The sequence below is a fragment of the Pseudomonas chlororaphis genome (assembly GCA_001023535.1).
Lineage (GTDB): Bacteria > Pseudomonadota > Gammaproteobacteria > Pseudomonadales > Pseudomonadaceae > Aquipseudomonas > Aquipseudomonas chlororaphis_E.
Genome location: CP011020.1, coordinates 5809234 through 6039919, shown reverse-complemented (window position 1 = coordinate 6039919; position 230686 = coordinate 5809234). Strand labels below are relative to the sequence as shown.

Here is a 230686-nt window from a genome sequence, read left to right as displayed (position 1 = left end):
GGCTGCCGAAAAAATATGTAACCAGCTTCAAGGTTCAGCACTTTCCTACAAGGGGAGCTCACCGATGCGACCTACCGATAAGGAGCTAAAAGCTCTGGCAGATACTAATGCTTTAGCTACCGCAGAAGGCCGGACATCCTTGGTGAATCTAGTATTTCAGATCATTGATAGGGTCGCCCGTGTTGGTTGATATCATTATTTCAGGAAAGAAGTATGGCTCGTAATGTCACAACGGAGGAGCTAAGAAATATCTCCGCTAACAGCTCTCAAGCTACTCGCGATCACGTATTCAAATCTTTAGCAGCCTCGGCATCGATGAGTACGTTTCTATCGCACTCCAGTAAAGATAAGGAAGTTCTACCTGGCGCGATTCAGGTACTTCAGAATCATGGGGCTTCTGTGTACATCGATGAAATCGACCCCGAAATGCCACCTTACACATCCGAGGAAACAGCAGCTTTACTCAAACAACGTATTGCGCAGACGAAAAGATTCGTGCTCCTTACTACTAAAAACAGCAAGGAGAGCCGTTGGGTGCCTTGGGAGTTAGGCATCGCTGATGGAGCGAAGGGGCTCTCAAAAATTGCAATATTTCCAGCCTCGGATTCTGCATACGATGATAGCTGGGTCAGCTGGGAGTACCTGGGCCTGTATCAAAGAGTCGTGTGGGGCTTATTGCAAGGACATCCGCAAGAGCTTTGGATGGTGCTCGATACAAAAGCAAATACGGCTGTCCCGTTGAAAGACTGGCTAGCGGGGTACTGACCGAACCTCGTTGGCATAGTGTGCCCAAGTAGATTGTGCCTGGATGAGTGCTGGCGAGAAACGCGCAGAAGATCAAAATCAAATAGCCGCACGTTGCGCACTAGCGACCTCAGACATTGGAGCCCCTAGAGTCGTGCTAAGCCACAAAGCCTCACAACGCGAGGCTGAGCGGAAAAAGCACAACTACGCACACGTCCATTAGGTGAGCGTCGGACGGAAGAAGCGTGGCGGACGGCGTCGGTGCAGCCGCTCATCGAAGAGAATACATCCCAAGCCGCTGAGTAATGCGAGACCTCCACCTATACCCAATGCGACCAGCCCCAGACCGAAGGTCGCAGGCACCTGCCATCCAAATGTTGAATTCAACCATTGAGGCATCAGCCCAAAAACTCCAAAGGCGATCAACGCGCCGACTAACAAGCCCACCTTCATGGCGTTATCTCTCTCTTTCGCAGTAGAGCCGCGAATTACTTCCGCCCTACAGCCAAGACAGACATGGTTTTCCAGCCCGACGAATGACTTACAAAATGGGCAAATCCAGCCATCCTCCTGCTCTTCATCATCGGCTGGCAATTGCCTTGGTCGGCCTTCAACTTCATCGTTGGCTTCCTGCTCTGCGTCATGCTTCCAACTGAGCAACCGATGTACTGAATACCTCTTGGGGTCTACATCAATCATCCGGGCACAATTTTGACACAGCCAAATACCATTTCTTATTGAGCTTCGCTCGTCCGGTGTCATTGACTCATCAAACCGGGGGCCGCCATAAGCAGCGGCTGTAATGTGAGCGCCGACGCCGATCCGAGTTGCCTTTTCAGGGTTGAAATTGGGGCCAGTTGTTAACTTTCTGCAGTCAGGCGCGGAGCATCTGTTTCCGGCTCGTTCTTGGAGGGTGCGAATCACCTCACGCTTGAACTCATCTCTACCGTTCGAGGACGTCAAATGTCTGTCTCTTAAAAGGGGCATTCCAGCCATGCACAGCTGGATTTACCTCAGGTAAATTAGGTGCGAAGCCTTTGGCTCCGAAGTGGCAACAACCTCTGCATGCGGCTAATACCTGGGCGCTGAGTGCCGAAGGCAAGCCTCTTTAGAGGTCATGTGGAAACCACAATAGTGGCGCATAGGCATTACTGCAAGGCAGCCTACGACGCTACCTCTGGCATGAGGCGCACTCGTTCATAAGCTGCTGTAGTATCAGATGCCGCTGGAGTGAATCTTTGCTCCTGGCTCGACGTCAGGCTGTTGAGGGTGGAGGTTACATTATTGCTGGCTTGGAGCTTGGTAACCCTCCGCAGGGGCAAGCTGAGCAGGCAGCCCTTGGGCGGAACGCGTCAGACTGCGAGTAGCTTGGTTCACGACGCAGACCTGCAAGGAGCGTCACCTTTTAGTTTAATCAAGCACTGTGAGGGCCATCGGAGCGAACGTAAGCGCCTGATCGCCGGCCCTGAAGGACATCGCAATCATCACCTCGTTACCTTTTACAAGAGCGATGTCACAGGTGCTCGAGACTGTTTCGCTGATGGCGGAAACTTGACTAATCAACGTAAGCATGTACGAGGCTACCAGCTGTCTCACCTGATCAATAGGATAAGAATCGAGTGCTGCAGTCACCACACTCTGTAGCTCGGCTTGCAACTCTTGCGCCTGCTCCAAGGAAAAACCGCCAGGGAAGCACATCACTCGTCCCTCGGTTAGCCCGCATAAGGATTCGGCGCTGTGATGCTGGTGGAAGTAGACGAACCGAGTAATCGCCTGATCATTTACCACCGTCGGATATGTGAACATCCACGAGGTCTCGGCTAGATCTGCATGAAGGCGAGGGCTTTCGGCATGGAACTCTGAGAACGAGTCGCGGGTATGCAGGATCAAGTCCAAGACATCATCAGGGCTATTGAAACCGTGGTCTCTAACATACGATTTGACGGGGTCTAGCATCGCCACTGAGCCTGCACCAGTGATGACGCCAACTTTAGTCCTAACAATCTTTTCCTCATTGTCACCGTGAGGGATTTTCACGCCGTCTTGGGTGATTTGGGTGACACGCTTGTCAGCCGCGATGATGACCTCATCACCTAGATGAGCAACCAGGATACAGGTCATGAATTCCCTCTCTGTTCATGTGAGCCAGGCCGGCGAAGCTGAAGGCGTGGATGTTGAGGCTTCTCGGGTCAGACATGGCTTGGTTCACTACAGCCAACCCAGCAAGGCGTTCACCATTGGATATGGTTTTCAGAGCGCATTCAGCAGGTTCTAAAGCGTTTGGTGCTCCCACACAGATAGCAGCGCAATGGGATTTGTGCCAAACCGATCTCCGGAGTTGAATGACCAGCGGCGTTCATCCGGGCTCACACACGCTTCGCAGTAGTCGAGCTCATCACAGTCGTTGAAGATCATAATGCTCTACCTGATAGCTACATTGGTGTCCTCGATGCATTGATGTAGTCTGAACAGCCCAGAGAGAGTCCAATTTGATGATCGAACAGCTCTTCAAAGCGCTACATCACTACAACGAAGCATACCGCGAACTGATCAACGAAAAAGCGATGCGACACACGCCTGATCACGGCGACTTCGAGGTCTTTATTCAATCTGCGCTCAAGCTTACAAAGCCTGAAGACTGGGGCTTCATTTGCTCATCGATGGACATTATCAACGACAGCCTTTTAGGCATTGAGCATTTTTGCAAGTATGGCCTTGATGGCCCCACGAAGTATGACGACTTCGGGGAAAAATACATCCGCTTGTATGGCGTATTGAACGCCACGTACATCCGTATCCGTCCGGCCAATACACCTTCCCGACTCAACCGCCGAAGACCATGGTGTCCACCTAATTTAAGTGGACACCATTTCTGGCCCATTAGGCGGACTCCTCATGCACCCACAGCGCCGTTCCTACAGCAAATCCTTCAAAGCCCAAGTCATTCAAGAGTGTGCTGAGCCCGGCGCCTCCATCGCGAACATCGCGTTGGGCTACAACCTCAATGCCAACCTCGTCCACAAATGGATACGTCTGCACACACAGAAAACCACGGCGCTTCAGCCAGCGTTTATCCCGCTGCACACCCAGATGCTCTCGGCCGGGTCACAGGTTCATCCTTCCAGCATTTGCCTTGAAATCCAGCATCCGCGCACGCCCATCAAAATGAGTTGGCCCGTCGACAGTGCTGCCGCCTGCGCAAGCTTTCTTCGAGAGCTACTACGGTGATCCGCATCGACACCGTCTGGCTCGCGACGGAACCGATGGACATGCGCGCAGGCACAGATACCGCGATGGCCCGCGTGATTTCAGTGTTCGGTGCGGCGCAGCCGCACTGTGCTTATCTCTTCGCCAACCGCCGCGCCACCCGCCTGAAGGTTTTGGTGCATGACGGGCTGGGTATCTGGTTGGTGGCACGCCGGCTCCACCAAGGTAAGTTCGCTTGGCCAGGAACTCGGCACGGCACGCAGATGGAGCTGAACGCTGAACAGCTGCATGCCCTGATACTGGGCCTGCCCTGGCAAAGAGTCGGCCCCGGAAATGCTATTTCCATCCTCTGACCTGAACAGTGCCCCATCCGGCAGCGCAATTGTCCGATAAGCCTGTCGTCGTGCTTAGGCTGATCTGGCAAGATCGGCGGCATGACTTCGATTCCCGACCTCGACCAACTGAACCCTGAACAACTGCGTGCCTTGGCTGCGCAGTTGCTGCAACGCGTCTCGGCGCTCGATGAGCAAGTCGAGACAATGGGCAAGACGGTTCAGGTCATGGACAAGAAAATCCATCATGACAAGACGCTGATCGAAAAGCTCAGCCACGAGATTGCCCAGCTCAAACGCTTCAAGTTCGCCAAGCGCAGCGAGCAGATGAGCCCAGAACAAGCTAGCTTGCTCGATGATCTGATCGATACCGATATTGCCGCCATTGAAGCTGAACTTGAGTCATTGCAGGTAACGCCAGCGTCGACCCAGGAAAAACAGAAACCCAAGCGCCGCGCATTACCACCAGAGTTTCCCCGCACTCTGATCCATCACGAACCGGACAACACCGAGTGCGCCTGTGGATGTGCCCTTGAACGCATCGGTGAAGATGTCAGTGAGAAGCTTGATTACACGCCGGGTGTCTTTAGCGTCGAACGCCACATCCGAGGCAAGTGGGTCTGCAACCGTTGCGAAACACTGATCCAAGCCCCGGTGCCGGCACAGGTCATCGACAAAGGTATTCCAACTGCCGGCTTGTTGGCCCACGTCATGATCGCCAAGTTTGCCGACCACCTGCCGCTGTATCGTCAGGAAGCCATGTTCGGCCGGGCCGGCCTGGCTATCCCGCGTTCGACCCTCGCTCAATGGGTTGGCGCTTGCGGTGTGCAGTTGCAGCCATTGGTCGATGCGTTGCGCGAGGTCGTACTTGGGCAGCCGGTTGTTCATGTCGATGAAACGCCAGTGCAGATGCTCATGCCGGGCACCAAGAAAACTCACCGTTCCTACGTCTGGGCTTACGCCACCAGCCCGTTTTGCGAAACGTCGGCGGTGGTTTACGACTTCAGCGTCAGCCGTGCCGGCGAACATGCACGCAACTTCCTGCAAGACTGGAAGGGCAAGTTGGTCTGCGATGATTTTGGCGGCTACAAGGCCAGCTTCGAACTCGGCGTTACGGAAATCGGCTGTATGGCCCATGCGCGGCGCAAGTTTTTTGAACTACATGCGACCAACAAGAGCACGCTGGCTGAGCAGGCCTTGCGCTACATCCAGCTGCTGTACGAAATCGAAAGTGAAATTAAAGATCTGGAGCCGGATTTACGCCGCCGAATACGGCAGGAAAAGGCGGGTCCAGTGATGGATGCGCTGCATGCCTGGATGGTTGCCCAGCGCGATATCGTGCACAACGGTTCGGCCATCGGAAAAGCCCTGGATTACAGCCTGAAACGCTGGGCAGCGCTGTCGCGCTACCTTGATGACGGGGCGGTGGCCATCGACAATAACTGGTGTGAAAACCAGATACGCCCGTGGGCTCTCGGTCGTAAGAACTGGCTCTTTGCTGGATCACTTCGCAGTGGCAAACGCGCGGCTGCAATCATGAGTTTGGTCCAGTCGGCTCGGAACAACGGGCATGACCCGTATGCCTATCTCAAGGATGTGCTGACGCGCTTGCCGACGCAGCGGGCCAGTGAGATTGCGGAGCTGCTGCCGCATCGGTGGTGTCCGGCTTAGTTGTGCAAGACGGGTTGGCCGGACGCTTACGTACATCCAGCAACAAGCCCTTCTCAACCTACACCGGATTGCAAACGTCATGAACCTTCGTGACATTGAGAGCAAAGTGGCAAACCTTCAGGTACGTGAAGTCAGGAATAAACTTGGCGCGCATAGTGTCGATTATGCTAATCGCGAGGCCGGAAACACTGAAAGCTTTGTTCCAGTTAGATTTACCCTTTCAGGTATGCGCTGTGATTACTACAACAATACAACCCTGCAACATACCGAAGTAGATCTAAAAGTCATTCTTGGTGAACATGTAGAGCTAATGAATGATATGTATGATGCCATATATCGAAAGTCGATTGGCACAATATATAAGACTAACAAAGACAAAAGAGAAGAGTTGCTAGAGAAAATTGACGATGCCAAGGTACTACGAAATGGCGGCATCGTCATGAGAACACCTGACGGGAAAAGAATATTTATCACAGCATTCGAATCAGATAAGCAGGATTAAATCTCACAAGCCCTTTGAGGTGATAGAGGTAAATCTGTCCAGCACCAGGTTTACCTCTCTATCATATGATGTGTCGTCTGTTGCCTCGAGAAAGCCAATCATGATTGCCAGGGTAGGTGACACACAAAAATTAGCTGCACGAATCACCTCCTCTTTTGTAGCTGGCCCTCATTTCGCCTCCTTTGACCACATAGCCCGATTGCTATGTGGTCAAATTGTAGATCAGCTTGGCATATCGTTCTGGGGGCCTTCATCTCGCGTCTCCACACGTCATCCGGCGACAATACTACCTCACCTAGCGCTGCCATGGATCATGCCGGGACTTCTCTGACAATGTCCCCCTTGATCACGTATTGGTTTTTCACGTACTCACCATCATCACCAGGGGCTTTATCGACAACGATCATGCCGTGCGTAGCGAGGATCGATAAGCCGTCTCTTAGAGAAGTCCACTGCACAGCAGCCCTATTTCTCAAGTTCTCGACATTGATGCTCGAGATCCTCGCTTGATTCGGTCGGACGATCAGTAGCACGGCGTAGATCTTAAGCGCCGCAAGCGCCTTCTCCCCTCGGCGAGAGATCTTCGGAAGGTTCTTAACAACCTCTTTGTTTGGGATTTTGTAGTAGTAGCCGTCCTTTTCTGCCTCGAAATGTGGGCATGCCAGCGTGTACTCGGACTTGAGCTTGCCTCCACCAGGCTTGTGTCGAATCCACCCCCGCGCTTCCACGTCAACCAAGGCCTGGCGAACCATTGGCCGGCTTAATCCTGTGCGCTCCATCAGCTCGCTGACAGAGGAGACGACTGTGTATGTCTTCGCCGTAGGGGTCATTGTCGCCAGCGCGAAGACGACACGAAGCATCGCCTGAGACCGACCTGCATGAGCCCCTCCTCGAAGGAGCGCAATTTCATCAGACCACCATGCCGGCACTTTCGACCAGGGCCTCATTCCTTGTCCTTCTTTTTCACTGATTCCAGCACTGATAGAGCTTTCCAAGCTACGCCGAATGCTGCGAATGCCAGCAAGGCGATAACTCCCGAAGGCCCGCTACTTACAATCTCTTTAGCTAATTCCAACATGGTTGCTAACCCTGCTTACTCTACGTTGACTCCTTTGTACTTCAAGGCGCAGGGTCTCTTCTAGAGAGGCCTATAGTTTCGAGTTACAGAAAATACGTTGTATATCATGTGGTTAAAAGATTATTTAGACCTTTTCAGGGGGCAATGAGAGGTATACGAATTACCCCTAATTTACTCCTCATTACCCCCTTGAGCGACCCGTGAATGCCAAAACTGGTATTACTATGTCACTCCAAATCACTCTCGATCATCGCGCCGTCCTTGCTCAAAACTTTTAGCAATGGCGTTGAGTTCCTCCTGCAGAGTCATCGGCGTGGACGTCTCACACAGTGCCAAAAACGCTTCCTGAGCATCCATGACTCGTTTGATTTTGCGCTGCTGTTCGGTCTCGCGTCTTTTTTTCAGAAAATCAAACATCTTCAGTACCTCGTCATGTGAGAGGTAATCATAGGCCGTAAAAAATGGGCCTTTTTGGGCGGGTTTCCCAAAATAAAAGAAGATCTTGGGCATCTATACATCGATGCGATGATTCGGCCATCAAGTACGCCTTGGATCTGTGACATCGCTTTCGTCGGCATAGAGTTGATCGCGAATCCATGCGATCAATGCCTCTCGTCCACCAGGGTAACCATCATGCGCCTCCCAAGATGGCATCGCGCAGCACTTGGCAAACCTCCCTTGCTGTGAGTGCAGGCATAGGCTCGTCAGGACAATCGGTTAAAATCATAAAAGAAACCAGTCGGCTTTGATCGTTTTACCAAAGGTACACCGCAGGCATGAACCAGGTACTCACAGGGGAGGAGGGGATGAAGCTATTTTTGGACTGTGAGTTCACACAGCTGAACCGAGATACGAAGCTGATTTCCCTGGCACTCGTGTCCGAAGCCGGCCATGAATACTACGTCGAACTCACAGACACCTACCTAGTCGGAGACTGCAGCGACTTCGTGATCCAGAACGTCCTGCCTCAGCTCAACCTGGCTGCGCACGGGCAAACCTTGGTCGAAGCCCAAACCTCATTGCTCGCTTTCCTGAGCCACCTAGAAGTCCCGTTAGAGATTTGCTCGGACGCTCCTGAATGGGATTGGGATTTTTTCTGCCAACTGGCTTACGTAAATCACCGTTGGCCAGCTAACGTTGCCAATCGGCCAACCAACCTGATCGTGCTATTTAGGCACCTCGAAGCGGATGATATCGACAACGTGACGCTCCCGGAACTTCCCCATCACGCGCTGCTGGATGCTCGCCTCTTAGCCGACCTTTATCGTCGGCTGACTGCCGTTTCCCATCGAGGCACTGAACGTGGCTGATGATCTTCGTACGCGTGAGTCTGTCAGGCGCAAAGCGCTCTGGACACTTTCGCACCTGGTGCCGGGCGATCCACAAGCAGCCGCTATTTTAAATGTGCTTGATGACATTGAAGACCAAGAGCGCGTCGACTTACACCATAGTAATCCACACCTCGATATTGATGCTGTCCGCAAAGCAGTCCTTATTGAGCGCCACAGTTCCGGTATCAACATTGTTGACGAGGCCAGGATTCCACAGCCGTGGCGTGAGCGTTTTCTACAAGCGAGCATCGGCTCGACGCGCCTGATCGATGCCCCATACGCCCGTGATTGGGAAAAATTCCTGGCTCAATGGCAGGTTGAAATGCAGTACTTGGCTGCCCACAAGATTGCAAGACGAGCGCGTCAGCGTAAGCATCGGGCGCACCTTCGATTGTCCACCTTTGATGGCGCTGACTATACTGCTGTCACTAACTAGACCTATTGACTGCGGCTGACAGTTGATGACTGTTTGGCTTTGATGCTCGGTTTTCTTTATTCACAATCTGATGCGAGCGCAGGTGGTCGCTGATTTGCGTGGGGAAAGAGCTGCTTGATTGGGGAGCGAGTCAAGACGAGCGAGAGTGCTGATCAGAGAAGGGGTGGGCGGGGAGCCCGTTTTTGCTGGGAAAGGAGTTGATTTTATGGAGCGGGTAGAGGGAATCGAACCCTCAACTAAAGCTTGGGAAGCTTTCGTTTTGCCACTAAACTATACCCGCATTACACATATTTCTTTGCTCACAAAACGGGGTGTCCTATAAGAACCCTCGTTATCAGCTTGGGAAGCTGGAGTAATGCCATTATACGACACCCGCTCAGAGCGGCTGACTTTGTACCAGATGTGGGCGGGGATTTGAAGTTTTTCTTTGCCTGATGCGCGTGCGCTCGTCTACGCAGGCCTTGGATCAAAGCGGTCTTTCGCGGGCAAACCCCGTTTTGTTGGCGCGGGGCGGGGCTTGCTCGCGAGGACTCGTTTCAGATTGCCAGTGCATGGTAGTCCTGCACGAAGCTGTAGCGCGGACGGCTTTCGCGGTGTGTCGGCGTGAGGAAGTTCATCACGGCGTTGCGGCTGTCGCGGCAGGCGGCCTTGTGTTCCATGTCCAGGAAATGCCCGGTGGCTTGCACCGTGCTGAACGTACTGTGCCGGACATGGTTGGCAAAAAGCCTGGCGTCGTCGGCCGAGGTGTATTCATCCCATTCGCCGTTGAGGAACAGTACCGGCACGTTGATTTTTCTCGCCGCGTTGACGTAGCACTGCGGGTCGCTCTGGAGCACGTCAGTGATGTGGAAATGCATCTGACCGTATTCATGCTCGGCCAGGCTGCTGACGTGGCGATAGTTGAAACGCTTGAACAGCGGCGGCAAATGCTTGCCGATGGTGCTGTTGACCAGGTGGCCGACCCGGTCGCGGTCCAGGTTGCTCAGGTAATCCACGCCACGCTCCAGGTAGTCGCGCATCGGTGCGTTGAGCACCGGCGAGAACGAACTGATCACCGCTTTTTCAATCCGCTGTGGGCGCTGGGCCAGGGCGCTCAACGTGGCGGCGCCGCCCCAGGAAAAGGACAGCACATGCTCGGCGGCAAAGTGGTCGATCAGTTCCAGGAGAATCTGCCCTTCGATCTCCTTGGTGAGCATTCTTTCATGCCGGTTGTGCGCTTTTGACTTACCCGCATAGGGCTGGTCGTACAACACAACGTTGAATTGCGGATGGAGGCTTTTGACGGTCTGTGCAAACGACGCAGTCGTGGCCATCGAGCCGTTGACCATGATGATGGTCTTTTGTGCGGCGTCTGCGCGATAGAACTCCGTGTAAACCCGATACTGACCTTGTATATCCAGCACAGCGATTTCTGGCCTCATGTCATAAGACTCCTGGCAAGCGGGTATGCGCGCAATGAGATTGCACGGGCAATGTGACAGGTAGGCATACGCCTGGAAGATAAGGCCCATGTCGATCCACTGAAGCGGTCGACGGGTGTTGTTGTAGGCGGGCAGTTTGCCGGGAGGGATACGGCGGAGCCTGGGGGCTCTGGCCGGCAAAAAGTTTCTTGGAAGTATGTTGTGACTCATCGGTCACATTTCGGCCGACGGTTTGATTCAAGCAGGGGGACGACCGTTGTGCAAGTACCGCTTGGAAAATTGTTCGACACTTCTGCCCGACGGTAATGGGCTCAGATCAGGCTGATCTCGTCAGCGCCCAGGGCGCGGTACTGGCCCGGTTCGAGAGCAGGGTCCAGCACCAGGGGGCCCATGCGTTCGCGGTGCAGGCGCAACACCTTATTGTCGAAGTGGCCGAACATGCGCTTGACCTGGTGATAACGCCCTTCGACGATGCTCAGGCGCGCCGTGGTCGGCCCCAGCAGCGTCAACCCTGCCGGTTGGGTGGTGAGGTCTTCGAAGGCGAAATACAGACCCCGCGCGAAGGTGTCGGCGTACTCGGCGGTGATCGGCTGTTCGGTTTCGACGTAATAGACCTTGGGCAGCTTGGTCTGCGGTTGGGTCAGGCGGCGCGACCAACTGCCGTCATTGGTGATCAGCATCAGGCCGGTGGTATTGAAGTCCAGGCGCCCGGCGATGTGCAGGTCGTCCTTGTCGGGCTCATCGAGCCAATCGAGCACGGTGGGGTGTTGCGGGTCGCGAGTGGCGCTGACGCAGCCGGGCGGCTTGTTGAGCATGAAGTACCGCGCCGGCCGGCCCGCTTGCAGCACTTCGTCATCGACTTCGACGCGGCTGAACTCACGTACCTGGGCGTGCGGGTCGGTGACGGTCTGGCCGTCGATCCGCACCCGGCCCGCCACCAGCAACAGGCGTACCTGCTGGCGATTGAAACGGGGCAGATTACTGAGGAAGCGGTCAACGCGCATGGGGCAGTTCAGGCCAGGAAGAGGGCGCGCATCTTACGCGATCGGCCCGGTCTTGGCGTGCAGTTGGGCTTCAACCTGCGCACAGCGCGGGCACAGGCAGGCTTGATCGCGCAGCTCTGCCGGCAGCGCTTCGAGTATGGCCGGGTCGATGCTCACGCCAAAACACCAGCAGGCTCGGTCGACGGTTCTCGGATCGGCCAGCGAGCAGTCGTTGCTGCCACCGCAGGCAGGGCAAAGGTCGGGTTTATTCATAGCTGGAGTGAGGCATTTCCACACAGGTTCGATTGCGGCCGGTTTGCCGGGCGCGTTGCAGTGCATGATCGGTCCGGGACAGCAGGCTGTGCAAGGTGTCTTCGTCCTGCACCGTGGTCAGTCCGATGCTGACCGTGACCAGCAATTGTTTCCCGCTGCAGAAATAGCGCTGTTTTTCCATGTGCTGACGAACTTTCTCAGCGATTTTCAGACCGGTCTGTCCATCGGTGTCCTTGAGCAGGACGACAAAGGCATCGGTGCTCCAGCGACAGACGATGTCCGAATGCCGCAGGCTTTGCGTCAGGTCGCGGGCGAAGCCGCTCAGCAGTTGGTCGCAGGCTATATGGCCGTGGATACTTTCCAGTTGCTTGAAGTCGTCCAGTTCCAGCAACACGGCGGTCAATGGCCTGGGTTCGCGTTGGGCTTCGTGCAGGGCCTGCACGGCCAACAGATTGAAGCCCCGGCGGTTGGGCAGTTCGGTCAGGCTGTCGAGGGTTGCCTGGGCATCGATACGGCGCTGGTACTGGTTGAGTAACCGATAGAAGATCCATAGCGCGGCCAGCGTCACGAGCAGGCCAATCAGCAGGTTCGCGTACAGCGTCTTGAGGAGGCTTTCTCGCGCCGAGGCGTGGGCAGCGTAATAGCCCAGCAATGAAACGGTCAGGAAGCCTGTTCCCAGCAACGCCATTACCATCAGCAACGGCCTGCGTTGGGCATACAACGACGAACGGAGCGACATGACGATTCCTTTGGCGCGACCCAATGCAATCAGTTTAGTAATCCTTGTAGGAAAAGGTGCGTCTGGATTCGCTTGTTTGTAAACGAGGCGGCCGGTTGCTCGCGCCGCTTGTCTGGAAAGGCCGCTTTACCTTTCAGGGGCGCTGCACAACTCGGCGCGAGTCAGCGCCCTCGCCACGGTTTCTGAAGGTGAATGTTGGCAGAAAGCTACATGTTTCCAGTTGTTGCCATATCGCACCAGATTCCGATTTTGCTGTCTGAATATTCGTCAGTCACCCAAATATGACTGCCGCCCATCAGCGTCGCTGATGTGGCCCATTCGCGGTCCAGGAGGCCGCCATGTATCGACGACTGCTGCTCCTTGCGTTTCTCGGTTTGACTCTTTCGGCCTGCGTGCCTTACTACGACGGAGACTCGAGCTACTACCGTTCAGAGGTCTACACTTCACCCGCGCCGGTCTACTACGGGGGCGCTGGTTATTATTCGGCCCCACGTGGCTATTACGCACCGCGGTATTACCAACCGGCGCCGCGCTACTATTCGGCCCCGCGCTACTACCAACAAGGCCCGCGCTATTACGCGCCACCGCGGGCCGCCTACCGGCCTTATCCGAACCGGGGTGGCTGGGATGGCTGGGGCGGTCGCGACCGGGGCGGCTGGAATGACGATCGAGGTGGACATGATCATCGAGGACGCGGTGATCATGACGGACGAGGCAGAGGCGGCCACCGCTGATCCCCTGGCAATAAGAAGCGGCGCATCGAGCGCCGCTTTTTTTTGGTTCATCACGGATTGCCGGGAAAGACGCTCTTGATCTTCATGAAAAAGAATTCGCTATCCCGGTAACCGTACGCCATCCGCTTGATGACCTTTATTCGATTGTTTATTCCTTCCAACTGACCGGTGTGCATCGGCCAGCGAACCCGGCTCACGATGCCCCGCCAGTAACCCTTTAGCCGTTTGGCGAACTGGATCAGAGCCGGTATTTCGCTTTCATGCGCATGACGCAGCCATTGCTTCCAGGCCGCTCGCCAACCCCAGGCAGTACTCGGCGTCCAGAGTGTTTTGAGTTCAGCCTTCATCAAATAGACCGTCATCAACGCTTGGTTGGCCGCCAGCAGATCCTCCAGGCGGACCTGTTGCTCCGGTGTTTTCAAGTTCTGCGGATTGCGCAGCAACAGCCATCGCGCCTGCTTGATGACCTTGCGGGCAGGCTTGTCGTGACGCAACCGGTTAGCCTCGTCGACGCGGACCCGATCAATCACCTCTCGGCCATATTTGGCCACCACATGGAAAAGGTCGTAGACCACTCGCGCGTTGGGACAGTGCTGGCGAACCTCCAGGTCAAAAGCGGTGTTCATGTCCATCGCCACCGCTTCGATGCGAGCACAACCCTCGGGTCCCAGTTCTTCGAAGAAAGGCCTGACCGCCGCTCGGCTGCGGCCTTCACCGATCCACAGCACGCGTCGTGTGTCCGCATCCAGGACCACGCTGGCGTAACGATGACCTTTGAACAGGGCGAACTCGTCCATCACCAGGCGTCGCGGTTGCGCCTTTGGCAAAACGCTCAACGCCGCTTGCAAGGCTCGACGCTCCAGCAACCGAACGGTGTCCCAATGCAGCCCGAACAGTTGAGCCACGTGCAGTGTGGGGAGGCGTTCGCAGGCCTGAATGACCGCTGGAACTCAGCAGGGTGGCGAACGCTTGATACGGGGAATTCTGAATGGGCATGGGCAGCTAGGCGCCAGACGGCGCTATGTCTAGAATGGAGGCCTTGTATCCTACATCGACAGACTCGCCAAGCCTATCAGAGGCTGTGCGACCTGCATTCCCCATTAGACACTATCTTCAGGGGACAAAATGGAAGACAACGACCTGCAAGCGCTGATGGCCAGACAACGCCGCTTGCAAGGCTCGACGCTCCAGCAACCGAACGGTRTCCCAATGCAGCCCGAACAGTTGAGCCACGTGCAGTGTGGGGAGGCGTTCGCAGGCCTGAATGACCGCCTCGGCCAAACGGCGCGTCATGCGGGCATAGCGGTCCAGCCAACTGACGGCCTCCATGCGTTTACCGCAGTCACGACAGCCCACCCGCCTGAGCAACACGCTCAGGCGTACCGCACGACCGAGAATCGGCAGGTCACGAACGGTACGCTCGCAATACTCATGAGTGGTTGAACAGGGTTTCTGGCACCCGCCGCAGGATGGGAATCGGGTGGGATGGGGAATCAGATCGATTTGTAGATCGTCGCCATCAGGCTTGATCGTGACGACAGAAAAGCCCTCCCAAAAAGGAAGGAAAGTATTAATATCGCGCATAAGAACGCCGGTTTGTTAGATGTGTTTGCTCGCACGAACATCATCAATCAAATCGGCGTTCTTGTTTCTGTGTTTCCCGGGATTCCGTGAAGAACCTTTTTTTTTGCCTGGCTTACACCCACGTTGTGGCCCGCACTGACAGGGCTCGTTCAACGCCTATTCGTTGGACAAGTCCGCCAACGGGTGCCGACCTTCCCAAGCCTTGTGGAAATGCGCTTGCACCACGGCTTCCGGAATATGGTTGATGTCCGGCCAGTGCCAATGGGGCTTGTGATCCTTGTCGATCAGCCGTGCCCGTACGCCTTCGCTGAATTCCGGATGGCGGCAGCAGTTGAGGCTCAAGGTGTATTCCATTCGGAACACACCGGCCAATGACAGGTGTCGGGCGCGGAGGATCTGCTCCCAGACCAGGTGCGCGGTCAGGGGCGAACCTTCAGTCATTGTCCGGGCTGCCCGAGCGATCAGCGGGTCCTGGTGGTCCACCAGCAGGCTCAGTGCTTTCCAGGCGCAGCGCACATCGCTGACGTCCAGCCACTCATCGATTTTTTGCCGGCGCGGCAGCCATTGGGCTTCGGGCAGTTGCGCGACGGCTTCCTGCTGCAAGGCCTTGAACAGGCTGTTGAGCTGCATCTGGGTCTGTTCCTGCCAGTTGAGCTGCAACAAGCCTTCGATCAGGTCGTCCTGTTGTTCGTCCAACAGGAAACGGTCGGCCAGGCCCAGGTCGAGGGCATCCCGAGCGTTCATGTGGGCGCCGGTCAGGCCGAGGAACAAGCCGAGCTTGCCCGGCAGGCGCGACAGGAACCAACTGGCGCCGACGTCCGGGTACAAGCCGATGCTGATCTCGGGCATCGCCAAGCGACTGCTGGGCGTGACGATGCGCGTGCTGGCGCCTTGCAGCAGGCCCATGCCGCCGCCCAATACGTAGCCATGTCCCCAGCACAGCAGAGGTTTGGGGTAGGTGTGCAGGTTGAAGTCCAGCCGGTATTCCGCCGCGAAGAATTGCGCGGCCAGGGGCGGCACTTCACCGGGACTGGCCCGGCAGGCCTCCACCAGGCTGCGGACTTCACCGCCGGCGCAGAAGGCCTTGGCGCCGTTGCCACGCAGCAGCACGCAGACGATTTGCGGTTCTCTGGCCCAGGCATCGAGACGGTCACGCAGGGCGTTGATCATCGGCAGGGACAGGGCGTTCAGGGTTTTTTCGGCATCCAGGGTGGCGACGCCGATGCGCGCTCCTGTGATACCCGTCAGTTCTTCGAAGTGCAGATTCATCGTGACCTCGATCCGAAATTTGAATGTTCAGTATGACCGTTGCGTGGGAAAGTGCCGGTTCTGTGTCAGATCAATTGACAAGCCATGTAGGCTTTCCTAGGGTGCGCCCATTGTTTCTACCGGGTGCAATCATGACTGCTGATGACCGTATCAAACTCGAACCGAGCTGGAAGCAGGCACTGCGTGCCGAGTTCGACCAGCCCTACATGGCAGAGTTGCGCGAATTCCTGCGTCGGGAGTACGCCGCGGGCAAGGAGATCTACCCACCGGCATCGCTGATCTTCAACGCCCTCAACTCCACGCCGCTGGACAAGGTCAAGGTGGTCATCCTCGGCCAGGATCCGTACCACGGCCCGGGCCAGGCCCACGGCTTGTGCTTCTCGGTGCAGCCGGGCGTGCCGACGCCGCCGTCGCTGGTGAACATCTATAAGGAATTGAAGCGCGACCTGAACATCGACATTCCCAACCACGGCTACCTGCAAAGCTGGGCCGACCAAGGGGTGCTGCTGCTTAACACCACCATGACCGTGGAGCGCGCCAATGCCAACGCCCACGCGGGCAAGGGTTGGCAGCATTTTACCGACCGGGTCATCGAAGTGGTCAGCGAGCACCAGCCGCACCTGGTGTTCCTGCTGTGGGGTGCCCATGCGCAAAGCAAGCAGAAACTGATCGACGCGACCAAGCACCTGGTGCTGACCTCGGTGCACCCGTCGCCGTTATCGGCGTACCGGGGGTTCCTGGGGTGCGGACATTTCAGCCGCACCAACAAGTTCCTCGAACAGCACGGCGAGGCGCCGATCGACTGGCGATTGCCGCCGGTCTGAGTGTTCGTCCTCGGGGCCTGTTCGCCAGCAGGCTCGCGAAGAAAACACCGCAGGCAATCAGGCCTGCCCCTGGCGCCGTATCCAATACCGGAACAACGGTTCTGCCAGAAACAGCACGAACAACAGTCGCATGACCTGCAACGCCGTCACCAACGGCACCGACAATTGCAGCGTCTCCGCCGTCAAGCTCATTTCCGCGATGCCGCCGGGCATCATGCCGAGGGTCAGTGAGCGCAGGTCCAGGTGGGTCAGTGTGCTCAGGCCCAGGGCCGCGAGGCTGGCGATCAGCATCGTCAACACGGTGCCGATCAGGGTGCGGCCCATGAACGACGGCGCCCGCCGGAAGAACTGTCGGTTGAAATGACAACCCAGGCCGCTGCCGATCAGCCATTGGCCAATCTGGCTGGCGCCGTGGGGCAAGCCGATGTGCAGGTCCCAGCCGATGCTCACCGCCGCGCTCACCAGCAGCGGCCCGAACAGCCACGGGTTGGGTTGGCGCAGGCGCTCCCAGACCCAGGCGAGCAGGGCGCCGGCTGGAAACAGCAGCGCCAACCAGAGCCAGTCCACGGTCGTGGCGTGTTGTACCGGGGAGCCTTCGCCCAACAGGTACTTGAACGCCGCGGGCACGCACAGCACCACCACCAGCACCCGCAAGCTCTGGCCCGCGGCGACGCGGCTCAGATCGGCGCCGTTACGGGCGCCAAGGTTGACCATTTCGCCGGAGCCGCCCGGCATGCTGGAAAAGAAAGCGGTGGCGCGGTCCTCGCCGGTGCGGCGCATCAGCCAGACACTCACCCCGCTGGACACGCTGGTGATCAGCGCGCCAAAAAAAATCAGGCCGAAGTGGCCCAGGACCTGCTCCATCACCAGGGGCGTGAAGTGCAGGCCGATTCCGATACCCACTACCCATTGGCCGCATTTGCGGCCGCCGGGGATTTCCTTCAACTGCCAGGGTGTCAGGCAGCGCACCAGGATGATCGCCAGCAACGAGCCGACCATCCAGGGCAAGGGCCAGCCAACCAGGCTGGCCAGGTAACCGCCGGCCAGGCCGACCAGCGGTGTTCCCCACCATTGTCTGAAAGTCGCCTCAGACATTGGCCAGGGCACGTCGTTGGGCGGCGCGACGACGCCAGATCCGCAACAATGGCATGAACAGCATGATCGCCGTCAGGATCCAGCAACCGAAGGTGATCGGGCTCGACCAGAGGATCTCCAGTGCGCCATTGGAAATCGACAACGCACGCCGCAGGTTCTGCTCCATCAGGCCGCCCAGGATAAAGCCCAGCAGCACCGGTGACAGCGGGAAGTCCAGCTTGCGCAGGATGTAGCCGAAGATGCCGATGCCGATCATCAGGAACAGGTCGAACGTGGTGGCGTGCACCGCATAGACACCGATGCCGGTGATGATGGCGATGACCGGTACCAGCGCCCAGTTCGGTACCGCCAGGATGCGGGTGAACACGCGGATCATCGGGATGTTGAGGATCACCAGCATGACGTTGGCGATGAACAACGACGCGATCAGGCCCCAGACGATGTCCGGCTGTTGCTGGAACAGCAACGGGCCAGGGGTGATGTTGTACAGCGACAGCGCGCCGATCATCACCGCCGTGGTGCCCGAACCGGGAACGCCGAGGGTCAGCATCGGCACCAGCGCACCGCAGGCTGCGCCACCGATGGCGGTTTCTGGCGCGGCGAGGCCACGCTTGTCGCCCTGGCCGAACGTGCCGCTGGCACCGGCGATGCGCTTCTCGGTCATGTAGGCCACGGCACTGGCGAGGGTCGCGCCGGCGCCCGGCAACACGCCCATGATGAAACCGAGTAGGCCGCAACGCAGGTTCACGACAAATACCGATGCCGCTTCCTTGAAGTTGAACATCATCCGCCCGGTGGCTTTCACCGCTTCCTGGCCGCGGTGGGTTTTCTCCAACAGCAACAGGATCTCGCTGATGGAAAACAGGCCGAGCACCAGCACGACGAACTGGATCCCGTCGGTCAGGTGGATGTTGTCACCGGTGAAGCGGTACACGCCGCTGTTGGCATCGATCCCGACACTGGACAGGAACAGGCCGATCAGCGCTGCGATAAACGTTTTGAGGGGACGGTCGCCGGCCATGCCACCCAGGCAGACGATGGCGAACACCATCAGGACGAAATACTCCGCCGGTCCGAAGGCAATTGCCCATTTGGCCAGCAGCGGGGCAAACAGGACCATGCCGCAGGTGGCGATGAACGCACCGATGAACGAACTCCACGCCGACAGTGACAACGCCACTCCGGCCAGGCCTTGGCGCGCCATCGGGTAGCCGTCGAGGGTGGTCATCACGGTGGAGGCTTCGCCCGGGATGTTGAGCAGGATCGAGCTGATGCGCCCGCCATATTCGCAACCCAGGTACACGGCGGCCAACAGGATAAGCGCCGACTCCGGCGGCAGCCCAAGGGCGAATGCAATCGGGATCAGCAGTGCCACGCCATTGATCGGGCCCAGACCCGGCAACAAACCGACCACGGTGCCGATCAAGGTGCCGGTCAATGCGGTGACGAGGTTGTAAGGCGTCAGTGCCACGCCAAAACCCTGGCCGAGATAATTCAGGGTATCCATATCAATTCTCCAGGACGTCGAGCAGGCCGAGGGGCAGGGGGACGTCCATCAGCTTGTCGAACAACAGATACAGACCAATGGCCATCAGGCTGATGATCACCACGCTCGGCACCCAACGGCCGCCATACAGGCGTGCCATCGGCACTCCGACCAAAATGCTGGCGAGGATGAAGCCCAAAGGTTCGAAGGTGCCGGCGAACACCAGCAGCAGTGCTATGCAGATGCCGATTTTCTGCAGGGTTTCGCGGTCCAGTTGCGGGTCTTCGTCGCTGTGTACGACCGGTGCGGGACGAAACAGCATGTACAACAAAGCCAGGCCCATCAGCCCAAGCATCAGCAGGGGAAAGGCTCGTGGGCCAACGGGTTCATAAGAAAAAGCCGCCTGGTAAGGCCAGGCCATCAGTGCCAGGCCAACACAGGCCAGCAACAGCACCGCCGCAAAAATACGTTGAAGGGTGAGCATGACTAACTCCTGGGCAGCGTCGGGGTAGCCGACGCCGCCGCGCGAACAGAGACGGTTACTGGATCAGGCCGAACTCTTTGGCCAGCACCTTGTAATCGGCGACTTGCTTCTTCACGTAGGTGTCCAGTTCCTGGCCGGTCATGGCGAACGGGAACAACTCGCGCTGGTCTCGCAGCTTGGCGAACTCTTCGGAGGCCAGCAGCTTGTCGAAGGCGTCTTTCCACCAGGCGTAATCTTCGTCGCTGACCTTTGGCCCGAGGTAGAAGCCGCGCACCACCGGCCAGACGATGTCGTAGCCTTGTTCCTTGGCGGTCGGGATGTCTTTCATTTCCGGCTCGTCGATGCGTTTTTCGGCGAACACGGCCAGCAGGCGCATGTCACCGCTCTGGATATGGGGCATGGAGTCGGAGATGTCGGTACTGCCGACCTGGATGTGCCCGCCGAGCAGGGCAGTAGCGATTTCACCGCCGCCTTCGAGGGCCACATAGCGCAGGTCGCGAGGGTTGATCCCGGCGGCCTTGGCGATGAGTGCGGTCTGCATCCAGTCCTGGCTGCCCACGGTGCCGCCGGAGCCGATGACCACTGAGCCTGGATCTTTCTTCAGGGCTTGTACCAGATCATCGAGGGTCTTGTAGGGCGAATCACTCTTCACTGCGATGGCGCCATAGCTGGTACCGACGGCGGCCAGCCAACGCACGGCGCTTTCGTCGAAGCGACCGAACTTGCCCTGGGCCAGGTTCAACAGCGAGCCGCTGGACCAGGCCACCAGGGTGCCGGCGTCCGCCGGGCGCTGGGCGACCACGGCGTTATAGGCCACCGCGCCAACGCCACCGGGCATGTAGGTGACGCGCATCGGCTTGGTCAGCAGCTTCTGGTTGACCAGTGCGCTTTGCGCAAGCTTGCACGTCAGGTCGAAACCGCCGCCGGGGGAGGCCGGTGCGATGCATTCGGGGCGCTTGGGTTCGGCGAGCAACTGCCCGGCGAACATCAGGCAGCCGGCGGCCAGGACGACTTTACGCAGTGATAGGCTCATTATTGTCTCCACAGGAGTTGTTGTTGTGTGTGGTACGAAGGGGGCGATGCCGGCTCCTTGCCTTGCTCATCGAGGATGGCCGACACAGGTCGTGGCAGGGAGGGGCGCGATGGAACAACGGCAGGCCGGGCAGCAGTGAAGCTGGCCAGGACGGTCTGTTGGAAGCGGGAAAGGTGGGCTGGCACGGTGGCCTGACGCTGCATGGACAGCATGATGAACACTCCGCTTTTATTGTTCTTATCGGCGAAAACGCTTCGAGGCGTTTTTCGTTCGCGATCCGCATCGCGACCGGCAGTCGAAACTGTCCGTCCTGGGACTCTAACGGCCCAACCTTTCGCTAACCTTTCAATACCTTTCAGGCTGTTTTTTGGCTTCACAGTGGGCGTTGCGGCTGTAAACTCCGCGCCAAAGAATGGCGTCGGCCATCCCTGAATCGAGGAATAACCCATGCGTGTTCTGCTCGTCGAAGACCATCTGCAGCTTGCCGAAAGCGTTGCCCAGGCGCTCAAGAGCACCGGTTTGACCGTCGATGTGCTGCACGATGGCGTGGCCGCAGACCTGGCCTTGAGCAGCGAGGAGTACGCCGTGGCGGTCCTCGATGTCGGGCTGCCGCGCATGGACGGTTTCGAAGTGCTGGCGCGCCTGCGGGCTCGCGGCAAGACCCTGCCGGTGTTGATGCTCACCGCCCGCAGCGACGTTAAGGACCGCGTCCACGGCCTGAACCTGGGGGCCGACGATTACCTGGCCAAGCCCTTTGAACTGACCGAGCTGGAGGCCCGGGTCAAGGCGCTGTTGCGGCGCAGTGTCCTGGGCGGCGAACGCCAACAGCGCTGTGGTGGGCTGGTGTATGACCTGGACACCCGTCGTTTCACCCTCGACGATGAACTGCTGACGCTGACATCCCGCGAGCAGGCGGTGCTGGAGGCGTTGATCGCCCGGCCGGGGCGGGTGATGAGCAAGGAGCAGTTGGCCGCCCAGGTATTTGGCCTGGACGAAGAAGCCAGCGCGGATGCCATCGAGATCTACGTCCATCGCCTGCGCAAGAAACTCGATGGCCATGCGGTTGCCATCGTCACCTTCCGTGGCCTGGGCTACCTGCTGGAAAACCGCGATGCATAAGCCCGACAGCCTGCGCTGGCGGTTGCTCTGGAACCTCGCATTGCTGTTGGTGGTGCTGATGCTCGCCAGCGGCCTGAGCGCCTACTGGAACGGTCGCGAAGCCGCGGATACCGCCTATGACCGCACGCTGCTGGCCTCGGCCCGAACCATCGCCGCGGGGCTTTCCCAGCGCGATGGCAGCCTGAGCGCGGACGTGCCCTATGTGGCCCTGGACACCTTCGCCTATGACAGCGCCGGGCGCATTTATTACCAGGTCAATGACATCAACAAGCAGTTGATCTCTGGCTATGAAAACCTTCCCGGCCCGCCGCCCGGTACGCCACGCACCGACGATTACCCGGCCCTGGCGCGCTTCTACAACGCCAGTTACCAGGGCCAGAACGTGCGGGTGGTGAGCCTGCTCAAAGCCGTGAGCGAGCCGAACATGAACGGCATGGCGGAGATTCGCGTTGCGGAGACTGAAGAGGCGCGGGTCAGCATGGCCCGCAGCCTGATGGCCGACACCTTGCTGCGCCTCGGGATGCTGGCCGTGGGGGCGTTGCTGCTGGTGTGGTTCGCGGTCAGTGCCGCATTGCGTCCACTGGAGCGCTTGCGTACGGCGGTGGAGGAGCGCCAGCCGGACGATCTGCGTCCGCTGCCGCTGGTGGAAGTCCAGCATGAGCTCTGGCCCCTGGTGCGGGCCCTCAACCACTTCACCGAGCGGCTGCGCGGGCAGTTCGAGCGCCAGGCGCAATTCATTGCCGATGCCGCCCATGAACTGCGCACACCGTTGGCCGCGCTCAAGGCCCGCCTGGAGCTGGGCTTGCGCGCCAGTGAGCCGGCGACCTGGCGTGAAACCTTGGAAACCGCCGCCCAAGGCACCGACCGCTTGACCCATCTGGCGAATCAGCTGTTGTCCATGGCCCGCGTCGAAAACGGCGCCCGCGCCATCGCCGAGGGCGGCGCGCAGTTGCTCGACATGAGTCAGCTGGCCCGGGAGCTGGGCATGGCCATGGCGCCGCTGGCCCATGCCCGGGGTGTGGCGTTGGCGCTGGAAGCCGATGAGCCGGTGTGGCTGCGGGGCGAGCCGACCTTGCTCAACGAGTTGCTGAGCAACCTGGTGGATAACGCCCTGGCGCATACCCCATCGGGCGGCAACGTGATCCTGCGGGTCACCGCGCCGGCGGTGCTGGAAGTTGAGGACGACGGCCCTGGCATTCCCCTGCACGAGCGCGATCGGGTGTTCGAGCGCTTCTATCGTCGCAACCAGCAAGTGGCCGGGTCCGGCCTGGGGTTGGCGATCGTCGGTGAGATCTGCCGCGCTCACTTGGCGCAGATCACCCTGCACGATGGGCAGGAGCGGGGGCTGAAGGTGCGGGTGAGTTTTGTACCGGGCTCGGACTGATTCCAATGCGCTTCGGCGCACCCGGCTCGCTAGTAAAACATCGACCGCGCTTCTTCGATGTGCGCGCAGCGATCCTTGTTGTCCAGGTCGATGCCCAGCTTCTTGAAGGACGGCACCGCAAACACATCGATCTTGCCGAGAGGGTGGTCGGTGTCTCTGTAGCAATACAGCGCAGCGACCTGCACCAGGTCGACATAATCGACCTGCCGGGTATCCCGGGTGAAATCCAGGTACAAGCCCGGCAGTTTCACCAGCCTCTCTGGAAACTCCCAGACACTGAGCAACTTGTCCCCCAGCACCGGATGAATCGTCTCGATGACATGGTTGAGGCTGACGGGGTCGGACAACAATTCGTTGTTGTCTTGCGCGTACGTCAGGATCGGCAGCACGCCGATCTGGTGCACCAGCCCACCGAGGGCCGCCTGGTCGGGCTTGAGCTGCGTGTAGCCGCGGCACAGCGCATAGCTGACACCGGCGATCTCCAGGCTTTTGCGCCAGACTTCGCGCATTTTCTGTTCGACCACCTCGGAGCGGGCATGGAAAATCTGCTCCATGACCAGGCCAATGGCCAGGTTACTGCTGTAGTTGACGCCAAGCCGGGTGATGGCCGTGTGCAGGTCGGTGACTTCCTGGGTGGCGCGAAGCAGCGGGCTGTTGACCACTTTTATCAGGCGAGCCGAAAGCGCCGTGTCGCGACCGATCACTTTGCTCAGGTTGCTTACGCTGATTTCCGGGTCTTCAGCGGCCCGGCGAATCTGCAGGGCCACTTCCGGTAATGTTGGCAACACCAGGTCATCGTTATCGATGGCCTCCACCAAATCCCGTTGGACCTTCTCCGCCAAATCGCTCATTTCGGTTCTCTAGGGTGTTGCGACAAAGGCTGCGATCAGCGCTGGATCTCGCGGTCGCGGTCCAACTCGTAAGGCAAGTCGAGCAACTGCAGGGTTGGGCCTTCCAGGGCGCCCAGGTGCAGGTTGCCATCTTCCGCTGCTTCGGCCTGCAACACCGCCAGCAGTTCAATGTTTTGCTCGGCTCGCGCAGCCATCACCACTTCGCCGATGGAGCTGCCGTGGGTCGGGGAGAACAGCGCCGTGCCCGGTTCCGGCAGTTCGCTGGCGTCCAGTTGCAGGCGATACAGGCGCCGTTTGAGCTTGCCCAGGTACTGCATGCGGGCGACGATTTCCTGGCCGGTGTAGCAACCTTTCTTGAAACTCACGCCGCCAACGGCTTGCAGGTTGAGCATCTGCGGGATGAACAGCTCACGGGTGGCCGGCATCACCTGACCGATACCGGCGCGGACCTGGCCCAGCAGCCACGGGTTCAGGTCTTTCTCGGCGAGTGCCGCGGCCAGTTGGCTCCTGAGCGCTGGCGCCTGCTCGGCGCGGGCCCAGAGTTCAGCACGGCCGGGGGAAACCCGCACGGCGATCAGCGACTCATGGCGAACCACACTGTCGGTGTCGGCCGGCAGTTCGAGGCCCAGGCCGGCGAGCACGTCGTCGGCGTTTTCCAGGCCGAAGCGAACCCAGGCCGGGCTTTCGTCGGTGAGTTTGGATTTGGAGAACACGGCGTATTTTTTCAGGTCCGCCAGTTGTGGCTCGAGCAGCTCGCTGGCCATCGCCATCAGCACGCCGTCGCCTTCGAGCAGGATGCGGAAGCTCGATTGCATACGGCCTTTCTGGGTGCAGCGGGCACCAAGGCTGGCACGGCTGTCGCTCAGGTAGTTGAGATTGCAGGTCAATTGACCTTGCAGGAATTTGCCGGCATCCACGCCGCGGACCGCGAGAACGCCTTCGTGGGACAGGGTGCAGAAAAAAGCGGAATCAGCCATGGGACATCGCAGGGTAAAAAGTCTGGTGGACATCATAAGGGGGCGCCCTTGAAATGGGTAGTTCACAAAGGAACGGTCGTGGCCGACCAATGCTGTCTGTTCCACCACGGCGGGGCCTGTATACTTGCGCTCTATTTGAGGAGCGCTCCATGGTCGAAGATGTTGAACTGAATCGCCTCTACTGGCACAGCCGTCGCGGCATGCTTGAGCTGGACGTGTTGCTGGTGCCGTTCGTGAAAGAGGTCTATCCCCATCTCAATGAAACGGACCGCGCGTGCTATGTCCGCCTGCTCGAATGCGAGGACCAGGACATGTTCGGCTGGTTCATGGAGCGTAGCGAATCCGACGATCCAGAGCTGCAGCGCATGGTTCGGATGATTCTGGACCGTGTCCAGCCAAAGTAACCGCTTCGAATGCCGCTGGCAGGCCTCCAGGCAACTGCTGGCGGCCTACCTGCTGGCCCAGGCTGTCGCCCTGGGTTCGTTGTGTCTCCTGTCTGTCCCTTTCCCGTTGGCAGCGCTTGGCGTGGTGCTGTGCCTGGCCCATGGCGCCTGGGTCCTGCCGCGACAGCTCTTGTTGACCCATCGACAGGCCTTCAGTGGTTTGCGTTACGACGCGGCCGGTTGGCACCTGTGGAGCCCGGCTCACGGTTGGCGGGCGGTGCAGTTGCGCCCCGACAGCCTGGCGTTGCCGTTGATCGTCGTGCTGCGTTTTCGCCTGCGGGGCGAGTGGCGGGTCCGCTCGCTGTGCGTGCCGCGCGACGCGCTGGCGCCGGATACTCATCGGCGCCTGCGGGTGCGGCTCAGGTTCAGTCGGCGTAGGTGGGCGGCACCAGGATAGTGTCCAGTGCCTCGGGCAGCAGGTCCGGGTAGTCGAGGGTGTAGTGCAGTCCCCGGCTTTCCTTGCGCTCCATGGCCGAACGGATCATCAGTTCGGCCACCTGGGCCAGGTTGCGCAGCTCGATCAGGTCGCGGCTGACTTTGTAGTTGCTGTAGAACTCGTCGATTTCATCCAGCAGCAGGCGCACCCGGTGCTGGGCCCGTTGCAGGCGCTTGTTGGTGCGCACGATCCCCACGTAGTCCCACATGAAACGCCGTAGTTCGTCCCAGTTGTGGGCGATGATCACGTCTTCGTCCGAATCGGTGACCTGGCTGGCGTCCCACGAGGGCAGGGCGGCGGGGATGGCGATCTGTGGCAATTGTTGCAGGATGTCTGCCGCCGCCGAGCGGGCGTAGACGAAACATTCCAGCAGCGAGTTGCTGGCCATGCGGTTGGCGCCGTGCAGGCCGGTGAAGCTGGTTTCGCCGATGGCGTACAGGCCCGGCACGTCGGTGCGGCCCTGCTGGTCGACCATCACGCCACCGCAGGTGTAGTGCGCCGCCGGCACCACCGGGATCGGTTGCCGGGTGATGTCGATGGAAAACTCCAGGCAACGCTCGTAGACGGTCGGGAAATGGCTCTTGATGAAGGCTTCGGGCTTGTGGCTGATGTCCAGGTAGACGCAATCGATGCCCAGGCGCTTCATTTCATGGTCGATGGCCCGGGCGACGATGTCCCGGGGCGCCAGTTCGGCACGCGGGTCGAAGCGCTGCATGAAGCGTTCACCGTTGGGCAGCTTCAGGTGGGCCCCTTCGCCACGCAGGGCCTCGGTCACCAGGAAACTCTTGGCCAGCGGGTGGTAAAGGCAGGTGGGGTGGAACTGGTTGAATTCCAGGTTCGCCACCCGGCAGCCCGAGCGCCATGCCATGGCGATGCCGTCGCCGCAGGCGCCGTCGGGGTTGCTGGTATAAAGGTAGACTTTCGCGGCCCCGCCGGAGGCCAGGATGACGAAACGCGCGCCGTAGGTGTCGACTTCGCCGGTGCCGCGATTGAGCACGTAGGCGCCCAGGCAACGATCACCCTCCAGGCCCAGGCGCTTTTCGGTAATCAGGTCGACCGCGACGCGCTGCTCCAGCAACTCGATGTTCGGCCGCTGCCGGGCCTGGGCGAGCAATGTCTTGAAGATCGCCGCGCCGGTGGCATCGGCCGCGTGGATGATCCGTCGATGGCTGTGGCCGCCTTCGCGGGTCAGGTGAAATTCGAAACCGCCGTCTTCGTTGCCGGAGTGCTCGTCACGGGTAAATGGCACGCCCTGGTCGATCAGCCACTGGATGGCTTCCCGGCTGTGCTCGACGGTAAAGCGCACCGCGTCCGGGTGACACAGGCCGCCACCAGCGTTGAGGGTGTCGTCGACATGGGATTCGACGGTATCGGTATCGTCCAGGACGGCCGCGACGCCGCCCTGGGCCCAGAATGTCGAGCCGTTGGCCAGGTCGCCCTTGCTCAGCACGGCGATGCGCAAATGCTCCGGCAAGGTCAGGGCAAGGCTCAAACCGGCGGCTCCGCTGCCGATTACCAGAACATCATGTTGGAACTGTTGGCTCATTCGAATGGTTTCCGCTCAAGGCGACCCGGGTCGGGGTTGGCGCAGGACACCGTTTCATCGGGTCACGCAGCCACGCAGCCCACTAGTATATAGAGGGGGGGACCGGCACAATAGCCGGGCGAATCATGGCAATGTGGTACCAGTGTGGTGGAACAGCGGCACGCTTCGTCGGATCGCGGTTTCGCATGGGCGGGCAACAAGGCGGCCGTTTCGAGGATAGAGCGTGGTTTATCCCGTCACGGTTGGCCAATGTCCACTTCACAGCGCTATAAAATAGAGGGAACTTTTGCCAGGCGCCTACGTTCAATAGACGGTTGTCTGCAAAAGGGAGCAGCGTTGGGTGTGCAGGATTTCGATTGAAGTCCTTGCCGACAGGCCCGGCGATAGATTATTCGCGCAGCCGGGGAATCTCGTGCTGCGTTTTTCGTGCGTGCCGAGATCAGAGCGCGCCGGAAACTTGCTTGGAAGGGGGAGAACTTTTGCGAAAAGCCCGAGTCTATGTTTGCAAGCCCGGACAATTAGTAATGCAAGCCTCCTTCGAGCTTATCGAGGAGTGTTCATGCTAACCCAGGAAGAGGATCAGCAGCTGGTTGAGCGCGTACAACGCGGCGACAAGCGAGCTTTCGATCTGCTAGTGCTGAAATACCAGCACAAAATTCTCGGGTTGATCGTGCGGTTCGTGCACGACACCCATGAAGCGCAGGATGTTGCTCAGGAGGCCTTCATCAAGGCCTACCGTGCACTTGGTAATTTTCGCGGCGACAGCGCGTTCTACACGTGGCTTTACCGCATCGCCATCAACACGGCGAAAAACTATCTGGTTTCACGCGGCCGCCGGCCGCCGGATAGCGATGTAAGTTCTGAAGATGCAGAGTTCTACGATGGCGATCACGGCCTCAAGGACCTCGAATCCCCGGAACGTGCATTGCTGCGGGATGAGATCGAGGGCACTGTCCACCGAACCATCCAGCAACTGCCCGAAGATTTGCGTACGGCTTTAACTTTACGCGAGTTCGACGGTCTGAGTTATGAGGACATTGCGAGCGTCATGCAATGTCCGGTGGGTACCGTGCGCTCCCGGATCTTCCGCGCTCGGGAGGCCATCGATAAAGCCCTGCAACCGTTGTTGCAGGAAAACTAAAGACAGCGGCGATAGCCAAGAGAGGAACGCCATGAGTCGTGAAGCCCTGCAGGAATCGCTGTCCGCAGTGATGGATAACGAAGCGGACGAACTGGAATTGCGTCGGGTATTGAATGCCTTTGACGATGTTGAAACCCGTGAGACCTGGGCTCGTTACCAGATCGCTCGGGCTGTAATGCACAAGGACCTGCTGCTTCCGCGCCTGGACATCGCTGCGGCCGTTTCTTCTGCATTGGCTGACGAAGCCGTACCGGCAAAAGCCTCCCGCGGACCATGGCGCAGCCTGGGTCGCCTGGCCGTTGCCGCTTCGGTCACCGTAGCCGTACTGGCCGGTGTGCGCCTGTATAACCAGGATGAGATTGCCGGCGTGCAAATGGCGCAGCAGTCCACCCAGCCTGGCCTGGCCGCTCCACAGGTCAAGGGCCCGGCAGTGCTGGCCGGCTACAGCGAAGGTTCGGAAGCTGCAGGTCCGATGACCAACGGTGTGCTGCAAGGCCAACCTGGCTGGCATGACCAGCGTCTGCCTAACTACCTGCGTCAGCATGCCCAGCAAGCTGCCTTGAAGGGTACTGAAAGCGCGCTGCCCTATGCCCGTGCAGCCAGTATGGAAAACCGTTAATTAAGGACGACCATTGCGCGCCATACCTTTATTCGCGCTGTTGCTGGGAGGCTGGTGTACGGTTCCAGCCTATGCCGATGAGGCTCAGGACTGGTTGAACCGCCTGGGCCAGGCCGAGCAGCAACAAAGCTTCCAGGGCACTTTCGTTTACGAGCGCAACGGTAGTTTCTCTACCCACAACATCTGGCATCGTGTCCAGGATGGCAAGGTCCGCGAGCGGCTACTCCAGCTCGACGGCTCGGCACAGGAAGTCGTGCGCATTGATGGACGGACTCAATGCGTCAGCGGCTCGCTGATCGCGGGGTTGGGCAATACGCCAGACGGCACTGCACGGGCGCTCGATCCGCAAAAACTCAAGAATTGGTATGACCTTGCCGTCATTGGCAAGTCGCGTGTGGCTGGGCGTCCGGCGGTCATTGTGGCGTTGACGCCCAAGGACCAGCATCGCTACGGCTTCGAACTGCACCTGGACAAAGAGACGGGGTTGCCGCTCAAGTCCTTGTTGCTCAATGACAAGGGGCAACTGCTCGAACGGTTCCAGTTCACGCGCATGAACGTTGCCGCGCCGGCGGAGGCCGATTTGCAGGCCTCGGCTGATTGTAAGGTGGTTGCACAGGACCCGGACAAGGCCGCTGCGGTGAAAGCCTCCTGGCACTCGGACTGGCTGCCGCCGGGCTTCGAGTTGGCCAGCAGTACCGCGCGCAAGGACCCGGACACCAAGGTCCTGGTCAACAGCCTGATGTACGACGATGGCTTGGCGCGCTTCTCGGTGTTCCTTGAGCCATTGAATGGCGCCAACGCCACCGATACCCGCACTCAGCTCGGCCCGACGGCCGCCGTCTCCCGTCGACTCACCACGCCCCAGGGCGAAATGATGGTCACGGTGGTTGGCGAGATTCCCATCGGGACGGCGGAGCGGATCGCGCTGTCCATGCGTTCCGATGTCACGGCGACCCAGTAGCGTATTGGCTGGGTGGCCTGAATGCGCGAAAGGCTGATGGCGCCGGGGTCTGATCGAAATGCCGAAACTTCCTGTCAGCATTTTCATTTGCAAAAACACGGTTTTTTTTCTATTAGGTCAGAGCCGCTCGGCCCTGGCCTTGTCTGTTTGCGGAACAAAAATACCGGCGTATCTTTCCCTGGTATTGCTTGCTCCATATCGCTTAACCATGCTCGTCGTAACGGGAGCCGTATGTCGATACCACGCTTGAAAACCTATCTCTCCATCTTTGCCACCGTGCTTGTGCTCGGCCAGGCTGTCCCTGCCGTGGCAGCCGAGTTGCCTGACTTCACGCAGTTGGTCGAGCAGGCGTCGCCCGCAGTGGTGAACATCAGTACGACCCAGAAGTTGCCGGATCGTCGGGTATCGGACCAGCAGATGCCGGACCTCGAAGGCCTGCCGCCGATGCTGCGCGAGTTCTTCGAGCGCGGGATGCCGCCGCAACCGCGGTCGCCGGGTGGCGGTCGCCAGCGTGAGGCGCAATCCCTGGGTTCCGGCTTCATCATTTCGCCTGATGGCTACATCCTGACCAACAACCACGTGATCGCCGACGCCGATGAGATCCTGGTGCGCCTGGCTGATCGCAGTGAACTCAAGGCCAAGCTGATCGGCACCGACCCACGCTCCGACGTGGCCTTGCTGAAAATCGACGGCAAGGACCTGCCCGTGCTCAAGCTGGGCAAATCCCAGGACCTGAAGGCCGGCCAGTGGGTCGTGGCCATCGGTTCACCGTTCGGTTTCGACCACACCGTGACCCAAGGCATTGTCAGCGCCATCGGGCGCAGCTTGCCGAACGAGAACTACGTGCCCTTCATCCAGACCGACGTGCCGATCAACCCGGGTAACTCCGGTGGCCCGCTGTTCAACCTTGCCGGTGAAGTGGTGGGTATCAACTCGCAGATCTACACCCGGTCGGGCGGCTTCATGGGCGTGTCCTTCGCCATCCCGATCGACGTGGCCATGGACGTGTCGAGCCAGCTGAAAAGCGAAGGCAAGGTCAGCCGTGGCTGGCTGGGCGTCGTCATCCAGGAAGTGAACAAGGACCTGGCCGAGTCGTTCGGGCTGGAAAAACCAGCCGGTGCGCTGGTGGCGCAGATCCAGGAAGGGGGGCCGGCGGCCAAGGGCGGCCTGCAAGTGGGTGACGTGATCCTGAGCATGAACGGCCAGCCGATCATCATGTCCGCCGACCTGCCGCACCTGGTGGGCGCCCTCAAGGCCGGTGCCAAGGCCAATCTGGAAGTGATCCGCGAAGGCAAGCGCAAGAATGTCGAACTGACCGTCGGGGCCATTCCCGAGGAAGGCAAGGAGCTGGATTCGCAGACCAAATCCGGTGTCGAGCGCAGCAGCAATCGACTGGGCGTGGCAGTGGCCGAGCTTACCGAAGAGCAGAAGCGCACCCTGGAGCTTCAGGGCGGCGTGGTGATCAAGGAAGTGCAGGACGGTCCTGCGGCCCTGATCGGCTTGCAACCAGGCGACATCATCACTCACCTGAACAACCAGGCCATCGGTTCGGCCAAGGAGTTCACCGATATCGCCAAGGCACTGCCGAAGAATCGCTCGGTGTCGATGCGGGTCCTGCGTCAGGGACGTGCGAGTTTCATCACCTTCAAGCTGGCCGAATGACCGGTTAGCGCCGCAATGAAAAAACCGCCTCAAGAGAGGCGGTTTTTTATGCGTGGTAAATACTGCCTGCCACGCAGATGGGTGACGAGCCCATGACCCTGTGGGAGCGGGCTTGCTCGCGAAAGGGTCAGCACCTTCAACATCATTGCAAGCTGACCCACCGCTTTCGCGAGCAAGCCCGCTCCCACAAGGGAGCTGTGCTGGGCCGTAAACCTGGCGTCGCAGCCTTACCCCATCATGTCCTTGACCATGCGTTCCTGTTCCATGAGCTCCCGTTGCCGGGCGTCGATGCGTGACGACAGCGGGAAGTTGGTGCCGGCGCGACGTTTGGCGAAGTCCAGTTGCTGGATGGCCTGGCGGTAGTCGCCAACCAGCGCGAAGTACTCGGCACGCGCCTGATGCAAGCCAATGATGTTGCCCGACAAGCCGCGAGTCTCTGCCACCATGTACCACACGTCCGGGTCGTCCGGGCGGGACTTGAGCAGCGTTTCCAGGGCCTTCTCGGCGTCGGCGGGGCGGTTTTGCTTGAGTAGCAGGTCGACCCGTACCTGGTTGAGGGGGTAGTTGCCTGGGTATTGCGTCAGCATCCGATCGACGCGCGATTGTGCGTCGGCCAGCTTGTTGCTGGTGATGTCCAGGTCAACCTGGGCCAGGTTGTAGATGATTTCGTTGGGTGATTTGGCCAGTAGCGGCTTGAGGTTTTCCCGGGCCTCGTTCAATTGGCCGCCCTTGATCTGCGCGATCGCCAGGCCATAGCGCGCCACGTCGTTCTTCGGGTTCTCATCCAGCTGCGCCCGGAAGCGCTTGGCGCCCAGGCCCGGGGTTTCTTCGTAGATCAACTGGACGCGTGCGCGAATCAGTTGATAACGCACGCTGTCCTCGATGCCGCCCGGCTTGGCCTGTTCGGCGCGGTTACGGGTGTCGGCGATCCGGGATTCGGTCACTGGGTGAGTCAGCAGGAACTCCGGAGGCCGGGCGTCGAAGCGGTACTGGCGCATCAGGCGCTCGAACATGGTCGGCATGGAGCGCGGATCGTAGCCGGCCTTCTCCAGGTTCAGGATGCCGATACGGTCGGCCTCCTGTTCATTCTGGCGGGAGAAGCGCCGCTGTTCCTGGATGGCGGCTGCCTGGGTCCCGGCGATGGCGGCGATGCCGGCGTCACCGCCACCGGCGGCGGCGATCACGATGCCGGTTAACAGCGCCGCCATCATCGGCACTTGCATGCGCTGCTGGGCTTCGACGCCGCGGGCGAAGTGGCGTTGCGACAAGTGCGCCAGTTCGTGCGCCATGACCGAGGCGTATTCGCCTTCGGTCTGGGCGTTGAGGAACAGGCCGCCGTTGACCCCGACGATCCCGCCCGGCGCAGCGAAGGCGTTGAGTTGCGGGCTGTTGATCAGGATGAACTCCAGGCGCCGGTCATTGACCTGGCTGGTTTCCACCAGCTTGTAGACGCTGGTTTCAACATAATCCTTGAGCTGTGGATCGTTGAGCTGGGACACCTGGCTGCGCAACAGGGCCAGCCAGGCGCGACCCAGCTGGTGTTCCTGTTCCGGCGAGACGATGGCAGAACTGGCGTCGCCAAGTGACGGCAGGTCGTCGGCGAAGCCCGGTGAGGCAAGCAGGCAAGCGAGCGTCAGCAGGGTGGGGCGCAGAAATGTCATGCACGAAGCCTTAGTCGACAAAGACCTTACTGTAGCCGGACACCGGGCCCGGGACCAGATATTCTAGGCGGCTCAACGACCTGCCGCGGAGTGAACCGATGACCGATGCTGTAGCCCACGATGCCGAACTGGACGCCAGCGGCCTGAACTGCCCGTTGCCGTTGCTCAAGGCCAAGCTGGAACTCAATCGGCTGGCCAGTGGCGCGGTGCTCAAGGTGACCGCCACGGATGCGGGCTCCCAGCGTGATTTCCGCACCTTCGCTCGGTTGGCCGGTCATACGCTGCTGCGTGAAGAAGACGATAACGGCGTTTACCGTTACTGGCTGAAAAAGGCCTGAGCAATCGATGACGCTTCTTAAGGATTTTTAATGTTCAAGGTGTTACGCGACTGGATTCAACGCTACTTCTCCGATGAGGAGGCGGTGGTCCTGGCTGTCCTGCTGTTCCTGGCCTTCACCGCCGTGCTCACCCTGGGCGGCATGCTGGCACCGGTGCTGGCGGGGATGGTGCTGGCGTACCTGATGCAGGGCCTGGTCACCACCCTGGAGCGCCTGCGTTTGCCGGGCGCCGTGGCCGTCGGCTTGGTGTTCGCCCTGTTCATGGGCTTGCTGGTGCTGTTCATCGTGGTGATCGTGCCGCTGCTCTGGCACCAGTTGGTGACGCTGTTCAACGAGTTGCCGGGGATGCTCGCCAAATGGCAGTCGCTGCTGTTGCTGCTGCCCGAGCGTTATCCGCACCTGGTGTCCGACGAGCAGGTACTGCAGACCATCGAGGTGGTGCGCGGGCAGATTGGCAAGTTCGGTCAGTGGGCGCTGACGTTTTCACTGTCCAGCCTGCCGCTGCTGGTCAACATCATGATTTACCTGGTGCTGGTGCCGATCCTGGTGTTCTTCTTTCTCAAGGACCGGGAAATGATCGGGCGCTGGGTCCGGGGCTACCTGCCTCGCGAGCGCACGCTGATCACTCGGGTGGCCCAGGAAATGAACCGCCAGATCGCCAATTACATTCGCGGCAAAGTCATCGAGATTTTCATCTGCGGCGGCGTGACCTACATCGGCTTCGTGGCCCTGGGGCTCAACTACGCGGCGCTGTTGGCCTTGCTGGTGGGGGTTTCCGTGGTGGTGCCGTACGTGGGCACCGTCGTCGTCACCGTGCCGGTGGCGCTGATTGCGCTGTTCCAGTGGGGCTGGAGCGATCAGTTCATTTACCTGATGGCGGTCTACGGGATCATCCAGACCCTGGATGGCAACGTGTTGGTGCCGCTGCTGTTTTCCGAGGCGGTGAACCTGCACCCGGTGGCGATCATCTGCGCGGTGCTGCTGTTCGGCGGGTTGTGGGGGTTCTGGGGCGTGTTCTTCGCCATTCCCCTGGCAACGCTGTTCAAGGCCGTGCTGGATGCGTGGCCGAGCAAGGAGCCGGTGGTGGCGCCGTTGTTGTAGCGGTCACATCTGAATGAGTCGGTGAGGTTGATGGCGCCATCGCGAGCGAGCTCGCTCCCACAGGGATTGATTAACACCACCAATCCAGTGTGGGAGCGAGCTTGCTCGCGATGGCGCCAGTACAGTGCAGCGAGAACCTCAGGCCTTGTCGAGCGCCTGGGCTGCCGCCAGCACCGCATCCACATGCCCCGGCACTTTCACACCACGCCACTCCTGGCGCAGTACACCGTCCTTGTCGATCAGGAAGGTGCTGCGATCCACGCCCAGGTATTCCTTGCCATAGAGTTTTTTCAGCTTGATCACGTCGAACAGCTGGCAAACGGCTTCGTCCTTGTCGCTGATCAGCTCGAACGGGAATTCCTGTTTGCACTTGAAGTTCTCGTGGGACTTGAGGCTGTCCCGGGAGACGCCGAACACCTCGGTGTTGGCGGCCTGGAACTGCGGGTACAGGTCACGGAACCCCTGGCCTTCGGTGGTGCAGCCCGGCGTGCTGTCCTTCGGGTAGAAGTAGATCACCACCTGCTTGCCTTTCAGGGCCGCGAGGCTGATGGTCTGCCCGCTGGTGGCGGGCGCCTGGAAATCGGTAACCGGTTGGTCGACGGCAACGGCCATGAACGCTTCCTTACATTGGGTTTTGTGGACGCCACGGTTCGATCAGCGCATCCAGATTCATCGCGTCGGCGAAGTCCAGGAACTGATCGCGCAGCCAACTGATCTGGGTGCCGGCCGGCAGGGTCACGGTGAACGTGGCATTGAGCATGGTGCCGCCGGTCTGGGGTGCCTGGTAGGTGTCGCAGGTCAGGTTTTCCAGCTCGACGTGGTGGTCCATGAAGAATTGGCACAGCTCGTTGATGATGTCCGGGCGGTAGGCCGAGCTCACGTAGGCCACGTAGGGCAGAGCCTGGGGACGGTTCTCCAACGCGGCGCTGCGCACCACGTTGACGGTGAAGGCGTGCTTCTTCGCCAACACGGGGAGGCTGCCTTCCAGGCGAGCGAGGGCGTCCCAGCTGCCGGAAATTTCCAGCACGAGCGCACTGCATTCGCCGTGACGAGTCAGGCGTGAGGTCACGACGGCGCAGCGATTTTCATGGCTGGCGCGGCACAGGACGTTAGTCAGCTCCATGGGGTTGGCGCCAAGGGCACTGATAACAAGGAATTGTTCGCGGACTGTGGGGGTGGACATGCAGCATTCCTAAAGCGATGAGCGGTCGGTACTTTTTACAGCCCGGTACGGCGCCAGGCCCCGGAAAAGCGCACGGCCCAGGCCCAGTGTCCGGGGTTGCGCCGTGTTCCGCGATGGCAGCAACGGACCGGGACAAACGCAGGATCGGGGCTTGTGGCGACGAAAACGGAGGCTGGAAACCGGCGTACGAGCTTATCGGTACCGATCAAAGCCTGAAGGGTAGCGAAAACCATCGCCAAGGGGAATGGTAGTTCGCTTGTACAAGCATCTTGGCGCCAGTACCATTACCGCTCTCTTTTTCCGGCAGGAGCGGTTTCATGATTGCGGGCAGTATGGTGGCACTGGTCACACCCATGGATGCACAAGGGCATCTTGACTGGGCCAGCCTCAGCAAACTCGTGGACTTCCACCTTGAAAACGGCACCCATGCCATTGTCGCCGTCGGCACCACCGGCGAGTCGGCCACCCTCGACGTCAACGAACACATTGAAGTCATCCGGGCCGTGGTCAAGCAGGTCAATGGCCGCATCCCGGTCATCGCCGGCACCGGCGCCAACTCCACCCGCGAAGCCGTCGAACTGACCCGCAATGCCAAGGAAGCCGGCGCCGATGCCTGCCTGCTGGTTGTCCCGTACTACAACAAGCCGACCCAGGAAGGCCTGTACCAGCACTTCAAGCACATTGCCGAAGCCGTCGACATCCCGCAGATCCTCTATAACGTTCCCGGCCGCACCTCCTGCGACATGCAGGCCGAGACGGTGATCCGCCTGTCCACCGTGCCGAACATCATCGGCATCAAGGAAGCCACGGGCGACATGAAGCGCGCCAAGGCGATTCTCGATGGCGTGAGCGAGGATTTCCTCGTGCTGTCCGGTGACGACCCGACCGCCGTCGAGCTGATCCTGCTGGGTGGCAAGGGCAACATTTCCGTGACTGCCAACGTCGCCCCGCGCGAAATGGCCGACCTGTGCGAGGCCGCGCTCAAGGGCGACGCCGAGACCGCCCGGGCCATCAACGAAAAACTGATGCCGCTGCACAAGGACCTGTTCATCGAGGCCAACCCGATTCCGGTGAAATGGGCCTTGGTCGAAATGGGCCTGATGCACGAGGGTATCCGCCTGCCACTGACCTGGCTGAGCAACACCTGTCATGAACCGCTGCGGCAGGCCATGCGCCAGTCCGGCGTCCTGGTTTAATTGAGGAAGTACAACGCATGAAGCGAATGGCCGGACTTTCCGCACTTGCCTTGATTATCTCCAGCACCAGCGGCTGCGGATGGATCTGGGGGCCGGAAGGTTACTTCCGCGACCGTGGTAGCGATTACCTGCAGGCGCAACAGACTGCACCGATGCAATTGCCGCAAGACGTCAACGTCGCCAAGCGCCTGGATCCGCTGCTGCCGATCCCGCGCAACGTCGCCGACGACACCGCCAAGGGCGAATACGTCGTCCCACGCCCGCAGCCGCTGTCGGCCGTGGCCGAGGCCAGCGACTACACCTTGCAGAAAAGTGGCGATTCCAGCTGGGTCATGGGCCAGCATCCACCGGCTGAAGTCTGGCCCGTGGCAATCCAGTTCTTCCAGGACAACGGTTTCCGCCTGGATGAACAACGCCCGCAGACCGGCGAATTCACCACCACCTGGCAGCGCGCCGATGAACTGTCCGCGGCCATGGGCAAGCGCCTGAGCGCCGCCGGTGTCGCATCCGACGCCGAAACCCGCGTGCGGGTGCGCATCGAGCCTGGCGTGCAGCGCAACACCAGTGAAATCTATGTCGTCAGCGCCGAGCGTCCTGCCGGCAGCACCGCCGACGTGGCCTTCACCAACCGTTCGGTCAACACCGGCCTCGACGCAGCACTGGTCGATGACATGCTGGCCAGCATGAGCCGTACCGCCGAGCAGGGGGGTTCGGTTTCGATGCTCGCCACCCGCGACTACGACACGCCAAGCCGCGTCAGCCTGAGCGAAGACGGCAGCGGCAACCCGGTGCTCAACGTCGGCTCCGACCTGGACCGTGCCTGGTCGAGTGTTGGCCGTGCATTGGAGCAGGGCGAATGGCGAGTTGAAGATATCAACCGCAGCCTGGGCCTGTACTACATCAACCTCGCCGAAAAAGCCGAGAAGAAAGACGAGAAGCCGGGCTTCTTCAGTGGCCTGTTCGGCAGCAAGCCGGACAAGGACGAAGTTGAAGCCCGTGCCGAGCGCTATCAGGTTCGCCTGAGCAAGGTGGGTGACAGCGTCCAGGTGACCGTCGAGAAGAACATCAACACCGTGGCGCCGGCCGAAGTGGCTCGTAAAGTGTTGAGCGTGATTCAGGACAACCTGGGCTGATCCGATGCGTTTTGCCGTTCTCGGCAGCGGTAGCCAAGGGAACGGCACGCTGGTCGCCAGCGCCGGTACGTATGTGCTGGTCGATTGTGGTTTCTCCCTGCGGGAAACCGAGAAGCGCCTGTTGCGCCTGGGTGTGCATCCGGCGCAACTGAGCGCGATACTCGTGACCCACGAACATGCCGACCACGTGCATGGCGTGGGTTTGCTGTCTCGGCGCTACAATCTGCCGGTGTACCTGAGCCGTGGGACCCTCGGCGGCCTGCGCAAGCCCATCGAACCGGCGGGGTTCGTGGCCGGTGGCGAGCAATTGCGCATCGGCTGCCTGGACATCAGTGTGGTCAGTGTGGCCCATGATGCCCGTGAGCCGACGCAATATGTGTTCAGTGACGGCGAGCGGCGCTTCGGCTTGTTGACCGACCTGGGTTCGTATTGCGACAGGGTGATGGACAGTTACCGCGACCTCGATGCCTTGATGATCGAGTCCAACCACTGTCGTGACATGTTGGCGCGCGGGTACTACCCGTATTTCCTCAAGCAGCGGGTCGGCGAGGAACACGGACATTTGAACAACCACCAGGCCGCGTTCCTGGTGGCCGAGTTGGGCTGGCAAGGCCTGCAACACCTGGTCCTGGCCCATCTGAGCAGCAAGAACAACCTGCCGCAGCTGGCCCGGCAATGTTTTGTCGACACCCTTGGGTGCGACCCGGACTGGCTGCAACTGGCCGATCAAGATTCAGGGCTCGACTGGCGACATATCGCCTAGCCCACTACTTAGCAAGCGGAGCCCATCATGGAAAAACGTGAAGAACTCTACCGCGGCAAAGCCAAGTCGGTTTACAAGACCGACGACGCCGACCGTTTGATCCTGCTGTTTCGCAACGACACCTCGGCGTTCGACGGCAAGCGCATCGAACAGCTGGACCGCAAGGGCATGGTGAACAACAAGTTCAACGCCTTCATCATGCAGAAGCTCGAAGCCGCCGGCGTGCCGACCCAGTTCGACAAGCTGCTGGGCGACAATGAATGCCTGGTCAAGAAGCTGGACATGATCCCGGTCGAGTGCGTCGTGCGTAACTACGCTGCCGGCAGCCTGGTCAAGCGCCTGGGCGTGGAGGAGGGCATGAAGCTCAACCCCTACACCTTTGAATTGTTCCTGAAGGACGACGCCAAGGGCGACCCGTTCATCAACGAATCCCACGTCGTGGCATTCGGCTGGGGCACCGCCGAGCAACTGGCGCGCATGAAGGAACTGTCCCTCAAGGTCAACGAGGTGCTGAGCAAGCTGTTCGACGACGCCGGCCTGCTGCTGGTGGACTTCAAGCTCGAGTTCGGCGTATTCAGCGACGGCTCCATCGTCCTGGGTGACGAATTCAGCCCGGACGGCTGCCGCCTCTGGGACAAGGCCACCAAGAAGAAAATGGACAAGGACCGCTTCCGCCAAGGCCTCGGTGATGTCATCGAAGCCTACGAAGAAGTCGCCCAACGCCTGGGTGTGCCGCTGTAAACGACGCAAGCATCTGATAGCACGGAAAAAATTTCGCTCGGGGGTTCGCTTCCGGCGAATGTGCTGGTATGATGCGCGCCACTGGAGAGATGCCGGAGTGGCCGAACGGGACGGATTCGAAATCCGTTGTACTGGCGACAGTACCTAGGGTTCAAATCCCTATCTCTCCGCCATTATTGAATACGATTAAGCCCCTGAAATGGTTGAACATTTCAGGGGCTTTTTCGTTTTTCGGGTTTGAGTGATTCTAGTGCGCATTGTTTTGCGCATTACTTTACGTATACTCAGGGTGCGCGCCTAAGCAGCGACGTTAACAAATGAATTGAGGCAACTAGCGCATGAGTGCACTTCTAGACCGAGCTGAGCAGGCAGTCTCCGCTACCGCGATGGTTCGCGGTTTCAGTGCGAAATTGAAGGAAGTCACCAGTGGGGAGGTCACCCACCTGGTGATTTTCAAAGACAACGAGCCGGCTGCTGTGTTGGTAGGCGTAGATGCCTATCAAGCCCTGCAGGATGAGCTTGAGGATCTGCGTGCCGAGCGCCTGGCCATCGAGCGTCTGGCAACCTTGGACGAACAGAACACGGTAAGCCTTGAGAGTATGGAGGCTTGCTTCAAGTAGGCAGCAGCTAATGAAATGGAGCGTCCGATTTCACCGCGATGTTGAACATGACTTGAAACAGCTGGGCAATGCCAAGGCGAAACAAATCCTGAAGGTGATACGCGAGCGTATTTCAGAAGGAGAGCCCGAGAAGATCGGTAAGGCCCTTCGTGGAGCGCTTGCCGGTTATCGCCGAATTCGGACGGGTGATGTACGCATCGTCTATCGCATCAACGGCACCGAAATTATCTTGGTCCTGTGTGTAGGCGCAAGACGCGACGATGAAGTTTATGAAGTCGCCAACCGTCGAGTCTGACCAAGCTCTTGTTTTGACATAATTGATAGCACCAAGCCCCTGGAAATGAACATTTCAGGGGCTTTTTCGTTTCTGGCGTTTGATTTTCAGGCGGTGATCTCGTCACAACGCCACGGACTTGGGGCTAGCGCTGATCAACGCTACCCGCTACCCGATTTGCCAGCAGTTCGCCCAGATCGATCACCTGCTGAATACCCATCGCCGCATGCCGCCGTGACCCTTCAAGGTCGAATACTAAAGGTACCGCTTCACAGCCCTGCGGGGGGCAAGCGCCCTCGCCACGCCAATTCCCAGCGTAATCCTCTGTGCATGTCACCACCCTGTGACAATTGCGCTAATGTCTCTCTAGCAGAAGGCTTGCCTGCCGATAGGTAAGACATACCCTAAAAAGGAGTGACCTCATGCCACGGTTCTTCGCCGATCTGGGCTTTCGCTGGAAAATCACCCTGCCCATTGCTTTCCTGGCGTTGTTGCTGGTGTTGATGGGGTGGTCGGGGATGCGGGGCATTGGCCAGGTGACGGAGTCGAGCACGCAATTGACCAACCGTTATCTGCCGGCGATCAGCCTGCTGCTCAACGCCGATCGCGACCTTTACCAGGCGTTTGTCGCCGAACGCAGCCTGCTGGGGGGCAATGCGGGGGAGCATCTGGAGGCGTTGCGGGCCAGTCATCGGGACAACCTGAAGCAGGCTTATGATCGCGTACAGAAATACGCCTCGATGCAACCGGGGGCCGATGCGATGGCGCTGGTCAGTCAGTTCAATGACCGCTTTGCCCAGTGGTCGCAACTGTCACGGCAGGTGGTCGAGCAGGCGGCAAGCAATCCACAGGCGGCCAGCGCCCTAAGTTTCGGCGAGGGTGAAAGTAAGTTCGATACCATGCGCGATGCCATCGACAAGCTCGGTGAGTTGGAGGATGCCGCGTCGCAACGCGAGGGGCAGGCGGCAATTGATCATGGTGAAGCGGTGGGAGTGCAGCAGGGCGGCATTCTGTTGATTGGATTGCTCGGCTGCATGGTGTTGATTGCGGTCTTGCCCTTGGTGGTGTTGCGTCCGATGCGGCGCTTGCTGCACCGCGTCGAGCAGATTGCCGAGGGCGGCGGCGATCTGAAGGGGCGCCTCGAGGTGGGCTCGGCGGATGAGCTGGGCCAGCTCGGCAGTGCTTTCAACCGTTTCCTCGACAAGCTGCAACCGCTGATTGCCGAGGTGGGCCGGGTGTCCGGTGAGGTCGATTCAGCGGCACGCGCCATGGCGAAGATGGCGGCGACCAATGATCAACTGATCAGCAGTGAACATGCCGCCCTCGACCAGGTCAGCACCGCCGCGACCCAGATGAGCGCCGCCGTACACGAGGTGGCCCACAATGCGGTGAGCGCGTCCGACGCCGCACAGCAGGCCAGCAGCCAGTCCCGTGAGGGCACCGAGGTGGTCAACAGCACCATCGACTCGATTCGGCAACTCGCCCAGGAAGTGGAAAGTGCGTCGTCTACCATCGAGGCCTTGGCCCAGGAAACTTCCAGCATCGGCGCCGTGCTGGAGGTCATCCGCGGGATTGCCGAGCAGACCAACCTGCTTGCGCTGAACGCAGCCATTGAGGCCGCTCGGGCCGGCGAACAGGGCCGCGGTTTCGCTGTAGTAGCGGACGAAGTCAGGGCCCTGGCGGCGCGCACCCAGGATTCGACCAAGGACATCCAGGTTCGCATCGAACGCCTGCAATCGGGCGTCGCCAAGGCCGTCCAGGCCATGCAGGTAGGCAGCGGCAAGGCCCGCGACAGTGTTGCGCAGGCCGCCGGGGTCGATCAGGTGCTCAGCGGTACCAGCGGCTCGATCCAGCGGATCAACGACATGGCTGCGCAGATCGCCAACGCCTGCGAGGAGCAGAGCAGTGTCACCGAGGAAATCGCCCGCAATATTTCCGATATCCGTGATTTGTCCAACGAAGCGGCGCAGAATTCCGCCCAGAGCATGCAGGCCAGCCAGCAGCTTTCCACCCTGTCGAAGAACCTGGCGCAATTGACGGGGCGTTTCCGCGTTTGAGGCCGTGGCCCCGGGATCGTGCGTCCTGGAGCCCTCCAACGGTCAGATCTCCTTTACGGGTGTCTCGCCCTGGACGTTCTTGATCAGCCCGATGGCATGCATGCAGTCGGCCTTGTTCACATAGGATTCGCCGCTGGCGATCGTTTCATGGTTGCCGGCCCTCAAGCGCCAGCGCCATTGGCCTTTTCCGGTGCAAAGGGTGCCGCGGGTTTGCCGGTAGATTTCAAAATACATCGATTCGCTCCCTGCGATGATTCAGTCAAGACATGTGGTGCACATGTGGCTCACAGCCTAGCCAAGCGGCCGGATTTGGCTACGTGAAAATCGTTTCCATTGGTTATCAGGTATGTCCGGGCGCAGGCTCTGGCAAACGGCTCGACCATGAGTGGAAAACAAGTCATGTTGCGGCCGGCGAGTCTGTGGCAAGTTCCGGTTTCATCCTTGCGTTGCCCTGACCGGTCCTGCTTAATACGGTTCGACACGGGCCTCCTCCAATGAGGGCCTGGGGGCCGGTAACCTGAGGTGGGGCTGTCCGACAGGTCCGAAAACACTATAAGAAAAAGAGCCATCAAGTGACTGAATATCCAGGAACGGATCTGCAAGGACGTCTAGCGCTTTCGCTTGTCATACCGGTTTACAACGAAGTCCAGTCCATTGACTTGTTCATCACCAGGATCGACCAGGTCTTTGTCCATGAATCGCTGGTGGACCTGGAGCTGGTGTTCGTCAATGACGGCAGCGTGGACGACACCCTGGTGCTGCTGCTGGAACGGCAGAAGACCGACCCGCGTATCCGCGTTGTCGACCTGAGTCGCAACTTCGGCAAGGAGGCGGCATTGAGCGCTGGCCTGCAAGCCGCGCGCGGCCAGGCGGTGGTGCCGATCGACGTCGATCTGCAAGACCCTCCCGAGGTCATTCTCGAAATGATCACGCACTGGCGCAACGGTGCCGAGGTGGTGCTGGGGCACCGGGTCAACCGCGACTCCGACTCCTGGGCCAAGCAGGTTTCCGCCAACAGCTTCTACCGCCTGCACAATAAAATCGCCGACCACAAGCTGCCGGAAAACGTCGGTGATTTCCGCTTGATGGATAGGTGCGTGGTCGATGCCTTGCAGACGTTGCCCGAGTCCCGGCGCTTTATGAAAGGGCTGTTTGCCTGGGTCGGGTTCCGCACCACCTACGTCGATTACGTCAGGCCCGAGCGTGCCGCCGGCCAGAGCAAGTTCAACGGCTGGCGCCTGTGGAACTTCGCCCTCGAAGGCATCACCAGCTTCAGCACTGAACCGCTGCGCATCTGGACCTACCTGGGGCTGTGCGTCTCGCTGGTGTCTTTCGCCTTTGCGGTGTTCATCATCCTGCGCACCCTGATTTCCGGCATCGACTTGCCAGGTTATGCCTCGCTGATGGTGGCGGTCACGTTCCTCGGTGGGTTGCAATTGATCGGCATCGGCGTGCTGGGGGAGTACCTGGGCCGCACCTACATCGAATCCAAGCGTCGACCGGTGTTCCTGGTGCGACGCATCTATGACCCTAAGGACTGAACCGTGGATCTCAAGGAAACCGATATCCTGGGGCCCGATATCGGGCAGCACTGGTATTACCGTTCCAAGGCGCTCGCCATGCGCCACCTGCTCAAGGGCATTTCGGCCCGTACGTTGCTGGATGTGGGCGCCGGGTCGGGGTTTTTTTCCCACCATCTGCTGACCCATACCGACACGGCTCAGGCGTGGTGCGTGGACATCAGTTACCCGGACGATTCCGATGCCACCACCGCCGGCAAACCGGTTCATTATCGACGCGCCATCGACACGCTGGACGCCGACCTGGTGTTGCTGATGGATGTGCTGGAGCATGTGGACGACGACGTCGGGTTGCTCAAGGGCTATGTCGACAAGGTGCCGTCCGGCAGCCGTTTCCTGATCACCGTGCCGGCGTTCCAGTTTCTCTGGAGCGGCCACGACGATTTCCTCGAACACAAGCGCCGCTATACCCTCGGGCAATTGGAGGGCGTCGTGGCGCAGGCCGGGTTGCAGGTGCAGCAAGGCGCCTATTATTTCGGCCTGGTGTTCCCCATTGCCGCCGGCCTGCGGCTGGTGCAGCGCAGCACGTCCAGCGAGGCGCCCAAGTCCCAGCTGGCGCGGCATCATCCGTGGGTCAACGGTGTGTTGAAGGCCTTGTGCAGCCTGGAGCGCCCGTTCATGGGCGCCAATCGTCTCGCCGGCCTGACGGTGTTCTGCCTGGCGCAGAAGCCGTGACCTGGATGCATTCGCCGTTGCTACGCCGTGCCCTGCGTTTCGGCCTGACGGGCCTGCTCGTCACCGCGATACACGTGGTGGCCGCCGTGGCGTTCATGCACCTGGTCATGGCCAACCCACCGCTGGCCAATGGTTTCGCCTTTATTGTCGCCACTCTCGTTTCCTACCTGATCAACACCCTGTGGAGTTTTTCCAGCCAGTTGCAGGGTCGCACCCTCGCTCGTTTCGTGGTGGTGTCGATCGGCGGGTTCTGGCTGGCGATGCTGGTGGCCTGGGTGGCCCAGAGCGCCGGCCTGGACTACCTGGCGGGCATCGCGGCCGTGGCGCTGATCATCCCGGTGTTTACCTTCATCCTGCACAATTTCTGGACCTATCGATGACCGCTCGCGGCCGGCACTACTCGCTTTCCCTATTGCCCCTGCTGCTGGGTGCGCTGGCATTTCTGCTGGTCATCGGCCCTCGGGTGCTCGACCCGACGAACATTGCCTGGCTGGGGGAGGGCGATGCGGCGACCCACTACATGGGCTGGGCCTTTTTCCGCCATTCGCCCTGGACTTTTCCACTGGGCATGAACCCCTCCTATGGGCTGGAGTTGGGCAACGGGATCATCTTTTCCGATTCCAACCCGCTGCTGGCGTTTATGTTCAAACCTTTCAGCGCCTGGCTCCCGGACACTTTCCAGTATTTCGGTTTCTGGTTGCTGGCCTGTTTTGTCCTGCAGGCCTGGTTCGCCTGGAAGCTGACAGGGTTGTTGTCGTCCTCGGTGTGGGTGCGGTTGCTGGGGACCGGCCTGTTCGTGTTTTCGCCGCCGATGTTCCTGCGCATGGGCGGGCACCTGTCGTTGTCCGGGCATTTCCTGATCCTGGCGGCGCTGTACCAGGCGCTGCGCCCCGGTACAGAGAAGAGTCGGCTGGCGTGGGGGGCGTTGCTGGCGGCAACGGCGTTGGTGCATGCGTACCTGCTGGCGATGGTGGCGTTGATCTGGCTGGCGGACCTGGCGACCCGAACCCACCAGGGCACTTTGTCGCGGCGCCGTGCCGGGATCGAGCTGGCGGGCCTGTTTCTGCTGGTTGCGTTCTGCTGTTGGCAGGCGGGTTATTTCAGTGTGGGCGGCGGGACCGTGGCGGGCGGTTATGGCCTGTATCGCCTGAACGTCATGTCGCTGGTCAACCCCAGCGGCTGGTCGCATGTGTTGCGGGATATCCCCCAGGGGCCGGGGGATTACGAAGGCTTCAATTACCTGGGCTTGGGCATCCTGGTGCTGGCGATCTGCGCGGGCGTGGCCCTGCTGCAAGGCAATACGGGGCTGGGCAGGGCCGTGCGTAACCGGTGGTTGTTGCTGGTGGCGCTGATCGGGCTGACGCTCTTTTCGCTGACCAACCACCTTGGCATCGGCCTGCTGGAGGTGCATTACTGGCTGCCCAAAAGCCTTGAACAAGCGGCGAATGTGTTTCGCGCGGCCGGTCGGATGTTCTGGCCGGTGTTCTACGCCATCGTGTTTGTCGTGATCTTCCTGGTGATCCGGGGCAACAGGCCGCGGGCGGCGGCATGCCTGCTGGCCATCGCCCTGGTGGTCCAGGTCCTGGATACCCATGCCGGCTGGGCTGGCCTGCGCAAGAACCGGATGCAGCCCGCCGCGTCGAGTTGGCCGACCTCGATGAGCGATCCGTTCTGGGCCAGTGCAGCCGGGCATTATTCGAAGGTCCGCACGTTGATGCCGCAGAATCAGCCGGAAAACTGGTTGCTGACCAGTCAGTACGCCCTGAGCCATGGGCTGGGAACCGACGGCGTTTACCTGGGGCGCATGGGCACCCGCGAGATCGAACAGGCCCAACGGCGCGCCGACCAGATGCTTGCCAGCGGTGAGTATGAGGCGGACTCGCTGTACATCCTCGACAGCCGCGCCGCGCTCCTGGCGGCGAAAACCGTTCATCGCCAGACCGACCTGCTGACCCGTGTCGATGGCTTGGTGGTCCTGGCACCGGGCTGGAAGTCCTGCGCCCAGTGCCGGCCATTTGCCGATGAGACGTTGGATGTGCAAGCCCGGCTTGGTGAGCGCCAAGTGTTCAACCGCGCCAATGCGATGCTGACCAGTGGCTGGGGTCGTGTCGAGGATTGGGGCACCTGGGCCGAAGGCATGGCGGCTGAGGTGGTGTTACGCGTACCACCCCAGGCCCGCGGGATTGCCATTGAAGCGGCGGCCTTCATCCAGCCCCGGCATACGAGCCAGCGGGTCGAGGTTTCGATCAATGGTATCGCGGTGCTGTCGACGCGGCTCACTCGCTTGCAGGACAACACCCTCGAGCTGCCGCTGACACCCGCCATTCGAGAGGCGATGGAAGTGGAAGGCCAGGTGCGCGTGCAGTTCCATTTGCCCGATGCCATCAGCCCCAAGGCGCTGGGGTTGGGGACGGATGAGCGAGTCCTGGGGTTGGGGCTGAAATCCCTGACAGTGAACTGAATACTCATCCTGTAGGAGCGGGCCTGTGGGAGTCTGCCCGCGAAAGCGGTGTGTCAGTCGGCGGAGATGTTGGATAGACCGGCCCCTTCGCGGGCAAGCCCGCTCCCACAGATTGATCGTTGGCGGGCACGAGATGTGTGTTCACCGTAGATCCCCGGTGGGAGCGGGCTTGCCCGCGAAAGCGGTGTGTCAGTCGATGGAGAGGTTGGCCAGGCCCGGCCCCTTCGCGGGCAAGCCCGCTCCCACAGGTTGACCCTTGGCGGACACAAGATTTGTGTTCATCGCACATCCCTTGTGGGAGCGGGCTTGCCCGCGAAAGCGGTGTGTCAGTCGGCGGAGATGTTGGCTAGACCGGCCTCTTCGCGGGCAAGTCCGCTCCCACATTTTGGTCGTTGGTGGGCACGGGATGTGTGTTCACCGTAGATCGCCGGTGGGAGTCTGTGGATGATTGCAACCCCGCGCTTGGACCTTTTGTGGATAGACGCGCAACCCTCGGCGTTTCTACACTGCACCCAGTTCGGGATTGGGAGCTGTGGATGAATCGCAACGAATTGCGCAAGGCCGACATCAACCTGATGGTGGTGTTCGAAACGCTGATGCTCGAACGCAACGTCACGCGGGTGGCGGAGAAGTTGTTCCTGGGCCAGCCGACCATCAGCTCGGCCCTGAACCGTTTGCGCAAGATGTTCAACGACCCGCTGTTCATTCGCGTCGGCCATCGCATGGAGCCGACCGCCCGAGCCGAGGAGATCATCCGGCATTTGTCGCCGGCCCTGGACTCGCTGTCGGTGGCCTTGAGCCTGACACACGATTTCGATCCCGCCAGCAGCACCATGACGTTTCGCATCGGCCTGTCGGACGACGTCGAGTTCGGCCTACTGCCGCCCTTGCTGAGCAGCCTGCGCCAGGAAGCGCCGCAAATCGTGTTCGTGGTCCAGCACGTCGACTACTGGCGCATCCCCGACCTGCTGGCATCGGGTGACATCACCGTGGGCATCAGCCAGACGCGTGGGCTGCCGGCCAATGCCAAACGCAAATTGTTGCGACACATCCAGCCCCGGGTATTGCGCGCCGATGCATCGGACACGCCGCTGACCCTCGACGAATACTGCGCGCGCCCGCATGTGCTGGTGTCCCACACCGCCAACGTGGCCGGTTTTGCCGACGAGTGGCTGGCCGAGATCGGTCGGACGCGCCAGGTGGTGCTGTCCGTGCCGCAGTACAGCGCGTTACCGGCGCTGCTGGCGGGCACGGACCTGATCGCCAGCCTGCCGGATTACACCGCCGCGGCAATGGCCGCATCGGGCCAGTTGTTCAGTGAACCTTTTCCCTTCAAGACCCCCACCCTGGACTTGTCCATGGTCTGGCTGAGCCATGTCGACAGCGACCCGGCCGAGCGCTGGCTGCGATCCCGGCTGGAGGCGTTCATGGGCGAACGCATCGCGCCAGGGCGTTCCTGAGCTCGCCGGACGACGAAACAAAAAACTGCCGCACAGACGAAAGTCGAGCTATGGTTGCCAGGTTTCATCACCTCGTCATTCTCGAACCGGAGTCGAATACATGCCCCACCTGCACATGGAGTACACCGCCAACCTGCCCGAGCTCAAGCCCGAGGTCGCCCTGTTGCGCCTCAATAATGCGCTGGTGGCGTCCGGTCAGTTCGCGGCGGAGTCGGACATCAAGAGCCGGGCCATGAAGGTGGAAACGTTTCGGGTCGGCACCGGTCTGGGCGAGCGCGCTTTCGTGCACGTGAAGCTGGCGCTGTTGAGCGGTCGCTCGCCGGAAATCAAGAAGCAACTGGCCGACAGCCTGCTGGCGGTGATCCAGGAGCTGGGTCCTTGGCCGGAAGGCGTGTCCGTGCAACTGTGTGCGGAAATCCTCGACATCGATCGCGGCCCGTACGCCAAGGCCTTGATCGAGCGTTGAGCGTCGGGCGCCTTACCCGGCGCAGGCCTTGATGATCTGTTCGCGCAGCCAGGCATTGGCGCTGTCCTGGTCGGCGGCCTGGCTCCATTGCATGTTCAAGGTAAAACCCGGCAGCCCCTTGGGCACTTCGTGGTGATTGAAGATCGCCTCGTTCGCCAGCAGTTTCTGGATGCGGCGAGGCAGAGTCAGGATGAAGTCGGTGCCGGTGATCATCTTCAGCGCGGCGCTGTAGCTGTTGGCTCGTGCGGCAATCTGGCGCTGGTGCGCCTGCTGCGACAGCCAGCCGTCCACCATGTTGCTGGATGACATCCAGGGTGTCGGAAAAACGTGCCGGCGCTGTACGAATGATTGAAGGCTCAGTTGCGGCTCCAGTGGCGTCGCCCGCTTGTCCACGACACACACCAGCTCTTCCTCCAGCAACTGCCGGGATTTGAAGTCGGCGTGGTTGCTGTGGAAGTTCGGACCAAAGCAGATCACCAGGTCGAGGCTGCCGTCTCGCAGTTCTTCGGCAGGAATATCGGCTTCGAGCTTGTGCACGTTGACCACCACGGGCAGGTCGGCGTAGTCGAAGTTTCGCAGCAACTGCGGCAGGATCACGTGCTCGAAATACTCCGGCGCGCAGATATTGAACGTGATGGCCTGCCGGGTCGGATCGAACGTTGGCGTACCGGCGTGGCACAGGTTGATGCTTTGCAAAATGGCGCGCACGTGGTCGTACATGCCCTCGGCCTTGTAGGTAGGACGCATGCCGGTGCGGGTGTTGATAAACAGCTCGTCTTCGAAACAGGTTCGCAGTTTCTTCAGGCAGTAGCTGACAGTGGACTGGCTGACACACAGCGCCTCGGACACGCCGGTGACGCTGCTTTGCTCGTACACGGCGCTAAACACCATGAGGTCTTGCATATCGAGCTTTCTGAGGGAGTTACTGTTCAGCATCCTTTCTGTCTCTCGCTGTGCTCCTTGCGCGGATCTTGCGCAAACCAGGCTGATGATCGTAACGGAACGATGGTCCCAAGAGAATGCCGGGCAGGCCGTTTCACGGTCGGCAGTGGGACACATAATGTAGGGAATACGACGCGTCGATCAACGCCCGGGTCGATGATTCATTGTTTAGCTCGGCCCGATCCGAACTCCATCAAATCAATGTTTAACGTCTGTAGGTTGTCGTGGGACGCTGCTCGGACCTGTTTTTCAGTGATGCGCTCATGGACGGTTGGCCTTCAGCAAACCCGTACTCGTCACCGACTGCCCTGGGGCCGCGCTGCGTCGCGACGCCCTCGCTGAGCGCGCTGCCTTCGGAACTGGCCTTCTGGGCACTCTGGCATTGTCGCCATGCCCGGCCTCCGGACTGCCGTATTTCCTGTTGATCCCTTCACGGTGCTTGCCCATGCGAGCACGGGTTGACGGCGCCTGGGCGCCTGTCCGACATGACCATACGAGCCTTGTGATGAACCTTGCCAAGACACCCTTCGCGTCAGTGCAGCACGCCGACGCCTTCCTCACCGAAAACCCCGATATCGAACTGTTCGAGCTGTTCATTCTCGACAACAACGGCGTGCCTCGCGGCAAGTTGTTGCACCGGGACGAATTGCGGGCGGTCTACACCAGTGGCCGGCCGCTGCCCAGCACGATTCTCGGGCTGACCCTCAATGGCGACGACGTGGAAAACTCCGGGCTGGTGTGGGACGTCGGCGACATCGATTGCCGGGCCTATCCCCTCAGCGGCAGCTTGCAGCGCCTGCCCTGGCGGCTGATCCCCACGGCTGCGGTGCAGGTCAGCATGCACCCCGAGGAGGGAATGCCCGCGACCGTCGCCGATCCGCGCTACCTGCTCAGCCGGGTGATCGCGGCCTTGCAGGCGGACGGCTATTACCCGGTGATGGCGGCGGAGTTGGAGTTCTACCTGCTGGACGCGCAACGCGACAGCCAGGGGCGGCCGCAACCGGCGCGGGATGCTGACGGTGCTCGCCCGAGTGCGACCCAGGTCTATGGTTTGCGTGAGCTGGAACAGATCGAACCGTTCCTGGCGGACCTTTATGCCGCATGCAAGCTCCAGGGGATTCCCGCCCGGACCGCGATTTCCGAGTACGCGCCGGGCCAGGTGGAGATCACCCTCGAGCATCGCGCCGATGCCTTGCAGGCCATGGACGAAGCGGTGCGCTACAAGCGGCTGGTCAAGGGCGTGGCGCATAAACACGGCATGGCCGCGTGCTTCATGGCCAAGCCTTTCGCCCACTTGGCAGGTTCCGGCCTGCACATGCATGTCAGCCTGGCGGACGAGAAGGGCCACAACCTGTTCGCCAGCGAAGCCGCCGAGGGCACGCCGTTGTTGCGCCATGCGGTGGGCGGGATGCTCGAAACCTTGTTCGACTCGTTGCTGATGTTCTGCCCGAACGCCAACTCCTACCGACGCTTCCAAAGCCACAGCTACGCGCCGCTGGCGGCGACCTGGGGCGTGGACAATCGCACCGTGAGCCTGAGGGTGCCGGGCGGTCCCGCTTCGTCCCGGCACATCGAACACCGCATCTGCGGCGCAGACGCCAACCCGTACCTGGCGGCCGCGGCGATATTGGCCGGTATCCATCACGGCATACGCCAGCAGTGCGATCCCGGGGCGCCTGTCGAAGGCAATGGTTATGCCCAGGCGACCGCGTTGTTGCCCACCGACTGGCTTACCACCCTGAGTGCCCTGGAGGCATCGACCTGGGCGCGGGAAGCGTTTGGCGATGAGTTTCTCAATGTTTATCTAGCGGTCAAGCGCGCCGAGTACCGCCAGTTCATGGGGGAGGTGGGCGAGCAGGACTGGCGTTGGTACTTGCATCACGCCTGACGCCCGGGCAAGCCGCGCGGGGCATGCGCCCCGTGCGGCGTGTTGCTTAAAAAATTATTTAATAGCAACTTTTTCACGAAAAATTGATGGTGGCCTACTTAAAGTTTGTGTTGCCGTAGGGAATGAATTTTTCACATTCACCTGCGGCACTTCTTTTTCAAAGAGCAACTTTCAGGAAACCGTCAATCATCATGCCGACTATTAAAGCCGTGCGCCCGGAGTGGGTGACACTGGTGGCCAGTGCCTTCTTGTTAGTGGGCTTCAACATTGTGCTCTGGCAACACTTGCTGGCGATCACCACGGCGGACGCCCGGGGCCTGCTGATGTGCCTGGCCTTTGGCGTGATGATCTTCTGCGCCTTCAACCTGGTGTTGACGCTCGTGGCGTTCCGGCCGCTGCTCAAGCCGGTGTTGATATTGCTGTTCATGATCAGCGCCGGCGTGGCCTATTTCATGGCGCAGTATGGCGTGCTGATCGATGCCGGGATGCTGCGCAACTTTGCCGAAACCAATGCCACGGAAGTCCGCGACCTATTGTCGCTGAAGTTGTTTGCCTACATCGTCTTACTGGGTGTCGTGCCGTCCTGGTTATTGTTCAAGACACCGATCAACTATCGTCGCTGGCCAAGGGAGTTATTAAGTAAGTTGTTGGTCGGCGTGGCGTCGGCGGCGGTGATCGGTGGCGTCGCGTTGGTCAACTACCAAGGGTTGTCGTCGTTGTTTCGCAACCACCACGAATTGCGCCTGATGGTCGTGCCCAGCAACTACATCGGGGCGACCGTCGGCTACTTGCGCGAACAGGTCGCGTCGGCCAAGCAACCCTTCATCGCCGTGGGCGAGGACGCCAGCCGCAACCCGGCCTGGCAAACCCACGGGCGCAAATCCCTGACGGTGCTGGTGGTGGGGGAGAGCGCCCGGGCCGAGAACTTCGGCATCCTCGGCTACAACCGCGACACCACTCCGAACCTGGATAAGGAAGCCGGCCTGATCGCCTTCACCGATGTGCATTCCTGCGGGACCGAGACCGCCGTGTCGGTGCCGTGCATGTTCTCCAACATGGGGCGCAAGAACTACGACGCCAGCAAGGCCAGGAATGAAGAAGGCCTGCTGGACGTGCTCAAACGTGCCGGGCTGGAGGTGATCTGGCGCGACAACCAATCCGGCTGCAAGGGCACCTGCGACCGCGTCACGTTGCAGGATGTGAGCAACCTCAAGGATCCGGCGCTGTGCGCCAACAGCGAGTGCCGCGACGAAATCCTGTTGCAGGGTCTGCAGCACTTCATCGACAACCTCGACAAAGACACCGTGCTGGTGCTGCACCAGATGGGCAGCCACGGGCCGGAGTACTTCAAGCGCTACCCCAAGGAGTACGAGCACTTCACTCCGGTGTGCGAGAGCAACGCGCTGAACAATTGCAGCCGCGAGAGCATCGTCAACGGCTACGACAATACGTTGGTGTACACCGACCATGTGCTGTCGACGCTGATCGACCTGCTGCGGGCCAACCAGGACAAGGTCGACACGGCCATGCTCTACCTGTCGGACCATGGCGAGTCCTTGGGCGAGTACAACCTGTTCCTCCATGGCACGCCCTACATGCTCGCCCCGGAACAACAGAAGCACGTGGCGATGCTCGCCTGGTTTTCCGACAGCTATCAGAAGGCGTTCTCGGTCGACACCCATTGCTTGCAACTGAGCCGGGAGAAACCCCTGAGCCAAGACAACCTGTTCCATTCGATGCTCGGGCTGCTGGAGGTCAGCAGCAAGGTCTACAACCCGGACCTGGACCTGTTCGCCAATTGCCGCGGCGCGGTCATCGACGGCGTGTTGGCGCGCGAATGAGTGCCTACACCTTTTTTTCACGCGACGCCGGTTAACCTGTCTGTCATCCATTTCCCAAGAGCCGTTCGTATGTCCGCGTTACCCCCTTCCACCGTCGAGCTTGAGTTCGCCAGGCAGCACGACCAGGAGCATGCGCAGGTCTGCTGCCAACCGGCGCCTCGACGGCTGCGCCTGGCGTTCTGGCGGGATGAGCACATGGTGCGCAACGCCCTGAAAGTGGCTGGTGAACCGGGGTTGGTGCTGGATGTGGCGTGCGGGGCCGGGCGGTTCTGGCCGGTGCTGGCCGAGCACGCCAACCGGGTGATCCTGGCGGCGGACCCATCGCCGGACATGCTCGAGCACGCGCTCACCCACCATGGTGGCGCGCTGCTCCAGCGGGTCAGGACGTTTCCCAGTTCGGCGTTCACCATCGGGCTCTCGGCCAACGCGGTGGATTGTATTTTTTGCCTGCAACTGTTTCGGCACGTCAGCGCCAGCGAGCATCGCCTGGCCTTGTTGCGCGAGTTTTATCGGGTCAGCCGCGACACGGTGATCGTTTCGGTGCAGATCGAGGGCCGTCTGAAGATCGGCCATTCTTCGCCGCGCAAACTCGCCGGCAAGGCGGACATCGAGACCGAATTCCGAAAGGCCGGTTTCACCGTGGTGTGGCACCAGGATTTCCTGCCCGGTTTTGCACTGACGCGGGTATATGTATTGCGTAAGACCAGTTAGTTCGTAATGTAAGACTATTCTTGCGTTTGCGCGGGCAATTTCTCTCAGGCTCTGGCTCTACGAATGCTCGCAATCGCCGGCGGCGATATATACTGCGCGCCATTCTTCAAGGGAGAGCCGTGTGGCCATCGATATTCACTGGATTCGCGACAACGATAGCCTCGGTCAGTTTTGCGCCGAATGGCAGCAGTTGCCCTTCGTCGCCCTCGACACCGAATTCATGCGGGTCGACACCTTTTACCCGATTGCCGGCTTGCTGCAGATCGGCGATGGCAAGCGCGCCTACCTGATCGACCCCTTGACCATCGACAACTGGCAACCCCTGGCCGCACTGCTGGAGAACCCGGCGGTGCTCAAGGTGCTGCACGCCTGCAGCGAAGACCTTGAAGTGCTGCTGCGCCTGACGGGCAGCCTGCCCGCGCCGTTGTTCGACACCCAACTGGCCGCCGCGTACCTGAACCTGGGGTTCTCCATGGGGTACTCGCGCCTGGTGCAGGACGTGCTGGGGATCGACCTGCCCAAGGGTGAGACCCGTTCCGACTGGTTGCAACGGCCCTTGTCCGAGACGCAGATCAGCTACGCCGCCGAAGATGCGCTGCATCTGGCGGAAGTTTTCGTACAACTGCGTCCGAAACTGTCCGATGAAAAATACGCCTGGGTCCTGGAGGATGGTGCCGAACTGGTGGCCAACCTGCGTCGTGAAATCGACCCGTATGAGGTGTACCGCGAAGCCAAGCTGGCCTGGAAACTCTCCCGCGCCCAATTGGCCGTGCTGCGCGAGCTGTGTGCCTGGCGCGAGCGTGAGGCGCGTGCCCGCGACCTGCCGCGCAACCGCATCATCCGTGAGCATTCGCTGTGGCCCCTGGCCCGCACGCAGCCGGATAACCTCGGGGCGTTGGCTAAAATCGAAGACATGCACCCGCGCACTGTGCGCCAGGACGGCGAGTTCCTGCTGGACCTGATCCAGCGCGCCGGCAGCGTACCGCCCGACCAATGGCCGCCAGCCGTGGCCGAGCCGTTGCCGATCGAGGCCGCGGCCCTGGTCAAGCGCCTGCGGGCACTGGGGCAGGCCGAAGCGGAACGCCTGGGGATTGCCCCGGAGCTGATGCTGCGCAAGAAAACCCTCGAAGCCCTGATCAAGAGCGGCTTTCCCGAGGGCCCTTACCAATTGCCCGATTCGCTGCGTGGCTGGCGCCGCGAATTGATGGGCCAGGCGCTGCTCGACAGCCTGGCCACTGCCGGAGAACAGCCTTGAAACGTATCTGCTCCATCTACCGAAGCTCGAAGAAAAACGAGATGTACCTGTATGTGCTCAAGAGCGATGCACTGGCGCGGGTCCCCGAGCCGTTGATGGCGGCCTTCGGCAAGGCGATCCATGCCTTTGACCTGGTCCTGACCCCGGAGCGACAGCTGTCCCGGGAGGACATCAACCGGGTGCTGGAAAACCTCGATACCCAGGGCTACCACTTGCAGATGCCGCCCGCCGAAGACGAGTACATCGAGCATCTGCCCGAAGAGTTGCTGCGCCGTAACGACCCGGTCTGACAGGTACCCCGAGGCCCCGTCCTGGGGCGCTTGAAACACTGGAATGGATTTATCGATGATGACCCCAGGGCGGAAAACGCTCCGCCGGCGGTCGTCTGTACTGTTTTTGAAAGGTTTGATTCATGCGCGTTCTGATTGCCGAACACGATCATGCGGTATACGCCCAACTGCTGCGCCAGGCTGCCCCCGATCTTGAAGTCCTGACCAGCGGCGATTCCGCCGAACTGTCGCGGCTGGCCGCCGATTGCCCGGTCTGGCTCGGCCAGCCCGACCTGCTCGCCACACTGTTGCGCCAAGGCCACCAGCCGCAGTGGTTGCAGTCGACCTGGGCCGGCATCACGCCGTTGCTTGCCGAAGGCTTGACCCGCGACTACCGCCTGACCCGGGCGGTGGGCATTTTCGGTCAGGTGATGGCCGAATACGTGCTCACCTACATGCTCGGCCATGAGCGTGAGGTCCTGGCGCGCCTGGTCAGCCAGGTGGAGCGCAAATGGGACAACCGCCAGGGACAGGGCCTGGTGGGGCGCAAGGTGTTGATCGTCGGTACGGGCGATATCGGCCAGCGCGTGGCGCAGTTCCTGCTGCCGTTTGGCGTGCAGTTGTATGGCATTGCCAGCGAGGCCCGCGAGCAGGCGCCGTTCGTCGAAGTGGGAGCGCTGGAGGATCTGCCGCGGCTGGTGGGGGAGGCGGACTACGTCATCAACCTGCTGCCCAACACGCCCGACACCCATGATGTGTACGATGCGGCGTTATTCAAGCAGTTCAAGCCCAGCGGTCTGTTCATCAACGTCGGACGCGGCGTGGCGGTGGTGGATGCGGACCTGGTCGAGGCCCTGAAGGAAGGGCACCTGGCCGGCGCGGTGATCGACGTCTGCCGCCAGGAGCCGCTGCCGCAACGCCACCCATTCTGGACTGCCTGGGGCCTGCTGCTCACCGGCCACAGCTCCGCCCCGACCTCGCCACCGATGATGGCGCAACTGTTCCTGGAAAACCTGCGGGCCTACCAGGCCGGCGAGGCACTGCGCGGGGAAGTGGATTTCACTCGGGGTTACTGAAATCACCGATCAATCTTGTGGGAGCGGGCTTGCTCGCGAAGGCGGTGGTTCAGCCAGAGTCAATGTTGGCTGACACATCGCCTTCGCGAGCAAGCCCGCTCCCACAGGGGGATTGTGTGGCGGGTTACAGAGTGAAATCGCCTTCGGCCACCAGTTCGCTCAACGGCCGGCGCGGGCTAGGGGTTTCGCGGGCCTGGAGGTACTCGGCCAGGGTGGATTTGTCCCCCAGCTTGCCAATCGCCACGGCCGCGTGCAGGTCATAGCCCTCGGGGATCTTCAGCTCCTGGCGGGTCAGTGCCTGATCGAACCCGGCCATGCCGTGGGTGTGCCAGCCGCTGAGGCTGGCTTGCAGCGCCAGGTGGCCCCAGGCCGCGCCGGTGTCGAAGGCGTGGCTCTGCGCCGGGGTTTCTTCGGTGGCGCCGGGTACGGCGAAGGTGGTCTTCGACACGATGATCACCAGCGCCGAGGCATGCTGGGCCCAGCTGCGGTTGAATTCGTTGAGCAGGCCCAGGAAGCGCTCCCAGTTCGGCGTGTCACGGCGCGCGTACAAGAACCGCCACGGTTGCGAGTTGTAGGCCGATGGCGCCCAGCGCGCGGCTTCGAAAAAGCCCAGCAGGGTGTCTTCGGCAATGCTTTCGCCCGTAAAGGCGCGGGGCGACCAGCGTTCGATGAACTGCGGATGAATGGCGTAATCGGCGATGCGGGAATTGGCGCTCATGACTCACCTGACAGGGCTGTTTGGAAAATGTCGCAACAACCTACGTCGCGGCGTGCGGCCTGACAAGACCCCGCCTACCGACAGTCGCCAATGCTTGGCCTGAAGCAGCCCGGGCACTAGACTGTCGGCCTTTTCACCACCTGATGTTGATGCTTGAGCCATGGCCGCCAAAGTCGAACCGTTCTGGATACGCAAAACCCTCGATCAGCTGGATGCCCAGGAATGGGAATCGCTGTGCGACGGCTGCGGCCTGTGCTGCCTGCAAAAGCTCGAAGACGAAGAAGACAACAGCGTCTACTACACGCGCATCGCCTGCAAACTACTGGACCTCAAGACCTGCCAGTGCAGCGACTATGCCAACCGCCGTGCGTTCGTTCCCGATTGCATTCAACTTACTCCGGGCAAGGCCGATGAGTTCAAGTGGCTGCCACCGACCTGCGGTTATCGGCTGGTCAGCGAGGGCAAGGACCTGCCGCTGTGGCACCACCTTGTCTGCGGTGATCGCGATGCGGTGCACCACGAACGCATTTCCCAGTCCGGGCGCATGCTGGCCGAAGGCAGCGTGCCCGAAGAAGATTGGGAAGATCATCTGATTTTTCGCGCCGGCTGAGCCGCCGGGCATCGCTACCAGGGAGAACCCATGGCTGCAGGATTGAAACGGATGCTGGCGGCCGGGTGCCTGGTCGTGTGTGGCCCTTTGTGGGCGGCGCAGAAAGTCGACCTGGATTATCACGTGCACCTGCTGCCCCAGAGCGACCAGGCCGAAGTGCGCCTGACGCTGGCCCGCGGTTCGGCGGTGCGCAGCCTGGATTTCGACCTCGACGACGGCAGCCGCTACAGTGATTTCAAGGCCGACGGCCAGTGGCAACTGACCCCCGGCAAGCACGCCCGGGGTGTCTGGCGGCCGACAGCCGACAAGGCCAGCCTGAGCTACCGGGTGCGCATCAGCCATACGCGCAAGAATGGCACCTTCGAAACCCGCATGACTCCGACCTGGGCCCTGTTTCGCGGCGACGACCTGGTGCCGTCGGCCAAGCTCGACCAGCAGGACGGTGTCGAATTGGTCGCGCGCCTGGAAGTCGAGTTGCCCGACGGCTGGAAAAGCATCGAGACGCCGTGGCCGCGCATCGGCAAACAACGTTTTCGCATCGACAACCCCTCGCGCCTTTTCGACCGCCCCACCGGCTGGATGCTCGCCGGCAAACTCGGCAGCCGCCGCACACGCCTGGGGGAAACCGAAGTGACGGTGGCCTCGCCTCAAGGCCAGGGCATGCGCCGGATGGATGTGTTGACCCTGTTGACGTTTGTCTGGCCGCAGGTGCAGGCGGTGGTGCCGCGCCATCCTGCCAAGCTGCTGATCGTCGGCGCGGGCGATCCGTTATGGCGCGGTGCCCAGGGGGCCCACGAATCGATCTACCTGCACAGCCGTCCACCCCTGGTGAGCGAGCGGGGCAGCAGCCCGTTGTTGCGAGAGTTGATGCAGGTCCTGGCACGGGTCAACGACCGGGATCGCAGCGACTGGATCAGCGAGGGGCTGACGGAGTTCTACGCCATCGAACTGCTGCGTCGCGCCGGCGGCATGAGCGACGAGCGCTACGAGGCCCTCAATGCCCGGCTCGCCCGGGACAGCCGTGGTGTCATGAGCTTGCGCGGCGAGCAGATCAGCCCCGCGATGGTGGCCAAAGCGGTCCTGCTGTTGCAGGAACTGGACCGCGAGATCCGCCTGAAAACCCGCAACAAGCGTTCGCTGGACGATGTGCTGCAAGGGGCGATGCGCCTGGAAACGGTCGATACCGAGGAGTTCGTGCAGCTCAGCGAAAGCATCCTGGAGGGCGCTTCCACCGTCCTGGATAACCGCTTGCTTCAGTGACGGCGCTTTCGCGAGCTGGCTCGTTCCCTCAGGGGATCAACGGTGTTCTGCGGTCTTGTGGCCGAGACACTGTAGGCGCGAGCCTGCTCGCGGTGGGGCCATCAGCCCCGGCGCAAAAGATCAGAGCCCGGCTTTGGGCGAAACCAGCGAATCATTCCCCGTCACCGTAGCCGTGCTCGTCGCCGCTTCGGCGTTGGCCTTCATGCGGCTCAGCTCCTCGCCGGCCTGTTCAATCCGGGCCCGGGCGTTGTCGAGGTTCTGGCGATTTTTTTCCAACAGCGACTTGGCCGAGCAATGCCCGGTGATGCCCCGCGCCAGTGCCATGCCGCCAATGGCCAGTTGAGCCAGCCCGATCACCCCGCCACGGCGCAAGCCCTTGCCCATCATCAGCACCCCACCGGCCAGCGAGCCGATGCGCTCCCAGCCGTGCACGTTCTGCCGCGGGTGGGATTGGAAAGGGGTGCTCTGAATCGGCTCGAATGGATTGTTATCGCTCATGATCTGTCTCCAGTGTGGGGATTGGTATAAAGCTGACTGCCCGAGCGTTTGCCTTGTTCAATCGGATTTGACGCCGGTCAGCGGAATTGCGGACCGGAGCGGGTGTTGTTGCCTTTGGCCATGCGGTCGTACAGCACGACGTTGACGGTGGCGGCCAGGTTCATGCAGCCCGTGGTCGGGATGTACACCACGTCTTCGCACCAGTCGCGGATGTCCTTGTCCAGCGAGCCGTCTTCGGGGCCGAAGATGTACAGGGCCCGGTCCGGGTGGGTGTATTCGGGCAGCGGACGGGCGCCTTCCACCAGTTCCACGGCCACCGGTACGCAGCCCAGAGGCAGGATTTTCTTCAGGTCGTCGATGCCGATCAGTGGAATGTCGTAGTGGACTTTCTTGGTGTCGGTGACGAAGTCGGCGGCGCGCTCGTAGCGCTTGCCGGTGTAGAACACCGACGCCACGCCGTAGCAGCCGGCGGCGCGCATGACCGAACCGACGTTTTCCGGTGACTTGGGGTTGAACAGACCGATGCAGCTGTAGCGTTTGTTGGCCACGGGCGGGGTGCCTTTGGGGAAAAAGGCGAGATTATACGGGGAATGGGGGAGGGGCGGCAGTTTCGAGATTGGCGGTGACTGTCGGACCGCTTTCGCGAGCAAGCTCGCTCCCACAGTGGATCGAGGCGTACACAAAAGCTCACGTACGCCGATAGCCCCCTGTGGGAGCGAGCTTGCTCGCGAAGAGGCCCTGACAGCCCCTGAAGAGGCTGGTTCAGGACTGTGCCGATCACTCGTCCTTCTTCATCAACCCAGCCAGCGCGGCGAAGGGGTTGTGGGTCGCCTTGGCGATTTTCGGCGTGCTGAGGGAGCCGTCGCCGAAGTACTGCTGGTCGGTGTAGCGCGAGTGCTCGTTGTCGTGGCAGTACAGGCACAGCAGTTCCCAGTTGGAACCGTCCTGCGGGTTGTTGTCGTGGTTGTGGTCGCGGTGGTGAACGGTCAGCTCGCTCAGGCGCTTGCCGGAAAACTCACGGGCGCAGCGGCCGCAGACGTGGGGGTACATTTTCAGGGCCTTGTCGCGGTAGCCCATTTCACGGTCGCGCTGGGCGTCGGCGAGGATGCGGTCCAGCTTGGCGGTGTTGGACGGTGGCGTTGACGAACTCATGGGTTCACCTTGTAGAAAAGACAAATGACGGTTGAATGCAGTTTAGCTCAGCCCTTGAGCTTCTCGGCAATCCAGATGGTGTGGCGGGTGCCTTTGTTGCCGTGGGCGAACACTTGCACTTCCTCGGCCTTGAAGCCGGCTTTTTTCAGTTTGTCGGAAAACTGCCGGTCAGCGCTGGCCGACCACACCGCCAGCACGCCCTTGGGGCGCAGCGCCTTGGCGCAGGCGGCCAGGCCGGCAGCCGAATACAGCCAACTGTTGGCTTTCTGGGTCAGGCCTTCGGGACCGTTGTCGACATCGAGCATGATCGCGTCGAACCCTTGGGGTTCGGCCTGCAGGACCTTGGCCACGTCTTCAAGGCGGATGACGGTGCGCGGGTCCGACAGCGGCCGCCCAGCCTTTTCACCCAGGGGGCCGCGATTCCACTCCACCACGCCGGGCACCAGCTCGGCCACCACCACTTCGGCCTGCTTGCCCAGGTGCTTGAGGGCCGAGGCGAGGGTGAAACCCATGCCAAGGCCGCCAATCAACACTCGTGAACCGGGCCGGCCGGCGACCTTGCGGCAAGGGATCTCGGCCAGGGCATCCTCGGAACCGTGCATGCGCGTGTTCATCAACTGGCCGCCGTCACCGCCCTGGATCTTGATGACGAAGTCTTCGCCGTACTCGAACAGGCACAAGGCGCCGCCGTTGGCCGGGATGGGGGTGGTGTCGAGCAGAACGAAACGTTTCATGGAAGTCTCATGAGGGAGGGTGGACCGGTGTGCCAGCGGGCTGTGCGGTTAATTCCAGTGCATCCATTAGCCACACAGGCCTCCTGGGTCTAGCCTGAAGGCAACAGTCGCCACGGAGCCATTGATGAAGTGCATCATTCTACCGGCCATTGTCCTGGCGGTGTGCTCGATGAGTTGCGCGCAGGCCCAGCAGCCGACGATTCCGGTCAACCCGCCGAGCATCCCCGGTTCGCCCGGCACCGCCACGCCCCTGCCGTACCCGCCGGTCGCGCCCAGCGGCCTACCCAAGACCGGCCCCGGAAGCGCCGGGCCGCCTTTGCTGCCGCCGATCGAAATGCCCCACCCGCCCAAGGACCAACCGCTACCGGGCATGGAGTCGCAAGCGCCGAAGGCCAAGTCGCCGGGGGGATGAACCTGATAGGTGAATGACGGGCCCTGTGGGAGCGGGCTTGCTCGCGAAAGCGGAGTGTCAGTCGACATCAATGTTGTTTGACACTCCGCTTTCGCGAGCAAGCCCGCTCCCACGCCGATTGTGGTTGGCCGTCAGACCTGCTGCGACAGCAGCTGTCCATCGGCCATGCGCAGGCGCTTGGACAGGGACACAGCGAGGGCGCGGATGATCTTGGCGGCGATCTTGGGGGCGTCGTTGAGCATTTTTTCCAGGGAGTCCTTGCCCAGGTTCAGCAACTGGCAGGGGCTGGCCGCGATGCAACTGGCCGAGCGCCGCTCGCCGTCCAGCACGGCCATTTCCCCGAACGCCCGGCCACTGCGCAAGGTGGCGATGGTCACGGGTTGGCCGTCGGGGCCGGTTTTCTGCACGGCCACCTGGCCGGTGTGGATGATGCACATGAAACTGCCCGCATCACCCTCTCGGAAGATCGCCTCGCCCTCGGCGATGGCGCTGATGCTGAAATAGCCCGACGCCGCCGCGAAGTCGGCAGGCTGCAATTGGTCGAACAGGCCGCAGTCCATCAGCCAGTCGCGGATTTCTTTGTTCAGTAAGGTCGGTTCTGACATGTCTTCACGGTCTTTTTCTTGTGTCTGCTACGGGTTTGGATTGAAGAAGAACCCTTGTGGGAGCGAGCAAGCTCGCTCCCACAATTATTTGATCTGGGATGCCCAGCGCATGGAGCTAAGACCCGGCCATCCCATAGAGTTCCTCAGACCACACCCAAAACCTTCAAGACAAATGCATATTCGAGGGCTACGTCACGCAATCCCTGGTAGCGCCCGCTCATGCCACCGTGGCCTGCGCCCAGTTCGGTCTTGAGCAGCAAGGGGTTGTCGTCGGTCTTGGTGGCGCGCAGTTTCGCCACCCACTTGGCCGCTTCCCAGTACTGCACGCGGCTGTCGTTGTAGCCGGCGATGACCAGCAGCGCCGGGTATGCCTGGGCCTTGACGTTTTCGTACGGGGCGTAGGCGCGGATCCGATCGTAGACGTCCGGCTCCTGCGGGTTGCCCCATTCGTCGTATTCGGTGACGGTCAGTGGCAGCTCCGGGTCGAGCATGGTGTTGAGCACATCGACGAACGGCACTTCGGCAATGGCGACCTTGAACAGCTCCGGGCGTTGATTGAGCACCGCGCCGATCAACAGGCCACCGGCGCTGCCGCCACTGATCGCCAACTGCTCGGCGGTGGTGAAACCGTTGGCGATCAAATGCTCGGCGCAGGCGATGAAGTCGCTGAAAGTGTTGGCCTTGTGCTCCTGCTTGCCGGCGCGGTACCAGGCTTCGCCCAGTTCACCGCCACCGCGTACGTGGGCGATGGCGAACGCCACGCCGCGATCGAGCAAACTCAGCCGTGCGTGGGAAAACCAGGGGTCGAGGCTCTGGCCATAGGCGCCGTAGCCGTACAGGTACAGCGGCACCGGTTGGCCGAGGGCCTCGCGCTTGACCACCAGGCTGATAGGAACTTGCGTGCCATCCGGGGCCGTGGCCCAGATCCGCTGGCTGACGTAGGCGTCGGCATCGAACGGCCCCAGCACCGGGGTTTGCTTGAGGACCACCTGCTCACCGCTGGCCAGGTCCAGTTGGCGGATCTGCGCGGGGCGGTTCAAGGCTTCGTAACGCAGGCGAATGCGCGGGCTGGAAAACTCCAGGCTGTTCTGCACGTGCAGGCTGTAGGCGGCGTCCGGCAGTTGCACGCGATAGGCCGGCAGGTCCTGTGGGTGGACTTCGATGATCGGCAGGCCACCTTCGCGCAGGCTCAGGGTCATCGCCTCGGCATTCAGGCTCAGGCCGTCGATCATCACCGTTTCGCTGTGGGGAATGAGGTTCTGCCAGTCGGCTTCGGTCGGCGCCACGCCGGTGTCCGCGGCCTGGTACAGGGCAAAGTTGATGCCGTCGCGGTTGCTGCGGATCAGCCAGGTCCACTGGCCATCCAGCAGGCCGTGGTCGACGTCGTATTCGTGGTGTTCGCGCCGTGGCGCCAGGCAAGTGAAAGGCTGTTGCGGGTGCGCGGCATCCAGCACCCAGGCTTCGCTGGTGGTCTTGCTGCCCAGGGACAGGATCAACTGGCGCTCGGAGCTGGAACGGTAGCAGTGCAGGAAGAAACGTCCATCCGGCTCGTGGAACACTTCTTCGGCGGCGGTGCCATCCAGGCGATAGCGCCAGAGCTTGTGGGGGCGATGGGTGTCGTCCAGTTCGCCGAAGAACAGCGTCAGGCTGTCGTTGGCCCACGTCATGCTGCCGTCGCAGTGTTCGAAGGACAGTTCACTGATCTTGTCGTTGGACAGTTCCTTGACGAACAGCGTGTAGATCTCGTCGCCGGTGGTGTCCAGGCTGTAGGCCAGGCGCTGGTGGTCGGGGCTGATGCTGAACGCACCGAGGGAAAAGAAACCGCCGCCCGCCAGCGCGTTCGGGTCCAGCAGCAGTTGTTCGCGACTCTCGTCCACGCTCAGGCTGTCGTCGGCCGGACGCGGGCAGCGGTAATGGCGCGGGTATTCGTCGCCGGCGGTGGTGCGGGTGTAGTACAGGTACGGTCCCCAGGGCGAGGGCAGGGACAGGTCGGTCTCCAGGATCCGTCCCTTGATCTCCTGGAACAGGGCCTCGCGCAGGTCGGCCTGGTCGGCGAGTTGGTCTTCCTGGTAGCTGTTTTCGGCCTTGAGGTAGTCGAGCACCGCGTCGGTGTCGCGTTCCTGCAGCCAGGCGTACGGGTCCACCCCGGCGTCCCTGCGGGCAATCGGGGCGTTGGAAACGTGGGCAGATAAGGACATGGAAGGCTCTCGAACGTTGTACGAAAAGGGGCTTGGCAGACGCCGGGGCAGCCTGACGAGCGAAAAGTCGTTACTATAAGCGCCTCTTTGCCTGCCTTGCCATGGACACCATGACCGAGAACGACTATCTGATCGCCTGGGGCCTCTATGCCTTCGCGGCCCTGGGCTGCCTGCTGGTGTGGATGCGCATGACCCGCTGGATGTGGCGCTGGTTGCGCGAGCCGCTGCGCTTGCTGATGGCGGTGTTGCTGTTCTGCCCGACCATTGTCGACCCGGTGAAGGACAAGTTTGCCCCTGCCGTGGCCATTGTCGCCCTGGACGTGCTGTTCAAGGTGGGCAACAACGTCTGGCGGGCCGCGTCCGACCTGCTCATGTACGGCATGATCGCGTTCGGCGTCTACTTGCTCTTCGCGCTGGTGCGCTTGCCCATCGAGCGCGCATCCAATGCCCGCAAGGCACGTGCGGCCTCCGCAAAAGCCGCTGCCGCCGCCGATGAGCCCGAGGATGAGCCGCCGTTCGGCGTGGCCGGCGATGATCGCTACGGTCGTCCGCCGGTGCCGAGCAACCCCCAGCGTTCGCGCATCGAACCGCGCCTGTAGCCAAGCCTGCCTTTTGAAGCGAGAGTCCGAGCATGTGTGAGTTACTGGGCATGAGCGCCAATGTGCCGACCGACATCGTGTTCAGCTTTACCGGGCTGATGCAGCGCGGGGGCAAGACCGGGCCGCACCGGGACGGCTGGGGCATCGCCTTCTACGAAGGCCGGGGCTTGCGCCTGTTCCAGGACCCGGCCGCCAGCAGCGAGTCGGAAGTGGCGAACCTGGTGCAGCGCTATCCGATCAAGAGTGAAGTGGTGATCGGGCATATTCGCCAGGCCAACGTTGGCAAGGTCTGCCTGGCCAACACGCACCCGTTCGTGCGCGAGCTGTGGGGCCGCAACTGGTGTTTCGCCCACAACGGCCAGCTCGCCGATTTCCAGCCGGGCGTGAGTTTCTACCGCCCGGTGGGCGACACCGATAGCGAAGCGGCCTTCTGCGATTTGCTCAACCGCGTGCGCCAGGCCTTCCCGGAACCGGTGGACGTGGAGCAACTGCTGCCGGCGCTGATCGAAGCCTGCGGCGAATACCGTCGCAAAGGCGTGTTCAATTGCCTGTTGAGCGACGGCGACTGGCTGTTCTGCTATTGCTCGACCAAACTGGCCCAGATCACTCGGCGTGCGCCATTCGGCCCGGCACGGCTGAAGGATGTCGACGTGATCGTCGATTTCCAGGCCGAAACCACGCCCAACGACGTGGTCACGGTGATCGCCACCGAGCCCTTGACCGAAAACGAAACCTGGACCCGCTACGAACCGGGCCAATGGAGCCTGTGGCGGCGCGGCGAATGCGTCAGCCAGGGCCGGACCGAATAAGGACGTCACGCTATGTTGCTCAGTTATCTACGGCTGGTGTTGTTCGCGATTGGCCTGCTGGTGGGGGTCCAGGTGCCGGGCTTCATCAATGATTACGCCAAGCGGGTCGAGGCCCACCTGATCGAGGCACAGACAGGCCTGCAAGGTTTCCAGGGCACCGCCAACCAGTTTTTCAAGGGTGACATGCAGGCCCTGGTCGCCCATTACCGCGCCAGCGAAGACCCGATCTTTCGCAGCGACGCCGACAGCCTGAACACCTTGCTCGTGCGCCAGCAGGCCTTGGACAAGCAGTTCCAGGCGATGCAGGGGCCGTGGTACATCCGCTTGCTGCAAGTGGCACTGGCCGCAGACCCGGACATTCGCAAGGAAACCTGGAACGGCTACAGCTACCAGATCCTGCTGACCCCCGAGGCCATGGTCTGGGGCATCAGCGGCGCAATGCTGCTGTCGTTCGGCCTGGAATGCCTGTTCCGCCTGATCGACTGGGTCGTGCTGGGCGGCAAGCGCCTGCGCCAGAGCCGACCGATCGAAGAGCGGGATTTGCGCGGGCTTTGACGCTCACGCTAGAACGCTTTTTGTGGCGAGGGAGCTTGCTCCCGCTTGAGTGCGAAGCGCTCATCGCTTTTTTGGGGCCGCTGCGCGCTGGAGCGCCAGCCCGGCCCAGCGGAGCAAGCTCCCTCGCCACAAAGGCTTTGCGCCGTTTCCGCGGGTAGTTCTACCCATCAACTTTTTCTTATGACCCGTCCGAGGTTTTATTAGTTGGACGCGCCGGCGCCTGCGCTCAAGAATCACGGCACCCGATCCCGACGTTTGCAGCGTCGAGGCTTAAAACAATAAAACCGTGGAGAACCACCATGAGTGCACCCGACATGCTCGGCGTCCCCGAGTCCAAGGCCCGTTCCGGCCCGTTCGATTGGTATCGCAACATCAACCAACAGGAACGTCGCACATTCTGGAGTTGCAAGATCGGCTACGCCTTGGACGGCATGGACACGCAGATGCTCAGTTTCGTGGTGCCGACGCTCATCGCGATGTGGGGCATCACCACCGGTCAGGCGGGGCTGATTCACACCAGCACCCTGATCGCCTCGGCACTTGGCGGTTGGGTGGCCGGCATTCTCTCGGATCGTATCGGCCGGGTCCGCACCCTCCAACTGACCGTGCTGTGGTTCGCGTTCTTCACCTTCCTCTGCGGCTTTGCCCAGAACTACGAACAATTGTTGATCGCCCGTACGCTGATGGGCTTCGGCTTCGGCGGCGAGTGGACCGCTGGCGCGGTGTTGATGGGCGAGGTGATTCGCGCCAAGGACCGTGGCAAGGCGGTGGGCATGGTGCAATCGGGATGGGCGCTGGGTTGGGGCATGACGGCGATTCTGTACGCGCTGCTGTTCTCGGTGCTGGCGCCGGAAGACGCCTGGCGCGCGCTGTTCATCCTTGGCATCGTGCCAGCGGTGTTCGTGATTTTCGTCCGTCGGCTGGTCAAGGACCCGGAGGTCTACAACCAGACCAAGGCCCGCCTGGCGTCTGGCAATAACGCCAGGTTCTACGAGATTTTCGCCCCCGGCATCCTCTTCACCACGATCCGCGCTTCGCTGCTGACCACCGGCGCCCTGGGTGGCTACTATGCAATCACGTCCTGGCTGCCGACGTTCCTGAAGAACGAGCGCGGCTTGAGCGTGCTGGGCACCGGTGGCTACCTGGCGATGGTGATCGTCGGCTCCTACGTGGGTTACGTCATCAGCGCATACTTGTCGGACATACTGGGGCGCAAGAAAAATTTCGTCCTGTTCGCCGTCGGCTCGTTCACCATCGTGCTGCTGTACACCCAGGTGCCGGTGAGCAATAACGTGATGCTCTGGCTGGGCTTTCCCCTGGGCTTCTTTGCCTCCGGGATGTTCAGCGGCATGGGCTCGTTCCTCACCGAGCTGTTCCCCACACGTATCCGGGGCTCGGGCCAGGGTTTTTGCTACAACATTGGTCGGGCGGTGGCGGCATTGTTCCCGCTGCTGATCGGCCTGCTGAGCCAGCGGGTGCCGTTGAGCGTCGGGATCGGTGCGTTTGCGGCCGTGTCCTACGGCGTGGTGATCCTGGCGGCCCTGAGCCTGCCGGAAACCCAAGGCAAGCAACTGGAAGCCGAGTAACGAGTAACCTGGGGGTGTGTGCCCCCAGGGTCAGAAGAAAGTACCTACAGGAGCGTTCAGCGTGAACCGCCTGCTATTGAATTGTGACATCGGCGAAAGCTTCGGCAGTTGGACCATGGGTCTGGACGCCGAAGTGATGCCCTTCATCGATTGCGCCAACATCGCCTGCGGCTTTCACGCCGGCGACCCGAGCATCATGCGCAAGACCGTCAGCCTGGCCCTGGCCAACGGCGTGCAGATCGGCGCACACCCGGCCTATCAGGACCTGGCCGGCTTCGGCCGCCGCTCCATGGCCTACGCTGCCCAGGAACTGCAGGACCTGTTGCACTACCAGATCGGCGCCCTCGACGGCATCTGCCGGGCCCAGGGTGGACGGGTCAGCTACGTCAAGCCGCACGGCGCGATGTACAACGACATGATGGCCAACCCGGCGCAGTTGCGCGCGGTGATCGAGGCGGTGGCCCACTATGACCCGGACCTGCCGCTGATGCTCATGGCGACCCGGGATAACAGCGCCGCCCAGGCCCTGGGTGACGAATATGGCCTGACGTTGTGGTTCGAAGCCTTCGCCGACCGTGCCTACGACAGCGCTGGCCGCCTGGTGTCGCGGCAGGCGCCGGGGGCGGTGCATCACGATCCCGAAGCCATCATTGCCCAGGCCCTGACCATTGCCCGTGGCGATGCCTTGGCCGCCAGCGATGGCAGCGCGTTGATCCTGCACGCCAATACCTTGTGCGTGCACGGTGACAACGCCAGCTCCGTGGCCGCCGTGCAACGCATCCGCGAAGCGCTGGACCGGCAGCGTGCGTCATGAAGCCACGTGTGGAAGTGGTCGCGGTGGACTGCCTGATGGTGCGCCTGTTCGATGAAATCGCCGAAGACAACATGCCGTGGATGCTCGCCGCCAGCGAGCGCCTGCGCGCGGTGTTCGCCGCCGACCTGATCGACCTGGTGCCGTCCTACACCACGTTGATGGTGCATTACGATCTGTTGGCCTTGAGCCCGGCGCAGGCCCGGTCGCTGGTCAGCGAGGCGCTGAACCATTTGTCGCCCGATGCTCGCTCGGCTGGGCGCTGCCATGTGCTGCCGGTGTGGTACGACCTGAGCGTCGGACCGGAACTGCTGCTGTTGTCGGGTCGCAGCGGGTTGACCGTGGAGCAGGTGATCCGGCGCCACAGCGAACACGAATACCAGGTGTTCGCCCTGGGCTTCGCTCCGGGGTTTGCCTTCATGGGGTTGGTGGACGAAGCGCTCGCCGCGCCGCGCCTGGATACGCCGCGCAAGCGGGTGGCCGCAGGCAGCGTCGGGATTGCCGAGCGCCAGACCGCGGCGTACCCGCTGGTGTCGCCTGGCGGCTGGAACCTGATCGGCCGTACCCCGGCCAAACTGTTCGACCGTGAACGTGACGGCTACAGCCTGATGCAACCCGGCGACACGGTGCGTTTTGTCGCCGTGGACCGCGCCGAGTTCATCCGCTTGGGCGGCGATGACACACCCCAGGAGGCCCAGGCATGAGCCGCTTATTGATCCAGGCCAGCACCCCGCTGTGCCTGTTGCAGGACGCCGGCCGCTTTGGCGTCCGCCACCTGGGCGTGACCCAGGGCGGTGCGGCGGATTGGCTGTCGATGGCCTGGGCCAACTGGATGCTGGGCAATGCCCTGGACGCGGCGGTGGTGGAAGTCACCCTTGGCGGCTTCACGCTGGTGGCCGAGGACGACTGCGTGCTGGCGCTGGCCGGGGCCGACCTGGGCGCCCGGGTGGACGGCCAGGCCGTGGCGCCTTGGCGCTATTTCAGCCTGCGCAAAGGCCAATCCCTGGCGCTCACCCAGCCCGTGCTGGGGGCTCGTGCCTACCTTGCGGCCCCTGGCGGCTTCGAAGCCCCGGCGGTGTTGGGCAGCCGGGCAACGGTGGTGCGCGAAGCGCTCGGCGGGTTGGATGGGCTGGGGCGGGCGTTGGCTCGCGGCGAGCGCTTGAGCTATGGGGGGGCGGCCACGCCTCGGCCGATGCCGGGCCGGTTGATCCCGGATTTCCAGCAGGCTCAGCCGCTGGAGCTGATCCTGGGCGCGCAGAACGGGGCGTTCAGTGGCCGCAGCCTGTTCGATGCGTTCAACACGCCCTGGACGCTGGACAGCCGCGCCGATCGCATGGGCATCCGCCTGCTGGGAACGCCGCTGGAGTACCAGGGCCCGCCGATGATTTCCGAAGGCATTCCCCTGGGGGCCGTGCAGGTGCCGCCGGACGGCCAGCCCATCGTGTTGCTCAACGACCGGCAAACCATCGGTGGCTACCCGCGCCTGGGCGCCTTGACCCCGCTGGCCCTGGCCCGGTTGGCGCAATGCCTGCCGGGGGCGCAGGTGCGGTTGCGGCCGGTGGTGCAGGAGGTGGCGCATCGGCAGCAGGTGGAGTGCTTGCGCGGTTTTCTCGACCGCTAAAAGCATCGCGAGCAAGCTCGCTCCCACAGGGGATCTCATGTGTGACGAAGATCCAGTGTGGGAGCGAGCTTGCTCCGGGCGGCGATCCGACGATGAGGCCCTAAAGGGCACCAACGATCACTTGGAAAGAAACCGCATCCCTTCCTCCAACCCTCGCAGGGTCAGCGGATACATCCGGTCCTCCACCAGTTCCCGCACGATGTTGGTGGAGGCGGTGTAGCCCCAGGTGTCCTTGGGGTAGGGGTTGATCCAGATGAGTTTCTTGTACTTCTCCATGAAGCGCTGCATCCACACGTAGCCCGCTTCTTCGTTCCAGTGCTCGACGCTGCCGCCCGGCTGGGTGATTTCATAGGGCGCCATGGCGGCGTCGCCGATGAAGATCACTTTGTAGTCGGCGCCGTACTTGTGCAGCAGGTCCTGGGTGGAGGTGCGTTCGGAGGTGCGGCGCAGGTTGTTCTTCCACACCGACTCGTACACGAAGTTGTGGAAGTAGAAGTACTCCAGGTGCTTGAACTCGGTCTTGCAGGCCGAGAACAGCTCTTCGCAGATCTTCACGTGGGCATCCATCGAACCGCCGATGTCGAACAGCAACAGCAGCTTGACGGTGTTGCGCCGCTCCGGCCGCATCTGGATGTTCAACAGGCCGGCATCCCGGGCGGTATGGTCGATGGTGCCGTCGATGTCCAGCTCTTCGGCCGCGCCCTGGCGGGCAAACTTGCGCAGGCGGCGCAGGGCGATCTTGATGTTGCGGGTGCCCAATTCCACCTGGTCGTCGAGGTTCTTGTACTCGCGTTGGTCCCAGACCTTCACGGCCTTGCCCTGGCGCTTGCCGGCGTCGCCGACACGGATGCCTTCGGGGTTGAAACCCCCGGAGCCGAACGGGCTGGTGCCGCCGGTGCCGATCCACTTGTTGCCGCCGGCATGGCGTTCCTTCTGTTCTTCCAGGCGCTTCTTGAATTCCTCGATCAGCTTGTCGAGGCCACCGAGGGATTGGATCTGCGCCCGCTCTTCATCGGTCAGCGAGCGCTCGAACTCCTTGCGCAACCAGTCTTCGGGGATCAGCGCCTGGAGATGATCGTCGAGTTTCTCCAGGCCATTGAAGTAAGCGGCGAAGGCCCGGTCGAACTTGTCGAAATGGCGTTCGTCCTTCACCAGGATCGCCCGGGACAGGTAATAGAACTCGTCCATGTCGGCGAAGATCACCCGCTGTTTCAGCGCATTGATCAGGTCCAGCAGTTCACGCACCGACACGGGCACCTTGGCGGCGCGCATCTCATTGAACAGGTTCAGCAGCATGGCAGTTGCCCTCGCGCTTGTTGACGAAGAGGGCTCAACGCGTGCCGCGACGGCTCATGAACGCCAGGCGCTCAAGCAGCTGCACGTCCTGTTCGTTCTTGACCAGGGCACCGGCCAGCGGCGGGATGGCCTTGGTGGGGTCGCGCTCGCGCAGGACCGCGTCACCGATGTTGTCGGCCATCAACAGCTTGAGCCAGTCCACCAGCTCGGAGGTGGAGGGCTTTTTCTTGAGGCCCGGCACCTTGCGCACGTCGAAGAACACGTCCAGCGCTTCGCTGACCAGGTCTTTCTTGATATCCGGGTAATGCACATCGACGATCTTCTGCAGCGTCGCGCGGTCCGGGAAGGCGATGTAGTGGAAGAAGCAGCGGCGCAGGAAGGCGTCCGGCAGCTCCTTTTCATTATTGGAGGTAATGATGATGATCGGCCGCTGCTTGGCCTTGATGGTTTCGTCGGTTTCGTAGACGTAGAACTCCATCTTGTCGAGTTCTTGCAGCAGGTCGTTGGGGAACTCGATGTCGGCCTTGTCGATCTCGTCGATCAGCAGGATGACCCGTTCCTCGGACTCGAACGCTTCCCAGAGCTTGCCTTTCTTCAGGTAGTTGCGCACGTCATGGACCTTGTCCACACCCAGTTGCGAGTCCCGCAGGCGGCTGACCGCGTCGTACTCGTACAGGCCTTGGTGGGCCTTGGTGGTGGACTTGATGTGCCAGGTGATCAGGCGGGCGCCGAAGGACTCAGCCAGTTGCTCGGCCAGCATGGTCTTGCCGGTGCCCGGTTCGCCCTTGACCAGCAGCGGCCGCTCCAGGGTGATGGCGGCGTTGACGGCCAGCTTCAGGTCATCGGTGGCCACGTAGGCGCGGGTGCCTTCGAACTTCATCTGCGGATTCCTCGAACGTGTCGTCGGCCCGGCGAGGCGGGGCGCGCGAAAATAAATGTCGTGCCCGACTATAACGCGACGTCCCGCCGACTGTGAACGCAGACGCTGTATTCAGTCTCTGAATGGAGCGTCACATGTTGACCCGGTCTCACTACAGGATTGATGCGCCTAGTCTTTGGATGGCGGTGGCTGTTCATAGCGGGCGTTGAAGGCCTGGACGAAGCCGTTGCGCAATATCTGCAGGAAGGCTTCGAAGGCGCTGATGTTCTGTTGATGGACATTGCCGCTGAGTTCGACCCGGGTGGCGAACTGGTTCTTGCGCTGGTTTTTCAGTGCCGTTTCACCCGCGCCGACCAGCGCTTCCCAGACCGAGCGGAAAATGTTCTTTTTCTCGTTTTCCACGTCCTGCTGCCAATCGAAGACGTCCACATCGCGCAGCAGCGGCTTGATGTAGCCGCTGAGCTTGGCGTCGGTCGCCTGCGCTTCGATCACCAGGTCGCCGTGGCCGGCGTTGAAGTCGAACTTGCCATAGGCCGCGGCGAAGTCGTTGAGGCGCTTGAGTTCGATGTCCGTGGCCCGCAGGCGGAAATCGAAATCCTCGAAATTGCTCAGTGGATCGAAGGTGGCCAGCACTTCCAGGGGCGCGTGCTCGGCCACCAGCGCCTTGCCCTCGAAACGCGCGTCACGCTTGCCTTCGGTGTCGACCACGTTGGTCAGGTTATAGAAGCTGGCATTGACGTCGGTGGCCCGCAGGTTGACGGGCGGCTTGGAGTTGAAGTTGCGAAAGGTCACGTGGCCATCCCTGATCCGCACTTCGTTGAAGGTGATGGGCAGCAGTTTGCTCAGTTGTTCGCGCCAGTTGGTGCCCTGACCGGTCTGGGAGTTCTGTCGGTTGCCACCGCCGTCGACGAAGTTCACTTCGGGCCGGGCGAACTCCGCCTCGGCCACCACCGCATGGTCGTACCACAGCGAATGCCAACTGACGGACAAATCGACCAGCGGTGCATCGACGAAAGGCACCGGGACCTTGCCGTCGACCTTGATGATTTTCAGGCCGTTGATCCGATAGGCCCCGCGCCACCAGGCCAGGTCCACGTCGGTGACTTGGCCGCGATAATCGCCCATATTCGCCAACTTGTCGTTCAGGTAGTCGCGAACCAGATAAGGCAAGGTGAAGTGCAAGGCCACCAGCAGCACGACGAGGGCGGCGAGTCCCCACAGTGGCCAGCTGTATCGACGCTTCATGTCAGTCAGTCTCCAGCGTTGTTAAAGCCATTGACCGTTGTCGCCGTGCGAACGTTCGGTGCAACTGGACGCCCATGGGCAACAGGCTTACCTTAAAGCGCTTAACTATCCGCAGCCTCAAGGACCGGTCATGAGCCGCATATTCGTCGACAACGCCCATTCCATTGGCAATACGCCGCTGGTGCAGATCAACCGCATCGCGCCGCGTGGCGTGACCATCCTGGCCAAGATCGAGGGGCGCAACCCGGGTTATTCGGTCAAGTGCCGGATCGGCGCGAACATGATCTGGGACGCCGAAAGCACCGGCAGGCTCAAGCCGGGCATGACCATCATCGAACCGACCTCGGGCAACACCGGTATCGGCCTGGCGTTCGTCGCCGCCGCCCGCGGCTACAAGCTGATGCTGACCATGCCGGCGTCCATGAGCGTCGAGCGGCGCAAGGTGCTCAAGGCCCTGGGCGCGGAACTGGTGCTCACCGAGCCGGCCAAGGGCATGAAAGGCGCCATCGAGAAGGCCGCCGAGATCCTCGCCAGCGACCCTTCCCGCTATTTCATGCCGCAGCAGTTCGAAAATCCGGCGAACCCGGCGATCCACGAAAAAACCACCGGCCCGGAAATCTGGAACGACACCGATGGCGCGGTGGATGTGCTGGTCGCGGGGGTCGGCACCGGGGGAACCATCACCGGCGTTTCACGGTATATCAAGAACACATGTGGCAAGCCGATCCTGTCGGTGGCGGTCGAGCCCGAAACCTCGCCGGTGATTACCCAGGCGATGGCGGGGCAGGAGATCAAGCCCAGCCCCCACAAGATCCAGGGGATCGGTGCCGGCTTCGTGCCGAAGAACCTTGACCTGTCGATCGTCGACCAGGTCGAGCGGGTCACCGACGAGGAGTCCAAGGCCATGGCTTTGCGCCTGATGCAGGAGGAGGGCATCCTCTGCGGCATCTCTTGCGGCGCGGCGATGGCCGTGGCCGTGCGCCTGGCGGAAAAACCGGAAATGCAGGGCAAGACCCTGGTGGTGATCCTGCCGGATTCGGGCGAGCGCTATCTGTCGAGCATGTTGTTCAGTGATTTGTTCACCGAGCAGGAGATCCAGCAGTAACGGCCAAGCAATCGAGGCTTTTTGTGGCGAGGGGATTTATCCCCGTTGGGTTGCGAAGCGACCCCAAACCCGACCCCGAGATAAATGGAGCCGGATGAGTTGTTGGGACTGCTGCGCAGTCCAGCGGGGATAAATCCCCTCGCCACAGTGGACTGCATCAGCCAACGTTCAGCTCATGCGTGTTAAGAAGGGCATTGTTGCGTCATTCTCAACAGTGAATGTTGCCTGGGGCGGTTTCTTCCCCGGGCAAGGCTCTATACCATGGCCGGCCGTCGCGCCGGGCTGATGGCGTTGCGCAAGTCGTTTTGGACAAGGAGTTTTACAATGACCGTTTCGTTTGTCGCCAAGGCCTCGGTATTGCTGCTGTTCCTGGGCAGTACGCTGTATGTGCACTTGCGCGGTCGCGCGCGTTTGCCGGTATTGCGCCAGTTCGTCAATCACTCGGCCTTGTTCGCCCCCTACAACGCCTTGATGTACCTGTTTTCCGGCGTGCCCTCCAAGCCCTACCTGGACCGCAGCAAATTTCCCGAGCTGGATGTGCTCAAGGACAACTGGCACGTCATTCGTGACGAGGCCATGCACCTGTTCGACGAGGGCTATATCCGGGCTGCGGAAAAGAACAACGATGCCGGCTTCGGGTCGTTCTTCAAGAAAGGCTGGAAGCGCTTCTACCTCAAGTGGTACGACAAACCGCTGCCGTCTGCCGAGCTGCTGTGCCCGAAAACCGTCGAGCTGGTCAGCGCCATTCCCAACGTGAAGGGCGCAATGTTTGCCCTGCTGCCGGGCGGTAGCCATCTGAACCCTCACCGGGACCCGTTCGCCGGTTCCCTGCGCTATCACCTGGGGCTGTCCACGCCCAATTCCGACGACTGCCGGATCTTTGTCGACGGCCAGGTCTATGCCTGGCGTGATGGCGAAGACGTCATGTTCGATGAGACCTACGTGCACTGGGTCAAGAACGAAACCCCGCAAACCCGGGTGATCTTGTTCTGCGACGTCGAACGCCCGCTGAAAAGCCGGCTGATGACCCGTCTCAACCGCGCCATCAGTGCCTTCCTCGGTCGCGCCACCGCACCGCAGAACCTCGACGACGAACGCGTCGGCGGGATCAACCAGGCTTACGCCTGGAGCAAGAGGTTCAGTGACGGCTTCAGTGGTCAGGTCAAGCAGTGGAAGCGCAAGCATCCCAAGGCCTACCGGGTGATGCGCCCCGTGTTGGCGGTGCTGGTGCTGACGGCCCTGGGCTACTGGCTGTTCGGCTGACCTATGGCGAGGGAGCTTGCTCCCGCTGGGTGGCGCAGCCGCCCCAGAAAACGAGGGCCGCTTCGCGCCCGGCGAGAGCAAGCTTCCTCGCCACGGCCTTACTCTACCTCAACAGGCTTCGTCACCCCTGGCTTCAACACCAGCCACAACGCCGCCGCAATCAGCACCCCGCCATACAGATGCGCCATGCCCAGCGGCTCATCCAGCAGCAACGCCCCCCACAACACGCCGAACGGCGGGATCAGGAAGGTCACGGTCATGGACTTGACCGGGCCGATGGAGCTGAGCAGCCGAAAGTACAGAATGTACGCCAGTGCCGTGCACACCAGCCCCAACCCCAGCAGCGACAACCAGACGCTCCAGCCGCCCCAGCTGGCCGGGGGCTGGCTGATGGCGGTGTAGCCGAACAGCGGCAGCAAGAACACCGTGGCGCCGAACATGCTGCCCAGCGCGGCGAGGCGGCTGTCCAACCCCCCTTGATGATCGAGCCAGCGGCGAGTAAGGAAGCCGGCAAAGCCATAGCAGGTGGTCGCCAGCAGGCAGGCGAGGGCGCCCATCAGCAGTTGCAGGTCGAAGGCCACCGGCCCGGCGCCGGTCAGGATACCCACCCCGAACAGGCCCAGGAACACCCCGCTGACCTTGGCCACGGTGAGTTTTTCGCTGAAGAACAGGCCGCCGATCAGCACGCCCATCAACGGCGTGGTGGCGTTGAAGATGGCCGAGTACCCGGCGGGCAACACCTGGGCCGCCAGCGAGTAGAACGTGGCCGGGATGCCCGAGTTGATCAGGCCCAGCACCATCACCACTTTGAGCTTGCCGCGAAAATCAAAGTCGATACGCATCAGCGTCAGGATGACCAGCAGGCCGACGAAGGCGATGGACACGCGAAAAAATGCAGTGGGGATCGTGCCAATGACGGGGGCGATAATGCGCATGAACAGAAAGCTGGCCCCCCAGATGGCGGCCAGTGATAGCAAACGCAGGGTATCGACGAGGTTCACGGGGCTTTCCTGGCAGAATCGGGCGACAAGTGTCGCTGCCCCGGATACCGATGGCAATGGTTGCGCTGGCGCGCGATTGGCCTCTAAGCTCAGTCGCCAATAACAAGCCTGACCCGCCGAGGTTCACCCTATGCCGCAACCATGGCCCGCCACCGATATCGCCCGTTCGATCCTCGAAGGCTTCGACGATTATCGCGAGCATTTCCGGCAGATTACCGACGGCGCCCGCGCCCGGTTCGAGCAGGCCCAGTGGCTGGAGGCGCAAGCGGCGTCGGCGGCGCGGATCAATCTGTATGAAGAAAAAGTCTTTGAAACCGTGGCGCGGCTGCGCAAGGCCTTCGAAGCCGAGGCGTTGATGGACGTGGGCTGCTGGCCGCTGGTCAAGAGCGCCTACATCAGCCTGATCGACCTGCGTTTCGACGATGAACTGTCGGAAACCTGGTACAACTCGATCTTCTGCGGGCTGTTCAGCCATGACCTGATCAGCGACGGCACCATGTTCATCCACACCACCCGGCCCAGCCTGCGCCGGGCCCGGGCCGCCCAGACGCGTACCTACAAGCCCCAGGGCCAGATCGACCGGATGCTGGCGAACATCTTCGCCGACTACCGCTTCAGCGAGGACTACGCCGACCTTTCGGGCGACCTGCAGCGCCTCGAAGCCCAACTGCGCGAGAACCTGCCGGACTGGGTCTGCAAGGACCCGGAGCTGACGGTGGAGTTGTTTTCTTCAGTGCTGTACCGCAACAAGGGCGCCTACCTGGTGGGCCGGATCTACACCCAGGACGACCAATGGCCCCTGGTGATCCCGCTGTTGCACCGCGAAGGCCGGGGCATCCAGATCGACGCGCTGATCACCGACGAGGCGCAGGTGTCGATCATCTTCTCGTTCACCCGCTCGTACTTCATGGTGGACGTACCGGTGCCGGCGGAATTCATCGGTTTTCTCAAGCGCATCCTGCCGGGCAAGCACATTGCCGAGCTGTACACCTCCATCGGTTTCTACAAGCACGGCAAGTCCGAATTCTACCGGGCGCTGATCAACCACCTGGCCAACACCGACGACCGCTTCATCATGGCGCCGGGGGTGCGCGGCATGGTCATGAGCGTGTTCACCCTGCCGGGCTTCAACACTGTATTCAAAATCATCAAGGACCGTTTCTCGCCGTCGAAAAACGTCGACCGGGCCACGGTGATCGAGAAGTATCGCCTGGTGAAAAGTGTCGATCGGGTTGGGCGCATGGCCGATACCCAGGAGTTCGCCGACTTCCGCTTCCCGCTGAGCAAGTTCGAGCCGGCCTGCCTGGAAGAACTGCTCGACGTGGCGCCGTCCACAGTGTCGGTGGAGGGCGATACGGTGCTGATTCGCCACTGCTGGACCGAGCGGCGCATGACGCCGTTGAACCTCTACCTGGAAAACGCCAGCGAGGCCCAGGTGCGCGAGGCGCTGGAAGACTACGGCCTGGCGATCAAGCAACTGGCGGCGGCGAACATTTTCCCCGGTGACATGTTGCTCAAGAACTTCGGCGTGACCCGCCACGGCCGCGTGGTGTTCTACGACTACGATGAGATCTGCTTCCTCACCGAAGCCAACTTCCGCCACATCCCCCAGCCCCGCACGCCGGAAGACGAGATGGCCTCCGAGCCCTGGTATTCCATCGGCCCGCTGGACGTGTTCCCCGAGGAATTCCCACCGTTCCTGTTCGCCGACGTGGGCCAGCGCAAGCTGTTCGACCAATTGCACGGCGAGCTGTACAACGCCGACTACTGGAAAGGCCTGCAAGAGGCGATTCGGGCGGGGAAGGTGATCGATGTGTTCCCGTATCGGCGCAAGGGATAGAAGCAGCTTCAAGCTTCAAGCTTCAAGCGGTAAGTTTTGAGTTTCCGGTCAACGCGGCTTGCAACTTGCAGCTTGCAGCTTGAAACTTGCCGCTGCTCTTTTTTCCCCTTGCGTACCTGATGACTGACCAAGCCCCCGCTATCGACAAGTTGCTGAAGAACCTCGACCACGCCATGCTCGCCGACCGTCACCGGTTGCGGCGCCAGTTGCTCGAGCTGCGCAAGAAACCCGACGAGGCCAAGCTGGCCCAGTGGGTGGCGCGCATGCAGGCATCGTGTGACCAGGTGCTGGCGCGCAAGGCCAGCCTGCCGGTGATTCGCTACGACGACAATCTGCCGATCGCGGCCAAGCGCGATGAAATCAAGGACGCGTTGCTCAAGCATCAGGTTCTGATCATCGCGGGCGAAACCGGCTCGGGCAAAACCACCCAGTTGCCAAAGATCTGCCTGGAAATCGGTCGCGGCCAGCATGGCCTGATCGGCCACACCCAGCCGCGCCGTATCGCCGCTCGCAGCGTTGCCAGCCGGGTCGCCGAGGAACTGGCGACGCCGTTGGGCGCGCTGGTGGGCTACCAGGTGCGGTTCGAGGACCAGAGCGACGCCAACACCCTGATCAAGCTGATGACCGACGGCATCCTGCTGGCCGAGACCCAGAACGATCGCTACCTCGAACGCTACGACACGATCATCGTCGACGAGGCCCACGAACGCAGCCTGAACATCGATTTCCTGCTGGGCTATCTCAAGACCCTGCTGCCGCGCCGCCCGGACCTGAAAGTCATCATCACCTCGGCGACCATCGATCTTGAGCGCTTCTCCAAGCACTTCGACGATGCGCCGATCGTGGAGGTCTCGGGGCGCACCTTCCCGGTGGAAACCTGGTATCGGCCGCTGACCCTGGAGCAGGACGAAGAAGGCAACCGGGTCGAAGACGACCTGACCGTCGACCAGGCGATCCTCGCCACCCTCGATGAAATCGCCGCCCATGAACGCAGCGAGCGCCGTAGCCCCGGTGACGTGCTGGTGTTCCTGCCAGGCGAGCGGGAGATTCGTGACGCGGCGGAAATGCTGCGCAAGGCCCAGCTCAAGCACACCGAGATCCTGCCGTTGTATGCGCGCTTGTCCCCGGCCGAACAACAGCGAATTTTCCAGTCCCATCCGGGGCGGCGCGTGGTGCTGGCGACCAACGTCGCCGAAACCTCGTTGACCGTGCCGGGCATCCGCTACGTCATCGACAGCGGCACCGCGCGCATCAGCCGTTACAGCTACCGGGCCAAGGTCCAGCGCCTACCCATCGAAGCCATTTCCCAGGCCAGCGCCAACCAGCGCAAAGGGCGCTGCGGGCGGGTCGAGCCGGGGATCTGTGTGCGGTTGTACAGCGAGGAGGATTTCCTCGGCCGGCCGGAATTTACCGACCCCGAGATCCTGCGCACCAACCTGGCCGCGGTGATCCTGCAGATGCTGCACCTGCGCCTCGGTGAAATCACCGACTTCCCGTTCATCGAGCCGCCGGATGGCAAGGCCATCAGCGACGGTTTCAACCTGCTGCAAGAGTTGTCGGCGGTGGACCGCAATGGTCAGCTTACGGCGTTGGGCCGCCAGTTGGCCCGCCTGCCGGTAGACCCGCGCATGGGTCGCATGCTGCTGGAAGCGGCGAAGCTGGGCAGCCTGCAGGAGGTACTGATCGTGGCCAGCGCGATGTCGGTCCAGGACCCGCGCGAGCGTCCGCCCGAGCGCCAGCAGGCCGCCGACCAGGCCCACGCCCAGTGGAAGGACACGGACTCGGACTTCGCCGGGCTGGTCAACCTGTGGCGCGGTTTCGAAGAGCAGCGCCAGGCCCTGACCGCCAGCCCGTTACGCAACTGGTGCCGGAAGAACTTCCTCAACTACCTGCGCCTGCGCGAGTGGCGCGACGCCCATCGGCAATTGAGCCTGATCTGCCGCGACCTGCAGTTGAGCCTCAACAAGGAACCGGCGGATTACCCGAAGCTGCACAAGGCGGTGCTCTCGGGGCTGCTCAGCCAGATTGGCCAGAAGACCGAGGACGGCGACTACCTGGGGGCCCGTCAACGGCGGTTCTGGGTCCACCCGTCATCCGGCCTGGGCAAGAAACGCCCGCAGTGGCTGATGACCGCCGAGCTGGTGGAAACCACCAAGCTGTATGCGCGCATGGTCGCCAAGATCGAGCCGGACTGGATCGAGCCGCTGGCCGGACACCTGATCAAGAAGAACCATTTCGAACCCCATTGGGAGAAGAAGCGCGGGCAGGTGGTGGCGTACGAGCAGATCACCCTGTTCGGGCTGATCGTGGTCGGTCGTCGGCCGGTGCACTACGGGCCGGTGGACCCGGTGGTCTCTCGCGAACTGTTCATCCGCGAAGCGCTGGTGCGCGGTGAGATCCAGTCCCGGGCCAAGTGCCTGGGGGCCAATACCAGGCTGCTGGAGCAACTCGACGAGCTGGAGGCCAAGGCCCGTCGTCGCGACATCCTGGCGGATGAAGAAACGCTGTTCGGTTTCTACGACGCTCGCTTGCCAGCGGAGATCCACCAGACCGCGACTTTCGACAGCTGGTATCGCATCAACAGCCAGAAAGACCCGCAACTGCTGATCATGCGCGAAGAAGACGTACTGGCTCGCGAGGCCAGTGAGGTCACCGCCGCGTACTACCCGGACACCTTGCGCGTCGGCGACCTGACCTTGCCGTTGAGCTACCACTTCGAGCCCAACCACCCCCGCGATGGCGTGACCTTGCGCGTACCGGCGCCGCTGTTGCCGATGTTGCCACCGGAGCGCTTGGAGTGGCTGGTGCCGGGGATGATCGAGGCCAAGTGCATCGCCCTGGTGCGCAACCTGCCCAAGGCCTTGCGCAAGAATTTCGTGCCAGTGCCGGACTTCGTCAAGGCCGCGCTGCAACGCATCACCTTCGCCGAGGGTTCGTTGCCCCAGGCCCTAGGGCGTGAACTGCTGCGCATGACCGGGGCGCGGGTTAGCGACGAAGCCTGGGTCGAAGCGGCGCAGCAAGTCGAAAGTCATCTGCGCATGAACCTGGAAATCGTCGACGGCCAGGGCAAGTTCCTCGGCGAAGGCCGCGACCTGGCCGAACTGACGGCGCGCTTTGCCGAGGCCAGCCAGGCCGCATTGGCGGTGCCGCAAACGGCGAAAAGCCAGGCGCCGGTGGAGGCGAAAGTCTTTGCGCCGGTGGCCGAGAAAACCCAACAGAAGATCGCCGGGCTGTCGATGACGGTCTACCCGGCGCTGGTGGAAGAGGGCGGCGTGGTCAAGGAAGGGCGCTTCCCGACACCGGCCGAAGCCGAGTTCCAGCACCGCCGCGCCTTGCAGCGCCTGTTGATGCAACAACTGGCCGAGTCCGCCAAGTTCCTGCGCGGCAAGCTGCCGGGGCTGACCGAGTTGGGCCTGCTGTATCGCGAGCTGGGGCGCATCGACAGCCTGGTCGAAGATATCCTGCTGGCGAGCCTCGACAGTTGCGTGCTGGACGGCGAGGCGAGCCTGCCCCGCGACGGCGCCGCGCTCGCCTCCCTGGCCGAGCGCAAGCGCGGCGGGTGGACCGAGCACGCCGAGCGTCTGGCGAAGCTGACCCTGGACATCCTCAAGCTCTGGCACGGCCTGCAAAAGCGCTTCAAGGGCAAGATCGACCTGGCCCAGGCCGTGGCTCTGAACGACATCAAGCAGCAGCTCGGCCACCTGGTGTACCCGGGCTTCGTGCGCGAAACTCCGCATCAATGGCTCAAGGAACTGCCGCGCTACCTCAAGGCCATCGAGCAGCGCTTCGAGAAGCTCGGCGGCCAGGTGCAGAAGGACCGAGTCTGGAGCGGCGAGCTGTCGAACCTCTGGGCCCAATACCAGGCCCGTGCCGACAAACATGCCCAGGAAGGCAAGCGCGACCCGCAACTGGAGTTGTACCGCTGGTGGCTGGAGGAATACCGGGTGTCGCTGTTCGCCCAGCAGTTGGGCACCAAGGTACCGATTTCCGACAAGCGCCTGGGCAAGCAATGGGGGCAGGTGGAACCGTGATCGCAAAGCCCCTCTAACCCCTGTGGGAGCGAGCTTGCTCGCGATAGCGGTGTATCAGTCAACATCAATGCAGGCCGAACCATCGCTATCGCGAGCAAGCTCGCTCCCACAGGGTATGGGGTTGTGATGAATGGAGAATGGGCCAAACCCCAGGGTTTATGGCAAACTTCGCGCCTATAAATGCCGGTCCCGTGGTTTTTGAGCTTCAATCCCTCGGGCGGATCGGAATAAAGCGCTGCCAGGGCTGCTTCCCCGGATGGGAAAAGTCCCTTTGTGTATTGGTACGTCGGTGCCAATGCTTTCTGCCTGAACAGATCAGAGACACGCCCATGCATAACGTCGTCATCAGCGGCACCGGCCTGTACACCCCGGCCAACAGCATCTCCAACGAAGAACTGGTGCACTCCTTCAATACCTATGTCGCCCAGTTCAACGCCGACAACGCCGAGGCCATCGAGCGCGGTGAAGTGGAGGCGCTGACCGAATCCAATGCCGCGTTCATCGAAAAGGCTTCTGGTATCAAGAGCCGCTTTGTCATGGACAAGGACGGCATCCTCGACCCGCAGCGCATGACCCCGCGTCTGCCCGAGCGCTCCAACGACGAGTGGTCGGTGCTCTGCGAAATGGCGGTCGGTGCCGCCAGGCAAGCCCTGGAGCGCGCCGGCCGCACCGCTGCCGACATCGACGGCGTGATCGTCGCCTGTTCCAACCTGCAGCGGCCGTACCCGGCCATCGCCATCGAGGTTCAGGAAGCGCTGGGCATCGAGGGCTTCGGCTTCGACATGAACGTGGCCTGCTCCTCGGCAACGTTCGGCATCCAGGCCGCCGCCAACAGCGTGCAACTGGGCCAGGCCCGGGCGATCCTGATGGTCAACCCGGAAGTGTGCACCGGGCACCTGAACTTCCGTGACCGCGACAGCCACTTCATCTTCGGCGACGCGGCCACCGCCGTGATCATCGAACGCGCCGACCAGGCCACCTCGGCGCACCAGTTCGACGTGGTCAGCACCAAGTTGCTGACCAAGTTCTCCAACAACATCCGCAACAACTTCGGCTTCCTCAACCGCGCCGCTGAAGAGGGTGTCGGCAGCCGGGACAAACTGTTCGTCCAGGAAGGCCGCAAGGTGTTCCGCGACGTCTGCCCGATGGTGGCCGAACTGATCGGCGCCCACCTGGATGAGAACCAACTGGACGTCGGCCAGGTGAAGCGTTTCTGGCTGCACCAGGCCAACCTGAGCATGAACCAGTTGATCGTGCGCAAGCTGCTGGGACGCGAAGCCACCGAAGAAGAAGCCCCGGTCATCCTCGACCGCTACGCCAACACCAGTTCGGCAGGTTCGGTCATTGCTTTCCACCTGTACCAGGATGACCTGCCGGCGGGCACCGTGGCCGTTCTCAGCTCGTTTGGCGCCGGCTATTCGATTGGCAGTGTGATTCTGCGCAAGCGTTGATCCTGTCCGGGCTTCCTCTGTGGCAAGTGGAGCTTCTGTGGCGAGGGAGCTTGCTCCCGCTCGGTTGCGCAGCGACCGCAAGATCTGGGGGCTGCTTCGCAGCCCAGCGGGAGCAAGCTCCCTCGCCACAAAAAGCAGCGTCCGGCTTCCTGCAGAATGGGGCGTTTGAATGACGGTCACCGATGACACCCAACTGCTCCAGCGCCTGCTGGCCGGTGAGCAGCGTGCCTACAAGGAACTGGTCAGTACCTACCAGGGCCCGATGCGCGCGGTCGCCTATGCCATCGTCGGCAACCGCCACGCCGACGAAGTGGTGCAGGACGCCTGGTTGTCGGTGGTGCGCAATCTCAGCGGTTTCCAGGGGCGTTCCAGCCTCAAGACCTGGCTGTTGACCATCACCGCCAATGCCGCCAAGGGCCGCTACAAGCAGAACCGGCGGGAAGTGCTGCTCGACGATCTGCCGGCGCCCCACGGCACCCTGGGCGACGAACGCTTCGCCGCCGACGGGCATTGGTTGCTGGCACCGTTCGCCTGGCACCAGGACACACCCGAAGCCCTGCTCACGGAAAGCGAGCTGCGCGATTGCCTGGAGCACACCTTGCTCAGCCTGTCGGAGCTGCAGGGCAGTGTGCTGACCCTGCGTGAGCGTCAGGGCCTGGAGCTGGAAGAAATCTGTAATCTTCTCGACATCTCGCTCTCCAACGTCCGTGTGCTGTTGCATCGCGCCCGGCTGAAGGTCTTCGCGACCGTGGAACATTTCGAGGAAACCGGCGAATGCTGACCTGTAAGGAACAAGTGGCGCGCTCCAGCGATTACCTCGATGGGCAACTGAGCTTTCGCGAGCGCCTGATGGTGCGCCATCACCTGATGTTCTGCCCCAACTGTCGGCGTTTCATCCGCCAGATGCGCCTGATGCAGGCGACCCTGAGAAAACTCCCTGAACCGCCGGTGCCCGATCTCGACCACCTCGCCGAAAAACTTGCGGCCGAACGTCGTCGATCCAGCCACTAAAATCCGCCAACCGCGCAATTTGTGGGAGCGGGCTTGCTCGTGAATACGGTGGCACATTCGATATCCATGTCGACTGGCACACCGCTTTCGCGAGCGAGCCCGCTCCCACAGGGGGCTGCGTCGCCTCTGGTTATTCCCTTTCGAAGTAAAAAGTTCCGCTGTCATAAAATCTTTATGTGATAGCAACTCGCCTGACACAACCTGCCGCCAAGATCCCCTCCCAACACCAGCGGGCCCAGTTCCGCGTGTTTTCTAACGCATAGACTACCAACTAGGGGAATTCTTCGATGATCCGTAAGCACTTCGCAGGTTTTGCCGCCAGCGCACTGGCAATGGCAGTAACCGCCCAGGCTTTCGCCGGCACCGTCACCACCGATGGCGCCGATATCGTGGTCAAGACCAAGGGCGGCCTTGAAGTCGCTACCACTGACAAAGAGTTCAGCTTCAAGCTCGGCGGTCGTTTGCAGGCTGACTACAGCCAGTTCGACGGGATCTACACCGACAACGGCAAATCGGCCGATGCCGCTTACATCCGTCGCGCGTTCCTGGAACTGTCCGGCGTGCTGTACACGGACTGGGCCTACACCATCAACTACGACATGTCCCACAACAGCGGCGACTCGGACAACGGCTACTTCGACGAAGCGTCCCTGGCCTATAACGGTTTCAAACCAGTGTCGATCAAGGTCGGTCGTTTCGACCCCGACTTCGGCCTGGAAAAAGCCACCAGCTCCAAGTGGGTCACCGCGCCTGAGCGTAACGCTGCTTACGACCTGATCGACTGGGCCAACAGCCACCAGAACGGCCTGGGCCTGCAAGCGTCCAGCACCTTCGCCGATTCGTTCTATGCATCGGCCGGTGTGTTCAGCAAGGACACCGACGACACCGACGGCGACAGCGTCAAGCAAGTCAACGGCCGCTTCGTGTTCGCCCCGATGCACGAGGCTGGCAACGTGTTGCACTTCGGTGTGAACGTGGCCTCGCGCGATGTCTCCGACACCGTGTTCGATGCACGTTATCGCTCTCGCCTGGGCATGCGTGGCGTAGAAACCCTCGGCGGCAACGATGCCGGCCCTAACGGTAACCGTCCGGTACTGGGCGGTGCCAACAACTCGCCGGCCGGTTCCTACGACCGCGACACCGCGTTCGGCCTGGAAGCCGCCTTCGCCATGGGGCCTGCGTCGATCCAGGGTGAGTACATCACCCGCAAGACCAAGGCTGATGCCGACGGCTTCGAAGACCTCAAGGGCCATGGCTTCTACGTTCAGGGCGCCTACACCCTCACCGGTGAATCGCGCGGCTATAAAGTGGGCAAGTTCGACGCCATCAAGCCTCAGAACAAATCCATCGGCGCCTGGGAAGTGTTCTATCGCTACGACAGCATGACCGTCGAAGACGACAACATCACCACCGCCAGCGCCACCCGCGACGTCGGCGATGCCGAAGCCAAGGTGCACAACCTCGGCGTTAACTGGTACGCCAACGAAGCGGTGAAAATCTCCGCCGCCTACATCAAGGCCAAGACCGACAAAGTCACCAACGTCAACGGCGACGACGACGGCGATGGTTTCGTGGTCCGTGCCCAGTACGTGTTCTAAGTCGCGCACTTGATACAGAGCTCTTCCTTCATCCGTTAAAGCTCCTTTTTCAACCCCGCCTCTGGCGGGGTTTTTTTTATCCATTTTTCCGCAGGCACTGTACGGGCATGCACCTGTAAACCCTGACAGTTTCGCGGTTTCCGGAAAACGTGCTTACTTCGTTCAGGCGCAATGGCAGATGCGGAGAACGACATGGCGGGTTCAGATAAAGTAGAGCAGCCAGGGTCCAATGGCTCTCTCGGCGACTCCGGGGTTTCACGCAACGAAACGACTGACGGCTTTTACTATGACGCGCTGGACAACTTGATTGGTCGAACGACCTCCGCCGGTAGAGAGCAACGTTTCTACCGAAGCGATGAACTGGCGAATGAAACCAACGGGAACATCAACAGCACTTTCATCCGCGCCGAGGGTGTCGTACTTGCCGAGCACCGGACCGGCAGTGGTTCAGGGGCCATGCTGTTGGCGGGCGATGACAAGAACAGCGTGTTGAGTGAGATCAGCCAGGGTGCTGTCAAAAGCATCGCTTATTCGGCGTACGGCCATCGTACGCAGAGCGCCTCGGTGAACTGTCATCTGGGCTACAACGGCGAACGACGTGATACACAAACCGGTTGGTATCTGCTGGGTAATGGTTATCGAGTGTTCAACCCACGTCTAATGAGGTTTCACAGCCCGGACAATTTAAGCCCGTTTGGAAAGGGGGGCTTGAATGCGTATATGTATTGCGTGGGGGATCCGGTTAATAGAGTGGATCCTACTGGGCATATTTCTAAGGGATTTTTCTTGCGAATTTTCCGGAAAACCACTGCGTCTTCCATCGCAAAAGAAATTCCTGACGCTTTAAAGAGGGGCCCTGAAGGAAAGCCGGCATCCCTATTTTCTATTACAGAGAAGCATGTTAGTGATCTTAATAAAAGGCAGCTGGTGGCCTATGACAATGCTCGAAAAGTCCATCTTGATCTCGAAAAGCTTTACAAGAGTGAAAGCGGAAGATATGCGGATATCACAAAAAATATGTGGGCCCTCGAAAAATTTGTCGATAAAGCAAATGCCGCCAGGATGGATTACGCATTTTCTGAAGCGAATATAGGTAAGCATCGTATTACTCGACATAGCGCCGACGCTTTTAATGATGATGCGATTTTGTATAACTCGCGAATGTCAATGGATTTGAAGGAAGTAGATGCCGAGTTGGCTTATTTTAAAAGTGAAGTTAATAGATGGAGGGTTCGTCATTTAAGATCATTAAAAGTTCGTTGGTAAAATTTTCAAGAGTCGACGAGGAAAGAAAAGTGACTGTGTTCCACTATGATGCGCTGGACACGTTGGTCGGACATAGCACCGCCGATGGCCAAGAGCAACGGTTTTACCGAAACAATGAGCTGGTGGCGGAGACCAACGGAACTGACAGCACGACTTTTGTTCGAGCAGAAGGTGTTGTACTCGCCGAGCACCCGGTCGGCGGTGATTCCGGTGTCCGGTTGCTGGTGGGCGATGACAAGAACAGCGTGTTGGGGGAGATCAGTCAGCAGGGCATCACGCATCATGCCTACTTTCCTTACGGCTATCTCACTGATGCCGCATTAGCGAACAGTCTGCTGGGTTACAACGGCGAGCGACGTGAAGGGCAAACCGGGTGGTACTTGCTAGGCAAGGGTTATCGAGTCTTCAATCCGTTAATGATGAGGTTTCACAGCCCGGACAACCTGAGCCCGTTTGGAGAGGGTGGGTTGAATGCGTACATGTACTGTGCGGGGGATCCGATCAATCATGTGGATCCGACTGGACATAACTTGGTAGGCACGTTGCTCAGGGCCGTCAGGAAAACGACTGCCTCGGCGGATTATCTCGAGGATGTTTCAGGTATACCGCGTGACCTTCTGAGAACTAATCCTGCCAAATCGGAAGCGGCTTCGATTAAAACCATCAGGCCCAAAGATGTGGACTATCTAAAGAAAAGGAAAGATTTTTATTCGGATGTGGCAGCAGCGCGTCAAGCAGACCTCATCACGGCCAAGGTCGAGCGGAGCGCTCATATTGCGGCTCTGGAGAGTCAAGTGGAAAGTAGTCTTGAGGTGTTTGTCTCAGTCAATAAGGCCTATCGACATGCTAAGAATAATATAGGCCGCCTAGGCAGAACCCGGCACAGTACAAGAGACTTTAAGATAATTGCAGCGGCATACGATCAGAAAATCTCACCGAGAAGTGATCTGGAAAAATACTTCAAAGGCTTGAATCTCGGAGAGGAGGAGATGAAAAACATCCGCCAGCTCCGTATGTGAAATATCGAATACCCCTCCTTCCTTTTCCCCGGATCGGCGATACTGATCCTATCGCTTGGACCCTGGTACCCCCAATGCCGCTTCACGTACTGGACACTCTCTCCACCATCGCGTCCCAGGAATGGGACGCGATGGTGCCCGACCATCAACCGTTCCTGCGCCATGCCTTCCTGAGTTCCCTGGAAGACAGTGCCAGCCTCGGCCCGCAATCCGGTTGGCAGCCCGAGCATTTGCTGCACGTCGAAGACGGTCGTCTGCTGGCCGCCTTGCCCAGTTACCGCAAGTGGCATTCCTACGGTGAGTACGTGTTCGACCACGGCTGGGCCGATGCGTGTGCCCGGGCCGGTATCGACTATTACCCCAAGCTGCTGACGGCGGTGCCGTTCAGCCCGGTCAGCGGTCCGCGTCTGCTGGCGGCGCGGGGGGAGGATGGGCTGGCGTTGTTGGGCAGCGTGCCGGGGTATCTGGAGGTCGAGGGGCTGTCCAGCGCCCACATCAACTTTACCGATGACTTCACCGATACCGCGCTGGCCGAGCAGGAGGGTTGGTTGCAGCGGATTGGCTGCCAGTACCATTGGCAGAATCGCGGTTACCGGGACTTCCAGGACTTTCTCGATGCGCTCAGTTCCCGCAAGCGCAAGCAGATGCGCAAGGAGCGCGAGCAGGTGGCGGGGCAGGGCATCGAGTTCGAATGGCTCGATGGCCATCAACTGGACGAGGCGCTGTGGGATTTCGTCTACGCCTGTTACGCCAACACCTACGCGGTGCGTCGGCAGGCGCCGTACCTGACGCGGGCGTTCTTCAGCCTGCTGGCCGAGCGCATGCCCGAGGCCATTCGCGTGGTGCTGGCCAAGCAAGGCTCACGGCCGGTGGCGATGGCCTTCAGCCTGGTGGGCGGTGACAGCTTCTATGGGCGTTACTGGGGTTGCCTGGCGGAATACGATCGCTTGCACTTCGAGACCTGTTTTTACCAGGGGATGGATTATGCGATTGCCCACGGCTTGCAACGCTTCGATGCCGGTGCCCAGGGCGAGCACAAATTGATACGTGGGTTCGAGCCGGTGATCACCCGGTCGTGGCATTACTTGCGCCATCCGGGGTTGAAGGCCGCGGTGGCGGACTTCCTGGCGCGCGAGCAGGAAGGGGTTTTGGCCTACGCCGAGGAGGCCAGGACTGCACTGCCGTATCGACAGTGCTGATATCTGCTGACTGACACCGAACCCCGTGGCGGGGAGCTTGCTCCCGCTGGGCTGTGCAGCAGCCCCAATCAACTGACCTTCAACTCATGCGTTGAGGCTCAAATCTCAGAGGGGGCGCTGCGCACCCCAGCGGGAGCAAGCTCCCTCGCCACGGTATTTCAGTCGATCCCCACAAACCCACCCGTCTGGTGCTGCCACAGCCGCGCATACAACCCGCCGTGCGCCAGCAGTTCGGCGTGGCTGCCGGTTTCGGCGATGCGGCCATGCTCCAGGACCACCAACCGGTCCATCCGGGCGATGGTGGAGAGGCGGTGGGCGATGGCGATCACCGTCTTGCCTTGCATCAGGGTCTCGAGGCTTTCCTGGATCGCCGCTTCGACTTCCGAGTCCAGGGCTGACGTTGCTTCGTCCATGATCAGGATCGGCGCGTCCTTGAGCAGCACCCGCGCGATAGCGATGCGCTGGCGCTGGCCGCCGGAGAGTTTCACGCCGCGCTCACCCACGTGGGCATCGAAGCCGGTGCGCCCCTCGGCGTCCGACAGCAGCGGGATGAACTCATCGGCGCGGGCCTTGTGCACGGCCTCCCAGAGCTGTGCGTCGGTGGCGTCGGGCTTGCCGTAGAGCAGGTTCTCGCGAATCGAACGGTGCAGCAGCGAGGTGTCCTGGGTGATCATGCCGATGCGCGAGCGCAGGCTCTCCTGGCTCACTTCGGCAATGTCCTGGCCGTCGATGAGAATGCGCCCGCCCTGCACGTCATAGAGACGCAGCAGCAGGTTGACCAAGGTGGACTTACCGGCGCCGGACGGACCGATCAGGCCGATCTTCTCACCGGGCTTGATGGTCAGGTTGAGGTCGCCGATCACCCCGCTTTTCTTGCCATAGTGGAAGTCCACATGTTCGAAGCGCACCTCGCCCCGGGCCACTGCCAGGGGCTTGGCCTGGTCGCGGTCGGTGACGCTGACCGGCTGGGCGATGGTCTGCAGGCCATCCTGGACCATGCCGATGTTTTCAAAGATGCCGTTGACCACCCACATGATCCAGCCGGACATGTTGACGATGCGAATCACCAGCCCGGTCGCCAGGGCAATCGCGCCGACGCTGATCAGCGATTGGGTCCACAACCACAGCGCCAGGCCCGTGGTACCGACGATCAGCAGGCCGTTCATGCTGGTAATGACCACGTCCATGCTGGTCACCACGCGGCCGGCCAGCTGGGCTTTTTCGGTCTGTTCCTGGATCGCCTCGCGGGCGTATTGCTGTTCGAAGTTGGTGTGGGCGAACAGCTTCAGGGTGGTGATGTTGGTGTAACCGTCGACGATCCGGCCCATGAGCTTGGAGCGAGCATCGGACGACACCACCGAGCGCTCCTTGACCCGCGGCACGAAGTAGCACAGGGCGCCGATGTAGGCGGCGATCCAGAGCAGCAGCGGGATCATCAGGCGCCAGTCGGCCTCGGCGAACAGCACCAGCGAGCTGATGGCGTAGATCAGCACGTGCCACAGCGCATCCACGGCCTGCACCGCCGAGTCGCGCAGGGAGTTGCCGGTCTGCATGATGCGCTGGGCGATGCGCCCGGCAAAATCGTTCTGGAAGAAATTCAGGCTCTGCTTGAGCACATAGCTGTGGTTCTGCCAGCGGATCAGGCTGGTCATGCCGGGGCTCAGGGTCTGGTGCACCAGCAGGTCATGCAGGGCCACGAAAATGGGGCGAAAGACCAGCGCCACCACGGCCATCCAGGCCAGCTCCAGGCCGTGGATCTTGAAGAAGTCCACATTGGGCGTGCCCTGGGCCAGGTCGATGATGCGGCTCAGGTAGCTGAACAGCGCCACTTCGATCAGTGCGCCGACCAGGCCCACCACCAGCAGCACGGCGAAGCTCGGCCAGACCTGTTTCAGGTAATAGGTGTAGAAGGGTAGGACGCGGTTCGGCGGTGCCGAAGTGGGGGCGTCGCGGAAGATGTCGATCAGTTGTTCGAAACGGCGATAAACCATCGGTCAATGCCCTGGCAGGGGCTCTCCTTTTGCTGTGAGCGGCGCGCGATTGGCCTCGCCGCTCAGGCTTGCCGTGTGCCTCAGTCGATGCGCTTGGCCGACTTGATGATCACAGGGTCGATTGGCACGTTCTGCATGCCTTGCTTGGTGGTGGTCTGGGAGTTGACGATGATGTCCACCACGTCCATGCCCTTGACCACTTTGGCGAACACCGCGTAACCGGCGTCACGGCCCGGGTCGAGGAACGCATTGTCGGCCACGTTGATGAAGAACTGGCTGGTGGCCGAGTTCGGATCGGAAGTGCGGGCCATCGACAAGGTGCCGCGAACGTTATGCAGGCCATTGCTGGCTTCGTTCTTGATCGGTGCCTTTGTGTCCTTCTGTTGCATCTGTTGGGTGAAACCGCCGCCCTGGGCCATGAAGCCGGGGATCACGCGGTGGAAAATCGTGTTGTTGTAGAAACCGCTGTCCACGTACTCGAGAAAGTTCTTGGTACTGATAGGGGCCTTGACCGGGTCCAGTTCGATTTCGATCTGGCCATTGGTGGTCTCCAGCAGCACGTGAGGCGCAGGCGCGGCCATCAGGTTGGCGGCGAACAATACGGTACCGGCGGCGAGGGCGATTTTTTTCAGCATGGGGTCAGTGATCCTGAGTGGTGGAGTCGGTTGCGCTCAAGAAGTGCAACAGGGTTTGGTTGAAGCGTTCGGGTTGATCCAGCGGGGTAGCGTGCCGTGAATCGGCGATGACCGCCAGTTGCGCATTCGGCAGCCGCTTCACATAGGCTTCTTTGAGCGCCACAGGGGTGTAGTCATGGTCGGCGCAGATGACGAGCGTTGGACAGGTGACCTGCGACAGTCGTTCCTGGACGCCCCAACCCACGATCGCGTCGAAGCTGGCGAGATAAGCACGTTTGTCGTTCTTTGCCCAGCGTCGGGCCATTTCCAGGCGTAACTCGATCTGCCCGGGCTTGGGAAACAACTTGGCGCCCAGGGCCTTGCCGATGGTTTCCAGGCTGAGGAGGCGCATCAGGCTCCAGCGCTTGAACCATTGCCAGCAGTCGTCGGGCGTGCGGACCTTGACTTCGGGGGCGCTGTTGACGATGCACAGGCTCCTGACCCGCGCAGGTTCGTCCACGGCCAGCTGAAAGGCGATCATCCCGCCCATGGACCAGCCCACCAGGTGCACCGGGCCGAGGTCGAGGTGTTCGATCAGGGCGATCAGGTCGGCACTGAAACCCTCGATGCTGTAGCGTTCGCGAGGCTTGTCGGAGCGGCCGTGGCCGCGCACGTCCATGACGATCAATCGATAGTGAGCGGACAGCGCCGGGATCTGCTGTTCCCAGTCCCGAGTGCTGGAACCCAGGCCGTGGACCAGCAGCAAGGGCGCACCGTGGCCGTATTCCTCGTAGTGCAGGTGACAACCTTCATGTTCGAAGTAGGCCATCGATGACTCCTGTCAGGCTTGTTCAGGGGCGGCGAACGGGGCATCCAGCGGCGCGGTGTCGAAGGTGCGCAGCAGTTCGACGAGGATCTGCGTTGCCGGGCCCAGGGGTTTTTCCTTGTTTGAATACAGGTAGAAACTCGGGTTACGGCTGCCACCCTGATCCAAGGGTAGTCGTTTGAGCGTGCCTTCCTTGAGTTCTCGCTCGATCATGTGGCGGGGCAGCCAGGCGAAGCCCAGGCCGCTGCTGACGAACGTGGCGGCGGTGGCGAGGCTGCCGACGGTCCAGCGCTGCTCGGCGCCGAGCCAGCCCACGTCCCGGGGTTGCTGGCGCCCGGAGTCGCGGATCACCACTTGCAGCTGGCTTTCCAGGTCCTGGAAGCTCAGTTCGCGATTGAGCCGGTGCAGGGCATGTTCAGGGTGCGCCACTGCGACGAACTCTACATCGCTCAACTCCGCGCCGAGGTAGCCAGGAATATTGAAACTGCTGATCGCCAGATCGGCCACGCCTTCGAGCAACACTTCCTCCACCCCCGACAGCACCTCTTCGCGCAGCCGGACCCGGCAGCCACGGCTTTGCGGCATGAACGCCGTCAACGCGCGCACCAGGCGGGCCGAGGGGTAGGCCGCGTCGACCACCAGGCGCACTTCCGCTTCCCAGCCTTGCTCCATGTGGTGGGCCAGGTCTTCCAACTGGCTGGCCTGTTTCACCAGTTGCCGGGAGCGCCGCAGCAACACACCGCCGGCCTCGGTCAACACGGCCTTGCGCCCGTCGATCCGCAGCAGCGGCACGCCGAGCTGATCCTGCATGCGGGCCACGGTGTAGCTGACCGATGACTGGGAGCGATGCAACACTTCGGCGGCCTGGGCGAAACCGCCGTGGTCCACCACGGCCTGCAACGTTCGCCATTGATCAAGGGTCACGCGGGGCGCTTTCATATTGAGCTCCTCTTGTCCTAAGCTGGCGGTCCCTGGGTGGAGACTGCCGAATGAAAAAAATCTGTTGTGCGGTGCTGGCCTTGCTGCCGCTGACCGCGTTTGCGTACCCGATCGATGTGGAAAAACACCTCAACGGCCTGAGCATCGACTACAACGCCTACGACACCGATGCCGACATCGGCTCCATCCAGGTCAACAACTACGGCAACACGGACGCGGCGTGCACGGTGGTCTTTCGCAACGGCCCCGAAGCGCCACGCACCCGCAAGCTCGAAGTCGCCGCCGGCAAGTTCAAGAACGCCACGGCCAAGTTCAACCGCAACATCATCAAGCTGCGCATCGTGCTGACCTGCCAACCGAAATAACGGCATAGCGGGGCAAGCGCCGAGTGCTTGCTCCGCTTATAAACGAATTTATCGATGCTTTACAGCAGTTATTTGCGCTTTTTCATCGATATGCTCATGTTTAATCTTCACTCCATCGACTGACAACATTTTCAGATGGAGCCTACAACCCATGTCACGCGTCCTGATCATCGAAAGCAGCGCCCGCCAGCAAGACTCGGTTTCCCGTCAACTGACCCAGACGTTCATCAACCAGTGGAAAGCCGCGCACCCGGCCGATGAGATCAAGGTCCGTGACCTGGCCGTCAACCCGGTGCCGCACCTTGACGCCAACCTGCTGGGTGGCTGGATGAAGCCTGCCGAGCAACGCAACGACAGCGAAAATGCCTCGCTGGAACGTTCCGATCAGTTGACGGAGGAACTGTTGGCCGCCGATGTGCTGGTGATGGCGGCGCCGATGTACAACTTCGCGATTCCAAGCACCTTGAAGGCCTGGCTCGACCACGTACTGCGTGCCGGCGTGACCTTCAAATACACCCCCACCGGCCCGCAAGGCCTGCTGACCGGCAAACGCGCCTTCGTGCTGACCGCCCGTGGCGGTATCCATGCCGGCGGCAGCACTGACCATCAGGAACCGTACCTGCGCCAGGTCATGGGCTTCATCGGGATCCACGACGTGACCTTCATCCATGCCGAGGGCATGAACCTGGGCGGCGACTTCCAGGAGAAGGGCCTGAACCAGGCCAATGCCAAGCTCTCCCAGGTCGCCTGATCCGTTAATCCTCGGGTAATCGCCAGGTGGTCTAGTGACCTGGCGCTTCCCTTCAAACCGTTTTGCGCATCGAACCTCCCTTTGCACTTATTGCTCCTGAGTGCATCAGCCCGATTGAACGCCCTGGCGAGATCGGGCTTTTTTTTGGTTCTTCACGGAATCCCGGGAACCACAGAAACAAGAACGCCGATTTGATTGATGATGTTCGTGCGAGCAAACACATCTAACAAACCGGCGTTCTTATGCGCGATATTAATACTTTCCTTCCTTTTTGGGAGGGCTTTTCTGTCGTCACGATCAAGCCTGATGGCGACGATCTACAAATCGATCTGATTCCCCATCCCACCCGATTCCCATCCTGCGGCGGGTGCCAGAAACCCTGTTCAACCACTCATGAGTATTGCGAGCGTACCGTTCGTGACCTGCCGATTCTCGGTCGTGCGGTACGCCTGAGCGTGTTGCTCAGGCGGGTGGGCTGTCGTGACTGCGGTAAACGCATGGAGGCCGTCAGTTGGCTGGACCGCTATGCCCGCATGACGCGCCGTTTGGCCGAGGCGGTCATTCAGGCCTGCGAACGCCTCCCCACACTGCACGTGGCTCAACTGTTCGGGCTGCATTGGGACACCGTTCGGTTGCTGGAGCGTCGAGCCTTGCAAGCGGCGTTGAGCGTTTTGCCAAAGGCGCAACCGCGACGCCTGGTGATGGACGAGTTATGGTGGTGTTGCCGGCGTTCCTGCTGTTCGCCAAGGCTGACTTCCTGCCGCAAGCGCCGCTGCAATGGGGCGTGCTGGTGTTCCTCGGAGTGGTCAGTACCGCGCTGGGCATGTACTGGTGGAACAAGGGCGCCTGCCTGGTCAATGGCGGCACCCTGGCGGTGATGAACAACCTGCATGTGCCGGTGGGGTTGCTGCTGAACCTGCTGATCTGGAACCAGCACGAACCGCTGGGTCGTTTGGCCCTGGGCGGTCTGGTGATTCTGGGGGCGGTGTGGATCAGCCGGCTGGGTGTGCGTCGGGCGGTGCCGTCTCCATCGTGATCACCACTTTGCCTTTGGCACGGCCTTGTTCGACGTAGTCCAGGGCCGCGGCTGTGGATTCGAAAGGGAAGGTTCGGTCGATGACCGGCCGGATAATCCCCGACTCGACCAGCGTGGTGATTTCATCCAGTTGCGCGCCACTGGCCCGCATGAAGACAAAGTCATAGCTCACGCCTTGCTTGCGCGCTTTCCTGCGGATACTGCTGCTCAACACACCCATGACCAGGCCCAATAACCAGGGCAGGTTCTGGCCGCGGGCGAAGGCGGGCGTCGGTGGGCCGGAGATGGAGATGAGCTGACCGCCGGGCTTGAGAATCTTCAGTGACTTGGCCAGCGCATCTGGGCCCAGGCTGTTCAGCACCACATCGTAATCCCGCAGCACGGTCTCGAAGGCTTGCTGTTTGTAGTCGACCACCACATCTGCGCCCAACGCTTTGACCCACTCCACATTGGCGGTGCTGGTGGTGGTCGCGACAAAAGCGCCCAAATGCTTGGCCAACTGGATGGCGATACTGCCCACCCCGCCTGAGCCCGCATGAATGAACACTTTCTGGCCTTTCTTCAGCTTCGCGGTTTCCACCAGCACCTGCCACGCCGTGAGCGCGACCAGGGGCAGGGCCGCGGCTTGCTCCATGGTGATGTTGTCGGGTTTGCGCGCCAGTGCGTCTTCGTGCACGGCAATCCGCTCGGCGAAGGTGCCGATACGTTGCTGGGGCGGGCGAGCGTAGACTTCGTCCCCCGGCTTGAAGCGTCGTACCGCCGCGCCGACGCTGAGCACCACGCCGGCCAGGTCATTGCCCAGTGTCAACGGCAACGCATAGGGCAGGATCAGTTTGAATTCGCCCTTGGCGATCTTTGCACGACAAGCCTGCCCGCAAGGTCATCAAGCAGGCGCGATGGCTGTTGCTGCGCAATCCGCAGAACTTGAAAACACCGGAGCAACAGGTCCGCCTGGAGGATCTGCTGGCGGCCAACCAAGCGTTGATGACGGTCTATTTGATGAAGGCTGAACTCAAAACACTCTGGACGCCGAGTACTGCCTGGGGTTGGCGAGCGGCCTGGAAGCAATGGCTGCGTCATGCGCATGAAAGCGAAATACCGGCTCTGATCCAGTTCGCCAAACGGCTAAAGGGTTACTGGCGGGGCATCGTGAGCCGGGTTCGCTGGCCGATGCACACCGGTCAGTTGGAAGGAATAAACAATCGAATAAAGGTCATCAAGCGGATGGCGTACGGTTACCGGGATAGCGAATTCTTTTTCATGAAGATCAAGAGCGTCTTTCCCGGCAATCCGTGATGAACCTTTTTTTTGCCTGCGATTTCACTCACACAAAAAGGCCCCTTGTGGGAGCAGGCTTGCCCGCGAAGGCGGCTCATGAGTGACAAATTTGTTGGCTGACACGCCGCTTTCGCGGGCAAGCCCGCTCCCACACGGAAGTGCGGTGCTTACGGATCTTGTGTGCGCTGGGCTGGATCTGTGAATGCACCGCCGCCATCGCCAGCAAACTCGCCCCCACCGCGTAAAACCGCTATCTTCGCCGCCATTCGAAACGAGGGGCTTATGGGCTATCTACTTTTTGTGACGCTGATCCAGGCGTTTTCCTTCAGCCTGATCGGCGAGTACCTGGCCGGGCACGTCGACAGCTATTTCGCGGTGCTGGTGCGGGTCGTGCTGGCGGGGCTGGTGTTCATTCCATTGACGCGCTGGCGCCAGGTCGAGCCGTCGTTCATGCGCGGCATGTTGCTGATCGGTGCCTTGCAGTTCGGTGTGACCTACGTCTGCCTGTACCTGAGCTTCCGGGTGTTGACGGTGCCAGAAGTGTTGCTCTTTACCATCCTGACCCCGCTGCACGTCACCCTGATCGAAGACGCACTGAACCGCCGCTTCAACCCCTGGGCGTTGATCGCGGCACTGGTGGCCGTGGCCGGTGCGGCGGTGATTCGCTATGACCGGATCAATCCGGATTTCTTCATGGGCTTTTTGCTCCTGCAACTGGCCAACTTCACTTACGCGGCCGGGCAGGTGCTGTACAAGCACCTGGTGGCCCGCCACCCCAGCGACCTGCCGCACTACCGGCGTTTCGGCTATTTCTACCTCGGTGCGCTGGCGGTGGCGTTGCCGGCGTTCCTGCTGTTCGGCAAGGCCGACTTCTGGCCCGAGGCACCGCTGCAATGGGGCGTGCTGCTGTTTCTCGGCCTGGTGTCCACCGCGCTGGGGCTGTACTGGTGGAACAAGGGCGCGTGCCTGGTCAACGGCGGCACGCTGGCGGTGATGAACAACCTGCATGTGCCGGTAGGGTTGCTGCTGAACCTGCTGATCTGGAACCAGCACGAGGCACTGGGCCGCTTGCTGCTGGGCGGGTCAGTGATATTGGCGGCGGTGTGGATCAGCCGGTTGGGGGTACGCCAACCGCTACCTGCACACTGAAAACCCTTGTGGGAGCGGGCTTGCTCGCGAAGACAGAGTATCAGTCGACATTTTAATTGACTGACCCACCGCTTTCGCGAGCAAGCCCGCTCCCACAGGGTGATTGGTTGTGAGGGTCAGACCACCTGCTTCTGCGGCTCCGGCAGGTGGCTTGCCCCCAGCGCCGCTGGCAGCAAACCCGAACGCAGGTCCGTGCCGCTGGGCTGTTGGTACAGGTTCAGGCCGAACTCCGGCATCACCGCCAGCAGGTAATCGAAGATATCCCCCTGGATCCGCTCATAGTCGGCCCACACCGTGGTGCGGGTGAAACAGTAGATTTCCAGGGGGATGCCCTGGGCCGTGGTCTGCAACTGGCGGACCATGCAAGTCATGTTCGGCTGGATCTCGGCGTGGCTTTTCAGGTAGGCGAGGGCATAGGCGCGGAAGGTCCCCAGGTTGGTCATGCGTCGACGGTTCGCCGACATTGCCGCGACGTTGCCCTGGGCTTCGTTCCAGGCCTTGAGCTCAGCTTGCTTGCGGCTGATGTAATCCGTCAGCAGCCGCACCTGGGTCAGGCGCTGTTCTTCCTCGTCATGCAGAAAACGCACGCCGCTGGCGTCGATGAACAGGCTGCGCTTGATGCGTCGGCCGCCGGATTGCTGCATGCCACGCCAGTTCTTGAACGACTCGGACATCAGGCGCCAGGTCGGGATCGAGACGATGGTCTTGTCGAAGTTCTGCACCTTGACCGTGTGCAAAGTGATGTCCACCACGTCGCCGTCCGCCCCGACCTGGGGCATCTCGATCCAGTCGCCGACCCGCAACATGTCGTTGCTGGTCAACTGCACGCTGGCGACGAACGACAGCAAGGTGTCCTTGTAGACCAGCAGGATCACCGCCGACATCGCACCCAGGCCGGACAGCAGCAACAGCGGCGAGCGGTCGATCAGCGTGGCGACGATGATGATCGCGGCAAACACATACAGCACCATCTTGGTCAGTTGCACGTAGCCTTTGATCGAGCGGGTGCGCGCGTGCTCGGTGCGGGCGTAGACATCCAGCAGGGCACTGAGCAGCGCACTGAGGGCCAGCACCATGAACAGGATGGTGAAGGCCGTGGCGACATTGCCTAGGAACACCAGGCTGGCCTTGCTCAGTTCCGGCACCAGGTGCAGGCCGAACTGGATGATCAGCGACGGCGTTGTCTGCGCCAGGCGATGGAAGACCTTGTTCTGGCGCAGGTCATTGATCCAGTGCAGGGCCGGTTGGCGCCCCAGCAGCTTGGCGGCGTGCAGAATCAGGTAGCGCGCCACGCGACCGAGCACCAGCGCAATCACCAGCAGCAACATCAGGCCGAGGCCGGAGTGCAGGAGCGGGTGCTGGTCTAGGGCACCCCAGAGGTCTTGAAGGTGGACCCAGAGTTGTTTGATATCCATGGACGAAACGGTTCTTCTCTATAAGACGCGATGGCGCGATTAGAGCATTTAAGCCGGCCCAGGTGACCGTTAGGGCGCGCGGAGGCCGGAAAAAATCGCATATTGTCGGCGTTTGCATAAAGAAACTCGGCCTTCGCGCTCGAAACCGTTACCCTATGCAGCTGTTTTTTTGCATTTCTTCGAGGTAGCACCCGTGTTTTCCGAATTCGCCCTGCACGAACGCCTGCTCAAAGCCGTGGCCGAGCTTAAATTTGTCGAGCCAACGCCCGTGCAGGCAGCGGCCATTCCGCTCGCGCTCCAAGGGCGTGACCTGCGGGTGACGGCGCAAACCGGCAGTGGCAAGACCGCCGCGTTCGTGCTGCCGATTCTCAACCGCCTGATCGGTCCGGCCAAGGTCCGCGTCAGCATCAAGACCCTGATCCTGCTGCCGACCCGTGAACTGGCCCAGCAGACCTTGAAGGAAGTGGAGCGTTTCTCGCAGTTCACCTTCATCAAGTCCGGCCTGATCACCGGCGGTGAAGACTTCAAGGTCCAGGCCGCCATGCTGCGCAAGGTGCCGGACATCCTGATCGGCACCCCAGGGCGGATGATCGAACAGTTGAACGCCGGCAACCTGGACCTCAAGGAGGTCGAAGTGCTGGTATTGGACGAAGCCGACCGCATGCTGGACATGGGCTTTGCCGAAGACGTGCAGCGCCTGGTGGACGAGTGCGCCAATCGCCAGCAGACCATGCTGTTCTCCGCCACCACCGGTGGTTCGGGCCTGCGCGAGATGGTCGCCAAGGTGCTGAACAACCCTGAGCACTTGCAGCTCAACGCGGTCAGCCAACTGAACTCCACGACCCGCCAGCAGATCATCACGGCGGACCACAACCAGCACAAAGAGCAGATCGTGAACTGGTTGCTGGCCAACGAAACCTACGAAAAGGCCATTGTGTTCACCAACACCCGCGCCATGGCCGACCGCATCTACGGTCGCCTGGTGGCGCAGGAATACAAGGCTTTCGTCCTGCACGGCGAGAAAGACCAGAAGGACCGCAAGCTGGCCATCGACCGCCTCAAGCAGGGCGGCGTGAAAATCCTCGTCGCCACCGACGTTGCCGCCCGCGGCCTGGACGTGGACGGCCTGGACATGGTCATCAACTTCGACATGCCTCGCAGCGGCGATGAATACGTGCACCGCATCGGCCGTACCGGCCGCGCCGGCAATGACGGCCTGGCGATCTCGCTGATCTGCCACGGCGACTGGAACCTGATGTCGAGCATCGAACGCTACCTCAAGCAGAGCTTCGAGCGCCGCACCATCAAGGAAGTCAAGGGCACCTACAGCGGGCCGAAAAAGGTCAAGGCGTCGGGCAAGGCCGTTGGCGTGAAGAAGAAAAAGGTCGACGGCAAGGGCGACAAGAAGAAAGCCGCCGCCAAGTCCCCGACCAAGCGCAAGACCGCCAACCGCCCGAAAGCCGACGCGCCTTCGCTGGTCAGCAAGGACGGCATGGCCCCGCTCAAGCGCCGCAAGCCAGAGGCACCGGCGGCGGAGTGAGGGGGCTGTAGCGTTGCAAAAAAAAACCGGACCTTGAGTCCGGTTTTTTTTATGCAAGGCACAGGAGCCGTGGCGAGGGAGCTTGCTCCCGCTGGGCTGCGCAGCAGCCCCATCAGGCTGCCTGTTCACCTGACTCAAGGGGTTGATCCCACGTTTGGGATGTTTCGCACGGGAGCATTCGCCTGCCGGCTCAGCGGGAGCAAGCTCCCTCGCCACAAAGACCTGTGGCACTCCGGTTGGGGCAATCAACCCGCCTTCTGCTGCGCCTCTTTCAACTCTTGCAAACGCTTGTCGATCAACTGGCACTTGTCCGGCAAATCCTTGCTGGCGGTCTTCAGATCCATGGCCTGCAGTTCATCGTTGATTTCCTTGGCCTTGGCCGGATTCTGCTGAGTGAGCCTGGTCACTTCCTGGGCCAGTTGCTCGCGTTTGGCGGTGGCTTCCTCGGGCGTGCAGGCCCAGGCGGGCAGGGCGCAGGCGAGGGTTGTGGCCAGGGTGAGTTTCAGGAAGGTTTTCATGGGGCGGGCCTCGTATTCCTTGTTGGGCGGGTAAGGGGTTGAGGCTGGTTTGGGCCTGAAAGTTCACCTTGAAAGAGCTCAATCTGACGTCGCCAGGTTTCCGACCAACGCTCCATAAAACTTTCATTTTTTCGTGCATTAGTTAATTGACGCCAAAATGATGGCTCTCTAATATCGCGCCACTATTTTGATGTCATTTTTGCTCGAGGGATCGAACATGTCCTCACCCGCCCATTGGGCGAGGTTGTGCCTGGCTCTGCTGTGCCTTTCTCCGCTGACCGACGCCCGTGCCGCCCCGACACCCGGTGAAACCGACCTGATCCGTGAGCGCCAGAATCGCCTGCTCGAAGAGCAGCAGCGTCGCCTGGAGGAGCTCAAGGACTTGCCGGGCCAGGAAGCGAAGCCGGCCCAGCCGACGGCGCCGGTCGATGCCCGTTGTTTCCCCATCAAGACCATCGAACTCAAGGGCGCCGACAGTCTCTCCGCCAGTGAGCGCGAGCGCCTGCTCAAACCTTACATCGGCCAGTGCCTGGGGGTGACCCAGCTCAACGAGTTGCTCAAGGTCATCACCGACCGCTACATCGAAAAAGGCCTGGTCACCAGCCGTGCCTACCTGCCGCAGCAGGATCTGTCGGGCGGGCACTTGAGCGTGCTGGTGGTGGAAGGGCGGCTCGAAGGCCTTGAAGGCGCCGAGAACAGCCAACTGTCGGATCGTGAGCTGGCGATGGCGTTTCCCGGCAAGGCCGGCGACCTGGTCAACCTTCGAGAGATCGAACAGATGGTGGACCAGCTCAATCGCCTGCCGTCGAACCAGGCAAAAATGGAGCTGACCCCCGGCCAGAACGTTGGCGGCAGTGAAGTGCGCGTCACCAATGACCCGCGAAAGCCCTGGCGTGCCGGCCTGTCGCGCAGCAACGACGGCCAGCGCAGCACCGGTGAGCAACAATGGGGCTCTAGCTTTGAATGGGACAGCCCGCTGGGCCTGGCCGACCAGTTGATGTTGCGCGGCGGTCACGACGCGATGACCGACCATCAGCACACCTCCAACAACGCCATGCTCTATTACAACCTGCCGTTTGGCTGGTGGAACGTCAGCTACACCTACAGCCAGAGCGAGTACCGCTCGCAGATCGCGGCGAACGGTTTCAACTTCAAGCAGACCGGCGACAGCCAGAACCACCAGCTGCGCGTTGAGCGAGTGATCCACCGTGATGCCCTGAGCAAGACCTCCCTGAACACTGGCCTGGCTTACCTGCGCAGCAATAACTTCATCGAAGACAGCAAGCTGGCGGTCAGCAGCAATCGCCTGAGCGAAGCACAGTTCGGCATCAACCATGGCCGGCGGGTCGGCAGCGCCTTCATCAACCTGGACTTGGGCATGCAGCAAGGCATTGGCGCGTTCGATGCCCAGGACAACAACAGCCCGGGCCCCGGCCAGGCCGACGCCCGCTACCGCAAGTACACCGCCACCGCCAGTTACCTGCTGCCCTTCAAGCTGTGGAACGAGTCGTTCAGTTTCAGCAGCCTGATGACCGGTCAGCGCAGCGAGGACGTGCTGTTCAGCCCGCAGCGCATAAGCCTGGGCGGGCAGTCGTCGATTCGCGGCTACAAGGATCAGTCGCTGTCCGGCGACAGCGGTGGCTACTGGCGCAACGACCTGCGTTGGAGCCGGCCGATCTCCCAAGCCTGGCTGCGCCCGGTGTTCGCCGAATACGGCGCCAGCCTTGGCTACGACCAGGGCGTGATCCGCGGTGACCGCTACAACGGCGATCAGCACGGGCGCATGTCGAGCAACTCGGCGGAGCTGTTTGCCCGCGGCGAGCACCTGACCGCCAGCGTCACCTTCGCCCATTCCCTGGAACGGCCGGATCCCCTGACCGAGCGCGAAGCGCCGATCTACTTCCGCCTGGACGTACTTCTTTAATTTTTGCTGCAAAGAGACTTGAACATGGACGATCGCCAATACGCCTTCCTGGCCCGCCAACCTTCTGCTGCCCTGCAAACCCGCGAACGGTTCTGCGGCATGCCCAAGCGCGGCCTGGCGTTTTTGCTGGCCAACGTCATGTTCTGGCAACCGATGTGGGCCCAGGCCGACGGGATTGCCGTCAGTGCGGCGGGCACCGGCCTGGACCGGGCAGGCAATGGCGTGCCCATCGTCAACATCGCCCGGCCCAACGGCAACGGCCTGTCGCACAACCAGTTCACGGACTACAACGTCGGCAGCAACGGCGTGATCCTCAACAACGCCACCGCCCGCACCCAGGCCACGCAACTGGGCGGGATCATCCTCGGCAATCCGAACCTGAGCGGCACCGCGGCCACGACCATCCTCAACGAAGTCAACGGCGGCAACCCCAGCCAACTGCGCGGCTACACCGAAGTGGCGGGGCAGTCGGCCCGCGTCATCGTCGCCAACCCTTACGGCATCACCTGTAACGGCTGTGGGTTCATCAACAGCCCGCAAGTGACCTTGAGCACCGGTAAACCGGTGGTGGAAAACGGCCGGCTGGACCGTTACCAAGTGGACCAGGGCAGCGTCATCGTCGAAGGCGCCGGCCTCAACGCCACCAACGTCGACCGCTTCGAAATCATCACCCGCAGCGCCAGGATCAACGCCGAGATCCAGGCAAAAAACCTGACGATTGTTGCCGGCCGCAACGACGTCAACGCCGACACCCTCAACGCCACCGCGCGCGCCGACGACGGCAGCGCCAAGCCGCAACTGGCCATCGACTCCTCGGCCCTGGGCGGGATGTACGCCGGAGCCATCAAGCTGGTGGGCACCGAGGCCGGCGTCGGCGTGAAACTGGACGGCAAACTGATCGCCAGCGGCGGCGACATCCAGCTCGACGCCAACGGCCAGTTGAGCCTGGCCGAGACCTCCGCCACGGGCGCGGTCAACGTCAAGGCGGCCAGCGCCACCGTGCAAGGCGCGGTCTATGCCGGCACCGCACTGAATGTGCAGACCCAAGGCAACCTGAGCAACCAGCAAACCCTCGCGGCGCGAGACAGCATCACCCTGAACGCGGGCGGGCAGTTGACCAACAGCGGCATGATCGAGGCCGGGGTCAATGCGGATAACACGCGTAATGCGGCGGGGGATGTGAGCCTGACGGCGCAGAGTCTGAGTAACGAGGGTAAGAGTGTTGTTGCCAGTCGTAACCTCACAGCCAACGTGACGCAGACGCTGAGTAACCAAGGCGGAACGCAGAGCGGTGGGCAGACCACCACGGTCAACGCCGCGACCCTGGACAACCAAAACCAAGGTCGGGTGCTGAGCAACAACACCCTGAACATCACCGCTAACACACTGCTCAACACCCAGGGCACGATCAGCAGCAACGGCAATCTCACGGCCAATGTCGGGCAGTTGAATAACAACAGTGGCGAATTTACCGGCTTGAACGGCGTCACGTTGCGCGTCGCTTCGCTGGATAACGTGGCGGGTCTGGTCGCGGCGGGGCAGGGTTTGGTTATCAACGCCAGCGGCCAGGTGAACAACCGCAGTGGTCGGCTCACTTCAAGCAAGAGCGTCCAGCTCGGCGCTGCATCGATGGATAACACGGCAGGCCGTTTGCTCAGTGACGGCGCGCTCACCGCCAGCCTTTCGGCGCAACTGCTGAATCAGGCGGGATTGCTGTCGTCGGCTGGACTGCTGACGCTCAATGCGGCGAGCCTGGACAACCGCCAGAATGGCGTTGTCACCACAACCCAGGCCGCCGACGTCAATGTAGGCAAGGTGGATAACCGCGGCGGTGAGCTGTCGAGTCAGGGCGCCCTGACGTTGACCGGCACCGAGCTGGATAACAGCAACAGCGGCAAACTGATTGCCTACGGCGACCTGCGCCTGACCCTGGAACGCCTGGGCAACCAGAGCCAGGGCGTGATCTCCAGCCGAAGCGCCTTGGCAGTCAACGCCGGGCAACTGGACAACCGCCAGGGTTCGCTTTACGCCCGGCAAGGGATGAACCTGGACCTGAGCGGGCAACTGCTCAATGCCCAAGGCAGCATCAAAGGCGATACCTCCGCCAACGTCAAAGCCGCCGGGATCACTAACGATGCGGGCCAACTGACCAGCGTCGGTGCGTTGAACATCGACAGCGCCGCGACCTTGAGCAACCTGGGCGGTAGCGTGATCAGCGGCGACACGCTGCTGTTGAAGGCCGGCCAGGTGAACAACGCCTCCGGCCGCATCGCCAGTGCCAAGGCCCTGAATGCCAGCGTCACCGGGCTGGCGCAACAGAATGGCCAACTGGTCAGCAACACCCGTCTCTCTCTTGACCTTAACCATGGGCAGCTGAGCAACCAGGGCGGGCTGATCAGTACTCCCGGCGCGCTGCTGCTGAACAACCTTGCCGCTGTGGACAACCGTGGCGGTGAGATCTCCAGCGACAAGGCCTTCAGCCTGAACGCCAGCGCGTTGGACAACAGGGCCGGCAAAGTCGTCAGCAAGCAAGGCCTCAACCTGACCATTGCCCAGGCGTTGAACAACGCCCAAGGACGGATCTCGGCCAATGGCCTTGCCGTGCGCGCAGCCAGCCTGGACAACAGCAGCGGCACCTTGAGCAGCGACGCCGACCTGAGCGTGAACCTCGACGCCGCGCTGACTAACCTGGCGGGGGAAGTGTCCAGTGCCGGGCTGACCCGACTCAACGCAATGACCCTGAACAACCGCAACGGCCAGGTGCTGGGCGACAACGCCCTGGAGATCACCCTGGGTGGTGCGCTGGACAACCGCGAGGGTGTGCTCGGTTCGGGCAAGGTCGTGGACATCCAGGCCGCCGGCCTGAACAACAGCGGCGGCGGGCAACTGATCAGCGACGGCAGCCTGCGCGCCCGCATCAGCGGCCTGCTGGACAACCAGAGCCAGGGCGAAGTGATTGCCAAAGGCGCACTGGACCTGCAAACCGGCAGCCTCGACAACCGTAGCGGACGCCTTACCGGCAAGGATCTGCTGACCTTGCGCAGCGATTCGCTCGACAACCGTGGCGGCAACGTCCGCGCTGACAAAGCGCTGCAACTGACAGTCGCGCAACTGGACAACCGCAACAACGGCGTCATCACCGGCAAGACCCAGGTCACCGTCGAAAGCACGCGGCTGGACAACAGCGGTGGCCTGCTGAGCAGCGTCGGCCCGCTGACCTTGAAGGCCGACGAAGTGCAGAACGGTCTTGGTCGAATCTCCAGCCAAACCGACCTCACCGCCGTGATCGATACCTTGCAACAGCAGGGCGGTGCGCTGGTCGCCCAAGGCAACCTGAGCCTGACCGGCAGCGTTCTGGATAACCGCAACGGTGGCTTGGTCGGCACTACAAAAGCGCTGGATCTGCAGGTTGGGCAGATCGATAACCGGATGGGCGAACTGTCAGCAGGACTGGGCGTCAAGGTCGGTGCTCAACGGCTGGACAACAGCGACGGCGGCAAACTGATTGCCGGCAACGCTCTTGAATTGAAAGTCGCGCAACTGATCAACCAGACCAAGGGCCTGATCCACGCCCAAGGCGGCCTCACGCTCACCGGCAGCACCCTGGACAACAGTGCAGGCTCGCTCAGCAGCCTTGAGGCGTTGGTGATCACCCTCGACAACGCACTGCTCAATAACAAAGGCCTGATCAGCAGCGAAGGTGCACTGACCGTCAACGCCGGCAGCCTCGACAACACTGCCGGCAGCCTGGGCAGCGCCGGTGCGTTGTCGCTTCTCAGTACGGGCGGTTTGATCAACCAGGGCGGCTCCATCAGCACCGATGCCGCGCTGACGCTCAACAGCGCCAGCCTGGACAATAGCCAGAAAGGCCTGGTCTCGGGCAGCGCCGCCACTGAAGTGCGCACTGGCGCTTTCAATAACAGCCAGGGCGGGCGCCTGACCTCGGGCAATACCCTCACGCTCACCGCCACTCAGGTGAACAACGCCGCTGGCCGTATCGCCAGCAGCCAGGCCCTGAGTGCATCGGTCACTGGCCTGGATCAACAGCAAGGCGAGTTGTTCAGCAACACCCGCGTCAGCCTGGACATGAACCAAGGCCAACTGAACAATCAGGGCGGCCTGATCAACGCCCCGGGTCTGTTGCTGCTCAGCAACCTCAAGGACGTCAACAACCAGGGCGGTGAAATTTCCAGCCGGCTGGCGTTCACCCTGGCGGCGCGCAACCTCGATAACAGCGGCGGCAAATTGCTCAGCAACCAAGGCCTGATGCTTCGAACAGTGCAGGCGCTGAACAACGCCAAAGGGATTATCTCGGCCGCGTCCGTGGACAGCCACAGCGCCAGCCTGGATAACCGCGATGGCCTGATCAGCAGCCTCGATCAACTCGATTTGACTGTCGATACGTTGCTCGACAACCAGCGCGGTTCGCTGATCGCCGACGGCGCGCTGGTATTGAACGCTGATCGCCTGGACAACCGCACCGCCAGCATCGCCGGCAAAGCCGGGCTCGACGTCACCGTCACCGCGCTGGACAACCGTCAAGGCACGCTGGTCAGCACCACGGACCTGACCTTGAAGGCATCCAGCCTCGACAACCGTCAGGCCGGTTTGATCGGCGCAACAAAAGCGCTGGATCTCAAGGTTGACGATCTCGATAACCGTGGCGGCGAGCTGAGTGGCAACACGGGTGTCACCCTGGTGAGCAAAAACCTCGACAACAGCGACAGCGGCCAGCTATTCGCCGGGCAGACGCTGAAGCTCACCGTGGACAAACTGGTCAACCGCAACAAGGGCCTGCTCAGTGCCAAGGCACAGTTGAACCTCGATGGCGCTTCGCTGGACAACAGTGGCGGCTATCTGATCAGCCAGCAAAACCAGCGCATCGAGCTCAGTGGCGACCTGATCAACACTCAAGGTCAACTCAGCAGCGAAGGTACCCTGGACGTCAGCGCCGCCAACCTGAGCAACACCGGAGGCAGCCTGTCCAGTGCGGCCAATCTCACGGTTAAAAGCCTGGGCCGCCTCGACAACCAGGGCGGCGAACTGGTGACCGACGGCGCGTTGCTCCTCACCAGCACGGCGCTGGACAACCGTCAGCAGGGCAGCATCAGCGGCAAAGGTGCGGTGAACGTCACCACCGGCGCGTTCGACAACAGCCAGAACGGACGCCTCAACAGCGGCAGCACCCTGAGCCTCAACGCGGCCCAGGTCACCAACCAGGACGGCGGCCGTATCGGCAGCCAAGGCGCGCTGACGGCTTCGGTGTCCGGCCTGGATCAACAGGGCGGCCAGCTGTTCAGCAACACCTCGCTGAGCCTGGACCTGAACAACGGCCAGCTCAACAACCAGAACGGCCTGATCAACGCCCCCGGCACGCTGCTGCTGAAAAACCTGCTCGGCGTGAACAACCAGGGCGGCGAAATCTCCAGCGCCCAAGCCTTCACCCTGGCGGCGCAAAGCCTCAACAACGACGGCGGCCGGTTGCTCAGCAACCAGGGCCTGACCCTGCGCATCGCCCAGGCGCTGAACAACGTCAAGGGCCTGATCGGCGCGGCAACCGTCGATGCCCACGCCCAAAGCCTGAACAACAATGGCGGCACACTTACCAGTCGCAGCAACCTCGTTCTGGCGATCGATCAACAACTGGATAACCAGGCCCAAGGCCTCATCAGCGCCGCGCAATTGCTCACGCTCAACAGCGGCGATTTGAACAACCAGGGCGGCAGCGTGTTGGCCAGCGGTGCCTTGCTCCTCAACGCCATGGCGCTTAACAACAGCGCCAACGGCCTGATCAATGCCCAGGGTGATCTCACGCTGACTGCCAACGCGCTGGACTCCAGCGACGGTGGCGAAGTGTCGGCCAAGGGCGATATGCACCTGACCCTCGCGGCGTTGACCCAAAACGGTGGGCGTCTGTTGGGCGAACAAGCCATGGCGCTGAACCTGGGCGGCCATGACCTGAACAACCGCAATGGCCTGATCACCGCTAAAGGTCCGCTGACCCTCAACGGCCTGCGCAACCTGAACAACCAGAGCGGCGAAATTTCCAGTAGCCAGAGCTTCACGCTCAGCGGCCAGACACTCGATAACAGCGGCGGCAAGCTGATCAGCAGCCAGAGCCTGAGCCTCGACGGCGATAGCTTGGTCAACCAGAGCGGCTTGATCTCTGGATGGCAAGACTTGCAGGTCAGTGGCAGCAGCCTGGACAACCGCAACAACGGCACGCTCTCCAGCCGCAACGGAGACGTCGGCGTCACCCTCAGCGCAGCGCTGCTCAACGGCGCTGCCGGTGCGCTGGTCAGCCAGAAAAAACTCACGGTCAGCGCCGCCAGCCTGGATAACCGGGGCGGGATTCTTTCCAGCGGTGCCGACCAGACCCTGACCGTCACGGGCGGTTTGCTGAACAACGCCCAAGGCGGCCTGATCGACAGCGGCGCAACCCTGGTCATGAACGCCATGACGCTGGGCAACGCCAACGGCACCCTCAATGCACAGAACGCTCTGAGCTTCACCGGCACCAGCCTGGACAACAGCGGTGGCAACCTGATCGGCAACGCCGCTGTCACCCTGGACCTGCTCGGCGCCCTGACCAACACCAACGGCAAGCTCGCCAGCGTCGGCCCCCTGCGGGTCGAGCGCGCCACGCAAATCAACAACCAGGGCGGCCAGATCGCCAGCCAAGGCCTGTTGACCTTGCTCACCGGTGGCCTGGACAACCGCAATCGCGGCACCGTCGCGGCTAATGATCAATTGATCCTCAACACGACCGGCACGGTACAGAACGACGCCGACGGTCTGATCTACAGCCAGAACAGCGGCGTGCAGATCGACGCGGCCAGCCTCGGCAACGGTAAGGGTGTCGTGCAAAGCCAGGGCGCGCTGACGCTCACCGTGACCGGCGACATCGACAACCAGAGCGGCCGCCTCCAAGCCAAGGCCGGTGACGTGGCGGTCGTCGGGCGCAACCTGGACAACCGCGGCGGCGTGCTCGCCAGCCTGCAAGGCCTGCTCACCACCCAACTGAGCGGCGTGCTGAAAAACGGCTACGACCTGAACAACAACCGCCAGGGCGGCATCACCCAGGCCCAGCGCCTGAACCTGATCGCCCTCGGCGGCCTCGACAACTACGGCGGGCGCATCTCCGCGCAAACCGGCGACGCCACCGTCACCACCCGCAACTTCGACAACCGCAACGGCGGCCTCTACGCCAAAGGCAAGGTCAACGTCACCGGCAACGATTTCGATAACAGCGGCGACAACGACGGCCAGATCGCCGGCAGCCAGATCGACCTGAACCTCACCGGCGCGCTGAACAACCGCCTGGGCATCATCGAGAGCGACAGCACCCTGGCAATCAAAGCGGCGAGCCTCGATAACCAGACCGGGCAGTTGCGGGCATTGGGCGGGAGCGGTACGACCAACTTCCAGATTGGTGGGCTGTTCGATAACCGTAACGGCACGCTGGAAACCGCCAACAACGGCCTGATCCTCAACGCCGCCAACTTCCAGAACCTGGGCGGCAGCTTGTTGCATGTTGGCAGCGGCGACTTTGACATCTCCACCGCCAACCTCACCAACGCCGGCGGCAGCCTCGTCACCCGCGGCGGCTTGACGCTGACCGCAGACAGCTGGACCAACAGCAGCGTGATCCAGGCCGGGCGACTGACCGTCAATGTGAACAACCTGACGCAGACCGGGACGGGGCAGTTGCTGGCTTCTACCCGTTTGGTGGGGAGTGGGGGAAATTGGAGCAATGATGGGCTGATTGCCAGTGATGGTTCGATCAACCTTACCTTGGGGGGGAGCTATGTTGGCAACGGGCGGATGTCGAGTCTCGGTGGGATTGACCTGACCGCGGCCCAACTGAGTCTGGGCGCGGCCTCCAGCATCGCCGGTGGTGGTGACTCGACAGTGACCATCGGCGGACAACTGAGCAACGCCGGGCGTCTCACCTCCAGTGCCAACCTGACCGTCCAGGCCGGAAACCTCATCAACGCCGGGACCCTGGGTTCGGCCCGCAACCTCGTGTTGAAAACCCCTTCGCTGCTTAATGACCGTGGGTTGGTATTCAGCGGTGCGGATATGACGCTGGGGGTGAGTAACTTCACCAACCAGAGCGGTGATCTTTACGGGTTGGGGAATGTGTTGATAGGGGGTTATGGCGCCGCCGCGCGAGCCGCCAGCGTAAACAACGTCTCCGGTTCGATGGAGAGCGGCGGCACATTCACGATCAACGCCGATGGGTTCCAGAACCGTACCGAGGGTGCGGTGGCGTCTGGTGGGCGCAAGCTGATTTCGGGGTTTATCGCCAATATATGTAATGACTGCAAAGGGGACTACTACACCTTCACACTGGCGGCCCGTGAGGTCTTCGAAAGTGTTGACAACGACACCAGTGCCTCGTCATTGCTGACGGCCGGCAAGGATTTCGTGTTCCAAGGCAGCAGCTTTCTCAACAGTAAAAGTACGGTGAGCGCCGGCGGCAATATCAACATCGTGGCCGACAACGTGCAGAACATCGGTGCGCAGAACGGAACCATCGAGCGCACCCGCATGTATCAAGTCGCAGGTATGAGCGACGGCGGTACTGGACGGTTTTTCGCCAACGTCCTGACTCCTTACAACCAGCGCAATAACCCTGATTTCCCGTATGTCTATTACCTTGATCTGGACGGGAATATTCACAAGGCCATCCCCAAATCGACTCGCTACAGGGAAGGGGGGCGAGACGGTGAATCGTTTTCCGTGGTGAGTCTTACAGATGCCGATACAGGGGGCACGGTCAAAACACGTGGAGACTACAACCTCGTACTGCCCGGGCTGGCCTACGGTTTCGAGAACACCACGCAATCCCAGTACGATCCGAACAACCTGCTTCAGATGCCAAACCTGGATCAGTACAACCTTCTAAGTGACATCGAAATCGCCAAAGACAGTTCCGGCACCGCCAGTACAGTCGGCAGCCGTAACGCCGTCATCCAGGCCGGCGGTAACGTCTCGATCACCGCCACCAAAGACCTGCAGAACAGTGTCATCCATGAGGACTACACCGCCAGCGGCGGTACCAACAAAGTCGCGAATACCCAGGCAAGCGGAACCGGCACCACCATCGTCAGGATCAACAATCAGCTGCCACCTGATCGCGCCCAGCAGCAGGTGAACCCACTGAGCCTTCCTGGCTTCGCCTTGCCAACCGGTCAAAACGGTCTGTTCCGCCTGAGCGGCCAAGGTGGTTCGGCTCAACAGGCCACTCAGGCCAACTCCGGCTCGCCAAACTGGAGCATGGGCAGCGCCTCGATCAGCACCAGCCAGCGCCAACAAGACCTGCCGGATACTCAAGCCCGTGCTGTCCAGGTAGGTGCGATCGCGGCGGTGGGTGCCAGTGATCGGCAACTGTCCCTGATCGCTCGTCAAGCCAACGACAGCGACGTGAGCGCCAGTACGCTCAACGTCAGTGCGCCTGCACAAGACAGCCACTCGCTGCCGATGCCAAGTCGCAACAGCAGCAGCGCCGGGACTCAAGTGGCCGCGGTGAATGTCACAGGCACCAACCTGCTCCCAACGGCCCAGGTCGTCCCCCAGGTGGGCAATGTGGTTGATACGCCAGCCGCCAGCCAGACGGTCGCGCGCGTTCAAGGTGTACCAGAGACCTCCTTCAAGGCTAACCCGCAAAAGTACCTGATCGAGACCAACCCCGTACTCACCGACCTCAAGTCGTTCATGAGCTCGGACTACCTGCTGCAAAACCTCGGCTACGACCCGGACCAAAGCGCCAAACGCCTGGGCGACGGCCTCTACGAACAGCGCTTGATCCAACAAGCGGTGGTCGCCCGCACCGGCCAGCGCTTCATCGACGGCCAAACCAGCGACGAAGGCCTGTTCAAGTACCTGATGAACAACGCCATCGCCAGCAAGCAGGAGCTTGGTTTGTCGGTAGGCGTGACGTTGACTTCGGAGCAAGTCGCGGCGCTGACCCACGACATCGTCTGGCTTGAAGAGCACGAAGTGAATGGCGAAAAAGTCCTGGTGCCGGTGCTGTACCTGGCGCAGACCGAGGGCCGCCTCGGGCCTACCGGTGCGCTGATTGCCGGTAATGACGTGACGCTGATCGCCGGCCAAAACCTCGACAACGTCGGCACCCTGCGCGCATCCAACAATCTTTCGGCGACCGCAGGCAACGACCTGGTCAACAGTGGCTTGATCGAGGCCGGTAATCGCCTGGACGTGTTGGCGGTCAACAACATCGCCAACCAGGCCGGTGGGATCCTCGCGGGGCGTGACGTCAGCATCAAGGCGGTGATGGGGGACGTCGTCAACGAGCGTACCGTTACCACCGCAAACGACAGTCGGCGACAGGACTTCATGGACAGCGCCGCCCGTATCGAGGCTGTCAATGACCTGGACATGGGCGCCGGACGCGATTTCAAGAGCGTCGGCAGCGTCATGGTCAGTGGTCGTGACACCACGATCGATGCCGGCCGGGACGCGATCATTGCCTCAGCCCAACAGGAAAGTGCCAGCAACAACGGCGTTCGCAAAAGCGCGGTGACGCAATTCGGCTCCAGCGCCCAAGCAGGTCGCGACCTGGCCGTGAACGCTGGCCGGGATTTCACTGCCATCGCCAGCCAACTCGGTGCCGAGCGCAACGTCGCACTGACCGCCGGGGAGAATATGACCATCTCCTCCGCAACTGACGAAACCCATTCTTATTCCAAAACGAAAAAAGTCACCACCCAGGAAGATCACGTCAAACAGATTGGCAGCGCCATCAGCGCTGGCGGTGACGTGACGATGGGGGCCGGAAAAGACATGGCCATCATCTCCAGCCGCATCAGCGCCGGGGATGAGGCTTACCTGGTGGCGGGCGAAAACCTCGACGTCTTGGCGGCGCAGGACAGTGACTACTCCCTGTATGACAAAAAGAAAAAGGGCAGTTGGGGGAAAAAGCAGACCAAGCATGACGAGGTGACCAAGGTCACGAACGTGGGGAGTGAAATCACTGCGGGGGGCGATCTGACGTTGGTCAGTGGGGATGACCAGCGGTATCAGGCTGCGAAGTTGAACAGTGGGGCTGACCTGACTGTGCAGAGTGGAGGGGCGATTACCTTTGAGGGTGTGAAGGATCTGAGTCAGGAGACTCATACAAAGAGCAAGTCGAGCATGGCCTGGAACTCGATGAAGGGTAAAGGCCATACGGACGAGACCTTGATCCAGAGCCAACTTGTAGCACAGGGAGACTTGGTCATCAAAGCGGTCGATGGTTTGAACATCGATATCAAGAATATCAACCAGAAAACCGTTAGCGAGACCATCGATGCCATGGTTAAAGCCGACCCCCAGTTGGCTTGGCTCAAGGAGGCCGAACAGCGTGGCGATGTTGACTGGCGGTTGGTGAAAGAAACTCACGAGTCATTCAAGTACAGCAGCTCCAGCCTTGGGCAGGGGGCGATGTTGGCGATCATTATTATTGTCACCGTCCTGACAGCCGGAGCTGCGAGTGCGGCAGTGGGGTCGGCAGCTGGCGCAACGGCCGGTTCAGGTACGGCGATGGCGGCTGCGGGTAGCTCCGCAATGGTATCGGCGGGTACGGCGGTGGGGACCGCAGCGGCAGGGACCGGTAACCTTATTGCCTCTGCGGCGCTGACATCGGTGGCTAGTACTGCAGCGGTCAGCACAATTAATAACAAAGGTAATATGGGAGCTGTCTTCAAAGACGTTTTCTCATCCGAAAACCTGAAGGGCTATGTGCTGGCAGGGGCGTCAGCGGGCATCGCTTCGCAGTTCGGGTTTAGTCCTACAGATCTGAAGTTTGATATCCCCAGCGCACAAAGCGTGGCTATAAAAGTGGCCGCTGACGCCGCCGCCAAGACAGTGATCACTGGCGGGAGCCTGAAAGACAACCTGGTTACGTCTGCATTGGGTTCGGCGATTAGCATTGGTGGGGCGGTTTCCGCTAATAAAATTGGTGATATCACCGTCTTCGACAATGGCAAGCTTTCCAAAGTAGTGATGCATGCCGCGTTGGGTGGATTGATGGCGGAAGCTATGGGAGGGGACTTCCGTACAGGCGCTATTGCTGCTGGCGCGAACGAGGCATTGGTAGATGCCCTTGCCGACAAGTTGCTACCGGTCGGAGTAGATCGAAACAGCCCGGAATACCAACAAGGCGTGAGCAAGTTGTTGGGTGCTTCTCAGCTGATAGGTGTGTTGACAGCGGCATTTACGGGCGGGGACGCATCCGCCGCCGCTGCGGTAACGGCAAACGCAACTCAGTACAATAACCTCAATCATCAGTCAGCAGAACGTCTGCTTAAAGAACTTCAGGGGTGTCGGGCGACTGAGGGATGCAGCGCACAGAACATCCGCGAGATCGTCGGAAAGTACGAAGAACTATCTGCCCAGCGTTCCATGGCCATCAACGCTTGTGAAAGCAGAGCGTGTGTAGAGGCGATCCAGCAAAGCGCGGTTTCTTTGGACGCTCCTGTCGCCAAGGACTTGATGGACTTCCTGCGGCGTAATGTTTCTTATGACATGGCCGGGCTTCTCACGGGAAATCCAGGGGCGGTTGCCGTTCCGTCACAGGGAGTAGATGGTTGGGGAGCGCTGTTTACCTCAGATAAGCAAATGGCGTTCGCGAAGAGCCTCAAGGAAGGTTGGCTGACGCCGGATGAATGGGCAGGGGTCGATCAATGGGTCAAGGAGACCAGTTGGCTTGATCAACAGGCTGGACGGCAGTTATCGCTGTTTGAGCGGGCTGGGTTGTTGACTGAGCTGAAGACTACCTTGAGTATGGAGATTCTGGGTAAAAGTCCTGTGGTTGTCGGTGTTAATGTTCCGAAAGGGGGAGCGACGGAACAAGCGACTCCGCCAAGCTCAAAGCCTGAGTCCCCCGCGTCGCAAGCAGATGGCGATTTTGGCTACTTAAACCAGCCAGTGAATAAAACAGCCGCCTTTTTTGATGCTTACGCTTCAGCCAAAGGGTTTATTAATAATGGTAGGATCAGTGCTGCGGATTTGGAGAAGCTGGTGCCGCCTGGTACGCAAAATAGTTTCAAGCCCTCAGGTACAATTGCCGATGGGAGCAAGTTTCAATACATATGGAATGGTCAAAAAGTCGAGATAAAATGGCATGCGCCTGATGCGAACGCTGCTGCTAAGTTTCCTGGTTCAAACGCTGGCTCCGGATGGACTGCACAAATAAAAATTGGGAACAAGCTGCTTGGTCAAGACGGCTTGTTGTACAGGCAGCCTTCCAATGCAACGCATATACCGGTGGATTTTTAAATATGAAGAGTTTTGAATACTATACTAGTCTGCCAGACTCAATGACTAACAAAGAGCTCGAAGTTGAATTTACAGAGTTGTTGGATGGTTTCGAGTTGCAAGCTGTCAAAAGGGGAGATTTTATAAAGTCGATTTTAGAATTAAGTGATAGACAGTGGCATACTTATAATGTTTTGGATGGTGGTATAAGAGAACGGATCGAATATTGCTTGATTTCCGTATGGGATGGGTATGATCAAGCGTTGGTTGAAGATATCATTGGTATTATGGTGAGATTAGGGCTCGAGAAAATATGGGGGTTTCTATGCTCCTGCTCATTAATGGATGTGTCGCCGGAAGTTTTTAATGAGATTTCACTTGCGCTTTCTGAGGTAGGTGACTCAGTTAAGGATCCGTACAGAGGTATGCGTTAGAAGGGAAAAAGGGGACAGATCTATTTTCCGAAAATGGACGGCGGTATGAGGCGTCTGTACGCCAAATTATTTTTAGCAAACAGGGGACAGATTTATTTTTCAATCCTCTGCCACGCTGAAAGCTTCCAAGGATACAGGAAGCGAATCTGCCAAGAATGCGGCGAAAACAGAAAAAGGGGACAGATTTATTTTTCATTCCTCTGCTACGCTGAAAGCTTCCAAGGATACAGGAAGCGAATATGCCAAGAATGGGACGTATTGTTTTACCAAATTATCCGCATCACGTGGTACAGCGCGGCCATAACCGGCAGGTAGTGTTTGCGGCGGCGGAGGATTATCAGCGCTATCTATCTGATCTGCGTGAGCTGAAGGATGCGTTCGGAGTAAAGGTCTACGCCTATTGCCTGATGACGAATCATGTCCATTTGTTGCTAGCTCCAGGGGAGTCGACCGTTGGGCTGGGGCAGTTAATGAAGGCACTGGCTGCCCGTGCGACGCGCTATCGAAATCGATTGGAAGGGCGTTCAGGCACCCTGTGGGAAAGCCGTTACAAATCCAGCGTGGTCCAGTCGGATTCATATTTGCTCGCTTGTAGTCGTTACATTGAGTTGAATCCTGTACGTGCTCGTATGGTCGCTGATGTCGCAGACTATGTATGGTCGAGCTATCGAAGCCGGGTAAGTGATGGGCCTGGTAGGTGCTGGTTAGATTCTGATCCCTGCTTCTTGGCTTTGGGTGATACCCCGCTGGAGCGGCAGCTTCGGTATGGGGAGTTTGTGCGCCAAGCCATTCCGTCTGATCAGCTTCGATTGATCCGCGATGCCTTGCAGCGAGGCCAACTGACGGGAACAAGCCGTTTCGTAGATGAGGTGGAGCGAATTGTTGGTGTGAGGGTAGAGCAGCGAGGGCAGGGGCGGCCGAGGGCTGAGTTGGGAAAATAAATCTGTCCCCTTTGTGGAGTTACCAAAAATGTGGGAGTCGCTACTCGAAAAGAACTCGAGCAACGCCCGGGTTTATACACAGGATGAATTTTTTAAGGAGTTCAAGCAATGACCGTAAGTCAATCGGTACTTGATGATCTTTGGCGGGGGGAGAAAAGTATTTGCTTTTTTGTGCATGCTGGAAAGTGTTATTGGGTTGTAGATGAGAAGTATAATTTTTCTCTTGATGCAGAGAAAGACTATCGCGCCTACCTTGATAGTGGCGAAATAACCCAGGAGCAATATGAGCAGTCTTGCAAAAGTTTCAGAGGTGGCATTCTGAAAATGACGGCGGAAAATTTTCCGCAGTATTTGGGTGATTCAAGTGGAAAAATTTTGTCTCCAAGTGATTTAAATGATTTTATAGGTGCGGATTTCGAGGTTTTTGAAAAAGTTGAGTATTATTTTTTAACCGGTGAAGGTTTGACCCAGGATCTGTTTAAACGCGCCAACATGATTCACTCTAGGTTTCCTAGGTTTTACATAAATTTTGACAGAAAAATTTTTATGCATATGGATGACGCGCGTGTTCATGAAGGTCTAGCTTATCCAGACTGGATTGCTGAATGTTTTGATTTTAGCTTTTTGATTCCTGCTAGCGAGCGGTATTGGGTGGTGGCGGGAAATGACTATTGGAAGCTTCGGTTTGTATGAGTGATAAATAAAAGATGAAAGATTTATTTTTCATTCCTCTGTTACGCTGAGAGCTTGCAAGGAGCCAATATTCCCGGAAATGAAAAGGGGACGAAATAAAAAGAATAAAAAGGGGACAGATTTATTTTCCGAAAAGGGGACCGGTATTAGGCGTTTGTACACCAAACTATCCTGATTGATCCGCGATGCGTTGCAGCGAGGTCAATTGACGGGTACAAGCCGTTTCGTAGACGAGGTCGGGCGGATTGTGGGTGCGCGCGTAGAGCGGCGAAGACAGGGGCGGCCGAGGACTGAGTCGGGAAAATAAATCTGTCCCCTTTTTCGACGTAAGAAAATTCGGGGATCCCTCAGAATCTGTCCCCTTTTTGATTGAGCGGTGGATCCATTGACAGGAAAAATAGTTATTACGTCTAACGGAGCTGTTCCAAGTACGATTGCTCCTGAACTGCAGGCATACGCGGATAAGCTAGGCGGTTTAGGTGTTAAAACAGCATGTGGGAATACATTGGGTCGCTGTGCTGAGTTTAGAGCTGCTAATGAACTACTGTTGAGTAATCCTAGTCTCAAACTAAGCGATATTAAATTTACTCCTGCTGTTAGGCCTGGTGAGGTGGTGCCACGTTGCGAGAATTGCACAAATATTTTTGGAGCTGAATAAGTGGAAATGGATGATGAATTTTTAGAGGTTAATGATTTGGATTGGTTTGCAGTTTTCAATGATGGGTTGCTTGCGCATTTTGCAACTGGAGGGCGAGGTGTTGTTCCTGAGGTGATCAGGGAGTCGATTTCTGATTATGAAATGGCCTATGAGTTTTTTTGTTCGTTGAGTGATGGTTTTGAGTGCGAAGTAGTTGAGGAAAATATTCCAGATTTTAATATCAAGGTTCAGCGCGATCGATACTTGAAGTCGTTTGCTGCGATGGCTAGGAAAGGATTGTTTAGTTATGATGTTTGTGATGCTGGTTACAAATTAATAGCAAGGCCTAAAGGTGGAATGAAGGACTCTAAATTGCCGCTGAATATTAAAGGGGTTTTATACAAAATTCCGGTTGGGTCTTTCGATAATATAAAAATTATCAAGGTTTGCTAGAGTAGATCTATTACTCTACGGGGATTCCTCAGCGGAGAAAAAGGGGTCGGATTCTGAGGGATCCCCGAATTTTCTTACACAAAATCAAGAAGTTGGAATATTGAAGAGACCTGCATGAATCGGCAGCTTGTGTTGCACCACACAAAACAAGATCCCGACCCATGCAGGCCATCCGATTCTTACACAGCGCGCTCGCCCAAGCACTTCCCGATGTTCATTCTCATCGTCTGAAAACGTTGATGTGTTGTGTCAGCGCTTTACTCCGAGGACGTCGGCTCACTCTGACGGGGCTTGGTCGATTCTTGCCGAGCAAAGCCTATCCCAAACACACCATCAAGCGAGTGGATCGGTTGCTGGGTAATCGGCAGATGGCACRTCCTGGACATGGTCGGATATGGTTGCGGCGGGTCTGAACCAGACGGGCACGGCGGGCGCCGATGCCTTGGTCGGTTTCAATGGCAACGACAACATTCACGCTGGCGCTGGAAACGATACCTTGGATGCCGGGACCGGTACCAACCAGCTGTTTGGAGATGCCGGAGATGATGTAATCCAGGTCGCCTATAACTCAAGGGACAACATATTGGCCGGTGGGACCGGTAACGATACGTTGACCGGAGGTTACTTCTCAGACACCTATCTGTTCAACTTGGGAGATGGGCAGGACACGATCTCGGAATACGACGCTGGTTTTAGTGGCATCGATACCTTGCGGTTCGGGGCGGGGATTCTGGCTAGCGACATTCAAGCCTACAAGTCAGGCGCTGACGTCGTTTTCATGCACAACAATGGCACTGACCAAGTCAGAATCAAAGGCTGGTTTGACGGGACGACGTCTAGTGCTTCTGTAGTGACGCAGAGCGTTCTTGAGCGTATCGAGTTCGCCGACGGCACAGTGTGGTCATTTTCAGATATTTCCTCCATCAGCTTGGGCCAAGTTGGCACGGAGCTGGGGGATGTGTTGGCTGGCGGTTCGGGGAACGACAACATTCGGGGTGGGGACGGGGATGACATTATCGACGGCGGAGCGGGAGTCAATCGGCTGTACGGCGATGCAGGGGACGACAGTATTCAAGTCGCTTCTAGCTCTAGAGATAACATTTTGGCTGGCGGTACTGGAAAGGACACGCTGAAAGGTGGCTACTTTTCGGACACTTACGTGTTCAATCTGGGTGATGGTCAGGACACGATCACCGAGTACGACGCCGGCAACTCGGCGACTGACACCCTGCGTTTTGGCAGCGGTATTCTCGCCAGTGACATTGTGATGCGTCGTGTTGGCTCTGACTTGGTACTCCTGCACCGTAACGGCTCGGACCAAGTGACGGTCAAAGAAGTCTTTGACCGCGATACTTCCGCTGCCAGTGCCGTAACCTCGACTCTCATCGAGCGTATTGAGTTTGCAGATGGCACAACTTGGACATGGTCGGATATGGTTGCAGCGGGTCTGAGCCAGACGGGGACCGCGGGGGCGGACAACTTGGTTGGTTTCAATGGCAACGACATCATCCATGGAGGAAGTGGAAACGATACCTTGGATGGCGGAGCCGGTACCAACCAACTGTTCGGGGATGCCGGCGATGATGTAATCCAAGTCGCCTATAACTCGAGGGATAACACCTTGGCCGGTGGGACCGGTAGCGACACATTCACCGGTGGCTACTTTTCGGACACTTACATATTCAACCTGGGTGATGGCCAGGACACTATCACGGAGTACGAAACCGGCCGCTCGGCGATGGACTCCCGGCGTTTTGGCAGCGGTAATCTCGCCGGCGACATAGTGATGCGTCGGACTGGTTCTGACTGTTCACGAACGCGAGGGTTGTCCGAAATATCAAAAACGACTGCTACAAACGCTGGCCGAAATACTCCCCAAAGACTGCGTTCCGATCCTTGTGGCTGATGCAGGTTTTCGCCGGCCATGGATCAAAGCCGTCGAAGCGCAAGGCTGGTATTACGTGGGACGTGTGCGTAATCGGGATCTCTACCGAAACGACGCAGACACTTGGGTACCCGTTAAAAGCCTCTACGCTCTGGCATCGTCCTCACCGAAGTCACTGGGACGGATCGAGATGACCCAGAGCGCTCCGCACATCATTCATCTGTATTGCGTTAGGCATTCGGCAAAGGGTCGCAAACACCAGCGTGTCACCGGCTCAATTGCCAAAAACAAACTCAGTAGGCAATCGGCCAATCGTGAACGAGAGCCCTGGTTGTTGGCCAGCAACCTGCCGGAAGATCAATGGAACCCATCGAAAATCGTGGCCATTTACAAACAGCGCATGCAGATAGAAGAAGGCTTCAGGGATGTAAAAAGTGAGTATTTTGGCGTAGGCATCACTCGCCATCGGAGTCGCTGTCCACGCCGAATCGAAGTGCTTTTGCTGATCTCGGCTCTGGCTAATTACATCATTTGTTTAACGGGATTGCAGGCCCGTCAGGCGGGTCATGAGCGCCGATTTCAAAGCAACAGCCTTAAACGCCGACGTGTGCTATCGCTGTGGCGGCTGGGCTTGGAATACTGGCGCAGCGGACGCGGCTCAAATTCTCGAAGCACCTTGGAGAGGCTTGAGCACGCGCTGCGCGCAGAGGTACATCAAGAGGCGCAGGCACTGGAGTAGATTTGTGGGGATCCCTCAGAATCTGTCCCCTTTTTCTATCTCCTAGTCTGCGAAGGGAGATCTCTCACGATTACAACGCTGTGCTGCGCAAGTAAAGCGATTATCTACGTGGAAAATCATTAGAATCGCCGGGGTGCGTGGATTTCTGATTACCACAGTAAACGTTCATTCTCGTTGACTGGCATAGTGCTATCTCATAGGATTCTCGGCATTTATGTTTTTGCTAAGGAGCGGTGGCGTGTCGGAATCCAAGGTTGGAAGTTTTTTCAAGACAGTGGCGATGTGGCTTTTCTTCGCGTTGTTCTTGGCAATAGGTTTAGCCGCGATGTTCACAAGCCTTGCATCAGGCCTGATCATGTTACTCGCCGCCTGCGTTTTCGTTCCGCAGATCAATCGAACCATCAAAGAGAAAGCCGGTGTCACAGTTTCCCCTGGGCATAGAGCTGTTGCAGCTATTGTGTGCCTTGGTTTCATGTTCTACACCAGCAGTAAAGCGCTGGATGCAGAACGCTCTGAGCGACAAGCGCAGGAGGCTCAGGTAGCACAGGTCAAAGCTGAGCAGGCACAGAAGGAAAAGCACAATTACGTTAGTGCAAACAAAGACTCAATCTTGGCTGAGATGAATGTTCTGATCGCGAACCAGGACTATTTGGGTGCTACCGCTCTGGGAGCTAAATACAGCAACGCCGGCAGCTTCGAGATCGACCAGGCTTTTTCAAAGGTGTTGTTTCAGAAGACGGAGGCTGACAAGCAACAGAAGAAAGTATCTCTTCAGGCATCTCTTGCCAAAATCAAGCAGGACGATTACCGAAGCCTATCATCGACGTACACCCAGCTCGCTGCGATAGATAGCAGCTACCAGGCTAACGCAGACAAATTCACCAAACTTGCTGAGCAGCAGGCTCAAGAGGCTAAGGTGCGCGAACAGGCAGCGGCTGAGAAAGCTCGTAATAGAAGCCTAGGCCTGAACTGGAATTATGCGGATGATGAAGACAACATGTCGGGAAAACCGGTACGTCGCGCATATGTTTCCTCGATCAGCACCGTAGATTTCAAGTTTCCATATAGCGGTACTCAAAGAGCCACGCTGACGATCAGGAAGCACCCACGCTGGGGCACTTCGGTTTATATCGCGATCGAAAAAGGCCAGTTTGTCTGTGGGTATGATGGCTGCGATGTGCGGGTGCGGTTCGCCAAAGGCAATGCTCAGCGCATGTCAGCGAGCGAGCCTGACGATCAGAGCTCAGACCTCCTTTTCATCAGCAATGCCTCATCGTTTATCAACCAAGCACGGAAGTCCGACAAGGTCTACATTGAGGCGGACTTCTACCAAGAGGGTAGCAGAATTTTTGAGTTCGATATCTCTGACCTCGATTGGAAATAATTAGAATCCCCGGCTCCGGGGATTTTTTATTACAGAGCTAAGTTTCGATCGTAAAACCAAGCCGCGTTGAGATCCTCTTCCTGCTTGACCTCTGATCTTTGAGCCAGTTGGAGCGAAGCTGGTAGTGCGGCTCGCCTTCTTTTTTGTCTTCTAGCTCCCTGTTTGCCTGATTCCGAGCAAGCCAAGATCAGGGCGATGATGGACCTGATGGTATCTTCGAGCTCCTTTTGCTGACGCGCTTTGAAGCTAAGATGAACGGGGCTTCGATTTTTGGCTCGCAGGGCAAGGTAGTAGATTCGCACTCGTTCTTCGCGCTCTGCATCTCGGCGAGCAGCTTCAATCCCAAGGTTATGAAAGGTTTTTGGGTCATAGCTGATACCCTTTTGCTGGGTCAGTTTTTGGAGTGTGAGGCGGCTGCGTTTCCGTTTGCGACCGCTGATGATCGTGCCGTTGTGCAATCGCAGGTGGCCCGCGAGGTCGACCAGAATCTGACCAGTATTCGCGAGCTTTCTGTCCAGAGCTCGGCGGGCGCCAGTCAGACCGCCAGTGCCTGCAGTGAGATGGCCAACCTGGCGGTTGAGTTGAATCGCCTGGTTGCTCGCTTCAAGGTCTGACAAGGTCGTTGTTCCAGCATGCCCTCGTCGTAGCGTCGAGCGGCATGCTGGAACAGAGGGAGTGTTGGTAATCAGCCCAGCTCTTCAACCAGCCCCTGCGCCCATTCCAGCAGGGAGTGATGTTCAACATCCCGGTTTTCCCAGTCGTGCCAGTAAGCGATGAGCTCCCCGCTACCGGTTGGCGAGGCATCAACTACCACGTAATCGCCCGAGTCATTGGTCAAAAACGGCACCCAATAGCGCCCCCATGGCTCGAGAAATTCCTCCTCTGGGTCGAGGAAAAATGTCATCACCTCGACAATTTCATGGGCTGCAAGGAGGCGGCGATTGTCGCTGTCGCGCAGTGGCGCGTTCCATTCTTGTCCGTCATGCCAAAGCAATAGCTGAGCAAGGCTCGGCGGCAGTGGCGCGCCCAGGGTTTGTTCGATCCGGGTGATATCTGCGTGAGTGGCGGGTGGACGAAACGTGGCTGCCACTTGCGGCGCTACACGCAGGCCGACGAGGGTCAGCAGTTCGTGAATGCGGTGGGTTTGAGGCTGCTCATGCATGGCGTTCTCCTGTTCACGGCGGCGCGAGTTGAATATCGTTGATTCAAAGCCGATTGAATGGGCACGGAGCCCTGTGTGGCGCAGCGGTCATGGGCTCATGCGCAGGTGGGTGACGGTTTCGCTGTTGAGCTCGATCAGGCTCAAGGCACCGTCGCCAAAGGAGCAGCCGGTGTCGATGTAGATGACGTTGCCCAGGCGCTTCACGCTCGGTACGGTCGAGTGGCCGACGTAGAGCTGGTGTATTCCCTTGATCGGTTCACTGTTTTGCTCCTCGATCCTTTCCCTGGCATACAGCGCCATGCTTAGCGCGCGCAGGCGGCAAATTTCTCCCAGTTGCCCTTGCAGGGCTGCTTTGGCTGTCTGCCAGTCGTCACCTTTCTGCGTCTGTGGCGCTTCGGCATGCACGATGCCGACGGTGTTGCCGTCCGGCAAGTCGACTTCAATGATCCATGGCAGCGCCTGGAGAGCCTTGGAAAGTTCATGCTGGACGGGGGGCGGCAGTTCATAGAGCCAGGCACCGCCGTTGCGGGTATGCCTGGGAATGTCGCCGTCGCCGCCGATGCAGTCGATCAGCATCTGTTCATGATTGCCCCGCACAGCATGAAACCAGGGCTGCGAAAGCCAGTCGAGCACTTCCAGGGAGTCGGGGCCGCGGTCGATCAGGTCGCCGACGGAGAAAAGACGGTCCCGTTCCACATCGAACTTCGAGCGTTCCAGCAGGATGCTTAAAAGTTTGAAGTGGCCGTGAACGTCCCCCACGACAAAGTCGCGGCCTTCTGGGTTGGAGGGGAATGTGCTTATCGTATTCATGCCGGTGTTCTAGGGGGGAAGTCGCAAGACTGTGGAAAACGCGTTTCAGATGACCGGTGCTATCTTACGGGCGAATCGGGCTGCCAATACATTTTTCAAACACGTGCTGCATGGGCTCGAGCATGCAGTGATAAGCCGCGATGTTGGCGTCGATCCACTGTTCTTTCTCAATGCCCCACCAACTGATCTCAAAACCGGCGTTCATGATGAGGTGTTCGAAGAGAATCCTTTGAGCGCGGCCATTGCCTTCGCGAAAAGGATGGATGACGTTGATCTCTGAATAGGCCTCTGCCACGGCGTTGATCAGGTCTGCGCGACCCATGCCTTCAAACCAGTTCTGTGCAGCCATGCCCTTGAAGATTTTCCCGGCTTGCGCCTCCATGAATGACGGCTGGCAGAAACGGGTGTCCTGCTTGGCCATTCCAACGGTTCGCAATTGTCCGGCCCATTCATACAGGTCGCAGAAGAGCACCTGATGAATGCCCTGAAGATAACCCAGGCTATAAGGGGGAGGGCTGAATTCGACGTTGTCCGCGGCGATGGCCGAGAGCTGTTGTTCGGCTTCGCTCAAGGTCGATTCGTCACGGATATCGAGTTTATTACGCAGGATTGTAGAGCCGGGGTAGCAATAGGCGTCTTCGCCGACACCATATTTGTCCGGCATCAGGCTCGGGTCTTGGTGAAGGTTTTCAACACTTCTTCGCGCGTTGGCATTTTGCAATCGCTCTCGGAGAAGCTCACTTTGAAACCTTCCAGGCGCAGGCTGGCGGCATAGTTGGAACGACGTGTCCTGGCCGCGTAGGCTTTTTTCGCTTCAAGGCTGACAGTGCCCATGGGCTTGATCTCAATGGCGAACGTAAGCCGATTATAGCCCATCTCGCGAGGTCGGACCTATGACGCAGCCGCTATGGGCCTTCCTGGGGGAAGTGAGCTGATCAATGGCCCTTGCAATGCCATGCATCTCAAAATACTGTGTTTATAACCAGTATCGAGAGGCCTTCATGCAACTTATCGCCAAGCTCGGCATTCTCGCCGACGCTGCCAAGTATGACGCGTCCTGCGCCAGCAGTGGTGCCCCCAAGCGCAGCTCCCGGGGGCGCGATGGCTTGGGCGCTACGGATGGCATGGGTATTTGTCATAGCTATACGCCGGATGGGCGTTGTGTGTCGCTGTTGAAGGTGCTGCTGACCAATTTCTGCCTGTATGACTGCCAGTATTGCGTCAACCGTCGTACCAGCAACGTGCCGAGAGCGCGCTTCACGCCAGAGGAAGTGGTGCGCTTGACCCTCGATTTCTATCGCCGCAATTGCATCAGTGGCCTGTTCCTGAGCTCCGGCATCATTCGCTCGGCTGACTACACCATGGAGCAATTGGTGCGGGTGGCACGGTTGCTGCGCGAGGACCATCAGTTTCGTGGCTATATCCACCTCAAGACCATTCCCGACGCCGACCCGCTGTTGATCGAAGAGGCCGGGCGGCTGGCCGATCGCTTGAGCGTGAATATCGAGCTGTCCAGCGAGGCGAGCCTCAAGCGCCTGGCACCGGAAAAGCAGCTGACCACGATTCGCCAGGCCATGGGCACCATCCATGACGGACAGCAGGCGGTGGCCGGGGAGGCGAGGGCGCCGCGGTTCGCGCCAGCCGGGCAAAGTACCCAGGTCATCGTTGGCGCCGATGCCACCGATGACCATGCCATCTTGCAGAACGCCGAATCGCTGTACCAGGGCTATGGTTTGCGCCGGGTCTATTACTCGGCGTTCAGCCCTATTCCCGATAGCCCCGCCAGCGTGCCGTTGGCAGCGCCGCCCTTGTTGCGTGAGCACAGGCTCTACCAGGCTGACTTTCTCATGCGCGGCTACGGCTACAAGGCCGGCGAACTCTTGGGTAACGCCGGCAACCTCGACCTGGACATCGACCCCAAGCTCGCCTGGGCGCTGGCCAACCGGGAGGTTTTCCCGCTGGATGTGAACCGCGCCGAGCCTGCGTTGCTGGCGCGTATTCCCGGGATCGGCCTGCGCAGCGTGCAACGACTGGTGGCGCTACGGCGGGAGCGTCGGGTCCGCTATGACGACCTGGTGCAGTTGCGTTGCGTACTGGAAAAGGCGCGGCCGTTCATCATCACCAGCGACTACCGGCCCGCTGAAGCCCAGGTGCGCAGCGGCCTTTTGCGGGCGCGTCTGCGCGATCCCCAGCGACCTGTGCAGATGGGACTATGGGGATGATCGCGCTGGATTGCGATGACGACTTCTCGACCTGGCGCGACCAGGCCCGGACGCTGCTTGGGCATGGCATCGACCCCAGTGACGTGACGTGGGCCCAAGGTCCCATCACCGACCTGTTGGCCGTGCCGACGCCGCTGCCATCAGGCCCTGGCCCGTTCCGCACGCGGGTGCCGGCGGCCTTGTTGGCGCAACTCGAACAGGCGGGCCGTTACCTCGGCGAACAACGCTGGAACCTGCTGTATGAAGTGCTCTGGCGCGTGGCCCATGGCGACCGCACCGCCATGCTCGCCGGCGATCGCCTGGGCAGTGAACTGCAGCGACGGATCAAACAGGTCAGTCGCGAAGCTCATCACCTGCACGCCTTCGTGCGCTTCGTTCCTTTGCCACCCGCGTTGGCCGAGCGACTGCAACTGGACCTTGTGTCGTTCCATGAGCCCGCCCATGACATCCTCGAGAGCGCCAGTGGTCATTTTGCCGAACGACTGGGACGGCAACGCTGGCTGATCGCCACGCCCCGCGACGGTATCCGCTTCGACGGCCAATCACTTGACTACCGGCGCCAGTGCCCTGAGCAGTGGCGACAGTGGGCACGTCACGCCGACGATCCGGGCGCCGAGCTGTGGCGCACCTATTACCGACACATCTTCAACCCGGCGCGGCTCAATCCCCAGGCGTTGCGCCAGCACATGCCCGGGCGCTTCTGGCAGCACCTGCCGGAGGGCGGATTGATTCCCCAATTGGTCGGGCAGGCGCGCCAGGGTAAGCAGCGCGATGGGCAGGCGATAGAGGTGAAGGAGCAGGCCGGCAAGCGGATTGTGGTGGCCGCGAGAAGTGACGGCACCTCGTTGGGCGTGTGCCTCACGCCTGATTGATTGGGCTTTTTCAGCTCACATCCAGGCCTTGGCTTTGAATTGGCCAGGCTTGGGCGTTGCCAACATTCTATGCAACTCCTCCGTCAGGGCTGCTAGCTGCTTTTCAGTCCCTCCCATCCGCACGATGGGTAGGGTTTTGGTGAGCGTAACGGGTTCGCGCTTTAGCCCTTCATCGCCAACTGACTGGCCTGTTGTACCTGGGTAGCGGACAACTTGCCGTTCTTGGTGAGTTTGTCCAGGGACGCGGTCGCCGTCAGCAGGCTGGCGGTCAGGGTGGAAAGCGTTGCCTGGAGCGCGCCCATCCTGGTCTGCTTGGTCTCTGGAGTCATGCTCTGGTCGGCCATCAGTGCCTGCATTTCCGATTGTTTCTCTGCGATCTTCTGCTTCAATTCCCGGATCATTTTCAGGATCTTCTGCACGGGGGCAGGCAGCCCGCTTTCTTCAATGTCCTTGTTGGCATTGGCTGCGCGTTCATCTGCGGATTTTTGCAGGCCGACACCCGACAGCGAGACCTTCACGCCCGCCACTGGCGCGCCGGTGGCGGGGGCGATCGCCGATGTCTGCGATTCATCTTCGGACTTCTTGGGCTCCAGTTTGATCAGCGATTGTTGGAGGCTGCTGGAGATTTGTGCGTTGATGTTGATCATGCTCACGCCTGAATGTGTAGGTGTTCGAGGCTATCGGCTCGCTAACGAGGGGCTTTAGGCGCCAGCAGTGATTAAATTGTTAAAGAGTGTATTCATAACCAATGCCCGCCGGCCTACGAAGGCGCTCCCGCGCGGCGAAAGGCGACGACCGTTGAGCGCCTGTGGTTGGTGGCATATTGATATGCTGGTAAACTTCGTGCTCGTGATCTTCCGAGTTTTTCGTTGTGACCACCGAGCGTATTTCCCATTTAGAACAAGCCCTTATGGCCGTGATCGCTGCTGCGGGAAAGATGGGTATCAGCAGTGACGAATTGTGCGCACAGGCGGTCGGCGGGCTGGTGTCCGAACGCTACTGGAGCTGGGCGAACGCCCATTACGCCCAAGGCGCGGCGGACGAAATCGACAACGCCTTGAACCTGCTGATGGGCAGGTCGACGACGCGCGTGACACCGTCGTCGATCGACATCCTGCCCGATGTGCTCGTCGCCACCGCCACGCCAACCGGCGGCTGATCGGTTCTGTTCAATGAAAAGGGGCGACCTGTGAAGGTCGCCCCTTTTCATTAAAGGCCCAGGCCTTTTTCCACCACCGAAAGCATCGCCTCTTCGTCCATGGCAACGGGGTCAGGCTGCGACTGCGCGGCTTGATCCACGGTTTTTATGTGCCACACCGATTCGCCATGTTCACCCAGGCTGCGAAGCAGGCAGCTTTGCTGGCCGGTCATGTGAATGTCGATGCGCCCGGCGCCGCCTGGGGTGAAGCGGGCAACGGGATCGAAGGTCAGGCGCCGGGCATTGCCCTCGATGACCAGTTGATCGATCGCATAGTTGTATGTCGACCCGCTGAAATGACTTTCAAAGACGTGGGTAGGGTTACGCCGAATGTCGAGGCCGGCCTCGCAGACTGGGGCCAGCCAGGCTTCGATCTGGCGGTACAGCTCGTTGACCTGGGCGGGCCAGTGTTCGATTGCCAGGTCGGCGCAGTGGTCGTTGTCGGCCTGGGTCTGCTGGGCTTGCCTCAGTTTGGCGGCCAGCTCGTCTGCCTTGCTCATGTCGATTGTCCCTGTCGTGATGATGGGGTTGAGCTTAGCTTAAGGACACCGGCGTCCGTCTTGCGCTGCGTCATGAGCGCTGCTGGGCGGTTGCGATGGTCGAGGCGGTAGCCGACGTTATCGTGGATAAAGCTAACGCAACAGATGCACCGCCAACCCGGTCAGCCCGCACGCCAGCAACACCTGGATCACTCCGCGCCTGTAGCGAAACAGGGCCACGGCCGCGGCGCAGGCGATGATTGCCGAGGGCCAGTCCAAGGCACCGGAGAAGCCTTGGGGCCAGAGCACGTGGTAGCCGAAGAAGCAGGCCAGGTTGAGGATCACCCCGACCACGGCGGCGGTGATTGCGGTGAGCGGTGCGGTGAATGTCAGCGCGTTGTGGGTCGATTCCACCAGGGGGCCACCCGCCAGGATGAACAGGAACGACGGCAGGAAGGTGAACCAGGTCACCAGCGCGGCGGCCACGGCGCCGGCGAGGAAAACCTGATCGGGGCCGAACACTTGCGTCACATAGCCACCGACGAAACCGACGAACGCCACCACCATGATCAGCGGGCCAGGGGTGGTTTCGCCCAGGGCCAGGCCGTCGATCATTTGGGTTGGCGTCAACCAGCCGAAGTGTTCGACGGCGCCCTGGTACACGTAAGGCAAGACCGCATAGGCGCCACCAAAGGTCAGCAACGCGGCCTTGGTGAAGAACCAGGCCATTTGCGTCAGGGTGCCGTCCCAGCCGAACACAGCGGTAAGCAGCCCCATTGGCAAGATCCAGAGCAGGGCGCCGACGATCGCCAGCCGAGCGAGCCTGAAGGCGCTGAACCGGGCATGGTCCGGGGTCGGGGTGTCGTCATCGATCAGCGCCGGGCCGAAGGATGAGTGCCTGGCATCCTGGCCGCCCAGGCTGAATTTTTCCGGCGCCCAGCGGCCGCCCAGGTAACCGACGGCAGCGGCGCCCAGCACGATCAGCGGGAAGGGCACGTTGAAGGCGAATAGGGCGGTGAACGAGGCGGCGGCGATCGCCCACAGCCAGCTGTTCTTCAGCGCGCGGGCACCAATCCGGTGGGCGGCATGCACCACGATGGCCGTCACGGCTGGCTTGATCCCGTAGAAGAGGCCCGCCACCACCGGCACTTCGCCAAAGGCGATGTACAGCCACGACAAGGTGATGAGAATGAACAACGAGGGCAGCACGAACAGCGCTCCGGCGATGACGCCGCCCCAACTGCGATGCATCAGCCAACCCAGGTAGGTCGCCAGTTGCTGGGCTTCCGGCCCGGGCAACAGCATGCAGTAGTTGAGCGCGTGCAGAAAGCGTCGCTCGGAGATCCAGCGCCGGCGCTCCACCAGTTCCTGGTGCATGATCGAGATCTGTCCGGCGGGGCCGCCGAAGCTGATGAAACCCAGTTTGAGCCAGAACCAGAAGGCTTCACGCAGGCCGACGGCAGAAGGGCGGGACAAGGCTTCGTCGACGGTTCGGGTCGGTGTGTTCATGGTCGGCGAGGGCACTTGGCAGTCGAGGACGAGTTGCGCCGGCAGGCGCGGGTTGACCTAGATAGCCGGGCTGATGTCGGGCAGTCAAGCAAGACCATGCGCTTTTTTTGCCCGTGACGTGTCGCGACCCACGGGCGGATTTTGGATCCATTACGCCACCTATCGGCTGGCAAATACAGGCAAATTGCTGCTCCACAAGCGGTAGGCTAAGCTCTTGCGCATTGGGGGCTTTGAGCGGTTTGCCCAGGATTTTGCCCCCCTCAGGAATTCGCTTGCCTATCCCCATTATCGACCCGTTCCATCCCCCCGGCGGTGCCCTCAAACGCCTACCCTTGCTCAAGGCCGCAGTCATTTTCATTGCGGCGGTGTGCCTGTGCCTGTGTGGTCTGCTTTACCTGCAAGTGGAGCAGTCCCGCCGTCACGACCTGGAGACGGCGCGGATCGCCTCGGCCAACCTGACCCGGGCCATGGCCCAACAGGCCCAGGACACGTTCCTGCAGGCCGATGTGGTCCTCGACAGCCTGGCGGACTGGATCCAGGTCGATGGGTTCGGCCCGGCCTTGCAGTCGCGCCTGCAAAACAACTTCGCACGCCGGGTGCAATCGCTCGAGCAGTTGCATGGTCTGTTTCTGTTCGACAAGCACGGCCACTGGGTCGTGACCTCCTTTGACAATCTGCAAAGGGGGGCAGGGGTGGCAGACCGGGAGTACTTCCTTTTCCACCAACAGAATGCGTCCCTGATCGCCCACATCGGGCCGGCGATTCACAGCCGCCAGAACGGTGAATGGATCATTCCGATCTCCCGGCGCCTGAACGATGCGAACGGTGACTTCCAGGGCGTCCTGATGGCCGGCATCAAGATGTCCTACTTCGAGAAGTTCTTCAGAAGCTTCAGCCTGGACGATAAAGGCGAGATGGCCCTGGCCTTGTCCGACGGGACGCTGTTGGCCCGTCGCCCCTTCGATGAGGCGCGGATCGGCCGGCCACTGTCCGAGGAGAACCTGTTCAATCACGACCTGCCGGGCGCGATGTCGGGCGACTCGATCATCCGTTCCACCGTCGATGGCGTGGTCAGGCTATACGGGCACGATCACTTGCGCAGCTACCCGCTGGTGGTCACCGCCGCAATGTCTGAAGACGCGATCCTGGCCGGCTGGCACGACAGGGCATTCCAGTCCAGCCTGATCGTGGCCCTGGTGGTCGTGGGGATCTGCCTGTTCGGCTGGGTCTTCGTGCGCCAGGTGCGCAACAGCGAGCGGATCGAGGCGGACTTGCGCAAGGCCCAGAAAACCCTGGAAATGATCGCCACCCACGACAGCCTGACCGGGCTGGCGAACCGTCGGCTGTTCGAGCGGGCGCTGGACGTCGAGTTCGGCCGCGGTGCCCGCCAGCGCAGCCCGCTGAGCCTGATCATGCTCGATATCGACTTCTTCAAGCGCTACAACGATACCTACGGGCACGTTGCCGGGGACCATTGCCTGGCGGAGGTGGCCAAGGTGCTCAAGGACTGCTGCCACCGCAAGGCCGACCTCGCGGTGCGCTATGGCGGCGAGGAGTTCGGAGTGCTGCTGCCCGACACCAACCTGCAGGGCGCCCTGGCGTTGGCCGAGCAGATCCGTTGCCGGGTGATCGACAAGCACATCACCCATTCCGGTTCCCCCACCGGCTACCTGACCGTGAGCCTGGGCTGCTACGCCTTCGTCCCCAGCAGCCTGGACAGCATCGAGGTGTTCATCCAGCGGGCCGATGCGGCGCTCTATCAAGCCAAGCACAATGGGCGCAATCGCGTGGCGGCCTTGTCCATGGAAGGCGGCCTCGACGCGCTGGAGCGCTCGGACCGCTGAGATTGGTTGGAATCATCGAGGCCTGGCCAGGGTCCATTGTTCAGACACGGCGCTTCTTGACATCGAAGCCGGTGTCGACAGGACAGGAGCAGGCCAATGGATTTTGCAGCCACGACTACGCGTTCGAACACCCCTCGTCACACCCCGATCACCCGTCGCCTGGTGGCGGCCGTCGGTGGGCTGTTTGTACTGGGGGTGCTGGTGGCCGTCGTCGCGCTGTTCAACATTGCACGGCAACTCGACGCGCAAGATGTGCGCAAGAACTTTTTCTACACCGAACGCGCGGTGGAAAACCGGATCACGGCGTCTAAGAACTACATCACTAGCTACACCTACTGGACCACGGCCTACGAGCACCTCAACGGCGAGGTCGACGTGCAATGGGCCTATGCCGACCAGAACATGGGCAAGACCCTGTTCACCAATGACGGCTATGAAGGCGTGTTCGTCATCGACCGTGAGCGCACAAAGTACGCCGTGGTACGCGGGCAGCACCAGCAGACTGACGCGCGCGCCCACATGGACATGCCGTTGGAGCCGCTGGTGGATCAGTTGCAGGCGCAGGCCGACCTGACCGCCCCGGCGGTCCGCTACACCCTGTTCGAAGGCTGGCCGGCCATCGTCACGGCCTCGGTGATCCTGCCCAATGACGAGCGCCCTCGGGTCGCGCCCCAAGGTACATCGGTGCTGGTGTTCGTCGACCAACTGACCCATGTCAAGCTGCGCGCGCTGGGCCAGAACTACGGGCTGACCGACCTGCACCTGGTCAAGGATTCCGAGTTGGCGCCCGGCCAGCCCGCCGTGCCGCTGGACAGCACCGGTTACAGCCTGGTCTCGCGCCTGGAGCGTCCGGGCCAGCATCTGCTGTGGTCGCTGTTGCCGCCGTTGGGCGGCGCGCTGCTGATCCTGGCGCTGCTGACGGCTTATTTCTTCCGCTATGCCCTGCGCACGGCGCGCCAGGTGGATGCCAGCTACGACAGCCTGGAGCGCTCGACGCAGGCCCTGGAAGCCAGCGAGGAACGCTTTCGCGCCGTGGCGGAAGCGGCCTCCGACTGGATCTGGGAAATCGACGGCGAAGGGCATATCACCTACTTGTCCGGACGCTTCGGCACCGTTACCGGGTTCTCCGATCGACAATGGCTGGGGCAGGACATCGAACAACTGCTGTACTGCGACACGACGCCGATCGCCCTCTGGTTGGGCACGCTCACCCAGGAGCAGAGCGCCAGCAACCTGCGTTGCTCCTACCGCGATCATTCCGGGCAATTGCGCTTCTGCCGGGTGTCGGCGCGGCCGATTATCGACAAGGCCGCGGTGGTGGGCTACCGCGGCACCGCCAGTGACATTACCGACGAGGTGGCGGCTCACGCCCAGGTCCAGCATCTGTCGTTGCACGATGCGCTGACGGGCCTGCCGAACCGCAACAAGCTGGCACGCTACCTGGACGACGCGCTGCTGGCCAAGGAGCATGCCCCACCCTTGACGTTGCTCATGGTGGACCTGGACAACTTCAAGCCGATCAACGACTCCCTCGGTCACCCGGCCGGTGACGCGGTATTGCTGGAAGTGGCCCAGCGCCTGCGCGACTGTACCCGCGAGCAGGACCTGGTGGCGCGGCTGGGCGGCGATGAGTTCGTGGTGGTGCTCAGCGGCATGGAGCACACCACCGAGATCGACCGATTCTGCGAGCGCTTGATCGGGAGCCTGCAGCAACCGATTCATTACGAAACCCATTCGCTGCACATCGGTGCCAGCATCGGCATCGCCGTGAGTCGTCGCCAGGGCCACGTGCCCGGTGAGCTGATCCGTTGCGCCGACATTGCCTTGTATCAGGCCAAGTCCGAAGGCAAGCGAACCTGGTGCTATTTCGCCTCGCAGATGAACGACCAGATCCAGCACCGTCGGCAACTGGAAAGCGACCTGCGCCAAGCCGTGCGCCAACACGAATTCGTCTTGCATTTCCAGCCGCGCTACACCGTCGATGGGCGTGACATCGTCGCCGTCGAGGCGCTGGTGCGCTGGCAGCACCCGACCCAGGGGCTACTGGGCCCCGATGCGTTCATTCCGCTGGCCGAACAGACTGACCTGATTGTGCCGCTGTCCAACTGGGTATTGCGCGAAGCCTGTGAAACCGCGCTGAGCTGGCCCGGCGAACTGATGGTGTCGGTCAACCTGTCGCCAGCGCAGTTCGAGCGCAGCGACGTGGTGGAAGACGTGCGCCGGGTGTTGATCGAGACGCGGTTCCCGGCCAGCCGCCTGGAACTGGAAATCACCGAGAACGTGATGCTCAACGACGTGGACGGCGCGCTGCACACCATGAACGCCCTGAAGGAACTGGGTGTGCGCTTGAACATGGACGATTTCGGCACCGGTTATTCGTCCCTCGGCTACCTGCGCACGTACCCGTTCGACGGCATCAAGATCGATAAACGCTTCATCGCCTCCATGAGCAACAGCAGCAATGACCGGGCGGTGGTGCAGGCGATCATCAACCTCGGCAAGGCCATGGGCCTGACGGTGACGGCCGAAGGCGTCGAGACCCTGGCCCAACTGGGCTCGTTGGGCTCGGACCAGTGCCATGAAGTGCAGGGTTACTTCCTCAGCCGCCCGATCGACAAACAGGCCTTCGCGCACCTGCTGCAAGACCGTCAGGCGTTGTCGAAAACCGGTTCCTGAGGACGCGTTGCAACCACCGGGCGCTGTCGCCGGTCACAGCCAGTGTCCCGGTCTTTCGAGTGTTGGCCCATGAAAAACCTGCGTATCGCGACCTTCAATATCAATGGCATCCGGGCGCGGCTGCCGAACCTGTTGCAATGGCTGGAGCGAGAGAAGCCGGATGTCGTCTGCCTGCAGGAACTCAAGGCGCTCGACAAGGACTTTCCGGCGGCGGAGATCGAGTCGGTGGGCTATGGATCGATCTGGCACGGTCAGGCGTCGTGGAACGGCGTGGCGATTCTCGCCCGTGATGCGCAGCCGCTGGAGAGCCGTCGTGGCCTGCCCGGTGGCGAAGGCGACAGCCACAGCCGCTACCTGGAGGCCGCGGTGCACGGCGTGCTGGTGGGGTGTCTCTACCTGCCCAACGGCAACCCGCAGCCAGGGCCGAAGTTCGAGTACAAGCTGGCCTGGTTCGAGCGGCTGATCGAGTACGCCCAAGGGCTTCAAGCCAGCGATCACCCGGTGGTGCTGGCCGGCGACTACAATGTGGTGCCCACCGACCTGGACATCTACAACCCGCGCTCCTGGCTCAAGGACGCGTTGCTGCAACCGCAGAGCCGCGAGTGCTACCAGCGTCTGCTGGACCAGGGGTGGACCGATTCGTTGCGCCACCTGTACCCGGACGAGCGGATCTACACCTTCTGGGATTATTTCCGCCAGCACTGGCAGAAAAACTCCGGACTTCGCATCGACCACTTGCTGCTCAACCCGGCGGCCAGCCCTTACCTGAGCGAGGCGGGCGTGGATGCCTGGGTCCGGAACGAGGAACACCCCAGCGACCATGCGCCCACCTGGATCCGCCTGGCTTCGCGCAAGCGGCGCTGAGCAGCGAAGCGTTGTCACCCGACGGGTAATGGCTTATACCTGGCGCCATCCGCAGCGCGCTGTCTGGTAGCGCTGCGCCAGACCGGTAAAGGACACCGTCATGAGTCGTGCACAACTGAGCGATACGGCCCGCTATCTGCGGCGCCTGGGTTTCGACACGCCGCCCGCCCCAACGCTCGAGACGCTGGGGCAACTTCAAAGACGCCACACCGCCCAATTCCCTTTCGAAACGATCTCGACATTGCTGCGCCAGCCGGTGGCCATCGACCTCGAATCGGTTGAGCGAAAGGTCTTCGAGCAAGGCCGCGGTGGCTATTGCTACGAGCTCAACCAACTGTTCCTGGCCTTGTTACAGGCACTGGGCTTTGAAGCCCGGAGCATCACCGGACGGGTGGTGATGAACGCCCCGGAGGGTGCCTGGCCTGCGCGCACCCATCGCCTGAGCCTGGTGACGTTCGACGGTGTGCGCTACATCACCGACGTCGGCTTTGGCGGCATGGTGCCCACCGCGCCGCTGCTGCTGGACAGCCGGGACAGCCAATTCACCCCCCATGAACCGTACCGCATCGACGTGCACGAGGACGGCTACCTGTTGCGTGCCAAGGTCGGTGACGAATGGCGACCGATGTACCTGTTCGACCTGCAACGCCAGGAAGACATCGACTACACCGTCGGCAACTGGTACGTGTGCAGTCACCCGGACTCGCCGTTCATGGGGCGCCTGATGGTGGCCCGCACCGGTGACGGTTTGCGCAAGACCCTGAACGGCAATAGCTATGCCGTGCACCGGATAGGGCAGGAGAGCGAGCGACGCGTGATCGCCGATGCCGATGAATTGATGGCGCTGCTGGAAACCGAGTTCGACCTGCGACTGCCGCCCCGGGACCTCTTGCGTCCGGCTGTGATGGGGTTGCTCTGAGCAGGGCAGTGGGGGGCGCCTGATCCTGGCGCTGACTCTCTGTCCATGATGCGACTGGTAAGTTGTATACAACTCTATGGACATTTGTCCTAAGTTTTGAATACAGTGTGCGCATAACAAAAAACAGGGAACCCCCGAACTATGAAAACGCCCCATGTTTCACTTCCACGGCCCGAGGACGAGAACCTTGGTGTCGGCGCGAATATGGCCTACGGCCTGCAACATGTGTTGACCATGTACGGTGGCATCGTCGCCGTGCCGTTGATCATCGGCCAGGCGGCCGGGCTGTCGCCGGCGGACATCGGCCTGCTGATTGCCGCGTCGTTGTTCGCGGGGGGGTTGGCGACGCTGTTGCAGACCCTCGGCCTGCCGTTCTTCGGTTGCCAGTTGCCGCTGGTGCAAGGCGTGTCGTTCTCGGGGGTCGCGACCATGGTGGCGATTGTCGGCAGCGGCGGTGAGGGCGGCTTTCAAGCCATTCTCGGCGCGGTGATCGCCGCCTCGCTGATCGGTTTACTGATTACGCCGGTGTTTTCGCGCATCACCCGGTTCTTTCCGCCGCTGGTCACCGGCATCGTGATCACCACCATCGGCCTGACCCTGATGCCGGTGGCGGCGCGTTGGGCGATGGGGGGCAACAGCCACGCCGCCGATTTCGGCAGCCTGGCCAACATCGGCCTGGCGGCGGTGACCCTGGTGCTGGTGTTGCTGCTGAGCAAAATGGGCAGCGCCACCATCTCGCGCCTGTCGATTCTGTTGGCGATGGTCATCGGCACCGTGATTGCGGTGTTCCTCGGCATGGCGGACTTTTCCGCGGTCAGCCAGGGCCCGATGTTCGGCTTCCCGACTCCGTTCCACTTTGGCATGCCGACCTTCCACATCGCTGCGATCCTGTCGATGTGCATCGTGATCATGGTAACCCTGGTGGAAACCTCCGCCGACATCCTGGCGGTGGGTGAGATCATCGACACAAAGGTCGACTCCCGACGCCTGGGCAACGGCTTGCGGGCAGACATGCTGTCGAGCATGATCGCGCCGATTTTCGGCTCTTTCACCCAGAGTGCCTTCGCCCAGAACGTCGGGCTGGTGGCGGTGACCGGGATCAAGAGCCGCTTCGTCGTCGCGACCGGCGGGGTGTTCCTGGTGGTGCTTGGCCTGCTGCCGTTCATGGGGCGGGTCATCGCAGCGGTGCCGACCTCGGTCCTCGGCGGTGCCGGTATCGTGCTGTTCGGCACCGTGGCGGCCAGTGGCATTCGTACGCTGTCGAAAGTCGACTATCGCAACAACGTCAACCTGATCATCGTTGCCACCTCCATCGGCTTCGGCATGATTCCCATCGCGGCCCCGAACTTCTACGATCATTTCCCGAGCTGGTTCGCGACCATCTTCCATTCGGGCATCAGTTCCTCGGCCATCATGGCGATCATGCTGAACCTGGCGTTCAACCACTTCACCACGGGCAACTCCGACCAGCAGTCGGTCTTCGCCGCGGGTACCGAGCGGGTGTTGCGTTACCAGGACCTGGCGGCGCTGCGCGAAGGTGATTACTTCAGCGATGGCAAACTGCACGACTGCGATGGCAACGAAATCCCGGTGGTGGCCGAACCGTCCCACCCAGTCGAACAGGCTCCGGTGCGCCAGAAAAGCAGCGAGCACGTCTGACCCATAAACGGCACTGACCTGTGGGAGCGAGCTTGCTCGCGAAGGCGGCTTGTCTGGTGATGAAGATGTGACAGGCCCACTGCATTCGCGAGCAAGCTCGCTCCCACATCGCGTTGCTTTTTTGCGCCATAACTGAAAAACCAGCCTGTGACGCGCGGTCACAGGCTGGTTTTTTTGTCACAACAATTGGGTTACCAGCGGCCGTAATGACCGCGAGGTGGGCCGTAGTAATAGCCACGTGGTGGCCCGTAATACACCGGCGCTGGGCGATAGTAGATGGGTTGCTCTACATACACCGGCTGAGGTTGGTAGTAGACGGGGGGTGGCTGCTGCACATAGACCGGCTGCGGTTGGACATAGACCGGTTGCTGCACATACACCGGCCGGTCACGGTTGATGATGGCCGAGCCAACGATGGCCGAACCGACGATTGCGCCGAACACTGCGGGCCCCTCCCAACCACCACGACCATGTGCGCTAGCCTGGCCGGTGACCGCGAGTGCCCCCACGAGCAGGGCGATGATGGGAAGTTTACGTTTCATGGCTGTTCCTCGTTCCGGCCCCGTCGCCTGTGGTCTGTAGCAGACCCGATGAGGGTCGCGGGGTTACTGGCTATGACAGCGATTTTCTCAGGATTCACAACGCCGTTGGGTAAATATTGTGTAAGGTCGGCCGGGGCGGTGATCCCGTCTGTCTGAAAGTGAATGCAAGGAGAACCGCATGCAGATCAATCCCAACAAAGACACCCAGTTGTGCATGTCCCTGTCGGGGCGGCCCGGCAACTTCGGCCTGCGCTTCCACAACCATCTCTATGAGCAACTGGGCCTGAACTTCTATTACAAGGCGTTCAGCAGCCAGGACTTGCCTGGCGCGGTGGGCGGGATTCGCGCGCTGGGTATTCGTGGCTGTGGAGTGTCGATGCCGTTCAAGGAAGCCTGCATCGCCTTGGTCGATGAGCTGGATCCTTCTGCCGCGGCGATCCAGTCCATCAACACCATCGTCAACACCAATGGCCATTTGAAGGCCTATAACACCGATTACATCGCCGTTGAGCAATTGCTTCAGACCCACGCCGTACCCAAGGATTCGACCTTCGCCCTGCGCGGCAGCGGCGGCATGGCCAAGGCTGTGGCCAGTGCCTTGCGCGACGGCGGCTGCAAGAAGGGGTTGATCGTGGCCCGTAATGAAACCACCGGCAGGGCGCTGGCCGAATCCCTGGGCTACGAATGGCAGGCCGAGCTGGGTGGCCTGCGGCCGCAAATGCTGGTCAACGTCACGCCGATCGGCATGACCGGCGGCCCGGAGGCCGACCAGTTGGCGTTCGACCCCGAGGCCATCGCCGCCGCCGAGACCGTGTTCGATGTGGTGGCAATCCCCTCGGAAACGCCGCTGATCGTGCGCGCCCGGGCCGAAGGCAAGCGGGTCATCACCGGGCTGGAAGTGATTGCGCTCCAGGCCCTGGAGCAATTCGTGCTGTATACCGGGGTGCGGCCCAACCTTGAGCAGTTTGAAAAAGCCGTGGCCTTCGCCCGGTCCTGATCACTCCAGCCTTGCCAGGCGCTCTTCCAGTGCCGCGATCCGCGCCTCGAGCTCTTCGATGCGTTCCAGCGACACCCCGCCCGCCGTATGACGCTCGGTGGGTTGGTGGCGGGCGGCGAGAATCGCTTCGATGTCCGCCGGGTCGCCCATGGCGTGTACGTAGCGGTCTTCGCGCTGGCCGGCCTGACGTGGCACCAGCAGCGCCAGGCCACGGGCAATCAGGCGCTCCAGTTGATGCACCACTTGTTCGGTGTCTTCGAAGTCGTGCATGCGAGCGCTGCGGGTCAGCAGCTCGTTGACCGTTTGCGGGCCGCGCAGAAACAGCAGGCCCATCAGGATCACCTGGGCCGGGACCAGCTCCAGGGCCTTGTCGATCCGGTGCTCCCAGCGGTCGGCGCGGCTGCCCATGACCAGCCTGGTGAAACCGCGGCCTTCCAGTGCCCGCAGGCTTTGGCCGACCTGGCCCGGGTTGAGGTTCATCACCGGTTCACGGCTGGTCTTCTGGTTGCAGGCCAGGACCAGGGCATTGAGGGTCAGCGGGTACGTCTCGGGGTTGGTCGCCTGTTTCTCGACCAGCGCGCCGAGGATGCGGATTTCCGTGCTGGTGAGCCGTGGTTCTTCGGCCTGGTTTTGTTCTTCGATGCTCATCGCGCGCTCCCTATGCTGTGGAAGCCGCCTAGCCTAATCCTTGCGCAATAAAAGACAAGCGATGCAACAAGCCGTGGCTATAATCGCCTCCGTTTGATTCGCTCCATTCCAGCCACCTGCAAGAGATCGCCATGACCATTTCCCTGTACGCCGCTTCCATCCCGGTTTTCAAGCAGATGCTCAACGCCTTGAGCGACGTCCTGAACAAGGCTGAAGCCCACGCCACCGCAAAGAACATCGACCCTCAAGCCTTCCTGCAGGCGCGCCTGTACCCGGACATGTTTCCCCTGGTGCGCCAGGTTCAGATCGCAGTGGACTTCGCCAAGGGCGTTTCCGCGCGCCTGGCCGAGATCGAAGTGCCGAAGTATGACGACAGCGAAACCACCTTCGCCGAGCTGCAAGCCCTGATCGCCAAGGTCCTGGCCTTTGTCGACGGCATCAGCCCCGCGCAGATCGATGGCAAGGAAGGCATCGAGATTGTCACTCGCCCAGGCACCCCGAAGGAAAAGCGCTTCAGCGGCCAGAACTACTTGCTGACCTACGGCCTGCCGCAGTTCTTTTTCCACGTCACCACCGCCTACGCCTTGCTGCGCCACAACGGTGTGGAAGTGGGCAAGCGCGACTACATGGGCGCGTTCTAAACTCGCGGCCATGAAAAAGCCCGGAACGGTGTGAGCCGTTCCGGGCTTTTTTTGTGCTGGCTTGTTACGTCGGGGAGGCCCCACCCCTACCTACGCGCGCGCGAGCTTCTCTTCCTCACCCAGGCAAGCCGCTGCGGTGAACAGCACATCGGTGGACGAATTCAACGCCGTCTCGGCCGAATCCTGCAGCACGCCGATGATGAACCCCACCGCAACCACTTGCATGGCGATTTCGCTGGGAATGCCGAACAGGCTGCACGCCAGGGGAATCAGCAGCAGCGAACCGCCCGCCACGCCGGAAGCACCGCAGGCGCAAATGGCCGCGACGACGCTCAACAGCACGGCGGTCGGCACATCCACCGCAATGCCCAGGGTGTGCACGGCGGCGAGGGTCAGTACGGTGATGGTGATGGCAGCACCGGCCATGTTGATGGTCGCACCCAGCGGGATCGACACCGAATAGGTGTCCTCGTGCAGGCCCAGGCGCTTGCTCAACTCCAGGTTCACCGGGATGTTCGCCGCCGAACTGCGGGTGAAGAACGCCGTGATGCCGCTCTCGCGCAGGCAGGTGAACACCAGCGGGAACGGATTGCGACGCAGCTTCCAGAAGACGATGAGCGGGTTCACCACCAGGGCCACGAACAGCATGCAGCCGATCAGCACGGTCAGCAGGTGCAGGTAGCCGAGCAGGGCGCCGAAGCCGGACGTGGCCAGGGTCGAGGCCACCAGACCGAAAATCCCCAGCGGGGCGAAGCGAATCACCAGGCGCACGATCACTGTTACGCCGTTGGACAGGTCGTCGAGCACGGTGCGCGTGGTTTCGCCGGCATGACGAATGGCGATGCCCATGCCGATGGCCCAGGCGAGGATGCCGATGAAGTTACCGTCCATCAGCGCCCGGACCGGGTTGTCCACCACGCTCAGCAGCAGACTTTGCAGCACTTCGGCGATGCCGCCGGGGGCCGTGACGGCGACGTCCTGGGTCGACAGCACGAGGCTGGACGGAAACAGCGTGCTGGCCACCACGGCAACCACGGCCGCGGCGAACGTGCCCAGCAGGTAGAGGAACAGGATCGGCCGGATGTGAGTTTCCTGGCCATGCTTGTGGTTGGCGATCGACGCCATGACCAGCACGAACACCAGGATCGGCGCCACGGCCTTGAGCGCGGAGACGAAGACCTTGCCAATGAAGGCGGTGGATTTCGCCAGCTCGGGCGCCAGCCATGCCAGGACGATACCGGCGATCAGGCCGATGATGATTTGCGTCACCAGGCTGGTGCGCGTGAGGCGTTGGAAAACGGACGGGGACGAAGCAGTCATAGCGGCATCTCTGGTTTTATTGTGTGCGACGGTCGACGCGTCAGGGCAACAAGCGGGCAGGCCACATGAGCGGACCGGGGGAAAGACGGCGTTTGCAGGCCGCGGACTTTATCACAGCCCGCCGAAAAGTCTGACGGACCTGTGACGATCCGTCACTGCGCGGTTCAACTGCGTTTTTCTCTCGGACGCATTCTGTTAGGCTGTGCCCCTCTCACTTTCTATCTCCGCCAGCGAGCCCTTGGGCTACCGCTGGTGTCGTCGTTTTGCTGGAGTTTGCATGTTGTTACCGATTTTCCTGTTGTCGGCCGCCGGGTTCACCGTGCTGACCACGGAGTTCGTCATCGTTGGCCTGTTGCCATCCATTGCCCGTGATCTGGAGGTGAGCATCCCCCAGGCCGGGCTGCTGGTGACGTTGTTCGCGTTTACCGTGGCGGCGTTCGGGCCGTTCCTGACCGCCTGGTTCGCTCGCTTCGAGCGGCGCAAGCTGTTTATCAGCGTGCTGGTCATGTTCGGCCTGGCCAACCTGCTGGCGACGTTTGCTCCCAACATCTGGGTGATGGCCATTGCCCGGTTGCTGCCGGCCCTGGGCCTGCCAGTGTTCTGGGCGCTGGCCAGTGAAACGGCGGTGGACATCGTCGGGCCGGAGCACGCCGGGCGTGCCATCGCCCGGATCGGTTTCGGCATCGTCTGCGCCACGGTATTCGGCATTCCGGTGGGTACGCTGATTTCCGATGCATTCGGTTGGCGCAGCGCCTTCGCGATCCTGTCGGTGATTGCCTTCGCCAAGGCCTTGCTGCTGTTCATCTATCTGCCGAAAACCAACCTGCACCAGCATCAGGTGAGCTTTCGCTCGCAATTCAAGATCCTGCGCAGCCCATTGATGCAAGGGCATGTGCTGCTGTCGATCCTGGTCTTCAGCGGCATGTTCACCGCCTACACCTACCTGGCGGACATCCTCGAACGCCTCGCCGGCTTCGATGGCACGCTGGTGGGCTGGTGCCTGATGGGCTTCGGCGCGGTGGGCCTGGTGGGCAATTCCCTGGGCGGGCGGGCGGTAGACCGGCACCCGTTGATCGCCTCGATGGTGTTCTGCCTGTTCATGATCGGCGGCATGGTGGCGCTGGTGCCGAGCATCCATTCCACCCTCGGCCTGGCGGCGGCGATGGGCATCTGGGGCGTGACCCAGGCGGCGTTGTTTTTGGTCAGCCATGTCCGGTTGATGAAGGCCGCGCCGCAAGCCCCGGCCTTTGCTGCATCGTTGAACATCGCCGGGGCCAATCTGGGGATTGGCCTGGGGGCAATGGTCGGTGGCCGGGTCATCGATACCCTCGGCCTGGGCAAGGTGGGTTTTGCCGCGGCCGGGTTTATCCTGGTCTCGATTCTGCTGGCCATGCTGCTGATGACCTTCAAGCCCCGCGCCGTGTGCTCCAACGGCTAGGCGCTGAACAGTTCGCGCCGCGCGCCTTCGGCGATCGCGACGATGCCCGGGTGGCTGACTTTGCGCTCCACCGAAATGGCGTAGAAAGATTCGCTGACCGCATCGGTCTGGCCGATCACCTCGACGCCGTACTGGCGCTTGACCTCTTCGGCGATCACGCTCGGGCCGATGAAAATCCCGCTGCCTGATTGACCGAAGGCCTGCATCAGGGCGCTGTCGTCGAACTCGCCGACGATGCGCGGCTGGATCTGTTGTTCGGCGAACCAACGTTGCAGGCGGCTGCGCACCACGGTTTCCGGCCCGGGAATCAGCAGCGGGGCGTCATGCAGGCCGTGGGGGAAATCCTGCCCGTAGCGTTCGGTCAGCGCGGCGGTGGCGAAGAAACTGATGCCGCACTCGCCCAGCTTCTGGCTGTAGCCCTTGATGTCCAGGTGGGTTGGCATCGGGCTGTCGGAAATCACCAGGTCCAAGCGCTGGATCGCCAGGTCCGCCAGCAAGCGTTCGAGCTTGTCTTCGCGGCAGGTGATACGCAGCGCTTCGGCAAGCTCCATGGTCGGTGCCAGCAGGCGATAGACGATGGACTTGGGCACCACGTCCGCCACGCCCACCCGAAACAGCGTCTGCTGTTCGTTGGGCTGGGCCCGCAGCATCAACTCCAATTCCCCGCCAATCTGGAACATGTGTTCGGCATAGGGGAGCGTCTGGCGGCCGGCTTCGGTCAGTTCCAACTGCCGCCCGACACGACGAAACAACTTGAGGTTATAGGTCTGTTCGAACAGGGCGATCTGGCCGCTGATGGTTTGCGGTGTCAGGTTCAACTGTTCACAGGCGCGCACGATGCTGCCGGTTTTTGCCACGACCCAGAAGTAATGCAATTGTCGGTAATTGAGCATGGGGTCACACAGTTCGTAAAAAACGAAGTATAACCGCTAAAAATACGAATTTTCCTGAAGTGTTGTCGTCTCTAGAATGCCCTGCCATTGGAGGGCCACCTTTCGTGCGCTTGGTATTTCTAAAGAGGCATTCATTCATGAGCTATAAATCCTTGGGTCTTGCCGCGATGCTCGTTACAGCTTCCATGGCGCTGGCAGGTTGCGAGCAAGCCGAAAAAAGCGCCCAGCAACTGATGGGGCAGGCCGCAGAAACGGCCAAGCAGGCCATCGACGATACCCACAAGGCCGCCGAACAGGCCCTCAGCGAAGCCAGCGGAGGGTTGATCAACCCCGGCAAAAAGCCGGCGGACGACGCCGAAGAACCCGAAACCTCGACCAAGACCCTTTAACCCGCACATCAGCCAGGACTGACTCATGGATTATCTTTTACAGCTCGCCGCCAGCCCCACCGCGTGGATCGCCTTGGCAACATTGGTCGTGATGGAGATCGTGCTCGGCATCGATAACCTGATCTTCATTTCGATCCTGACCAACAAGCTGCCTGTGCAGCACCGTACCAAGGCACGGCGAATCGGTATCGGCATGGCGCTGATCCTGCGCCTGGGCCTGTTGAGCACCATCGCCTTCATTGTGCAATTGACCGAACCTGTCATTGAGATCCTGGGCCAGGCGTTCTCCTGGAAAGACATGATCCTGATCGCCGGTGGCCTGTTCCTGTTGTGGAAAGCCACCACCGAAATCCATCACAGCATGGACCCGGCGCCCCATGATCCCAAGACCGCGTCGTCCGGTGTGACCCTGGGTTTTGCTGCCGCGATCGGTCAGATCCTGATGCTGGACCTGGTGTTCTCCATCGACAGCATCATCACTGCCGTGGGCATGACCGAGCATCTGCCGATCATGATCATCGCCGTCGTGGTTTCGGTGCTGGTGATGCTGCTGGCGGCTGAACCGCTCGCCAAGTTCATCAATGACAACCCGACGGTGGTCATGTTGGCCCTGGGCTTCCTGATCATGATCGGCATGACGCTGATCGCCGAAGGTTTTGGTGCCCATGTGCCTAAAGGCTACATCTACGCCGCCATGGCTTTCTCGGCCGCCATCGAAGTGTTGAACATGATGTCCCGCCGCGCCAAGCAGAGGGCGCATAAGACCTTGACCGACAACGCCTGATTCCAGGCGCATGCAAACCGCCCGGACTCAGGTCCGGGCGGCTCGTTTCCACCTCTGCGTGGGCGTGATCGCGATGTATGGGAAAGAAACGTCAATGTGCCGCAGCGTGGCGCCGGGCGGGTCCTGCGGTTTTTTTCGGTTGGACGGACGGCGCGTGATGGTGGCGTCGAGCGATGCGAAGCACACCCCACAACATGGCGGTCGCCACACTCAGCCAGCCAAATATCAGCATCAGAATTGTCGTCGTCAGGCTCATCTGTGCCTCCTTTGATCCCGTTCCGGGACAACGCACTCAGTTCAATGGACAGTCTAGTCCATGCAGTGTTTCAGGCAGTCGATCGGTGGCGGCCAGAACGGACCGGTTCGTTCTATCCAGCCATGGGGACTGCTGTTTAAGGCTATACCCTGGCCCATGGGCGCTTTATGATCGACAGCCCCAGCCCGGCTCTAACGTCGGGTGCCTGAACAAGAGAGTCTTCATGTTGCCGCTCATTCCCTCTTTTCGATCACTGGTCCTGGCGACGGCTTGCCTGGCTACCCTCGCGGGTTGCGCGAGCGATGTGTCGCCCCGGATCCGGAGCCTGCCTGAGCGGGTGGAGCTCAACAGCGTGCCGTTTTACCGAGGCGAGATGTATCAGGGCGCGCCGCAATCCCTGGCGGCGCTGTTGACGTTCCAAGGCACGGTGATCACGCCTGGGTTGCTGGAAAAACCCTTGCATCTGCCGGGCGGCGAGGCTGATTTGCAGCAGAACATGCAAACCCTGGTGCGCCAGTACGGATTCGTGGTGTATCCACTGCGTGCCCAGTTGCCTGCGTTGCTGGAACAGGTCGCCGCCGGCTACCCGGTCCTGGTGCGCTATAACGCGGGTACACCGTTCTGGCCTGAGCTACGGTATGGGATCCTGGCCGGCTACAACCGTCAGAAGCAGACGGTCCTGTTGCGATCCGGCATGAATCGCCGTGAAACGATGAGCTTCGGCGCTTTCGAATCGGACTACCAGAACGCAGGCGCCTGGGCGGTGCTGGTGCAGCGGCCGACCCAGCTTCCGGCCAATGTCGACGCCCAGCGCTGGTTGAAGGCCGCGCAGGAGTTGGCCGGGGCAGGGCAGGAACAAGCCGCTGCACGGGCCACCCAGACGCTGAATGCCGCACATTGATGGCGGCCCCGTTCGTCACTTGCCGGGCACGACCCGGCACGCCTGAGGCTCTTACCGTCAGGGTCGGGACGTTCCCGGCCATGATTTGAGGAGGCAGCGATGGCACAGTCGAAAACACCTACGGGCCCACATTCGTCAGATCATTCGTCCGGTGATGACCTGGGTTTCGACCCGGATTCGCCAGACCTCGATGATCCTCAGGTCGATCCGGTCGGCCCGGCCAAGGCGCCGCTGGACAAGGAAAAGCAGGATAAGGCGCAATCCCGGGCCTACGATCCATTGGGCGATCTGAAACCCTGAACCGGCAGGTCGTGGCAAGGGTTGGCTTGCGCCGGGCTGTTTGAAGCCTCCCTCGCCACGGGTCCAGGCTGGCGTGGACAGATTACTTGGACGCTTCTACCACGCCGGTCTGGCGGCTCTTTAGGTTCTTGGCGGCCTTGTATTGAAGCGCCACCGCCGGCACGCTCGCACTTTTGCCGGTTTCCACCCAACTGCGAATCCGACTGGCGTCGGCGAAGTGCGTGTACTTGCCAAACGCATCGAGGATCACCAGCGCCATTGGCCGATTACCCATTTTCGTGACCAGCACCAGGCAATGGCCGGCTTCGTTGGTGAAGCCTGTCTTGGTCAGTTGAATATCCCAGTTGGCCTTGTGGACCAAATGGTCGGTGTTGCGAAAACCGAGGCTATAGACGGGCTTGCGGAAGGTAACGGTCTTTTCCTTGGTGGTGCTCAGTTCACTCAGCAGCGGGTACTTGCGCGCGGTGATCAGCAACTTGGTCAGGTCGCGCGCGGTGGAAACGTTGTGGATCGACAGGCCCGTGGGTTCCACGTAGTGGGTGCTGGTCATGCCCAGGGCCTTCGCCTTGGCGTTCATGGCGGCGATGAACGCGGCGTAGCCGCCCGGGTAATGGTGGGCGAGGCTGGCGGCGGCGCGGTTTTCCGATGACATCAGGGCGATCAGCAGGACGTCCCGGCGCGACAGTTCGCTGTTGAGCTTGACCCGGGAAAACACCCCTTTCATTTCCGGGGTGTTGGCGATGGTGATGGAAATGTATTCGTCGAGGTTCTGTTTGGCGTCCAGCACGATCAGGCCGGTCATCAACTTGGTCACCGATGCGATGGGGACCACCACGTCCGGGTTATTCGAATAGACCACCTTGTCCGTCTGCAGGTCCAGCAGCAGCGCGCTGCCCGAGGCAACTTGCAGCTTGGTGGTGTCCCGTGGGGCCGCGATCGTTTCCTGTGCGCTGGCAGTGTGCGTGATAAAGGTGCCTGTGAAAGCGAAGAGCAGGCTGAGGATCGAAAGACGGATTTTCACGCGAGTAGACTCGATGGAGTTGAAGGTGCCGTTGAGTAACGGCTTTAAAAAACCGTCGCATTTTAGGAGTATGGGCGACAGCAGCGCTACATGCCTGTATCGCCGAGGCTTGTGAATAAATAAAGTTTCATGGAGGGGGATTTTGGCGAAACGAATCTGAAAAATATGTAATTTGGCGGCAAAATCCGTCGCCAGAAACATCTGTGGGAGCGAGCTTGCTCGCGATAGCGATGGACCAGCCAACATCCAGTTGACTGACACACCGCTATCGCGAGCAAGCTCGCTCCCACAGGTTTTTTTAACGTGTATCAGCTGTGCAGGGTTTCTGCCGCGTACAACGTGTTTTCCAGCAGGCAGGCGCGGGTCATCGGGCCAACACCGCCGGGCACTGGCGTGATCCAGCCGGCGCGGGGCAGGGCGGTCTCGTAGACCACGTCGCCTACCAGTTTGCCGTCTTCCTGGCGGTTGATGCCCACGTCGATGACGATGGCCCCTTCCCTGATCCACTCACCCTTCACCAGGCCAGGCTTGCCGGCGGCGACCACTACCAGGTCGGCACGGCCGACGTGGCCGGCCAGGTCCTTGGTGAAGCGATGGGTCACGGTGACGGTGCAGCCGGCCAGCAGCAGTTCCATGGCCATCGGCCGGCCAACGATGTTGGAGGCGCCCACCACCACGGCGTCGAGGCCGTAGAGATCCACGCCGGTGCTTTCCAGCAACGTCATGATTCCCTTGGGGGTGCAGGGGCGCAGCAGTGGGATGCGTTGGGCCAGGCGGCCGACGTTATAAGGATGGAAGCCGTCGACGTCCTTGTCCGGACGGATGCGTTCCAGCAGCCGGGAGGCGTCGAGGTGCTCAGGCAGTGGCAACTGGAGCAGCACGCCGTCGATGTTCGGGTCTTCGTTCAAGCGGTCGATCAGATCGGCCAACGCTTGCTGAGTGGTTTCGGAAGGCAGGTCGTAGGCCTGGGAAAGGAAGCCGACCTCTTCACAGTCTTTACGCTTGTGCGAGACATAAACCTGAGAGGCAGGATCGCTGCCGACCAGGATCACCGCAAGGCCGGGCGTGCGCAGGCCTTGCTGGCGGCGCTCGGTGACTCGTTGGGCGATCTGCTGGCGCAGGCTGGCGGCGATCGATTTGCCGTCGATAAGTTGTGCAGTCATTGCGCGTGGTTAACCATCGAGAGGGGAAAAAAAGAGAACGCATTCTCGCATGCCGGGACGTGAGGGCAAAGGCGCTTGGTCTGCAAATTCCCCTAACCCCTTTAATTAAATGAATTTTTTTTAAAAAAGAGTTGACGACCTATCAGGCCGTCTATAACATTCGTCGCACTTGTCGGGCACAGCCTAGCACTGGTTAAGAAGGCGGCGCAGAGTTGGTTGTTTCAACTCGGTAAAGCTGAAAGCACTTAGTTTGTAATCGTCCAAGAATACAGATTAAAAAGGCGCCCGTAGCTCAGCTGGATAGAGCATCCGCCTTCTAAGCGGATGGTCGCAGGTTCGAGTCCTGCCGGGTGCGCCATTTAGGCAGCTTTGGCACAAGTAACGCAACAAGGCAATATGGTGGGCGTAGCTCAGTTGGTAGAGCACGGGATTGTGACTCCCGTTGTCGTGGGTTCGATCCCCATCGTCCACCCCATATTCTAGAAAGGCGCCAGATGCAATCATCTGGCGCCTTTGCTTTAAAAGCTTGATACGCGGATGTGGTGGAATTGGTAGACACACTGGATTTAGGTTCCAGCGCCGCAAGGTGTGAGAGTTCGAGTCTCTCCGTCCGCACCATACAAGTCGCTATTTAATAGCAGAAAACGGCGCAGTACCTGAAAAGGGCTGCGCCGTTTTTGTTTTCGGGGCTTCTGTGCCTGTCCGCTGGCGCCGTTTTCGGGTGGTGTGCAGGGGGAGGTTGGTCACGATTGTGTTTCGTGATGATGCGCAGGATGCCCGTTGGTCTCCTCGTGGGGCCGGGTGTCGCGTGTGTCGAGCCTGCGCTTCTATATAAAGGAAGCGTTGGTGCAGAGCCTTTGGCTGATCAGCTGTATTTGTAATTCGTGCGAGGCATCACCGTTTGCCCCGCTCCTAAATTCGGCGCCTGTTTCCTACCCGTTTTCAGTAGGGTGACTTCTTGAGTTTGACCTACTAGAATGCATGCCCTTGATTCTGGGGTCGGAAACGCCCGGCCAACGTCTGTGCAACGAGGAATATCCATGCAAGTTTCTGTTGAAAATACTTCTGCTCTTGAGCGCCGCATGAGCATCACCGTGCCGGCTGAGCGCATCGAGACTCAGGTCAACAAGCGTCTGCAGCAGACTGCCCAAAAGGCCAAAATCCCAGGTTTCCGCCCAGGCAAAGTGCCGATGAGCGTGATCCGTCAGCGTTACGAAGCTGATGCACGCCAGGAAGCGGTGGGCGACGTGATCCAGTCTTCTTTCTACGAAGCGGTGGTCGAGCAGAAGCTGAATCCGGCCGGCGCGCCGTCCGTCGAGCCTAAAGTGCTGGAAAAGGGCAAGGACCTGGAGTTCGTTGCAACGTTCGAAGTGTTCCCGGAGTTCACCGTTGCCGGTTTCGACTCCATTGCCGTCGAGCGTCTGAGCGCCGATGTGTCGGATGCCGACCTGGACAAGATGCTGGACATCCTGCGCAAGCAGAACACCCGTTTCGAAGTGGCCGATCGTGCTGCCCAGAACGAAGACCAGCTGAACATCGATTTCGTTGGCAAGGTCGACGGTGAAGTCTTCGCCGGCGGCTCCGCCAAGGCCACCCAGCTGGTGCTGGGCTCCGGTCGCATGATCCCAGGCTTCGAAGATGGCCTGGTCGGTGCGAAGGCGGGTGAAGAGCGCGTGCTGAACGTGACCTTCCCAGAGGACTACCAGAACCTGGACCTGGCCGGCAAGGCCGCCGAGTTCACCGTGACCGTCAACAGCGTTTCCGAGCCGAAGCTGCCTGAGCTGAATGAAGAGTTCTTCGCCCAGTTCGGTATCAAGGAAACCGGCCTTGACGGTTTCCGCGCCGAAGTTCGCAAGAACATGGAGCGTGAGCTGCGCCAGGCCATCAAGTCCAAGGTCAAGAACCAGGTCATGGACGGTCTGCTGGCCTCCAACCCGATCGAAGTGCCAAAGGCTCTGCTGGACAACGAAGTGAACCGTCTGCGCGTGCAGGCCGTCCAGCAGTTCGGCGGCAACATCAAGCCGGACCAACTGCCGGCCGAGCTGTTCGAAGAGCAGGCCAAGCGCCGCGTCGTGCTGGGCCTGATCGTTGCCGAAGTGGTCAAGCAGTTCGAACTCAAGCCTGACGAAACCCGCGTTCGCGAGCTGATCCAGGAAATGGCCTCGGCTTATCAGGAGCCTGAGCAAGTCGTGTCCTGGTACTACAAGAACGAGCAGCAACTGAACGAAGTCCGTTCGGTTGTGCTGGAAGAACAAGTTGTGGATACTGTTCTGCAGAAAGCTAGCGTGACCGATAAAGCGGTCTCTTACGAAGAAGCGGTCAAGCCGGTGGAAGCTCCACAAGCCGATTGATTGTTTTGCGGTAGGAAATACACACCATAAGCCAGCCTTCGTGCTGGCTTATGCGTATTCAAGACATAACTATTTGGGAGTGACTGCGAGACATGTCCCGCAATTCTTTTTATCAGCAGAGCTCTGACATCCAAGCCGCAGGCGGCCTGGTCCCGATGGTTATCGAGCAGTCCGCCCGTGGCGAACGTGCCTATGACATCTACTCGCGCCTGCTCAAGGAACGCGTCATTTTCCTGATCGGCCCCGTTGAAGACTACATGGCCAACCTGGTCGCGGCGCAACTGCTGTTCCTTGAAGCGGAAAACCCGGACAAGGATATCCATCTCTACATCAACTCGCCTGGCGGGTCGGTGACGGCGGGTATGTCGATCTACGACACCATGCAGTTCATCAAGCCGGACGTTTCCACCATCTGCATCGGCCAGGCCTGCAGCATGGGCGCGTTCCTGCTCGCCGGTGGCGCAGCGGGCAAGCGTCACTGCCTGCCGAACTCGCGCATGATGATTCACCAGCCATTGGGCGGTTTCCAGGGCCAGGCGTCGGACATCGACATCCATGCCAAGGAAATCCTCCACATCCGTTCGCGCCTGAATTCGCTGCTGGCCCATCACACCGGCCAAAGCCTCGAAACCATTGAGCGTGACACCGAGCGTGACAACTTCATGAGCGCCGAGCGTGCCGCCGAGTACGGCCTGATCGACTCGGTGATCAACAAGCGTCAAATGCCTGCCTAAGCCGCTCAAAATGCAGGTGGTTGGGATGACCGGCCGCCTGCGGGCTTGAAAAAGCCCGCAATTGCCTTCATCTTGTGTTGCAAGCCTATCGGATTTGGATCGATCGAATGACTGACACCCGCAACGGCGAGGACAACGGCAAACTGCTTTATTGCTCCTTCTGTGGCAAAAGCCAGCATGAAGTACGCAAATTGATTGCCGGCCCCTCGGTCTTCATTTGCGACGAGTGCGTCGACCTGTGCAATGACATCATCCGCGAGGAGGTGCAGGAAGCCCAGGCCGAAAGCAGCGCGCATAAATTGCCTTCGCCTAAAGAAATCAGCGGCATCCTTGATCAGTATGTGATTGGTCAGGAGCGTGCCAAAAAGGTACTGGCCGTAGCGGTGTACAACCACTACAAGCGCCTGAACCAGCGTGACAAGAAGAATGACGAGGTCGAACTCGGCAAGAGCAACATCCTGCTGATCGGCCCGACAGGCTCGGGTAAGACCCTGCTTGCCGAAACCCTGGCCCGCTTGCTGAACGTTCCGTTCACCATTGCTGACGCAACCACGCTGACCGAAGCGGGTTATGTTGGCGAGGATGTCGAGAACATCATTCAGAAGTTGCTGCAAAAGTGTGACTACGATGTGGAAAAGGCCCAGATGGGCATCGTCTACATCGATGAAATCGACAAGATTTCCCGCAAGTCCGACAACCCGTCCATCACCCGGGATGTTTCCGGCGAGGGCGTGCAACAGGCCTTGCTCAAGTTGATCGAAGGCACGGTCGCTTCCGTACCGCCCCAAGGTGGTCGCAAGCATCCGCAGCAGGAATTCCTGCAGGTCGACACCCGTAACATCCTGTTCATCTGCGGCGGCGCGTTCTCTGGGCTGGAAAAGGTCATCCAGAACCGCTCCACCCGCGGCGGCATCGGTTTCAACGCCGAAGTGCGCAGCAAGGAAGAGGGCAAGAAAGTCGGTGAATCCCTGCGTGAAGTCGAGCCTGACGATTTGGTCAAATTCGGCCTGATCCCGGAATTCGTCGGTCGTCTGCCGGTCCTGGCGACACTGGACGAGTTGGATGAAGCGGCGTTGATGCAGATTCTGACCGAGCCGAAGAATGCCCTGACCAAGCAATACGCCAAGCTGTTCGAAATGGAAGGTGTAGACCTGGAGTTCCGTTCCGACGCGCTGAAATCGGTCGCCCGACGTGCCCTGGAACGCAAGACCGGTGCCCGTGGGTTGCGTTCGATCCTCGAGGGTGTCTTGCTCGACACGATGTATGAAATCCCCTCGCAGTCTGAGGTGAGTAAAGTCGTGATCGATGAAAGCGTCATAGAAGGCAAGTCCAAGCCACTGTATATCTACGAAAACAGTGAGCCGGCTGCCAAGGCCGCGCCGGACGCCTAAGCGTCCCGCTGCCGGAACAAAGAAGGGGCCTTCGGGCCCCTTTGCTTTTATGTGGCGAGGGGATTTATCCCCTCGCCACATAGGGTTGTGCATGACTTTTATTTCTTTTAACCGTCAGGCATCAGCCTTAGCGCTTGTTTTTTTTCAAGGCTGCCCCCATCTTGGTTTCAAGCTTACTTCCATCTGTTTCCGGCCCTAGGGCCGCCGTAGAGGCGAAATCATGAAGACAACCATCGAATTGCCTCTCCTGCCATTGCGCGATGTCGTGGTGTATCCGCACATGGTTATCCCGCTGTTCGTGGGGCGCGAGAAGTCTATCGAAGCCCTCGAGGCTGCGATGACGGGCGACAAGCAGATTCTCCTGCTGGCTCAGAGAAACCCTGCCGACGACGATCCCGGCGAAGACGCACTCTATCGCGTAGGTACGATCGCCACGGTTCTGCAATTGCTCAAGCTGCCTGATGGCACCGTCAAGGTCCTGGTCGAGGGCGAGCAGCGCGGTACGGTCGAGCGCTTCAGCGAAGTGGACGGGCACTGCCGTGCCGAAGTGTCGCTGATCGAAGAGGTCGATGCGCCCGAGCGTGAATCGGAGGTGTTTGTCCGCAGCCTGCTGTCCCAGTTCGAACAGTATGTGCAATTGGGCAAGAAGGTGCCTGCCGAGGTCCTGTCTTCGCTGAACAGCATCGACGAACCTGGACGCCTGGTCGACACGATGGCGGCCCACATGGCTCTCAAGATCGAGCAGAAGCAGGAAATCCTCGAAATCATCGACCTGTCGGCCCGTGTCGAACACGTGCTGGCATTGCTCGACGGCGAAATCGACCTGTTGCAGGTCGAGAAACGCATCCGCGGGCGCGTCAAGAAGCAAATGGAGCGCAGCCAGCGCGAGTACTACCTGAATGAGCAGATGAAGGCCATTCAGAAGGAGCTGGGCGATGGCGACGAAGGCCACAACGAAATCGAAGAGCTGAAAAAGCGCATCGATGCCGCGGGGCTGCCAAAAGATGCCCTGGCCAAGGCCCAGGCCGAGCTGAACAAGCTCAAGCAGATGTCGCCGATGTCTGCCGAAGCCACCGTGGTGCGTTCCTACATCGACTGGCTGGTCCAGGTGCCGTGGAAGGCCCAGAGCAAGGTGCGGCTGGACCTGGCGCGTGCCGAGGACATCCTCGACGCCGACCATTACGGCCTCGAAGAGGTCAAGGAACGTATCCTCGAATACCTCGCCGTGCAAAAACGCGTGAAAAAGATTCGTGGCCCGGTGCTGTGCCTGGTCGGTCCTCCCGGGGTGGGTAAGACGTCCCTGGCGGAATCGATTGCCCACGCCACCAACCGTAAATTCGTCCGCATGGCCCTCGGCGGCGTGCGCGATGAAGCGGAAATCCGCGGTCATCGCCGTACTTACATCGGTTCGATGCCAGGAAGATTGATTCAAAAGATGACGAAGGTGGGTGTACGCAACCCGCTGTTCCTTTTGGATGAAATCGACAAGATGGGCAGCGACATGCGCGGCGATCCGGCCTCTGCGTTGCTCGAAGTGCTCGATCCGGAGCAGAACCATAACTTCAACGATCACTACCTGGAGGTCGACTACGACCTGTCGGACGTGATGTTCCTCTGCACCTCCAACTCCATGAATATCCCGCCAGCCTTGCTGGACCGGATGGAGGTGATTCGTCTGCCGGGCTACACCGAGGACGAGAAGATCAACATCGCCGTGAAGTACCTTTCGCCCAAGCAGATCCAGGCCAACGGCCTGAAGAAAGGCGAGCTGGAGTTCGACGAAGAGGCGATCCGCGACATCATTCGCTACTACACCCGCGAAGCCGGTGTGCGGGGCCTGGAGCGCCAGATTGCCAAGGTCTGCCGCAAGGCGGTCAAGGAGCATGCGCTGGAAAAACGCTTCGCGGTCAAGGTCACTTCCGACCTGCTGGAGCACTTCCTGGGTGTGCGCAAATTCAAGTACGGCCTGGCCGAGCAGCAGGACCAGATCGGCCAGGTGACCGGCCTGGCCTGGACTCAGGTCGGTGGCGAATTGCTGACCATCGAGGCAGCCGTGGTACCGGGCAAGGGTCAGCTGATCAAGACCGGTTCCTTGGGCGACGTGATGGTCGAGTCGATCACCGCGGCGCTGACGGTGGTGCGCAGCCGTGCCCGCAGCCTGGGCATTCCCCTGGATTTCCACGAGAAGCGCGACACCCATATCCACATGCCTGAAGGGGCGACCCCCAAGGACGGCCCGAGCGCCGGCGTGGGCATGTGCACGGCGCTGGTGTCGGCCTTGACCGGGATTCCGGTGCGCGCCGACGTGGCCATGACGGGTGAAATCACGTTGCGTGGCCAGGTACTGGCGATCGGTGGCTTGAAAGAAAAACTGCTGGCGGCACACCGTGGCGGGATCAAGATTGTGATCATTCCGGAAGAGAATGTCCGTGATCTGAAGGAAATTCCTGACAACATTAAGCAAGATCTTCAGATCAAACCGGTTAAATGGATTGACGAGGTCCTGCAAATTGCGCTGCAATACGCGCCGGAGCCCTTGCCGGATGTGGCTCCGGAGATAGTCGCGAAGGACGAAAAGCGCGAGTCTGACTCTAAGGAAAGAATTAGCACGCATTAATACGCATTTGCCTGGGGGGCTTCCTTGACAGTTTTTTAGAGCCCTTGTTATAAAGCGGCTCTTAAGTGTCTGCAGGCCATTCAGCACTCGTTTTTGCTTTCACCAAAAAAACTTAGAATCATCTCAAATAGATATAAGGGGACTTAGAGTGAACAAGTCGGAACTGATTGATGCTATCGCTGCATCCGCTGATATCCCGAAAGCTGCTGCTGGCCGTGCGCTGGACGCTGTAATCGAATCCGTCACTGGCGCTCTGAAGGCTGGCGACTCCGTTGTTCTGGTAGGTTTCGGTACTTTCTCCGTGACTGACCGTCCAGCTCGTATCGGTCGCAACCCGCAGACCGGCAAGACACTGGAAATCGCCGCTGCCAAGAAGCCAGGCTTCAAAGCCGGTAAAGCGCTGAAAGAAGCCGTTAACTAAGGTTTCGTTGAGTTTATCCGGGTCGGGGTCATGCCTGGCTTGGCAGCGGAGCGGTAATACGGCCGGTTACGACCGGCCTGGCACGCCAGGGCTTGCAGGTTCGAGTCTGGTCCGCTCCGCCAGTTACGAGAAGGCGCATCCTCGGATGCGCCTTTCTTCTATCCGGATTCTACCCACGCTCCACGGTTGCCTAAATTTGAAGTTCAACCGTTTCTGGGGGACGCATGCTGCAGAATATCAGGGACAATTCACAAGGCTGGATTGCCAAAACCATCATCGGGGTCATCGTCGCGTTGATGGCGTTGACCGGTTTCGATGCCATTTTCCAAGCCTCTTCCAACCGCAATGAAGCGGCCAAGGTCAACGGCGAGAACATCAGCCAGAACGAGCTGAGTCAGGCTGTCGACATGCAGCGCCGCCAGCTCATGCAACAGCTGGGCAAGGATTTCGACGCCTCCCTGCTGGACGAAAAGATGCTGCGTGATTCGGCGCTCAAGGGCCTGATCGATCGCAAGCTGCTGCTGCAAGGCGCACACGATGCGAAATTCGCCTTCTCCGAAGCCGCGCTGGATCAAGTGATCCTGCAAACGCCTGAGTTCCAGGTCGATGGCAAGTTCAGCGCCGAACGTTTCGACCAGGTGATCCGCCAACTGGGTTACAACCGGATGCAGTTCCGCCAGATGCTGGCCCAGGAAATGCTGATCGGTCAGTTGCGCGCAGGCCTGGCAGGTAGCGGCTTCGTCACCGACGCTCAGGTACTGGCCTTCGCCCGCCTGGAAAAGCAGACCCGTGATTTTGCCACCTTGAGCATCAAGGCCGACCCGTCAGCCGTGAAGTTGACCGACGACGAGGTCAAGGCTTACTACGACAAGCACGCCAAGGAATTCATGGCGCCTGACCAGGTGGTCATTGATTACCTCGAACTGAAAAAGGCCGCGTTCTTCGACCAGGTCAGCGTCAAGGATGAAGACCTGCAGGCGGCGTACCAGAAGGAAATCGCCAACCTGTCCGAACAGCGTCGTGCCGCTCACATCCTGATCGAAGTGAACGACAAGGTCAGCGAAGCCCAGGCCAAGGCGAAGATCGAAGAGGTCCAGGCACGCCTGGCCAAGGGCGAGTCGTTTGAAGCCCTGGCGAAGGAGTTTTCCCAGGACCCGGGTTCGGCGAACAACGGCGGTGACCTCGGTTATGCAGGTCCGGGTGTCTACGATCCCGAGTTCGAGAAGGCGCTGTATGCCTTGACCAAGGATCAGGTTTCGGCACCGGTGCGCACCGATTTCGGTTTTCACCTGATCAAGCTGTTGGGGGTCGAAGCGCCTGAAGTGCCGACCTTTGCCAGCCTCAAGGACAAGCTGACCCGCGAGCTGAAGACCCAGCAGGTCGAGCAGCGTTTCGTCGAGGCGACCAAGCAACTGGAAGATGCCTCGTTCGAAGCCTCCGATCTGGCTCAACCAGCCCAGGACCTGAAGCTGACGGTCCACACCTCGGCCCCGTTCGGCCGTGAAGGCGGGGAAGGGATTGCGGCCAACCGTGCCGTCGTCACTGCCGCGTTCAGCCCCGAAGTGCTGGAGGAGGGTGCCAACAGTACCGCCATCGAGCTGGATCCCGAGACGGTCGTGGTCCTGCGTGCCAAGGAGCACCGCAAGCCTGAGCAGTTGCCGCTCGAAAGCGTGGCCGGCCCGATTCGTGCCCAACTGGCCAAGGAACACGCCAGCGCGGCTGCCAAGACCAAGGCGGATGAGCTGATCGCCAACCTGCGCGATGGCAAGGCTGCCCTGGACAAGCCTGTCGACGGCCAGGCCTGGAAAGTCACCGAAGCGGCGAATCGCAACCAGGAGGGCATCGACCCTGCGGTATTGCAGGCGCTGTTCCGCATGCCCAAGCCGGAATCGAAGGACAAGCCGACGTTCACCAGCGTGACGTTGCCCGACGGTAGCCTGGCGGTTGTACGCCTGAACGGCGTCAACGAAGCAGCGGCTCCGACCGATGCAGAGAAAGCCGAGTACCGTCGCTACCTTGCATCGCGTGCCGGCCAGCAGGACTTCGCGGCTTATCGCAAGCAGTTGGAAAGCCAGGCGGACATCAAGCGTTTCTGATGCCTTGACGGTTGCCTACAAAAAGACCCCGGCCGAAACGCCGGGGTCTTTTTGTATCCGCTTGTTGCTTTCGAAGGGGCGTTCGTCGATACACTGGATTGGCGTCTTTTTCCTGCAAACAACCCTCAGTAGACTTGTAACCCCCTTGAAACAAGATTACTCACGCTGTCAGGTCGCGTTCTGTTGCACAATACGCCCCGGATCGTTTTCCTCAGGATGTTCAATGTTCACATCATTTCAAATGCGCACACTCGGGCTTGCACTGGCGCTGGTCGCCGCAGCCGGTTGCTCGTCCAAGAAAACCGCGATTTACGAGCACGAGAGCTTCGATGATTCCGGTACGTTCTCGCGCACTTATCCCGTCAGCGATACGGCGACCTGCGAGGCCGGGCGTCGGGCGTTGCTCAGCCAGGGCTACATCATCACCAGCAGCGATCCGAAACTGGTCAGTGGCCACAAGAGCTTCCAGCAGACCGGTGAAACCCACCTGGAGATCAGTTTCAACCTGGTCTGTGCCGAAGATGGCGGGCCGGGGCATCGGGCGACCATGTTCGCCAACGCCTTGCAGGACCGCTATGCCCTGAAGAAGACCAACAACTCTGCGAGCCTGGGCGTCGGCGTGTTGGGTTCGGTGTCGATGCCGATCGGCTCGTCCGATGATGCGATGGTCAAGGTCGCCAGCGAAACCGTGTCGGCGGCCAAGTTCTATGAGCGCTTCTTTGCCTTGGTGGAGGTGTTCCTGCCGCCCGAGGCGAAGAAGAACGTCGAGAATGCCGACAAGCCGAAAGCTGAACTGGGGATGCCGGAACCCAAGGCGGAACCGGCTGCGCTGGCCCCTGCGCCGGCCGCCGAGTCGCAACCAGCGCCCGCGCCCGCACCGGCCACGCCGACGGATAGCGCCGCGCCGGCGGACACCGCTCCGACCGCCTCCGAACCGGTGGCCCCGCCAAGCGAACCCGCGCCGATTGCGCCTGCCGAATACGCACCCTCGGTAGCTCCGGAGTCGACGATGGAGGTCATCACGCCGCCACCGGCCAGCGACCTGCCACCCCCGACCGAGGCCATCCAGCCGCTTCCTTGATATTGAGGTGGGTGGTCAGCCTGGCACGTGCTGTTACACCTGCTTGCGCTAATTTCCCGGCGCTGTGCTACGTTTAAAACATGAAGCCTAGGCTTCATGTTTTATTCATAAAGCAGCTTTATTCTGACTCCAAGGCCATCAGGCATTGGTTTCAATGAAAGGGGAAGGACACGCAATGGACGATTATCAGGAAGAGCTGCTGGAATACCAGGCGTACGAACTGGACCCGCTGGAACCTGCCGAAGATGCAACGGAGCTGTAAGCCCTCGGCACAGCATGAACCCTACACGGGCGCTTGGACTCAATGTGCCCTGTGACTGCGCCGGAACTCTCCCGGCGTTTGTGCGTTCCAGCGCTTGAAGGCTCGTTGGAATGCCTCGGCTGAGGCAAACCCCAACAGGTAGGCGATCTCACCGAACGCCAGTTCGGTATCGCGAATGTAAGTCATGGCCAGGTCGCGGCGTGTGTCGTTGAGGATGGCGCGAAACTGCGTACCTTCTTCGGCCAGCTTGCGGCGCAGGGTCCAGGTGGGCAGCTTCAGGCGCGCCGCCACTTCTTCCAGGTCGGGCTCCCGGCCACCGTTAAGCAAGGGTCCCAACAGTTGGATGATGCGCTCGCGCAGGCTGCGGGTGCGGGTCAGCTGTTCCAATTCCCGTTCACACAACTGAACCAGGTGTTGCCAGGTACTGGGGCAATGCTGCGGGTTTCGCTGGGCCAGGCTGTCGAGGCCCAGGCGCAGTTGATTCTGCTCGGCGCCAAACTGGATCGGGCCGTCGCCTAGCACGCGGTAGGCTTCCAGGTACGCCGGCTCTTCGAATTCGATGTCGATGCGCTCCGGTCGCAGCGCGATGCCGCTCACGCTGGACAGTTGGGTGAGCCAGCCGGCGACGATCGAATCCACCACGAAGCGGTTGTAGGCGTTGTACGGGCTGATGGAATAGAACCGCAGCCAGGCGCCCCGGGCATCCTCGTGGAAGCTGGATTGGCCGCGGTAGTTGGAACCATAGAGTGGCTCGAAGCGGATCAGGCAGCGGGCGGCTTCGCGCACGGTGGGTGCCTGGGCGGCGGTAACACCTGCCAGCCCGGCCTGGCTCAATCGGCTGAGCTGGCCCATGCGCAGGCCCAGGGCCGGGTTGCCGGTCTGCTGGATGGCGGCGTGACCCAGGCGCATATAACGAGGGATCGACAGGCGTGCGCCGGGTTCGGCCAAGCGCGTGGCATCGAGGCCGTACTGTTCGAGCAACGGTTGGGGATCATGCCCATGGCTGGCGATCGCGTCTGCCAGGCTATGGACGAAGCCCACCGATAAATCCCCCAGGCGCATCGGTTGCGGCTTCATGGTCACAGCCAAAGGTTCAGCAGGCGTGCGCCACGGGCCTGGCCATCGGGGAAATGCTGGCCGTCGTGGCTGATGAAGCTTTGGCCGCTGCTGCCACTGTCCCAGAACTGGCCCCGCAGGAACACGCTGACGCCGCCTCGGGCCTGGCTGATGGGCAACTGGCTGGTCAATGTCAGGCGATGCCAGGCCTGGCCTTCGCTGGTTTCACCGGGCTTGAGGCTCACTTCGCTGGGCGTGGACAGACCTTTATAGCCGCTCCAGGGTTTGTCCCAGGTATCGCGCCCGATGACGAAGGCGGGCACCGCGATCAGTTGTGCGCCCAGCTCGTTGAGCTGTCGGTAGTGGACCGGGTACCAGCTGTCGCTGCCGATCAGCACGCCCAGGCGCCCGGCGGGGGTGTCGACGACATGGATGGCGTCCGGGCGGTCAGCCTCCAACACGTCCCGTTGCTCGAACACCGGATGTCGCTGGCGTTGTGGCTGGCCCATCGGAAGGCCATCGCTGCCGAACACCAGGCTGCTGTTGTACAGCGCGCCTGCGCCCACCTTCAGCGTATCTTCGCTGACGCTGGGCTCGGGGAGAATGATGGAGCCGGCCACCAGGGTGACGCCGAACTCCTTGGCCAACCCGCCAAACAGCGCCTGGTAGTCGTGGGCCATGCGCTGGGCTTTCATGCGCAGGTAGGCATCGTCCAGGCGGTTCTCGCCGTGGGTGCTGAGCAGCGCTCGGATAAACGCCAGTGGATTGCTCGCCGCCAGCCAGTTCATGGCTTCCTTGAAGGTCGTGGCCTGGTACAGCTCGTCCTTTTCACCGCTGACCATCAGCCAGGTGCCGATGTGCTCGGGCAATACCACGATGGTTTTTTCGTTGAGCAAACCCTGCTCGCGCGCGGCCTGCAGGTAGGCCGCCAGTTTGCGGTGCAGGCGCTCGGGGGTCTGGTAATCGGTGGGGAACAGTTCGGGTTGGATGCCCAGCAGGTTGCCGCGGTCGGTGGGCGTGCCCTGGTCGACTGCCAGGTTGATGCGCAGGTCCGACAGGTAATGACCCGCCGGCCGATCCGCCGTCCACAGTGCATAGGTGATCAGGACGGCGACCAAGGCCAGGGAAAACAGCAGGTACAGAAATTTGCGCATGGGGTAAACAGTCAGCGGCCGTGTGCGGTTATTACGGCGCAGGGTACGGTAAAACCGGCCATTCGCCAAAGGATGCACATGTTCCAAAGTGCATGCAGGCGTATGCAGAGGGGGTGGTCGCCGGCAGGTAAGCGCGAGCTTCACAGCCCTCCGGGGCCAAGCGCCCTTGCCAGGGGCAGTGCAGACGGGCCTCAGGCGCCAGTGGTCCACGCGCTGCACATTTGGATCATGAAGTTGTCAGTTACGGTCATTGAGCGCTCGCAGTCCGGCTCTTAGGCTGTGGGGCATGACTGAGGGAGGCCGCAGAGCTTCCACCTTTTCCGTGATCGCCCGTTGTGGAGTTACCGATGACCGCCGCCCATTACCCGCACCTGCTGGCTCCGTTGGACCTGGGTTTTACCACCTTGCGCAACCGTACCCTGATGGGCTCGATGCACACCGGTCTTGAAGAAAAACCGGGTGGTTTCGAACGCATGGCGGCGTATTTCGCCGAGCGTGCCCGAGGCGGCGTGGGCCTGATGGTCACCGGCGGGATCGGGCCGAATGACGAGGGCGGCGTCTACTCCGGGGCGGCCAAGCTGACCACCGAAGAAGAAGCCCTCAAGCACCGGATCGTGACCCGCGCCGTGCACGAGGCCGGCGGCAAGATCTGCATGCAGATTCTCCACGCCGGGCGCTATGCCTACAGCCCCAAGCAAGTGGCGCCCAGCGCGATCCAGGCGCCGATCAACCCGTTCAAGCCCAAGGAGCTGGACGAGGAGGGCATCGAGAAGCAGATCCGCGATTTCGTCACCTGTTCGGTGCTGGCCCAGCAGGCCGAGTACGACGGCGTCGAGATCATGGGCTCGGAAGGGTATTTCATTAACCAGTTCCTGGCCGCCCACACCAACCACCGCACCGACCGCTGGGGTGGCAGCTATGAAAACCGCATGCGCCTGCCGGTGGAGATCGTTCGCCGGGTACGCGAAGCGGTGGGCCCGAATTTCATCATCATCTTTCGCCTGTCGATGCTCGACCTGGTGGAGGGTGGCAGTTCCTGGGACGAGATCGTCCAACTGGCCAAGGCCATCGAGCAGGCTGGCGCGACGATCATCAACACCGGCATCGGCTGGCACGAGGCGCGGATTCCCACCATCGCCACCAAGGTGCCGCGAGCCGCGTTCAGCAAGGTCACGGCCAAGTTGCGCGGTTCGGTCGGCATTCCGCTGATCACCACCAACCGGATCAACACGCCGGAAGTGGCCGAGCAGATCCTGGCCGAAGGCGATGCCGACATGGTCTCCATGGCGCGGCCGTTCCTGGCAGACCCGGAGTTCGTCAACAAGGCAGCGGCGGGGCGTGGGGATGAGATCAACACCTGCATCGGCTGCAACCAGGCCTGCCTCGACCACACCTTTGGCGGCAAGCTCACCAGTTGCCTGGTGAACCCGCGGGCGTGCCATGAAACCGAGCTCAACTACCTGCCGGTGACCCAGGTGAAGAAGATCGCCGTGGTGGGGGCCGGGCCGGCCGGGTTGTCCGCCGCTACCGTGGCGGCCGAGCGGGGCCACCAGGTGACCCTGTTCGATTCGGCCAGCGAAATCGGCGGCCAGTTCAACGTCGCCAAGCGTGTACCGGGCAAGGAAGAGTTCTACGAGACCCTGCGTTACTTCAATCGCAAGTTGCAGACCACGAATGTCGAGTTGTGCCTCAACACTCGGGTGGATGTGGCGACCCTGGTGGACGGCGGTTATGACGAGATCATCCTGGCCACTGGCATTGCGCCGCGCGTGCCGGCGATTCCCGGTGTGGAGCATGCCAAGGTGTTGAGCTACCTGGACGTGATCCTGGAGCGCAAGCCAGTGGGCCGCAGCGTCGCAGTGATCGGCGCTGGCGGTATCGGCTTCGACGTGTCGGAGTTCCTGGTGCATCAGGGCGTCGCCACGAGCCAGGACCGCGAGGCATTCTGGAAGGAGTGGGGGATCGACACACGGCTTCAGGCCCGCGGTGGTGTGGCCGGGATCCAGGCCGAACCCCATGCCCCGGCGCGCCAGGTATTCCTGTTGCAGCGCAAGACCTCCAAGGTTGGCGACGGCCTGGGCAAGACCACCGGCTGGATTCACCGCACGGGCCTGAAGAACAAGCAGGTGCAGATGCTCAACAGCGTCGAATACCTGAAGATCGACGACCAGGGCCTGCATATTCGCATCGGTGAAGCCGGCGAGCCTCAAGTGCTGCCGGTGGACAACATCGTGATCTGCGCCGGCCAGGATCCGCTGCGTGAATTGCAGCAAGGCCTGGAAGCGGCGGGGCAGACCGTTCACCTCATCGGCGGTGCCGATGTGGCCGCGGAGCTGGATGCCAAGCGCGCGATCAACCAGGGGTCGCGGTTGGCGGCACAGTTGTAAGGTCTGTCCATGGGGGGCGGGCTCACCTGACTCCATGTGTGGAAGCGAGCCTGCTTGCGAAGGCGTCCAATCAGTCACTGCAATCGTGACTGACCAAGCGTTTTCGCGAGCCGGTTCGTTCCCTCAGGTTTGTGTATTGTCCGGCCCGTTGCGGCCAAGCTGTTAAGATTCCGGCGTCTTTCTCTTCGGCCTGCCGCCATGCTGCTTCCCGCCCTCGACTGGCATCCCCAACCTCGACTCGAACCCTTGCCCCTCGACTGGCTCGCCCTCGCCGGTGTTGAAGTGGCGGTGTTGCGCCTGGACCAGATCGACCCGCTGATCAGCGGCAACAAATGGTTCAAGCTGGTGCATCATTTGCGCGCGGCGCAGGAGGCGGGAGCCGAGGGGGTGATGAGCCTGGGCGGGGCCTATTCCAATCATCTGCATGCGTTGGCGGCTGCCGGCAAGCGCTTCGGCTTTCCGACGCTCGGACTGCTGCGCGGTCACCCCATGGACACGCCCACGGTGCGGGACCTGAACGCGTTCGGCATGCAATTGCATTGGTTGGGGTATGGCGGCTACCGCGAGCGCCACGCGGCGGATTTCTGGGGGCCCTGGCAGGCGCGTTATCCACAGTTGTATCCCGTGCCCGAAGGCGGCTCAGGATTGGCCGGCGCCCAAGGTTGCATGGCGTGGGTGGCCAGTGTCCGCGAACAACTGGCGCGATTGGGGTGGGCGGATTATCACGGCTGGTGGCTGGCGTGCGGCACGGGGACGTCGCTGGCGGGGCTGGTGCTGGCCGAAGCGGGGGAGCGCCCGGTGTATGGGGTGCTGGCCGTGCCCGAGGACCACGGGGTGGCGTCGCAGGTCGAGCGCATCGTGACGGCGGCCGGGCTGACTCCGGCGCGTTATGAACTGCTCGACGGCAGCCGCGGCGGTTTTGCCCGGGTCGATGCCCAGCTCAGCGACTTCATTTCGACCACGGGCGTCATCGAGTTGGAACCGCTGTACACCGGCAAGGCGCTGATGCTGCTCAAGGCTCAGATCGAAGCCGGGCGGTTCGCCCGAGGTACGCGCCTGATCTTTGTGCACACCGGCGGCTTGCAAGGCCGCCGGGGGCTCGAATAGACCGTCTTCAGCCGCGCTTGGGCATCATCCGCAGCAGCGTGTTGTCGCGCACCACATAGTGGTGATACAGCCCCGCCAGGGCATGCAGGCCAATCAACCAATAGCCGATGGTGCCACCCAGCACGTGCCAGCCCTCCAGCTGTTTGGCGAAATCCTTGTCCTGATGAGTGATCAGCGGCAGGTCGAAACCGTAGAACATGACCTGGTGCCCTTCGGCGCTGGTGATTAGCCAGCCCAGCAGCGGCATGGCGATCATGAACAGGTACAGGGCCCAGTGCATCAGGCGAGCGAGGAAGGTCTGCCAGACAGGCGATGCCGGGAAGATCGCCGGCGCCTTGCCCATGCTGCGGGCGAACAGGCGCAGCCAGACCAGCAGGAACACCGTCAGGCCGAGCATGAAGTGGGCTTCCTTGATCAGGGTTCGACCGCCGCTGCCCTTGGGGAAGATTCCACGGAACTCGATGCAGGCATAAACCACGGCCAGCAGGACCACCATCAACCAATGCAAGGTGACCGTGACGGTACTGTAGCGGCTTTCTGAGTTTTTCCAGGGCATTGCAGGTATCTCCAACAATCAGGGTAGAGCGCCGTCTTTTGCGGCGTTGTGTTTACTGTAAGCCCGTTTCGCTGGGTTTGCTTGTGCTGGATCACGTTTTGTCAGGGAGCAAGGTCGGGCGGGTTCAGAAGCCAGTCCAAAAGCAGCCCGGCATCCGGTGTGTGCTGTGGTGATTGCGGTGCGGCGGTCGAGCCAGCGCCGGTGTCGAAAACGCCGGGACAGAGCACCGGCCGGTCGGGATCGCCGTCGAGAAAACTCACCAGCACCTGGCTGCCCGCCGTCAGTACAGGAGGAGTGCCGAGCGATAATCGCGACACCGGCAGGGCGATGGCTTCCTGGTCCGGCGCCCACAGGCTGACACTGACCTGGCCGTGTTCATCGGGCCTGGCCGGTTGGCCGGCGTGGCCGAGCACGTGGGCCAGGTGATAGCCAGGAATGCGGGGCTTGGGATGCCTGAGGGCGGGCCTGAACACGGTGGACCAGGGGATGGCGGTGAATCGGTTGCGGTACTGCCGGGTCGACGGGGTGGCGGGCAGGTTCGGTTCAAGGATGGAAAACTGTCGACCGCGATGTTGCACGTCAACGATCAGCCATTGATCGTTGAAGGTTGACACCGGGTGTTCTTCGATCTGGACGAGGTGGCCGCCACGCAGGGCCGGTTGGGTGCTTTGGCCGTGGATCTCCCGTTGCCGGCAGCGTAGCCGTTCAAGGTGGCGACGACCGGCCTGGTGACGGTGAGCCAGGGCCGGGTCGCCCCGCAGGGCCTGGTGAGCCGGGCTGTCAAAGGCGTGGTTGGCGGCGAAGGCCTCGGTCTCGCCCATGGCCCGGTCGCTGAACCCGCCGGGCGGGGTGGGCGTCATGGGCTGGTGGCGCAGGTACAACCGCTGGATCGCCGGCTCCGCGCTGGCGTCCGGCCGCAGGGGCAATGCCAGCGGCGCAGGGGGAAAGCTCTGCGGGTCTTCGGCAAACACCAGGACATGGCCCTGGGGGCTGTGCTCAAAGTGGTAGTGGATGCCTTCTTCCTCGCACAGCCGTTGCAGCAAGGCCAGGTCGCTTTCCTCGTATTGGATGCAGAACGGACGGCGCGGGTATTGCCCATGGGGCAGTTCGAAGCGGTAGCTGTCGGTGGGCAGGGCGTGGTCGTCCAGCAGGCGCTGCAGCATCTGCACGGCGCTGAGCCGGTTGAACACCCGCCGCCGTGGGCCTTGTTCCAGGCGCTGGAGATAAGGCACCAGCGTCACCCGATAGCCGATGCGATGGGACGCGGGCGCGCTCAGGTGGACGCTGTGGACGACCCCGTGGATGCCCGATTCGGCGTCCAGGCGCAGGAAGGCCGGTTGTCCCAGCAGCGTGTCGGGGTTCATCGGTGGCGCCAGGCTGATCAGTTCGAGGTTGAAGCGGTAGGGTTGGTTGAGGGCTTCGCGGCCGTTGAACCGTAGCACTTGCAGCTGCAAATCGCTTTGCGTGAAGGTCAGGCTGAAAGGACTTTCCATGTCGTTGCGCATCGCGGCTCTTACTGGCGGGGAGAAGCGCAGAGGGTACGAAACCGTGGACGGGAACGGGGCCTGTGCGGCGCTATTTCAGAAAGGCCCTACAAGATGCTGCGCAAATGTCGATCCAGCAGGCCGAATTTTTTGGTCGATCAGCCGGTTTAGGCCGTATAAACTGGCGCCACAGCGCCGGCCAGCAGATGTCTCGGCGCGTCAGACAAGAGAGTGAGTGATGGGCGCACAGTGGAAGGTTAAACACAAAGAAGCGGCTGCGAACGCCAAGGGCAAGATTTTCGGCAAGCTGGTGAAGGAAATCACCATTGCCGCGCGCAACGGCGCCGATACAGCGACCAACGCGCACCTGCGCCTGGTGGTCGAGCAGGCGAAAAAGGCCTCGATGCCCCGCGAGACCCTGGAACGTGCGATCAAGAAAGGTTCGGGCCAGCTCGGTGAAACCGTGCAGTACCACCGTGTCACCTACGAAGGTTTCGCGCCGCATCAGGTGCCGCTGATCGTTGAGTGCGTGACCGACAACATCAACCGCACCGTTGCCGAGATCCGTGTGGCCTTTCGCAAGGGCCAACTGGGGGCTTCGGGTTCGGTGGCGTGGGACTTCAACCATGTGGGCATGATCGAAGCCGCGCCGGACAGCCCGGATGCCGATCCGGAACTGGCCGCCATCGAGGCCGGTGCCCAGGATTTCGAGCCGGGGGAAGAGGGCGCGACCCTGTTCCTCACCGACCCTGCCGACCTCGACGCCGTGCAGAAGGCCTTGCCGGAGCAGGGTTTCACTGTGTTGTCGGCCAAACTGGGCTACCAGCCGAAAAACCCGGTCAGCGGCCTGACCGACGAGCAGATGGCTGAAGTCGAAGCCTTCCTCGAAGGCCTCGACAACCACGATGACGTGCAGGACATGTTTGTCGGGTTGGCGGGGTAAGCAGCCCTTTGGGTGGCGAGGGAGCACGCTTCCTCGCCGCGGTCAGCGTTTCAACCCGCTCAAAAGCGCTTCAATTTCCTCGAAACCCGGTCGCGCCAGCACCTCCGGCTGACAGCAACGTGACTGCAAGCCTTGCAACGTTGCCTGCATCGCCCCCTCGGGCGTCGGCTCGATGCGCGCCAGCAGTTCCCCCAGCAAGATCCCGAAGGCACGCACTTCGATGCGTTGCAGGGCACGCGTCTGCACGGTGTCGGTGGTGGCGTGGAACGACGCTGCGCCAAAATCCCCCAACAGGCAGTCGCCCTGGTCATTGAAAAGAATGTTGTGAGCGTACAGATCGCCATGGGTGATGCCCTGGCGGTGCAGGTGGGCTGCCACCGCAGCGATGCCGTGGGCGATGCGCAAGGCGGCGGGCGCATCGAGGCGCAATTCGTCGGCGTACACATCGCGGGTGCACGAGGCCAGACTCGGCAGCCCGGCGAGGTTGCGGTAGCGGGGCTCGATCAGCGCCATCACCAGCCCGGCCTGTTGCTCGGGATGCCCGACGACCTGGCCCAACACCTCAATCAACTGCGGATGCCGGCCCGCGGTGATGCAGGCATGCATTTCATGCAGGGGCGAGCCGTCGCTGGTCATCTGGCCTTTGTACAGCTTCACCGCGACGGTCCGAGGCGCCTGGCCCGGCGCCTGCCACAGCGCTTGATGGATCACGCCCGATGCACCCTCGCCCAGGGTGTGTTGCAGAGTCAGTTGCGACCAGTCAATGGGCGTCGTGGTGCTCAATGCGGCGAGGTCGGCCTGGGTTTCCAGCGGGTTGCCGGCGTAGGCCAGCCAGCTGAGGCGCGGCAGTTGCAGCAGGCCGGGCGGCAGTTCGTCCAATTGATTGGCGGCGATGCGCAGCAGCTCGAGACGTTGGCACTGGCCCAGGCTGGCCGGCAACTGGCGCAGGCGATTGCCGGCCAGCATCAGTTTTTGCAGGTCCGGGCGTTGGCCCAGCTCATCGGGTAACTGGCTGATGCAGTTGTCCGTCAGGATCAGCCAGCGCAACTTCGGCGGCAGGGCGGCGCCCGTGACACGCTCGATGCGGTTGGCCTTGAAACCGACCATGGTCAATGCGTCGCATCGACCCAGGCATTCGGGCAGTTCGGTGAAGCGGTTGTCCGAGCAGAACAACACCCGTAGACGGGTCAGCCGATGCAGGTCGTCGGGCAGCGCGTCGAGCTGGTTACCGCTGAGATTGAGGATCTCGAGCGTGTCGGCCAGGTCGAAGATTTCCGGGGGAAACTGTGTCAGGCCGCAGGCCAGGTCCAGGCGGGTGACGCCCGAGAGCTGGCCGGCGCGAAGTCGTGTGAGGGTATCCATGGGGAGCGGTCGCTGTCGATCCAGAAGCGTCTGATGCCCGCTATTCTGTTACAAAACCCTGTGGCGAGGGAGATAAATCCCCTCGCCACACGCGCCATACCGGTTAGCGCTCGACGCTGCGGTTCCACCGCGCATTCCAGGCGGGGCGCTGTTCGTTGACCTGGTCCCAGTCCACGGCAATGGCGGTTTCCAGGTATTGCTTCATCGCTTGTACCTGGCCACGGGTCTTGTCGGTGGTCGGGGTGTTGGGGTTGGACGGGATCTGGTCGCCTTCTTCCAGGGCAATGGCCTGGGCTTCAGGCGTCAGCAGGAAGGCGGCGAGTTTCTGCGCCAGTTCGGGTTGGGTGTTCTGGGCGATGGTGCATTCGGCGACGTTGAGGACCACCGCGCCTTCCTTCGGCTGCGCGTATTCCACCGGCATGCCCTTGAGTTTCAGCGCGGTCACCTGGGTCGGCGTGAGCGGGAACAGCGCCGCTTCGTCGGTCTGCAGCATTTCAGAGATCTTCGCCGAGCTTGGAATGTACTCCAGCACGTTGCGCCCGACGGTGTTCGGCCAGGCCTTGAAGCCCGGTTCGACGTCATTTTCACTGCCGCCCTGGATCCGGTTGAACATCAGGAAACCGTGCAGGCCGAAGGTCGACGAGGCCATCGACTGGAACACCACTTTGTCCTTGAAGCGCGGGTCGGCCAGGTCCATCCAGGAGGTCGGCGCGCTCCAGCCCTTTTCCTTGAACAGCCGCGTGTTGTAGGCCAGCCCCGTCACCCCGAGGCTGACGGCCACGGCCTGGTCCTTGATACGACCCTTGGCCGGGATCTGTGCCAGGGTCGGGCTGTCTTCGAGTTTGTCGCACAGCCCCATGGAGATGGCGCGGTACATGATGCCGTCATCGAGGAACATCACGTGCATCTGCGGGTTGCCTTTGCTGGCCTGGACCTTGGCCAGGATGTCGGCGGACGTACCGGGCACGATCACCACCTTGACGTTGTTGGCTTTCTCGAAGGCCGGCAGGACCTTGTCGGCGTAGAGCCGTTCCATGGTGCCGCCGTTCATGCCCAGGTAAAGCGTTGGCTCGGCGTATGCCTGGCCGGCGGTGAGCGATGCGCTCAAGCAGGCACAACCCAGCAGTGCAGTGCGTTTGACGTTATTCATGGCGCGACCTTCCTCTATCAAGCAACGGAGATGGAGTGAAACCGGGTGATGGAAAACGCATCCAGCGGCGTGCTCGACGCGCCGCTGCAGATGATCTCGGTGAGCGCCTGGCCCACCGCGGGGCCGATCTGGAAGCCGGCGCCGGCAAAGCCGAACGCATGCAACAGGCCGGGTTGGGTGCTGCTGGGGCCGATCACCGGCTGGCGATCGGGCAGGTAACCTTCGGTGCCGCTCCAGGTACGAATCGCCTGGGCGCCTTCCAAAAATGGATAGAGTTCCACGGCCTGGCGCAGGATTTCGACCACGGCATTCTGCCCGGGCCGGGCGCGGGCTTCGTCCAGTGCAAAACCCTGGCCGCCGCCCAGGACACAATTGCCCCGTGCGACCTGGCGTGCGTAAATCCCGCCGCCTTCGACGCCAGTGCTGGCATCCATGACCACGGGCAGGGGTTCGGTGACCAACATTGCCGGATGCCCGGCGTGCATCGGCACCGCTTCGCCGAATTGCGCGGCGAAGTGGCTCGCCCAGGCTCCGGCGCAGTTCAGCAACCAGGGCGCATGGAGCACCAAGCCAGGCCGGGTTTGAACGGTGAAGCGATGGCCGTCATGGTCCACGCTGTCGACGGCGCATTGTTCGTGCACTTGTGCGCCGTGCCGGCGGGCGGCCTGGGCAAAGGCCGGCGACACCAGGCGCGGATTGGCGTGGCCGTCATCCGGGCACAGCGATGCCCCGACCGCCACGGCGCCGACCCACGGGAAGCGGGCACGCAATTGATCGCGATCGAGCAGTTGCAGGTCGAGGCCGAAGCCCTGGCTGCTGGCGGCATAGTCGTGCAGGGCGCGAAGATCGTCGAGGCTGCGGGCCAGTTTCAGGTGGCCGCTGCGCTGGTACTCGCCGTCGATGCCGATCAACTGGGGGAGCTGGCTCCAGATTTCATGGGCCCGTTGCGACAACGGCAGTTGCGACAAGGGACGACCCTGGCGCCTGACGCCACCGTAGTTCACGCCGCTTGAGTGCGACCCGCAGAAATCCCGCTCCAGCAGCGCCACCCGGCGTCCGGCCCGACTCAGGAACAACGCGGCCGAGGCGCCCACGATGCCGCCGCCAATGATCACTACGTCGACGTCGTTCATGGCGCCACCTCCAGGCCGAACGGCACGGGTTTGATGGGCGCCTGGGCCCGCAGGCGGCCGATGTCGGAGACCGGGCGGCCACTCTCGCAGGCAATGATTTCCGCCGCCGCGGCGCCGCACATACGGCCCTGGCACCGGCCCATGCCGACCCGGCAATGGGCCTTGACCCGGTTGATCTCCCAATGGCCTTCGCCCACCACCCGGCGAATGTCACCGACGCTGACTTCTTCGCAGCGGCAGATCATCAGCTGATCGGCGGCGTCGGCGGCCCAGCCTTCGGGGAAGGCAAATGCGCGCTCCAGGCCTTGCCGGAACCGGCCGATGCGCTCCAGGGCTTGCTCCAGTTGGTGGCAGCGCTGCGAATCGATCCGGTAGCCAAGGTCTTCGAGCAGGGCCAAGGCGGCGCGCTCCCCGGCCATTTCCGCTGCGTCGGCGCCCATGATGGCGGCGCCGTCGCCGGCCAGGTAGACCCCGGGGACACTGCTACGCCCGGCACCGTCGCGTTGCGGCAGCCAGGCGCGGTTGAGGGGGTTCCAGGAAAACCCGCAGCCGAGTAGGTCGGCCAGCTGGGTTTCGCTGCGCAAGCCATGGGCGAAGGCCACCGCGTCACACTCGAGGGTGTGCTCGCCCTTGGCGTTGTGCCAGCGCAGCGATTGCACCCGGCGTGTGCCGTCGATGCGCGACAGGCGGGCGCCTTGCCGCACCTTGATGCCGTGGGCCGTCAGCCAGGCGCGGTAATACAGCCCCTTGGCCAGGGTGACGGGCTGAGCCAGCAAGCCGGGCAGAGCGCGGACCTGGGCGCTGAGCGGTGAACTGTCGAGCACGGCGACCACCTGGGCGCCCGCGCGGGCGTACTGATACGCCACCAGATACAACAGAGGTCCGCTGCCGGCGAACACCACTCTTTCACCGATGGCGCAGCCCTGGAACTTCAGGGCGATCTGCGCCGCGCCGAGGCTGTACACCCCCGGCAAGGTCCAACCCGGCACGGGCAGGATGCGGTCGGTGGCGCCGGTGGCGACGATCACGCTGGCGTATTCGAGGCGCTCGGCGCGCCCTTCGTGCAAGGTGTCCAGAAGACCGCCCTCGGCGTTCCATACCAGTGTGTCGGGACGGTAATCGAGCTGTTCGCGCAGGTCGTCGAGGGTCTGGTGCAGGGCATTGGCCTTTTGCGCCTCGAAGCCATAGAGCTTGGCTGGCGAGCGCTTGAAATTGGCCGGTTGGCGCCGATAGATCTGTCCGCCGCCGCGGGCTGCCTCGTCCAGCAGAACGGGGTAGACACCGTGGGCGACCAGGGTTTGCGCAGCACGAATACCGGCCGGGCCCGCGCCGATGATGGCGATGGGTTTCATGGCCACCTCCTCGGTTGGGGGTGGGGATTTGCGGCGCGGGTGAAGCCGCCTTCGCGGGCAAGCCCGTTCCCACAATGATCTAGTGGTGATCCTCGATGCTGTGTTCGCCACCCATTCCCTGTGGGAGCGGGCTTGCCCGCGAAGGCGGCGGCACATTCAACGAAGGCGGCGCTCATACGCGCCGCCCCGGTTCACGGCTGATCTGATGGCCTGCTTCGAGCAGGGTCGAGCAGGCCCGGACGCGGCGGCCGTCGCCCAGGCGGACCCAGCAATCCTGGCAGGCGCCCATCAGGCAGAAGCCGGCCCGGGGTTCGGCGCTGAAGTCGCTGCCGCGCAGATGGTCGCTGCAGGTCAACACGGCCGTGAGCAGGGTGTCGCCCAACAGGCCGGTGGCCGGTGCGCCGTCGAGGGTAAAGTGCAGGGCCGGGCGGTCGCCTTCGGCCAGTCGTTTCAGCAGAGCCATGGCGCCCTCATTGCTTACCTACCAGGACCCGATCCAGGCCATAGACCCGATCGAGCAGAATCATCGTCAGTGCCGTGAGCGCGATGACCAGGGCCGATACCGCCGCCATCATCGGGTCGATGGATTCAGTGGCGTAGACGTACATGCGCACCGGCAAGGTCTGCGTGGCCGGCGAGGTGACGAAGATCGACAACGTGACCTCATCGAAACTGTTGATGAACGCCAGCAACCAGCCCCCGGCCACCCCCGGCAGAATCATCGGCAGGGTGATTTGCCGAAACAGCGTAAAGCGCCCGGCCCCCAACGATTGCGCGGCCTGCTCGGCACTGCGGTCCAGGCCGATGGCCGAGGCGAGCACCAGGCGCAGTACATACGGCGTGATCACCAGCACGTGGGCGAAGATCAGCCAGGTGAAATTGCCATTCACGCCCATCAGGGCAAACAGACGCAGCAGCGCCACCCCCAGCACCAGGTGCGGAATGATGATCGGCGACAGGAACAGGCCGTTGAAGAAGTCCCGGCCGGGGAATTCGAGCCGGGTGATCGCCAGGGCCGCCGGCACCGCGATCACCGTGGCCAGCGAGGCGGCGCAGAACGCCAGGATCAGGCTGTTGTAGAACGCATCGACAAAGTCTGCGCGTTCGAACACGGCGCGGAACCAGCGCAACGAAAACGTCGTGGTCGGCAGGCTCAGGGTGTTTTCCGGGGTGAAGGCCACGAGGCACACCACCACCAGCGGCGCGAGCATGAACACCACCACCAAGGCATGGAACAACAGGGCGAAAGGACCGTTCCTGGACATGACGAATTACCCCAATGACTTCTTGTAGCGGCCTTCGATCATGCGGTTCCACGAGAGCATGATCAGCAGGTTGAGCAGCAGCAGCGCGACGGCGATGGCGGCTCCCATGGGCCAATTGAGTTCCGACAGGTACTGGTCGTAGATCAGCGTGGCGACCATTTTCAAGCGACGCCCGCCGAGCAGTCCGGGGATGGCGAACGAGCTGGCGGCGAGGCCGAACACGATCAGCGTGCCCGACAGCACGCCGGGCATGATCTGTGGCAGCACCACCTGACGGATCACCGTGAACTGACTCGCCCCCAGCGACAGCGCGGCCTGTTCGGCGGCGGGATCGAGTTTCTGCAGCGAGGTCCAGACCGGGATGATCATGAACGGCAGCATCACGTGGACCAGGGCGATGACCACGGCAAACGGGGTGTAGAGCAGCTTCATCGGTGAGCCACCGAAGGCCTGCAGCGTCTGATTGACGAGGCCGTCGGCGCCGAGCAGCAGGCTCCAGCCGAAGGCGCGGACCACCACGGATATCAGCAACGGCGTGAGGATCAGGATCAGGAAAATCGAGCGCCACGGCGCGCCCATGCGACTGAGAACGTAGGCTTCGGGCACGCCGATGAGCACGCACAGGAGGGTGGTCAGCGCACTGATCCACAAGGTGCGCAAAAAGATCTCGTAGAAGTACGGGTCACCGAGCAGGCTGGCATAGTGGTCGACGGTGTAGGCGTTGCTGTCGATACCCGAGCCGTAGTCGAAGACATTGAACGACAGCACCAGCGTCAGGCCCAGCGGGACGACCAGCAGGCCCAGGTACCAGGCCAGGGCCGGCGCGGACATCAGGTAGCCGTTGCGTGCGCGGCGCATGGCCGCGATCCACTTCACGCCGGCACCTCGTCGTGGCTCAGCACCCGCAGCAACGCCGGGTCCCAGTCCAGGCCCACCGCGGTGCCTTCGGCCAGTGGTGCACCGCCGTCGTTGCGCCGAACCACGCACAGTTCGCCGAGGCTGGTCGAGACGCCGTACAGCCATTGGCTGCCAAGAAAAAAGCGACTGGCCAGGGTGCCTTGCAGTCGGCCGGAGCCGGCGGGGCAGAGGTCGATTTTTTCCGGGCGCAGGCTCAGCGTCAGGTCGCCCTGGCCGTGGAGCGAGGCCTGGACGACGCCGTTGCTGTCGCGCTCGCCGGGCAGCAGGTTGGCTTTGCCGACGAAGCCTGAAATGAATTCGGTGCGCGGGTGTTCGTAGAGGGTGTAGGGCGCGTCGACTTGGGTGATGCGCCCGGCCTGCATCACCACGACGCGGTCACTGATGGACAAGGCTTCGGATTGGTCGTGGGTCACCATCAACGTGGTGATCCCGACTTCGCGCTGGATGCGGCGGATCTCGTACTGCATTTCCTCGCGCAGGTTGGCGTCGAGGTTGGACAACGGCTCGTCGAGCAGCAGCACCGGGGGTTCGATCACCAGCGCCCGGGCCAGGGCCACGCGTTGGCGCTGGCCGCCTGACAGCTCCCGGGGATAACGGTCGGCGTGCAGGTCCAGGCGTACCAGTTTCAGCACCCGCGCGACCCGTTGTTGCAGGTCCGCCTGGGGCACCTTGCGCATGCGCAGGCCGAAGGCGACGTTATCCCTGACGGTCATGTGGGGGAACAGGGCGTAGCTCTGGAAAACCACTCCCAGGCCACGACTGGCGGGCTTGGCGTGGGTGATATCGCGGCCGTCCAGCAGGATGCGCCCGCTGCTGACTTCGACGAAGCCGGCGATCATTTGCAACGTGGTGGTCTTGCCGCAGCCGGAGGGGCCGAGCAGGGAGACGAATTCACCTTTGTCCACCGAGAGGTCGGTGGCGACCACGGCGTCGATGTCGCCGTAACGTTTGCCAAGTCCTTCAAGTTGCACGAAAGCCATCGCTGCGCTCCACCTGGAATTGTTATGCGTCGCCGTAAGGCGCGCTTTTTTGTATGGGCAGATACGAAAAAAGTGCTGCGGGTGCGTTGGCGCTCGACGTGGGTCGGCTGCCGCTGTTGTTCGAATCGCCCCTGTATGGACGCAGAGTAGGACGAAGAATAGGATGGGCTCAATGATCTATTTCATTGAGGCGATGACTATTTTCAGTTTCATTCGTTGAGTAAATTTCTTGCATGGATATTGAATGAATAATTCCACTGATCGGAATAATGAAAAGAGTGAAGTGGGCGTAGGCGCTGTCTCCCGGCTGTTCGCCGTGTTGCGCAGCCTGGGCGACACCGTCGAGGGTGGCGAACGGGTGACCCAGCTGGCCCAGCGCATCGGGTTGTCCCAGCCGACGACCCATCGCTTGTTGCGCAGCCTGATGGACGAGGGCATGGTCGAGCAGGACGCGCGCACCAAGCGCTACCGGCTGAGCCTGGACTTCTTCGCCCTGGCCGCCCGCGCAGGCAACACCGGCAATCTGCGCGAACTGGTGCGGCCGGCCATGCTGCGGCTGTCGGCGTCCCTGGGGGATTCGTTGTTCCTGCTGGCCCGCAGCGGGTTCGATGCCATCTGCCTGGACCGCAGTGAAGGGCCGTTCCCGATCCGCACGTTCACCGGCGACATCGGTGGCCGGGTGGCGCTCGGCGTGGGCCAGGGCAGCCTGGCGATCCTGGCGTTCCTGCCGGAGGAAGAGCGCGACACGGTGATTCATTACAACCTGCCGCGGCTCAAGGATTTCCACCTGTACGACGAAGTCTTCCTGCGTTCGGAAGTGGAGAACGTGCGTGCCCAGGGTTACGCCGGGCGCAACACCGGCGTGCTGCAGGGCATGGCCGGCGTGGCGGTGCCGATCCTGGACCGCGATGGCCGAGCCGTGGCGGCCTTGAGTGTGGCGACGATCAGCGACCGCCTGGGCCCTGATCGCCTGCCGACGGTGGTGGAAATGCTCAAGCGCGAGGCGGCGTCGATCGGGCCGCGAATCAACCCGTTCGACCCACTGCTGCGCCGGCCTTCGCAGGTGTTTGGACAGGGTTGAGGCCGTCCGGGCTCCTTGTGGAAGCGAGCTTGCTCGCGAAGGCGATGGCCGCAACACAATGAGGTTGGCTGACACATTGCCTTCGCGAGCAGACTCGCTTCCACAGAGCAGGGCGGTGGCATCCGTGGTTCAGGACTTCCCCGTCGTGATCAGAAGTTCAGGGTCTGTTTGAGCCGCTGCGTTGTCGGCGTGTCGCTGGGGATGACCATCGCGTAGTTGTACCCCGGCCCGGACCAGTACTCGGCCTGCAGTTCGCCGTCGCGACGGCTGCCGCGCGGCAGCAGGAAATTCTTCGGGCCTGGTGGGCGCACGTAGAAGCTGATCTTTTCCCCGGTCGGGTCCTGGTAGACCACCATGGCCGCCGCGCCTTGTTCGGTGCTGAGCAGGCGGCCGCTGACCGGCTTGAAGCCGGCATTCGACAGGTCCGGCAGGCGGTTGGCCTGGGTGAAATAGCGGTCGAGCCAGGCTTGCATGCTGTGCTCATCGCCCGTCTGGTAATCGGCCGGCAAGACGCCTTGCTGGGCGAACAGGCGGTACGCCTGCAAGGCGTCGGCCATGGGCGCGGCACTTCTGAGCAGGGTCATCTCCCGCGCCTGCCAGCCGCTGAATCCCCCGACGCTGACGGCCAACAGCAATACCGCCGCGCTGGCCAGGTGACGCCGGAGCCGGTGATTGAGGCGCCGGCGAATCATCGCCGGGTCGAGGGCTGGATTGGCCGGTTGTTGCAGCGTGCTGCCGAGGGCCGTGCGCAAGTGTTGCGCGTCCTGTTGCCAGGCCCGGACCCGGGCGGCGACTTCGGGATGATGGGCGAGGTAGGTTTCCACCAGGCGTCGGTCGGCTTCGCTCAGTTGGCGATCGACGTAGGCGTTCAGGTCGTTGTCGTTGGGGGGCATGTTGATCATTTGAGTATCCGCAGGGCAGGGCGGGTGATTTCGCCATCGCTGAGTTGGCGCAAGGCCTGGCGAGCGCGGGACAGCCGGGACATCACCGTGCCGGTCGGCACGCCGAGGATGTCGGCGACTTGCTGATAGCTCAGGCCTTCCACCGAGACCCACAGCAACAGTGCACGCTGTTCGGTCGTCAGTTGATCGAAAGCCTGCAGGGACGCCTGCGCGATCACGCTGCGTTCGGCCGAAGGGTGGGCCTCGTCGCGGCCGGTGAAAAATTCGAGCATGCGTGCATACCGTCGGGAACGGCGATGGGCATCGAGAAACTGCCGGTAAAGAATCGAAAACAGCCAGGCCCGCAGGTCGCCTTCCCGACGCTTGTCGCCCCATTTTGACAACGCCCGTTCCAGGCATGCCTGCACTAGGTCGTCGGCGTTGCTCGGGTTGCGCGTCAGCGACACGGCAAAGCGCCGGAGCCTGGGGATGAGTTCGCGCAACTGTTCATCGAGTTCGTTCATGGGAGTGTCGCTTCTGGGGCAGTCACTGCGCCGGGACTGGAAAGACGACCGACGAACGAGATTATTCCAGCGCGGGAAAAATAAATACGAGGCGTGGGAATAAACCTGCTGGCCCTTCGTCTGACGGGTCCATTTCCTCAAACGGCCTTGAGCCTTGGAGCTTCGTCATGGTTGACCCTTCCTCCTCATCGAGCAGGCCGCCGCTGGGTGCCGCCGGCCTGACCCTGCGCCTGGCCGGCATTGGCGTGATTGTCGCGGCGCTGGCCGGGGCTTTTGCCTACGTCAACGGCACCCTCGACCCACAGCGTCTGACGCCCAATGCCTTGGTCAACGTGCTGGAAAAAAACAACGGCGTGCATCCGGGCTTTCGCCGCAATCACTCGAAAGGTGTCTGCGTGGCGGGTTATTTTGAAAGCAGTGGCGAGGCCGCGGCCTATTCCAGTGCCCAGGTCTTCACGCAGCCGCGCACGCCAGTGGTCGGGCGTTTCGCCTTGCCCAGCGGCAACCCGTATGCACCGGACGCGAGTGTCCCGATTCGCAGCCTGGCGCTGCGGTTCACCCAGGAAAACGGCCAGCAATGGCGCACCGGCATGAACAGCATGCCGGTGTTCCCGGTGGGCACGCCCGACGCGTTCTACCAGTTGCAACAGGCTCAATCGCCGGATCCGGCCACGGGAAAACCGAACCCTGCCGCGGCGCCGGCGTTCTTTGCCGCGCACCCGGAGGCCACGCCGTTCCTGCAATGGATCAAGACCGCCAAGCCATCGGCCAGTTATGCCACCGAGACCTATAACGGCATCAATGCCTTTTACTTGGTCAACCCTGCCGGCCAGCGCCAGGCGGTGCGCTGGGGCGTGGTGCCGCAGAGCCAGGACGCCGCGGATGCGACGCTGCCCCAGGGGGCCGATTTCCTTGAGCAGGATCTGGTGAAGCGGCTCGCGGCCGGGCCACTGCGTTGGCAGTTGAGGATGACCCTGGCCGATCCGGGCGACCCGGTGAACGATGCCAGCAAGCCCTGGCCGACGGAGCGCAAGGTGATCAATGCCGGTACGCTGGTGCTGGAACGCTCCCAGGCGCAGGACCAAGGCGAGTGCCGCGATATCAACTATGACCCGCTGATCCTGCCAGCCGGCATCGAAGGGTCCGATGATCCATTGTTGGCGGCGCGCTCCGCTGCGTACGCCACTTCCTACCTGCGGCGCACCAGCGAAGTGAGCCAACTGCCCGCCACCCAGGAGGCCCGCCCATGAGCGCCCCTCGTCACTTTGCTCCGCTGGCCCGACTGCTGCACTGGCTGATGGCGCTGATGATCATCGCCATGTTGTTCATCGGCGCCGGCATGGTCGCCTCGGTGTCCGAACGTCATGAATGGTTACTGCAACTGCACAAACCCTTGGGCATCGCGATTCTGCTGCTGGTGATCGTGCGCCTGGTGGTGCGCTTCAGTACTCGGCAACCAGCGCTGCCGGCCGATCTGCCGGGTTGGCAGGTGCTGGCGGCCAAGGCTTCGCATGTGCTGTTGTACGCCTTGATGCTGGTGCTGCCGCTGTTGGGCTGGGGCATGATTTCAGCGGCGGGTGACCCGGTGATGCTCGGCCATTGGCTGCAACTGCCGTCGATCCTGCCGGCGCATGCGCAGACCTTCGCCCTGTTGCGCAAGGCTCATGGCTACCTGGCTTACCTGTTGTTCCTGACGGTGCTGGTGCACCTGGCGGCGGCGTTGTTTCACGCCTGGGTGCGTCGGGACGAGGTGTTGGACAGTATGTTGCGCGGCAAGGGTTGAAACATCGGTGGCGAGGGCGTTCTCTCCCTCGCCACCGATCATGGGGACCGGCGCAGGATCAGCGCAATTCGTCGACCAAATCGCCCAGGGTGCTCAATACGTCCTTGCCCAACTGCATCGAGCGTTTGCCGGACCAGCCGGTGAGCGGGTTCGGATGATCGTTGTGGTCCTTGAACGGCATTTCCAGAGTCAGTGACAGGCAGTCGTATTTCTGCCCGACCGCGTTGCAGGCCAGCGTCATGTTGGCCTGGCCCGGTTCGTCGCGGACGTAGCCGTGGGTGGTCTGGAAGTCTTTGGTCTGGTGCTTGAGGTGGCTGCGAAAGCGTTCTTCAAGGTGGGCGATACGCGGGGTGTAGCCGGGGTTGCCCTCGCAGGCGGCGGTGAAGACGTGGGGGATTTCCTCGTCGCCATGCACGTCCAGGAACAGGTCGACGCCGTACTTTTCCATCTGCTGCTGTACGAAAAACACCTCGGGGCTGATCTCCGGGCTGGCGTTCTGCCAAGCGCGGTTGAGGTCCTGGCCATTGGCGTTGGTGCGCAGGTGCCCATGGAATGCGCCGTCCGGGTTCATGTTAGGCACCAGGTACAGGTCGGCCTTGTCCAGCAGCCGGTTCAGTTGCGCATCATCCGTGTGCTGGAGGCGCTCGATCACGCCTTCCATGAACCACTCGGCCATGTGTTCGCCGGGATGCTGCTGGGCGATGATCCAGATCTTGCGCCGGCCGTCGCTGCCATTGCCCTTGCGCAGCAGCTGGATGTCACGGCCTTCGACGCTCTTGCCCACGGCCAGCAGCTCGGTGCCGGCCTTGTGCAGTGCCTGTTCGATCAGCCAGTCGTGACGGCCACGGCTGTAGGGTTCGAAGTAGGCGAACCAGGCGTGGGGCTGTTCGGCTTCCAGGTGAAAGCGCAGGGCGTCACCCTCGAACTGGGTCGGAATGCGGAACCAGTTGACGTGGTCGTAGGACGCGACGGTCTGGTAGCCGGTCCACGCCTTATTGTACGACGATTGGCTGGCATTGAGCAGGCGGAAGGAATATTCCTGGCCGACATGCAGGCCGCTGGCCTTGAAGTGGAACCACTGCAAATGCGGGCTGCGGGTATCGGGCCGGATCTTGAGCAGCGACTGCAACGGGTTGCTGATGTCGACGACTTCAATGTTGCCGCTGTCAAAGTTGGCGCTGATATCGAAGGAAGATTTAGCCACGGTCACGATTCCTGAACAGGATTTTATGGCCGTTACTTTACACGCTGGGAAGGGAAAGTCAGGACGATTTACATCAAGCAAAGAGCGGGGGCGTCCTCCCTGGACGCCGAGTCAGCTTAGAGAGTCCGCAATTGATTCTCAAGTGCTGGCAATCGATCGTTTCGGCTTGCGCGGACGGGGATGCTTGAAAATAGATGTTCATTTGCTATCATCGCCGCCAACAGATTCAGCGACACCCAAAGACTTCATTAGCCTGAAGCCATAAGCCGAAAATCGGCAAAAAAAAAGACCCGGCAAAAAGCCGGGTCAAAAACCGTGATTAGCCTGATGAGGAGATATTCCAGAAGTCCGACCAAGGTCTTCTGGGCTATCGACTGATCTCGCGACCAGTTGATACAATAATAATCATTATCATTTGCAAGTCAAATGGTTTTATCGCATCGATTGGAAAAATTTTCCTGTTGTCCGCGTTCCGCGCCAACCTTCCCTTGCTACGCCTGACGAGTCGGGTAGCCATCCAGGGATCGGTCGAGCATCACCTTGACCAGATCAATCATGTGCACTACCGAGAAGGCCAGGTCGCGGCTGGAACCGTCCAATCGGTTGGCGGATTCGTGGGCCGTGGCCGCCGCGCAGCGCAGCAGGTCGCACGCGTGGACCAGGGCTTCCTCCGCGCCGATGTTGTGGTTGACGTCGAAGAAGCGATGTTCCGCCGGGGCATTCGACACACCCGGTTTCAAGTAGTGATCGAGCGCGCGTTGCGCCGCCGGGCAGTCCTGCAATGGCGTGAATGAGCTGTCGTACGGGGTGTTGGGCTGTTCCTTGTTGGAAGTGTCCATGGTCTCGCGGTTCTCCGTGTGGGGGCTGAAAATCCTGAATCCAGAATAGTACCCATCGTAATTGTGACGATAATTTAAATACTACATTTTGTGTTTTGATGGTCGGAGCCAGCCACGTATCGTGCCGCACATGGATAAATGGATAGAGTTGGTCAAGGCCAAGATGAAGGAGCTGCACATCACGCAAGTGGTGCTGGCAGAACGGTTGGGAATGTCCCAGGGCGGCGTCGGCCATTGGCTGACCAAGCGCCGGCAACCCAGTGTCGACGACATGAATCGGGTCCTGCAGGAGCTGGGGCTGGAATTCCTCGAAGTGGCGATGGTGATTCGCGAACCGGACACCTCCACGGAGGAGGGCCTGGCGCTGGCGCAGAAGTACAACCCGTACTTCCGTTACCCGGTCAGTGAGTGGCACCAGGTCGGCCATGTGCGCGAGGGCGAGATTCGCTATGAGCTGACGGATTACCACGCCCAGGGCGAAGCGTTCTGGCTGGTGGTGATGGGCGATGCCATGACCGCCCCGAGCGGCCTGAGCATTCCCGAGGGCATGTCGATCCTGGTGGATCCGGCGATCGAAGCGGTGCCCGGCAAGCTGGTGGTGGCCTACTTGCCTGGCAGCAGCGACGCGACCTTTCGCAAGCTGATCGAGGAGAGCGGCCAGCGTTACCTGGTCCCGCTCAATCCGACTTACCCGAAAAGCCTGTACACCAAGCAATGCCGCATGATCGGCGTGGTGGTGCAGGCCACCATCCGTTTCTGAGCGCATCGGCCCTGCAAGCGGGCCGATGACTACTCTTCGAACGCCACCAGCGCGCTGCCTTCGCTGACCATTTCGCCTTCCTGGCAATACAGCGCCTTGATCACGCCGGCCTGGGGTGCACGAATGCTGTGCTCCATCTTCATTGCTTCGAGCACCACCAACTGGGCCCCGGCCTCTACCGCTTGGCCCGCGCTCACCAACACCCGCACGATGCTGCCGTTCATGGGCGCCGTCAGGCCCCCTTGATGGCTGTGGCTGGCTTCGGCGGCGGCCAGTGGGTCGTACCGGTCGATCCGATGCAGGTCGCCTTGCCATTGCAGATACACGCTGTCGCCCTGGCGAATGGCACGGTGGCTGCGACGCAGGCCGTTGTGCTCGAGGGTCAATCGCTCGTCGACGAGTTCGACGCCTGGGATGTTAGGGACCAGCGTGATCGCACGGTCTTGTCCTTCGCAGTTCAAGTGCAGGCTGGTTTCCCCTGGCAATCCCAGGCGCAAACCGCTGGTGTGGGCCCAAGGCGAATGCACGTCGTCGCCACGCACCTGCGGTGCCAGGCCCAGGGCAAATGCCTGGGCCGCTGCGAACCAGAAGTCGTCATCCAGTTCGCCGGGTTCTGGCAGCAATTGCGTCTGGTAGCGTGGGATAAATCCGGTGTCCAGTTCGGCTGCCGCGAAGGCCGGGTGGGCCACGATGCGGCGCAGAAAGCCGATGTTGGTCTTCAGCCCGCCGATGGCGAACTCGTCGAGCATGCTCAACAGCCGCAATCGCGCCTGCTCGCGATCTTCGCCCCAGGCGATCAGCTTGCCGAGCATCGGGTCGTAGAACGGCGAGATCTCATCGCCTTGCGCCACGCCGCTGTCGACCCGCCGACCCGGCCCGTCGGCCGATTCGCGATACAACGCCAGGCGCCCGGTGGCCGGGAGAAAATCGTTGGCCGGGTCTTCGGCGTACAGGCGCACTTCGATGGCGTGGCCCAGCAGCGGCACCTGGTCCTGGGTGATCGGCAACGGCTCGCCTTGGGCGACGCGGATCTGCCAGGCCACCAGGTCCAACCCGGTGATCGCTTCGGTGACCGGATGCTCGACTTGCAACCGGGTGTTCATTTCCATGAAGAAAAACTCGCCCCGCGAATCCAGCAGGAACTCCACCGTGCCGGCGCCGACGTAGCCGATCGCCTGGGCCGCGCGCACGGCCGCTTCACCCATCGCCCGGCGCAAGGTCGGGGTCAGGCCAGGGGCGGGGGCTTCTTCCACCACTTTCTGATGGCGACGCTGGATCGAGCAGTCGCGTTCATTGAGGTACAGGCAATGGCCGTGGCGGTCGGCAAAGACCTGGATTTCCACATGGCGTGGCTTGAGCAGGTACTTTTCCACCAGCATCCGCGAGTCGCCAAACGAAGATTGCGCCTCTCGCTGGGCCGAGGCCAGGGCTTCGGCCAACTGGCTGACGTCCTCGACGACCTTCATGCCCTTGCCGCCACCACCGGCCGTGGCCTTGAGCAGCACCGGATAGCCGATGCGTTCGGCGGCGTCGCGGAAGGTTTCCAGGTCCTGGGCCTCGCCGTGGTAACCCGGCACCAAGGGCACGCCGGCAGTTTCCATCAGGGCTTTGGCCGCGGACTTGCTGCCCATGGCATCGATGGCCGAGGCCGGTGGGCCGAGGAAGATCAGCCCGGCGTTTTCGATCGCCCGGGCGAACCCGGCGTTTTCGGACAGGAAGCCATAGCCGGGGTGGATCGCCTGGGCACCACTGGCCTGGGCCGCGGCGATCAGTTTGTCGATCTGCAAGTAACTGTCGGCGGCCTTGCTGCCGCCCAGGTCGACACGGATGTCGGCTTCGCGGCTATGACGGGCATCGCGATCGGTGGCGCTGTGCACGGCCACGGTGGTCAGGCCCATGGCCTTGGCGGTGCGCATCACGCGGCAGGCGATTTCACCACGGTTGGCCACCAGCAGTGTGGTGAGGGTGGGGGCGCTCATCGACGTGGCTCCTTGTTATTCGACTCGGCTTGCCAGTTTGGCGCGCGCTTTTGCAGAAAGGCGCGCAGGCCCTCCTGGCCCTCGGGGCTGACACGGATGCGGGCGATGGCGTTTTCGGTGTAGCGTCGCAGCGCCGGGGTCAGGGCACCGTGGCCGACCTCACGCAGCAAGTCCTTGCTGGCGCGCATGGCCGCCGGGCTGTTGAGCAGCAGGTTGTCGATCCATTGTTCGAGGTGATGATCCAACGCCTCGGCCGGGTAACTTTCCGACAGCAAACCGATCTCCCTCGCACGCTGTCCGCCGAAACGTTCCGCGGTCAACGCGTAGCGCCGGGCGGCCCGTTCGCCGATGGCCTGGACGACGAACGGGCTGATGACCGCCGGCGCCAGGCCAATGCGCACTTCCGACAGGCAGAACTGCGCCTCGTCGGCACCAATGGCCATGTCGCAGGCGCTGATCAGGCCCAGCGCACCGCCAAAGGCGGCGCCCTGCACGACGGCCAGCGTGGGGATCTTCAGCTTGGCGAGGTTGTACATCAGCTCCGCCAGTTCCCGGGCGTCGTCGAGGTTGGTGTGGTAGTCGAGCTCGGCCGATTGCTGCATCCAGGCCAGGTCGGCGCCGGCGCTGAAATGCTTGCCGCGGCCACGGATCAGCAGGAAGCGCAGGTTCGGATCGCTGCCGACCTGATCCAGGGCGAGGATCAGTTCACGGATCATCTGGGCATTGAACGCGTTGTTCTTCGACTCACGACTGAGCCACAAGGTAGCGAAACCGCGTGGGTCAGTGATCAATTCGAGGGTGTTGAAGTTATCCATGGGCATTCCCCGTTACATCCGGAACACGCCGAAGCGGCTCGATTCAATGGGCGCGTTGAGTGAGGCCGACAAGGCCAACCCCAGTACGTCGCGGGTCTGGGCCGGGTCGATGACACCGTCATCCCACAGCCGTGCGCTGGAATAGTAGGGGTGGCCCTGTTCTTCGTACTGGTCGAGGATCGGTTGCTTGATCTCGGCTTCCTGTTCGGTGCCGAACGGGTGGCCACTGCGCTCGGCCTGTTCGCGCTTGACCTGCACCAGCACGCCGGCCGCCTGTTCGGCACCCATCACCCCGATCCGCGCATTCGGCCACATCCACAGGAACCGCGGGTCGTACGCGCGGCCGCACATGCCGTAGTTGCCCGCGCCGAAGCTGCCGCCGATGATCACGGTGAACTTCGGCACCTGGGCGCAGGCGACGGCCGTGACCAGTTTCGCTCCGTGCTTGGCAATGCCGCCGGCTTCGTATTTCTGGCCGACCATGAAACCGGTGATGTTCTGCAGGAACAACAGGGGAATGCCGCGCTGGCAGGCCAGTTCGATGAAGTGCGCGCCTTTCTGCGCAGCCTCGGCGAACAGGATCCCGTTGTTCGCCAGGATGGCCACCGGATAGCCGTGCAAGTGGGCAAACCCGCAGACCAGCGTGGTGCCGAACAGCGCCTTGAACTCATCGAACACCGAACCGTCCACCAGGCGCGCGATCACTTCCCGGACATCGAAGGGCTGCTTGGGGTCTGCCGACACCACGCCGTACAGCTCGTGCGCCGCATACAGCGGGGCGATGGGCTGGCGCCGCTGCACGTCGCCGAGTTTGCGCCAGTTCAGGTTGGCCACGCTGCGGCGGGCCAAGGCCAGGGCATGTTCGTCGTTATCGGCGTAATGGTCGGCCACGCCAGAGATCTTGCAATGCACGTCGGCACCGCCCAGGTCTTCGGCGCTGACCACTTCACCGGTGGCGGCCTTCACCAGTGGCGGGCCGGCGAGAAAAATGGTGGCCTGCTGGCGCACCATGATTGCCTCGTCCGCCATGGCCGGCACATAGGCGCCGCCGGCCGTGCAGGAGCCCATGACCACGGCCAATTGCGGGATCCCCTGGGCGCTCATGTTGGCCTGGTTGAAGAAGATCCGGCCAAAGTGCTCGCGGTCCGGGAACACTTCATCCTGGCGCGGCAGGTTGGCACCGCCGGAGTCCACCAGGTAGATGCAGGGCAGGCGATTCTGCTGGGCGATGGCCTGGGCACGCAGGTGTTTCTTCACCGTCAGCGGGTAGTAGGAACCGCCTTTGACGGTCGCATCGTTGGCGACAATCATGCATTCGACGCCTTCCACGCGACCGATCCCGGCAATCACGCCGGCGGCGGGAACGTCCTCGCCGTACACGTCGTGAGCGGCGAGGGGGCTGATTTCCAGGAACGGCGAACCGGGGTCGAGCAACCGGTTGATGCGCTCGCGTGGCAGCAATTTGCCCCGGGATGTGTGCCGCTCTTGAGCCTTGGCACCACCACCTTGCTGGACTTGGGCGAGCAGGGTGCGCAGGGCCTCGACCTGTTCGAGCATCGCGTCGCGGTTGGCGACGAACTCCGGCGAACGTGGATTGAGCTGGGTGTGCAGAATCATGGGCTACTCCGTAGCAGCTCTAAGCTTCAAGCCACAAGCTGCAAGCAGGAGCGCGGTTCGCTTGCCGCCTGAAGCTTGCGCCTTGTAGCTGACGAAAAATCATTTTGTTTCGTTGAACAGTTCGCGACCGATCAGCATGCGGCGAATCTCACTGGTGCCGGCGCCGATTTCGTACAGCTTGGCGTCGCGCAACAGGCGACCGGCCGGGAATTCATTGATGTAGCCGTTGCCCCCGAGGATCTGGATCGCATCGAGGGCCATTTGCGTGGCGCGTTCGGCGCTGTAGAGGATCACCCCGGCGGCGTCCTTGCGGGTGGTTTCACCGCGCTCGCAGGCCTGGGCCACCGCATAGAGGTAGGCGCGGCTGGCATTGAGCTGGGTGTACATGTCGGCGACCTTGCCCTGGATCAGCTGGAATTCGCCGATGCTCTGGCCGAACTGCTTGCGGTCGTGGATGTAGGGCACGATCAGGTCCATGCAGGCCTGCATGATCCCGGTCGGGCCGCCGGACAGGACCACGCGCTCGTAGTCGAGCCCGCTCATCAGCACTTTCACGCCGCCGTTGAGCACGCCGAGGATGTTTTCTTCCGGCACTTGCACGTCATCGAAGAACAGCTCGCAGGTGTTGGAGCCGCGCATGCCGAGCTTGTCGAATTTGTTGCTGCGGCTGAAGCCTTTCCAGTCGCGCTCGACGATGAACGCGGTGATGCCGTGGGGGCCCTTTTCCAGGTCGGTCTTGGCGTAGATCACGTAGGTGTTGGCGTCGGGGCCGTTGGTGATCCAGGTCTTGCTGCCGTTGAGGACGTAATGGTCGCCACGTTTGTCGGCCCGCAGTTTCATCGAGACCACGTCGGAGCCGGCGTTGGGTTCGCTCATGGCGAGCGCGCCGATGTGTTCGCCGCTGATGAGCCTGGGCAGGTACTTGGCTTTCTGCTCGTGGGTGCCGTTGCGGTTGATCTGGTTCACGCACAGGTTGGAGTGGGCGCCATAGGACAGGGCCACCGACGCCGAGCCGCGGCTGATTTCTTCCATGGCCACCACGTGGGCCAGGTAACCCAGGCCGGCGCCGCCATATTCTTCCGGCACGGTAATGCCCAGCAGGCCCATGTCACCGAACTTGCGCCACAGGTCGGCGGGAAACAGGTTGTCGAGATCGATCTGAGCTGCCCGCGGGGCGATTTCCTTGGCAACGAAGGCTTGCACCTGTTCGCGCAGCATGTCGATGGTTTCGCCGAGGGCAAAGTTCAGGGATGGGTAGCTCATGGGACACCTTTGGCTTTTTTGTCGGGTGCGGAGAGGGAAGGGCTCGCTCTCACCTTGACGTTAACGTAAGCCTGCTATAAATGCCTGTCAATCACCTTTACGTTAACGTCAACTTGGTCCAGAGTAAGTGCGCTTTACAGCTCTTTGTGGCGAGGGAGCTTGCTCTCTCGCCACAAAAGCCTGTGTGCACACGGTTCACCGATACCCCCACCAATAAAGACAAGAGGGTGCGTCATGGATCAATCCGGTTTGCAGTCGCCACTGAGCTACACCCGCGGTTCCGAGGCCAAGGCTTTGCTGTTGCAAACCATCGGCGAGGCGTTCGACCACACCGTGGCCCGCTATCCCGAGGGCGAGGCGCTGGTGGTGCGTCATCAATCGTTGCGCTACACCTGGCAACAGCTCGCTGAAGCCGTCGATGTGCACGCCCGGGCCTTGTTGGCACTGGGCCTGAAAAGCGGCGACCGCCTCGGCGTGTGGGCACCCAACTGTGCCCAGTGGTGCATCAGCCAGTTCGCCAGCGCGAAGATCGGTGTGATCCTGGTCAACATCAACCCGGCCTACCGGGTGTCCGAACTGGAGTACGTGCTCAAGCAGTCCGGTTGCCAGTGGCTGGTGTGTGCCGGGTCATTCAAGACGTCGGACTACCACGCCATGTTGCAGGCACTCGCGCCGGAACTGGCGGAACAGTCGATCGGCCAGTTGCACAGCGAGCGCCTGCCGGATCTGCGGGGTGTCATCAGTCTCGATCCACAGCCGCCTTCGGGTTTCCTGCCCTGGTCGCAGTTGGCTGCCCTGAGCACCGCGGTGACCGCCGGGCAGTTGGCCGAGCGCGAAGCCAGTCTGCATTTCGACCAGCCGGTGAACATCCAGTACACCTCCGGCACCACCGGCTTTCCCAAGGGCGCGACCCTCAGCCATCACAACATTCTCAACAACGGCTACATGGTCGGCGAAAGCCTGGGCCTGACCGCTGCCGACCGCTTGGTGATACCGGTGCCGCTCTATCATTGCTTTGGCATGGTCATGGGCAACCTGGGCTGCGTGACCCACGGCAGCACCATGATCTACCCGAACGATGCGTTCGATCCCTTGCTGACCCTGACCACCGTGGCCGAGGAACAGGCCACGGCGCTGTATGGCGTGCCGACCATGTTCATTGCCCTGCTGGATCAGCCGCAGCGAGGCGAGTTTGATTTGTCCAGCCTGCGCACGGGCATCATGGCCGGGGCCACGTGCCCGATCGAAGTGATGCGGCGGGTCATCGGTGAGCTGCACATGCGCGAGGTGCAGATTGCCTACGGCATGACCGAAACCAGCCCGGTGTCCTTGCAGACCGGCCCTTCGGATGAACTGGAAGTGCGCGTGACCACCGTCGGCCGCACTCAGCCGCACCTGGAAAGCAAGATCATCGACGAAGCCGGTGAAATCGTGCCCCGAGGCACCATTGGAGAGCTGTGCACCCGCGGCTACAGTGTGATGCTCGGCTACTGGAACAACCCCAAGGGCACCGCCGAAGCGATCGACCAGGCGCATTGGATGCACACCGGCGACCTGGCGACCATGGACGAGCAGGGCTACGTCTGCATCGTCGGGCGTAACAAGGACATGATCATCCGTGGCGGCGAGAATGTTTACCCGCGTGAGCTGGAAGAGTTCTTCTTCACCCATCCGGCGGTGGCGGACGTGCAGGTGATCGGCATCCCGTGTTCCCGCTACGGCGAAGAAATCGTCGCCTGGATCAAGTGCCACCCCGGCCACAGTACCACCGCACAGGAGCTGCACGCCTGGTGCAAAGAGCGCATTGCCCACTTCAAGACGCCGCGTCACTTCAAGTTCGTCGATGCGTTTCCGATGACGGTCACGGGCAAGGTGCAGAAATTCCGCATGCGCGAAATCAGCATCCAAGAGCTGTGCGATAGGGACGAGGACTGAACAAGCAAGCCAATGGGCAGTGAGCCCTGTGGGAGCGAGCCAGCTCGCTCCCACCAGCCGATCCCCGGAAACCAAACGCCAGACAGCACAAAGGGGAGCCGAAGCTCCCCTTTAATTTTGTCGTCGCGTGCTCTTTTTTATTATTGAGGGGCGGCCTGTTGTTGTTTTTGGCAGCCGTGGCCCTTTACCGCTGTTTTTGGCGATCCCCATCCGGGATCAAGAGCAAACGTATTTTTTTGAGCGCTGATCTGCCTTTTCGCTTTGCGATCCAACCGATTCGGGCGCTACCTGAAGGTAGTTTTATTGTTCTCTGCCCGGTTGCGGGTTGCTCCTGGAAGCACCCTGAAAAGCACATCTTCTCCAAAAAAATCTGTTAGCTGCGTCTCTGCCGTGTTGTTTTTGTTATGTCAGAGTCGTTTCGTCTTGTTTTTATTGGGTTTGCTGCGTTTTTTTATTCTTGTTGTACCAGAGATATAGCAGGTGCCGTGCCAACTTTTAAAACTCTATATAAATCAATGAGTTGAATTTTTTATCAAAAAAATCTGGCGGGCCAAACCTGACAAATTGTTTCCGTGTTACTCGTTTCGCCGCCGTTACAAAGCCCAGCGGTAACACCTCACTGTGCGCTGCGTGCCTTGGCGACGCGTGAACCGGTGGGACGGCCCAGCACGTCACAGATCTGCCGGCCCGCGGCAATCAATGCCTCCAGGTCGACACCGGTCTCGATGCCCAGGCCGTTGAGCAGGTAGAGCACGTCCTCGGTGGCGACGTTACCGCTGGCGCCCTTGGCGTAGGGGCAGCCCCCCAATCCGGCGATGGAGCTGTCGAACACCGCGATCCCTTCCAGCAGGCTGGCGTACACGTTGGCCATGGCCTGGCCGTAAGTGTCATGGAAATGCCCGGCGAGCTTGTCCCGCGGCACTTGCGCGCCGACCACCTCGAACATCCTGCGGGTGGCGCCGGCGGTGCCCGTGCCGATGGTGTCGCCCAGGGACACTTCATAGCAGCCCATCGCGTACAGCTCACGCGCGACCCACGCGACTTGCTCGGGCTTGACCGTGCCTTCATACGGGCAGCCCAGCACGCAGGACACATAGCCACGCACGCTGACACCGTGCTGCCGGGCAGCCGCCATGATTGGCGCGAAGCGCTCCAGGCTTTCCTTGATGGAGCAATTGATGTTGCGCTGGGAGAATGCTTCGGACGCGGCGGCAAATACCGCCACTTCCTTCACGCCAGCCGCCAGCGCGTCTTCAAAGCCCCGCAGGTTTGGCGCCAGGGCGCCATAGGTAACACCGGGCTTGCGCTGGATCTGCGCAAAGACCTCGGCGGAGCCGGCCATTTGCGGCACCCATTTGGGCGAAACGAAACTGCCGACCTCGATGTAGCCCAGGCCGGCGGCGCTCAAGGCATCCACGAGGTTCACCTTGTCGGCGACGCTGATGGGGTGTGCCTCGTTCTGCAGGCCATCGCGGGGGCCGACTTCGATCAAGCGTACAAAGGAGGGGAGGGACATAGAGGTTGACCTGTAGTGAGTTGCCAATATGTTGAGCGCAATGATGAACCCATTGTGGGAGCGAGCTTGCCCGCGATAGCTCTGGATCAGCTTGCATCGATGTTGAATGTGCCGTCATCGCGAGCAAGCCCGCTCCCACAGGGGAAAGTGTTACTGGACGATTTTCTCACCCTCGATCGTCTGCTCCAGCGCCTGGATGCAGCGTTCTTCGGCAGTGTCGAGTTCCAGTTTCATCTGTTCGATGTCCAGCAATTGCTGTTCGAGCTGCTCCCGGCGCTCGGCGATTTTCGCCAGCATGCTGTGCAGTTGTTTCCGGTTGCCGCTGGTGGGGTCGTAGAGCTCGATCAGCTCGCGGCACTCGGCCAGGGAGAAGCCGATGCGCTTGCCCCGCAGGATCAGCTTCAGGCTGACCTTGTCCCGCGGCGAATAGATGCGTTCCTGGCCGCGACGCTCTGGGCTCAACAGGCCTTGCTCTTCATAGAAGCGGATGGCGCGGGTGGTGATGTCCAGCTCACGGGCGAGGTCGGAGATGCTGTAGGTCTGGCTGCTCATGGAAGCGCTCGAAACGAAGGGGGCTGGCGCTAAGCTAAAGGCAGGTTGACGTTCGCGTCAAGCAAGGAGGTTCTGTACACAAAACCTGTGGGAGCAAGCTTGCTCCCACAATGTTGGTCGCCTAAACCTTGTCGAGCTTCTTCTCATGGGCCGTCACTTGCTGGCACAGCTCGATCATCTGCTCGCGCATCCAGCGGTTGGCCGGGTCCTGGTCGGTGCTTTCATGCCAGTAAAGGTGGGTTTCCACTGGCGGCACATCGTTGACCGGCAATTGGAAGGCGTGCAGGTCGTGGCGGCGGGCGAAGCGTTCGGGCACGGTCATGACCATGTCGGTCTGCTGCAACACCTGGGACGCCATCAGGTAATGTTGGGAACGCAGGGCGATCTTGCGCTGGATGCCCATCTTGCCCAAGGCCAGGTCGACATAGCCCAGGCCATTGCGCCGGCTGGAAATATGCACGTGGGTCTGGGCCAGGTAATCGTCGAGGTTGATCTTTTCCTTGCCCGCCAGTGGGTGCCCCTTGCGCATGGCGCACACGTAGCGGTCTTCCATGAGCTTGACGTGGCGCACCTGCGGGTCGGTGTTGAGCGGTGCATCGACGGCGAAGTCGAGGCGACCGGCCGCCAGTTCCTTGGTGGTCTCACGGCGCTTGGACAGGAAACTCTCGATGGCCACGGTCGGCGCCAGGCGGCGCAGGCGCTGGAACAGCGGCGGCAGGATCACGCCTTCGGTGAGGTCGGTCATGCTGATGCGGTACGTCTTGACGGCCTGCAAGGGGTTGAAGATGCGGCTTTCCTGCACCGACACCCGCAGCAGCGACAACGCGTTGCGCACCGGGCCGATGATGTTCTGGGCCATGGGCGTGGGCACCATGCCCTGGGCGGTGCGCACGAACAGCGGATCGTTGAAGGTTTCGCGCAAACGCGCCAGGGCATTGGACACGGCGGGCTGAGTGATGCCGACGATTTGGCCGGCGCGGGTCAGGTTGGCTTCGGTGTAGATCGCGTCGAAGACGATGAAAAGGTTCAGGTCGACCTTGCTCAGATTCATGGCGCTGCACTCTTGTATTCGGGCGGGTTCTTGGACTTGTTGTGGGTGCCAGGTAACGATGCGAATCAGTGAAACATATATCGGTGATGAATGTTAATACACGCCGAGAATAGGTTAGGTAAATTTTCGTAGCTGAACTAGCATCGATTTCATGACCTGAAATCAACCTCTGCCAAGAAGGTGCTGTCCATGGATTTTGCCTATACCCCCAAGGTTCAGGAATTGCGTGAACGCGTCACGGCGTTCATGGATGCCTATGTCTATCCGGCTGAAGCGGTGTTCGAGCGGCAAGTGGCCGAAGGCGACCGCTGGCAGCCCACGGCGATCATGGAAGAGCTCAAGGCCAAGGCCAAGGCCGAAGGCCTGTGGAATTTGTTTCTGCCTGAGTCGGAGCTGGGTGCCGGCCTGACCAATCTGGAATATGCGCCGCTGGCAGAAATCATGGGCCGCTCGCTGCTGGGACCGGAGCCGTTCAACTGCTCGGCGCCGGACACCGGCAACATGGAAGTGCTGGTGCGTTACGCCAACGAGGAGCAGAAACAACGCTGGCTCGCGCCGCTGCTGCGCGGCGAGATCCGTTCGGCCTTTGCCATGACCGAACCGGATGTGGCCTCGTCGGACGCCACCAACATGGCCGCCCGCGCCGAGCGCGACGGTGACCAGTGGGTGATCAACGGCAAGAAATGGTGGACGTCGGGGGCTTGCGATCCACGTTGCAAGATCCTGATCTTCATGGGCCTGAGCAACCCCGATGCGCCGCGCCACGCCCAGCACTCGATGATCCTGGTGCCGGTGGACACTCCCGGGGTGAAAATCGTCCGGCCGCTGCCGGTGTTCGGCTACGACGATGCGCCACACGGCCACGCCGAAGTGCTGTTCGACAACGTGCGGGTGCCGTACGAAAACGTTCTGTTGGGTGAAGGACGCGGCTTCGAGATCGCCCAGGGGCGTCTCGGCCCAGGCCGGATCCACCACTGCATGCGTTCCATCGGCATGGCCGAGCGCGCATTGGAATTGATGTGCAAGCGCGCCGTCAGCCGCACCGCGTTCGGCCAGCCGTTGGCGCGCCTGGGCGGTAACGTCGATAAGATCGCCGACTCGCGCATGGAGATCGACATGGCGCGCCTGCTGACCTTGAAGGCGGCGTACATGATGGACACGGTGGGCAACAAAGTGGCGAAGAGTGAAATCGCCCAGATCAAGGTGGTTGCGCCGAACGTGGCGTTGAAGGTCATCGACCGGGCGATCCAGATCCACGGGGGCGCCGGGGTTTCCAACGATTTCCCGCTGGCCTACATGTACGCCATGCAGCGCACCCTGCGCCTGGCCGACGGCCCGGATGAAGTGCATCGGGCAGCCATCGGCAAGTTCGAGATCGGCAAGTACGTGCCCAAGGAGATGTTGCGCAGCGGGCGCTGAAGACCAGCTTGCATCCGCCGCCATAAGAGCCCTGTGGGAGCGGGCTTGCCCGCGAAGAGGGCGGTACCTTCAAAAGAGATGCAAGCTGACCCACCGCCTTCGCGAGCAAGCCCGCTCCCACGGGGAATGAGTATGTGTCCAAGATGGACGACGCACCGCAAACCCACTGTGGGAGCGGGCTTGCCCGCGAAGAGGGCGGTACCTTCAAAAGAGATGCAAGCTGACCCACCGCCTTCGCGAGCAAGCCCGCTCCCACAGAGGAATATGGCGGTCACCGATATCGCGGCCACCCAGATCCCCTGTGGGAGCGAGCTTGCTCGCGATGGCGGCTCCAGGACTACTCCTTGACGCTCATGTACTCTTCGGCCCAGCGGATGTATTCCTCGGGCTGGGTGTAGGTGTGGGTCAGTTCAGTGGCGCTGAGGTCCGAGGCCTGGGTGAAGATCTGGCGTTGTTCGCGCAGGCTGTCGTAGGTGGCCTTGATCGCGGCGAAGTAGGCGCCGTGGCCGTCGATGGTGACGCGCACGCCCAGTTCGGCCAGGCGCTTGTCGTCGCGCAGCAGCGGGTTGCCGTAGGTGACGAGCATCAACGGCACGGTCAGGTTCTCGCTGATCTTTTCCAGGTGCTCGAAGTCTTGCACGCCCACCATGCAGATCCCGTCCGCCCCGGCTCGTTCGTATTGCTGGGTCCGGCTGATGATTTCCTGGACCGGCAGGATCCCGGCATTGGTCCGGGCAATGATCGCCATTTCCGGGTCGACCCGGGCTTCCAGCGCCGCGCGAATCTTGCCGACGCCTTCGGCCACGCTGATCAGGTCGGTGGACTTGCGGCCAAACTGGGCCGGCAGCAAGGTGTCCTCGATGGTCAGCGCCGCCACGCCGGCGCGCTCCAGCTCGATGATGGTGCGCATCACGTTCAAGGCGTTGCCATAGCCATGGTCGGCGTCGGCGATTACCGGCAGTTGCGCCACGCGACCGATACGGGTGGCCTGTTCGGCGAACTCGCTGAGGGTGATCAAGGCAAAGTCCGGCGCGCCCAACACTTGCAACGACGCGACCGAGCCGCCCAGGATCCCTACTTCAAAGCCCAGGTCGGCGGCGATCCGAGCCGACATCGGATCAAACACCGACGCGGTGTGGTAGCAGGTCTGGGAAGCCAGCAGTTGACGAAAGTTGCGGCGTAAATCTTGATGGGAAAGCCTGGACATGTGAGTTCCACCATTGGAATGGAACGGCTTGAGCAAAAGTGTCAACGCCGAAAGAATCAAAGGCTATCACGTGGCAGGTATAAAGATGATGACGAATGCGCATGGGCCATGCCTGCGGTGCATTGTCGAGTAGGCGGCGAGGCTACGCCGCCACTGCCTGTTGCCCCTGCTTGAGGAGTGCCACGGCGCGCACGGTGTCGCCGGGTTGCACTTGCAGGCGCTTGGCGGTGAGACGGTCGACGAGCAGGCTGTGGCCGTGCTGGTGGGCCCGGGCGCTGGTGACACGGCAGTTTTCCAGGCGTCGGTTATGGATCAGCCACACCGGCGACTGTTCGTCCGGTGCGCCCACGGCCAGGGTCAGCGACTGGCTGTCGCGCACGGTGCGGATCTTCGCCACCGGCGCTTCGATCACGGGGCCTGCGTCGAAAATGTCGATGTAGCCCTTATGGCTGAAGCCTTCGGCATTGAGAATCCGCATGGCCGGCTCGCTGTTTGGATGGGCCTTGCCGATCACCGCCTGGGCCTGTTCGGTGAGCAGGCAGGTGTACAGCGGTTGGCGTGGCATCAGCTCGGCGATGAACGATTTGTTGCCCATGCCGGACAACTGGTCTGCATAGCTGAAGTCCCTGCGGAAAAAGTGCCGTCCCAGGCTGTCCCAGAACGGCGAGCAGCCCTGTTCGTCGGCATGGCCACGCAGCTCGGCGATCAGTTTTTCCCCGAACAGCTGGGAAAACTCGGCCACGAACAGCAACCGTGCCAGGGACAACAGGCGCCCATTGTGGCCATGACGTTGTTCGGGGTGCAGGAACAACGAGCAGATTTCCGATTGCCCGGTCATCTCGTTGTTCAGGAACAGCGTCGGGATCTGTCGCTGGATGCCCAGTTCCGGTGCCGAACCGACGGTCACCCCGACCCGGTAGTTGTACCAGGGCTCGCGCAGTCCCACCGCGCCGGTCAGGGCGCTGATGCCCACCACCTGGTGGTCATCGTCTTCGAGCACGAACAGGTAATCAGCGTCGGCGCGTTCCACTTGCCCGGCAAAGGTGCGCTGGGCCCAGCGCACGCGATGGGCCAGGCGCTCTTCGTTGGCCGGCAGGCTGGTGAAGCCGGGGCCCGCGCAACGGGCCAGGTCCAGCAGCGCAGGCAGGTCGGTGAGGGCGACCGGGCGGACAATCATGATGCTGCTCCTTCGTCGTGTCGGTTCCGGTGCCGATGCGGGAGGTTCATAGGGTCACCACCCGGATCGGGTCGCCTGGCGCGACGCCCAGGGCAGCCAGCAGGTCCGGCGACAGGGCCACCGGGCCTTGCGGGTTCACATCCAGTTCGGCGACGACGGCGCGGTAGTTGCCGAGCCCTTCGTTGCTCACCAGGTACCGGCCCCTGGCGTCGATCTGCGGGCTATGGCTGGCGATGGCGAGCCGGCTCTGGGTGATGGAGCGGATGTTCGCGATGCGCGCATGCAGTGTCGGTCCGCCGTCGAAGAGGTCCACGTAGTTGTTGGTTTCGAAGCCCTCGCGCGCCAGGATGTCGAAAGCGTCCTGGCCGTCGGGATGGACCCGGCCGATACACGCCTGGGCCGCGGGCGGCAGCATCGGCACGTAGATCGGGTATTGCGGCATCAGCTCGGCGAGGAAGGTGCGGCTTTGCAAACCACACAGGCGTTCGGCTTCGACGTAGGGCAGGTCGAAGAAGTGCTGGCCGATGGCGTCCCAGAACGGCGACTGGCCGTCTTCGCTGAAACCGACGATTTCGGTGATCACGCCTTCGGCAAAGCGCTGGGGATGGGCGGCGATGAACATCAGCCGGGCCCGGGACAACAGCTCCGAGGCCGGTGTACGCACGCGCTCGGCATCGATGTGAAAGCTGCGCAGCAGCGTCTGGCCATTGAGGTCCTGGCACAGCGACAGTGCCGGGACCCCGTGCTGGATGTTCAACTCCCGGGATTCGCTGGAAAACGGCCGGTTGCGCAAACTGTAGAACGGTTCGTTGCAACCGGTGTTGGCGAGCACTTCCGAGCAGCCGACCAGGCGCCCGTCATCGAGGTCTTGCAGGACGAAAAAATAACTCTCCCCGCCGGCCTTCTGCACATCGGCCTCCAACGAGGCGCACGAGGCGAGGATTTTCTCCCGCAGGCGCTCGGTGTCGTCTGGCAGCGACGTGACGCCCACCAGGCTGTCCCGGGCCAACTGCTGCAGTTGCGGCAGATCGCTAAGTTGCACTGGACGTAAAGCCAGCATGGATTGCACTCCTGTTCCAGAGGGCCCGGTGCCTGGCACCGGGCTTGACGATCACTGTCGATGTCCACGCATTGTCATCACCGGCGGTCGAACCCTTCGACCGCCGCCCCTCATTGGCCGGTCGGGTCGGGCAGGGTGGTGCGTCCGCCGAATCGGTTCAACGCACACAGGTAGATCACGCCGGCGGCAATCCAGATCAGGCCGAGTTTCTGCGCCCCGACGCCCATGTTGTACATGATGGCCGCGACGATCGCGAAGCCCACCAGCGGGCAGACCAGGTGACGGATGAACTGGCCCGAGCGCTGGCGTCTCCAGTAGTGGTTGATCACGGTGATGTGCAGCAACATGAAGCCACTCAGGGCGCCGAAATTGACCAGGGAGGTGAGGGTGTCCACGGCGTCGATGAACAGGTAGCAGATCAGCAGCGACAGCAGCGCGACCAGGTAGATGCTCACGTACGGGGTGTTGTGCCTTGGATGAACCTTGGCCAACACTTTGGGCAACTGGCCGTCCCGGGCCATGCCGAACAGCAGGCGCGATACCGCCGCCTGCGAGGTGATCGCCACTGCGACGCCCCAGGCCAGGGCCGTGGCGACAGCGGTCAAGGTGGCCAGCCAACTGCCGGCCGCCAGCTCGGCGATTTCATAGAACGCGGTGTCGGCGGACTTGAAGCCCATGCCGGCCGCCAGGTCGGTGGCGATCCAGGTCTGCACCACGAAGATCACCCCCATCACCAGCAGGGTCACCAGCGCCGCCTTGCCGATGCTGCGGCCCGGCTCGTGCTTGATTTCCTCGGCCAGGGTGGAAATGGCGTCGAAGCCCAGGAACGACAACACCGCGATGGACACGGCCTGCATCAGCAGGGCGAAGTTGAAGTGTTCGGGGCTGTACAGCGGCGCCAGGGTCAATTGGCCGTTGCCGGCGCCACCGTGCAGGGCTGTCCAGGCATACGACAGGAAGATCCCCAGCACCACCAGTTGGGCCAGCAGGAACAGGATGTTCATCCGCGCGGTGAAGGTAATGCCCCGCAGGTTGACGAAGGTCGCGCTGAGCAGGAACGCGAGGATGAAACCGACCTTGGGGATCTGCGGGTACAAATGATTCAGCGCCATCGCCGCGTACACGTACAGCAGCGGCGGGATCAGCAGGTAGTCCAGCAACATCAGCCAGCCGGCGATGAAGCCGACGTGTGGGTTGAGACCCCTTTGCGCGTAGGAATAGACCGAGCCGGCTACCGGAAAGGCCCTGGCCATGCTCCCGTAGCTCAACGCGGTGAACAGCATCGCCACCATGCCGATGATGTACGCCAGCGGCACCATCCCCGGCGCCTCGGCGTTCACGTAGCCATACACGCCGAACGGCGCGATGGGGATCATGAAGATCATCCCGTACACCACCAGGTCGGTGAGTGACAGGCTGCGTTTCAACTCCTGTTTGTAGCCAAATGCCTCGATACTCATGAGCCGTTCTCCTTTTCAGCTGTGTAGGTTGTGCTGGCTTGCCGCTGTGCCTAGAGCAGCGGGGCCAGGTATGCACTCCAGGTGCGTACCGCTTCGGGGCTGCGCAGCAAGTCGTTGCGCACCTCGATCAACACCGAATCCAGGCCGCGTCCATCGCCGTGCACCGGAACCGTCATGTCGGTCAACGGGTTGATCTTGTAGGGTTGGTTACCGGCCGCCCGCAGGGAATGGCGGGTCAGCCCGTCGACGATGCGCTGGGCATAGTCCCGGGCTTCACCGAACAGTACGCCCGCTTCCAATGCGCGTGGCTGGCCGTAGAACACCGGGGTGAAACTGTGAATGCCCACCACCCGCACGGGGCGGTTGTCGGCCAGGCGGCGGTCGATCAGCGCGCGCAAGCAATCGTGGAACGGATGGAACAGGCACTGCTGGCGGTAGGCGCGGGTGGCGTCGTCGAGGGACTGGTTACCCGGAACCTGGTAGATCTCGCTTTGTGGCGGGATGCTGTCGGCCACGTGCAGCGGGCGGTTCAGGTCGATCAGCAGGCGCGAATAGCGGGCCGACAGCAGCGTCGCGCCGAGGGTCTCGGACAAGCGTTCGGCCAGGGCCAGGGCACCGATGTCCCAGGCGATGTGTTCGTGGGAGGCGGTTTCATCCAGGCCCAGGTCGTTCAGGGCCGGGGGAATGAAGCGGCTGGCGTGTTCGCACACCAGCACCAGCGGGTGTTCGGAGTCTTCCCGCAGCAACCGGTAGGCCGGCTCGGTATAGAGCCCCGACTCGGCACACTCAATAGATTCGCGCATAGTGCTCACAACGCTCGGCAGGTGACAGCGCCTCGGTCAAGGCCAGCTCCTGGGCCTTCAAGGCGAAATAGGTTTCGACCAGCGGGCGGGGCAGGGCTTGAAGCAGCGCCCCGCTGTGACGCAGGCAATCCAGTGCCTGGGCCAGGGTCGTTGGCAGGGCGATAATGCCACGTTCGCGCCGCTGTGCTTCATCCAGCTCATCGGGTATTTCATCGGTCACCGCGTTCAGCGGCAGGCGCTGTTCGATGCCCAGTCGTCCGGCGATCAACACGGCGGCCATCGCCAGGTGTGGTGAGGCGGTGGCGTCCATGGCGCGGAACTCCAGGTTGTACTGGCTCGCCACCGACTTGCCCCCCAGGCTCACCGTGGGGCAGATGCGCAATGCCGCCTCGCGGTTGCGCTGTCCCAGGCAGGCATAGGAGGCGCTCCAGTGATGGGGTTGCAGGCGTTCGTAGGACACCGGGGTCGGCGCGGTCAGGGCGCACAGCGCCGGCAGATAGTGCAGCACGCCAGCGGCCCAGTGCTGGCCGAGGCTGGACAGGCCGTTGGCGCTTGCGTCGTCGTGCAGCATCGGGTCGCCGCTCAAGTCCTGCAGGCTCAGGTGCAGGTGCACGCCGTTGCAAATGGCGTGTTCCCCAGTCTTGGGCGCGAAACTCAGGTCCAGGCCCATCTGCCGGGCGATCTCCCGGCTGATTTCCCGCACGTTCACCGCGCGATCGGCAGCGGCCACCCCGAGGGTCGGGCGGCAGGTGATCTCGTACTGGTGCTTGCCGTATTCGGGCAGGAACATCTCCGGTTCGACACCGCCGGCCCGCAGCGCACTGAGCAGCCAGCCGGCGAACCCGGCCTGCTGGCGCTGGGCCTGGAGGCTGAAGGCCAGGCGATCAGGCAGGGCGGGCGTGGCGCTCAGGTTGAACTCATGTTCGAACGCGGCGAAAACCTGCATCCCCAGTCCGGTGCGGTAACGCTCCACTTCGTTCTGCAGCAGCGTGCGCGGGCAGGCGCCCCAGGGCCGGCCGTCGGTCTCGCGCACGTCGCAGTGGATGAAGTCCAGGGCCGGCGCGGCGCTGTCGGGGCCATTGTCGACGGTCACCCGGCTGGACAGGTCCGGTATCAGCCGCAGGTCGCCATGGGCGCCCCAAGGGTTGCTTGACGCGATGATGTCCTGGGGTGTCAACGCACTGTTGGCCGGCACCCAGCCACAGCCGGCGCTGACGTAGTGGGCCAGTTCGTCGCTGGGCAGCGAACGCCCGCGGGTCACGCCGATCAGGTCGGTGCTCACCAGTGTCGTCAGGGGCAGCGGTAACAGGCGTGGCGCCGTATCGGGGCGGCTCATGGCTGCATCTCCTGCAAGCGAGCGAGCACGGTGGCGGTGTCGGTGATCCAGCAATAACCCTTGATCGCGTTCAGGCAGGCCAGGTGGCGCTGTTCGGTGTACGTGGCGCAGGCATCTTCCACCAGCGTGACCAGGTAACCGCGGTCGGCGGCGTCGCGGACCGCCATGTCGACGCATTGGTCAGTGACGATGCCGGCGACGATCAGGTGGCGGGTTTCCAGGTTACGCAGCACGTAGTCGATGTTGGTGGAATTGAAGACCCCGGAGGACGTCTTCGGCAGCACGATCTCGTTTTCCTGCGGGGCAAGCTCGGCGATGATCTGCGCCTCGGGGCTGCCCTTGGGCAGGTGCATGTCCGACAGCTTGTGATCCAGGGAACGGTCGCGGCCATCGGCGGTGAGGCTTTCGATGTGGGTGTGCAGCACGTTGTGCCGCGCCGCCCGCATCGCGGCGAGCAAGCGTTGCTGGTTGGGGATCACCTGTTGGCGGGCGCGGCGGATGAAGTACTCGGCCTCGGGGCTGGCGAGGTGGGCATCGAACTGCACTTCCAGCCAGGCGCGTTGCATGTCCACCAGCAGCAAGGCCGTGTGGTCGCGGGTGAACGGCAGGTCCCGGGGCGAACGGTGGGGGAGCGAGAACATCCTTATTTTTCCTCCAACAGGTGCGTGTTGAATGCCGAGCGCAAGGCGTCGATGCCGTCCAGGCGTTCGGCCAGATCGGGGCATTGCAGCGTCAGGCAGGCGACCAGGGCCTCGACCTGGGCCAGCGCCGGGACCAGGCTGTCGAACGCCGAGACTGACTCGACCGGGGCACTGATGATCAGGTCGGCCAGCTCGCGCAAGGGCGAAGCGTAGACGTCGCTGAACAGCACGACCCGGGCATGCCGTTCCTTGGCCGCGCTCGCCACTCGCAGGGCCTGGGCCTGGTAGCGCCGGTAATCGAAGATCAGCACCAGGTCCTGGCGCTGGACGTCGAACAAGCGATCAGGCAGTTGGGCGTTGTCCTCCAGGGCAAAACAGCCGGCGCGCAGCAGGCGCAGGTGGTTGAGCAGGTAGTGGGCGAGGAAACTGCTGAAGCGCCCGCCGAAGCAATGCACCTGATGGCGGCTGTCGAGCAGCCACTGCACCAGGATGCGCACGTCTTCGGGTTGGGTCAGGGCCTGGGTGTCGCTGAGGTTGCGTTGGCTGACCGCCAGGTAGTGGCTCCAGGTATCGCCCTGCTGCGATTTTGCCCGCGGTTGCAACAGCGTGCGCGGGGAGCGCAGGCGGTGATCCATGTCACTGAGCAACGCCTCCTGGAATTCGGCATAGCCACCAAAGCCGAGCTTTTTCACCAGCCGCACGATGGTCGGGTCGCTGACACCAGCGTGGTCCGCCAGGCGCGACATCGGCCCCAGGCCATTGCGTGGGTAGTGGTCGAGCAGGGCGCGTACGACCTTGCGTTCCGACGGCGTCAACACCAGGCCGGGATCGGTGATCAGGTCTCTGAGAGGCGGCATCCGTGCTCCTTGCCGGGATGGGTGTTGGATTTCTTTCATAACTCCTGAAAATAGTATTTATGTAGCTGGTGCTACATGTCCAGCGCTTTTTACGTCCCGTTTAAAATGACCGGGTAGGGTCCGAAAGCGCCGTAGGACATGGCTTTGGTCGAAGTGACTCGGTATGTCAGCCAATGCTTTTTGTTGTGTAAGAAATAACGCCATTTTGTCTCGGTTATTTGATTTCGTATAAGGTGCTGTACAAGTAAAAGCCTGAATATGCCGGCGATGAACCGCTTTTGAATGTGTGGGAGTTCCTGCGTGCAAGCCACTCGCCTGACCCTGATTTGCCATGCCCGGACCGTCGCCCAGAAACACGCGCGTTTCGGCCTGGATGAGCCGCTGGACGCCGATTGGCTGGCACAGCGTCGCAGCGTCGGCGATGACTACCGCCACGTTCGGCACCTGCTGTGCGCACCGGAGTTGCGCGCGCGCCAGACCGCCGCGTTGTTCGGCCTCGAGCCTGAGGTGACCGAGGCCCTGGCCGATTGCGACTTGGGCAACTGGCGCGGGCGGTCCATCGACGAGCTGTTCAAGGACGAGCCGCGCGCAGTGCAAGCCTGGCTCGACGACCCTGAGGCGGCACCCCACGGCGGTGAGTCCGTCGCCGCTTTGTGCCGCCGGGTCGGCGACTGGCTGGCGAACCTGGAAACCCGGCCAGGGCACGTGCTGGCCGTCACTCATCCCTTTGTGATTCGCGCGGCGCTGGTCCATGTCCTGGGCTGTAGCGCCGCCTTCAACCGGATCGACATCGAACCACTGTCCGCCGTCGAGTTGCGCTTCAATGGCGTCTGGCGATGGCGCACGCAGGGCCCTGGCCAGGAGACGTCAGCATGAAGCAGCTATTGGTCATCGGCATCGGTGCCGGCGATCCGGATCACCTGACCATGCAGGCCGTCAAAGCCCTGAACCGAGTGGACGTGTTCTTTCTCATGGACAAGGGCCCGGCCAAGGGCACACTGCTGGATTTGCGCCATGAGATCTGCCGGCGCTACATCGTCGATCACCCATACCGCTTCGTCACCGCCGACAGTCCCGAGCGCCAGCGTGGCGAGGTGGACTATCCGACCAGCGTCGAAGACCTCAACCGCGCGAAACAGGCCACCTTCGAACGGCTGATCAATGATGAGTTGTCCGACGGGCAGTGCGGTGGCTTTCTGGTGTGGGGCGACCCTTCGCTGTACGACAGCACGGTGCGCATCCTGCAGTCGATCCTCGACGCGGGCCGTTGTGCCTTCGAGTTCGAAGTGATCCCCGGCATCAGCAGTGTCCAGGCCCTTGCGGCTCGCCATCGCGTGCCGCTGAACAGCATTGGCGGCGCGCTGGAGATCACCACCGGGCGGCGCCTGGCGGCGGGGCAGGTGAGCGACGCCGCCAGCGTGGTGGTGATGCTCGATGCCGAGGACGCGTATCGCCAGGTGAGCGATCCGGATACGCAGGTCTACTGGGGCGCTTATGTCGGGACGCCGGATGAAATCCTGATCCAGGGGCGGCTGGGGGACGTGGCCGACGACATCGAGCGCACCCGCAAGGCCGCGCGCAAGGCGCATGGCTGGATCATGGATACTTACTTGTTGCGCAAGCCCTGAAGCTGTCCATTGTTTGTGCGGGCGCTATTGCTAATCCACTGCATTCACCCCCGCCCAAACCGCTCCCGATACACCGAAGGCGCCAACCCGACCACGCTGCGAAACGCCACGCGAAAGCTTTCCACCGAACGGTAGCCACACAACTGGGCGATGTTGTCGGTGTTGTCTTCGGTGCTTTCCAGCAGCTCGCGGGCGCGGGCCAGGCGTTCGTGTTGCAGCCAGGCCTTGGGCGACACGCCGCAAGCCTGGGTGAAATGGCGCAGGAAGGTGCGTTCGCTCATGGCCGCCTGGCTGGCCAGTTCGCGCACGCCGAGGGGTTCGTGCAGGCGCTCGCGGGCCCATTGCATGACGCTCGACAGGTCGCTGCGAGGCGTGCGACTGACCGGCGAAGGAATGAACTGCGCCTGTCCGCCGGTCCTTTGCGGTGACATCACCAAGCGCCGCGCCACCGTGTTGGCGACCTGGACGCCATAGTCCCGCGCCACCAAGTGCAGGCAGGCATCGATGCCGGCGGCGCTGCCGGCCGAGGTGATGACCTGGCCGGAATCCACGTACAACACGTCCGGGTCCACCCGGATGGCGGGGAAGCGCTCGGCCAGTTCGTCGGTGTAGCGCCAGTGAGTGGTGGCGCCGAGTCCATCGAGCAGCCCGGCCGCCGCCAGGACGAACGCCCCCGAACAGATCGACAGCAGCCGCGCGCCACGGGCGTGGGCCCGGCGCAGCGCCTCCAGCAACGCTTCGGACGGCGGTTCGCTGCGGCTGCGCCAACCGGGCACGACAATGGTCCGGGCCGTGTCGAGCAGTTCCATGCCGCCATCGGCCAGGATCTGGAAGCCGCCCATGGCACGCATCGGGCCGTCATCCACCGCGACGATCCGGTGCACGTACCAGGGAAACTCGAACTCGGGACGTTCCAGCCCGAAAATCTCGACGGCGACGCCGAATTCGAAGGTGCACAAGCCGTCGTAGGCAAGGATCGCGACTAGGCCGGAGGTAGGCTGCATTTGTCGGAAAATTCCCAGAGAGTGTCGTATGCGCCACTGTAGCGGTAACCCAGGGGCGGATAAAGTCTGTCCATGCCCTCATCACCTTGGAGTACACACGATGACTAGCCTGGTTCGCGAAGTGCCTGCCGCCCCGTCCGATATCGCCCTGGAGCATTTCCGCCGGCGCCTGTCGTTCGAAACCGATTGTTCCGACGTCCACGCCAGCCAGCAGGCCGGCGAGCTCGACTTTGTCCTGGTGGACGTCCGCGGACCGTCGGCCTACGAGCGCGGGCATGTGCCCGGGGCGATCAACCTGCCGACCCGCACGCTCACCGCCCAGGCTTTGGCGGCGTACCCCAAGGCCACGCTGTTCGTGGTGTATTGCGCCGGCCCGCATTGCAACGGGGCGAACAAGGCGGCGGTTCGCCTGGCGACCTTGGGTTACCCGGTCAAGGAAATGATCGGCGGCGTCATGGGCTGGCTCGATGAAGGGTTTCGCCTGACCGGCCTGGTGGAGCGAGTGGCGGACCAGGCTGTGCGCTGCGATTGCTGATACGGGCCCCCCGGCTGGCCGGGCGCTTGCTCAGCGCCGCATTCGAACGAGGTCATCCATGGCCGACAGGAAACGTTGAACGTCGTCTTGAGAGGTGTAATGCGCCAGGCTGATCCTGGCCACGCCGTCATGCTCGTCAACACCCAGGGCCCGAACGGTCTGCGGGCTGAAGTGATGACCATGCCAGAGACGAATGCCTTGTTCGGCCATGTACCGGGAAATCATCTCGCTGGGTGTCGACGCCAGGGTAAAGGCCACGGTCGGCACCCGGCGTTCCCGTGCCTGGGCTGCGTGGTAGCCGTGGATATGAACGCCTTTGAAGCTGCCCAACCCCTCCAGGGCTGACTGCACCAGCCGTTGCTCGTATTCGATGATGGCGTGCATCCCCGCGACAATCTGCTGCCGCTTGCCCGTCTGCTCGCCGCACGCACCAAACTCGCGCCCGATCCAGGCCAGGTGTTCGATGGCACCGAGGATTCCGGCGATGGCCTCGCGGCTCTTGCTCCCGGTTTCGAATTTATAGGGTGGTTTATCGGCCGTGGGCCGGGGTTTGTAGGGCATGAGCCTCTCGAGCAAGGCCAGGCGGCCCCAGAGGATCGCGTGATGGGGGCCGTGGAGTTTGTGCGAGGAACACACCAGGAAGTCACACTGCAGGGCCTGCACATCGATCACCCCATGGGGCGCGAACTGAACCGCATCGACATAGACCACCGCGCCTTTGCGCCTGGCCAGGGCGGCCACCGCGGCGACATCATTGATCGTGCCGGTGACGTTGTTCGCATAGCTCAACGCGACGACCTTGGTCCGATCCGTGATGATCGAGTCCATGTCGGCAATGCTGAAACCGTAGGCAAGGGGATCGAACGGCAGCCAGCGAACGTTCAGTTCCAGGTCTTTGGCTAATTCGAGCCAGGGCGAAATATTGGCTTCATGGTCGGACTGGGTCAGGACAATCTCATCACCTTTGCCAAGGCTTCGCCCCAGGCAACGTGAGAGATGGAACGTCAGCGTCGTCATGTTCTGGCCGAACACGATTTCCTCGGCACAGTGGGCATTGACCAGTGCGGCGGCTGCGCACCGAGCTTGGTCGATGGCGTCTTGTGCCATGACCGATGTCGAGAAATGGCCGCCCAGGTTGGCGTTGTGTTCAATCGCGGCCTCGACGCTGGCCGCAAGGGCACGCTTGCACATCTGGGTGCCGGCGGCGCTGTCGAGAAACACGCTGTCACGCGCCGAGGCCAGGGAGAACACCGGAAACTGTTGCCTGATACGCTCGATATCCAACATGTCGATCCTTCGTGATGGCGACTGAGGCTGTTCAGGCTTTCAAGTCGCTGAGGCTGATGCCCTGGGCCAGCAGCAAGTCCCTGATCCGATCCGATTCCGCCCAGTTCCTTTCGTTACGGGCCACGTTACGCGCGGCGATCAATTGGCTTTGTTCCGATGTCAGGCGGGTGGCCTGGGCGTCGAACAAACCGATGTCCAGCACTGCGTTGAAACTGCGCAGCAGGTCGATGCGTTCCGATTCAGTCAGCTCACTGGACTTGATCACCCACCAGAACTCAGCCATGGCGCTGGGCGTGTGCAGGTCCTTTTCCAGCGCAGCGAAGAACCTTCGATAGGAAGCGGCATGCGTGGCCGAAAAAGCCTCGCCGACAGGGCCGCTGTTTTCCAGGGCGCTGCTGATCCGTCGCCGAGCTTTCTGCAAGGCCGTGGCTACGTCATCCAGTGCTTCCCATGAAAAAGCCAGGGCGCTGCGATAATGCGAGCCCAGCACCAGCAAGCGGAACGCGCAGGGGTCGTAGCCTTTGTCCACCAGCGAGTCCACCGTGAGGAATTCCCCGCTGGACTTGGACATTTTCTCTGTCTCCACATTGAGGAACTCGCAGTGGAACCAGTAATTGACCCAACGGTGACCAAAGCAGCATTCCGATTGCGCGATCTCGTTGGAATGGTGGACGTTGATATGATCGATACCGCCGCAATGGATATCGATCCTGTCACCCAGGTACTTGCTGGCCATGGCCGAGCACTCGATGTGCCAGCCGGGAAATCCCAGGCCCCAGGGAGATTCCCACTTCATGATCTGGCCCGGAAACTTCGAGGTCGAAAACCATAAGGCGAAGTCCGCTTGCGAGCGCTTCAACGGGTCGTGACTGACGCGTTCGGTGGCGCGTTGCTCGTCCAGCACCAGTTGCCCGAGTTCGTGATAGGCCGGGAATTTTTCCACACTGAAATAGACATTCCCGGCGCTTGCATAGGCCACGCCTTTTTCCAGCAGGCGTTCGATCAGCGCGATGATTTCGGGGATATGCTGCGTCGCCCGGCACACCACGTCCGGGCGGGTGATATTCAACAGGCCGCAGTGGCGAAAAAAGGCGTCCTCGTAGAATTGAGCAATCTGCCAAGGGGTCTTGTTCTCGCGAGCGGCACCCACCATCAATTTGTCGTCGCCGGCGTCGGCGTCGGATTGCAGGTGCCCGACATCGGTGATGTTCATGACGTGCTTGACCGTCCAGCCGCGATGACGCAGGGTCTTGGCCAGCACATCTTCGAAGATGTACGTGCGCATGTTCCCGATGTGCGCATAGTGGTAGACCGTGGGGCCGCAGGCATACAGGCCTACCTGGTTTTCAACGATCGGCGTGAAGGGGACGACGGTCCTTCCCAGGGTATTGAATAGTTCCATTTTCCAACTCTTGCGTTGAGGGGGCATCGACGCCCCTGGCCATCCGGTTCAGCGCCCGGAGGAAGTCGTATTGCCCTGTCGGTCGAGATCCAGCCAATGATGGACACTCTCGCGATCCCAGGCCCGCAGCGCATAATCCTTCAACGTCTGGGGAACCGGATCGCCGTTGTAGATGAGCCTGTTCAACATGCCGGCGGCGTCGACGTCGGCGATGCACCACTCGTTGAAAAGAAACGCCTTGCCGTCCCGCAGGCTATGGGACAAGGTCTCGACCAGTCGCCGGGCATCGGCCACCGCCAATGGCCCCAGCGGTTCCTTTGACGGTGCGATGAAGATGGTCTCGGTGGGCCGGTTGCCGCGCAGGTTGAAGAAGTCGCTTCTCAGCCAGGCCTGGACTTGCCGGGCTTGGGCTCGGGCTTGAACGTCAACCGGAAACAGCCGGGCCTGCGGCGCAATGTCGTTCAGGTACTCGGCGATGGCGGACGATTCAGCCAGCGAAAACGCCCCATCCACCAGCGTCGGCACGCGGTGGGTGAGCGAGATCCCGGTGAATGGCGGTCGCTGGTGATCGCCCTGGGAAAGGTCGAGGTAGTGCAGGTCGAAATCGAACCGGCACTCCTTGAGCGCTACGAACGCGCACATGGCAAAGGGCGACGTGCATTGATGATCCACGTATAGCTTCATTGAGTCTTGCTCCATCCCGATCAAGGTCAGCAGGCTTGCGCGACCGCTGCCTGGCTGAGTTGCACGTCGAAGAAACCGGTGTCCTCGGCCTCTTTTTGCCGGATCCACAGGTAGTCGGCGTAGGTGACCGCAGGGTCTTCGTGAACCAGATAGATGAAGCCGTAGTTGGTCGAGATCCCGATGGTAGGCGCAACGCTGGCGCCAATTTCAGGGGCCCTGATCATCTTGAAGAAACTTGGCCTGACGCTCAGTTCGTCAAGCCAACGATGATGGATCACCTGGCCGGAAACGCTGTTGATCATCCCGATGACTTCGCATGTCGCGTTCGACCGGTTGACTTTCTCCAGCATCGAATGGAACACCTCGGGATCGGCATAGCAGGCCGCGCAGAGATTGACGGCATTGACGCCGCGCACGCGCGTCATCGCGCTGAGCTCCTGGGTTCCCATCATCCGGGCTGCCCACTCGATCAGCATCGGACCGTTGTTCGTTACCATCACTTCCAGGAACGAAGGGCCGATGTCGACGCCGAATGCATCCAGGCATTGGTGAACGTAGGCGATGATGGGGGCCGCTTCCTCCGAGAGCAGGTCGATCAGCACCTCACGGTCGTTGACCACCCCGGCGCCTGGCACGGGCTTGCGAGTGTCGCGCCAGATCTCGAAGACAAAATGTTCACCGTCTCGGGACACCGCCTGCACCAGGTACTGTTGGCCAGCCAAGTACTCCATCGCCAGCAGCGTGTCGTTGATGAGCCCCATTTCGTTGAGGCGCCCCAGCTCCTTGTCCACCGCGTGACGCACCTGCGCGATCTCGTAGCAGAAATGGATACCGTCCGCCCCGGCGCTGTTGACCGGCTTGATGACCACCGGCCAGCCGTCGATCGTCTCGATCGCCGTCTCGACCTCACTCATCTGATGGATCAAGGCGACCCGGGCCGCCGGGATGCCCATCTGATGCAGCCGCTTGGCCATGTGCCATTTGTCCCGGCGGCAGGCTGACAGCGCCGTGCCATTGCCAGGCGTGCCCATCAGTTCGCTGAGCTGGTCGGCCAGCTCCACGCCGGACTCGCATCCGGGAATGATGAACATCGGGTCGAATTCGGCCAAGGCATCCGTCAGCGCCTTGAGGTCCTGCGTCGCGACGAATCGCTGCTGGAAATCCCCCGGCCTGTAGCTGTCCACGTCATATTCGAGTATTTCGGCGGATGTCTGCACATGGATGCAGGTTATGCCATACAACTTGAGTTCGTCCGCCAGGCTTGCCCCGGTCGAGTAGGCATCGACGATCACCGCGTATTTCATGTTCTAACTCCTTCGACTGAAAGGCGACTCAGGTGGGAATAGCCGTTGTAGGTCGCGGCCAGGCAGATGAGGACCACGCCGGCGAAACTGAACGCTGAAAAGGCCAGTCTCGAATCAACGGTTTGAAAAATGATGGTGAACAACGGGGCGGCCGCGAGGATGGCTTCGGTGGTCACGGGCTCGCAGCGCTTTATGCCTTCTTGCAGCAAGAGCAACGGCAGGATCACGCCGACGAAGGCCAACAGGACCAAGGCATCGAGATGATCGATGACGGCGCCGACCTTGCTCAGGTTCAAACAGGTGTAGACGCCGGTCACCGCCAGCAGCAGGTAGAACCGATGGGCGTAGAGATAGTGGCTCGACGCCCCATGATCCGCGACGACCTTCGAGAGAATGCTGGTCAAGGCCATGGCGACACCGCACACCAGCATCATCAGGTAGCCCAGCAGCACCTGGTCGCTGTCGACCTCATCCTTGACGGCGGTGCGTCCGTCCATCGAGACCCACCCCAGGTAGACACTGGCCAGTGCGATGACAAGCGCGGCGATATAGTCGGCCGGGATCATGATCGCCGTGGGACGCAACAGCTTGTTCAGCACCAGCGTCGAAATGATCCCGACCCCGCCCACCAGCGCACTGACGATGGCCGGCTCCACCCATTTCAATGCCAGCAGAAAGGATATCCAGAGCGCGGCGGAACTGATGTTCAACATCACCAGGCACCGGCGCACGGAAGCCTTTTTTGCAGGGCTGGCAAGCAGGGCAGGCGTCGAGCGTTTCCGGGCCATGTAGCCGAAAAAGAACACCGGCCAGGCGACGGCGAACAACACGAATGTCGCGATGACACTGTCGAGCCTTTGCAGCAGGATCCCGAAATACACTTCCTTGAGCCCATCGATCACGTTGACGAGCATCAACGCCGTGATCCCTACAAACAGAGCGTGTGCAGTGCGCATGGTACGGATTCCAATCAAGAACGCGGTCATAGGGCAGTGAGTGTGCGAATGTTCCCTTTTCTCGATTGCTTGTAGCGTTGCAGCAGGGCTTGTGCCGGCAATGTCCTGGACAACTTCCCGACCTCCTCCAGGCCGCTCTGAATGTCGCCCAGGATGCGCGCGAGTGCAGGCTCCGACAGCGTGTCGAGCGGGTGGGCCCTGAGGCGTTCGTTCCCGTGTAAATGCTCCAGCAGGGCATAGGTAATGATGTCGGCCACCGTTGGCGGGTTGATCACGAAGCCGATGGAAAAGGACTCTTCATGGGCGACCGTGGCATGCCAATAGCCCCGGGGCATGAAGGTCGTGGTCCCGGGCCTGACCAGCCGCTCCTCGTGGCCCTCGGGCATTGTCCGCGGCAGTTGTGCGCCGGTGTAGGGATGCGTGCCTTGCTGGTAGAAGCGGTTCGGGTTATTCGGGAAAAACGGGTAGATGGGGTCCGGCAGCGAAGTGTTTTCGGCAAACCTCCAGGTCTTTTCGCCTTTGATCTGGATCATGAAGTTGGTTTCATGATCGAAGTGCGTCGCCACTTCCACGCCATGGTTGGCCGCGAACGCCTCGCAGCTCACATAGTGCCGCGGGATGTCGAGTGTCTTGGCCAGTTCATCGCAGGCCAGGGAGATCGCGGGCAGCGCTTCCAGATCCTTTATGTAAACCATCGCGGCGCCATCGTTGTACGGCGCCAGGGCATCGGCGGACCTGGCCACGGTAATACGTTTGCCACCTGGAAAGAGCAGGTCGACGGGCCCTGGCAGGGCCTTGAACAACGCGCGGATGTCCTGGAATTCTTCCAGGGCCGACAATTGCGTAAAGCGGCTCATGGCACCGTCGGCGACGTATGAGCGCTTGGGCCAGCATGTGTCGAGGAACACCTCGGTCTGGTCGCCAAACATCTGCTGCAGAATATTCATCACGCTTTCTATCCTCGAAGCGGCGCGCAGGGCGCGCCGCATTTTTTCATTACACGGCCGCGGCCACTGGCTGAGCCTGCGTGGTGGCGTAGGCGGCGTCGGCGCGCTTGTTCAGGTAGCCCTCGTAGACGCGGGCCAGCTCATCGCTGCGGGTTTTCAGCTGATGGGCGGCGCTGGCGAAAAGCGCTTGTTGCTCGTCTCGCGACAGGCCGACCATTTCACCCTCGGCGCGGCCCAGTGCGTTGAACAGGAGCTTGGCGAGCAGTTCGGTTTCCGAGCGCTCATGGCCGATGCGCTGGCAGATGGTTTCGACAACCGCGGCATGATCGTGGAAGTGCCAGCCCAGGCGGCAAAGACGGAATTTCACCGAGACAGGCGAGTCTTCCCACCAGTTCAGCGAGGCGTCGAGTTCGGCGTCGGTGATCCCCGAGAACTCTTCCACCAATTGCTGGTGGCGTTTTTCCCAGAGGGTCAGCAACGACTGGATGCTGCCGAAGTTATAGGGCGCCGGGCCATGGATCTTCCAGTTGACCAGCGCCGGGCTGACGTTTTCAGAGTGGCGGATGCCCGTCCGGCTGGCTTCCAGGGTGGAACGGATCGCAGGGGAGTGAGCCCAGAACTCGGCCATCACGCAGTGGACGATGTTGTTGCGGATCGTCCGCTGCTTGCCGAGGGTGTAGTTCTGATGCAGGTGCTGCTGATCGTACTCTGGACCCTTCAGGCCAATGAGGCTGGCCTGCAGGTCACGGAAGGACACCTGCCAATCGCGGATGATCATTTGCGCACGGGTCAGGCTGCGGCCTTGTGCCGCGCGTTTCTGCGCCGCATCGGTCGCGACATCCAGCAGCATCTGGTAGATGCCCAGGCACAACTCACGCAGGCAGTCGGTGTAATGGGCCCAGCCACCTTCGCCCTGGACGCCCGGCCAGTCGACCATCAACTCATGGTCCGGCACCTGGATCAGCGTATTGCAGAAGCGCCGGACTTCGCGGGCAATGGCGGTCTGCGCGATACCGTCTTCAGACACGCTGTCTTCAGGATACTGTCCGCGGGCCTGCACGATAGGCAGCCAATACGCCGCTTCGCGCACCGCCACGCTGGCCGTATTGCTGGCGTTCAGCGCTTTTCGCAACTTCGATTCGGCGATGGAGTAGTTGAAGCTGGCCATGGCCTGCTTGGCCAGGCCGACCGACAGTTGAGAAGCGGTTTCGCTGGCGTCGATGTCACCTTCGACATCGTGATGCACGCGGCAGTACCCGAGGTCGAGTCGCGTATGGAGCGGAGCACCGAGGAATTTATGGTAGATGTCCCCGTCGCTGGAAATCAGTTGCAGAACCGGCGACATGATGAAGATGTGGCTTCCCACCAACTCGGAAATGCGTGGATCGGGTTTGGAGTTTTCCACTTCAACCCATACCGGAATCGTTGAGTCATTGACCGCGCCGATAAGCTGGGTGTCGTTGAAAACACTGTCCACCAAGCGGTTACAACCACCGCAGGATTGGCTATGGAAATAAATCAGGATCGGCTTGCCAGTCGATTTGGACTGCTCGATGGCGTGGACGTAGGACGTGTGGTGGATCCAGTCAATCTTGTTGGTTTCGCTCATTTCTATGCTTCCATTCACGGTGGTTGAACATTTATTTGACGGATTTCAGGACATCGTCGAGCAGTTGTGTCCGCGTCGCCGGATTCGTCCAGAGCGCTTGGGCATCCGCGGTGAGGGTGTGGAGCGGGTCGCAGTAGAGAAAAACCTGGTCTTTTTTCACGGCTGGCGCGCGATAGGCGGCGATACCCAGGTAGGGGTCGTAGTAGTCGAAGCTATGGATATCGCGCTTGCCGCCACCGCCGGGCAGATCCACGATGAAGTGCGGGGTGTTGTGTCCGGCAATCAGGCCACGGGTGGATTTCTCCAGGGCGATCGAATCGCCAAGGCTCGTTCTGAGTGCTTCGACGCCACGAATCATGTCCCCCTGAAAGCAGTAATAGGGACGCACGTTCAAGTAGGCGAGGCATTCGTTCAGACGGTGCATGGTCTGCGGGTTGTCATTGACGCCTTTGAGGATGACGGCCTGGTTCCTGACCTCGACGCCACGCTCATAGAGCATTCCCAGGGCCTTGGCGGTGATCGCCGTTATTTCGTTCGGATGGTTGAAGTGCGTGTGTATCGCAATCGACTTGTGCATCTTCCTCGCCCGGTCCGACAAGCGTGAGATGGCATCGGTCCAGTCGTGATCGCTCTGGATCTTCATCGGCAATACAGCCAGCCCCTTCGTGGCGAAACGCATACGCCGTACGTGGGGAGCGTCCAGCAGTCGTTCACCGATCTCGGTGATCTGCCGGGCCTTGAGTCGATAGGCATCGCCGCCCGAGATCACCACGTCCTCGACGCTGGCGTTGGCTTCTATGTAGCGCAAGGCCGGTTCCCAGCGCTCGCCGGGGGCGTTGATCTTCGTCTTGGTCACCGCATCGGTGTCCAGCCCCACCGCGTAGCTGCGGGTGCAATAGCGGCAATAGACCGGGCATACGTTGGTGGCCAGGAACAACACGCGATCGGGGTAGCGATGGGTCAGCCCCGGGGCCGGAGAGTCGTTCTGTTCGCCCATGGGGTCGAGTTTCACCATGGGATGATCGACACAGATCTCCGAGGCCAGCGGCAGAAACTGGCGCCGCAACGGGTCCAGGTAGGGGTTGTCCCAGTCGATCAGCGAGAGGATGTAAGGCGTCAGTCGGATAGACATCGGCGCCATCCGATGACCTTCTTCAAGGTCTTTCAGGAACGCGGCACTGATCCTGTTCTTGATCAATGCACCCAGTGCGCCGACGCTGGTAATGGCATTTTTTTCTTGCCACAGATGATTGAGGAACAACTCGGCGTCAATATCTTTCCAATGATCCAGGTCGCGCCAGAACTCATCACTTCGAAAAGCATAGCGCAGCGATAACAAGGGTGTCAGACGCTGGCCCTGGGAAGAATGGGCAATCAATGACTTTAGTTGAAAGTCAGCAAAGTCATAATCCACAATGTTACTTGACATTTGTTGTTGTCCCTTTCAAGTGACGGCGTCCATAGACTGACAATACTTAATATTTATTTCGAATCAAGGTGCCGTTTTATTTATTTTTCAGCACTTTTTTAAAGGCGAAAGTGTTCGTATTGCATAAAGTTGATTGCAATTTTTTTGCCTCGGACATAACCAGGCCAAGCGCTGTTATCGAGTGCGTAATGATCTACGCTACTCAGGGGCGCCTGAAAGGGTTATTGAAGATGAGCGATCGTTTTAATTAGGCACGGTGCCCGATTTCGCTTCTTGATGAATGACTGCCGTCGAGGCCGCAACAACGTTTGGTTGAGGCTGTGCCGGGGCTGAAGACGGGGTCGCGGAAGATTGCACCAGGTACTGCGCCACATTGGCGATGTCCTGGTCACTGAGGGACTTGGCCACCGTCACCATGACCGGTGATGGACGCGAGGCATCGCGGAAGGCGCGCAGTTGCGTCTCCACATACTTGGCAAATTGTCCCGCCAGTTTGGGGTACTCGGCGTTTTCAGACGCGCCAGCCGTGCCATGGCAGGTAGAGCAGGCGACGATGCCGCGGGTGTGGTCGCCCCCGTTGAAGAGCCGTTCCCCGGCCCCGACGTCAACGGCTGCGGAGACAGCCGGTTCGTCGAATGGGCAGGCGTCTGGCTGGGCTTTGACGACGCCCCCCATCTGTGTGCAGGTGCCTTTGGGCACGGCGACCCACTCGCGTGGATCGTTGTCGACCTTGCTCATCTCCGAGCAGTCATGCAGGCAACTGCTGTCGGAACAATCGTTGTGGCCTGCCTTGGCTACGCCGTAGCACACCTCAGTTTCTGCCGGTTTCTCAGCGGCCACCTCGGCCAGCGAAGCACTGCTGATGGAGGCCAACGCAGTGGCTACCAGAATATCCTTTAGATTCATCACGCAAGTTCCCGGTCAAGGTTTTTATACAGTTATTTATTTTTATAAGCCCATCGCGCACGCGAACGGGCCGTACGGCTGTCCGTCTGGACATACATATTCAACGTTCGGCGCAATATCGATATTCAATTAGGGTTTGACAGTGCTGCGACAAGCAAACTTGATCGGCACGGCGTGCCGGCATTGTGTTTGCAAGAAATCAGGAATGACAAGGCGGAAGGTTGCAATACGTTGGCGCCGTTTGCGCAAAGTTGATTCGTTCGAGTAGCTGGTTCGATACATTTACCGCTCCCTTTTTGTACAGGTCGCCTCGGGCAACTTGTTCGGAATCCGTTCCTGACCGACTGCATCGCTCGTTCGTTTATCGAAACAGCCATGGGTCTGTCGTATCTTCACCGCGAAATCAAATGTATTGCTTTAGTGCGAGTTTGCAAGGTGCTTTCTATTTGTAGTCCACGGTCAGGATATGTCTAATCGATATAAGCTTATAAGATGTTTCAAGATGTAACAGGATTTGCCCGTCCTTTCACAGCAGGGGCCTGGGCCCCAGCAGGACGGGTTCATGGGGACACAGGTGACCGATACAGGTGCGTGGACTGGGCTCAGGGGACGGCAGTCAGCAAACCATCGTTCAGCCAGCGGGTGAGTAGGGCCGCGCTGTCGACAAGGTGCGCCTGACCCTGCGCGCCGTAACACGCCTGGGCGGCGAGTAACGCTTCGCCCAGGGTCGCGCCTTGCGCCAAGCGCTCCAGCGCGGCGGCTTCCCAGGGTTCGACCTCGCGTGCTTCGACATTCCAGCCGTTTCGATAGACGAGGGCGGTGCAGGCGTGGCGGTTCACTGAGGGTAGAGGCTGGCCCTGCCGGCGATGGGCGGACCATATCGCGACCACCGGCCATTCGCAGGGCAGCAACCTGCAGCTCGGCGGCAGGGTGAACCTTTGGCTGTCCAGCTCAGCGCTGTTCATTGCGGCCAGTGCGTGGGGACCAAGTGGTGTGGCGTCGCGGGCGGCAGCGGCCAGATGAATGACCCATTCCAACGACGCCACCGCCGCAAAGTAAGGGTAGGGCGCTACGGGGCCATAGTGTTCGAGGAAACTCGGCAGACGCTCGCCGAACATGCCCAGGTCGGGATGCTGCGATGGGTAGCGCCGTCCATACTCGTAGGCGAGCGAGCGGAAGAACGGATCGCCCACCAGCGCCTTGATGACGGGATAGGTCAAGGCCAACGACTGTTCCTGGTGCCGCCAGAGCCCGCTGCGATAACGCGCGAAGCGTCGCTGATTGCCCGCGCTTGCGGTCTCTAACCATCCCGGTGGAAGGGCCGGTGGCGATGAACAATCATCCAGCGCCTGGGTAAAGCCGAGTTGCAGCGCCGCCAGCTCTTCACGTGTCATGCAACACCTCCCGGGCGATCGTGCGCGCGATCTCGACCTGGTCGAGCAGTTCGCCCAGGGGCGGCAGGCGGGTGTCCCATTCAACCAGTACCGGGACCGGGCCAAACCGGCGCAATGCGCTGCGATACAGCGACCAGACCGGCTCCGCCACCGCGCTGCCGTGATCGTCGATCAGCAATTCCTCTTCCTGGCTGTGGCCTGCCAGGTGAAATTCGCGGACAGCCGATTCATCCAGGGCTTCCAGGGCGGCGAGGGCGCATTCGCCGTGGTTGCACTGGTTGACGTAAAGGTTATTGAGGTCGAGCAGCACCGCGCTGCCGGTGCGTTTCACCACTTCGGCGAGGAACTGGGCTTCGCCCAGGGTATCGCCGTGGTAGCGCAGGCTGGTGGAAATGTTTTCCAGCAACAACTGTTGGCCCAATGCATCCTGGACCTGGTCGACCCGATCACAGACCAGCTCCAGCGAGGCTTCAACCAAAGGGAGCGGCAGCAGGTCGTTGAGGCACCGGCCTTCAATCGCCCCCCAGCTCAAGTGCTCGGAAACCAGAAACGGATGCACCTGAGCCGCCAGGTGTCGTATGCGTTCGACATGGGCGCTGGAAAAACCATGCACCGAGCCGATCCCCAGGCCGACACCGTGCAGGCTGATGGGATATCGTTGCGCCAGGCGTTGAAGAATATGCAGGTCTTTGCCGCCTGGCCCCAGGTAGTTCTCCGTATGCACCTCAAGCCAGTCAACGGCGGGATGGCCGTCGAGGAACGCTTGATAATGAGGGGCCCTGAGGCCGATACCAATCCGTGGTAATGAGCGCACTGTCTGACTCGCTTGTCGATGGTCGCCGCTGATCATAGCGCAGTGCCGGATAGAATTGAGCAACCGCCGATAACCGCTGTCTACCGCCGGCACGGTGTCTGCCGTGGGGTTATCGAACGATGGAGGAAGACCGATGTATAAAGCGCTCACCCTGTTTCTGTTGCTGGTTTCGTCCGGGTTGCAGGCGCAACCGTCACTGCAAACGGACTTGCCGCTCAACTACCTGGCCCAGGCCGATGAGCAGGCCCGCAACCGACCGCTGGTGATCTTCCTGCACGGCTCCGGCAGCAACGAACAGGACCTGTTCGCACTCAAGGACGAGCTGCCCCAGCACTATAACTACCTCTCGGTGCGCGCACCGAAAACCATGGAGCCGGGGCACTACCAATGGTTTGCCAAGGCCGGCGAGGGCGCCTACGACGGTGACGCCTCGGACCTGAAGGCCAGCGGCCAGTTACTGTTGGACTTCATCGACAAGGCCCGGGCCAAGTACCCCACCGATGCGAGCAATGTCTACCTGGTGGGGTTCAGCCAGGGGGCGATGATGAGCTATGAAGTGGCCCTGCGGCACCCCGAGGCCGTCGGTGGCATTGCCGCGATGGGCGGGCGGGTCCTGTCGGTGCTGCGCGGGCAATTGAGCCCGGAAGAGTCGCGCCGCACGCTGGCGGTGTTCATCGGCCATGGCACGGTAGACCCGATCATTCCCTACCATGACGGCACCGAGGCCGATTCCTTCCTGAAGACCCTGGCGCTGGAACCGGAATTCCATGCCTACCTTGGGCTTGGTCACAACATCAGTGCGCAGGAAGTGCAGGACTTACGGGCGTGGTTGGAACGGCTCAATCCCTAGAAAACCCGGTTGGATGTGGCGATGCCATCGCGAGCAGGCCTTCTCCCACAGTTTGATCGGGGTGGGCTTCGATACTTCGGCCGAAACAAGCCCCTGTGGGAGCGGGCTTGCCCGCGAATGCGTCGTGTCAGCTTGCATCAATACTGAATGTGCCATTGTCTTCGCGAGCAAGCCCGCTCCCACATTTTAATCGGGGTGGGCTTCACTTCCGCGCCGTCTACCATCCCCCTGTGGGAGCGAGCCTGCTCGCGATCGGAGCGACGCGGTCTCCTGGAATCACAGCCCCATCACTGCCCACTGGCGATCCGTTTCACCAGCGCCTCATGACCGGCCTTGTCACTAGCGCGGGAGATGATCTGCACCACCGCCATGCGCGTGCCGGAAGCGCCCAGCAGGGTGGTGTCGAGGGTCGGCCCGCCGCCCTGGGTGGCGCGGGTGTCGAGTTGGCGCAACCCCAGGCCGCTGCCTTTCTGGGTCAGGCTTTTTTCGCTGAGGATCTTGGCGTCCGGCAGGGCCTGGGTGCGCTGGGCAGCGAAGCCGGCCATGGTCGTGTCGAGAAACGCGCCATCGTTATCCTTCACGGATGTACCATCGGCAATGGTGTTTTCAGCAGCGATCACCACCGTTCGGCTGGTGGCGTTGCTGTACATCGTCCCTGTCGCGCCAGCGGTGCCCTGGGCTGCTTCGCCGGCGGGCAGTGGCGTTGCCGTGAAGCCCTTGGGCAAGGTGAAGACGAACTTGCCGGACAGCATCGAGACCTTCTGCGCCGGTGCCTCGCCGGTGGATTTGGGTTGGGCGGCCTGGGCAGGTACTGCGGCCAGGCTGGCGATGACCGCCAGCAGCAGGGCGGCAGCGTATTGACTCGGCATTGACATTGACACTCTCCACAGGTGGTCGCGCTTGAGCGGCGATCATCCCATGGGCATCGCACCTGACTCCAGCGCAACGGCAGGCACGTCGGTCATTTCGGTGCGGCTACGCAGGCCGATGGAGGCGTGCGCACCAACAGGCGTCGGGTCACCAGAAGCATGACCGCCGAGACGGCAACGCCAAGGGCAAAGGCCGGCAGGCCCAGCCGCGGCAGGGTCAGGGCCACGGTCAGGCAGAACGCGGCGAAGCAATACATGCCGGTGGCCGTGGCTCGCAGCAGCGCCGCCGTGAACGCCGGCCCGCGGGTTTGCTGGGAAAACACCGCCATGACACTGCCCAGCAGCGGAAACACCGCCAGCAACCCGCTCCAGCGTTCGCCCACGGTGCTGGCCAACCACGTCACCGCGAGGGTCAGCAACGCGCCGGCGATCATGCGCAGCATCAGTTTGTCGGACGTGCGCGTTGGCCTCTGCATCACGGGCCGGACCGCCGGGAACAGATAAGGCGCCGCCAGCAAAGCCACTGCCGCCAACAGGCTTGCCAATGGCAGCGAGGCCGGCAGCCAGGACAGCACCAGTGCCACCAAGGCCCAGGCCGCCAATGCAATGCCCAGCGCCCAAGGCCAACCCCGGCGCTGGGCAACCTGGGCGTACACCACGCAAAACGTAATCATCGCGAACATGGCCGACAACGCCGCCGTCGCCGATCGGGCGGCGAACGCCTCGCCTTGTTCCAGGGCCAGGAACAACAGAATCGGCCCCACCACCACCGGCAATCCCGACAGCCAACCGGCCACACTCGGGCCCCAGCGTCGACCGGCCAGGGAAATCAGCAACAGGAAACCCGGAATCACCAGCAGTTTGAGCAGCAGCACGCAGTCGTCCTTGTCGCTTCTCGGAGTGCCACGTTAACACCCAGCCCCTGGCCAGTGAACCGCGCCCACCGTGTTCAGGGCGTGGCCCCTGTCAGCGGTCCCAATAGGGGACTTCGCCAAAACACTCGAAGAAGAAATCGATCACCGTGCGCACCTTCACGGACAACCGGCGGCTGCCCGGCCACAGCATGGCGATCTGTTGGGGTTCGAGGCTGTTGGAGGCTTCGTAGTCGCGCAGCACCGACACCAATGTGCCGTTGCGCACCGCTTCACCGATCAGCCATGACGGAAACATCACCAGCCCCAGGCCCTGCTCGGCGGCCTGGGTCAAGGTGTCGGCGTGGTTGCCGGTGATCGGGCCCTTGACGCTGTAGGGCGTCCACGCCTGGCCGGGGCGGCGGAAAAACCAACGCTGCTGGCCGGTGACGCCTTTGTAGGCCAGGCATTGGTGGTGCGCCAGGTCCTGGGGCTTGAGGGGCGTGCCGTGACGGGCCAGGTAGGCCGGGCTGGCGGCGATCTGGAAGCGATGGGCGGCGATGATCCGCGCCTGCATGCCGGAGTCGTGCAACGGACCGATGCGAAACAGCAGGTCGGCCCCCTCCTGGAGCGGATCGACGTAGCTGTCGGTTTGCTGGATCTCCAGTTGCAGCTTCGGATAGCGCTCGCACAGCGGTCCCAGCCAAGGGCTGAGGTGGCGTTGGCCGAACACCACCGGGGCATTGATCCGCACCAGGCCGGACGGCTCGCTGTGTTGCTCCTGCAAGGCCTGTTCGGCTTCTTCCAACTGCACCAGCAGCAAGCGTGCGTGGTGGCCCAGCAGGCGGCCGGCCTCGGTCGGGGAGACCGCGCGGGTGTGACGATAGAGCAGTTGCTGGTTCAGGGCCTGCTCCATCAACTGGACCTGCCGGGAAATGGAGGAGGGCGCCAGGCCTTCGCGTCGGGCCACCTCGGAAAAGCTGCCGTGGTCGAGCACCGCGACAAAGAGTCGGAGTGCCTTGAAGCCAAGCTCGTCAAGCCCCTGCATGGGCGATTCCTTCTGTGCGTAATACGCAAAAGTGTTGTCGGGATGCTCCCATTTATCGCACAGCGATGCCAGCCGATAATGCCGGCCCTTCTTTCCTGGAACAGGGTGTGACTATGCAAGCGTCTTCCATCAGCGAGGCCGAATCGGTGACGGCTACCGCCAAACCCCGGCCGTTCTTGCGCTGGCTGTTGCTGCCGCTGGTGATTCTGGCGGGCATGGGGTTGTCGGTGGAGGCGGGCCTGTTGGGGCCGCTGGGCGTTCAGGTCGGTCATTTGTGGGCCACCTTGAGCATTTTCGGCGTGGGCTCGGCGGTTCTGTTCCTGCTGTTGCTGCTCAGTGGCCGGCAGCCAGGGCCGGCGTTGAGTGAACTGCCGCGCTGGCAACTGATCGGCGGTTTCCTGGGACCGGTCTACGTGGTGGTGCTCACGCTCGCCACGCCTCACATCGGGATTGCCATGACCATGGTCGCGATTCTTTCCGGCCAGGTGGGCAAAAGCGTGCTGATCGATCACTTCGGCTGGTTCGGTGCCACCCGTAAGCGCGTCAATGGCGAGCGCTGGTTGGCGTTGGCACTGATTGTCGTGGCCCTTGTCCTGATTGCCCGAGGTTGATGATGAATCTGGTTCTTTTGTTGCTGGTGGTGGTCGCGGCGGGGGCGGTGTTGAGCGTGCAGGCCGCCATCAATGGTCGTCTGGGACAGACGGTCGGGGTGTTGCGCAGCAGCTTGCTGACGTTTGTCGTGGGCGCGGTGATCACTGGCCTGCTGATCGTGTTTTTCGAGCCGGCCCACGCGGTCACCTTGCTGGAGGTGCCGAAATGGCAACTCAGTGGCGCGCTGTTCGGCGTGGTCTACATGATGGTGATGGTAGGGGCGGTGCCCAGGGTCGGCACCGCCGTC

At 61.3% G+C, this 230686-nt stretch carries 199 protein-coding genes, 5 tRNA genes and 12 pseudogenes (2 of these 216 running past the window's edge); 116 read left to right on the top strand and 100 right to left on the bottom strand.

Annotated elements, in window-relative coordinates:
• Positions 1 to 190, top strand: the end of a protein-coding gene (locus tag VM99_26400; protein ID AKK01414.1) for a hypothetical protein. Its footprint begins 1274 nt before the window's first position; only the last 190 of its 1464 coding nucleotides appear in the window; its start codon lies off the left edge, out of view; it ends in the stop codon at positions 188 to 190.
• A gap of 23 nt (positions 191 to 213) precedes the next feature.
• A complete protein-coding gene (locus VM99_26395) occupies positions 214 to 765 on the top strand; it encodes a hypothetical protein (GenBank protein AKK01413.1) in 552 nt (183 codons plus the stop codon).
• A 1389-nt stretch (positions 766 to 2154) separates the two neighbouring features.
• On the opposite strand, the gene VM99_26390 is transcribed toward VM99_26395, so the two are convergent.
• A complete protein-coding gene (locus tag VM99_26390) occupies positions 2155 to 2865 on the bottom strand; it encodes a hypothetical protein (protein ID AKK01412.1) in 711 nt (236 codons plus the stop codon).
• Between the two features lie 774 nt (positions 2866 to 3639).
• Here VM99_26390 and VM99_26385 point away from each other — a divergent pair.
• From VM99_26385 to VM99_26370, 4 genes are all read left to right on the top strand, one after another.
• Entirely contained in the window at positions 3640 to 3972 is a 333-nt protein-coding gene (locus VM99_26385; GenBank protein AKK01411.1) for a transposase, read from the top strand.
• Complete coding sequence (locus VM99_26380; GenBank protein AKK01410.1) at positions 3969 to 4304, top strand: transposase; 336 nt, start codon at positions 3969 to 3971, stop codon at positions 4302 to 4304. The genes VM99_26385 and VM99_26380 overlap by 4 nt, the downstream gene beginning before the upstream one ends.
• Before the next feature lie 81 nt (positions 4305 to 4385).
• On the top strand, positions 4386 to 5954 hold the full coding sequence (locus tag VM99_26375) for a transposase (GenBank protein ID AKK01409.1): 1569 nt from the start codon (positions 4386 to 4388) through the stop codon (positions 5952 to 5954).
• A gap of 79 nt (positions 5955 to 6033) precedes the next feature.
• Positions 6034 to 6456, top strand: coding sequence for a hypothetical protein (locus VM99_26370; GenBank protein ID AKK01408.1), 423 nt, complete (start codon positions 6034 to 6036; stop codon positions 6454 to 6456).
• Positions 6457 to 6767: 311 nt separating this feature from the next.
• Here VM99_26370 and VM99_26365 read toward each other — a convergent pair whose 3' ends face one another.
• Together VM99_26365 and VM99_26360 are read right to left on the bottom strand one after the other, a co-directional pair.
• A complete protein-coding gene (locus tag VM99_26365; protein AKK01407.1) occupies positions 6768 to 7316 on the bottom strand; it encodes a hypothetical protein in 549 nt (182 codons plus the stop codon).
• 455 nt (positions 7317 to 7771) lie between these two features.
• A complete protein-coding gene (locus VM99_26360) occupies positions 7772 to 8044 on the bottom strand; it encodes a hypothetical protein (protein ID AKK01406.1) in 273 nt (90 codons plus the stop codon).
• A 296-nt stretch (positions 8045 to 8340) separates the two neighbouring features.
• Between VM99_26360 and VM99_26355 the strand changes: the two genes are divergently transcribed.
• Positions 8341 to 8844 (top strand): hypothetical protein, encoded by a 504-nt coding sequence (locus tag VM99_26355; GenBank protein ID AKK01872.1) that lies wholly within the window; start codon positions 8341 to 8343, stop codon positions 8842 to 8844.
• A pseudogene (locus VM99_26350) lies at positions 8837 to 9226 on the top strand (hypothetical protein). Before VM99_26355 ends, VM99_26350 begins: the two are co-directional and overlap by 8 nt.
• Positions 9227 to 9507: 281 nt before the next feature.
• Here the strand turns inward: VM99_26350 and VM99_26345 are convergent.
• The 5 genes from VM99_26345 to VM99_26325 form a co-directional block, all read right to left on the bottom strand.
• A tRNA-Gly gene (locus VM99_26345) sits at positions 9508 to 9581 on the bottom strand.
• Positions 9582 to 9837: 256 nt separating this feature from the next.
• A complete protein-coding gene (locus VM99_26340) occupies positions 9838 to 10722 on the bottom strand; it encodes an MFS transporter (protein ID AKK01405.1) in 885 nt (294 codons plus the stop codon).
• A gap of 311 nt (positions 10723 to 11033) precedes the next feature.
• Positions 11034 to 11726, bottom strand: coding sequence for a pseudouridine synthase (locus tag VM99_26335; GenBank protein ID AKK01404.1), 693 nt, complete (start codon positions 11724 to 11726; stop codon positions 11034 to 11036).
• A 33-nt stretch (positions 11727 to 11759) separates the two neighbouring features.
• Complete coding sequence (locus tag VM99_26330) at positions 11760 to 11978, bottom strand: helicase (GenBank protein AKK01403.1); 219 nt, start codon at positions 11976 to 11978, stop codon at positions 11760 to 11762.
• Positions 11971 to 12717 carry a diguanylate cyclase gene (locus tag VM99_26325; protein AKK01402.1) on the bottom strand — a complete coding sequence of 249 codons (747 nt, stop codon included), beginning with the start codon at positions 12715 to 12717 and terminating at the stop codon, positions 11971 to 11973. Before VM99_26325 ends, VM99_26330 begins: the two co-directional genes overlap by 8 nt.
• A 627-nt stretch (positions 12718 to 13344) precedes the next feature.
• Here VM99_26325 and VM99_26320 point away from each other — a divergent pair.
• On the top strand, positions 13345 to 13530 hold the full coding sequence (locus tag VM99_26320) for a hypothetical protein (GenBank protein ID AKK01401.1): 186 nt from the start codon (positions 13345 to 13347) through the stop codon (positions 13528 to 13530).
• Here the strand turns inward: VM99_26320 and VM99_26315 are convergent.
• From VM99_26315 to VM99_26305, 3 genes and pseudogenes are all read right to left on the bottom strand, one after another.
• A pseudogene (locus tag VM99_26315) lies at positions 13502 to 14392 on the bottom strand (transposase). The gene VM99_26320 and the pseudogene VM99_26315 overlap by 29 nt on opposite strands.
• Before the next feature lie 190 nt (positions 14393 to 14582).
• Positions 14583 to 15035 (bottom strand): annotated as a pseudogene (locus VM99_26310) (transposase).
• Positions 15036 to 15191: 156 nt separating this feature from the next.
• Complete coding sequence (locus VM99_26305) at positions 15192 to 16304, bottom strand: enoyl-CoA hydratase (protein AKK01400.1); 1113 nt, start codon at positions 16302 to 16304, stop codon at positions 15192 to 15194.
• Positions 16305 to 16435: 131 nt separating this feature from the next.
• Between VM99_26305 and VM99_26300 the strand changes: the two genes are divergently transcribed.
• Positions 16436 to 17128 carry a uracil-DNA glycosylase gene (locus VM99_26300; GenBank protein ID AKK01399.1) on the top strand — a complete coding sequence of 231 codons (693 nt, stop codon included), beginning with the start codon at positions 16436 to 16438 and terminating at the stop codon, positions 17126 to 17128.
• A gap of 57 nt (positions 17129 to 17185) precedes the next feature.
• Here the strand turns inward: VM99_26300 and VM99_26295 are convergent, their stop codons facing one another.
• Genes VM99_26295 through VM99_26280 form a run of 4 tightly spaced genes read right to left on the bottom strand, consistent with a single transcriptional unit; the run spans position 17186 to position 21226 of the window.
• The gene (locus tag VM99_26295) at positions 17186 to 18223 is read right to left on the bottom strand and encodes a membrane protein (protein AKK01398.1); all 1038 of its coding nucleotides are present in this window, start codon (positions 18221 to 18223) and stop codon (positions 17186 to 17188) included.
• Positions 18216 to 19730: a tripartite tricarboxylate transporter TctA gene (locus VM99_26290; GenBank protein AKK01397.1), complete on the bottom strand. Its 1515-nt coding sequence runs from the start codon at positions 19728 to 19730 to the stop codon at positions 18216 to 18218. The genes VM99_26295 and VM99_26290 overlap by 8 nt, the downstream gene beginning before the upstream one ends.
• Position 19731: 1 nt before the next feature.
• Complete coding sequence (locus tag VM99_26285; protein AKK01396.1) at positions 19732 to 20193, bottom strand: membrane protein; 462 nt, start codon at positions 20191 to 20193, stop codon at positions 19732 to 19734.
• 55 nt (positions 20194 to 20248) lie between these two features.
• Entirely contained in the window at positions 20249 to 21226 is a 978-nt protein-coding gene (locus VM99_26280; protein AKK01395.1) for a tricarboxylic transport membrane protein, read from the bottom strand.
• Between the two features lie 447 nt (positions 21227 to 21673).
• Here VM99_26280 and VM99_26275 point away from each other — a divergent pair, with 447 nt between their 5' ends.
• Complete coding sequence (locus VM99_26275; GenBank protein AKK01394.1) at positions 21674 to 22345, top strand: transcriptional regulator; 672 nt, start codon at positions 21674 to 21676, stop codon at positions 22343 to 22345.
• Entirely contained in the window at positions 22338 to 23729 is a 1392-nt protein-coding gene (locus tag VM99_26270; protein AKK01393.1) for a histidine kinase, read from the top strand. Before VM99_26275 ends, VM99_26270 begins: the two co-directional genes overlap by 8 nt.
• Before the next feature lie 29 nt (positions 23730 to 23758).
• Here the strand turns inward: VM99_26270 and VM99_26265 are convergent, their stop codons facing one another.
• Positions 23759 to 24580 carry a histidine kinase gene (locus VM99_26265; protein AKK01392.1) on the bottom strand — a complete coding sequence of 274 codons (822 nt, stop codon included), beginning with the start codon at positions 24578 to 24580 and terminating at the stop codon, positions 23759 to 23761.
• 35 nt (positions 24581 to 24615) lie between these two features.
• Positions 24616 to 25557: an aminomethyltransferase gene (locus VM99_26260; GenBank protein AKK01391.1), complete on the bottom strand. Its 942-nt coding sequence runs from the start codon at positions 25555 to 25557 to the stop codon at positions 24616 to 24618.
• Positions 25558 to 25706: 149 nt separating this feature from the next.
• Between VM99_26260 and VM99_26255 the strand changes: the two genes are divergently transcribed.
• Both VM99_26255 and VM99_26250 read left to right on the top strand, forming a co-directional pair.
• Positions 25707 to 25961, top strand: coding sequence for a hypothetical protein (locus VM99_26255; protein AKK01390.1), 255 nt, complete (start codon positions 25707 to 25709; stop codon positions 25959 to 25961).
• Positions 25945 to 26397: a hypothetical protein gene (locus VM99_26250; GenBank protein ID AKK01389.1), complete on the top strand. Its 453-nt coding sequence runs from the start codon at positions 25945 to 25947 to the stop codon at positions 26395 to 26397. The genes VM99_26255 and VM99_26250 overlap by 17 nt, the downstream gene beginning before the upstream one ends.
• Here the strand turns inward: VM99_26250 and VM99_26245 are convergent.
• Complete coding sequence (locus VM99_26245) at positions 26366 to 27982, bottom strand: L-aspartate oxidase (protein ID AKK01388.1); 1617 nt, start codon at positions 27980 to 27982, stop codon at positions 26366 to 26368. The two genes, VM99_26250 and VM99_26245, sit on opposite strands and share 32 nt — an antisense overlap.
• Positions 27983 to 28541: 559 nt before the next feature.
• Here VM99_26245 and VM99_26240 point away from each other — a divergent pair.
• The 4 genes from VM99_26240 to VM99_26225 all read left to right on the top strand — a co-directional run bounded on the left by VM99_26240 (position 28542) and on the right by VM99_26225 (position 32365).
• Positions 28542 to 29123 (top strand): RNA polymerase sigma-H factor, encoded by a 582-nt coding sequence (locus VM99_26240; GenBank protein ID AKK01387.1) that lies wholly within the window; start codon positions 28542 to 28544, stop codon positions 29121 to 29123.
• Between the two features lie 31 nt (positions 29124 to 29154).
• Positions 29155 to 29742, top strand: coding sequence for an RNA polymerase sigma-H factor AlgU (locus VM99_26235; protein ID AKK01386.1), 588 nt, complete (start codon positions 29155 to 29157; stop codon positions 29740 to 29742).
• A gap of 13 nt (positions 29743 to 29755) precedes the next feature.
• Entirely contained in the window at positions 29756 to 30703 is a 948-nt protein-coding gene (locus tag VM99_26230) for an RNA polymerase sigma-H factor AlgU (GenBank protein ID AKK01385.1), read from the top strand.
• Between the two features lie 231 nt (positions 30704 to 30934).
• Entirely contained in the window at positions 30935 to 32365 is a 1431-nt protein-coding gene (locus VM99_26225; GenBank protein AKK01384.1) for a serine peptidase, read from the top strand.
• Positions 32366 to 32592: 227 nt separating this feature from the next.
• Here VM99_26225 and VM99_26220 read toward each other — a convergent pair whose 3' ends face one another.
• Positions 32593 to 34026, bottom strand: coding sequence for a peptidase M48 (locus tag VM99_26220; protein AKK01383.1), 1434 nt, complete (start codon positions 34024 to 34026; stop codon positions 32593 to 32595).
• Between the two features lie 98 nt (positions 34027 to 34124).
• On the opposite strand from VM99_26220, the gene VM99_26215 reads away from it, so the two are divergent.
• Positions 34125 to 34364, top strand: coding sequence for a response regulator SirA (locus VM99_26215; GenBank protein ID AKK01382.1), 240 nt, complete (start codon positions 34125 to 34127; stop codon positions 34362 to 34364).
• Positions 34365 to 34394: 30 nt separating this feature from the next.
• Positions 34395 to 35465: a permase gene (locus VM99_26210; GenBank protein AKK01381.1), complete on the top strand. Its 1071-nt coding sequence runs from the start codon at positions 34395 to 34397 to the stop codon at positions 35463 to 35465.
• A gap of 138 nt (positions 35466 to 35603) precedes the next feature.
• On the opposite strand, the gene VM99_26205 is transcribed toward VM99_26210, so the two are convergent.
• Together VM99_26205 and VM99_26200 are read right to left on the bottom strand one after the other, a co-directional pair.
• Complete coding sequence (locus VM99_26205; protein AKK01380.1) at positions 35604 to 36077, bottom strand: peroxiredoxin; 474 nt, start codon at positions 36075 to 36077, stop codon at positions 35604 to 35606.
• 10 nt (positions 36078 to 36087) lie between these two features.
• The gene (locus VM99_26200) at positions 36088 to 36648 is read right to left on the bottom strand and encodes a glycine cleavage system protein R (GenBank protein AKK01379.1); all 561 of its coding nucleotides are present in this window, start codon (positions 36646 to 36648) and stop codon (positions 36088 to 36090) included.
• A 317-nt stretch (positions 36649 to 36965) separates the two neighbouring features.
• Here VM99_26200 and VM99_26195 point away from each other — a divergent pair, with 317 nt between their 5' ends.
• From VM99_26195 to VM99_26160, 8 genes are all read left to right on the top strand, one after another.
• Entirely contained in the window at positions 36966 to 37844 is an 879-nt protein-coding gene (locus tag VM99_26195; protein ID AKK01378.1) for a dihydrodipicolinate synthase, read from the top strand.
• Between the two features lie 17 nt (positions 37845 to 37861).
• On the top strand, positions 37862 to 38977 hold the full coding sequence (locus tag VM99_26190; GenBank protein AKK01377.1) for a lipoprotein: 1116 nt from the start codon (positions 37862 to 37864) through the stop codon (positions 38975 to 38977).
• A 4-nt stretch (positions 38978 to 38981) separates the two neighbouring features.
• Entirely contained in the window at positions 38982 to 39740 is a 759-nt protein-coding gene (locus VM99_26185) for a beta-lactamase (protein AKK01376.1), read from the top strand.
• Between the two features lie 27 nt (positions 39741 to 39767).
• Positions 39768 to 40481: a phosphoribosylaminoimidazole-succinocarboxamide synthase gene (locus tag VM99_26180; GenBank protein AKK01375.1), complete on the top strand. Its 714-nt coding sequence runs from the start codon at positions 39768 to 39770 to the stop codon at positions 40479 to 40481.
• An 83-nt stretch (positions 40482 to 40564) separates the two neighbouring features.
• Positions 40565 to 40654 (top strand) — tRNA-Ser (locus VM99_26175).
• A gap of 165 nt (positions 40655 to 40819) precedes the next feature.
• Positions 40820 to 41101 (top strand): Phd-YefM, encoded by a 282-nt coding sequence (locus VM99_26170; protein ID AKK01374.1) that lies wholly within the window; start codon positions 40820 to 40822, stop codon positions 41099 to 41101.
• 10 nt (positions 41102 to 41111) lie between these two features.
• Positions 41112 to 41396 carry a plasmid stabilization protein gene (locus VM99_26165; GenBank protein AKK01373.1) on the top strand — a complete coding sequence of 95 codons (285 nt, stop codon included), beginning with the start codon at positions 41112 to 41114 and terminating at the stop codon, positions 41394 to 41396.
• Positions 41397 to 41797: 401 nt separating this feature from the next.
• The gene (locus VM99_26160) at positions 41798 to 43432 is read left to right on the top strand and encodes a chemotaxis protein (protein ID AKK01372.1); all 1635 of its coding nucleotides are present in this window, start codon (positions 41798 to 41800) and stop codon (positions 43430 to 43432) included.
• A gap of 42 nt (positions 43433 to 43474) precedes the next feature.
• On the opposite strand, the gene VM99_26155 is transcribed toward VM99_26160, so the two are convergent.
• Positions 43475 to 43666, bottom strand: coding sequence for a hypothetical protein (locus VM99_26155; protein AKK01371.1), 192 nt, complete (start codon positions 43664 to 43666; stop codon positions 43475 to 43477).
• Positions 43667 to 44004: 338 nt separating this feature from the next.
• Here VM99_26155 and VM99_26150 point away from each other — a divergent pair, with 338 nt between their 5' ends.
• The 6 genes from VM99_26150 to VM99_26125 all read left to right on the top strand — a co-directional run bounded on the left by VM99_26150 (position 44005) and on the right by VM99_26125 (position 50074).
• Positions 44005 to 44973 (top strand): bactoprenol glucosyl transferase, encoded by a 969-nt coding sequence (locus VM99_26150; protein AKK01370.1) that lies wholly within the window; start codon positions 44005 to 44007, stop codon positions 44971 to 44973.
• Between the two features lie 3 nt (positions 44974 to 44976).
• Positions 44977 to 45687, top strand: a complete 711-nt coding sequence (locus VM99_26145; protein ID AKK01369.1) for a methyltransferase — start codon at positions 44977 to 44979, stop codon at positions 45685 to 45687.
• 5 nt (positions 45688 to 45692) lie between these two features.
• On the top strand, positions 45693 to 46067 hold the full coding sequence (locus VM99_26140) for a sugar translocase (GenBank protein ID AKK01871.1): 375 nt from the start codon (positions 45693 to 45695) through the stop codon (positions 46065 to 46067).
• Entirely contained in the window at positions 46064 to 48148 is a 2085-nt protein-coding gene (locus tag VM99_26135) for a membrane protein (protein AKK01368.1), read from the top strand. Before VM99_26140 ends, VM99_26135 begins: the two co-directional genes overlap by 4 nt.
• Before the next feature lie 536 nt (positions 48149 to 48684).
• On the top strand, positions 48685 to 49608 hold the full coding sequence (locus VM99_26130; GenBank protein ID AKK01367.1) for a LysR family transcriptional regulator: 924 nt from the start codon (positions 48685 to 48687) through the stop codon (positions 49606 to 49608).
• A gap of 100 nt (positions 49609 to 49708) precedes the next feature.
• Positions 49709 to 50074 carry a 5-carboxymethyl-2-hydroxymuconate isomerase gene (locus VM99_26125; GenBank protein ID AKK01366.1) on the top strand — a complete coding sequence of 122 codons (366 nt, stop codon included), beginning with the start codon at positions 49709 to 49711 and terminating at the stop codon, positions 50072 to 50074.
• A gap of 12 nt (positions 50075 to 50086) precedes the next feature.
• Here VM99_26125 and VM99_26120 read toward each other — a convergent pair whose 3' ends face one another.
• Positions 50087 to 51010 carry a LysR family transcriptional regulator gene (locus VM99_26120; protein AKK01365.1) on the bottom strand — a complete coding sequence of 308 codons (924 nt, stop codon included), beginning with the start codon at positions 51008 to 51010 and terminating at the stop codon, positions 50087 to 50089.
• Positions 51011 to 51521: 511 nt separating this feature from the next.
• Between VM99_26120 and VM99_26115 the strand changes: the two genes are divergently transcribed.
• From VM99_26115 to VM99_26090, 6 genes are all read left to right on the top strand, one after another.
• A complete protein-coding gene (locus VM99_26115; GenBank protein AKK01364.1) occupies positions 51522 to 52904 on the top strand; it encodes a glutamine synthetase in 1383 nt (460 codons plus the stop codon).
• A 191-nt stretch (positions 52905 to 53095) separates the two neighbouring features.
• On the top strand, positions 53096 to 54745 hold the full coding sequence (locus tag VM99_26110) for a membrane protein (GenBank protein ID AKK01363.1): 1650 nt from the start codon (positions 53096 to 53098) through the stop codon (positions 54743 to 54745).
• 69 nt (positions 54746 to 54814) lie between these two features.
• A complete protein-coding gene (locus VM99_26105; GenBank protein ID AKK01362.1) occupies positions 54815 to 55456 on the top strand; it encodes an SAM-dependent methyltransferase in 642 nt (213 codons plus the stop codon).
• Between the two features lie 121 nt (positions 55457 to 55577).
• A complete protein-coding gene (locus VM99_26100) occupies positions 55578 to 56711 on the top strand; it encodes a ribonuclease D (protein ID AKK01361.1) in 1134 nt (377 codons plus the stop codon).
• Positions 56708 to 57001 (top strand): YcgL domain-containing protein, encoded by a 294-nt coding sequence (locus VM99_26095; protein AKK01360.1) that lies wholly within the window; start codon positions 56708 to 56710, stop codon positions 56999 to 57001. The genes VM99_26100 and VM99_26095 overlap by 4 nt, the downstream gene beginning before the upstream one ends.
• A gap of 122 nt (positions 57002 to 57123) precedes the next feature.
• A complete protein-coding gene (locus VM99_26090) occupies positions 57124 to 58056 on the top strand; it encodes a 2-hydroxyacid dehydrogenase (GenBank protein AKK01359.1) in 933 nt (310 codons plus the stop codon).
• A 124-nt stretch (positions 58057 to 58180) separates the two neighbouring features.
• Here the strand turns inward: VM99_26090 and VM99_26085 are convergent, their stop codons facing one another.
• Positions 58181 to 58774 carry an NADH dehydrogenase gene (locus tag VM99_26085; GenBank protein ID AKK01358.1) on the bottom strand — a complete coding sequence of 198 codons (594 nt, stop codon included), beginning with the start codon at positions 58772 to 58774 and terminating at the stop codon, positions 58181 to 58183.
• A 160-nt stretch (positions 58775 to 58934) separates the two neighbouring features.
• On the opposite strand from VM99_26085, the gene VM99_26080 reads away from it, so the two are divergent.
• Complete coding sequence (locus VM99_26080) at positions 58935 to 59384, top strand: hypothetical protein (protein ID AKK01357.1); 450 nt, start codon at positions 58935 to 58937, stop codon at positions 59382 to 59384.
• Positions 59385 to 59414: 30 nt separating this feature from the next.
• Positions 59415 to 60644 (top strand): hypothetical protein, encoded by a 1230-nt coding sequence (locus tag VM99_26075; protein AKK01356.1) that lies wholly within the window; start codon positions 59415 to 59417, stop codon positions 60642 to 60644.
• Between the two features lie 120 nt (positions 60645 to 60764).
• Here VM99_26075 and VM99_26070 read toward each other — a convergent pair whose 3' ends face one another.
• The 4 genes from VM99_26070 to VM99_26055 all read right to left on the bottom strand — a co-directional run bounded on the left by VM99_26070 (position 60765) and on the right by VM99_26055 (position 63028).
• Positions 60765 to 61142, bottom strand: a complete 378-nt coding sequence (locus tag VM99_26070) for a hypothetical protein (GenBank protein AKK01355.1) — start codon at positions 61140 to 61142, stop codon at positions 60765 to 60767.
• A 77-nt stretch (positions 61143 to 61219) separates the two neighbouring features.
• Positions 61220 to 61690, bottom strand: a complete 471-nt coding sequence (locus VM99_26065; protein AKK01354.1) for a 23S rRNA methyltransferase — start codon at positions 61688 to 61690, stop codon at positions 61220 to 61222.
• A gap of 229 nt (positions 61691 to 61919) precedes the next feature.
• The gene (locus VM99_26060; protein AKK01353.1) at positions 61920 to 62294 is read right to left on the bottom strand and encodes a restriction endonuclease; all 375 of its coding nucleotides are present in this window, start codon (positions 62292 to 62294) and stop codon (positions 61920 to 61922) included.
• A 47-nt stretch (positions 62295 to 62341) separates the two neighbouring features.
• The gene (locus tag VM99_26055; protein AKK01352.1) at positions 62342 to 63028 is read right to left on the bottom strand and encodes a parallel beta-helix repeat-containing protein; all 687 of its coding nucleotides are present in this window, start codon (positions 63026 to 63028) and stop codon (positions 62342 to 62344) included.
• Between the two features lie 124 nt (positions 63029 to 63152).
• On the opposite strand from VM99_26055, the gene VM99_26050 reads away from it, so the two are divergent.
• On the top strand, positions 63153 to 63440 hold the full coding sequence (locus tag VM99_26050; GenBank protein AKK01351.1) for a hypothetical protein: 288 nt from the start codon (positions 63153 to 63155) through the stop codon (positions 63438 to 63440).
• Between the two features lie 131 nt (positions 63441 to 63571).
• Here the strand turns inward: VM99_26050 and VM99_26045 are convergent, their stop codons facing one another.
• Positions 63572 to 64045, bottom strand: coding sequence for a cyclic nucleotide-binding protein (locus VM99_26045; GenBank protein ID AKK01350.1), 474 nt, complete (start codon positions 64043 to 64045; stop codon positions 63572 to 63574).
• Positions 64046 to 64188: 143 nt separating this feature from the next.
• On the bottom strand, positions 64189 to 66243 hold the full coding sequence (locus VM99_26040) for a peptidase S9 (GenBank protein ID AKK01349.1): 2055 nt from the start codon (positions 66241 to 66243) through the stop codon (positions 64189 to 64191).
• Between the two features lie 101 nt (positions 66244 to 66344).
• Here VM99_26040 and VM99_26035 point away from each other — a divergent pair, with 101 nt between their 5' ends.
• From VM99_26035 to VM99_26005, 7 genes are all read left to right on the top strand, one after another.
• Positions 66345 to 66842 carry an MFS transporter gene (locus VM99_26035; GenBank protein ID AKK01348.1) on the top strand — a complete coding sequence of 166 codons (498 nt, stop codon included), beginning with the start codon at positions 66345 to 66347 and terminating at the stop codon, positions 66840 to 66842.
• A gap of 32 nt (positions 66843 to 66874) precedes the next feature.
• Positions 66875 to 67651 (top strand): glutamine amidotransferase, encoded by a 777-nt coding sequence (locus VM99_26030; GenBank protein ID AKK01347.1) that lies wholly within the window; start codon positions 66875 to 66877, stop codon positions 67649 to 67651.
• 12 nt (positions 67652 to 67663) lie between these two features.
• A complete protein-coding gene (locus VM99_26025; GenBank protein ID AKK01346.1) occupies positions 67664 to 68206 on the top strand; it encodes a hypothetical protein in 543 nt (180 codons plus the stop codon).
• Between the two features lie 299 nt (positions 68207 to 68505).
• A complete protein-coding gene (locus tag VM99_26020; protein AKK01345.1) occupies positions 68506 to 69792 on the top strand; it encodes an MFS transporter in 1287 nt (428 codons plus the stop codon).
• A gap of 61 nt (positions 69793 to 69853) precedes the next feature.
• The gene (locus VM99_26015) at positions 69854 to 70606 is read left to right on the top strand and encodes a hypothetical protein (GenBank protein ID AKK01344.1); all 753 of its coding nucleotides are present in this window, start codon (positions 69854 to 69856) and stop codon (positions 70604 to 70606) included.
• Positions 70603 to 71307 (top strand): allophanate hydrolase, encoded by a 705-nt coding sequence (locus VM99_26010; GenBank protein ID AKK01343.1) that lies wholly within the window; start codon positions 70603 to 70605, stop codon positions 71305 to 71307. Before VM99_26015 ends, VM99_26010 begins: the two co-directional genes overlap by 4 nt.
• The gene (locus VM99_26005) at positions 71304 to 72224 is read left to right on the top strand and encodes an allophanate hydrolase (protein AKK01342.1); all 921 of its coding nucleotides are present in this window, start codon (positions 71304 to 71306) and stop codon (positions 72222 to 72224) included. The genes VM99_26010 and VM99_26005 overlap by 4 nt, the downstream gene beginning before the upstream one ends.
• A 117-nt stretch (positions 72225 to 72341) precedes the next feature.
• On the opposite strand, the gene VM99_26000 is transcribed toward VM99_26005, so the two are convergent.
• The 3 genes from VM99_26000 to VM99_25990 all read right to left on the bottom strand — a co-directional run bounded on the left by VM99_26000 (position 72342) and on the right by VM99_25990 (position 75645).
• On the bottom strand, positions 72342 to 73520 hold the full coding sequence (locus tag VM99_26000; protein ID AKK01341.1) for a von Willebrand factor A: 1179 nt from the start codon (positions 73518 to 73520) through the stop codon (positions 72342 to 72344).
• A 34-nt stretch (positions 73521 to 73554) separates the two neighbouring features.
• On the bottom strand, positions 73555 to 74400 hold the full coding sequence (locus VM99_25995) for an ATPase AAA (protein ID AKK01340.1): 846 nt from the start codon (positions 74398 to 74400) through the stop codon (positions 73555 to 73557).
• 168 nt (positions 74401 to 74568) lie between these two features.
• Entirely contained in the window at positions 74569 to 75645 is a 1077-nt protein-coding gene (locus tag VM99_25990; GenBank protein AKK01339.1) for a hypothetical protein, read from the bottom strand.
• Positions 75646 to 75775: 130 nt separating this feature from the next.
• Between VM99_25990 and VM99_25985 the strand changes: the two genes are divergently transcribed.
• Both VM99_25985 and VM99_25980 read left to right on the top strand, forming a co-directional pair.
• Entirely contained in the window at positions 75776 to 76750 is a 975-nt protein-coding gene (locus VM99_25985) for a cysteine synthase (protein AKK01338.1), read from the top strand.
• 324 nt (positions 76751 to 77074) lie between these two features.
• Complete coding sequence (locus tag VM99_25980) at positions 77075 to 78013, top strand: aspartyl beta-hydroxylase (GenBank protein AKK01337.1); 939 nt, start codon at positions 77075 to 77077, stop codon at positions 78011 to 78013.
• Positions 78014 to 78111: 98 nt separating this feature from the next.
• On the opposite strand, the gene VM99_25975 is transcribed toward VM99_25980, so the two are convergent.
• A complete protein-coding gene (locus VM99_25975; GenBank protein AKK01336.1) occupies positions 78112 to 79014 on the bottom strand; it encodes a multidrug DMT transporter permease in 903 nt (300 codons plus the stop codon).
• A gap of 130 nt (positions 79015 to 79144) precedes the next feature.
• Here VM99_25975 and VM99_25970 point away from each other — a divergent pair, with 130 nt between their 5' ends.
• From VM99_25970 to VM99_25930, 9 genes and pseudogenes are all read left to right on the top strand, one after another.
• Positions 79145 to 80854 (top strand): isocitrate dehydrogenase, encoded by a 1710-nt coding sequence (locus tag VM99_25970; protein ID AKK01335.1) that lies wholly within the window; start codon positions 79145 to 79147, stop codon positions 80852 to 80854.
• A gap of 119 nt (positions 80855 to 80973) precedes the next feature.
• Positions 80974 to 84885, top strand: coding sequence for an ATP-dependent helicase HrpA (locus VM99_25965; protein AKK01334.1), 3912 nt, complete (start codon positions 80974 to 80976; stop codon positions 84883 to 84885).
• 329 nt (positions 84886 to 85214) lie between these two features.
• Entirely contained in the window at positions 85215 to 86336 is a 1122-nt protein-coding gene (locus VM99_25960; protein AKK01333.1) for a 3-oxoacyl-ACP synthase, read from the top strand.
• Between the two features lie 169 nt (positions 86337 to 86505).
• On the top strand, positions 86506 to 87117 hold the full coding sequence (locus VM99_25955; protein AKK01332.1) for an RNA polymerase subunit sigma-24: 612 nt from the start codon (positions 86506 to 86508) through the stop codon (positions 87115 to 87117).
• Positions 87111 to 87347 (top strand): transmembrane anti-sigma factor, encoded by a 237-nt coding sequence (locus tag VM99_25950; protein ID AKK01331.1) that lies wholly within the window; start codon positions 87111 to 87113, stop codon positions 87345 to 87347. The genes VM99_25955 and VM99_25950 overlap by 7 nt, the downstream gene beginning before the upstream one ends.
• A gap of 287 nt (positions 87348 to 87634) precedes the next feature.
• Positions 87635 to 88945: a porin gene (locus tag VM99_25945; protein ID AKK01330.1), complete on the top strand. Its 1311-nt coding sequence runs from the start codon at positions 87635 to 87637 to the stop codon at positions 88943 to 88945.
• A 294-nt stretch (positions 88946 to 89239) separates the two neighbouring features.
• A pseudogene (locus VM99_25940) lies at positions 89240 to 89713 on the top strand (hypothetical protein).
• Between the two features lie 527 nt (positions 89714 to 90240).
• Complete coding sequence (locus tag VM99_25935) at positions 90241 to 91230, top strand: hypothetical protein (GenBank protein ID AKK01329.1); 990 nt, start codon at positions 90241 to 90243, stop codon at positions 91228 to 91230.
• A gap of 74 nt (positions 91231 to 91304) precedes the next feature.
• A complete protein-coding gene (locus VM99_25930; protein ID AKK01328.1) occupies positions 91305 to 92429 on the top strand; it encodes an acyltransferase superfamily protein in 1125 nt (374 codons plus the stop codon).
• A 158-nt stretch (positions 92430 to 92587) separates the two neighbouring features.
• Here VM99_25930 and VM99_25925 read toward each other — a convergent pair whose 3' ends face one another.
• The 4 genes from VM99_25925 to VM99_25910 form a co-directional block, all read right to left on the bottom strand.
• Entirely contained in the window at positions 92588 to 94420 is a 1833-nt protein-coding gene (locus tag VM99_25925) for a multidrug ABC transporter ATP-binding protein (GenBank protein AKK01327.1), read from the bottom strand.
• Between the two features lie 80 nt (positions 94421 to 94500).
• Entirely contained in the window at positions 94501 to 95055 is a 555-nt protein-coding gene (locus tag VM99_25920; protein AKK01326.1) for a peptidylprolyl isomerase, read from the bottom strand.
• 4 nt (positions 95056 to 95059) lie between these two features.
• Positions 95060 to 95863 carry a 3-oxoadipate enol-lactonase gene (locus VM99_25915; protein AKK01325.1) on the bottom strand — a complete coding sequence of 268 codons (804 nt, stop codon included), beginning with the start codon at positions 95861 to 95863 and terminating at the stop codon, positions 95060 to 95062.
• A 12-nt stretch (positions 95864 to 95875) separates the two neighbouring features.
• Positions 95876 to 96799, bottom strand: coding sequence for a LysR family transcriptional regulator (locus VM99_25910; protein AKK01324.1), 924 nt, complete (start codon positions 96797 to 96799; stop codon positions 95876 to 95878).
• Between the two features lie 50 nt (positions 96800 to 96849).
• Between VM99_25910 and VM99_25905 the strand changes: the two genes are divergently transcribed.
• A complete protein-coding gene (locus VM99_25905) occupies positions 96850 to 97164 on the top strand; it encodes a 3-phosphoglycerate kinase (GenBank protein AKK01323.1) in 315 nt (104 codons plus the stop codon).
• Positions 97165 to 97315: 151 nt separating this feature from the next.
• Complete coding sequence (locus tag VM99_25900) at positions 97316 to 97915, top strand: FMN-dependent NADH-azoreductase (GenBank protein AKK01322.1); 600 nt, start codon at positions 97316 to 97318, stop codon at positions 97913 to 97915.
• Between the two features lie 383 nt (positions 97916 to 98298).
• Here VM99_25900 and VM99_25895 read toward each other — a convergent pair whose 3' ends face one another.
• A complete protein-coding gene (locus VM99_25895) occupies positions 98299 to 98532 on the bottom strand; it encodes a hypothetical protein (protein AKK01321.1) in 234 nt (77 codons plus the stop codon).
• A gap of 86 nt (positions 98533 to 98618) precedes the next feature.
• Here VM99_25895 and VM99_25890 point away from each other — a divergent pair.
• Positions 98619 to 98951 (top strand): annotated as a pseudogene (locus tag VM99_25890) (membrane protein).
• Here the strand turns inward: VM99_25890 and VM99_25885 are convergent.
• Positions 98908 to 99732: an NADPH:quinone oxidoreductase gene (locus VM99_25885; GenBank protein ID AKK01320.1), complete on the bottom strand. Its 825-nt coding sequence runs from the start codon at positions 99730 to 99732 to the stop codon at positions 98908 to 98910. The pseudogene VM99_25890 and the gene VM99_25885 overlap by 44 nt on opposite strands.
• Before the next feature lie 9 nt (positions 99733 to 99741).
• Here VM99_25885 and VM99_25880 point away from each other — a divergent pair.
• Together VM99_25880 and VM99_25875 are read left to right on the top strand one after the other, a co-directional pair.
• Positions 99742 to 100247 (top strand): annotated as a pseudogene (locus VM99_25880) (transposase).
• A 264-nt stretch (positions 100248 to 100511) separates the two neighbouring features.
• On the top strand, positions 100512 to 101378 hold the full coding sequence (locus VM99_25875; protein ID AKK01319.1) for a membrane protein: 867 nt from the start codon (positions 100512 to 100514) through the stop codon (positions 101376 to 101378).
• Positions 101379 to 101494: 116 nt separating this feature from the next.
• Here VM99_25875 and VM99_25870 read toward each other — a convergent pair whose 3' ends face one another.
• Positions 101495 to 102793, bottom strand: a complete 1299-nt coding sequence (locus VM99_25870; GenBank protein ID AKK01318.1) for a mechanosensitive ion channel protein MscS — start codon at positions 102791 to 102793, stop codon at positions 101495 to 101497.
• Positions 102794 to 102986: 193 nt separating this feature from the next.
• Here VM99_25870 and VM99_25865 point away from each other — a divergent pair, with 193 nt between their 5' ends.
• Positions 102987 to 104333 (top strand): RNA helicase, encoded by a 1347-nt coding sequence (locus VM99_25865; protein AKK01870.1) that lies wholly within the window; start codon positions 102987 to 102989, stop codon positions 104331 to 104333.
• 245 nt (positions 104334 to 104578) lie between these two features.
• Here the strand turns inward: VM99_25865 and VM99_25860 are convergent, their stop codons facing one another.
• A complete protein-coding gene (locus tag VM99_25860; GenBank protein AKK01317.1) occupies positions 104579 to 104851 on the bottom strand; it encodes a hypothetical protein in 273 nt (90 codons plus the stop codon).
• A gap of 217 nt (positions 104852 to 105068) precedes the next feature.
• Here VM99_25860 and VM99_25855 point away from each other — a divergent pair, with 217 nt between their 5' ends.
• The 9 genes and pseudogenes from VM99_25855 (at position 105069) to VM99_25815 (ending at position 127818) form a co-directional block, all read left to right on the top strand.
• A complete protein-coding gene (locus VM99_25855) occupies positions 105069 to 106775 on the top strand; it encodes a ShlB family hemolysin secretion/activation protein (protein AKK01316.1) in 1707 nt (568 codons plus the stop codon).
• A 24-nt stretch (positions 106776 to 106799) separates the two neighbouring features.
• Positions 106800 to 119063: pseudogene (locus VM99_25850) on the top strand (adhesin).
• 998 nt (positions 119064 to 120061) lie between these two features.
• Entirely contained in the window at positions 120062 to 120472 is a 411-nt protein-coding gene (locus tag VM99_25845) for a hypothetical protein (GenBank protein ID AKK01315.1), read from the top strand.
• Between the two features lie 45 nt (positions 120473 to 120517).
• Positions 120518 to 120787 (top strand): hypothetical protein, encoded by a 270-nt coding sequence (locus tag VM99_25840; protein AKK01314.1) that lies wholly within the window; start codon positions 120518 to 120520, stop codon positions 120785 to 120787.
• Positions 120788 to 121521: 734 nt separating this feature from the next.
• Positions 121522 to 122106, top strand: coding sequence for a hypothetical protein (locus tag VM99_25835; GenBank protein AKK01313.1), 585 nt, complete (start codon positions 121522 to 121524; stop codon positions 122104 to 122106).
• Positions 122107 to 122770: 664 nt separating this feature from the next.
• The gene (locus VM99_25830) at positions 122771 to 123196 is read left to right on the top strand and encodes a hypothetical protein (GenBank protein AKK01312.1); all 426 of its coding nucleotides are present in this window, start codon (positions 122771 to 122773) and stop codon (positions 123194 to 123196) included.
• A 235-nt stretch (positions 123197 to 123431) separates the two neighbouring features.
• Positions 123432 to 124913: pseudogene (locus VM99_25825) on the top strand (hypothetical protein).
• A gap of 1940 nt (positions 124914 to 126853) precedes the next feature.
• A pseudogene (locus tag VM99_25820) lies at positions 126854 to 127204 on the top strand (hypothetical protein).
• Positions 127205 to 127455: 251 nt separating this feature from the next.
• A complete protein-coding gene (locus tag VM99_25815; protein ID AKK01311.1) occupies positions 127456 to 127818 on the top strand; it encodes a hypothetical protein in 363 nt (120 codons plus the stop codon).
• A gap of 71 nt (positions 127819 to 127889) precedes the next feature.
• Here the strand turns inward: VM99_25815 and VM99_25810 are convergent, their stop codons facing one another.
• From VM99_25810 to VM99_25800, 3 genes are all read right to left on the bottom strand, one after another.
• The gene (locus VM99_25810) at positions 127890 to 128366 is read right to left on the bottom strand and encodes a hypothetical protein (GenBank protein AKK01310.1); all 477 of its coding nucleotides are present in this window, start codon (positions 128364 to 128366) and stop codon (positions 127890 to 127892) included.
• Positions 128367 to 128453: 87 nt separating this feature from the next.
• Entirely contained in the window at positions 128454 to 129176 is a 723-nt protein-coding gene (locus VM99_25805; GenBank protein ID AKK01309.1) for a phosphoprotein phosphatase, read from the bottom strand.
• Between the two features lie 64 nt (positions 129177 to 129240).
• Positions 129241 to 129840: a cell division protein Fic gene (locus VM99_25800; GenBank protein AKK01308.1), complete on the bottom strand. Its 600-nt coding sequence runs from the start codon at positions 129838 to 129840 to the stop codon at positions 129241 to 129243.
• A gap of 337 nt (positions 129841 to 130177) precedes the next feature.
• Here VM99_25800 and VM99_25795 point away from each other — a divergent pair, with 337 nt between their 5' ends.
• Entirely contained in the window at positions 130178 to 131398 is a 1221-nt protein-coding gene (locus VM99_25795) for a biotin synthase (protein ID AKK01307.1), read from the top strand.
• Positions 131395 to 132270, top strand: a complete 876-nt coding sequence (locus VM99_25790) for a leucyl-tRNA synthetase (GenBank protein AKK01306.1) — start codon at positions 131395 to 131397, stop codon at positions 132268 to 132270. The genes VM99_25795 and VM99_25790 overlap by 4 nt, the downstream gene beginning before the upstream one ends.
• 161 nt (positions 132271 to 132431) lie before the next feature.
• Here the strand turns inward: VM99_25790 and VM99_25785 are convergent, their stop codons facing one another.
• Positions 132432 to 132776: a hypothetical protein gene (locus VM99_25785; GenBank protein AKK01869.1), complete on the bottom strand. Its 345-nt coding sequence runs from the start codon at positions 132774 to 132776 to the stop codon at positions 132432 to 132434.
• Between the two features lie 365 nt (positions 132777 to 133141).
• On the opposite strand from VM99_25785, the pseudogene VM99_25780 reads away from it, so the two are divergent.
• Positions 133142 to 133339 (top strand): annotated as a pseudogene (locus VM99_25780) (hypothetical protein).
• A 140-nt stretch (positions 133340 to 133479) separates the two neighbouring features.
• Here the strand turns inward: VM99_25780 and VM99_25775 are convergent.
• Positions 133480 to 133968: a hypothetical protein gene (locus VM99_25775; protein ID AKK01305.1), complete on the bottom strand. Its 489-nt coding sequence runs from the start codon at positions 133966 to 133968 to the stop codon at positions 133480 to 133482.
• Between the two features lie 132 nt (positions 133969 to 134100).
• Positions 134101 to 135456: a chromate transporter gene (locus VM99_25770; GenBank protein ID AKK01304.1), complete on the bottom strand. Its 1356-nt coding sequence runs from the start codon at positions 135454 to 135456 to the stop codon at positions 134101 to 134103.
• 272 nt (positions 135457 to 135728) lie between these two features.
• On the opposite strand from VM99_25770, the gene VM99_25765 reads away from it, so the two are divergent.
• The 5 genes from VM99_25765 to VM99_25745 all read left to right on the top strand — a co-directional run bounded on the left by VM99_25765 (position 135729) and on the right by VM99_25745 (position 143418).
• On the top strand, positions 135729 to 137300 hold the full coding sequence (locus VM99_25765; GenBank protein ID AKK01303.1) for a diguanylate cyclase: 1572 nt from the start codon (positions 135729 to 135731) through the stop codon (positions 137298 to 137300).
• A 96-nt stretch (positions 137301 to 137396) separates the two neighbouring features.
• Complete coding sequence (locus tag VM99_25760; GenBank protein ID AKK01302.1) at positions 137397 to 139976, top strand: histidine kinase; 2580 nt, start codon at positions 137397 to 137399, stop codon at positions 139974 to 139976.
• 69 nt (positions 139977 to 140045) lie between these two features.
• Positions 140046 to 140840 (top strand): exodeoxyribonuclease III, encoded by a 795-nt coding sequence (locus tag VM99_25755; protein ID AKK01301.1) that lies wholly within the window; start codon positions 140046 to 140048, stop codon positions 140838 to 140840.
• 100 nt (positions 140841 to 140940) lie between these two features.
• Positions 140941 to 141759: an N-hydroxyarylamine O-acetyltransferase gene (locus VM99_25750; GenBank protein AKK01300.1), complete on the top strand. Its 819-nt coding sequence runs from the start codon at positions 140941 to 140943 to the stop codon at positions 141757 to 141759.
• A gap of 141 nt (positions 141760 to 141900) precedes the next feature.
• Positions 141901 to 143418, top strand: a complete 1518-nt coding sequence (locus tag VM99_25745) for a uracil permease (protein ID AKK01299.1) — start codon at positions 141901 to 141903, stop codon at positions 143416 to 143418.
• Positions 143419 to 143609: 191 nt separating this feature from the next.
• Here the strand turns inward: VM99_25745 and VM99_25740 are convergent, their stop codons facing one another.
• Positions 143610 to 143960 (bottom strand): hypothetical protein, encoded by a 351-nt coding sequence (locus VM99_25740; protein ID AKK01298.1) that lies wholly within the window; start codon positions 143958 to 143960, stop codon positions 143610 to 143612.
• Between the two features lie 178 nt (positions 143961 to 144138).
• On the opposite strand from VM99_25740, the gene VM99_25735 reads away from it, so the two are divergent.
• Positions 144139 to 144957: a shikimate dehydrogenase gene (locus VM99_25735; protein AKK01297.1), complete on the top strand. Its 819-nt coding sequence runs from the start codon at positions 144139 to 144141 to the stop codon at positions 144955 to 144957.
• Here VM99_25735 and VM99_25730 read toward each other — a convergent pair whose 3' ends face one another.
• A complete protein-coding gene (locus tag VM99_25730) occupies positions 144958 to 145605 on the bottom strand; it encodes a hypothetical protein (GenBank protein ID AKK01296.1) in 648 nt (215 codons plus the stop codon).
• 131 nt (positions 145606 to 145736) lie between these two features.
• On the opposite strand from VM99_25730, the gene VM99_25725 reads away from it, so the two are divergent.
• Positions 145737 to 146246: a hypothetical protein gene (locus VM99_25725; protein AKK01295.1), complete on the top strand. Its 510-nt coding sequence runs from the start codon at positions 145737 to 145739 to the stop codon at positions 146244 to 146246.
• A gap of 90 nt (positions 146247 to 146336) precedes the next feature.
• On the opposite strand, the gene VM99_25720 is transcribed toward VM99_25725, so the two are convergent.
• Positions 146337 to 147566, bottom strand: coding sequence for a serine/threonine protein kinase (locus VM99_25720; protein AKK01294.1), 1230 nt, complete (start codon positions 147564 to 147566; stop codon positions 146337 to 146339).
• A gap of 277 nt (positions 147567 to 147843) precedes the next feature.
• Here VM99_25720 and VM99_25715 point away from each other — a divergent pair, with 277 nt between their 5' ends.
• The gene (locus VM99_25715) at positions 147844 to 149004 is read left to right on the top strand and encodes an MFS transporter (GenBank protein AKK01293.1); all 1161 of its coding nucleotides are present in this window, start codon (positions 147844 to 147846) and stop codon (positions 149002 to 149004) included.
• Here VM99_25715 and VM99_25710 read toward each other — a convergent pair.
• The gene (locus VM99_25710) at positions 149001 to 149897 is read right to left on the bottom strand and encodes a LysR family transcriptional regulator (GenBank protein ID AKK01292.1); all 897 of its coding nucleotides are present in this window, start codon (positions 149895 to 149897) and stop codon (positions 149001 to 149003) included. The two genes, VM99_25715 and VM99_25710, sit on opposite strands and share 4 nt — an antisense overlap.
• A 137-nt stretch (positions 149898 to 150034) precedes the next feature.
• Between VM99_25710 and VM99_25705 the strand changes: the two genes are divergently transcribed.
• The 4 genes from VM99_25705 to VM99_25690 all read left to right on the top strand — a co-directional run bounded on the left by VM99_25705 (position 150035) and on the right by VM99_25690 (position 152527).
• Positions 150035 to 150286, top strand: a complete 252-nt coding sequence (locus VM99_25705; protein ID AKK01291.1) for a lipoprotein — start codon at positions 150035 to 150037, stop codon at positions 150284 to 150286.
• Positions 150287 to 150311: 25 nt separating this feature from the next.
• Positions 150312 to 151070: a membrane protein gene (locus VM99_25700; protein ID AKK01290.1), complete on the top strand. Its 759-nt coding sequence runs from the start codon at positions 150312 to 150314 to the stop codon at positions 151068 to 151070.
• Between the two features lie 479 nt (positions 151071 to 151549).
• A complete protein-coding gene (locus tag VM99_25695; protein AKK01289.1) occupies positions 151550 to 152227 on the top strand; it encodes a lipoprotein in 678 nt (225 codons plus the stop codon).
• Between the two features lie 99 nt (positions 152228 to 152326).
• Positions 152327 to 152527, top strand: a complete 201-nt coding sequence (locus VM99_25690) for a hypothetical protein (protein AKK01288.1) — start codon at positions 152327 to 152329, stop codon at positions 152525 to 152527.
• A gap of 82 nt (positions 152528 to 152609) precedes the next feature.
• Here the strand turns inward: VM99_25690 and pbpG are convergent, their stop codons facing one another.
• Together pbpG and VM99_25680 are read right to left on the bottom strand one after the other, a co-directional pair.
• Positions 152610 to 153548, bottom strand: a complete 939-nt coding sequence (gene pbpG / locus VM99_25685) for a D-alanyl-D-alanine endopeptidase (protein AKK01287.1) — start codon at positions 153546 to 153548, stop codon at positions 152610 to 152612.
• 308 nt (positions 153549 to 153856) lie between these two features.
• The gene (locus VM99_25680; protein ID AKK01286.1) at positions 153857 to 154711 is read right to left on the bottom strand and encodes a methenyltetrahydrofolate cyclohydrolase; all 855 of its coding nucleotides are present in this window, start codon (positions 154709 to 154711) and stop codon (positions 153857 to 153859) included.
• Between the two features lie 281 nt (positions 154712 to 154992).
• Between VM99_25680 and VM99_25675 the strand changes: the two genes are divergently transcribed.
• From VM99_25675 to VM99_25630, 10 genes are all read left to right on the top strand, one after another.
• Positions 154993 to 155069, top strand: a tRNA-Arg gene (locus tag VM99_25675).
• Between the two features lie 41 nt (positions 155070 to 155110).
• Positions 155111 to 155186 (top strand) — tRNA-His (locus VM99_25670).
• Positions 155187 to 155244: 58 nt separating this feature from the next.
• Positions 155245 to 155329 (top strand) — tRNA-Leu (locus VM99_25665).
• 422 nt (positions 155330 to 155751) lie between these two features.
• Positions 155752 to 157062, top strand: a complete 1311-nt coding sequence (locus VM99_25660) for a trigger factor (protein ID AKK01285.1) — start codon at positions 155752 to 155754, stop codon at positions 157060 to 157062.
• Between the two features lie 92 nt (positions 157063 to 157154).
• A complete protein-coding gene (locus VM99_25655; protein ID AKK01284.1) occupies positions 157155 to 157796 on the top strand; it encodes a Clp protease ClpP in 642 nt (213 codons plus the stop codon).
• Positions 157797 to 157903: 107 nt separating this feature from the next.
• Positions 157904 to 159187, top strand: a complete 1284-nt coding sequence (locus tag VM99_25650) for a Clp protease ATP-binding protein (protein AKK01283.1) — start codon at positions 157904 to 157906, stop codon at positions 159185 to 159187.
• A 220-nt stretch (positions 159188 to 159407) separates the two neighbouring features.
• Positions 159408 to 161804, top strand: a complete 2397-nt coding sequence (locus VM99_25645; GenBank protein AKK01282.1) for a DNA-binding protein — start codon at positions 159408 to 159410, stop codon at positions 161802 to 161804.
• A 148-nt stretch (positions 161805 to 161952) separates the two neighbouring features.
• The gene (locus tag VM99_25640; protein AKK01281.1) at positions 161953 to 162225 is read left to right on the top strand and encodes a transcriptional regulator HU subunit alpha; all 273 of its coding nucleotides are present in this window, start codon (positions 161953 to 161955) and stop codon (positions 162223 to 162225) included.
• 224 nt (positions 162226 to 162449) lie between these two features.
• The gene (locus VM99_25635) at positions 162450 to 164321 is read left to right on the top strand and encodes a peptidylprolyl isomerase (GenBank protein ID AKK01280.1); all 1872 of its coding nucleotides are present in this window, start codon (positions 162450 to 162452) and stop codon (positions 164319 to 164321) included.
• Between the two features lie 223 nt (positions 164322 to 164544).
• Positions 164545 to 165402 (top strand): lipoprotein, encoded by an 858-nt coding sequence (locus VM99_25630; GenBank protein AKK01279.1) that lies wholly within the window; start codon positions 164545 to 164547, stop codon positions 165400 to 165402.
• A gap of 301 nt (positions 165403 to 165703) precedes the next feature.
• On the opposite strand, the gene VM99_25625 is transcribed toward VM99_25630, so the two are convergent.
• Entirely contained in the window at positions 165704 to 166741 is a 1038-nt protein-coding gene (locus tag VM99_25625) for an AraC family transcriptional regulator (GenBank protein ID AKK01278.1), read from the bottom strand.
• Positions 166742 to 166743: 2 nt separating this feature from the next.
• Complete coding sequence (locus tag VM99_25620) at positions 166744 to 167874, bottom strand: carbon-nitrogen hydrolase (GenBank protein ID AKK01277.1); 1131 nt, start codon at positions 167872 to 167874, stop codon at positions 166744 to 166746.
• Between the two features lie 347 nt (positions 167875 to 168221).
• On the opposite strand from VM99_25620, the gene fadH reads away from it, so the two are divergent.
• Positions 168222 to 170261, top strand: a complete 2040-nt coding sequence (gene fadH / locus VM99_25615; protein ID AKK01276.1) for a 2,4-dienoyl-CoA reductase — start codon at positions 168222 to 168224, stop codon at positions 170259 to 170261.
• A gap of 198 nt (positions 170262 to 170459) precedes the next feature.
• Positions 170460 to 171368 (top strand): 1-aminocyclopropane-1-carboxylate deaminase, encoded by a 909-nt coding sequence (locus VM99_25610; protein AKK01275.1) that lies wholly within the window; start codon positions 170460 to 170462, stop codon positions 171366 to 171368.
• 7 nt (positions 171369 to 171375) lie between these two features.
• Here the strand turns inward: VM99_25610 and VM99_25605 are convergent, their stop codons facing one another.
• Together VM99_25605 and VM99_25600 are read right to left on the bottom strand one after the other, a co-directional pair.
• Positions 171376 to 171924: a cytochrome B561 gene (locus tag VM99_25605; GenBank protein AKK01274.1), complete on the bottom strand. Its 549-nt coding sequence runs from the start codon at positions 171922 to 171924 to the stop codon at positions 171376 to 171378.
• Positions 171925 to 172025: 101 nt separating this feature from the next.
• On the bottom strand, positions 172026 to 173429 hold the full coding sequence (locus tag VM99_25600) for a type IV secretion protein Rhs (GenBank protein AKK01273.1): 1404 nt from the start codon (positions 173427 to 173429) through the stop codon (positions 172026 to 172028).
• 217 nt (positions 173430 to 173646) lie between these two features.
• Here VM99_25600 and VM99_25595 point away from each other — a divergent pair, with 217 nt between their 5' ends.
• Positions 173647 to 174351 (top strand): transcriptional regulator, encoded by a 705-nt coding sequence (locus tag VM99_25595; GenBank protein ID AKK01272.1) that lies wholly within the window; start codon positions 173647 to 173649, stop codon positions 174349 to 174351.
• Positions 174352 to 174393: 42 nt separating this feature from the next.
• Here VM99_25595 and VM99_25590 read toward each other — a convergent pair whose 3' ends face one another.
• The 8 genes from VM99_25590 to VM99_25555 form a co-directional block, all read right to left on the bottom strand.
• A complete protein-coding gene (locus VM99_25590; protein ID AKK01271.1) occupies positions 174394 to 175713 on the bottom strand; it encodes a protein kinase in 1320 nt (439 codons plus the stop codon).
• Positions 175714 to 175816: 103 nt separating this feature from the next.
• Complete coding sequence (locus tag VM99_25585) at positions 175817 to 176863, bottom strand: spermidine/putrescine ABC transporter substrate-binding protein (protein ID AKK01270.1); 1047 nt, start codon at positions 176861 to 176863, stop codon at positions 175817 to 175819.
• A gap of 17 nt (positions 176864 to 176880) precedes the next feature.
• Positions 176881 to 177996 (bottom strand): FAD-binding oxidoreductase, encoded by a 1116-nt coding sequence (locus tag VM99_25580; GenBank protein AKK01269.1) that lies wholly within the window; start codon positions 177994 to 177996, stop codon positions 176881 to 176883.
• Positions 177993 to 179348, bottom strand: coding sequence for a (2Fe-2S)-binding protein (locus VM99_25575; protein AKK01268.1), 1356 nt, complete (start codon positions 179346 to 179348; stop codon positions 177993 to 177995). Before VM99_25575 ends, VM99_25580 begins: the two co-directional genes overlap by 4 nt.
• Positions 179349 to 179520: 172 nt before the next feature.
• Positions 179521 to 179811 (bottom strand): ferredoxin, encoded by a 291-nt coding sequence (locus VM99_25570; protein ID AKK01267.1) that lies wholly within the window; start codon positions 179809 to 179811, stop codon positions 179521 to 179523.
• A gap of 7 nt (positions 179812 to 179818) precedes the next feature.
• Positions 179819 to 180613: an ABC transporter permease gene (locus VM99_25565; protein AKK01266.1), complete on the bottom strand. Its 795-nt coding sequence runs from the start codon at positions 180611 to 180613 to the stop codon at positions 179819 to 179821.
• A gap of 6 nt (positions 180614 to 180619) precedes the next feature.
• Positions 180620 to 181471 carry an ABC transporter permease gene (locus VM99_25560; GenBank protein ID AKK01868.1) on the bottom strand — a complete coding sequence of 284 codons (852 nt, stop codon included), beginning with the start codon at positions 181469 to 181471 and terminating at the stop codon, positions 180620 to 180622.
• A gap of 14 nt (positions 181472 to 181485) precedes the next feature.
• Complete coding sequence (locus VM99_25555) at positions 181486 to 182511, bottom strand: spermidine/putrescine ABC transporter ATPase (protein ID AKK01265.1); 1026 nt, start codon at positions 182509 to 182511, stop codon at positions 181486 to 181488.
• 244 nt (positions 182512 to 182755) lie between these two features.
• Between VM99_25555 and VM99_25550 the strand changes: the two genes are divergently transcribed.
• A complete protein-coding gene (locus VM99_25550; GenBank protein ID AKK01264.1) occupies positions 182756 to 183592 on the top strand; it encodes an IclR family transcriptional regulator in 837 nt (278 codons plus the stop codon).
• A 149-nt stretch (positions 183593 to 183741) separates the two neighbouring features.
• Here VM99_25550 and VM99_25545 read toward each other — a convergent pair whose 3' ends face one another.
• Together VM99_25545 and VM99_25540 are read right to left on the bottom strand one after the other, a co-directional pair.
• On the bottom strand, positions 183742 to 184494 hold the full coding sequence (locus tag VM99_25545; GenBank protein ID AKK01263.1) for a transmembrane anti-sigma factor: 753 nt from the start codon (positions 184492 to 184494) through the stop codon (positions 183742 to 183744).
• A complete protein-coding gene (locus VM99_25540; protein AKK01262.1) occupies positions 184491 to 184997 on the bottom strand; it encodes an RNA polymerase subunit sigma-24 in 507 nt (168 codons plus the stop codon). Before VM99_25540 ends, VM99_25545 begins: the two co-directional genes overlap by 4 nt.
• Before the next feature lie 167 nt (positions 184998 to 185164).
• Here VM99_25540 and VM99_25535 point away from each other — a divergent pair, with 167 nt between their 5' ends.
• Both VM99_25535 and VM99_25530 read left to right on the top strand, forming a co-directional pair.
• Complete coding sequence (locus VM99_25535; protein AKK01261.1) at positions 185165 to 186247, top strand: catalase; 1083 nt, start codon at positions 185165 to 185167, stop codon at positions 186245 to 186247.
• On the top strand, positions 186244 to 186780 hold the full coding sequence (locus VM99_25530) for a cytochrome B561 (GenBank protein AKK01260.1): 537 nt from the start codon (positions 186244 to 186246) through the stop codon (positions 186778 to 186780). Before VM99_25535 ends, VM99_25530 begins: the two co-directional genes overlap by 4 nt.
• Before the next feature lie 58 nt (positions 186781 to 186838).
• On the opposite strand, the gene VM99_25525 is transcribed toward VM99_25530, so the two are convergent.
• Positions 186839 to 187990: a hypothetical protein gene (locus VM99_25525; GenBank protein ID AKK01259.1), complete on the bottom strand. Its 1152-nt coding sequence runs from the start codon at positions 187988 to 187990 to the stop codon at positions 186839 to 186841.
• A gap of 485 nt (positions 187991 to 188475) precedes the next feature.
• Positions 188476 to 188823 carry a hypothetical protein gene (locus tag VM99_25520; GenBank protein ID AKK01258.1) on the bottom strand — a complete coding sequence of 116 codons (348 nt, stop codon included), beginning with the start codon at positions 188821 to 188823 and terminating at the stop codon, positions 188476 to 188478.
• Between the two features lie 130 nt (positions 188824 to 188953).
• Between VM99_25520 and VM99_25515 the strand changes: the two genes are divergently transcribed.
• On the top strand, positions 188954 to 189583 hold the full coding sequence (locus tag VM99_25515) for a Cro/Cl family transcriptional regulator (GenBank protein ID AKK01257.1): 630 nt from the start codon (positions 188954 to 188956) through the stop codon (positions 189581 to 189583).
• A 29-nt stretch (positions 189584 to 189612) separates the two neighbouring features.
• On the opposite strand, the gene VM99_25510 is transcribed toward VM99_25515, so the two are convergent.
• The 4 genes from VM99_25510 to VM99_25495 all read right to left on the bottom strand — a co-directional run bounded on the left by VM99_25510 (position 189613) and on the right by VM99_25495 (position 195257).
• The gene (locus VM99_25510) at positions 189613 to 191562 is read right to left on the bottom strand and encodes a 3-methylcrotonyl-CoA carboxylase (protein ID AKK01256.1); all 1950 of its coding nucleotides are present in this window, start codon (positions 191560 to 191562) and stop codon (positions 189613 to 189615) included.
• Entirely contained in the window at positions 191559 to 192377 is an 819-nt protein-coding gene (locus VM99_25505; protein AKK01255.1) for a gamma-carboxygeranoyl-CoA hydratase, read from the bottom strand. The genes VM99_25510 and VM99_25505 overlap by 4 nt, the downstream gene beginning before the upstream one ends.
• A 12-nt stretch (positions 192378 to 192389) precedes the next feature.
• Complete coding sequence (locus VM99_25500) at positions 192390 to 193994, bottom strand: methylcrotonoyl-CoA carboxylase (GenBank protein AKK01254.1); 1605 nt, start codon at positions 193992 to 193994, stop codon at positions 192390 to 192392.
• A gap of 99 nt (positions 193995 to 194093) precedes the next feature.
• On the bottom strand, positions 194094 to 195257 hold the full coding sequence (locus VM99_25495; protein ID AKK01253.1) for an isovaleryl-CoA dehydrogenase: 1164 nt from the start codon (positions 195255 to 195257) through the stop codon (positions 194094 to 194096).
• A 234-nt stretch (positions 195258 to 195491) separates the two neighbouring features.
• Between VM99_25495 and VM99_25490 the strand changes: the two genes are divergently transcribed.
• On the top strand, positions 195492 to 197192 hold the full coding sequence (locus tag VM99_25490) for an AMP-binding protein (GenBank protein AKK01252.1): 1701 nt from the start codon (positions 195492 to 195494) through the stop codon (positions 197190 to 197192).
• 616 nt (positions 197193 to 197808) lie between these two features.
• Here the strand turns inward: VM99_25490 and VM99_25485 are convergent.
• The 3 genes from VM99_25485 to VM99_25475 form a co-directional block, all read right to left on the bottom strand.
• Positions 197809 to 198708, bottom strand: coding sequence for a hydroxymethylglutaryl-CoA lyase (locus VM99_25485; GenBank protein ID AKK01251.1), 900 nt, complete (start codon positions 198706 to 198708; stop codon positions 197809 to 197811).
• A 150-nt stretch (positions 198709 to 198858) separates the two neighbouring features.
• Positions 198859 to 199260, bottom strand: coding sequence for a MerR family transcriptional regulator (locus VM99_25480; protein AKK01250.1), 402 nt, complete (start codon positions 199258 to 199260; stop codon positions 198859 to 198861).
• Positions 199261 to 199381: 121 nt separating this feature from the next.
• Complete coding sequence (locus VM99_25475) at positions 199382 to 200311, bottom strand: LysR family transcriptional regulator (protein ID AKK01249.1); 930 nt, start codon at positions 200309 to 200311, stop codon at positions 199382 to 199384.
• A gap of 189 nt (positions 200312 to 200500) precedes the next feature.
• Here VM99_25475 and VM99_25470 point away from each other — a divergent pair, with 189 nt between their 5' ends.
• Entirely contained in the window at positions 200501 to 201730 is a 1230-nt protein-coding gene (locus tag VM99_25470) for an acyl-CoA dehydrogenase (GenBank protein ID AKK01248.1), read from the top strand.
• Between the two features lie 337 nt (positions 201731 to 202067).
• Here VM99_25470 and VM99_25465 read toward each other — a convergent pair whose 3' ends face one another.
• From VM99_25465 to VM99_25430, 8 genes are all read right to left on the bottom strand, one after another.
• Positions 202068 to 202937 (bottom strand): oxaloacetate decarboxylase, encoded by an 870-nt coding sequence (locus VM99_25465; GenBank protein AKK01247.1) that lies wholly within the window; start codon positions 202935 to 202937, stop codon positions 202068 to 202070.
• A 142-nt stretch (positions 202938 to 203079) separates the two neighbouring features.
• Positions 203080 to 204114 carry an arginine N-succinyltransferase gene (locus VM99_25460; GenBank protein AKK01246.1) on the bottom strand — a complete coding sequence of 345 codons (1035 nt, stop codon included), beginning with the start codon at positions 204112 to 204114 and terminating at the stop codon, positions 203080 to 203082.
• Positions 204115 to 204160: 46 nt separating this feature from the next.
• Positions 204161 to 205174 (bottom strand): arginine N-succinyltransferase, encoded by a 1014-nt coding sequence (locus VM99_25455; GenBank protein AKK01245.1) that lies wholly within the window; start codon positions 205172 to 205174, stop codon positions 204161 to 204163.
• A gap of 110 nt (positions 205175 to 205284) precedes the next feature.
• Positions 205285 to 206634: a porin gene (locus tag VM99_25450; protein AKK01244.1), complete on the bottom strand. Its 1350-nt coding sequence runs from the start codon at positions 206632 to 206634 to the stop codon at positions 205285 to 205287.
• A gap of 50 nt (positions 206635 to 206684) precedes the next feature.
• Positions 206685 to 207437, bottom strand: coding sequence for an N-formylglutamate amidohydrolase (locus VM99_25445; protein ID AKK01243.1), 753 nt, complete (start codon positions 207435 to 207437; stop codon positions 206685 to 206687).
• A complete protein-coding gene (locus tag VM99_25440) occupies positions 207421 to 208773 on the bottom strand; it encodes a glutamine synthetase (GenBank protein ID AKK01242.1) in 1353 nt (450 codons plus the stop codon). The genes VM99_25445 and VM99_25440 overlap by 17 nt, the downstream gene beginning before the upstream one ends.
• Complete coding sequence (locus VM99_25435) at positions 208770 to 209414, bottom strand: isochorismatase (GenBank protein ID AKK01241.1); 645 nt, start codon at positions 209412 to 209414, stop codon at positions 208770 to 208772. The genes VM99_25440 and VM99_25435 overlap by 4 nt, the downstream gene beginning before the upstream one ends.
• 2 nt (positions 209415 to 209416) lie before the next feature.
• The gene (locus VM99_25430; protein ID AKK01240.1) at positions 209417 to 210271 is read right to left on the bottom strand and encodes an RpiR family transcriptional regulator; all 855 of its coding nucleotides are present in this window, start codon (positions 210269 to 210271) and stop codon (positions 209417 to 209419) included.
• Positions 210272 to 210571: 300 nt separating this feature from the next.
• On the opposite strand from VM99_25430, the gene VM99_25425 reads away from it, so the two are divergent.
• Positions 210572 to 211147, top strand: a complete 576-nt coding sequence (locus VM99_25425; GenBank protein ID AKK01239.1) for a phosphoglycerate mutase — start codon at positions 210572 to 210574, stop codon at positions 211145 to 211147.
• Positions 211144 to 211899 carry a precorrin 6A synthase gene (locus VM99_25420; GenBank protein ID AKK01238.1) on the top strand — a complete coding sequence of 252 codons (756 nt, stop codon included), beginning with the start codon at positions 211144 to 211146 and terminating at the stop codon, positions 211897 to 211899. The genes VM99_25425 and VM99_25420 overlap by 4 nt, the downstream gene beginning before the upstream one ends.
• A 44-nt stretch (positions 211900 to 211943) precedes the next feature.
• On the opposite strand, the gene VM99_25415 is transcribed toward VM99_25420, so the two are convergent.
• Positions 211944 to 212903 carry a transcriptional regulator gene (locus tag VM99_25415; protein ID AKK01237.1) on the bottom strand — a complete coding sequence of 320 codons (960 nt, stop codon included), beginning with the start codon at positions 212901 to 212903 and terminating at the stop codon, positions 211944 to 211946.
• Between the two features lie 100 nt (positions 212904 to 213003).
• Between VM99_25415 and VM99_25410 the strand changes: the two genes are divergently transcribed.
• Positions 213004 to 213438, top strand: coding sequence for a rhodanese (locus tag VM99_25410; GenBank protein ID AKK01236.1), 435 nt, complete (start codon positions 213004 to 213006; stop codon positions 213436 to 213438).
• Between the two features lie 30 nt (positions 213439 to 213468).
• Here VM99_25410 and VM99_25405 read toward each other — a convergent pair whose 3' ends face one another.
• From VM99_25405 to VM99_25355, 11 genes and pseudogenes are all read right to left on the bottom strand, one after another.
• Positions 213469 to 214725 (bottom strand): aminotransferase, encoded by a 1257-nt coding sequence (locus tag VM99_25405; protein AKK01235.1) that lies wholly within the window; start codon positions 214723 to 214725, stop codon positions 213469 to 213471.
• A 31-nt stretch (positions 214726 to 214756) separates the two neighbouring features.
• Entirely contained in the window at positions 214757 to 216127 is a 1371-nt protein-coding gene (gene cysS, locus VM99_25400) for a cysteine--tRNA ligase (protein ID AKK01234.1), read from the bottom strand.
• Positions 216128 to 216175: 48 nt separating this feature from the next.
• Entirely contained in the window at positions 216176 to 216826 is a 651-nt protein-coding gene (locus VM99_25395; protein ID AKK01233.1) for a hypothetical protein, read from the bottom strand.
• Between the two features lie 11 nt (positions 216827 to 216837).
• A complete protein-coding gene (locus tag VM99_25390) occupies positions 216838 to 218115 on the bottom strand; it encodes a hypothetical protein (protein AKK01232.1) in 1278 nt (425 codons plus the stop codon).
• Entirely contained in the window at positions 218112 to 219101 is a 990-nt protein-coding gene (locus VM99_25385; protein AKK01231.1) for a hypothetical protein, read from the bottom strand. Before VM99_25385 ends, VM99_25390 begins: the two co-directional genes overlap by 4 nt.
• On the bottom strand, positions 219098 to 220018 hold the full coding sequence (locus VM99_25380) for a hypothetical protein (protein AKK01230.1): 921 nt from the start codon (positions 220016 to 220018) through the stop codon (positions 219098 to 219100). The genes VM99_25385 and VM99_25380 overlap by 4 nt, the downstream gene beginning before the upstream one ends.
• A 49-nt stretch (positions 220019 to 220067) precedes the next feature.
• On the bottom strand, positions 220068 to 221627 hold the full coding sequence (locus tag VM99_25375; GenBank protein AKK01229.1) for a hypothetical protein: 1560 nt from the start codon (positions 221625 to 221627) through the stop codon (positions 220068 to 220070).
• Between the two features lie 31 nt (positions 221628 to 221658).
• Positions 221659 to 223005: an L-lysine 2,3-aminomutase gene (locus VM99_25370; GenBank protein ID AKK01228.1), complete on the bottom strand. Its 1347-nt coding sequence runs from the start codon at positions 223003 to 223005 to the stop codon at positions 221659 to 221661.
• 378 nt (positions 223006 to 223383) lie between these two features.
• Positions 223384 to 223731: pseudogene (locus VM99_25365) on the bottom strand (hypothetical protein).
• 1220 nt (positions 223732 to 224951) lie between these two features.
• Positions 224952 to 225191 (bottom strand): annotated as a pseudogene (locus VM99_25360) (hypothetical protein).
• Positions 225192 to 225345: 154 nt separating this feature from the next.
• Entirely contained in the window at positions 225346 to 226206 is an 861-nt protein-coding gene (locus tag VM99_25355; protein ID AKK01227.1) for a hypothetical protein, read from the bottom strand.
• Positions 226207 to 226303: 97 nt separating this feature from the next.
• Between VM99_25355 and VM99_25350 the strand changes: the two genes are divergently transcribed.
• A complete protein-coding gene (locus tag VM99_25350) occupies positions 226304 to 227020 on the top strand; it encodes a phospholipase (protein ID AKK01226.1) in 717 nt (238 codons plus the stop codon).
• Between the two features lie 287 nt (positions 227021 to 227307).
• On the opposite strand, the gene VM99_25345 is transcribed toward VM99_25350, so the two are convergent.
• From VM99_25345 to VM99_25335, 3 genes are all read right to left on the bottom strand, one after another.
• Positions 227308 to 227895, bottom strand: coding sequence for a hypothetical protein (locus tag VM99_25345; GenBank protein ID AKK01225.1), 588 nt, complete (start codon positions 227893 to 227895; stop codon positions 227308 to 227310).
• 86 nt (positions 227896 to 227981) lie between these two features.
• Positions 227982 to 228764: a membrane protein gene (locus tag VM99_25340; protein ID AKK01224.1), complete on the bottom strand. Its 783-nt coding sequence runs from the start codon at positions 228762 to 228764 to the stop codon at positions 227982 to 227984.
• 91 nt (positions 228765 to 228855) lie between these two features.
• A complete protein-coding gene (locus tag VM99_25335; GenBank protein AKK01223.1) occupies positions 228856 to 229788 on the bottom strand; it encodes a LysR family transcriptional regulator in 933 nt (310 codons plus the stop codon).
• 113 nt (positions 229789 to 229901) lie between these two features.
• On the opposite strand from VM99_25335, the gene VM99_25330 reads away from it, so the two are divergent.
• Positions 229902 to 230399: a membrane protein gene (locus VM99_25330; GenBank protein ID AKK01222.1), complete on the top strand. Its 498-nt coding sequence runs from the start codon at positions 229902 to 229904 to the stop codon at positions 230397 to 230399.
• 2 nt (positions 230400 to 230401) lie between these two features.
• Positions 230402 to 230686, top strand: partial view of a membrane protein gene (locus tag VM99_25325; protein ID AKK01221.1) — the 5' portion only. It continues 168 nt past the right edge of the window; the window shows 285 of its 453 coding nt (coding positions 1–285); it begins with the start codon at positions 230402 to 230404; the stop codon falls past the right edge of the window.

Bases quoted from the DNA above. Each gene is read 5' to 3' on its own strand.
- VM99_26395 (AKK01413.1), top strand. From the start codon at position 214: ATGGCTCGTAATGTCACAACGGAGGAGCTAAGAAATATCTCCGCTAAC.
- VM99_26390 (AKK01412.1), bottom strand. From the start codon at position 2,865: ATGACCTGTATCCTGGTTGCTCATCTAGGTGATGAGGTCATCATCGCG.
- VM99_26385 (AKK01411.1), top strand. From the start codon at position 3,640: ATGCACCCACAGCGCCGTTCCTACAGCAAATCCTTCAAAGCCCAAGTC.
- VM99_26375 (AKK01409.1), top strand. From the start codon at position 4,386: ATGACTTCGATTCCCGACCTCGACCAACTGAACCCTGAACAACTGCGT.
- VM99_26370 (AKK01408.1), top strand. From the start codon at position 6,034: ATGAACCTTCGTGACATTGAGAGCAAAGTGGCAAACCTTCAGGTACGT.
- VM99_26365 (AKK01407.1), bottom strand. From the start codon at position 7,316: ATGCTTCGTGTCGTCTTCGCGCTGGCGACAATGACCCCTACGGCGAAG.
- VM99_26360 (AKK01406.1), bottom strand. From the start codon at position 8,044: ATGCCCAAGATCTTCTTTTATTTTGGGAAACCCGCCCAAAAAGGCCCA.
- VM99_26355 (AKK01872.1), top strand. From the start codon at position 8,341: ATGAAGCTATTTTTGGACTGTGAGTTCACACAGCTGAACCGAGATACG.
- VM99_26340 (AKK01405.1), bottom strand. From the start codon at position 10,722: ATGAGGCCAGAAATCGCTGTGCTGGATATACAAGGTCAGTATCGGGTT.
- VM99_26335 (AKK01404.1), bottom strand. From the start codon at position 11,726: ATGCGCGTTGACCGCTTCCTCAGTAATCTGCCCCGTTTCAATCGCCAG.
- VM99_26330 (AKK01403.1), bottom strand. From the start codon at position 11,978: ATGAATAAACCCGACCTTTGCCCTGCCTGCGGTGGCAGCAACGACTGC.
- VM99_26325 (AKK01402.1), bottom strand. From the start codon at position 12,717: ATGTCGCTCCGTTCGTCGTTGTATGCCCAACGCAGGCCGTTGCTGATG.
- VM99_26320 (AKK01401.1), top strand. From the start codon at position 13,345: ATGGCTGGGGCGGTCGCGACCGGGGCGGCTGGAATGACGATCGAGGTG.
- VM99_26305 (AKK01400.1), bottom strand. From the start codon at position 16,304: ATGAATCTGCACTTCGAAGAACTGACGGGTATCACAGGAGCGCGCATC.
- VM99_26300 (AKK01399.1), top strand. From the start codon at position 16,436: ATGACTGCTGATGACCGTATCAAACTCGAACCGAGCTGGAAGCAGGCA.
- VM99_26295 (AKK01398.1), bottom strand. From the start codon at position 18,223: ATGTCTGAGGCGACTTTCAGACAATGGTGGGGAACACCGCTGGTCGGC.
- VM99_26290 (AKK01397.1), bottom strand. From the start codon at position 19,730: ATGGATACCCTGAATTATCTCGGCCAGGGTTTTGGCGTGGCACTGACG.
- VM99_26285 (AKK01396.1), bottom strand. From the start codon at position 20,193: ATGCTCACCCTTCAACGTATTTTTGCGGCGGTGCTGTTGCTGGCCTGT.
- VM99_26280 (AKK01395.1), bottom strand. From the start codon at position 21,226: ATGAGCCTATCACTGCGTAAAGTCGTCCTGGCCGCCGGCTGCCTGATG.
- VM99_26275 (AKK01394.1), top strand. From the start codon at position 21,674: ATGCGTGTTCTGCTCGTCGAAGACCATCTGCAGCTTGCCGAAAGCGTT.
- VM99_26270 (AKK01393.1), top strand. From the start codon at position 22,338: ATGCATAAGCCCGACAGCCTGCGCTGGCGGTTGCTCTGGAACCTCGCA.
- VM99_26265 (AKK01392.1), bottom strand. From the start codon at position 24,580: ATGAGCGATTTGGCGGAGAAGGTCCAACGGGATTTGGTGGAGGCCATC.
- VM99_26260 (AKK01391.1), bottom strand. From the start codon at position 25,557: ATGGCTGATTCCGCTTTTTTCTGCACCCTGTCCCACGAAGGCGTTCTC.
- VM99_26255 (AKK01390.1), top strand. From the start codon at position 25,707: ATGGTCGAAGATGTTGAACTGAATCGCCTCTACTGGCACAGCCGTCGC.
- VM99_26245 (AKK01388.1), bottom strand. From the start codon at position 27,982: ATGAGCCAACAGTTCCAACATGATGTTCTGGTAATCGGCAGCGGAGCC.
- VM99_26240 (AKK01387.1), top strand. From the start codon at position 28,542: ATGCTAACCCAGGAAGAGGATCAGCAGCTGGTTGAGCGCGTACAACGC.
- VM99_26235 (AKK01386.1), top strand. From the start codon at position 29,155: ATGAGTCGTGAAGCCCTGCAGGAATCGCTGTCCGCAGTGATGGATAAC.
- VM99_26225 (AKK01384.1), top strand. From the start codon at position 30,935: ATGTCGATACCACGCTTGAAAACCTATCTCTCCATCTTTGCCACCGTG.
- VM99_26220 (AKK01383.1), bottom strand. From the start codon at position 34,026: ATGACATTTCTGCGCCCCACCCTGCTGACGCTCGCTTGCCTGCTTGCC.
- VM99_26215 (AKK01382.1), top strand. From the start codon at position 34,125: ATGACCGATGCTGTAGCCCACGATGCCGAACTGGACGCCAGCGGCCTG.
- VM99_26210 (AKK01381.1), top strand. From the start codon at position 34,395: ATGTTCAAGGTGTTACGCGACTGGATTCAACGCTACTTCTCCGATGAG.
- VM99_26205 (AKK01380.1), bottom strand. From the start codon at position 36,077: ATGGCCGTTGCCGTCGACCAACCGGTTACCGATTTCCAGGCGCCCGCC.
- VM99_26200 (AKK01379.1), bottom strand. From the start codon at position 36,648: ATGTCCACCCCCACAGTCCGCGAACAATTCCTTGTTATCAGTGCCCTT.
- VM99_26195 (AKK01378.1), top strand. From the start codon at position 36,966: ATGATTGCGGGCAGTATGGTGGCACTGGTCACACCCATGGATGCACAA.
- VM99_26190 (AKK01377.1), top strand. From the start codon at position 37,862: ATGAAGCGAATGGCCGGACTTTCCGCACTTGCCTTGATTATCTCCAGC.
- VM99_26185 (AKK01376.1), top strand. From the start codon at position 38,982: ATGCGTTTTGCCGTTCTCGGCAGCGGTAGCCAAGGGAACGGCACGCTG.
- VM99_26180 (AKK01375.1), top strand. From the start codon at position 39,768: ATGGAAAAACGTGAAGAACTCTACCGCGGCAAAGCCAAGTCGGTTTAC.
- VM99_26170 (AKK01374.1), top strand. From the start codon at position 40,820: ATGAGTGCACTTCTAGACCGAGCTGAGCAGGCAGTCTCCGCTACCGCG.
- VM99_26165 (AKK01373.1), top strand. From the start codon at position 41,112: ATGAAATGGAGCGTCCGATTTCACCGCGATGTTGAACATGACTTGAAA.
- VM99_26160 (AKK01372.1), top strand. From the start codon at position 41,798: ATGCCACGGTTCTTCGCCGATCTGGGCTTTCGCTGGAAAATCACCCTG.
- VM99_26155 (AKK01371.1), bottom strand. From the start codon at position 43,666: ATGTATTTTGAAATCTACCGGCAAACCCGCGGCACCCTTTGCACCGGA.
- VM99_26140 (AKK01871.1), top strand. From the start codon at position 45,693: ATGCATTCGCCGTTGCTACGCCGTGCCCTGCGTTTCGGCCTGACGGGC.
- VM99_26135 (AKK01368.1), top strand. From the start codon at position 46,064: ATGACCGCTCGCGGCCGGCACTACTCGCTTTCCCTATTGCCCCTGCTG.
- VM99_26130 (AKK01367.1), top strand. From the start codon at position 48,685: ATGAATCGCAACGAATTGCGCAAGGCCGACATCAACCTGATGGTGGTG.
- VM99_26125 (AKK01366.1), top strand. From the start codon at position 49,709: ATGCCCCACCTGCACATGGAGTACACCGCCAACCTGCCCGAGCTCAAG.
- VM99_26120 (AKK01365.1), bottom strand. From the start codon at position 51,010: ATGCTGAACAGTAACTCCCTCAGAAAGCTCGATATGCAAGACCTCATG.
- VM99_26115 (AKK01364.1), top strand. From the start codon at position 51,522: ATGAACCTTGCCAAGACACCCTTCGCGTCAGTGCAGCACGCCGACGCC.
- VM99_26110 (AKK01363.1), top strand. From the start codon at position 53,096: ATGCCGACTATTAAAGCCGTGCGCCCGGAGTGGGTGACACTGGTGGCC.
- VM99_26105 (AKK01362.1), top strand. From the start codon at position 54,815: ATGTCCGCGTTACCCCCTTCCACCGTCGAGCTTGAGTTCGCCAGGCAG.
- VM99_26090 (AKK01359.1), top strand. From the start codon at position 57,124: ATGCGCGTTCTGATTGCCGAACACGATCATGCGGTATACGCCCAACTG.
- VM99_26085 (AKK01358.1), bottom strand. From the start codon at position 58,774: ATGAGCGCCAATTCCCGCATCGCCGATTACGCCATTCATCCGCAGTTC.
- VM99_26080 (AKK01357.1), top strand. From the start codon at position 58,935: ATGGCCGCCAAAGTCGAACCGTTCTGGATACGCAAAACCCTCGATCAG.
- VM99_26075 (AKK01356.1), top strand. From the start codon at position 59,415: ATGGCTGCAGGATTGAAACGGATGCTGGCGGCCGGGTGCCTGGTCGTG.
- VM99_26070 (AKK01355.1), bottom strand. From the start codon at position 61,142: ATGAGCGATAACAATCCATTCGAGCCGATTCAGAGCACCCCTTTCCAA.
- VM99_26060 (AKK01353.1), bottom strand. From the start codon at position 62,294: ATGAGTTCGTCAACGCCACCGTCCAACACCGCCAAGCTGGACCGCATC.
- VM99_26055 (AKK01352.1), bottom strand. From the start codon at position 63,028: ATGAAACGTTTCGTTCTGCTCGACACCACCCCCATCCCGGCCAACGGC.
- VM99_26050 (AKK01351.1), top strand. From the start codon at position 63,153: ATGAAGTGCATCATTCTACCGGCCATTGTCCTGGCGGTGTGCTCGATG.
- VM99_26045 (AKK01350.1), bottom strand. From the start codon at position 64,045: ATGTCAGAACCGACCTTACTGAACAAAGAAATCCGCGACTGGCTGATG.
- VM99_26040 (AKK01349.1), bottom strand. From the start codon at position 66,243: ATGTCCTTATCTGCCCACGTTTCCAACGCCCCGATTGCCCGCAGGGAC.
- VM99_26035 (AKK01348.1), top strand. From the start codon at position 66,345: ATGGACACCATGACCGAGAACGACTATCTGATCGCCTGGGGCCTCTAT.
- VM99_26030 (AKK01347.1), top strand. From the start codon at position 66,875: ATGTGTGAGTTACTGGGCATGAGCGCCAATGTGCCGACCGACATCGTG.
- VM99_26025 (AKK01346.1), top strand. From the start codon at position 67,664: ATGTTGCTCAGTTATCTACGGCTGGTGTTGTTCGCGATTGGCCTGCTG.
- VM99_26020 (AKK01345.1), top strand. From the start codon at position 68,506: ATGAGTGCACCCGACATGCTCGGCGTCCCCGAGTCCAAGGCCCGTTCC.
- VM99_26010 (AKK01343.1), top strand. From the start codon at position 70,603: ATGAAGCCACGTGTGGAAGTGGTCGCGGTGGACTGCCTGATGGTGCGC.
- VM99_26005 (AKK01342.1), top strand. From the start codon at position 71,304: ATGAGCCGCTTATTGATCCAGGCCAGCACCCCGCTGTGCCTGTTGCAG.
- VM99_26000 (AKK01341.1), bottom strand. From the start codon at position 73,520: ATGCTGCTGAACCTGTTCAATGAGATGCGCGCCGCCAAGGTGCCCGTG.
- VM99_25995 (AKK01340.1), bottom strand. From the start codon at position 74,400: ATGAAGTTCGAAGGCACCCGCGCCTACGTGGCCACCGATGACCTGAAG.
- VM99_25990 (AKK01339.1), bottom strand. From the start codon at position 75,645: ATGAAGCGTCGATACAGCTGGCCACTGTGGGGACTCGCCGCCCTCGTC.
- VM99_25985 (AKK01338.1), top strand. From the start codon at position 75,776: ATGAGCCGCATATTCGTCGACAACGCCCATTCCATTGGCAATACGCCG.
- VM99_25980 (AKK01337.1), top strand. From the start codon at position 77,075: ATGACCGTTTCGTTTGTCGCCAAGGCCTCGGTATTGCTGCTGTTCCTG.
- VM99_25970 (AKK01335.1), top strand. From the start codon at position 79,145: ATGCCGCAACCATGGCCCGCCACCGATATCGCCCGTTCGATCCTCGAA.
- VM99_25965 (AKK01334.1), top strand. From the start codon at position 80,974: ATGACTGACCAAGCCCCCGCTATCGACAAGTTGCTGAAGAACCTCGAC.
- VM99_25960 (AKK01333.1), top strand. From the start codon at position 85,215: ATGCATAACGTCGTCATCAGCGGCACCGGCCTGTACACCCCGGCCAAC.
- VM99_25955 (AKK01332.1), top strand. From the start codon at position 86,506: ATGACGGTCACCGATGACACCCAACTGCTCCAGCGCCTGCTGGCCGGT.
- VM99_25950 (AKK01331.1), top strand. From the start codon at position 87,111: ATGCTGACCTGTAAGGAACAAGTGGCGCGCTCCAGCGATTACCTCGAT.
- VM99_25945 (AKK01330.1), top strand. From the start codon at position 87,635: ATGATCCGTAAGCACTTCGCAGGTTTTGCCGCCAGCGCACTGGCAATG.
- VM99_25930 (AKK01328.1), top strand. From the start codon at position 91,305: ATGCCGCTTCACGTACTGGACACTCTCTCCACCATCGCGTCCCAGGAA.
- VM99_25925 (AKK01327.1), bottom strand. From the start codon at position 94,420: ATGGTTTATCGCCGTTTCGAACAACTGATCGACATCTTCCGCGACGCC.
- VM99_25920 (AKK01326.1), bottom strand. From the start codon at position 95,055: ATGCTGAAAAAAATCGCCCTCGCCGCCGGTACCGTATTGTTCGCCGCC.
- VM99_25915 (AKK01325.1), bottom strand. From the start codon at position 95,863: ATGGCCTACTTCGAACATGAAGGTTGTCACCTGCACTACGAGGAATAC.
- VM99_25910 (AKK01324.1), bottom strand. From the start codon at position 96,799: ATGAAAGCGCCCCGCGTGACCCTTGATCAATGGCGAACGTTGCAGGCC.
- VM99_25905 (AKK01323.1), top strand. From the start codon at position 96,850: ATGAAAAAAATCTGTTGTGCGGTGCTGGCCTTGCTGCCGCTGACCGCG.
- VM99_25900 (AKK01322.1), top strand. From the start codon at position 97,316: ATGTCACGCGTCCTGATCATCGAAAGCAGCGCCCGCCAGCAAGACTCG.
- VM99_25895 (AKK01321.1), bottom strand. From the start codon at position 98,532: ATGCAGCCCGAACAGTTGAGCCACGTGCAGTGTGGGGAGGCGTTCGCA.
- VM99_25875 (AKK01319.1), top strand. From the start codon at position 100,512: ATGGGCTATCTACTTTTTGTGACGCTGATCCAGGCGTTTTCCTTCAGC.
- VM99_25870 (AKK01318.1), bottom strand. From the start codon at position 102,793: ATGGATATCAAACAACTCTGGGTCCACCTTCAAGACCTCTGGGGTGCC.
- VM99_25860 (AKK01317.1), bottom strand. From the start codon at position 104,851: ATGAAAACCTTCCTGAAACTCACCCTGGCCACAACCCTCGCCTGCGCC.
- VM99_25855 (AKK01316.1), top strand. From the start codon at position 105,069: ATGTCCTCACCCGCCCATTGGGCGAGGTTGTGCCTGGCTCTGCTGTGC.
- VM99_25845 (AKK01315.1), top strand. From the start codon at position 120,062: ATGAAGAGTTTTGAATACTATACTAGTCTGCCAGACTCAATGACTAAC.
- VM99_25840 (AKK01314.1), top strand. From the start codon at position 120,518: ATGAGGCGTCTGTACGCCAAATTATTTTTAGCAAACAGGGGACAGATT.
- VM99_25835 (AKK01313.1), top strand. From the start codon at position 121,522: ATGACCGTAAGTCAATCGGTACTTGATGATCTTTGGCGGGGGGAGAAA.
- VM99_25830 (AKK01312.1), top strand. From the start codon at position 122,771: ATGGATGATGAATTTTTAGAGGTTAATGATTTGGATTGGTTTGCAGTT.
- VM99_25815 (AKK01311.1), top strand. From the start codon at position 127,456: ATGAACGGGGCTTCGATTTTTGGCTCGCAGGGCAAGGTAGTAGATTCG.
- VM99_25810 (AKK01310.1), bottom strand. From the start codon at position 128,366: ATGCATGAGCAGCCTCAAACCCACCGCATTCACGAACTGCTGACCCTC.
- VM99_25805 (AKK01309.1), bottom strand. From the start codon at position 129,176: ATGAATACGATAAGCACATTCCCCTCCAACCCAGAAGGCCGCGACTTT.
- VM99_25800 (AKK01308.1), bottom strand. From the start codon at position 129,840: ATGCCGGACAAATATGGTGTCGGCGAAGACGCCTATTGCTACCCCGGC.
- VM99_25795 (AKK01307.1), top strand. From the start codon at position 130,178: ATGCAACTTATCGCCAAGCTCGGCATTCTCGCCGACGCTGCCAAGTAT.
- VM99_25790 (AKK01306.1), top strand. From the start codon at position 131,395: ATGATCGCGCTGGATTGCGATGACGACTTCTCGACCTGGCGCGACCAG.
- VM99_25775 (AKK01305.1), bottom strand. From the start codon at position 133,968: ATGAGCAAGGCAGACGAGCTGGCCGCCAAACTGAGGCAAGCCCAGCAG.
- VM99_25770 (AKK01304.1), bottom strand. From the start codon at position 135,456: ATGAACACACCGACCCGAACCGTCGACGAAGCCTTGTCCCGCCCTTCT.
- VM99_25760 (AKK01302.1), top strand. From the start codon at position 137,397: ATGGATTTTGCAGCCACGACTACGCGTTCGAACACCCCTCGTCACACC.
- VM99_25755 (AKK01301.1), top strand. From the start codon at position 140,046: ATGAAAAACCTGCGTATCGCGACCTTCAATATCAATGGCATCCGGGCG.
- VM99_25750 (AKK01300.1), top strand. From the start codon at position 140,941: ATGAGTCGTGCACAACTGAGCGATACGGCCCGCTATCTGCGGCGCCTG.
- VM99_25745 (AKK01299.1), top strand. From the start codon at position 141,901: ATGAAAACGCCCCATGTTTCACTTCCACGGCCCGAGGACGAGAACCTT.
- VM99_25740 (AKK01298.1), bottom strand. From the start codon at position 143,960: ATGAAACGTAAACTTCCCATCATCGCCCTGCTCGTGGGGGCACTCGCG.
- VM99_25735 (AKK01297.1), top strand. From the start codon at position 144,139: ATGCAGATCAATCCCAACAAAGACACCCAGTTGTGCATGTCCCTGTCG.
- VM99_25730 (AKK01296.1), bottom strand. From the start codon at position 145,605: ATGAGCATCGAAGAACAAAACCAGGCCGAAGAACCACGGCTCACCAGC.
- VM99_25725 (AKK01295.1), top strand. From the start codon at position 145,737: ATGACCATTTCCCTGTACGCCGCTTCCATCCCGGTTTTCAAGCAGATG.
- VM99_25720 (AKK01294.1), bottom strand. From the start codon at position 147,566: ATGACTGCTTCGTCCCCGTCCGTTTTCCAACGCCTCACGCGCACCAGC.
- VM99_25715 (AKK01293.1), top strand. From the start codon at position 147,844: ATGTTGTTACCGATTTTCCTGTTGTCGGCCGCCGGGTTCACCGTGCTG.
- VM99_25710 (AKK01292.1), bottom strand. From the start codon at position 149,897: ATGCTCAATTACCGACAATTGCATTACTTCTGGGTCGTGGCAAAAACC.
- VM99_25705 (AKK01291.1), top strand. From the start codon at position 150,035: ATGAGCTATAAATCCTTGGGTCTTGCCGCGATGCTCGTTACAGCTTCC.
- VM99_25700 (AKK01290.1), top strand. From the start codon at position 150,312: ATGGATTATCTTTTACAGCTCGCCGCCAGCCCCACCGCGTGGATCGCC.
- VM99_25695 (AKK01289.1), top strand. From the start codon at position 151,550: ATGTTGCCGCTCATTCCCTCTTTTCGATCACTGGTCCTGGCGACGGCT.
- VM99_25690 (AKK01288.1), top strand. From the start codon at position 152,327: ATGGCACAGTCGAAAACACCTACGGGCCCACATTCGTCAGATCATTCG.
- VM99_25680 (AKK01286.1), bottom strand. From the start codon at position 154,711: ATGACTGCACAACTTATCGACGGCAAATCGATCGCCGCCAGCCTGCGC.
- VM99_25660 (AKK01285.1), top strand. From the start codon at position 155,752: ATGCAAGTTTCTGTTGAAAATACTTCTGCTCTTGAGCGCCGCATGAGC.
- VM99_25655 (AKK01284.1), top strand. From the start codon at position 157,155: ATGTCCCGCAATTCTTTTTATCAGCAGAGCTCTGACATCCAAGCCGCA.
- VM99_25650 (AKK01283.1), top strand. From the start codon at position 157,904: ATGACTGACACCCGCAACGGCGAGGACAACGGCAAACTGCTTTATTGC.
- VM99_25645 (AKK01282.1), top strand. From the start codon at position 159,408: ATGAAGACAACCATCGAATTGCCTCTCCTGCCATTGCGCGATGTCGTG.
- VM99_25635 (AKK01280.1), top strand. From the start codon at position 162,450: ATGCTGCAGAATATCAGGGACAATTCACAAGGCTGGATTGCCAAAACC.
- VM99_25630 (AKK01279.1), top strand. From the start codon at position 164,545: ATGTTCACATCATTTCAAATGCGCACACTCGGGCTTGCACTGGCGCTG.
- VM99_25625 (AKK01278.1), bottom strand. From the start codon at position 166,741: ATGAAGCCGCAACCGATGCGCCTGGGGGATTTATCGGTGGGCTTCGTC.
- VM99_25620 (AKK01277.1), bottom strand. From the start codon at position 167,874: ATGCGCAAATTTCTGTACCTGCTGTTTTCCCTGGCCTTGGTCGCCGTC.
- fadH (AKK01276.1), top strand. From the start codon at position 168,222: ATGACCGCCGCCCATTACCCGCACCTGCTGGCTCCGTTGGACCTGGGT.
- VM99_25610 (AKK01275.1), top strand. From the start codon at position 170,460: ATGCTGCTTCCCGCCCTCGACTGGCATCCCCAACCTCGACTCGAACCC.
- VM99_25605 (AKK01274.1), bottom strand. From the start codon at position 171,924: ATGCCCTGGAAAAACTCAGAAAGCCGCTACAGTACCGTCACGGTCACC.
- VM99_25600 (AKK01273.1), bottom strand. From the start codon at position 173,429: ATGCGCAACGACATGGAAAGTCCTTTCAGCCTGACCTTCACGCAAAGC.
- VM99_25595 (AKK01272.1), top strand. From the start codon at position 173,647: ATGGGCGCACAGTGGAAGGTTAAACACAAAGAAGCGGCTGCGAACGCC.
- VM99_25590 (AKK01271.1), bottom strand. From the start codon at position 175,713: ATGGATACCCTCACACGACTTCGCGCCGGCCAGCTCTCGGGCGTCACC.
- VM99_25585 (AKK01270.1), bottom strand. From the start codon at position 176,863: ATGAATAACGTCAAACGCACTGCACTGCTGGGTTGTGCCTGCTTGAGC.
- VM99_25580 (AKK01269.1), bottom strand. From the start codon at position 177,996: ATGAACGACGTCGACGTAGTGATCATTGGCGGCGGCATCGTGGGCGCC.
- VM99_25575 (AKK01268.1), bottom strand. From the start codon at position 179,348: ATGAAACCCATCGCCATCATCGGCGCGGGCCCGGCCGGTATTCGTGCT.
- VM99_25570 (AKK01267.1), bottom strand. From the start codon at position 179,811: ATGGCTCTGCTGAAACGACTGGCCGAAGGCGACCGCCCGGCCCTGCAC.
- VM99_25565 (AKK01266.1), bottom strand. From the start codon at position 180,613: ATGTCCAGGAACGGTCCTTTCGCCCTGTTGTTCCATGCCTTGGTGGTG.
- VM99_25560 (AKK01868.1), bottom strand. From the start codon at position 181,471: ATGCGCCGCGCACGCAACGGCTACCTGATGTCCGCGCCGGCCCTGGCC.
- VM99_25555 (AKK01265.1), bottom strand. From the start codon at position 182,511: ATGGCTTTCGTGCAACTTGAAGGACTTGGCAAACGTTACGGCGACATC.
- VM99_25550 (AKK01264.1), top strand. From the start codon at position 182,756: ATGAATAATTCCACTGATCGGAATAATGAAAAGAGTGAAGTGGGCGTA.
- VM99_25545 (AKK01263.1), bottom strand. From the start codon at position 184,494: ATGATCAACATGCCCCCCAACGACAACGACCTGAACGCCTACGTCGAT.
- VM99_25540 (AKK01262.1), bottom strand. From the start codon at position 184,997: ATGAACGAACTCGATGAACAGTTGCGCGAACTCATCCCCAGGCTCCGG.
- VM99_25535 (AKK01261.1), top strand. From the start codon at position 185,165: ATGGTTGACCCTTCCTCCTCATCGAGCAGGCCGCCGCTGGGTGCCGCC.
- VM99_25530 (AKK01260.1), top strand. From the start codon at position 186,244: ATGAGCGCCCCTCGTCACTTTGCTCCGCTGGCCCGACTGCTGCACTGG.
- VM99_25520 (AKK01258.1), bottom strand. From the start codon at position 188,823: ATGGACACTTCCAACAAGGAACAGCCCAACACCCCGTACGACAGCTCA.
- VM99_25515 (AKK01257.1), top strand. From the start codon at position 188,954: ATGGATAAATGGATAGAGTTGGTCAAGGCCAAGATGAAGGAGCTGCAC.
- VM99_25510 (AKK01256.1), bottom strand. From the start codon at position 191,562: ATGAGCGCCCCCACCCTCACCACACTGCTGGTGGCCAACCGTGGTGAA.
- VM99_25505 (AKK01255.1), bottom strand. From the start codon at position 192,377: ATGGATAACTTCAACACCCTCGAATTGATCACTGACCCACGCGGTTTC.
- VM99_25500 (AKK01254.1), bottom strand. From the start codon at position 193,994: ATGATTCTGCACACCCAGCTCAATCCACGTTCGCCGGAGTTCGTCGCC.
- VM99_25495 (AKK01253.1), bottom strand. From the start codon at position 195,257: ATGAGCTACCCATCCCTGAACTTTGCCCTCGGCGAAACCATCGACATG.
- VM99_25490 (AKK01252.1), top strand. From the start codon at position 195,492: ATGGATCAATCCGGTTTGCAGTCGCCACTGAGCTACACCCGCGGTTCC.
- VM99_25485 (AKK01251.1), bottom strand. From the start codon at position 198,708: ATGTCCCTCCCCTCCTTTGTACGCTTGATCGAAGTCGGCCCCCGCGAT.
- VM99_25480 (AKK01250.1), bottom strand. From the start codon at position 199,260: ATGAGCAGCCAGACCTACAGCATCTCCGACCTCGCCCGTGAGCTGGAC.
- VM99_25475 (AKK01249.1), bottom strand. From the start codon at position 200,311: ATGAATCTGAGCAAGGTCGACCTGAACCTTTTCATCGTCTTCGACGCG.
- VM99_25470 (AKK01248.1), top strand. From the start codon at position 200,501: ATGGATTTTGCCTATACCCCCAAGGTTCAGGAATTGCGTGAACGCGTC.
- VM99_25465 (AKK01247.1), bottom strand. From the start codon at position 202,937: ATGTCCAGGCTTTCCCATCAAGATTTACGCCGCAACTTTCGTCAACTG.
- VM99_25460 (AKK01246.1), bottom strand. From the start codon at position 204,114: ATGATTGTCCGCCCGGTCGCCCTCACCGACCTGCCTGCGCTGCTGGAC.
- VM99_25455 (AKK01245.1), bottom strand. From the start codon at position 205,174: ATGCTGGCTTTACGTCCAGTGCAACTTAGCGATCTGCCGCAACTGCAG.
- VM99_25450 (AKK01244.1), bottom strand. From the start codon at position 206,634: ATGAGTATCGAGGCATTTGGCTACAAACAGGAGTTGAAACGCAGCCTG.
- VM99_25445 (AKK01243.1), bottom strand. From the start codon at position 207,437: ATGCGCGAATCTATTGAGTGTGCCGAGTCGGGGCTCTATACCGAGCCG.
- VM99_25440 (AKK01242.1), bottom strand. From the start codon at position 208,773: ATGAGCCGCCCCGATACGGCGCCACGCCTGTTACCGCTGCCCCTGACG.
- VM99_25435 (AKK01241.1), bottom strand. From the start codon at position 209,414: ATGTTCTCGCTCCCCCACCGTTCGCCCCGGGACCTGCCGTTCACCCGC.
- VM99_25430 (AKK01240.1), bottom strand. From the start codon at position 210,271: ATGCCGCCTCTCAGAGACCTGATCACCGATCCCGGCCTGGTGTTGACG.
- VM99_25420 (AKK01238.1), top strand. From the start codon at position 211,144: ATGAAGCAGCTATTGGTCATCGGCATCGGTGCCGGCGATCCGGATCAC.
- VM99_25415 (AKK01237.1), bottom strand. From the start codon at position 212,903: ATGCAGCCTACCTCCGGCCTAGTCGCGATCCTTGCCTACGACGGCTTG.
- VM99_25410 (AKK01236.1), top strand. From the start codon at position 213,004: ATGACTAGCCTGGTTCGCGAAGTGCCTGCCGCCCCGTCCGATATCGCC.
- VM99_25405 (AKK01235.1), bottom strand. From the start codon at position 214,725: ATGTTGGATATCGAGCGTATCAGGCAACAGTTTCCGGTGTTCTCCCTG.
- cysS (AKK01234.1), bottom strand. From the start codon at position 216,127: ATGGAACTATTCAATACCCTGGGAAGGACCGTCGTCCCCTTCACGCCG.
- VM99_25395 (AKK01233.1), bottom strand. From the start codon at position 216,826: ATGGAGCAAGACTCAATGAAGCTATACGTGGATCATCAATGCACGTCG.
- VM99_25390 (AKK01232.1), bottom strand. From the start codon at position 218,115: ATGAAATACGCGGTGATCGTCGATGCCTACTCGACCGGGGCAAGCCTG.
- VM99_25385 (AKK01231.1), bottom strand. From the start codon at position 219,101: ATGACCGCGTTCTTGATTGGAATCCGTACCATGCGCACTGCACACGCT.
- VM99_25380 (AKK01230.1), bottom strand. From the start codon at position 220,018: ATGAATATTCTGCAGCAGATGTTTGGCGACCAGACCGAGGTGTTCCTC.
- VM99_25375 (AKK01229.1), bottom strand. From the start codon at position 221,627: ATGAGCGAAACCAACAAGATTGACTGGATCCACCACACGTCCTACGTC.
- VM99_25355 (AKK01227.1), bottom strand. From the start codon at position 226,206: ATGATCAGCGGCGACCATCGACAAGCGAGTCAGACAGTGCGCTCATTA.
- VM99_25350 (AKK01226.1), top strand. From the start codon at position 226,304: ATGTATAAAGCGCTCACCCTGTTTCTGTTGCTGGTTTCGTCCGGGTTG.
- VM99_25345 (AKK01225.1), bottom strand. From the start codon at position 227,895: ATGTCAATGCCGAGTCAATACGCTGCCGCCCTGCTGCTGGCGGTCATC.
- VM99_25335 (AKK01223.1), bottom strand. From the start codon at position 229,788: ATGCAGGGGCTTGACGAGCTTGGCTTCAAGGCACTCCGACTCTTTGTC.
- VM99_25330 (AKK01222.1), top strand. From the start codon at position 229,902: ATGCAAGCGTCTTCCATCAGCGAGGCCGAATCGGTGACGGCTACCGCC.